232 protein-coding genes, 1 other RNA gene, 2 pseudogenes, 2 riboswitches and 2 other annotated features (1 of these 239 only partly in view) are annotated in these 230,686 nt (G+C 36.5%); of the genes and pseudogenes, 185 read left to right on the forward strand and 50 right to left on the reverse strand.

Going from position 1 to position 230,686, the window contains the following annotated elements; translation table 11 throughout:
• Positions 1 to 69 precede the first annotated feature (69 nt).
• Complete coding sequence (locus H624_RS0109250) at positions 70 to 948, reverse strand: nuclease-related domain-containing protein (RefSeq protein ID WP_026867324.1); 879 nt, start codon at positions 946 to 948, stop codon at positions 70 to 72.
• A 175-nt stretch (positions 949 to 1,123) separates the two neighbouring features.
• Between H624_RS0109250 and secG the strand changes: the two genes are divergently transcribed.
• The 5 genes from secG (at position 1,124) to ssrA (ending at position 5,451) form a co-directional block, all read left to right on the forward strand.
• The gene (gene secG / locus H624_RS0109255; protein WP_026867325.1) at positions 1,124 to 1,354 is read left to right on the forward strand and encodes a preprotein translocase subunit SecG; all 231 of its coding nucleotides are present in this window, start codon (positions 1,124 to 1,126) and stop codon (positions 1,352 to 1,354) included.
• A gap of 116 nt (positions 1,355 to 1,470) precedes the next feature.
• Positions 1,471 to 2,226, forward strand: coding sequence for an alpha/beta hydrolase (locus tag H624_RS0109260; RefSeq protein ID WP_026867326.1), 756 nt, complete (start codon positions 1,471 to 1,473; stop codon positions 2,224 to 2,226).
• A gap of 14 nt (positions 2,227 to 2,240) precedes the next feature.
• Positions 2,241 to 4,547 (forward strand): ribonuclease R, encoded by a 2,307-nt coding sequence (gene rnr, locus H624_RS0109265; RefSeq protein WP_026867327.1) that lies wholly within the window; start codon positions 2,241 to 2,243, stop codon positions 4,545 to 4,547.
• A 6-nt stretch (positions 4,548 to 4,553) separates the two neighbouring features.
• A complete protein-coding gene (gene smpB, locus H624_RS0109270) occupies positions 4,554 to 5,024 on the forward strand; it encodes an SsrA-binding protein SmpB (RefSeq protein WP_026867328.1) in 471 nt (156 codons plus the stop codon).
• A 67-nt stretch (positions 5,025 to 5,091) separates the two neighbouring features.
• Positions 5,092 to 5,451: a transfer-messenger RNA gene (gene ssrA, locus H624_RS12470) on the forward strand.
• A gap of 72 nt (positions 5,452 to 5,523) precedes the next feature.
• Here the strand turns inward: ssrA and H624_RS0109280 are convergent.
• Positions 5,524 to 5,958 (reverse strand): hypothetical protein, encoded by a 435-nt coding sequence (locus H624_RS0109280; RefSeq protein WP_026867329.1) that lies wholly within the window; start codon positions 5,956 to 5,958, stop codon positions 5,524 to 5,526.
• Between the two features lie 128 nt (positions 5,959 to 6,086).
• Here H624_RS0109280 and H624_RS0109285 point away from each other — a divergent pair, with 128 nt between their 5' ends.
• The 5 genes from H624_RS0109285 (at position 6,087) to H624_RS0109305 (ending at position 10,152) form a co-directional block, all read left to right on the forward strand.
• A complete protein-coding gene (locus H624_RS0109285; RefSeq protein ID WP_026867330.1) occupies positions 6,087 to 6,695 on the forward strand; it encodes a GNAT family N-acetyltransferase in 609 nt (202 codons plus the stop codon).
• Positions 6,696 to 6,848: 153 nt separating this feature from the next.
• Positions 6,849 to 8,033 (forward strand): glycerate kinase family protein, encoded by a 1,185-nt coding sequence (locus tag H624_RS0109290; protein ID WP_026867331.1) that lies wholly within the window; start codon positions 6,849 to 6,851, stop codon positions 8,031 to 8,033.
• The gene (locus H624_RS0109295) at positions 8,017 to 9,384 is read left to right on the forward strand and encodes an SLC13 family permease (protein WP_026867332.1); all 1,368 of its coding nucleotides are present in this window, start codon (positions 8,017 to 8,019) and stop codon (positions 9,382 to 9,384) included. Before H624_RS0109290 ends, H624_RS0109295 begins: the two co-directional genes overlap by 17 nt.
• 82 nt (positions 9,385 to 9,466) lie before the next feature.
• On the forward strand, positions 9,467 to 9,667 hold the full coding sequence (locus tag H624_RS0109300; protein WP_026867333.1) for a CsbD family protein: 201 nt from the start codon (positions 9,467 to 9,469) through the stop codon (positions 9,665 to 9,667).
• A gap of 74 nt (positions 9,668 to 9,741) precedes the next feature.
• Entirely contained in the window at positions 9,742 to 10,152 is a 411-nt protein-coding gene (locus tag H624_RS0109305; protein ID WP_026867334.1) for an Ohr family peroxiredoxin, read from the forward strand.
• A 161-nt stretch (positions 10,153 to 10,313) separates the two neighbouring features.
• Here H624_RS0109305 and H624_RS0109310 read toward each other — a convergent pair whose 3' ends face one another.
• Positions 10,314 to 10,874, reverse strand: a complete 561-nt coding sequence (locus H624_RS0109310) for a hypothetical protein (RefSeq protein WP_026867335.1) — start codon at positions 10,872 to 10,874, stop codon at positions 10,314 to 10,316.
• 127 nt (positions 10,875 to 11,001) lie between these two features.
• Here H624_RS0109310 and aroD point away from each other — a divergent pair, with 127 nt between their 5' ends.
• The 8 genes from aroD (at position 11,002) to H624_RS0109350 (ending at position 16,295) form a co-directional block, all read left to right on the forward strand.
• Positions 11,002 to 11,721 carry a type I 3-dehydroquinate dehydratase gene (gene aroD, locus H624_RS0109315; RefSeq protein WP_035857125.1) on the forward strand — a complete coding sequence of 240 codons (720 nt, stop codon included), beginning with the start codon at positions 11,002 to 11,004 and terminating at the stop codon, positions 11,719 to 11,721.
• Positions 11,722 to 11,921: 200 nt separating this feature from the next.
• Entirely contained in the window at positions 11,922 to 12,278 is a 357-nt protein-coding gene (locus H624_RS0109320; protein WP_026867337.1) for a Spx/MgsR family RNA polymerase-binding regulatory protein, read from the forward strand.
• Positions 12,279 to 12,344: 66 nt separating this feature from the next.
• Entirely contained in the window at positions 12,345 to 12,725 is a 381-nt protein-coding gene (gcvH, locus tag H624_RS0109325) for a glycine cleavage system protein GcvH (RefSeq protein WP_026867338.1), read from the forward strand.
• Between the two features lie 93 nt (positions 12,726 to 12,818).
• Entirely contained in the window at positions 12,819 to 13,226 is a 408-nt protein-coding gene (locus tag H624_RS0109330; RefSeq protein WP_026867339.1) for a toprim domain-containing protein, read from the forward strand.
• A 31-nt stretch (positions 13,227 to 13,257) separates the two neighbouring features.
• On the forward strand, positions 13,258 to 13,491 hold the full coding sequence (locus tag H624_RS0109335) for a thioredoxin family protein (RefSeq protein WP_211220899.1): 234 nt from the start codon (positions 13,258 to 13,260) through the stop codon (positions 13,489 to 13,491).
• 40 nt (positions 13,492 to 13,531) lie between these two features.
• Positions 13,532 to 13,630: riboswitch (SAM riboswitch) on the forward strand.
• Positions 13,631 to 13,711: 81 nt separating this feature from the next.
• Positions 13,712 to 14,734 (forward strand): methionine ABC transporter ATP-binding protein, encoded by a 1,023-nt coding sequence (locus H624_RS0109340; RefSeq protein ID WP_026867341.1) that lies wholly within the window; start codon positions 13,712 to 13,714, stop codon positions 14,732 to 14,734.
• Complete coding sequence (locus tag H624_RS0109345) at positions 14,731 to 15,423, forward strand: methionine ABC transporter permease (protein ID WP_026867342.1); 693 nt, start codon at positions 14,731 to 14,733, stop codon at positions 15,421 to 15,423. Before H624_RS0109340 ends, H624_RS0109345 begins: the two co-directional genes overlap by 4 nt.
• A 38-nt stretch (positions 15,424 to 15,461) precedes the next feature.
• A complete protein-coding gene (locus H624_RS0109350; RefSeq protein WP_026867343.1) occupies positions 15,462 to 16,295 on the forward strand; it encodes a MetQ/NlpA family ABC transporter substrate-binding protein in 834 nt (277 codons plus the stop codon).
• A 76-nt stretch (positions 16,296 to 16,371) separates the two neighbouring features.
• Here the strand turns inward: H624_RS0109350 and cyoE (H624_RS0109355) are convergent, their stop codons facing one another.
• Entirely contained in the window at positions 16,372 to 17,277 is a 906-nt protein-coding gene (gene cyoE, locus H624_RS0109355) for a heme o synthase (RefSeq protein WP_026867344.1), read from the reverse strand.
• Positions 17,278 to 17,634: 357 nt separating this feature from the next.
• Between cyoE (H624_RS0109355) and H624_RS0109360 the strand changes: the two genes are divergently transcribed.
• From H624_RS0109360 to H624_RS12020, 10 genes are all read left to right on the forward strand, one after another.
• Positions 17,635 to 18,213, forward strand: coding sequence for a hypothetical protein (locus H624_RS0109360; RefSeq protein ID WP_026867345.1), 579 nt, complete (start codon positions 17,635 to 17,637; stop codon positions 18,211 to 18,213).
• Positions 18,214 to 18,312: 99 nt separating this feature from the next.
• Entirely contained in the window at positions 18,313 to 18,657 is a 345-nt protein-coding gene (locus H624_RS0109365) for a DUF4870 domain-containing protein (protein WP_035857135.1), read from the forward strand.
• 221 nt (positions 18,658 to 18,878) lie between these two features.
• A complete protein-coding gene (sufC, locus tag H624_RS0109370) occupies positions 18,879 to 19,661 on the forward strand; it encodes a Fe-S cluster assembly ATPase SufC (protein WP_026867347.1) in 783 nt (260 codons plus the stop codon).
• Between the two features lie 15 nt (positions 19,662 to 19,676).
• The gene (gene sufD / locus H624_RS0109375) at positions 19,677 to 20,990 is read left to right on the forward strand and encodes a Fe-S cluster assembly protein SufD (RefSeq protein WP_026867348.1); all 1,314 of its coding nucleotides are present in this window, start codon (positions 19,677 to 19,679) and stop codon (positions 20,988 to 20,990) included.
• A gap of 17 nt (positions 20,991 to 21,007) precedes the next feature.
• Positions 21,008 to 22,234 carry a cysteine desulfurase gene (locus tag H624_RS0109380; RefSeq protein WP_035857144.1) on the forward strand — a complete coding sequence of 409 codons (1,227 nt, stop codon included), beginning with the start codon at positions 21,008 to 21,010 and terminating at the stop codon, positions 22,232 to 22,234.
• Positions 22,224 to 22,661, forward strand: coding sequence for a Fe-S cluster assembly sulfur transfer protein SufU (gene sufU / locus H624_RS0109385; RefSeq protein WP_026867350.1), 438 nt, complete (start codon positions 22,224 to 22,226; stop codon positions 22,659 to 22,661). Before H624_RS0109380 ends, sufU begins: the two co-directional genes overlap by 11 nt.
• Before the next feature lie 20 nt (positions 22,662 to 22,681).
• Positions 22,682 to 24,079 (forward strand): Fe-S cluster assembly protein SufB, encoded by a 1,398-nt coding sequence (sufB, locus tag H624_RS0109390; RefSeq protein WP_026867351.1) that lies wholly within the window; start codon positions 22,682 to 22,684, stop codon positions 24,077 to 24,079.
• A 124-nt stretch (positions 24,080 to 24,203) separates the two neighbouring features.
• The gene (locus tag H624_RS0109395) at positions 24,204 to 25,625 is read left to right on the forward strand and encodes a YfcC family protein (RefSeq protein ID WP_026867352.1); all 1,422 of its coding nucleotides are present in this window, start codon (positions 24,204 to 24,206) and stop codon (positions 25,623 to 25,625) included.
• A gap of 123 nt (positions 25,626 to 25,748) precedes the next feature.
• The gene (locus H624_RS12015; RefSeq protein ID WP_051220559.1) at positions 25,749 to 26,144 is read left to right on the forward strand and encodes a hypothetical protein; all 396 of its coding nucleotides are present in this window, start codon (positions 25,749 to 25,751) and stop codon (positions 26,142 to 26,144) included.
• Positions 26,145 to 26,209: 65 nt separating this feature from the next.
• A complete protein-coding gene (locus tag H624_RS12020; RefSeq protein ID WP_051220560.1) occupies positions 26,210 to 26,758 on the forward strand; it encodes a thioredoxin family protein in 549 nt (182 codons plus the stop codon).
• Positions 26,759 to 26,801: 43 nt separating this feature from the next.
• Here H624_RS12020 and H624_RS0109410 read toward each other — a convergent pair whose 3' ends face one another.
• A complete protein-coding gene (locus H624_RS0109410) occupies positions 26,802 to 27,704 on the reverse strand; it encodes a DMT family transporter (protein WP_035857145.1) in 903 nt (300 codons plus the stop codon).
• A 51-nt stretch (positions 27,705 to 27,755) separates the two neighbouring features.
• Between H624_RS0109410 and H624_RS0109415 the strand changes: the two genes are divergently transcribed.
• From H624_RS0109415 to H624_RS0109485, 15 genes are all read left to right on the forward strand, one after another.
• Entirely contained in the window at positions 27,756 to 28,604 is an 849-nt protein-coding gene (locus H624_RS0109415) for a DUF72 domain-containing protein (RefSeq protein ID WP_026867354.1), read from the forward strand.
• Positions 28,605 to 28,617: 13 nt separating this feature from the next.
• Complete coding sequence (locus H624_RS0109420; protein WP_026867355.1) at positions 28,618 to 29,445, forward strand: sulfite exporter TauE/SafE family protein; 828 nt, start codon at positions 28,618 to 28,620, stop codon at positions 29,443 to 29,445.
• Positions 29,446 to 29,457: 12 nt separating this feature from the next.
• A complete protein-coding gene (locus H624_RS0109425; RefSeq protein ID WP_026867356.1) occupies positions 29,458 to 30,777 on the forward strand; it encodes a bifunctional metallophosphatase/5'-nucleotidase in 1,320 nt (439 codons plus the stop codon).
• 41 nt (positions 30,778 to 30,818) lie between these two features.
• Positions 30,819 to 30,982, forward strand: a riboswitch (Lysine riboswitch).
• A gap of 71 nt (positions 30,983 to 31,053) precedes the next feature.
• Positions 31,054 to 32,637, forward strand: a complete 1,584-nt coding sequence (locus tag H624_RS0109430) for a Na+/H+ antiporter NhaC family protein (protein ID WP_026867357.1) — start codon at positions 31,054 to 31,056, stop codon at positions 32,635 to 32,637.
• 49 nt (positions 32,638 to 32,686) lie between these two features.
• A complete protein-coding gene (locus H624_RS0109435; RefSeq protein ID WP_026867358.1) occupies positions 32,687 to 33,010 on the forward strand; it encodes a YutD family protein in 324 nt (107 codons plus the stop codon).
• A gap of 60 nt (positions 33,011 to 33,070) precedes the next feature.
• On the forward strand, positions 33,071 to 33,496 hold the full coding sequence (locus H624_RS0109440) for a DUF86 domain-containing protein (protein ID WP_026867359.1): 426 nt from the start codon (positions 33,071 to 33,073) through the stop codon (positions 33,494 to 33,496).
• Complete coding sequence (locus H624_RS0109445) at positions 33,486 to 34,244, forward strand: TIGR01457 family HAD-type hydrolase (protein ID WP_026867360.1); 759 nt, start codon at positions 33,486 to 33,488, stop codon at positions 34,242 to 34,244. The genes H624_RS0109440 and H624_RS0109445 overlap by 11 nt, the downstream gene beginning before the upstream one ends.
• 89 nt (positions 34,245 to 34,333) lie before the next feature.
• Entirely contained in the window at positions 34,334 to 34,864 is a 531-nt protein-coding gene (locus tag H624_RS0109450; protein ID WP_026867361.1) for a biotin transporter BioY, read from the forward strand.
• A 103-nt stretch (positions 34,865 to 34,967) separates the two neighbouring features.
• Entirely contained in the window at positions 34,968 to 35,210 is a 243-nt protein-coding gene (locus H624_RS0109455; RefSeq protein WP_026867362.1) for a NifU family protein, read from the forward strand.
• Positions 35,211 to 35,267: 57 nt separating this feature from the next.
• On the forward strand, positions 35,268 to 35,507 hold the full coding sequence (locus H624_RS0109460; protein WP_026867363.1) for a DUF1450 domain-containing protein: 240 nt from the start codon (positions 35,268 to 35,270) through the stop codon (positions 35,505 to 35,507).
• 91 nt (positions 35,508 to 35,598) lie between these two features.
• On the forward strand, positions 35,599 to 35,958 hold the full coding sequence (locus tag H624_RS0109465) for a HesB/IscA family protein (RefSeq protein WP_026867364.1): 360 nt from the start codon (positions 35,599 to 35,601) through the stop codon (positions 35,956 to 35,958).
• Between the two features lie 115 nt (positions 35,959 to 36,073).
• Positions 36,074 to 37,285 (forward strand): NAD(P)/FAD-dependent oxidoreductase, encoded by a 1,212-nt coding sequence (locus H624_RS0109470; protein ID WP_026867365.1) that lies wholly within the window; start codon positions 36,074 to 36,076, stop codon positions 37,283 to 37,285.
• 66 nt (positions 37,286 to 37,351) lie between these two features.
• Positions 37,352 to 37,675 carry a YuiB family protein gene (locus tag H624_RS0109475; RefSeq protein WP_035857152.1) on the forward strand — a complete coding sequence of 108 codons (324 nt, stop codon included), beginning with the start codon at positions 37,352 to 37,354 and terminating at the stop codon, positions 37,673 to 37,675.
• Between the two features lie 12 nt (positions 37,676 to 37,687).
• On the forward strand, positions 37,688 to 39,178 hold the full coding sequence (locus H624_RS0109480) for a leucyl aminopeptidase (RefSeq protein ID WP_026867367.1): 1,491 nt from the start codon (positions 37,688 to 37,690) through the stop codon (positions 39,176 to 39,178).
• Complete coding sequence (locus H624_RS0109485; RefSeq protein WP_026867368.1) at positions 39,171 to 39,542, forward strand: PaaI family thioesterase; 372 nt, start codon at positions 39,171 to 39,173, stop codon at positions 39,540 to 39,542. The genes H624_RS0109480 and H624_RS0109485 overlap by 8 nt, the downstream gene beginning before the upstream one ends.
• Before the next feature lie 270 nt (positions 39,543 to 39,812).
• On the opposite strand, the gene mnhG is transcribed toward H624_RS0109485, so the two are convergent.
• Genes mnhG through H624_RS0109520 form a run of 7 tightly spaced genes read right to left on the reverse strand, consistent with a single transcriptional unit; the run spans position 39,813 to position 45,657 of the window.
• Positions 39,813 to 40,229, reverse strand: coding sequence for a monovalent cation/H(+) antiporter subunit G (mnhG, locus tag H624_RS0109490; RefSeq protein WP_035857165.1), 417 nt, complete (start codon positions 40,227 to 40,229; stop codon positions 39,813 to 39,815).
• A complete protein-coding gene (locus tag H624_RS0109495; protein WP_026867370.1) occupies positions 40,207 to 40,506 on the reverse strand; it encodes a Na(+)/H(+) antiporter subunit F1 in 300 nt (99 codons plus the stop codon). The genes mnhG and H624_RS0109495 overlap by 23 nt, the downstream gene beginning before the upstream one ends.
• Positions 40,503 to 40,982 (reverse strand): Na+/H+ antiporter subunit E, encoded by a 480-nt coding sequence (locus tag H624_RS0109500; protein WP_026867371.1) that lies wholly within the window; start codon positions 40,980 to 40,982, stop codon positions 40,503 to 40,505. Before H624_RS0109500 ends, H624_RS0109495 begins: the two co-directional genes overlap by 4 nt.
• Positions 40,983 to 42,476: a Na+/H+ antiporter subunit D gene (locus H624_RS0109505; RefSeq protein ID WP_026867372.1), complete on the reverse strand. Its 1,494-nt coding sequence runs from the start codon at positions 42,474 to 42,476 to the stop codon at positions 40,983 to 40,985. It lies immediately after the preceding gene.
• A complete protein-coding gene (locus H624_RS0109510; protein ID WP_026867373.1) occupies positions 42,466 to 42,807 on the reverse strand; it encodes a Na(+)/H(+) antiporter subunit C in 342 nt (113 codons plus the stop codon). Before H624_RS0109510 ends, H624_RS0109505 begins: the two co-directional genes overlap by 11 nt.
• Positions 42,807 to 43,274 carry a Na(+)/H(+) antiporter subunit B gene (locus tag H624_RS0109515; RefSeq protein ID WP_051220561.1) on the reverse strand — a complete coding sequence of 156 codons (468 nt, stop codon included), beginning with the start codon at positions 43,272 to 43,274 and terminating at the stop codon, positions 42,807 to 42,809. The genes H624_RS0109510 and H624_RS0109515 overlap by 1 nt, the downstream gene beginning before the upstream one ends.
• Positions 43,258 to 45,657: a Na+/H+ antiporter subunit A gene (locus tag H624_RS0109520; protein WP_026867375.1), complete on the reverse strand. Its 2,400-nt coding sequence runs from the start codon at positions 45,655 to 45,657 to the stop codon at positions 43,258 to 43,260. The genes H624_RS0109515 and H624_RS0109520 overlap by 17 nt, the downstream gene beginning before the upstream one ends.
• 207 nt (positions 45,658 to 45,864) lie before the next feature.
• On the opposite strand from H624_RS0109520, the gene H624_RS0109525 reads away from it, so the two are divergent.
• From H624_RS0109525 to H624_RS0109615, 19 genes are all read left to right on the forward strand, one after another.
• Complete coding sequence (locus H624_RS0109525) at positions 45,865 to 46,455, forward strand: peptidylprolyl isomerase (protein ID WP_026867376.1); 591 nt, start codon at positions 45,865 to 45,867, stop codon at positions 46,453 to 46,455.
• A 202-nt stretch (positions 46,456 to 46,657) separates the two neighbouring features.
• Positions 46,658 to 46,864, forward strand: coding sequence for a hypothetical protein (locus tag H624_RS0109530; RefSeq protein WP_026867377.1), 207 nt, complete (start codon positions 46,658 to 46,660; stop codon positions 46,862 to 46,864).
• 179 nt (positions 46,865 to 47,043) lie between these two features.
• On the forward strand, positions 47,044 to 47,421 hold the full coding sequence (gene ygs, locus H624_RS0109535) for a S1 domain-containing post-transcriptional regulator Ygs (RefSeq protein ID WP_026867378.1): 378 nt from the start codon (positions 47,044 to 47,046) through the stop codon (positions 47,419 to 47,421).
• A 261-nt stretch (positions 47,422 to 47,682) separates the two neighbouring features.
• A complete protein-coding gene (locus H624_RS0109540; protein WP_026867379.1) occupies positions 47,683 to 48,885 on the forward strand; it encodes an ornithine--oxo-acid transaminase in 1,203 nt (400 codons plus the stop codon).
• A gap of 60 nt (positions 48,886 to 48,945) precedes the next feature.
• A complete protein-coding gene (locus H624_RS0109545; RefSeq protein ID WP_026867380.1) occupies positions 48,946 to 50,190 on the forward strand; it encodes a Glu/Leu/Phe/Val family dehydrogenase in 1,245 nt (414 codons plus the stop codon).
• 135 nt (positions 50,191 to 50,325) lie between these two features.
• Positions 50,326 to 50,514, forward strand: a binding site (T-box leader).
• 267 nt (positions 50,515 to 50,781) lie between these two features.
• Positions 50,782 to 51,807: an anthranilate phosphoribosyltransferase gene (trpD, locus tag H624_RS0109550; RefSeq protein ID WP_245570591.1), complete on the forward strand. Its 1,026-nt coding sequence runs from the start codon at positions 50,782 to 50,784 to the stop codon at positions 51,805 to 51,807.
• Complete coding sequence (trpC, locus tag H624_RS0109555) at positions 51,807 to 52,583, forward strand: indole-3-glycerol phosphate synthase TrpC (protein ID WP_026867382.1); 777 nt, start codon at positions 51,807 to 51,809, stop codon at positions 52,581 to 52,583. Before trpD ends, trpC begins: the two co-directional genes overlap by 1 nt.
• On the forward strand, positions 52,573 to 53,187 hold the full coding sequence (locus H624_RS0109560; protein ID WP_026867383.1) for a phosphoribosylanthranilate isomerase: 615 nt from the start codon (positions 52,573 to 52,575) through the stop codon (positions 53,185 to 53,187). Before trpC ends, H624_RS0109560 begins: the two co-directional genes overlap by 11 nt.
• The gene (gene trpB, locus H624_RS0109565; RefSeq protein ID WP_026867384.1) at positions 53,180 to 54,385 is read left to right on the forward strand and encodes a tryptophan synthase subunit beta; all 1,206 of its coding nucleotides are present in this window, start codon (positions 53,180 to 53,182) and stop codon (positions 54,383 to 54,385) included. Before H624_RS0109560 ends, trpB begins: the two co-directional genes overlap by 8 nt.
• Entirely contained in the window at positions 54,378 to 55,166 is a 789-nt protein-coding gene (trpA, locus tag H624_RS0109570) for a tryptophan synthase subunit alpha (RefSeq protein ID WP_035857182.1), read from the forward strand. The genes trpB and trpA overlap by 8 nt, the downstream gene beginning before the upstream one ends.
• A gap of 109 nt (positions 55,167 to 55,275) precedes the next feature.
• Positions 55,276 to 55,890, forward strand: coding sequence for a TVP38/TMEM64 family protein (locus H624_RS0109575; protein WP_156889182.1), 615 nt, complete (start codon positions 55,276 to 55,278; stop codon positions 55,888 to 55,890).
• A gap of 12 nt (positions 55,891 to 55,902) precedes the next feature.
• Entirely contained in the window at positions 55,903 to 56,433 is a 531-nt protein-coding gene (gene lepB, locus H624_RS0109580) for a signal peptidase I (RefSeq protein ID WP_026867387.1), read from the forward strand.
• A 68-nt stretch (positions 56,434 to 56,501) separates the two neighbouring features.
• Positions 56,502 to 59,972, forward strand: coding sequence for a PD-(D/E)XK nuclease family protein (locus tag H624_RS0109585; RefSeq protein ID WP_026867388.1), 3,471 nt, complete (start codon positions 56,502 to 56,504; stop codon positions 59,970 to 59,972).
• Complete coding sequence (addA, locus tag H624_RS0109590) at positions 59,965 to 63,429, forward strand: helicase-exonuclease AddAB subunit AddA (RefSeq protein ID WP_026867389.1); 3,465 nt, start codon at positions 59,965 to 59,967, stop codon at positions 63,427 to 63,429. The genes H624_RS0109585 and addA overlap by 8 nt, the downstream gene beginning before the upstream one ends.
• Entirely contained in the window at positions 63,413 to 64,495 is a 1,083-nt protein-coding gene (locus H624_RS0109595; protein ID WP_026867390.1) for a DUF418 domain-containing protein, read from the forward strand. The genes addA and H624_RS0109595 overlap by 17 nt, the downstream gene beginning before the upstream one ends.
• A 72-nt stretch (positions 64,496 to 64,567) precedes the next feature.
• A complete protein-coding gene (locus tag H624_RS0109600) occupies positions 64,568 to 65,458 on the forward strand; it encodes a fumarylacetoacetate hydrolase family protein (RefSeq protein ID WP_026867391.1) in 891 nt (296 codons plus the stop codon).
• Positions 65,459 to 65,512: 54 nt separating this feature from the next.
• Complete coding sequence (locus H624_RS0109605) at positions 65,513 to 65,893, forward strand: DUF1516 family protein (RefSeq protein WP_026867392.1); 381 nt, start codon at positions 65,513 to 65,515, stop codon at positions 65,891 to 65,893.
• Between the two features lie 127 nt (positions 65,894 to 66,020).
• Positions 66,021 to 67,433, forward strand: a complete 1,413-nt coding sequence (locus H624_RS0109610; protein WP_026867393.1) for an alpha-amylase family glycosyl hydrolase — start codon at positions 66,021 to 66,023, stop codon at positions 67,431 to 67,433.
• Positions 67,434 to 67,586: 153 nt separating this feature from the next.
• Complete coding sequence (locus tag H624_RS0109615) at positions 67,587 to 68,441, forward strand: aldo/keto reductase (RefSeq protein WP_026867394.1); 855 nt, start codon at positions 67,587 to 67,589, stop codon at positions 68,439 to 68,441.
• Positions 68,442 to 68,496: 55 nt separating this feature from the next.
• Here the strand turns inward: H624_RS0109615 and H624_RS0109620 are convergent, their stop codons facing one another.
• Genes H624_RS0109620 through H624_RS0109630 form a run of 3 tightly spaced genes read right to left on the reverse strand, consistent with a single transcriptional unit; the run spans position 68,497 to position 71,520 of the window.
• Positions 68,497 to 69,840 (reverse strand): CoA-disulfide reductase, encoded by a 1,344-nt coding sequence (locus H624_RS0109620; protein WP_026867395.1) that lies wholly within the window; start codon positions 69,838 to 69,840, stop codon positions 68,497 to 68,499.
• 3 nt (positions 69,841 to 69,843) lie between these two features.
• Complete coding sequence (locus tag H624_RS0109625) at positions 69,844 to 70,686, reverse strand: DegV family protein (RefSeq protein ID WP_026867396.1); 843 nt, start codon at positions 70,684 to 70,686, stop codon at positions 69,844 to 69,846.
• A 12-nt stretch (positions 70,687 to 70,698) separates the two neighbouring features.
• Positions 70,699 to 71,520, reverse strand: coding sequence for a Cof-type HAD-IIB family hydrolase (locus H624_RS0109630; protein WP_026867397.1), 822 nt, complete (start codon positions 71,518 to 71,520; stop codon positions 70,699 to 70,701).
• A gap of 135 nt (positions 71,521 to 71,655) precedes the next feature.
• On the opposite strand from H624_RS0109630, the gene H624_RS0109635 reads away from it, so the two are divergent.
• Positions 71,656 to 71,952, forward strand: a complete 297-nt coding sequence (locus tag H624_RS0109635) for a metal-sulfur cluster assembly factor (protein WP_370545418.1) — start codon at positions 71,656 to 71,658, stop codon at positions 71,950 to 71,952.
• A 92-nt stretch (positions 71,953 to 72,044) separates the two neighbouring features.
• Here H624_RS0109635 and H624_RS0109640 read toward each other — a convergent pair whose 3' ends face one another.
• Positions 72,045 to 72,869, reverse strand: coding sequence for an undecaprenyl-diphosphate phosphatase (locus H624_RS0109640; RefSeq protein WP_026867399.1), 825 nt, complete (start codon positions 72,867 to 72,869; stop codon positions 72,045 to 72,047).
• 152 nt (positions 72,870 to 73,021) lie between these two features.
• On the opposite strand from H624_RS0109640, the gene clpB reads away from it, so the two are divergent.
• Positions 73,022 to 75,619 (forward strand): ATP-dependent chaperone ClpB, encoded by a 2,598-nt coding sequence (clpB, locus tag H624_RS0109645; RefSeq protein ID WP_026867400.1) that lies wholly within the window; start codon positions 73,022 to 73,024, stop codon positions 75,617 to 75,619.
• Positions 75,620 to 75,674: 55 nt separating this feature from the next.
• Here clpB and H624_RS0109650 read toward each other — a convergent pair whose 3' ends face one another.
• From H624_RS0109650 to H624_RS0109660, 3 genes are all read right to left on the reverse strand, one after another.
• A complete protein-coding gene (locus H624_RS0109650; protein WP_035857224.1) occupies positions 75,675 to 77,330 on the reverse strand; it encodes a glycerol-3-phosphate dehydrogenase/oxidase in 1,656 nt (551 codons plus the stop codon).
• 23 nt (positions 77,331 to 77,353) lie between these two features.
• Positions 77,354 to 78,850: a glycerol kinase GlpK gene (glpK, locus tag H624_RS0109655; RefSeq protein WP_026867402.1), complete on the reverse strand. Its 1,497-nt coding sequence runs from the start codon at positions 78,848 to 78,850 to the stop codon at positions 77,354 to 77,356.
• A 102-nt stretch (positions 78,851 to 78,952) separates the two neighbouring features.
• Positions 78,953 to 79,150: a YjzD family protein gene (locus H624_RS0109660; RefSeq protein WP_026867403.1), complete on the reverse strand. Its 198-nt coding sequence runs from the start codon at positions 79,148 to 79,150 to the stop codon at positions 78,953 to 78,955.
• Positions 79,151 to 79,451: 301 nt separating this feature from the next.
• On the opposite strand from H624_RS0109660, the gene H624_RS0109665 reads away from it, so the two are divergent.
• The 7 genes from H624_RS0109665 to fabF all read left to right on the forward strand — a co-directional run bounded on the left by H624_RS0109665 (position 79,452) and on the right by fabF (position 87,820).
• Entirely contained in the window at positions 79,452 to 80,495 is a 1,044-nt protein-coding gene (locus H624_RS0109665) for an ABC transporter ATP-binding protein (RefSeq protein WP_026867404.1), read from the forward strand.
• Complete coding sequence (locus H624_RS0109670; protein ID WP_026867405.1) at positions 80,492 to 81,424, forward strand: ATP-binding cassette domain-containing protein; 933 nt, start codon at positions 80,492 to 80,494, stop codon at positions 81,422 to 81,424. The genes H624_RS0109665 and H624_RS0109670 overlap by 4 nt, the downstream gene beginning before the upstream one ends.
• Positions 81,425 to 81,432: 8 nt before the next feature.
• The gene (locus H624_RS0109675; RefSeq protein ID WP_026867406.1) at positions 81,433 to 82,395 is read left to right on the forward strand and encodes an ABC transporter permease; all 963 of its coding nucleotides are present in this window, start codon (positions 81,433 to 81,435) and stop codon (positions 82,393 to 82,395) included.
• Positions 82,396 to 82,620: 225 nt separating this feature from the next.
• Complete coding sequence (locus H624_RS0109680; RefSeq protein WP_370545417.1) at positions 82,621 to 83,496, forward strand: ABC transporter permease; 876 nt, start codon at positions 82,621 to 82,623, stop codon at positions 83,494 to 83,496.
• Positions 83,497 to 83,665: 169 nt separating this feature from the next.
• Positions 83,666 to 85,495, forward strand: coding sequence for an oligopeptide ABC transporter substrate-binding protein (locus tag H624_RS0109685; RefSeq protein WP_026867408.1), 1,830 nt, complete (start codon positions 83,666 to 83,668; stop codon positions 85,493 to 85,495).
• Positions 85,496 to 85,622: 127 nt separating this feature from the next.
• A complete protein-coding gene (locus H624_RS0109690) occupies positions 85,623 to 86,579 on the forward strand; it encodes a beta-ketoacyl-ACP synthase III (RefSeq protein ID WP_026867409.1) in 957 nt (318 codons plus the stop codon).
• Positions 86,579 to 87,820, forward strand: coding sequence for a beta-ketoacyl-ACP synthase II (fabF, locus tag H624_RS0109695; RefSeq protein ID WP_026867410.1), 1,242 nt, complete (start codon positions 86,579 to 86,581; stop codon positions 87,818 to 87,820). The genes H624_RS0109690 and fabF overlap by 1 nt, the downstream gene beginning before the upstream one ends.
• Before the next feature lie 150 nt (positions 87,821 to 87,970).
• Here fabF and trpS read toward each other — a convergent pair whose 3' ends face one another.
• Positions 87,971 to 88,969: a tryptophan--tRNA ligase gene (gene trpS, locus H624_RS0109700; RefSeq protein WP_026867411.1), complete on the reverse strand. Its 999-nt coding sequence runs from the start codon at positions 88,967 to 88,969 to the stop codon at positions 87,971 to 87,973.
• A gap of 359 nt (positions 88,970 to 89,328) precedes the next feature.
• Between trpS and spxA the strand changes: the two genes are divergently transcribed.
• From spxA to pepF, 4 genes are all read left to right on the forward strand, one after another.
• Positions 89,329 to 89,727: a transcriptional regulator SpxA gene (spxA, locus tag H624_RS0109705; RefSeq protein ID WP_026867412.1), complete on the forward strand. Its 399-nt coding sequence runs from the start codon at positions 89,329 to 89,331 to the stop codon at positions 89,725 to 89,727.
• Between the two features lie 174 nt (positions 89,728 to 89,901).
• Positions 89,902 to 90,579 carry an adaptor protein MecA gene (gene mecA / locus H624_RS0109710; protein WP_026867413.1) on the forward strand — a complete coding sequence of 226 codons (678 nt, stop codon included), beginning with the start codon at positions 89,902 to 89,904 and terminating at the stop codon, positions 90,577 to 90,579.
• A 65-nt stretch (positions 90,580 to 90,644) separates the two neighbouring features.
• Positions 90,645 to 91,619: a competence protein CoiA gene (locus H624_RS0109715; protein ID WP_026867414.1), complete on the forward strand. Its 975-nt coding sequence runs from the start codon at positions 90,645 to 90,647 to the stop codon at positions 91,617 to 91,619.
• Positions 91,620 to 91,673: 54 nt separating this feature from the next.
• The gene (gene pepF, locus H624_RS0109720; protein WP_026867415.1) at positions 91,674 to 93,479 is read left to right on the forward strand and encodes an oligoendopeptidase F; all 1,806 of its coding nucleotides are present in this window, start codon (positions 91,674 to 91,676) and stop codon (positions 93,477 to 93,479) included.
• 358 nt (positions 93,480 to 93,837) lie between these two features.
• Here the strand turns inward: pepF and H624_RS0109725 are convergent, their stop codons facing one another.
• From H624_RS0109725 to H624_RS0109735, 3 genes are read right to left on the reverse strand one after another with little or no spacing between them, the layout of a single operon-like run.
• Positions 93,838 to 94,638 carry a DsbA family protein gene (locus H624_RS0109725; RefSeq protein WP_026867416.1) on the reverse strand — a complete coding sequence of 267 codons (801 nt, stop codon included), beginning with the start codon at positions 94,636 to 94,638 and terminating at the stop codon, positions 93,838 to 93,840.
• A 31-nt stretch (positions 94,639 to 94,669) separates the two neighbouring features.
• Entirely contained in the window at positions 94,670 to 95,038 is a 369-nt protein-coding gene (locus H624_RS0109730) for a globin domain-containing protein (RefSeq protein WP_026867417.1), read from the reverse strand.
• Entirely contained in the window at positions 95,038 to 95,625 is a 588-nt protein-coding gene (locus H624_RS0109735; RefSeq protein WP_026867418.1) for a CYTH domain-containing protein, read from the reverse strand. Before H624_RS0109735 ends, H624_RS0109730 begins: the two co-directional genes overlap by 1 nt.
• 149 nt (positions 95,626 to 95,774) lie before the next feature.
• On the opposite strand from H624_RS0109735, the gene yjbM reads away from it, so the two are divergent.
• From yjbM to fabI, 4 genes are all read left to right on the forward strand, one after another.
• Positions 95,775 to 96,395 carry a GTP diphosphokinase gene (yjbM, locus tag H624_RS0109740; RefSeq protein ID WP_026867419.1) on the forward strand — a complete coding sequence of 207 codons (621 nt, stop codon included), beginning with the start codon at positions 95,775 to 95,777 and terminating at the stop codon, positions 96,393 to 96,395.
• A 17-nt stretch (positions 96,396 to 96,412) separates the two neighbouring features.
• Positions 96,413 to 97,207, forward strand: coding sequence for an NAD kinase (locus H624_RS0109745; protein WP_026867420.1), 795 nt, complete (start codon positions 96,413 to 96,415; stop codon positions 97,205 to 97,207).
• A gap of 26 nt (positions 97,208 to 97,233) precedes the next feature.
• Positions 97,234 to 98,607, forward strand: a complete 1,374-nt coding sequence (mgtE, locus tag H624_RS0109750) for a magnesium transporter (protein ID WP_026867421.1) — start codon at positions 97,234 to 97,236, stop codon at positions 98,605 to 98,607.
• 82 nt (positions 98,608 to 98,689) lie between these two features.
• Positions 98,690 to 99,457, forward strand: coding sequence for an enoyl-ACP reductase FabI (gene fabI / locus H624_RS0109755; RefSeq protein ID WP_026867422.1), 768 nt, complete (start codon positions 98,690 to 98,692; stop codon positions 99,455 to 99,457).
• 51 nt (positions 99,458 to 99,508) lie between these two features.
• Here the strand turns inward: fabI and H624_RS0109760 are convergent, their stop codons facing one another.
• Both H624_RS0109760 and H624_RS0109765 read right to left on the reverse strand, forming a co-directional pair.
• Positions 99,509 to 100,018 carry a 2'-5' RNA ligase family protein gene (locus H624_RS0109760; RefSeq protein ID WP_026867423.1) on the reverse strand — a complete coding sequence of 170 codons (510 nt, stop codon included), beginning with the start codon at positions 100,016 to 100,018 and terminating at the stop codon, positions 99,509 to 99,511.
• A 66-nt stretch (positions 100,019 to 100,084) separates the two neighbouring features.
• Complete coding sequence (locus H624_RS0109765) at positions 100,085 to 100,810, reverse strand: alpha/beta hydrolase (protein WP_026867424.1); 726 nt, start codon at positions 100,808 to 100,810, stop codon at positions 100,085 to 100,087.
• A gap of 140 nt (positions 100,811 to 100,950) precedes the next feature.
• On the opposite strand from H624_RS0109765, the gene H624_RS0109770 reads away from it, so the two are divergent.
• Positions 100,951 to 102,048: an AI-2E family transporter gene (locus tag H624_RS0109770; protein ID WP_026867425.1), complete on the forward strand. Its 1,098-nt coding sequence runs from the start codon at positions 100,951 to 100,953 to the stop codon at positions 102,046 to 102,048.
• A 104-nt stretch (positions 102,049 to 102,152) separates the two neighbouring features.
• Complete coding sequence (locus tag H624_RS12265) at positions 102,153 to 102,929, forward strand: M23 family metallopeptidase (RefSeq protein WP_026867426.1); 777 nt, start codon at positions 102,153 to 102,155, stop codon at positions 102,927 to 102,929.
• A gap of 18 nt (positions 102,930 to 102,947) precedes the next feature.
• Here the strand turns inward: H624_RS12265 and H624_RS0109780 are convergent, their stop codons facing one another.
• Positions 102,948 to 103,340: a hypothetical protein gene (locus tag H624_RS0109780; protein WP_026867427.1), complete on the reverse strand. Its 393-nt coding sequence runs from the start codon at positions 103,338 to 103,340 to the stop codon at positions 102,948 to 102,950.
• Positions 103,341 to 103,538: 198 nt separating this feature from the next.
• Here H624_RS0109780 and H624_RS0109785 point away from each other — a divergent pair, with 198 nt between their 5' ends.
• The 10 genes from H624_RS0109785 to H624_RS0109830 all read left to right on the forward strand — a co-directional run bounded on the left by H624_RS0109785 (position 103,539) and on the right by H624_RS0109830 (position 115,283).
• Positions 103,539 to 104,330 (forward strand): gluconate 2-dehydrogenase subunit 3 family protein, encoded by a 792-nt coding sequence (locus tag H624_RS0109785; RefSeq protein WP_026867428.1) that lies wholly within the window; start codon positions 103,539 to 103,541, stop codon positions 104,328 to 104,330.
• Between the two features lie 36 nt (positions 104,331 to 104,366).
• Entirely contained in the window at positions 104,367 to 106,091 is a 1,725-nt protein-coding gene (locus H624_RS0109790) for a GMC family oxidoreductase (RefSeq protein ID WP_026867429.1), read from the forward strand.
• A gap of 17 nt (positions 106,092 to 106,108) precedes the next feature.
• Complete coding sequence (tatC, locus tag H624_RS0109795) at positions 106,109 to 106,927, forward strand: twin-arginine translocase subunit TatC (protein WP_026867430.1); 819 nt, start codon at positions 106,109 to 106,111, stop codon at positions 106,925 to 106,927.
• Positions 106,928 to 107,058: 131 nt separating this feature from the next.
• Positions 107,059 to 108,552: a UDP-N-acetylmuramoyl-L-alanyl-D-glutamate--2,6-diaminopimelate ligase gene (locus H624_RS0109800; RefSeq protein WP_026867431.1), complete on the forward strand. Its 1,494-nt coding sequence runs from the start codon at positions 107,059 to 107,061 to the stop codon at positions 108,550 to 108,552.
• Entirely contained in the window at positions 108,533 to 108,766 is a 234-nt protein-coding gene (locus tag H624_RS0109805; RefSeq protein ID WP_026867432.1) for a YueH family protein, read from the forward strand. Before H624_RS0109800 ends, H624_RS0109805 begins: the two co-directional genes overlap by 20 nt.
• A gap of 10 nt (positions 108,767 to 108,776) precedes the next feature.
• Positions 108,777 to 110,333: a peptide chain release factor 3 gene (locus H624_RS0109810; RefSeq protein WP_026867433.1), complete on the forward strand. Its 1,557-nt coding sequence runs from the start codon at positions 108,777 to 108,779 to the stop codon at positions 110,331 to 110,333.
• A gap of 247 nt (positions 110,334 to 110,580) precedes the next feature.
• Positions 110,581 to 111,363 (forward strand): TerC family protein, encoded by a 783-nt coding sequence (locus H624_RS0109815; protein ID WP_026867434.1) that lies wholly within the window; start codon positions 110,581 to 110,583, stop codon positions 111,361 to 111,363.
• 71 nt (positions 111,364 to 111,434) lie between these two features.
• On the forward strand, positions 111,435 to 112,886 hold the full coding sequence (locus H624_RS0109820; protein WP_084145826.1) for a S1C family serine protease: 1,452 nt from the start codon (positions 111,435 to 111,437) through the stop codon (positions 112,884 to 112,886).
• Positions 112,887 to 113,111: 225 nt separating this feature from the next.
• Positions 113,112 to 114,407 carry a TrkH family potassium uptake protein gene (locus tag H624_RS0109825; RefSeq protein WP_156889184.1) on the forward strand — a complete coding sequence of 432 codons (1,296 nt, stop codon included), beginning with the start codon at positions 113,112 to 113,114 and terminating at the stop codon, positions 114,405 to 114,407.
• A gap of 18 nt (positions 114,408 to 114,425) precedes the next feature.
• Complete coding sequence (locus H624_RS0109830; RefSeq protein ID WP_026867437.1) at positions 114,426 to 115,283, forward strand: bifunctional UDP-sugar hydrolase/5'-nucleotidase; 858 nt, start codon at positions 114,426 to 114,428, stop codon at positions 115,281 to 115,283.
• Positions 115,284 to 115,324: 41 nt separating this feature from the next.
• Here the strand turns inward: H624_RS0109830 and H624_RS12030 are convergent, their stop codons facing one another.
• The 3 genes from H624_RS12030 to H624_RS12270 all read right to left on the reverse strand — a co-directional run bounded on the left by H624_RS12030 (position 115,325) and on the right by H624_RS12270 (position 117,323).
• On the reverse strand, positions 115,325 to 116,404 hold the full coding sequence (locus tag H624_RS12030) for an LCP family protein (RefSeq protein ID WP_051220562.1): 1,080 nt from the start codon (positions 116,402 to 116,404) through the stop codon (positions 115,325 to 115,327).
• Positions 116,405 to 116,554: 150 nt separating this feature from the next.
• Complete coding sequence (locus H624_RS12035; protein ID WP_035857234.1) at positions 116,555 to 116,767, reverse strand: DUF2187 family protein; 213 nt, start codon at positions 116,765 to 116,767, stop codon at positions 116,555 to 116,557.
• Between the two features lie 94 nt (positions 116,768 to 116,861).
• On the reverse strand, positions 116,862 to 117,323 hold the full coding sequence (locus H624_RS12270) for a sigma-70 family RNA polymerase sigma factor (RefSeq protein ID WP_051220563.1): 462 nt from the start codon (positions 117,321 to 117,323) through the stop codon (positions 116,862 to 116,864).
• Positions 117,324 to 117,533: 210 nt separating this feature from the next.
• On the opposite strand from H624_RS12270, the gene H624_RS12045 reads away from it, so the two are divergent.
• The 12 genes from H624_RS12045 (at position 117,534) to H624_RS0109905 (ending at position 129,918) form a co-directional block, all read left to right on the forward strand.
• Positions 117,534 to 118,025 carry a competence protein ComK gene (locus H624_RS12045; protein WP_051220564.1) on the forward strand — a complete coding sequence of 164 codons (492 nt, stop codon included), beginning with the start codon at positions 117,534 to 117,536 and terminating at the stop codon, positions 118,023 to 118,025.
• A 4-nt stretch (positions 118,026 to 118,029) separates the two neighbouring features.
• The gene (locus H624_RS0109855) at positions 118,030 to 119,553 is read left to right on the forward strand and encodes a hypothetical protein (RefSeq protein ID WP_026867438.1); all 1,524 of its coding nucleotides are present in this window, start codon (positions 118,030 to 118,032) and stop codon (positions 119,551 to 119,553) included.
• Positions 119,550 to 120,365, forward strand: coding sequence for a hypothetical protein (locus H624_RS0109860; protein ID WP_026867439.1), 816 nt, complete (start codon positions 119,550 to 119,552; stop codon positions 120,363 to 120,365). The genes H624_RS0109855 and H624_RS0109860 overlap by 4 nt, the downstream gene beginning before the upstream one ends.
• Before the next feature lie 78 nt (positions 120,366 to 120,443).
• Positions 120,444 to 121,400, forward strand: coding sequence for an acyltransferase family protein (locus H624_RS0109865; RefSeq protein WP_026867440.1), 957 nt, complete (start codon positions 120,444 to 120,446; stop codon positions 121,398 to 121,400).
• 168 nt (positions 121,401 to 121,568) lie between these two features.
• Complete coding sequence (locus tag H624_RS0109870; protein WP_026867441.1) at positions 121,569 to 122,378, forward strand: ABC transporter permease; 810 nt, start codon at positions 121,569 to 121,571, stop codon at positions 122,376 to 122,378.
• Positions 122,379 to 122,389: 11 nt separating this feature from the next.
• Entirely contained in the window at positions 122,390 to 123,541 is a 1,152-nt protein-coding gene (locus H624_RS0109875; RefSeq protein WP_026867442.1) for a glycosyltransferase family 4 protein, read from the forward strand.
• The gene (locus H624_RS0109880; protein ID WP_026867443.1) at positions 123,528 to 123,905 is read left to right on the forward strand and encodes a hypothetical protein; all 378 of its coding nucleotides are present in this window, start codon (positions 123,528 to 123,530) and stop codon (positions 123,903 to 123,905) included. The genes H624_RS0109875 and H624_RS0109880 overlap by 14 nt, the downstream gene beginning before the upstream one ends.
• Positions 123,898 to 124,518 (forward strand): hypothetical protein, encoded by a 621-nt coding sequence (locus H624_RS0109885; RefSeq protein ID WP_026867444.1) that lies wholly within the window; start codon positions 123,898 to 123,900, stop codon positions 124,516 to 124,518. Before H624_RS0109880 ends, H624_RS0109885 begins: the two co-directional genes overlap by 8 nt.
• A complete protein-coding gene (locus H624_RS12275; RefSeq protein ID WP_051220565.1) occupies positions 124,518 to 126,608 on the forward strand; it encodes a hypothetical protein in 2,091 nt (696 codons plus the stop codon). The genes H624_RS0109885 and H624_RS12275 overlap by 1 nt, the downstream gene beginning before the upstream one ends.
• 22 nt (positions 126,609 to 126,630) lie before the next feature.
• Positions 126,631 to 127,539, forward strand: a complete 909-nt coding sequence (locus H624_RS0109895; protein ID WP_026867445.1) for an ABC transporter ATP-binding protein — start codon at positions 126,631 to 126,633, stop codon at positions 127,537 to 127,539.
• Positions 127,540 to 127,551: 12 nt separating this feature from the next.
• The gene (locus H624_RS0109900; RefSeq protein ID WP_026867446.1) at positions 127,552 to 127,761 is read left to right on the forward strand and encodes a hypothetical protein; all 210 of its coding nucleotides are present in this window, start codon (positions 127,552 to 127,554) and stop codon (positions 127,759 to 127,761) included.
• 9 nt (positions 127,762 to 127,770) lie between these two features.
• Positions 127,771 to 129,918: a glycosyltransferase family 2 protein gene (locus tag H624_RS0109905; RefSeq protein ID WP_026867447.1), complete on the forward strand. Its 2,148-nt coding sequence runs from the start codon at positions 127,771 to 127,773 to the stop codon at positions 129,916 to 129,918.
• 16 nt (positions 129,919 to 129,934) lie between these two features.
• On the opposite strand, the gene H624_RS0109910 is transcribed toward H624_RS0109905, so the two are convergent.
• Genes H624_RS0109910 through H624_RS12055 form a run of 3 tightly spaced genes read right to left on the reverse strand, consistent with a single transcriptional unit; the run spans position 129,935 to position 132,253 of the window.
• Positions 129,935 to 130,366, reverse strand: coding sequence for a GNAT family N-acetyltransferase (locus H624_RS0109910; protein WP_026867448.1), 432 nt, complete (start codon positions 130,364 to 130,366; stop codon positions 129,935 to 129,937).
• An 8-nt stretch (positions 130,367 to 130,374) separates the two neighbouring features.
• Complete coding sequence (locus H624_RS0109915) at positions 130,375 to 130,839, reverse strand: DUF2538 family protein (RefSeq protein ID WP_026867449.1); 465 nt, start codon at positions 130,837 to 130,839, stop codon at positions 130,375 to 130,377.
• A 22-nt stretch (positions 130,840 to 130,861) separates the two neighbouring features.
• On the reverse strand, positions 130,862 to 132,253 hold the full coding sequence (locus H624_RS12055) for an LCP family protein (RefSeq protein ID WP_051220566.1): 1,392 nt from the start codon (positions 132,251 to 132,253) through the stop codon (positions 130,862 to 130,864).
• Positions 132,254 to 132,357: 104 nt separating this feature from the next.
• Between H624_RS12055 and H624_RS0109925 the strand changes: the two genes are divergently transcribed.
• From H624_RS0109925 to H624_RS0109935, 3 genes are all read left to right on the forward strand, one after another.
• Positions 132,358 to 133,521 (forward strand): glycosyltransferase family 4 protein, encoded by a 1,164-nt coding sequence (locus tag H624_RS0109925; RefSeq protein ID WP_026867450.1) that lies wholly within the window; start codon positions 132,358 to 132,360, stop codon positions 133,519 to 133,521.
• Positions 133,522 to 133,583: 62 nt separating this feature from the next.
• Complete coding sequence (locus tag H624_RS0109930; RefSeq protein ID WP_026867451.1) at positions 133,584 to 134,759, forward strand: glycosyltransferase family 4 protein; 1,176 nt, start codon at positions 133,584 to 133,586, stop codon at positions 134,757 to 134,759.
• 117 nt (positions 134,760 to 134,876) lie between these two features.
• On the forward strand, positions 134,877 to 137,540 hold the full coding sequence (locus H624_RS0109935; RefSeq protein WP_051220567.1) for a CDP-glycerol glycerophosphotransferase family protein: 2,664 nt from the start codon (positions 134,877 to 134,879) through the stop codon (positions 137,538 to 137,540).
• Positions 137,541 to 137,573: 33 nt separating this feature from the next.
• Here the strand turns inward: H624_RS0109935 and H624_RS0109940 are convergent, their stop codons facing one another.
• Together H624_RS0109940 and tagD are read right to left on the reverse strand one after the other, a co-directional pair.
• Positions 137,574 to 138,713 carry a CDP-glycerol glycerophosphotransferase family protein gene (locus tag H624_RS0109940; protein ID WP_026867453.1) on the reverse strand — a complete coding sequence of 380 codons (1,140 nt, stop codon included), beginning with the start codon at positions 138,711 to 138,713 and terminating at the stop codon, positions 137,574 to 137,576.
• Entirely contained in the window at positions 138,706 to 139,101 is a 396-nt protein-coding gene (gene tagD, locus H624_RS0109945) for a glycerol-3-phosphate cytidylyltransferase (RefSeq protein ID WP_026867454.1), read from the reverse strand. Before tagD ends, H624_RS0109940 begins: the two co-directional genes overlap by 8 nt.
• Positions 139,102 to 139,205: 104 nt before the next feature.
• Between tagD and H624_RS0109950 the strand changes: the two are divergent.
• The 3 genes and pseudogenes from H624_RS0109950 to tagH form a co-directional block, all read left to right on the forward strand.
• Positions 139,206 to 140,396, forward strand: a pseudogene (locus H624_RS0109950) (CDP-glycerol glycerophosphotransferase family protein); the annotation flags it as partial.
• A gap of 35 nt (positions 140,397 to 140,431) precedes the next feature.
• Positions 140,432 to 141,253, forward strand: coding sequence for an ABC transporter permease (locus H624_RS0109955; protein WP_026867456.1), 822 nt, complete (start codon positions 140,432 to 140,434; stop codon positions 141,251 to 141,253).
• 12 nt (positions 141,254 to 141,265) lie between these two features.
• Complete coding sequence (gene tagH, locus H624_RS12930; RefSeq protein WP_026867457.1) at positions 141,266 to 142,618, forward strand: teichoic acids export ABC transporter ATP-binding subunit TagH; 1,353 nt, start codon at positions 141,266 to 141,268, stop codon at positions 142,616 to 142,618.
• A 31-nt stretch (positions 142,619 to 142,649) separates the two neighbouring features.
• Here tagH and H624_RS0109965 read toward each other — a convergent pair whose 3' ends face one another.
• A complete protein-coding gene (locus H624_RS0109965) occupies positions 142,650 to 143,360 on the reverse strand; it encodes a glycerophosphodiester phosphodiesterase (protein ID WP_026867458.1) in 711 nt (236 codons plus the stop codon).
• 94 nt (positions 143,361 to 143,454) lie between these two features.
• Between H624_RS0109965 and H624_RS0109970 the strand changes: the two genes are divergently transcribed.
• The 5 genes from H624_RS0109970 (at position 143,455) to H624_RS0109990 (ending at position 148,360) form a co-directional block, all read left to right on the forward strand.
• Positions 143,455 to 144,252 carry a WecB/TagA/CpsF family glycosyltransferase gene (locus H624_RS0109970; protein ID WP_026867459.1) on the forward strand — a complete coding sequence of 266 codons (798 nt, stop codon included), beginning with the start codon at positions 143,455 to 143,457 and terminating at the stop codon, positions 144,250 to 144,252.
• Between the two features lie 26 nt (positions 144,253 to 144,278).
• On the forward strand, positions 144,279 to 145,088 hold the full coding sequence (locus H624_RS0109975) for a hypothetical protein (RefSeq protein WP_026867460.1): 810 nt from the start codon (positions 144,279 to 144,281) through the stop codon (positions 145,086 to 145,088).
• Between the two features lie 86 nt (positions 145,089 to 145,174).
• Positions 145,175 to 146,962: an SLC13 family permease gene (locus tag H624_RS0109980; RefSeq protein ID WP_342664969.1), complete on the forward strand. Its 1,788-nt coding sequence runs from the start codon at positions 145,175 to 145,177 to the stop codon at positions 146,960 to 146,962.
• 91 nt (positions 146,963 to 147,053) lie between these two features.
• Complete coding sequence (locus tag H624_RS0109985; RefSeq protein ID WP_026867462.1) at positions 147,054 to 147,722, forward strand: hypothetical protein; 669 nt, start codon at positions 147,054 to 147,056, stop codon at positions 147,720 to 147,722.
• A gap of 122 nt (positions 147,723 to 147,844) precedes the next feature.
• On the forward strand, positions 147,845 to 148,360 hold the full coding sequence (locus H624_RS0109990; protein ID WP_026867463.1) for a type 1 glutamine amidotransferase domain-containing protein: 516 nt from the start codon (positions 147,845 to 147,847) through the stop codon (positions 148,358 to 148,360).
• Positions 148,361 to 148,393: 33 nt separating this feature from the next.
• Here H624_RS0109990 and H624_RS0109995 read toward each other — a convergent pair whose 3' ends face one another.
• A complete protein-coding gene (locus H624_RS0109995) occupies positions 148,394 to 149,104 on the reverse strand; it encodes an immunoglobulin-like domain-containing protein (RefSeq protein ID WP_026867464.1) in 711 nt (236 codons plus the stop codon).
• A gap of 92 nt (positions 149,105 to 149,196) precedes the next feature.
• On the opposite strand from H624_RS0109995, the gene H624_RS0110000 reads away from it, so the two are divergent.
• Positions 149,197 to 150,156, forward strand: a complete 960-nt coding sequence (locus tag H624_RS0110000; protein ID WP_026867465.1) for a calcium/sodium antiporter — start codon at positions 149,197 to 149,199, stop codon at positions 150,154 to 150,156.
• A gap of 165 nt (positions 150,157 to 150,321) precedes the next feature.
• Here H624_RS0110000 and folD read toward each other — a convergent pair whose 3' ends face one another.
• The gene (gene folD / locus H624_RS0110005; protein WP_026867466.1) at positions 150,322 to 151,173 is read right to left on the reverse strand and encodes a bifunctional methylenetetrahydrofolate dehydrogenase/methenyltetrahydrofolate cyclohydrolase FolD; all 852 of its coding nucleotides are present in this window, start codon (positions 151,171 to 151,173) and stop codon (positions 150,322 to 150,324) included.
• A gap of 172 nt (positions 151,174 to 151,345) precedes the next feature.
• Here folD and purD point away from each other — a divergent pair, with 172 nt between their 5' ends.
• The 10 genes from purD to H624_RS0110055 all read left to right on the forward strand — a co-directional run bounded on the left by purD (position 151,346) and on the right by H624_RS0110055 (position 162,243).
• A complete protein-coding gene (gene purD, locus H624_RS0110010; RefSeq protein WP_026867467.1) occupies positions 151,346 to 152,614 on the forward strand; it encodes a phosphoribosylamine--glycine ligase in 1,269 nt (422 codons plus the stop codon).
• A gap of 316 nt (positions 152,615 to 152,930) precedes the next feature.
• Positions 152,931 to 154,190, forward strand: a complete 1,260-nt coding sequence (gene auxA, locus H624_RS0110015) for a lipoteichoic acid stability factor AuxA (RefSeq protein ID WP_235678921.1) — start codon at positions 152,931 to 152,933, stop codon at positions 154,188 to 154,190.
• The gene (locus H624_RS0110020; protein ID WP_035857239.1) at positions 154,168 to 155,061 is read left to right on the forward strand and encodes a formimidoylglutamase; all 894 of its coding nucleotides are present in this window, start codon (positions 154,168 to 154,170) and stop codon (positions 155,059 to 155,061) included. Before auxA ends, H624_RS0110020 begins: the two co-directional genes overlap by 23 nt.
• 60 nt (positions 155,062 to 155,121) lie before the next feature.
• A complete protein-coding gene (locus tag H624_RS0110025) occupies positions 155,122 to 155,598 on the forward strand; it encodes a hypothetical protein (RefSeq protein ID WP_035857241.1) in 477 nt (158 codons plus the stop codon).
• Between the two features lie 58 nt (positions 155,599 to 155,656).
• A complete protein-coding gene (locus H624_RS0110030) occupies positions 155,657 to 155,923 on the forward strand; it encodes a phosphocarrier protein HPr (RefSeq protein WP_026867471.1) in 267 nt (88 codons plus the stop codon).
• Positions 155,923 to 157,647: a phosphoenolpyruvate--protein phosphotransferase gene (gene ptsP / locus H624_RS0110035; protein ID WP_026867472.1), complete on the forward strand. Its 1,725-nt coding sequence runs from the start codon at positions 155,923 to 155,925 to the stop codon at positions 157,645 to 157,647. The genes H624_RS0110030 and ptsP overlap by 1 nt, the downstream gene beginning before the upstream one ends.
• A gap of 86 nt (positions 157,648 to 157,733) precedes the next feature.
• Positions 157,734 to 159,032, forward strand: a complete 1,299-nt coding sequence (locus H624_RS0110040; protein WP_026867473.1) for an MFS transporter — start codon at positions 157,734 to 157,736, stop codon at positions 159,030 to 159,032.
• Positions 159,033 to 159,145: 113 nt separating this feature from the next.
• Positions 159,146 to 160,531 carry a cytochrome ubiquinol oxidase subunit I gene (locus H624_RS12060; RefSeq protein ID WP_035857242.1) on the forward strand — a complete coding sequence of 462 codons (1,386 nt, stop codon included), beginning with the start codon at positions 159,146 to 159,148 and terminating at the stop codon, positions 160,529 to 160,531.
• On the forward strand, positions 160,528 to 161,556 hold the full coding sequence (locus H624_RS0110050; protein ID WP_026867474.1) for a cytochrome d ubiquinol oxidase subunit II: 1,029 nt from the start codon (positions 160,528 to 160,530) through the stop codon (positions 161,554 to 161,556). Before H624_RS12060 ends, H624_RS0110050 begins: the two co-directional genes overlap by 4 nt.
• A 21-nt stretch (positions 161,557 to 161,577) precedes the next feature.
• Complete coding sequence (locus tag H624_RS0110055; RefSeq protein ID WP_026867475.1) at positions 161,578 to 162,243, forward strand: potassium channel family protein; 666 nt, start codon at positions 161,578 to 161,580, stop codon at positions 162,241 to 162,243.
• A 35-nt stretch (positions 162,244 to 162,278) separates the two neighbouring features.
• Here the strand turns inward: H624_RS0110055 and rnjA are convergent, their stop codons facing one another.
• Both rnjA and H624_RS0110065 read right to left on the reverse strand, forming a co-directional pair.
• Entirely contained in the window at positions 162,279 to 163,958 is a 1,680-nt protein-coding gene (gene rnjA / locus H624_RS0110060; RefSeq protein WP_026867476.1) for a ribonuclease J1, read from the reverse strand.
• Positions 163,958 to 164,176 (reverse strand): DNA-dependent RNA polymerase subunit epsilon, encoded by a 219-nt coding sequence (locus tag H624_RS0110065; RefSeq protein WP_026867477.1) that lies wholly within the window; start codon positions 164,174 to 164,176, stop codon positions 163,958 to 163,960. Before H624_RS0110065 ends, rnjA begins: the two co-directional genes overlap by 1 nt.
• 272 nt (positions 164,177 to 164,448) lie before the next feature.
• Between H624_RS0110065 and H624_RS0110075 the strand changes: the two genes are divergently transcribed.
• A complete protein-coding gene (locus H624_RS0110075) occupies positions 164,449 to 164,724 on the forward strand; it encodes a hypothetical protein (protein ID WP_026867478.1) in 276 nt (91 codons plus the stop codon).
• A gap of 68 nt (positions 164,725 to 164,792) precedes the next feature.
• Here H624_RS0110075 and def read toward each other — a convergent pair whose 3' ends face one another.
• Entirely contained in the window at positions 164,793 to 165,344 is a 552-nt protein-coding gene (gene def / locus H624_RS0110080) for a peptide deformylase (protein ID WP_026867479.1), read from the reverse strand.
• A 113-nt stretch (positions 165,345 to 165,457) separates the two neighbouring features.
• Here def and H624_RS0110085 point away from each other — a divergent pair, with 113 nt between their 5' ends.
• From H624_RS0110085 to H624_RS12065, 21 genes are all read left to right on the forward strand, one after another.
• On the forward strand, positions 165,458 to 166,087 hold the full coding sequence (locus H624_RS0110085) for a YkyA family protein (RefSeq protein WP_026867480.1): 630 nt from the start codon (positions 165,458 to 165,460) through the stop codon (positions 166,085 to 166,087).
• A 167-nt stretch (positions 166,088 to 166,254) separates the two neighbouring features.
• The gene (gene pdhA, locus H624_RS0110090; RefSeq protein WP_026867481.1) at positions 166,255 to 167,361 is read left to right on the forward strand and encodes a pyruvate dehydrogenase (acetyl-transferring) E1 component subunit alpha; all 1,107 of its coding nucleotides are present in this window, start codon (positions 166,255 to 166,257) and stop codon (positions 167,359 to 167,361) included.
• A gap of 1 nt (position 167,362) precedes the next feature.
• Entirely contained in the window at positions 167,363 to 168,340 is a 978-nt protein-coding gene (locus H624_RS0110095; RefSeq protein WP_026867482.1) for an alpha-ketoacid dehydrogenase subunit beta, read from the forward strand.
• A gap of 25 nt (positions 168,341 to 168,365) precedes the next feature.
• Complete coding sequence (locus tag H624_RS0110100) at positions 168,366 to 169,685, forward strand: dihydrolipoamide acetyltransferase family protein (RefSeq protein WP_026867483.1); 1,320 nt, start codon at positions 168,366 to 168,368, stop codon at positions 169,683 to 169,685.
• Positions 169,686 to 169,689: 4 nt separating this feature from the next.
• Positions 169,690 to 171,096, forward strand: coding sequence for a dihydrolipoyl dehydrogenase (gene lpdA, locus H624_RS0110105; protein WP_026867484.1), 1,407 nt, complete (start codon positions 169,690 to 169,692; stop codon positions 171,094 to 171,096).
• Positions 171,097 to 171,156: 60 nt separating this feature from the next.
• The gene (locus tag H624_RS0110110) at positions 171,157 to 171,435 is read left to right on the forward strand and encodes a UPF0223 family protein (RefSeq protein WP_026867485.1); all 279 of its coding nucleotides are present in this window, start codon (positions 171,157 to 171,159) and stop codon (positions 171,433 to 171,435) included.
• A gap of 69 nt (positions 171,436 to 171,504) precedes the next feature.
• Positions 171,505 to 172,593, forward strand: coding sequence for an ABC transporter ATP-binding protein (locus tag H624_RS0110115; protein WP_035857251.1), 1,089 nt, complete (start codon positions 171,505 to 171,507; stop codon positions 172,591 to 172,593).
• Positions 172,590 to 173,390 (forward strand): ABC transporter permease, encoded by an 801-nt coding sequence (locus tag H624_RS0110120; RefSeq protein WP_026867487.1) that lies wholly within the window; start codon positions 172,590 to 172,592, stop codon positions 173,388 to 173,390. The genes H624_RS0110115 and H624_RS0110120 overlap by 4 nt, the downstream gene beginning before the upstream one ends.
• Positions 173,387 to 174,169, forward strand: coding sequence for an ABC transporter permease (locus H624_RS0110125; RefSeq protein ID WP_026867488.1), 783 nt, complete (start codon positions 173,387 to 173,389; stop codon positions 174,167 to 174,169). The genes H624_RS0110120 and H624_RS0110125 overlap by 4 nt, the downstream gene beginning before the upstream one ends.
• On the forward strand, positions 174,169 to 175,239 hold the full coding sequence (locus H624_RS0110130; protein WP_026867489.1) for an ABC transporter substrate-binding protein: 1,071 nt from the start codon (positions 174,169 to 174,171) through the stop codon (positions 175,237 to 175,239). The genes H624_RS0110125 and H624_RS0110130 overlap by 1 nt, the downstream gene beginning before the upstream one ends.
• Positions 175,240 to 175,291: 52 nt before the next feature.
• Complete coding sequence (locus tag H624_RS0110135; protein WP_026867490.1) at positions 175,292 to 176,083, forward strand: DUF4064 domain-containing protein; 792 nt, start codon at positions 175,292 to 175,294, stop codon at positions 176,081 to 176,083.
• Between the two features lie 241 nt (positions 176,084 to 176,324).
• Complete coding sequence (locus H624_RS0110140; RefSeq protein ID WP_026867491.1) at positions 176,325 to 177,314, forward strand: bile acid:sodium symporter family protein; 990 nt, start codon at positions 176,325 to 176,327, stop codon at positions 177,312 to 177,314.
• Between the two features lie 15 nt (positions 177,315 to 177,329).
• Entirely contained in the window at positions 177,330 to 179,042 is a 1,713-nt protein-coding gene (ilvD, locus tag H624_RS0110145) for a dihydroxy-acid dehydratase (RefSeq protein WP_026867492.1), read from the forward strand.
• A gap of 269 nt (positions 179,043 to 179,311) precedes the next feature.
• Positions 179,312 to 179,555 (forward strand) — a binding site (T-box leader).
• A gap of 71 nt (positions 179,556 to 179,626) precedes the next feature.
• Complete coding sequence (gene ilvB / locus H624_RS0110150) at positions 179,627 to 181,348, forward strand: biosynthetic-type acetolactate synthase large subunit (protein WP_026867493.1); 1,722 nt, start codon at positions 179,627 to 179,629, stop codon at positions 181,346 to 181,348.
• Positions 181,345 to 181,860 carry an acetolactate synthase small subunit gene (gene ilvN, locus H624_RS0110155; protein WP_026867494.1) on the forward strand — a complete coding sequence of 172 codons (516 nt, stop codon included), beginning with the start codon at positions 181,345 to 181,347 and terminating at the stop codon, positions 181,858 to 181,860. Before ilvB ends, ilvN begins: the two co-directional genes overlap by 4 nt.
• A 36-nt stretch (positions 181,861 to 181,896) precedes the next feature.
• Positions 181,897 to 182,895: a ketol-acid reductoisomerase gene (ilvC, locus tag H624_RS0110160; protein WP_026867495.1), complete on the forward strand. Its 999-nt coding sequence runs from the start codon at positions 181,897 to 181,899 to the stop codon at positions 182,893 to 182,895.
• A gap of 35 nt (positions 182,896 to 182,930) precedes the next feature.
• Positions 182,931 to 184,487, forward strand: a complete 1,557-nt coding sequence (locus H624_RS0110165) for a 2-isopropylmalate synthase (RefSeq protein WP_026867496.1) — start codon at positions 182,931 to 182,933, stop codon at positions 184,485 to 184,487.
• 14 nt (positions 184,488 to 184,501) lie between these two features.
• The gene (gene leuB, locus H624_RS0110170; protein ID WP_026867497.1) at positions 184,502 to 185,563 is read left to right on the forward strand and encodes a 3-isopropylmalate dehydrogenase; all 1,062 of its coding nucleotides are present in this window, start codon (positions 184,502 to 184,504) and stop codon (positions 185,561 to 185,563) included.
• A 19-nt stretch (positions 185,564 to 185,582) separates the two neighbouring features.
• Positions 185,583 to 186,995, forward strand: coding sequence for a 3-isopropylmalate dehydratase large subunit (leuC, locus tag H624_RS0110175; RefSeq protein ID WP_026867498.1), 1,413 nt, complete (start codon positions 185,583 to 185,585; stop codon positions 186,993 to 186,995).
• Positions 186,996 to 187,009: 14 nt separating this feature from the next.
• Positions 187,010 to 187,606 (forward strand): 3-isopropylmalate dehydratase small subunit, encoded by a 597-nt coding sequence (gene leuD / locus H624_RS0110180; RefSeq protein WP_026867499.1) that lies wholly within the window; start codon positions 187,010 to 187,012, stop codon positions 187,604 to 187,606.
• Between the two features lie 23 nt (positions 187,607 to 187,629).
• Positions 187,630 to 188,607, forward strand: coding sequence for a threonine ammonia-lyase (locus H624_RS12065; RefSeq protein WP_051220568.1), 978 nt, complete (start codon positions 187,630 to 187,632; stop codon positions 188,605 to 188,607).
• A gap of 87 nt (positions 188,608 to 188,694) precedes the next feature.
• Here the strand turns inward: H624_RS12065 and H624_RS0110190 are convergent, their stop codons facing one another.
• Positions 188,695 to 189,309: a YktB family protein gene (locus tag H624_RS0110190; RefSeq protein ID WP_026867500.1), complete on the reverse strand. Its 615-nt coding sequence runs from the start codon at positions 189,307 to 189,309 to the stop codon at positions 188,695 to 188,697.
• Positions 189,310 to 189,389: 80 nt separating this feature from the next.
• On the opposite strand from H624_RS0110190, the gene H624_RS0110195 reads away from it, so the two are divergent.
• Entirely contained in the window at positions 189,390 to 190,202 is an 813-nt protein-coding gene (locus H624_RS0110195) for an inositol monophosphatase family protein (protein WP_026867501.1), read from the forward strand.
• A 310-nt stretch (positions 190,203 to 190,512) separates the two neighbouring features.
• Here the strand turns inward: H624_RS0110195 and H624_RS0110200 are convergent, their stop codons facing one another.
• Both H624_RS0110200 and H624_RS0110205 read right to left on the reverse strand, forming a co-directional pair.
• A complete protein-coding gene (locus H624_RS0110200) occupies positions 190,513 to 191,073 on the reverse strand; it encodes a hypothetical protein (RefSeq protein WP_026867502.1) in 561 nt (186 codons plus the stop codon).
• A gap of 162 nt (positions 191,074 to 191,235) precedes the next feature.
• Positions 191,236 to 191,427 carry a DUF5325 family protein gene (locus H624_RS0110205; RefSeq protein ID WP_026867503.1) on the reverse strand — a complete coding sequence of 64 codons (192 nt, stop codon included), beginning with the start codon at positions 191,425 to 191,427 and terminating at the stop codon, positions 191,236 to 191,238.
• Positions 191,428 to 191,566: 139 nt separating this feature from the next.
• Between H624_RS0110205 and typA the strand changes: the two genes are divergently transcribed.
• Positions 191,567 to 193,393, forward strand: coding sequence for a translational GTPase TypA (typA, locus tag H624_RS0110210; RefSeq protein ID WP_026867504.1), 1,827 nt, complete (start codon positions 191,567 to 191,569; stop codon positions 193,391 to 193,393).
• Between the two features lie 23 nt (positions 193,394 to 193,416).
• A complete protein-coding gene (locus tag H624_RS12070; RefSeq protein WP_235678920.1) occupies positions 193,417 to 193,791 on the forward strand; it encodes a YlaH-like family protein in 375 nt (124 codons plus the stop codon).
• A gap of 33 nt (positions 193,792 to 193,824) precedes the next feature.
• Here H624_RS12070 and H624_RS0110220 read toward each other — a convergent pair whose 3' ends face one another.
• Positions 193,825 to 194,307, reverse strand: a complete 483-nt coding sequence (locus H624_RS0110220; RefSeq protein WP_051220569.1) for a hypothetical protein — start codon at positions 194,305 to 194,307, stop codon at positions 193,825 to 193,827.
• Positions 194,308 to 194,479: 172 nt separating this feature from the next.
• Between H624_RS0110220 and H624_RS0110225 the strand changes: the two genes are divergently transcribed.
• On the forward strand, positions 194,480 to 194,752 hold the full coding sequence (locus tag H624_RS0110225) for an Fpa/YlaN family protein (RefSeq protein WP_370545415.1): 273 nt from the start codon (positions 194,480 to 194,482) through the stop codon (positions 194,750 to 194,752).
• 42 nt (positions 194,753 to 194,794) lie between these two features.
• A complete protein-coding gene (locus H624_RS0110230) occupies positions 194,795 to 195,976 on the forward strand; it encodes an FtsW/RodA/SpoVE family cell cycle protein (RefSeq protein ID WP_026867507.1) in 1,182 nt (393 codons plus the stop codon).
• 116 nt (positions 195,977 to 196,092) lie between these two features.
• Here H624_RS0110230 and H624_RS0110235 read toward each other — a convergent pair whose 3' ends face one another.
• Positions 196,093 to 196,947 (reverse strand): COX15/CtaA family protein, encoded by an 855-nt coding sequence (locus H624_RS0110235; RefSeq protein WP_051220584.1) that lies wholly within the window; start codon positions 196,945 to 196,947, stop codon positions 196,093 to 196,095.
• A 362-nt stretch (positions 196,948 to 197,309) separates the two neighbouring features.
• Here H624_RS0110235 and cyoE (H624_RS0110240) point away from each other — a divergent pair, with 362 nt between their 5' ends.
• The 7 genes from cyoE (H624_RS0110240) (at position 197,310) to H624_RS0110270 (ending at position 203,887) form a co-directional block, all read left to right on the forward strand.
• On the forward strand, positions 197,310 to 198,230 hold the full coding sequence (gene cyoE / locus H624_RS0110240; RefSeq protein WP_026867509.1) for a heme o synthase: 921 nt from the start codon (positions 197,310 to 197,312) through the stop codon (positions 198,228 to 198,230).
• A gap of 33 nt (positions 198,231 to 198,263) precedes the next feature.
• Positions 198,264 to 199,439, forward strand: coding sequence for a cytochrome c oxidase subunit II (coxB, locus tag H624_RS0110245; protein ID WP_026867510.1), 1,176 nt, complete (start codon positions 198,264 to 198,266; stop codon positions 199,437 to 199,439).
• A gap of 2 nt (positions 199,440 to 199,441) precedes the next feature.
• Positions 199,442 to 201,361 (forward strand): cytochrome c oxidase subunit I, encoded by a 1,920-nt coding sequence (locus H624_RS0110250; protein ID WP_026867511.1) that lies wholly within the window; start codon positions 199,442 to 199,444, stop codon positions 201,359 to 201,361.
• Positions 201,361 to 201,987 carry a cytochrome (ubi)quinol oxidase subunit III gene (locus H624_RS0110255; protein WP_026867512.1) on the forward strand — a complete coding sequence of 209 codons (627 nt, stop codon included), beginning with the start codon at positions 201,361 to 201,363 and terminating at the stop codon, positions 201,985 to 201,987. Before H624_RS0110250 ends, H624_RS0110255 begins: the two co-directional genes overlap by 1 nt.
• A complete protein-coding gene (locus H624_RS0110260) occupies positions 201,988 to 202,329 on the forward strand; it encodes a cytochrome C oxidase subunit IV family protein (protein ID WP_026867513.1) in 342 nt (113 codons plus the stop codon).
• 125 nt (positions 202,330 to 202,454) lie between these two features.
• Entirely contained in the window at positions 202,455 to 203,414 is a 960-nt protein-coding gene (ctaG, locus tag H624_RS0110265; RefSeq protein WP_026867514.1) for a cytochrome c oxidase assembly factor CtaG, read from the forward strand.
• 17 nt (positions 203,415 to 203,431) lie between these two features.
• Complete coding sequence (locus H624_RS0110270; RefSeq protein ID WP_035857326.1) at positions 203,432 to 203,887, forward strand: DUF420 domain-containing protein; 456 nt, start codon at positions 203,432 to 203,434, stop codon at positions 203,885 to 203,887.
• Positions 203,888 to 204,003: 116 nt separating this feature from the next.
• Here H624_RS0110270 and H624_RS0110275 read toward each other — a convergent pair whose 3' ends face one another.
• Entirely contained in the window at positions 204,004 to 204,366 is a 363-nt protein-coding gene (locus H624_RS0110275; RefSeq protein WP_026867516.1) for a YugN family protein, read from the reverse strand.
• Between the two features lie 126 nt (positions 204,367 to 204,492).
• Here H624_RS0110275 and H624_RS0110280 point away from each other — a divergent pair, with 126 nt between their 5' ends.
• Entirely contained in the window at positions 204,493 to 204,930 is a 438-nt protein-coding gene (locus tag H624_RS0110280) for a YlbF/YmcA family competence regulator (RefSeq protein ID WP_026867517.1), read from the forward strand.
• A 49-nt stretch (positions 204,931 to 204,979) separates the two neighbouring features.
• Here the strand turns inward: H624_RS0110280 and H624_RS0110285 are convergent, their stop codons facing one another.
• Entirely contained in the window at positions 204,980 to 205,900 is a 921-nt protein-coding gene (locus tag H624_RS0110285; RefSeq protein WP_026867518.1) for a glycerophosphodiester phosphodiesterase family protein, read from the reverse strand.
• An 86-nt stretch (positions 205,901 to 205,986) separates the two neighbouring features.
• Between H624_RS0110285 and H624_RS0110290 the strand changes: the two genes are divergently transcribed.
• Positions 205,987 to 206,250 (forward strand): DUF2129 domain-containing protein, encoded by a 264-nt coding sequence (locus tag H624_RS0110290; protein WP_026867519.1) that lies wholly within the window; start codon positions 205,987 to 205,989, stop codon positions 206,248 to 206,250.
• Here the strand turns inward: H624_RS0110290 and H624_RS0110295 are convergent.
• Positions 206,247 to 206,618, reverse strand: coding sequence for a DUF7147 family protein (locus H624_RS0110295; protein ID WP_026867520.1), 372 nt, complete (start codon positions 206,616 to 206,618; stop codon positions 206,247 to 206,249). The genes H624_RS0110290 and H624_RS0110295 overlap by 4 nt on opposite strands.
• A gap of 59 nt (positions 206,619 to 206,677) precedes the next feature.
• Here H624_RS0110295 and rsmD point away from each other — a divergent pair, with 59 nt between their 5' ends.
• The gene (gene rsmD / locus H624_RS0110300; RefSeq protein WP_026867521.1) at positions 206,678 to 207,217 is read left to right on the forward strand and encodes a 16S rRNA (guanine(966)-N(2))-methyltransferase RsmD; all 540 of its coding nucleotides are present in this window, start codon (positions 206,678 to 206,680) and stop codon (positions 207,215 to 207,217) included.
• 9 nt (positions 207,218 to 207,226) lie between these two features.
• On the forward strand, positions 207,227 to 207,718 hold the full coding sequence (coaD, locus tag H624_RS0110305; protein WP_026867522.1) for a pantetheine-phosphate adenylyltransferase: 492 nt from the start codon (positions 207,227 to 207,229) through the stop codon (positions 207,716 to 207,718).
• On the opposite strand, the gene H624_RS0110310 is transcribed toward coaD, so the two are convergent.
• The gene (locus tag H624_RS0110310) at positions 207,705 to 208,838 is read right to left on the reverse strand and encodes a nucleotidyltransferase (protein WP_026867523.1); all 1,134 of its coding nucleotides are present in this window, start codon (positions 208,836 to 208,838) and stop codon (positions 207,705 to 207,707) included. The genes coaD and H624_RS0110310 overlap by 14 nt on opposite strands.
• A 136-nt stretch (positions 208,839 to 208,974) precedes the next feature.
• On the opposite strand from H624_RS0110310, the gene H624_RS0110315 reads away from it, so the two are divergent.
• Entirely contained in the window at positions 208,975 to 209,490 is a 516-nt protein-coding gene (locus tag H624_RS0110315) for a YceD family protein (RefSeq protein ID WP_026867524.1), read from the forward strand.
• A 2-nt stretch (positions 209,491 to 209,492) separates the two neighbouring features.
• Positions 209,493 to 209,666, forward strand: a complete 174-nt coding sequence (gene rpmF / locus H624_RS0110320) for a 50S ribosomal protein L32 (RefSeq protein ID WP_026867525.1) — start codon at positions 209,493 to 209,495, stop codon at positions 209,664 to 209,666.
• A 50-nt stretch (positions 209,667 to 209,716) separates the two neighbouring features.
• On the opposite strand, the gene H624_RS0110325 is transcribed toward rpmF, so the two are convergent.
• Positions 209,717 to 210,169 carry an N-acetyltransferase gene (locus H624_RS0110325; RefSeq protein ID WP_026867526.1) on the reverse strand — a complete coding sequence of 151 codons (453 nt, stop codon included), beginning with the start codon at positions 210,167 to 210,169 and terminating at the stop codon, positions 209,717 to 209,719.
• A 113-nt stretch (positions 210,170 to 210,282) separates the two neighbouring features.
• On the opposite strand from H624_RS0110325, the gene bshC reads away from it, so the two are divergent.
• The 20 genes and pseudogenes from bshC to pyrR form a co-directional block, all read left to right on the forward strand.
• A complete protein-coding gene (gene bshC, locus H624_RS0110330; protein WP_026867527.1) occupies positions 210,283 to 211,848 on the forward strand; it encodes a bacillithiol biosynthesis cysteine-adding enzyme BshC in 1,566 nt (521 codons plus the stop codon).
• A 138-nt stretch (positions 211,849 to 211,986) separates the two neighbouring features.
• On the forward strand, positions 211,987 to 212,418 hold the full coding sequence (gene mraZ / locus H624_RS0110335) for a division/cell wall cluster transcriptional repressor MraZ (RefSeq protein ID WP_026867528.1): 432 nt from the start codon (positions 211,987 to 211,989) through the stop codon (positions 212,416 to 212,418).
• A gap of 11 nt (positions 212,419 to 212,429) precedes the next feature.
• On the forward strand, positions 212,430 to 213,359 hold the full coding sequence (gene rsmH / locus H624_RS0110340; RefSeq protein WP_026867529.1) for a 16S rRNA (cytosine(1402)-N(4))-methyltransferase RsmH: 930 nt from the start codon (positions 212,430 to 212,432) through the stop codon (positions 213,357 to 213,359).
• An 11-nt stretch (positions 213,360 to 213,370) separates the two neighbouring features.
• Positions 213,371 to 213,748, forward strand: a complete 378-nt coding sequence (ftsL, locus tag H624_RS0110345) for a cell division protein FtsL (RefSeq protein ID WP_026867530.1) — start codon at positions 213,371 to 213,373, stop codon at positions 213,746 to 213,748.
• Positions 213,735 to 215,882, forward strand: a complete 2,148-nt coding sequence (locus H624_RS0110350; protein ID WP_026867531.1) for a penicillin-binding transpeptidase domain-containing protein — start codon at positions 213,735 to 213,737, stop codon at positions 215,880 to 215,882. Before ftsL ends, H624_RS0110350 begins: the two co-directional genes overlap by 14 nt.
• Positions 215,883 to 215,891: 9 nt before the next feature.
• A complete protein-coding gene (gene mraY / locus H624_RS0110355) occupies positions 215,892 to 216,854 on the forward strand; it encodes a phospho-N-acetylmuramoyl-pentapeptide-transferase (protein WP_026867532.1) in 963 nt (320 codons plus the stop codon).
• A gap of 1 nt (position 216,855) precedes the next feature.
• The gene (gene murD, locus H624_RS0110360) at positions 216,856 to 218,193 is read left to right on the forward strand and encodes a UDP-N-acetylmuramoyl-L-alanine--D-glutamate ligase (RefSeq protein ID WP_026867533.1); all 1,338 of its coding nucleotides are present in this window, start codon (positions 216,856 to 216,858) and stop codon (positions 218,191 to 218,193) included.
• Positions 218,194 to 218,207: 14 nt separating this feature from the next.
• On the forward strand, positions 218,208 to 219,464 hold the full coding sequence (locus H624_RS12075) for a cell division protein FtsQ/DivIB (RefSeq protein ID WP_051220570.1): 1,257 nt from the start codon (positions 218,208 to 218,210) through the stop codon (positions 219,462 to 219,464).
• Between the two features lie 101 nt (positions 219,465 to 219,565).
• Complete coding sequence (ftsA, locus tag H624_RS0110370; protein WP_026867534.1) at positions 219,566 to 221,074, forward strand: cell division protein FtsA; 1,509 nt, start codon at positions 219,566 to 219,568, stop codon at positions 221,072 to 221,074.
• A gap of 24 nt (positions 221,075 to 221,098) precedes the next feature.
• Positions 221,099 to 222,053: pseudogene (ftsZ, locus tag H624_RS0110375) on the forward strand (cell division protein FtsZ); the annotation flags it as partial.
• A 298-nt stretch (positions 222,054 to 222,351) separates the two neighbouring features.
• Complete coding sequence (locus H624_RS0110380; RefSeq protein WP_156889185.1) at positions 222,352 to 223,137, forward strand: purine nucleoside phosphorylase YfiH/LACC1 family protein; 786 nt, start codon at positions 222,352 to 222,354, stop codon at positions 223,135 to 223,137.
• Complete coding sequence (locus H624_RS0110385) at positions 223,130 to 223,759, forward strand: YggS family pyridoxal phosphate-dependent enzyme (protein ID WP_035857257.1); 630 nt, start codon at positions 223,130 to 223,132, stop codon at positions 223,757 to 223,759. The genes H624_RS0110380 and H624_RS0110385 overlap by 8 nt, the downstream gene beginning before the upstream one ends.
• 8 nt (positions 223,760 to 223,767) lie before the next feature.
• On the forward strand, positions 223,768 to 224,346 hold the full coding sequence (locus H624_RS0110390) for a cell division protein SepF (RefSeq protein WP_026867538.1): 579 nt from the start codon (positions 223,768 to 223,770) through the stop codon (positions 224,344 to 224,346).
• A gap of 11 nt (positions 224,347 to 224,357) precedes the next feature.
• Positions 224,358 to 224,663, forward strand: coding sequence for a YggT family protein (locus tag H624_RS0110395; RefSeq protein ID WP_026867539.1), 306 nt, complete (start codon positions 224,358 to 224,360; stop codon positions 224,661 to 224,663).
• 93 nt (positions 224,664 to 224,756) lie between these two features.
• Complete coding sequence (locus H624_RS0110400; protein ID WP_245570594.1) at positions 224,757 to 225,530, forward strand: YlmH family RNA-binding protein; 774 nt, start codon at positions 224,757 to 224,759, stop codon at positions 225,528 to 225,530.
• A gap of 9 nt (positions 225,531 to 225,539) precedes the next feature.
• Positions 225,540 to 226,022 (forward strand): DivIVA domain-containing protein, encoded by a 483-nt coding sequence (locus H624_RS12080; protein WP_035857259.1) that lies wholly within the window; start codon positions 225,540 to 225,542, stop codon positions 226,020 to 226,022.
• Between the two features lie 247 nt (positions 226,023 to 226,269).
• On the forward strand, positions 226,270 to 229,008 hold the full coding sequence (gene ileS, locus H624_RS0110410) for an isoleucine--tRNA ligase (RefSeq protein ID WP_026867541.1): 2,739 nt from the start codon (positions 226,270 to 226,272) through the stop codon (positions 229,006 to 229,008).
• 3 nt (positions 229,009 to 229,011) lie between these two features.
• Entirely contained in the window at positions 229,012 to 229,491 is a 480-nt protein-coding gene (lspA, locus tag H624_RS0110415; RefSeq protein WP_026867542.1) for a signal peptidase II, read from the forward strand.
• Complete coding sequence (locus H624_RS0110420; RefSeq protein ID WP_026867543.1) at positions 229,488 to 230,393, forward strand: RluA family pseudouridine synthase; 906 nt, start codon at positions 229,488 to 229,490, stop codon at positions 230,391 to 230,393. Before lspA ends, H624_RS0110420 begins: the two co-directional genes overlap by 4 nt.
• Positions 230,394 to 230,610: 217 nt before the next feature.
• Positions 230,611 to 230,686: the 5' portion of a bifunctional pyr operon transcriptional regulator/uracil phosphoribosyltransferase PyrR gene (gene pyrR, locus H624_RS0110425; protein ID WP_026867544.1), read on the forward strand. It continues 446 nt past the right edge of the window; only the first 76 of its 522 coding nucleotides appear in the window; the start codon lies at positions 230,611 to 230,613; its stop codon lies beyond the right edge, outside the window.

A 230,686-nucleotide genomic window follows, 5' to 3' on the forward strand; every position in this document is an offset into this window, starting at 1 on the left:
ACTTATCACCAAAAGCAGTGGAAATGGTGATAAGTCATGAAGAATCACGGTACTTATCACCATCTCAAATCATAATTTGATCTTACCTTCTCTTATATATTTATTTATCACAGCCCTACTCACCATCCCTCCACTTAACTTAAATAGTATTGCTGGCGTAATCTTCCAACTGTCATTTAAGGCTGTTATTTCAGTTTGTAGGTTTTGCAAAATTTGTAGTATATTATAGTCAATTTTGCAATTTTTGCATTTATACAAATTTCTGTGGATTTTATCGAGAGTGGAAGTGGAATTACATTGATAACAGTAGGTTCCGGGACGTAATGTTTCAAATTTAATATCTACTGGAATATTGTAAATTGATTTAACTAAACGCTGACTCTCTAAAAATTTATAGAGCGCTGACTGATCATAATAATTGGACTTACAGATTTTAGATAGGCGCTTATCTACATTGGATGGGACGATTAAATTTTCTAAGTTTGGCATATTATAAATCGTTTGCTTAGGATTTACGAATACCAAATGAGACATCACATTATTTGAAGCGCTGTAGAAACTGCCTTTCTTAAGTAGTTGTTGTAATAAAAGCCGTTGCCTGTTCACTTGCATACTTAAATCTTTAAATTCCTCCCCATTTACAAAGTGCCAAGCTTTGTTGCAGTAAACTAAGTCGAAATTATAATTCTTTACTTCAAAGGTATAAGCCTGGTCTCCAGAAATAAGTAGGTTATCAATCTGCACTTCTGAACCATCCACCTTGAAACGATAATCTTTCACATGATAAACATTTAAGCCACTCAAGTGAGCGTCGAGAAGTTTATCGAAAGATAATTCTCCTAAAAAGCCAGCTTGTAAATTTTCAAATTCTTTCTCTTCATTTTCACTTAGCTCAAAGCGACGACGTAAAACCTGCATCTGATGAAGTTTAATAGGTTGTTTTCTCATACCACAAATTTATAATGCAGGTAAATTATCTCCAAATGACAAAAATTTAAAAATTGCACCAGAATCACGACAATTTTTAATGTGACAAGTAGATTACAAAACATCAATTTACATTGCGGATAGAGTGTAATTTTGGTATTATTTATACTGTTAATATAAATCGGAGGGGTACTTCATGCAGACTCTACTCATCGTTCTTTTAATCGTAGTATGTATATCTTTAATCGCAACTGTTCTCCTACAATCGGGTAAGAGTGCCGGACTTTCTGGAGCAGTTAGTGGTGGAGCTGAACAAGTTTTTGGTAAACAAAAAGCTCGTGGTATGGATCTCATTTTACACAGAGCTACTGTAATCTTAGCTATTTTGTTCTTTATGGTCATGTTATTGTTGACTTACATTGGATAAATACGACACCCGTATCCGACTTTAGCCGGATACGGGATTTTTTATTTCTGCATGAATCTTTAGAATCCACTCAATTTAGCGTACAATGTAAGTAAGATGAATATAGAGGTGACCTCATGAATTTCAAATTACCAGAAACATTCTATTTTAAAGAAGATAGTGGCAAATCAGCAGTGTTACTTTTACATGGTTTTACGGGTAATACATCTGATGTTAGACAGCTTGGCAGATACCTTCAGAAAAAGGGTATGACATCCTACTCAATAAACTACGAAGGCCATGCCGAACATCCTAAGAAGATTACCGAATCATCACCGTATGTTTGGTATAAACAAGTAGTGGATGCTTATGATTTTCTAAAATCAGAAGGTTATGAAGATATTTTTGCAGCAGGTGTATCAATCGGTGGTGTAATGGCGCTGAATCTTTCTAGTGACCGTGACTTAGTTGGGATATCGACAATTTGTAGCCCGATGTATTTAAAGGAATCTGAGACCTTGTATAGTCAATTTAAAGCCTATGCTGAAAAATATTTAAAAATGTTTGAAAATAAATCGCCTGAGGAAATTGAGTCAGAATTAGAACAGTTAGAGATGACATCTACTTTTGAAGACATCAGAACGTTTATTCAGATGGTAAAAGGGAACTTAGAGGATGTCATGATTCCTACATTTGTCGCTCAAGGTGAAAAGGATGAAGTGATTAATTCTGAGAGCGCCAATGTTATTTTTGATAGTATCTCAACAGATGATAAGGAAATAAAATGGTATCCGGATGGTGGACACGTATTAACAATAGACAAATCAAAGGAAGAATTATTTGAAGATATATATAAATTTACGGTGGGAGAAAACTTGCTCACCTATAAATGATACGGAGGATTACGATGAGAGACTATAAAGAAGAAATATTATCACTCGTCAACAGTGACGAATATAAACCGATGACAACTGATGATTTTAAAATGACTTTAGAGGCAGATGAGTCGGATGATTTTAAAGATATGGTGAAAGCTTTGGTCTCTCTTGAAGAATCCGGTAAACTGTATCGCACAAAAAAAGATAAGTATATGAAAGTTCCCGACTCCAACAGAATTAAAGGGACTTTATCGATGCATAAGAGAGGTTTTGGCTTCTTAAGACCTGAAGAAGAGGATGTCGAAGATATCTTCATTCCGCCTACTGCGGTTAACGGTGCCCTTGATGGTGATACTGTGTTGATTGAAGTGGAAGAAAATTCTCGGGGTGACAATGCTGAAGGAAAAGTAATTTCAATTATCGAGCGTGGTGTGACCAAGCTCGTCGGAGAATATAATGCGAGCAAGCACTTCGGTTTTGTCGTACCTGATTCCAAAACTTTTAAAACCGACATTTTTATACCTAAAGATCATAATTTAGGTGCGATTGATGGCCATAAGGTACTTGTAGAAATCACAAAATTCCCTGAGGGAGATGGTGATAATCCTGAAGGACATGTCATACAGATTCTCGGTCATAAAAATGACCCGGGTGTCGATATCTTATCAATTATTTTCCAACATGGCATCGACATTGACTTCCCAGATGAGGTCTTAAGACAAGCGGAGTCTGTACCTGAAGTTATCGATCAAGACGAAACAAAAGATCGTGTTGATTTAAGAGATGAATTTACTATTACAATTGACGGCGCAGATGCGAAAGACCTAGATGACGCTGTCAGTGTTAAAAAACTTGAAAATGGTAATTTGGAATTAACAGTCAGTATCGCAGATGTTAGTCATTATGTAACAGAGAATTCACCGATTGACAAAGAAGCGTACGATAGAGGGACAAGTGTGTACTTGGTCGACCGAGTCATTCCGATGATTCCACACCGCCTATCCAACGGTATTTGCTCACTAAACCCGAATGTCGACCGCCTAACCTTGAGCTGTCGCATCGAATTCACACCGGGCGGTAAGGCAGTGAACCATGAAATTTTTGAAAGTGTCATCAATTCGAATTACCGCATGACCTATCGTAATGTAAACTTAATGTTAGAAGAAAAAGACCCGGCAATTATTGAAGAGTTTAAGGAAGTCTACCCATACCTTCTACAAGCTGAAGAGCTGGCACAAGCGCTCCGCCGTAAGAGAGACCAACGTGGGGCAATTGATTTTGACTTTGATGAAGCGGCTGTAGTTGTTGGAGACGACGGCACACCTGAAGATATCGTTCTAAGAAACCGTGGTACTGGTGAGAAGATGATTGAAGAGTTCATGCTCGCAGCAAACGAAGCAGTGGCTGAACACTTCCACTGGATGGATGTACCCTTCCTATACCGTATTCACGAAGAACCAAAAGAAGAGAAACTTAATAAGTTCTTTGATTTCTTAACAGGTTTTGGAGTGATGGTTAAAGGTAAAGGCAATCAAATTCATCCGCATGCGCTTCAAGAGATTATTGAAGAAGTTAAAGGACGTCCTGAGGAAATGGTCATTAGTACCCTTATGTTACATTCTATGCAACAGGCGAAGTACTCAGAAGAATCTCTTGGACACTTCGGCTTATCGACTGAGTTTTACACTCACTTTACTTCACCGATTCGCCGTTACCCAGACTTAATTGTGCACCGTCTGATCCGTCAATATTTAATTAATAAGAAGACAGACGCTAAAACCATTCGTCATAATAAGAGTATCTTGCCAGATATTGCTAAGCATACTTCAGAACGAGAACGACGCGCCCAAGATGCTGAACGCGACACGGATGATCTGAAGAAAGCAGAATATATGATGAAACACGTCGGCGAGACATTCGAGGGTGTCATTGCTGGTGTGATGAACTTCGGTATGTTTGTTGAGTTACCGAATACAATCGAAGGACTCGTCCATGTGTCTCACATGACAGATGACCATTATAACTTCAACGAGAGAGCAATGGCGATGATTGGTGAACGGACAGGTACCATGTTCCGTATAGGTGACAAGGTTGAAATTGAAGTGTTAGGTGTGAATCTGGATGAACGCTTAATTGACTTTAAGGTCGTTGGTATGCCGGATAGAAAGCCGAGAGAAAAGAGAAGCCGTCCGGTTGAAATCAAGGGTAATAAGAAAGAGAAATCAAGATCTAGAGAAAAGAAAGGGACCTTTAAGAAAGGTGGAGGCAAAAGAAATGCTTCAGGCAAGAAGCCATTCTATAAAGGTGCCCCTAAAAAAGGTAAAGGAAAGAAGTAGAGGCTGATGAGTAAAGATAAGCATAAGACTAAACCACTGGCACAAAATAGAAAAGCCAGTCATGACTACTCAATCGAAGATACGATTGAAGTTGGTATGGTATTACAAGGTACGGAGATTAAATCCATTCGCCGAGGGTCAGCGAACTTAAAAGATTCCTTTGCTCGTATTCATAGAGGGGAAATGTATGTTTATAACATGCATATTGCCCCTTATGAAGAAGGGAATCGTTTTAACCATGATCCACTCAGGCATCGTAAACTGCTCTTACATCGTAAAGAAATCAATAAACTAAGAGGACATATCGAACAGCCAGGAAATGCACTTATCCCCTTAAAGTTATACATTAAAAATGGTGTATGTAAAATGCTTTTAGGTATTGCGAGTGGTAAGAAAAAATATGATAAGCGTGAAGATCTTAAGAAGAAACAAATGAAGAGAGATATTGATCGTGCTATCAAAGCGTACAATCAATAATTTGTAAGTATATTTTTAACGTGTTATAATAGATGACGCTCGGTAAAAAGATAGCCGATTATAATCCGGGGACGTTCCGGATTCGACAGGGGCTGTTTGGGCATCTTAAGCGTGTCGGAGGTTTCGGCTTCGTCATCAACGATACTCAGTTTATAATAACTGGCAAACAAAACAATTTCGCAGTAGCTGCCTAGTCAGCCTGCATCATCCCATGAGCTTTCCTATGGCCCGTGACGATGATTCAACTATAATAGGATACGCCATTTAGTCTGCAGTCAGAAGACTAATGGAAGAGATTAATCGGACTAGCATGGGCTGAGGTGGGTTCATTACCATCACCCATGCGAAATTTAAAAATGAACTACACACGTAGAAAGAGATGTTGCGAAGTCTCTGGACGCGGGTTCGACTCCCGCCGTCTCCATATTTTAAACCCCGTAAGCCTTGTGGCTACGGGGTTTTTTTAATTTCTGTGACCAATACGTGACCAAGTATTTTCCTATACCAACCATTCTAATTGTTCTAGTTCTTCTTTAGTCTGCTTATAGTCAGTATAGGAGTGAAGTATCTTTTCCTTAAGTTCTTGAATTCGGTTTTTGTCTTGAATCAAAATATCTAAACCAGCGTCTGTCATTAGAGTTGAACCAAACTTAATGATGAGAACATCAGCATCTAAATAGACGAAATGCCAAGTGCTTTTGAAAAGTTTAAGTAGGCCTTTTCCTCTCCATATAAACTGGCCATCCTTATATTTCTCTATGCCTTCAATACTTTTTTCTTTACCATATTTTAGAAATTTAACCTGATTGTTGACGGTTAATGGTGAATCACTTAACTTTGTATAAGTGATTGAAGGGTGTTCTCTTTTACCATCTGTCCACATACTAAAAGTCGTTGCAATAATGTCCCATTTACCAAATAAATTATTAATCATAATATCTCCTTTACATAAATATATTCCCTTAATACAGAGTAATCATTCTTAATTTACATAAACTTATGATATTTTTGTTATATTGTTTCTTATTCTAAAAGGTAACAATGAATAATGAGGTGTAAAAAATGAGTAATTTCAATATAGAAAAGGGAACGTGTAATCATGCCAACGGTGGGATTCTGAACTACCTAGCAATGGCTAAAATGAGTCATATAATGTTAGGTTCAGATTCTAAAGATAAGGTGGTTAAAGAGTTGCAATTGCTCTTTGAGAATAAAGGGAATCGCTTTAGTCATGATAAGTCTTTTGTAGCGACTGTAGACGGTCATCATGCCGGTCTAGTGACTTGTATGTCTCATCAAGATATGACGATGACAACTCTAGAAACCGTTAAGCAATTAGTAAAGATGAAGAAGTCTAAGGTGTTCAGCTTGGTTTTTAATAACTTTAAAGATCTAATCTCACTGATGGCATTTAAAGAATCAAAATCAGGAGAGTATCACATCAGTTTACTGGCAACTATGCCTGACTATCAGGGTATGGGTATTGCTTCAGCGCTGATTAAAAAAGCTGAGACCGAAGCACGGTTTAACGGTTTCGATAAAATCTCTCTTACTGTAGATAAGGATAATACGAATGCTAAAAAATTATATGAAAATTTAGGTTTTAGGATCGTTGAAGATTCTACCTTTGGTCAATTAAAACTTTGGCGAATGGTAAAGTTACTACGATAGGCTAAACTCTTTTAAGACCTGTGTTTGGGTTATTAAATTCAAGCACAGGTTTTTTAACTTGAGTAATTTAATTATATTTTAATTAACCCTTTATTAAACCGTAAGTATCCAGGCGTAGTTTGGAGACTAACAAAAACGTAAGGGGAGATTATTATGAAAATGGTTGTTATACCTTCAGGTTTTAAGGAGAGCTTAAGTTCAGAGGAAGTCGGCAAAGCGATTAAGAAGGGGGTTAAAAAGTCAGGGAATGACCATGATATTACAGTCATCCCAATGGTCGATGGTGGGGAAGGATTTGTTGAGACCATTATCAAATTAAAGAAAGGGAAATGTATAAAAACCAAAGTGACAGGTCCTGTAGGAGAACAAATTAATTCACATTTTGGCATCTTTAAAGATAATGGTGTGACGACAGCCGTCATCGAAATGGCTGCAATTGCTGGCTTGAGACATGTGCCATATGAACAACGCAACCCACTTTGGACGACAACGTATGGGGTGGGTGAGACGATCATCAAGGCTTTAGATAATGGAGCTGAAAGAATCTTGATTGGTTGTGGTGATTCTGGGACGTCTGATGGTGGAGTCGGAATGGCACAAGCAGTTGGTGTGCGGTTTTTATCGAAAGATAATGAAGTGTTAATAATTAAGGGTGGTGGAGACATCCATAAAATAGACAGTATAGATCTGTCATCTATTGACCCCCGTATTGCTAGAGTGGATATTGATGTTGCGGTGAATTGGAAGAACGTGCTCTGTGGTGAAAAAGGTGTTGCAAAAGTATTTGGCCCACAAAAAGGTGCGACTAAAAAGGAAGTTGAACGCTTGTCTAAGAACTTCGATCATTTAGCTAGTTTGATTAAGACAGTGACAGGGGATGACCTTTCTAATATAAATGGTGGTGGTGCTTCTGGCGGCTTAGGGGCAGGACTTGCTGGATTCTTAGGGGCGGTCCTACATCCGAGATTTGAAATTATCCAAAATTATATAGAAATTTCCGATGCAATTAAAGAAGCTGACCTAGTCATTACTGCAGAAGGTTGCATTGATTTCCAAACCCCCAATGATAAGATCCCGTCTGAAGTTGCTCGTATTGCCAAGCAGTTTGATAAGCCAGTAATCGCTTTTGCAGGAACAATCGGCAAGAAAGCAAGTTTAAATTATGATAGTGGTATCGACACATATACGAGCATTATTCCAGAACCAGCGACTTTAGAAAAATCAATGGAAGATGCTTCTAAATGGCTGACTAAAGCAGTGGACAATACAATGCGCAGCATTTTCATCGGTATGGAATTAGCTCAAAGTGAGCGTGAAAACAATGAACTTAAAGTCTAAAATTGGTATCGGAATATTTATCGCTTTTACACTCTTAGTAAGTGCCATACCGGAGCTTGATTACCTAGGAAAACTCAGCCTCATTATATTTGTTTTAGCCCTTGGTTTATTTATATTTACTAAACTACCATCAGGACTCGCAGCCTGGCTCGTCTTAGTACTTGGTGTTTTACTGGGCTTACCTGAAAACACTATGTTTAACGCTTTTACTCATGATGTGGTATGGCTGATGATTGGCGCATTTATCATCGCGGGGGTACTGTCTGAAAGTGGCTTGATTGATCGACTGAGCCAATGGGTAATCAATAATTGCACGACAAAGGGAAGGGTCACTTTCTTTACTTTTATTGTGATAATGATTTTATCTGTCATTGTACCGTCAACATCTGCGAGAGCATCAGTGATGCTACCACTCTATGAAATCTTAACGGACCGTTTTAATCAGCATAAGAAATTTTTCAGTTTAGCGATTCCAGTGCTGATTATTATGGCAGCAAATACGACTTTACTTGGTGCGGGTAGCCATTTAGTTGGCATCAGTATCCTACAAGGCCAGACTGATGAGTCAATTACTTATATTGAATTTCTTGTATATGCCTTACCGTTTGGACTAATTATTTCATATATTACTTATGTCATTATTAAGTGGTTATATTTTAAAGACTTTAATTACACGATAAAAACAAAAGATGTTGAGAAAATGCCGTTTAAAACAAAAGAGAAACTTACTTTTTGTTTAGTTGTGGTCACTATAATTTTATGGTTATCTGAGCCACTACATGGTTTTGATATAGCTTATGTTACCATCTTAATGAGCTTAATTATGATGCTACCTCAATTAAACTTGATCACCTGGAAAAAAGGACTTAGTTCAGTTTCATGGAGCCTAATATTTTTCGTTGCAGGTGCGACAACCCTAGGTAGTCTTTTGGTCGAATATGGAGTGACGACTTACTTTCAAGAGGTGCTATTAGCAGGTTTCAATCAGTTTGATAGTATGAATGTATTTATAGTCCTTTTATTTGTGGTATTGATTAGTGTAATATCTCACCTGTTAATACCAAGCCATACGACGAGAGCAGCTGTACTGATACCGGTCTTACTCATCATTGCAGAAACATTTAATATTAACCCCGTTGCTATGGTGTTTATCAGTTTAATTGGGATAAATTTCTGTGTCACTTTACCTGTTAGTTCAAAATCACTCCTCATATTTTATGAGGAAGCAAAAGATAGTTTTAATAGCAAAGTTTTGTTCAAATTAAGTATGATACTCATGCCGATATATGTAGGACTAATGATTATGACTTATTATATTTATTGGCAGCATCTTGGATTAAAATTTTTTTAATTATTATGTTTAATAAATTATGATTCGGGAATATTTAGTACTGTACGAATAATACTAATTAATTATTTAAGGAGTGTTTTTCATGGCAGAGGAAAAAGACAGCAAATTAGAACAAGCTAAAGGTAACGTTAAAGAAACTGTTGGTAACGCTACTGGAGACAAAGAATTAGAAAAAGAAGGTAAAGACGATAAGCTTGCTGGTAAAGCGAAAGAATATGTTGAAAACGCTAGTGACAAAGCTAACGATGCAATTGACAAAGTATCAGACAAGTTCAAAAAATAAGTGGATATATTAATGGAGCTGTTGTTAATACGGCTTCATTTTTGTAAGTAAATATATTTTTAGGAGGCTATATAATGGCTGTGAAATATGAAGTTAGTGCAGTTAATACAGGTGGACGTAAAGGTCACGTAACAACATCAGACAAGGCAATAGATTCTCCGGTTATCCCACCAGATCAAGGTGGAGAAGGTGTAAACCCTGAACAATTATTTGCTGCAGGTTATGCATCATGCTTCAACGGTGCATTTGATTTAATGATTAAAAAAGGTGGCGTTCGTGACGCTGAGCCAGAAGTCGATTTAACAGTACGTTTAGAAGAAGACGGTGAAGGTGTTAAACTTAGCGTTGCAATCAATGCAAAAGTTAAAAATATGTCTCAAGAAGACGCTGAGAAATATTTAGAACAAGCACATGATTTCTGCCCTTACTCTAAAGCAACACGTGGTAATATCGATGTAGATTTATCAGTTGAGGTTTTAGAATAGAATACAAAAAGCATGCACTCTGTACTTGTACAGAGTGCATTTTTGATTTATGAGGCAGTGATAAGTTGCTCGAAATATGATTACTTATCACCGAAATAGGTCAAAATGATGATAAGTTGTACGAAACAGGCTCACATATCACCGAAACAATAAAACCTTTCCTAATGCTCATCGGAAATGTCGATTTCAAAGACAGCTTCTTCTTCTGACTCATTTAATAATGGCTGAAATGTCGCATTAAGTGTTTCGGGTTCGTTGACCAATCCGTATGCCATACGACCGCTGATGCTTTCACCTGGCGGCAAATCTTCTAATAGTATGTCTTCAAGCTCATAGTTTCGCATCAATTCTCCTTCAGACTCAACGACGATATCTCGGCCTGTCGGAAAGGTTTCTTCTGAGTTGTTTTCATATGTAACTTCTAAAATAAGCACACCACTCACATCTATGAGGTTAGTTTCATTTCTCTCATCGGTCAGATATGCATCATCAATGGTGAGTGTGATGTTATCAATCGTTGCAGATTCACCAATTGCTAAAAGGTCTGTATCAGCATCGTTTTCTTCTTGCGCACTATCGGTATTTTCTTCGACATCTTCTTCTGTATCATCTACGATTGAGGATTCTTCTTCGATTTGTATAGTTTCTGAGTCTACTTCGCTACTGCAGCCAGCTAAGAGAAGGCTAGCACTTAAGCTCGTGTATAATATTGTTTTCTTCAATTAAATAAATCCTCCTGATCGTATTCATATAAGTATTAAAATCATCACTGCATACCAATACTAATTATAGTACAATACAACATGATATTTAAAAACTTTTTATAGAATAAAATTCAAGGGGAAAATAATGAATACTACTAAGATTGTCGTCACTTTTTCAGGTTATAACTCTGATGCAATAAATGAAGAGATTGAAGCTGCAGAAAGTCACTTAAGTGATTTTGATATAGTGGAAATACGAGGGGATGTGTTTGATGCTTTAAATCGACAGGATCACGCATCAATTGTAAGACGAATCATAGATAAGTTTAAAGCTTTCGATAAGGAAATCATCTACACGTACCGAACTTCTGGAGAAGGAGGCAAGGGCTCAAAAACTACGGTTGAATATCAAGCGCTTTTACTAGAGGTTTGTAAGTCTATGGATATTGATTATATAGATATTGAAATGTCAGTGGGTAAAAAAATAGTGCAGGAAATTATTGAGACTGCAAAGACACACCAAATTAAAACGCTACTGAGCTATCATAACTTTAAAGAAACTCTTGATTACGATGCACTCATGGATTTACTTAGTCAGATGAATCAAGTTGAAGGGGATGTGTTTAAGTTTGCCCTCTACCCTACAAACGGTGAGGATGTAGATACAGTTGTAGACGTTCAAAAAACAGCTAAAGCTCAATATGGGCATAAAGTCATCGGAATATCTATGGGTGAGCTAGGTAAGCGTACACGCGTGTTAACAGGCGACTATGCCCCATTATTTACTTATGGTTACATCAGCCGAGATGCGGCGCCCGGACAAATTCATATAAGTGAACTAAGGAAAACGTTAACGAGTTTATGATAATTTTTACACAGAGTTTACGTTCTAATAATATTTAGATGTTAGAGTAAGGTTAGAAGATAATATACACTTCTTAAATCCTAACCCCTGGCCCAAAACCTCCCCCAAAGGTTTTGGGTTTATTTTGTGTTTTGAGTGTATAAAATATTATTTCTAAGGTAGAATTAACCTAAGATGACTTTCTATTTTAGGAGGATATAATGATAACTTTTTATGAGTATTCAAAATGTACAACTTGCCGTAAGGGGAAGAAATTTTTAGAGGATAACAACTTAGAATTCACTGCCATAGATATGGTCGAAAACGTACCGTCAATCGATACGCTAAAAGGTATTGTAGACCGTTCTTCATATAACGTAGATGATTTCTTTAATAAAAGAGGGGGCAAATTTAAAGAACTTGATTTAAAACAACGCTTGCCTGAACTTTCAGATGACGAAAAGTTTGAATTGCTTGCAAGTGACGGTATGTTAATCAAGCGACCAATGGTTGTATTAGATAACCAAGTTCTTTTAGGTTTTAAAGAAGAAAATTATGAGCAAGCTTTATTGAATTAATCTTCTTGCCTGTAGTATGATGAATATGTAACAATATATATGATAAGTTAAAAGGGAGGTTTTAGCGTGTCATTACCACAAGATCTAAAATACAGTGAGGACCATGAATGGGTAAAGGTTGAAGGGAATACTGTAACTATCGGTATAACTGATTTTGCACAATCTGAACTTGGTGATATTGTGTTTGTTGAGCTTCCAGAGGAAGGCGACGACGTATCAACAGGTGAATCATTCGGTAGCGTTGAATCAGTTAAGACTGTTTCAGAATTAATCGCTCCAGTTTCAGGTTCAATCGTTGCGATTAACGAAGAGCTTGAAGATAGTCCTGAACTTGTAAATGAAAATCCATATGAAGGCGCTTGGATGCTGAAAGTTGAACTTTCAGATGAAAGCGAACTTGATAATCTTCTTGATGCTGCTAGTTATCAAGCAGTTATCGAGGGTTAATTTTAAACTCTGGACATTTGTCCGGAGTTTTTTAAAAACAAATATTTATTACTTCTGGTGAATTTGTATAAAATTAAACTAAGGGTGATACGAATGAATCTTTCTGATAAGGTACTCATTGTTGAAGGCAAGACTGATAAACGTCGCTTAGAAGAAGTGTTAGTAGAACCGGCTCAAATTATTTGCACTTTCGGAACAATGGGTATTTCCAAATTAGATGAAATTATCGAACAGCTAGGTGATTCGCAAATTTTTATATTATCCGATGCGGATAAAGAAGGAAGAAAAATTCGTCAATGGTTTAAAAAACATTTAAGTGAAAGCACGCATATTTATATTGATCCAAAATTTGGAGAAGTCGGTCGTTGCCCGCATGACTATCTAGCTAACCTCCTCTTAAGACACGGTTTTTACGTAGATAATGCGTTAATAATGAAAGGTAAGTTTTATCGTGAAGGAAATAATTTCAACAGCAGATTTATTAAAGAATACACAGGATAAGGACAGTTATATTATCTTTGGTTATGCCACGATGTGTAAGACATGTGAAATTTCAGAATCCATGTTGAAAGTCGTCACTGAGATGAAGGATATCTCATACGAGAGAATTAACTTGAACTACCATAAAGACTTAATAGATAAGTATCACATACGTTCAGCACCAGCCTTGCTGTTATTTAAAAATGGTCAACTTGTGAATGCACTCTATGCTTTTCACTCAGTACCATATTTAAATGAAGTATTAGATGAATTCCTGGTTGACTAGTAGAGAATAGTCTGATATTATAAATCTCAATCGAATAGAACTCTTATCAAGAGTGGTGGAGGGAAGTGCCCTAAGAAGCCACGGCAACCGTCTTAATGACAAGGTGCTAAATCACAGGAACAAATCCTAAAGATGAGAGGCATAATGAAATTAAAAGGCCTACTCATAATATTATGAGTAGGTCTTTTAATTTTCGATCGATGAGAAAGGGTAATGTATCATGATTAATATAAAAAGTGTTTCTAAGATATTTAAAACTAAGAAACAAAATATAACAGCAGTTGACCAAGTTGACTTATCGATTAATCACGGTGAAATATTTGGGATAATCGGCTACTCAGGTGCAGGGAAATCCACCTTAATCAGATTGTTAAATGGACTAGAAGATGTAACTGAAGGTGACGTGATTGTCAGTGGAGATGACATCAGTAAAATGTCCAAAGGTGATCTTCGAAATAAACGCCAGAAAGTGTCTATGATTTTCCAACATTTCAACTTACTGTGGTCAAGAACAGTCGCAGAAAATATTAGTTTTCCAATGGAAATTGCAGGTGTACCAAAAAAAGAACGCCAGGCACGCGTTGATGAATTAATTAAACTTGTTGGACTAGAAGGTAGAGCACATACTTACCCAAGTGAGCTATCAGGTGGACAAAAACAACGTGTCGGTATTGCTAGAGCCTTATCGAACAAGCCTGAAGTGTTACTATGTGATGAAGCAACAAGTGCTTTAGATCCAGAAACGACTGATGAAGTATTAGATTTACTTGTTGATATTACAAAAGAGATGAATCTAACCATTGTCTTAATCACTCATGAAATGCACGTAATCAGAAAGATATGTGACCGCGCAGCAGTGATGGAGAATGGTAAGGTTGTTGAAGTCGGTTCAGTAATTGAATTGTTCCAAAATCCACAATCGAGTGTAACAAAACGCTTTGTTAAGGATGATATTTCAGATGATGACCACCAACTTGCAATTGAAGAACTTAAAGCATCATTCCCTACTTCAACAATTGTAAAATTAAACTTTGTAGGTACAAGAGCAAAATCTCCAATTGTATCTGAGGTCATAAGAAATTACGATCTAGATGTAAATATTCTATCAGGTAATATTAAACAGACGAATCAAGAATCATTTGGACATTTATATATTGCATTAGATATCGATAATGAAACCCTGGAATCAATCTCAAATGAGTTTAAAAAGCACGATGTCACATTGGAGGTTGAAGCAGGATGAACAGTGTAATAGAAGAATTTAAAAATATGTTTAGCTTTGAAAATGTGAAATGGGATGCGGTAATAGAAGCGACTTATGAAACGATATACATGACTGTGATTGCAACAATTGCAGCCTTTATAATTGGACTCATTTTCGGTATTATCTTGTTCTTATCTAATAAGAGTGAAAATGTTCCCTCAAAACCGCTTTATGGAACGACATCCTTCATCGTCAATCTCTTTAGAGCGATTCCATTTATCATTTTAATTATTTTACTTATGCCATTTACAAAAGCAATCATGGGTACAGTAATGGGCTCCAATGGTGCCTTACCCGCACTGATTATCGGTGCCGCACCTTTCTATGCACGTCTAGTTGAAATTGGACTTAAAGAAATTGATAAGGGTGTAATAGAATCGGCTGAATCAATGGGTGCGAACACTTGGACAATTATTTGGAAGGTGTTGATACCAGAATCATTACCGGCTCTAATTTCAGGTATAACGGTAACATCCATTATGCTTGTTGGTTCAACTGCGATTGCAGGGGTTATCGGTGCTGGTGGGTTAGGTAACTTAGCTTATATGGTTGGCTTTACAAGAAACCAACCGGACGTCACACTTGTTGCAACTGTGGTAATTCTAATCATCGTTTTCGTCATTCAAATTTTAGGAGACTTTTTCTCTAAAAGAGTGGATAAACGCTGATTATATAATATAAAACTATATAGAAAAGAGGATTTTGCATGAAGAAATTTTTGAGTTTAGTTACATTGTTTTCAGTTATTTTAGTTTTAGCGGCTTGTGGAAATGATTCTGCTTCAGAAGGAGAATCAAGTGATGGAGAAGGTGCTGAAATTACTGTTGCAGCATCACCAGCACCACACGCTGAAATTTTAGAAAAAGCAGCAGAAATTCTTGAAGAAGAGGATATCACAGTGAATGTAGAAATCGTCAACGATTATACAACACCAAACCGTTTGTTAGCAGATGAAGAAGTCGATGCAAACTTCTTTCAACATACACCATACTTAGACGGTGAAATTGAATCACATGGCTATGACCTAACTAGCATCGGTAATGTCCATATCGAACCTATGGCAGTATTCACAAATGACTATGATTCACTTGAAGACATCCCAGACGGCTCTACTATCTTAGTATCTAATAATCCTGCAGAAGAAGGACGTTTCCTTTCATTCTTCGTTAACGCTGGCTTAGTAGAAATCGAAGAAGGCGTTGAAATTCAAGACGCAACATTTGATGATATTACTGAAAATCCTCACGACTTTAACTTTGATAACAATACAGCACCTGAGCTTTTAGTTAATATGTATGAAAATAATGAAGCACCTGCTGTTATTATTAATGCAAACTTCGCAATTGATGCTGGATTGAATCCAGTTGAAGATTCAATCGCAGTTGAAGACGGAGAATCACCTTATGCCAACCTAGTTGCTGTTAGATCTGGAGATGAAGAACGTCCAGAACTACAAAGATTAATCGAAGTCCTACAATCAGATGAAATCAAGCAATATATTGATGAAGAGTACAGTGGTAATATTATTCCATCAGAATAAGTAAGAAAAACCTCACTCGACTTTCAAGTCGAGTGAGGTTTTTAATGAACTATGTTAATAGTATATACATTTTTCATCATATCGTTAACACGATCATCAACATAAATGAAACAATCAAGTAGATAAGGGAGTATCTTAAATTCATTTCTGCCCATCGGTGTTTATTGTGTGTAGTATAACCTCGAACAGATAGCACAACCCATCCTAAGGTCAATAAAGCTGACACAATTGAAAAGATGATACCGAGTGATTCAAAGAGCATAATTGGTACGGGCAACAAAGCGAGCACATAATATAAGTTCTGGCGAATTGATGCCTTGGTGCCAATGACAACTGGGAGCATTGGTATGCATGCTCTAGTGTAATCATCGAGTCTTTTAATAGCGATTGAAATTGTATGAGGTACCTGCCAAATAAGTAAAATGTAAAACAACATTAGGGGTACTAAATGATTCGCTGGTGTAATAACGGCCCAGCCAATTAATGGTGTAAAAGCGCCTGAAATACTACCGATTATCGTATTAATGGTATAGCGTCGTTTTGACCAAAAGGTGTAGAGAACGACGTAGAAAAACCAGCCAAGAAATGAGTAGATTCCTGCTTCAATATTCACCAAAAAAATTATGATCAATCCGATGATTGTTGTAATGATTGCAGCAATTAAGACATTTCTTAAAGAAAAGTCACCTGTAACGGTAGGGCGCTTTTTTGTACGGTCCATTTGTGTATCTAGGTCATGCTCGAACCAGTTGTTAAACATGAGAGCACCAGATATGACTAAGGTGCTGGAAACCATGGTCATGAAAAAAGTGCCAAGATGATCGTAAAATGACTGGTGGGTAAAGTGTAAAGCAAGCCAAAACGCTGTGAATACAGGTAGGACATTTGCGATAAGTACTTTCCCTTTAAGTAGGTATTTAATATTTATAAATAATGTTTGTAAGTTAATAGACTTACGCTTATGAACTTGTTCTGTTTCCAATGTAGTCCCTCGCAATTTAATGATTAAGCTATATTATAACAGTCATAAGAAAGCATCAGAAAAATTATTCCATTTTTTTGTGACAAAGATGTTTCAAGGAAAAGGGGGTGGGTAAATAACTGTTATATAAATAGAACGGATTTCGTAATAATTCAATTGAGTGAAATCATTGTCTCAACTAATCAATTTTAGTTGGTGCAATTGATTTTATAAAGTAAACCCCTTTGCCAGGCAGCAAAAGCTGCTTGGTTTTTTTGTAAATATTTAAATTAATAATGTAAATAGTAATATTTTAAGGTAACATAGATAACAATTGTTTTAAGGTATTAATTAACATAACTTAAAGGAGCATCTAAGATGAAAAAGTTATCATTATTTTTTGTATTTACACTATTTGCACTGACAGCATGTGGGAATGAAGAAGACACTGAAGCCACTGACACAAGTGAAGTGAGTGAAGAAACAGAGGATGAAAGTTCTAATTCTGAAGAAGGTAAATCAGATGAAATTTATGAAATAGGTGACACTACACAAGTAGAGAGTTATGAGTTTGATGCTAAGTATGAGGTTACCGTCAATTCACTAGACCTGGTCAAAGAATACGATGGTCAACCTGTTGGAGATGTCATTATCAACGCACCAGAATCAGTCTTCTTAGGGGTGGTCAATTTAACAGTTCAAAATATCTCTGAGGAGCCTATTGTTATTGGTGAATATGTATTTCCTGATATTATTGAATCCGACAGAGAAGGTGGTGGAGACCAATTTATTTTTGATTTCTCTGAAGAAGATTTAAACCAAGAATTAGCAGTTGACGAAGAAGCAACATTTGATTTAGTTTACTCGATGGATTCAGAATTGGGTTCAGGAGGATACTATTTAAAATTTGAGAATGGCATGCCAACAGAAACGACTTATAACTTACCAATTAAATAAGGAAATTTTTAGTAATCATTAACCCTATCGATTGTATACACACCCTATAGATGGTAAAATTACATTAGCACCTATCTTATAATAAAAGGGGCAATTAAAATGAATGAAGACTATAATACTCCAAAAACTGGTTTTGACAGCACGCTCGTCTTAGTGTCTTATGTTATTTCACTATTCACTGCTGTTGTTGGACCACTTCTAATTTGGGCACTGAAAAAAGATGACGAACCAACAACTGCTGTCGCACTTAGAGATGTAGCGAACTTTGGTCTATCTTACACAATCTACATGTTTGTCGCTTGGTTAACAACTGCAATTTTAATCGGTTTTGTACTCGGACCAATAGTCACGATTGCATTCTACGTATTTGCGATTATCGGCATTGTAAAAGCAATTAATGGTGAGTCATACAAGCCACCATTCACAATCGATATCTTTAAATAAGTATTTGATTAAACCTCACTAAATGATATTAAAGTCATTTAGTGAGGTTTTCTTTAAATCTGATTAAAGTGGTCATAATTAGAGCCAAAACCTTTAAACCGCGTGAATTCTGATATATAATATATAGATGGTAACAGTAGACTGGTACTTTGACTATAGATTAGAATTATTATAAACTATACTAGTATCAGACAAACTAAATTTCAATTGGAGGATTAGACATGGTATCTGTTTTAGAAATAAAAAATCTACACGTTGAAATCGACGGTAAAGAAATATTAAAGGGCGTAAACCTTACTATTAAACAAGGTGAAATTCATGCTGTAATGGGACCTAACGGTACAGGTAAATCTACACTTGCTCAAGCAATTATGGGTCACCCAAGCTATGATGTAACTGAAGGTGAAGTACTTGTTGATGGAGAGAACATTTTAGAATTAGATGTAGACGAGCGTGCTAAAGCTGGTTTATTCCTAGGAATGCAGTATCCATCAGAAATTTCAGGTGTAACAAACTCTGATTTCCTACGTTCTGCAATCAATGCAAGCCGTGAAGAGGGCGACGAAATTAACTTAATGGAATTCATTAAGAAATTAGATAAGAACATGGAATATTTAGAAATGGATCCAGACATGGCAACACGTTATCTTAACGAAGGTTTCTCCGGCGGTGAGAAAAAACGTAATGAAATCCTTCAGTTAATGATGCTTGAACCTAAATTCGGTATCTTAGATGAAATCGACTCAGGTCTTGATATTGACGCGCTACGTGTAGTTTCTGACGGTATTAACAAACTTCGTGGTCAAGATTTCGGTTCACTAATCATCACTCACTACCAACGCCTGTTGAACTACATCACTCCTGATGTTGTCCACGTAATGATGAAAGGTAAAGTGGTAAAATCTGGCGGTAAAGAACTAGCTGAACGTCTTGAAACTGATGGTTACGATTGGATTAAAGAAGAACTTGGCATTGATGAAACTAACGCCGCTGAAGATAAATAAGACAGGAGGATCACTATGACTACTGAATTAAACGCATTCGAACTGAACAAAGAAGACATAATTGCTGATGCTACAGCAAGAAGTGAATCTGAGTTTTTGATCAGTAAAAGAAAAGAAGCTGTAGAAAAATTTGATAGTCTTGACATGATTAAACCTGACAAGACTAAAGTAGATAAATGGGATTTCTTTAACATCACTTCTCCAGTTGTTGAAAGTAGCACATACAACACTTTAGAAGAGTTACCAGAAGGTGTTAAAAACTTAATCGATCTAGAAAATGTACAAAATATATACGTACAACACAACAATACACCTGCCTACCTACAGCTAGATGAAGGCTTAAAAAATAAAGGTGTTATTGTAGAAAATATAATTGAAGCAAGTGAAAATCACCCTGAACTTCTTGAAAAATATTTCATGACCGAAGGTGTAAAAGTTGATGAAAATAAACTTGCTGCCTACCATGCAGCTATGCTAAATGGCGGTGTGTTCATCTATGTACCAAAAGATGTCATCATTGAAGAACCAATTCAATCTGTTGTCCTACACGATGACGAGACGGCTTCATTGTTTAATCACGTTTTAGTTGTTGCAGATGAAGGTTCAGAAGTTACTTTTGTAGAAAACTATTTCTCAAACCTAGAGTCTTCAACAGAGAAAATTAATATTATCTCTGAAGTTATTGCCAACAACAACGCAAAGATCACTTACGGATCTGTAGATTTCTTACCTAAAGAAATGACTGGTTATGTAAACCGTCGCGGTGTGGCATTTGATGATGCGAACATTGATTGGGCACTAGGTCTAATGAACGATTCAAATATCATCTATGATAATACAACATACTTAATGGGTGATCGTTCCGAGTCAGAATTGAAAATTGTTCACGTCGGACGTGGTGAACAAACGTCTAACTTTACAACACAAATTATTCATTATGGTAAAGAATCTAATGGTCACATTTTAAAACACGGTGTAATGAAAGATAAGGGAAGCAGTATCTTTAATGGTATTGGATATATTAAACACGGTGCAACTAAAGCAGATGCACAACAAGAATCTCGTGTACTTATGTTAAGTGGAGATGCACGCGGTGACGCAAACCCTATCCTTTTAATTGACGAAGATGATGTAACTGCTGGACACGCAGCATCAGTCGGTCGTGTTGACGAATTACAGCTCTTCTATCTAATGAGTCGTGGAATTGATAAGAAGGAAGCAGAACGCCTTGTTATTCACGGTTTCCTAGATGCAGTTGTTTCAGCCCTACCAATTGAAAAAGTTAAGAAACAACTTAAAGAGGTCATTGAACTTAAAGTCTTATCTTAAGAAGGGAGGACACTGACTTGGATATAAATAAAATCCGTCAGGATTTCCCGATACTTGAATGTCAGGTAAACGGAAAAGACCTTATATATTTAGACACGTCTGCAACGAGCCAATCTCCAGTACAAGTTATCGATGCAATGAATGACTACTACAGAACATATAATTCAAATGTTCACCGTGGAGTTCACACGCTCGGAACTAAAGCGACTGATGCTTATGAAAAAGCACGTATGAAAGTACGTAGCTTCATCAATGCAAAACGCTTTGAAGAGATTGTTTATACACGCGGGACAACTGCCGCAATTAATCTAGTTGCTAGAAGCTTTGGTGAACTAGTGATTGAAGCAGGTGATGAAATCATCGTCACTGAAATGGAACACCATGCCAATTTAGTGCCATGGCAAGAACTCGCTAAGCGTAAAAATGCGAAACTCGTTTTCGTTCCTCTTGAAGCTGACGGGACGATTACTCTAGACAGTCTAAGAAGTGTTATAACAGAAAACACAAAAATTGTAGCAATCACTCATGTATCTAACGTACTTGGTACAATTAACGATATAAAAGCTATGGCTGAAATCGCCCATGAACACGGTGCTTACATTGCAGTTGATGGAGCCCAAGCGGTACCGCATATGACAGTAGATGTACAGGACCTAGATGTAGATTTCTATGCCTTTAGCGGACACAAAATGCTAGGTCCTACAGGAATCGGCATTCTGTATGGAAAAGCTGATTTACTTGATAAAATGGAGCCAATTGAATACGGTGGAGATATGATAGATTATGTTTATAAAACAGAATCTACATGGACTGACTTACCTGTGAAATTTGAAGCAGGTACACCTATGATTGCCGAAGCAGTTGGTTTAAATGCTGCTATCGACTATCTCAACAACTTAGGCCTCGACAACATCCATGCTTATGAGAAAGAGCTTGTAGAATATGCCTATGACAAGATGTCTGAAATTGAAGGCATTGAGATTTACGGTCCGGCCAAAAGTCAGCGTGCGGGACTGATTACCTTTAATCTAAAAGGGGTTCACCCACATGACCTTGCTACTGCACTGGACTCAGAGGGCATTGCAGTTAGGGCAGGTCACCACTGTGCTCAGCCATTGATGAAATGGTGTCAAGCACACTCAACAGCAAGAGCGAGCTTTTACATTTACAACACCATCGAAGAGATAGATCAGTTTATCGAGAGCTTGGAAAAAACGAAGGAGTTTTTCTCTTATGAATTTTAACAACTTAAATCAACTGTATCGTTCAGTCATCATGGACCATTACAAGAACCCAAGAAATAAAGGGGTTGTTGAAAATGGCTCAATGACAATTGAAATGAATAACCCGACTTGTGGTGACGAAATTCAGCTAACATTAAATGTTGAGTCTGGAATCGTAAAAGATGTTAAGTTCCAAGGGCAAGGCTGTTCGATTTCTATGGCAAGTGCCTCGATGATGACAGAAGCGATCATGAACGAATCTGTTGAACGCGCACTCGAGATGGCAAATGAATTTTCTAATATGATGCTTGGTGAGGACTATAACATCACTGATGATATGGGTGACGTTGAGGCACTGCAAGGTGTCAATCAATTCCCTGCACGTATCAAATGTGCAACACTCACTTGGAAAGCACTCGAAAAAGGGTTTAAAGAATCCGATAAATAATAATTGAGGAGTGATCATATATGGTCAAAGAAGCATTGGATATTGGCGATTACAAATATGGTTTCCACGATAAAGACGTCTCAATCTTCCGTTCCGATAGAGGATTAACAGAAGAGATTGTCAGAGAAATCTCTAAGATGAAAGAAGAGCCTGAATGGATGCTCGAATTCCGTCTTAAGGCACTTAAACACTTCTATAAACGCCCTATGCCTATGTGGGGTGGGGATTTATCAGAATTGAACTTTGATGATATTACTTACTATGTAAAACCATCAGAGCAAACTGAACGTTCTTGGGACGAAGTACCTGATGAAATCAAGCGTACCTTTGATAAATTAGGTATTCCTGAAGCAGAACAAAAATACCTCGCAGGTGTTTCTGCACAGTATGAATCAGAAGTTGTATACCACAACATGGAACAAGATCTAGAAGAAAAAGGTGTAATCTTTAAAGATACTGACTCTGCACTAAGAGAAAATGAGGAGTTATTCAAAGAGTATTTCTCTACTGTAGTGCCGATTACAGACAATAAATTTGCTGCTTTAAACTCAGCTGTATGGTCTGGTGGATCATTCATTTACTGCCCACCAGGTGTTAAATTAGATACACCGTTACAAGCATACTTCCGTATTAACTCTGAGAACATGGGTCAATTCGAACGTACACTAATTATCTGTGATGAAGGTTCAAGTGTTCACTATGTAGAGGGTTGTACGGCACCTGTTTATACAACGAATTCACTACACTCAGCTGTCGTAGAAATCATTGTTAAACGTGATGCATACTGCCGTTATACAACAATCCAAAACTGGGCAAATAATGTATATAACCTAGTAACTAAACGTACTTTTGTTGATGAAAATGGTACGATGGAATGGATTGACGGTAACATTGGTTCTAAGATTACGATGAAATATCCTTCAATCTACCTAAGAGGTGAAGGATCTCGTGGTATGACGCTTTCTATCGCACTTGCTGGTAAAGGTCAACTTCAAGATGCTGGTGCTAAAATGATTCACTTAGCGCCGAACACATCTTCTACAATCGTTTCTAAATCGATAGCTAAAGGTGGCGGTAAAGTATCTTACCGTGGTCAAGTAAGATTTGGTAGAAAAGCACATGGTGCGCGTTCAAACATCGAATGTGATACGTTAATTATGGATAATGAATCAACTTCAGATACGATTCCATATAATGAAATCTTAAATGACAATATCTCATTAGAACACGAAGCGAAAGTTTCTAAAGTATCAGAAGAGCAATTGTTCTATCTAATGAGTCGTGGTTTAGGTGAAGAAGAAGCGACAGAAATGATCGTTATGGGCTTCATCGAACCATTCACTAAAGAACTTCCAATGGAATATGCCGTTGAGATGAACCGCCTAATCTCTTATGAGATGGAAGGTTCAATCGGTTAATCTATAAAATTTTTAAGGACTTAGAAATCAACTTGATTTCTAAGTCTTTTTTTATTTTTCTATAAATGTGTATTATTTGTGAATGAGGGTATTAGAACTAATATACATTTAGGGGTGGTTTTTAGTGAAGGAAGAAACAAATCAAACAAAGGGAAGTAATAAAGATTTTTCGAGTAAGTTTCCTCATACCTATGCGATATTACTTGCTATAGTCATTATCGGTGCTGCATTGTCCTACGTAATTCCAGCAGGGGAATACGACCGTGTAGAAGTTGATGACCGTGTAGAAGTTGTCAGTGATAGTTATCATGCTGTGGAGCAAAGTCCAGTTTCCTTGATGGATTTATTTATGGCGATACCGAATGGTTTGATGGAAGCATCAAGCATTGTATTTTATATCTTTTTAATTGGTGGCGCTTTTGGAGTTATACGTTCTACAGGAGCGATTGAAGCAATCATTCAAAAAGTAATGAGAAATGTTGGTAATAATGAAGTGCTTTTAATACCTGTTGTCATGTTCATCTTTTCTGTACTAGGATTTACAACCGGTATGTCCGAAGAAGCAATTATTTTTGTACCCATCGGTATCATGTTAGCTGTAGCACTCGGTTATGATGCTATGGTCGGGACTGCAATGGTTACCTTAGGAGCCGCATCAGGTTTTATAGGAGGGATGTTTAATCCATTTACTGTTGGTGTCGCCCATGGTATTGCGGAGTTACCAATATTCTCGGGATGGGGCTTTAGAACTGTTGTTTATATTATTGTTTTAGCGGCTGGAATTTTGTATGTAATGCGCTATGCTAAGAAAGTTAAAAATGATCCAACTAAAAGCCTTGTTTACAACGAAGGACAAGAAGGGCAGCTCAATTTCACCGATGCGGATATGGAAAAATTTGAAATGTCAAAGAGACATATCGTTATCGTTGTGTTATTCGCTTTGACAATTGCGATTAATGTTTATGGAATCTTTCAGTACGACTGGTTCTTAACAGAGCTTGCTGCAAACTTCTTTGTAGTAGGTATAATCATTGGTTTTGTTGGTGGATTAAAACTTAATGACATTTTTGATTCTTTCATAGATGGTATGAAAATCGTAGTTTATGGAGCCATCATTGTTGGTTTCGCTAGAGCGATACTCGTAGTCCTTGAATCAGGACTAATTATAGATACGATTATTTATAGTATGAGCTCTGTATTGGACCTTATACCAAACTCTCTTACCGCAGTCGGTATGCTGATCGTACAAGTGTTTATAAATTTCTTTATTCCATCAGGATCAGGTCAAGCTATGACAACAATGCCTGTTATGGTACCGATCTCTGATTTACAAGAGATACCTAGACAAGTAGCTGTACTGGCATATCAGTACGGTGATGCAATTACAAATAGTATCATCCCAACATCTGCATCTCTTATGGGTGTCCTAGCTGTCGCAGGTATACCATATATTAAATGGGTCAAATTTATTTGGAAGTTAACATTGATATGGTTAGTTATCGCAGCAATTGCTTTAGTGGTAGCAACTTTAATTCACTTGCAATAATAATGTTTGAAACTCAGACTTTAGTTTGAGTTTCTTTTTTTGCTTTAAAAAATATACAGAAAATTTTCACAATTATATTTAGGTGATATGATGGAAATAAATACAAATATAAGGAGGAATTTCATGGGCCCGACTTGGCTTAAGTTAGCTGTGTTGTATTTGCTTATCGGGATATCAGTTGGTTTGTTTATGTCGTATGCGATTCAATTAAACTGGGCGGCAGGCCATGCACACACGAATGTTGTTGGTTGGTTAACGACGCTTGGTATAGGTGCGGTTTTATGTATATACCCACACTTGGCCAAAAATAAGTTAGGAATAGCAACGTTTTGGTTATACCATATTGGTGTACCTCTATTTATCTTTAGTACTTTTTATGTACAAGTGAATCCAGGGGTTGCACATATATTGACTTTTATAGGTGGACCAATGTTTCTAATTGCTATTATCTTATTCGGGATTAATTTATTCTTAAATTTAAAGGAATCAAATACTTCAAACTATGAACAAAAAGTATAATATTTGGCGGAACTCTAATGTGCCTTTATAATGGAAGTAATCACTAAATGAAGGCGGGAAGTTAAATGGTTAACTTAAAAGCATATTATGATTCAGGTCTTACAATGGATGCATATCGTCAGACTCTATCAGATTTAAAAACCGGTTTCGATAAAATTTACAATGAACACGAAGTTCAACAGGATTCAGATTTTGAACGCTTAAAAGAGAGGGGCAGAAAATTATTGGTCATTGCTGAACCTTGGTGTGCACATTGCATGTTAAACCTTGCAATCTTATTTAAATTGTCAGAAGCAGCGGAAACGGATGTTAGAGTTGTCTTAAGAGATGAAAATTTAGAATTAATGGATGAATATTTAACTAATGGTAATAGAGTCATTCCTAAGGTTATTGCACTCAACAATTCAAATGAAGAAGTAGCAGTTTGGGGACCAAAAGCACCGATGACTGACTTAATCCAAAAAGACTTAATGAAAGACATGCCAGAAAAAAACACACCTGAATATAAGGCGGCCTTTGAAGGTGTTAAAAAAGAGATGAGAGAAAAATTCTCTACATCACCAGTACTGTGGCAAGCAGTGGAGACTGATTTAAAACAAGTCTTAAGTTCATAATAAATAGACTTAGAAATCTCTATGATTTCTAAGTCTATTTTTATTAGGCCTTCTGTTTTCTTGTACTGATAAAAATTCCAACTGCTAGAATTATAATGATTCCGATTGTTTGGTAAATACCTAAGCTCACATTTAAAAGTAATACTGATGTAATCACTGCAGATACAGGCTCTAGTAAACCTAGTATACCTGTCTCTGTAGAGCTTAAATATTTTGTACTTGTGATATATAAGAAAAAGGCGAGTGTTGTACCGAGTAAAATGGATAGCACCAAAATAAGAATTTGGGTAAAGGTCCAATCAAATTGATATTCAAATTCCCAAATCGGATGAATAAAATTCATTAGTATACCACCGACTAGCATTGACCCACCTACAAGTTGAAGTGGGTGTAAGTATTGCATTAATACTGGTGCATGAATGGTGTAGTAAGCAAGTGCGATACCAGATAAGAGACCGAATGCCAAAGCAAGTGGTGGTACTGATAGGCTTTCAATGTTGCCATTTGTAGCAATTAAAAATACACCTATGATCATCGCAAGTATTATTATCGCTTCAAATTTAGTCCATGGTCTATATTTCTTAAAGATGGCGTAAAGGATAATATATATTGGCCCCGTACACTGTAAGACAGTTGCTACGGCAGCATTTCCATAACCGATGGCAGCCATAAATGTATATTGAACCATAGTCATTCCGAAAATCGAGTAGATTAAAAACATTAGAGTAGTATGTTTTGTCCAAACAGTACGATGTCTTTTTCTAAAAAATAAGGTGTATATGGACAGTAAAATCACACCGCTAATTAATAATCTCGCAGTGACATACCAAGAGACATTAGTCGGTGTATGCGTAAATATGTAATCTGATGCAGTACCCCCAATTCCCCATAAAGAGGCACCGATTATAACAAAAATTAAACCTTTGATATGATTTTCATTTTTCATGGTTGGCATACCTCCTTTATTAAATGTGGTAAAATGAAGTAAGGTGATTGAATGATTTTTATAGGACTGACAGGCTGGGGTGACCATGATTCACTATATACAGAACTGTCAAACAAAAAAGATAAATTGATGACTTATGCTTCACATTTTCCAATTGTAGAACTCGATGCTACATATTATGCCATACAAAGAACATCTACAATAGAAAAATGGTGTCAGGAGACACCAGAGTCATTTAAATTTGTTGTTAAGGCACATCAATTTATGACAGGGCATAGTGATTATCGTGATTACTATGATTCAATTAAAGATGTCTTTATAGCATTTAAAGATATGTTAAAACCAATGCAAGAAAGAAATAAACTCGCTTTTGTCTTACTACAATTTCCACCGTGGTTTGATTGTACAAGTAAAAATATAAGATATGTAAAATTTGCAACAGAATTATTAAAACCATACAAAATTGCAGTAGAATTTCGTAACCAAACATGGTTTCAAGATGAGTATAAAGAAGAAACGCTTAGTTTTTTACATGACTCAGAATTGATTCACAGTATTTGTGACGAACCCAATGCTGGTATCGGGTCAATACCATTTGTTAACAGAGTCACTGATGATATTGCCTTTATTAGACTACATGGTCGTAACGTACATGGTTGGACCCAGCAAAATCGAACTTCTGATGAGTGGCGTGAGGTACGTTATCTATATGATTATAACAAAGATGAGCTCGCTTGGTTGAAAAGACAAGTGGATATTCTAAAACATAAAACGAAACATATATATATCGTCTTTAATAATAATTCCGGTGGCCATGCTGCAGGAAATGCCAAGACTTTTATAGATTTAATGGATATTGAATATAGCGGGCTATTTCCTAAACAATTGAAACTATTCTAAGGGGCTGGACGACATGATTACAGTTGTCATTATACTGATGTTAATCGGGTTACTCTCTTCTATTTTAGGATCACTCGTCGGTATTGGCGGGGGTGTTATTGTTGTGCCTGCACTAATGTATTTCGGACTATCTTTAGGGCTCTTACCTGCGATAACACCTCAAACAGCTGTCGGTACATCTAGTATGCTATTAATTTTCACAGGCTTAAGTGCGATGTGGTCGTATGCAAAAAACAATCAAGTTGATAGACAAAATGGTACGCTATTTTTAATCGGACTAATTCCTGGAGCCTTCACAGGTTCTTATGCGAGTAGTCTTTTTACAGTGGATAGTTTCAATTTATACTTTGGTGTCTTCCTAATTTTTGTTTCAATTTTGTTGGTCGTTAGAAACAAGATTAAACCATTAAAAATATTTCAAAATCCTAAATATATGAAGCCTCATAGAGACAATATGGGGAATGTCTATCACTATGGTTTCCCACCGTATCTGGCTATTGCAATTACGTTTCTAGTTGGTTTTGTAACGGGGCTCTTCGGTATTGGTGGTGGCGTACTGATGACGCCGCTCATGTTGATGGTCTTTCGTATGCCACCGACTATTGCCATTGGTACAAGTATGATGATGGTCTTCTTTTCTGGCTTATCCTCTGCCTCAGGTCATATACTACAAGGGAATGTCGTCTTTATGTATATACTCTTACTTGTGCCTGCTGCTATTTTAGGTGCGAATATAGGTGTTAAGATTAATCAGAAATTCAACTCAAACAGTCTCGTTATCATCTTACGTTCTGTTCTATTCCTACTGGGTATATATTTAATTTCTCAAACTTTTTTCTAAGGAGTGTATAGTATGGAAGTGAAGATTTATCACACAAATGATATTCACAGTGCGTTAGATAACTATGTGAAATTTACTAGTTTTCTTAACGATAAAAGACACCAATACAGTGATAACATGGTATATGTGGACATTGGTGATCATGTTGACCGCTCACATCCATACACTGAGGCAACGCTCGGTAAAGGAAATATTGAACTATTAAACGAAGCGACATGCGATGTTGCGACGATAGGGAATAATGAAGGTATTACCCTTACAAAAGAACAATTGAAACACCTTTATGATGATGCGAACTTTGATGTTATTTGTACAAACTTAAGAGAGGTTGGTGCGGATAATCCATTTTTTAAACCCTACACTATTAAGGAAGTGAAGGGTGTTAAGATTGGTTTTATAGCGGCGACTGTTGAATTTACCCCATTTTACTTAGCCTTAGACTGGGAAGTTGCAGATGCATTCTCATGGGTTGAAAAATATTTAGCTGAACTTCGGGGTAAGGTGGATGTCATTGTTATGCTAAGCCATCTTGGTATGTATGATGATGAAAATTTAGCGAACCGCTTTCCAGAGATTGATTTGATTTTATCTTCACACACACATCACCACTTTGATTATGGCGAGCGCATTAATGGCGTACTCTTAGCTGCCGCTGGTCGATACGGTGAGTATATTGGAGAAGTGACCTTGAACTTTCAAGGTAAAAAATTGATCGGTAAAAATGCAAAATTGATTGAGGCCGACTTCCTTGCACCTAAAGAAAACAATTATTATCAACTCGGTAAAGAAATGCTGAGTAATACAGTGATTAAAAGTGACGCCTATCCGATTGAAAGACGACTGTATTCTGCCTCTCGTTTTGCATCCTTACTAGCTTATATGATACGAGATTTTACAGACAGTGATGTAGGTCTTATTCATACTGGTCTAGTGGCTAGTCCGTTTGAAGGTGGAGAATTGACAGAGTATGCTTTACACAAAGTATTACCACACGCGATTAATGCTGTGAAAATCGAGTTGACAGGACGAGAAATGAAAGAAGTTTTTACAGAAGCAAATCGTCATGAGTATAAGGATGAGATTGTCAGGGGCCTCGGTTTTAGAGGTGATATATTTGGTGCCTTTGTCATGGATAATATATCGTACGTTCAATCTGAGAGAGAGTATTACATCGGCAATGAATTAATTGATGATGGACGTACATATTCACTTGGTACTTTAGATATGTATACATTCGGTCGTATTTTCCCACAGTTTAGATATTCAAAAAAAGATTATATGATGCCAGATTTACTCCGCGACATTATCAAGAACTATTTAAAATGCTTATAGTCATTTATAAAAGCTTGTGTTATAATGAAAAACAATTGAATAAAAAAAGTAGAGGTTGCGTTTTTTATCAGTAAATATTCTAGCAGGCATGCGATTAGGAATATCGAAAGGGAAAGACGCCGAAGAATAAGACCGGCGGGTACTTATTCTGGGTCTTAGTTTAAGAGACTAAGGACTGTCAGTTATATGATGCGCTACAGTACATTGGAATCATAAATGCGTACATAATAGCGTGTTTATGGTTTTTTTATTTGAAATTTTTAGGAGGAAATACATATGGAATCTTTTTTAAGTTGGGAATACATGCCCTTGGTCCCACCTTTACTCACACTGATCTTAGTTATTATAACTAGAAAAGTCAGTATCAGTTTAGGTGCCGGAATTGTGACTGCTGCTTTCGTTATTGCTGGTGGGCACTTTGGTGAGTTCTTCCAAATTTTAATCGACTCATTTTTAGCAATATTTATTGAAGATGGTGGTTTAAACACATGGAACGCCTTCATCTTAATCTTTTTAACATTACTTGGTATTATGACTGCATTTATGAACATGTCAGGCGGTGCAAAAGCCTTTACGGAATGGGCCTTAACGAAAGTTAAAACTAGACGTGGAGCGGGTCTTATTACCGGACTTTTAGGCGTTATTATTTTTATAGATGATTACTTTAGTTCTTTAATTGTTGGTCAAGTTGCCAAACCCATCACGGACAAATTTAAAATTTCTAGAGCAAAGCTTGCATACTTGGTTGATACAACAGCTTCTCCAGTATCTATAATGGTTCCAATTTCAAGTTGGGGTGCGGGTATTATGGGTATGACAGCTCCATTGTTAGTCAGTGCTGGTCTAGAACATATTTCTCCTTTCCAAAGCTTTATATATATGGTGCCAATGAACTTCTATGTCATTGCTGCAATGGCAATTATGCTTTTCGTTATTATTTTTAAGTTCGATATTGGACCGATGAGAAAACAAGAAGACTTAGCCATTAACGAAGGTATTTTAAGGGATAAGGTACCTGATATGGCAACTGAAGAAGACGACCTCCCAGTTCATGAAGGCTCCAGTGCTAAAGCATTAACAGTACCAATCATCGGTTTAGCAATAACTGTTATTGCAAGCATGTTCATCTCTGGGGGGATTGCTGCTGGTTCTTGGACCTTAATCGATATGTTGGAGAATATGATGATTACCCACTCATTAGTAATTGGTGGTCTTGTAGGGCTAGCTTTAGCTCTAGTTTACTATATTGGACATACAAAGAACGATGATAACTTTGGATTTAAACAAGTACTTTTAGGAATTAAAACAGGGTTCCTTGCAATGTTTCCAGCAATGTTAGTCTTAACTTTCGCTTGGATGATTGGTGGTTTAATTACTGAACTCGGAACAGGTGATGTGCTCGGAGGTATGGTTGAAAGTTCTAACCTGCCCGTTTCACTTGTTCCTGCCGTCATTTTTATTGTTGCATGTATTATGGCTATGGCAACGGGAACAAGCTGGGGTTCATTCGGTATATTAATTCCAATTGCAGGCGAAATTATGATTTCATTAAATGCAACTGATTTATTATTACCATCAATTGCAGCTGTACTAGCTGGTGCGGTATTTGGTGATCACTGTTCACCAATTTCTGATACGACAATTCTATCAGCAACTGGCTCCGGGGCGGACTATATCGTTCACGTAATGACCCAGTTACCTTATGCCATTTTATCAGCTGTTATCGGGCTAGTTGCCTTTGTTGTACTCGGGACAACACTTAGTGTTGGTCTAGCACTACTAAGTTTACTTGCATGTTTAATCGTCGTATTTATTGTTGTAAAATTCATCTACAGACCTGTATCTAAAGAAACCACATAAGAAATAACTGTGGTAAAATAGAGTTATTATAGGTAAAGGATGTGTCAATGTGATTACCATTGGTCATATGAACTTTGAACTCGTGGAAAATTACCGCGATGCATTTGATGAAGAGGTCTTTGTTGAAAAGTATAGTGAACTACTAAATAAATATGACTATATCGTCGGCGATATTGGTTATGAAAAATTAAGGCTTGCTGGTTTTTATCGATCTTCTAAACGTAAAATAGAGCCGGATAAAAGAGCAGACACAATCCAAGAATATTTAAATGAATACTGCAACTTTGGATGTGCTTACTTTATTTTAAGAAAAGTAACTAAGGCAGAATTGAAGACACAGAATGAAGAAAATGGTGAAGAAGCGGAGGTGTAAACCTTAGCTTCTTCTTTTTCTATGATATGATTAATACGAATAGATTAGATGAGGTGACTTATGTATTTTGTAGATAAAACGTTATTAAATAAGCGTTTAGCTTATATTGAAGAGATGTCGAAATTAGTAGACACAGACGACAAACTTGCCTTGGAACGCACGTGTCAGATGTTGATTGAAGCGACTGTTGATGTCGGGAATATGATCATTGATGCTTTTATCTTAAGAGATCCTGGTAGCTATCAGGATGTTATTGACATAATGGAACAAGAGAAAGTCATCGATAGTAATGATGCATTGAAATTTAAAAATACCTTAAAATGGCGTACAGAGTTAACTAGAAATTATACGGATATTGACCATCAAAGTATGAAACTTGATTTCCTTGATAACATTGATGCCTACAAAAATTTTAAGGCAAGTTTTGAACACTTCAGAAAAACTGATCCTCAAGCTGTAACAGCTTTTTCGACAGATGATGTATAAGGGTTATTTGATTGATCTTGATGGAACGATGTTTAATGGAGACGAGGTCATTGATGGTGCAAGGGAATTTATAGATCGTTTGAATGAAGAAAAACTGCCTTACTTATTCTTAACAAATAATGCGACGAGAAGTAAAAATGAATTGCAAGAAAAATTTGATGTTCTGGGTTTTAAAACCTCTACGCATCATATTTATACTTCTGCTATGGCGATGGCGAAATATATAGAGGAACATTATAAAGCACCTAAGGTATTTGTCATTGGTACAGATAGCTTTAAAGCTACACTAGAAGAAGTTGCAGAGCTGACAGATGAAGCAGTCGATGTGGTTGTAATGGGCCTTGATCCAACGATTACATACGACAAGATTATTCAAGCATGCAGGTTAATTCAAAATGGTGCTAAATTTTTAGCGACGAATCCTGACCAGAAAATCAAGAGCCATTTTGGATTTTCACCTGGTAATGGTGCCTTTGTGAAACTAGTCAGTGATGTAACAGGTGTAGACCCAACGATTATCGGTAAACCTGAAAAATTTATTTTAGAAGGTGCCTTGGTTCAACTCAAACTTAATAAAAAAGATGTCGCGATGATTGGGGATAATTATGATACCGACATTTTGACAGGTATCAATGGCGGGGTAGATACGATTCATGTGAACACAGGTGTCCATAGTACAAAAGATGTTAAATCACGTAATAAAGTTCCGACACATCTAATAGATAATTTAAGTGAATGGCAGTTATAAACGCTAATGTTAACCTTTAAAATTAAGGGTTAACATTAGCGTTTTTTTCTGATAAACTAACTCTATCGATATAGGTGGAGGAAAATAGAATGAAGACAAAACAACTTGTTCAGGCTGCTCTATTTGTTGGCCTCATTGCAATTGCTGCACAAATTAAAATACCCCTTGGCCCAGTGCCTTTTACTTTACAGTTGCCTATGGTGATACTTTGTGGCTTATTGTTGGGCACAAAAACAGGCGTCGTTAGTTTGATTATATATACATTAATTGGTCTACTTGGTGTACCTGTTTTTGCGGGAGCTGCAGGTTTAGGCGCCTTTGTTTCACCAACATTTGGATTTATTTTAGGGTATATACCCGCAGTGTTAATTTTTGGACTGGCTAAAGAAAAATCATTTATAACTATGTTTATGTGGACGCTTTTAGGGATGGCAGTAGTCTTCTTATTTGGTACATCTTACTTTGCTTTTGTTATGGGTGTCGTTCTAAATACACCGATGGCATTTCTTGAAATTCTTTTCGTTACGGTGATTCCTTTCCTAATTAAGGACATTGCCCTAGCGATTGTAACAGTCGCCTTAGCGCGGACATTAGAAAATCGAGGCTTAAGACTTGCATAGTAAGATAAAAAATTCAGACTTTCAATTGATGGATTTTTATGAGTAAATCCCTTATAATAGTGACTAGTAGGAGAGGCTTATTAATTGATTGGAGTGAACTTATATGACAGTCAGTCAAGATACTATGTACGAACAAGTCGAAGAGGTACTGAATAAATTGCGTCCATTTCTACTTCGTGACGGCGGAGACGTTGAACTCGTTGATGTAGAAGATGGTATTGTTAAGCTTAGATTGCTTGGTGCATGTGGGACATGCCCTAGCTCAACGATTACTCTAAAAGCGGGTATCGAACGTGCGTTACTTGAAGAAGTACCAGGCTTTGTAGAGATCGAACAAGTATTTTAACTTGCAGCTGGAGACGCTCGTGTCTCCAGTTTTTTTATTGTATGGTGAGGTGTTTTTATGTTTACAATAGCAGAATTTTGTAATGCAAATATGCAAAAAGGAACTGAGGATGTTTATCGTGCTTTAGACCAGGATCTTGCAATTGATGTGGTGGATTATGAGTGCACAAACAATTGCGGCTTATGTTCTAAGACATTCTTTGTTTTGATAGATGGAGAGATTGTCTCTGCTAAAACTAAAGAGCAGTTGTTAGAAAAGGCATATAAAAGAATAGAGAAGAATAATAGAGATCTATAATTATAAACGGTTGATTGGTGTAGCTAAAATGACTGTAGTATAATTAAATTATAAAAACTTGTGGTAATAGTATTTAAAGAGGAGTGATTTTATGTCCACAGTAACATTGACTGAGAGTGCGGCATATGAAGTTAAAGATATGCTAGAAGCTAATGATATGGCTGACGGCTACCTCCGTTTTAAAGTACAGGGTGGTGGTTGTACAGGGCTTACTTATGGAATGGCTGCTGAAACGAATATAGGAGAAAGAGATGAAGTATTCGAATACTACGGTGTGAAAATGCTTGTAGATAAATTCGATTTACCTGTTGTAGATGGTACCGTAATCGACTTTAAACAATCGTTAGTCGGCGGCGGATTTACGATTGAAAATCCAAATGCGAGCTTGTCTTGTGGCTGCGGATCTTCCTTTAGAACGAAGACGAATGCGGGTGCGCCAGCAGACTGCTAAAATCAAGGAAAACGCTTGAATTATTGCGGTATAGTGCTAATATTGTAACTGGTATGCATGATATATATAAATAATTCTTGCACAACAAATTACGCTTGTAGGAAGGAAAATAAAAATGAGTTTTGAAAGAAAAAAAATTCTCGTACTTGGTGCGGGCTACGCTGGATTATCAACTGTAACTAAACTACAAAAACTACTCAGTGTACAAGAAGCTGATATCACATTAATCAACAAAAATGAATATCATTATGAATCAACTTGGTTGCATGAAACAGCAGCGGGATCAATGAACTGGGAAGACGGAGTTTATCCGATTGCTAAAGTTGTTGATAATATGAAAGTACGTTTTGTGCCTGCAGAAGTGACTAAGATTGATCGTGATAACAAAGTTGTTCAAACGAACCAAGGTGAATTTGACTTTGATATTTTAGTTGTATCACTTGGCTTTGAAAGTGAGTCATTTGGTATTGAAGGCATGGATGAATATGCTGAAACTATCGTCAGTCCTCAATCTGCAGTAAAAGCTCGTGAAGAAATTGAGAAAAACTTCATCAACTATAAGACGAGTCAAGATAAGAGAGACCTCGCTATCTTAGTGGGTGGTGCTGGATTTACTGGCGTTGAATTCTTAGGTGAACTTGTCGAAACTCTACCTGAATTATGTAAAGCACACGGTATAGATTACAATGATGTCAAGATTACTTGTGTTGAGGCAATGCCTACAATGTTACCAATGTTCTCTGATGAGTTAACTCAGCACGCAGTTGACTTCTTAGAAAAACGTGGTGTTGAATTCATGCTTGGTACAGCGATTGTTGCTGCTAATGATAAAGGTTTTGTTGTTAAAGTGAATGATCAAGAACAGCAAATTGAAGCTTCAAGCGTAATCTGGACTGCAGGTGTACGTGGTTCTAAATTAATGGAAGAATCGTTTGAAGGTGTGAAACGTGGAAGAATTGTAGTTAATAACGATTTAACTATAGATGGATATGACAATATTTATGCAATCGGTGACGTTGCAGCGGTAATGAACGGCACAGGTAAGGATGCACGTCCTTACCCAACAACAGCTCAAATCGCTATGCAATTAGGTGAACACACTGCTAAGAACATTAAATTGAGTTTAGATGGTGATAAGAAAGAACCGTTTGTATACGATGACAAAGGTACTGTATGTTCTTTAGGTTCTAAAGATGGTATCGGTGTTGTTATGGGTAAAGAAATTAAAGGTAAACCAGCTGCTTTCATGAAGAAAGTCATCGACACACGTGCAGTGTTCAAAATCGGTGGCCTTGCACTGGCTGCGACTAAAGGTAAATTCATGTAAGTTAAAAGTTAGCATTATGCATGGGTATATATAATGCCCATGCTTATTTTTTTGGAGGAAACATATATGGCAATGAATGTCGTTCAGTTATTTATATCTGTATTACTATATTTCGTTTTATTTTACGGAATTAGTTTTATACTGAACATGATTTTAAAAATGACATGGATTATGGCGGTTGTTTATCCTGTAATTGTTCTTTGGATTATAGGTAGAGTTTCATTATTTGATTACATAAGTAGTCCGGGAGAATCGTTTAATACGCTTTGGAGTAATATTATTGGCATCTCTATTTACGATATCATCATCTTAGGTTCAGGCTTAATCGGCATCATACTTGCAGGGATGACGATTCGTTATTTAAGAAAAGCAGGTTATCAAATGTTCTAGGGGGATCTTTTTATGAAAGTGAAATTTGAAGAGAGTTATGTGGCTGATGATTCAGTAATTGTCATTGGTTTACCAGAAAATGTTGAAGAAATGAAAAATTTTGCAGAACTCGATACTTTGTTAAACGGATTAACTAAGGAAATTATCACATCGAATGTGCTATCAACTAAGTTGAATAAGGTAACAACGACAGGCGTAACAATTCAAAGAGAATACAGAAAAGTTGTTGCAGTTGGACTCGGTGATGCTAGTCAATTGACGGTGCTAAAAGTCCAGGAAGCACTTGGTAATGTATTTCAGTTCATGGAAAAAGAAAAGGATAATAAGGCTCAAATTATTTTGGACACATTCGCTTTCGAAGCTGCTGAAGTTGCAGATGCTATCGGATTAATGGCAAAGGTAAGTACCTACGAACCAGTCGGCTATACTTCAGACAGTAAACAACAGTTCAGTGAAGGTTTAACGCTCACACTTGTTACAGAACACGATGTCACTAAATACTTCGAACATGGTGAGAAAGTGGGTTCTAGTATTAACCTAGCTAGAAACTTTGCGACGATGCCACCGAATTTACTATATCCAGAAAGTTATGCGGATTATTTAGCTGATAACTTTAAAAATCACCCCCATGTTAAGGGTGAGGTAAAAGATTTTGACACCTTAACCCAAGAAGGTTTTGGCTTATTGACAGCAGTAGGTAAAGCTTCACAAAGAAAACCTCGTCTTGTCACGATTGAATATAAGCACCCGGATGCAAAATTTGATGCACCAATAGTATTAGTCGGTAAGGGGATTACTTATGACAGTGGCGGTTATTCATTGAAGAGTCGTAATGGCATGCGTTCAATGAAATACGATATGAGTGGTTCTGCAAATGTAGTGGGGATGATTGAAGCTGTATCCAAACTCGATTTACCAGTACATGTTGTCGCAGTACTTGCGTTAGCAGAAAACATGGTAGATGGTAATGGCATGCGTCCTGACGATGTGTATCAATCTTTATCAGGTAAAACTGTAGAGGTTTCAAATACAGATGCAGAAGGTCGCTTAGTACTAGCTGATGCTGTTTATTATGCCGCAAAAGAGTATAAGCCAAAAGTAATGATGGACTTTGCAACTTTAACAGGTGCCGTTGTCCAAGCCATAGGTGAATATCGTACAGGAATATTTACGGATGTCGATAGAAAAGTGATGAATAACTTGTTAATCAGTAGTAAAGTCACAGGTGAAGATGTATGGCAATTACCACTTTCAGAGCATGAAGAAAAACGTGTGAGAAAGTCAGATATAGCTGATTTAATCAATGCCGACTTTAAACCAGGCGGCGCATCATTTGCTGCTGCCTTCATTAAAGAATTCACTGAAAACACACCATGGATTCACTTTGATATTGCAGGTTCAAGTAATAGTACTAGTGTGACACCATTTGGAAAAAAAGGTTCAACTGGTGTAATGATTAGAACAATTGTTGATTTAATTGAGTCAGGGACACTATATGAGTAGAGGATTGATTGAACTTCTTGGCATCAATGTCTTAGAAGTAGATGACGGGACATGTAGTATCGATATGGAAATTACATCAGATGCACTACAACCATTTGGTTTTGTCCATGGAGGAATTAATGCCGTTCTTGCAGAAACTGCTGCCAGTATAGGTGCCAGTCATCAAATTGAAGATGATCAAATTGCATTCGGAATGGAGCTTAATATTAATCACTTAAAAGCAAAGAGACAAGGCACTTTAATTGCTAAAGCAGTGTTGAGACATGCAGGTAAATCATCGCAGGTTTGGGAAATTGATATTACAGATGATGCAGATGATTTAGTTGCAGTTTCTAGATGTACCATGGCAGTAAGACAAAAATAAAACGTAAGATTGAAATAACTCCTTAGCTGTATCTATACAGCTAAGGAGTTATTTTTTTGTGTTTACTGGACAATGAGCCAGGGCATCTGCCTGTATTTTGTGTTTACTGGACAATGAGCCAGGGCATCTGCCTGTATTTTGTGTTTACTGGACAATGAGCCAGGGCATCTGCCTGTATTTTGTGTTTACCGGTAAATGAGCCCCGACCAATCTATCTGGTAAATAAAAAAACTGTATAACATCTGTAAAGATGTTATACAGGTATATCATTTAATCATCGAGTTCTTTGTCTTTACTGCGTTCGATTTTCAGTCTGACATGCTCTTCTGTTTCGATTTCGGAACCTGTTTCATCACGTTTCAATTCATTGAGAATGGTGAGTTTATAAGGTTCAACATCGGAGTGAAAGGCACTTCTGGCAATCATATGGGCACCAACAGGTGCAGATATGAAGATGAATATAATCGCTAATATCAGTTGGGTTTCGATTTCTGCTTGATAATAAGCAAAGTAGATAAATACCCCGATCAATGTCATACCGACACCTAGTGTCGAACTTTTCGAAGCGGCATGGATTCTAGTATAGGTATCAGGTAAACGAATCACGCCAATGGCTGCTACTGCTGTAAAAAAGGCACCACCGATTAGAAAGATTGTAATGAGACTAACTATTATTATCTCTATCATTTTCGATGATCACACCTTTCTCTAGGAATTTAGCAAAGCCAACTGTACCGATAAAACCAACCATTCCGATTAGCATAATTATTGGTAAGAGATAGGTTGTTTCTAAGACGATGGATAATAGACCAATCATTCCCATCAAGGTTACCCCAAATGCATCGAGCGTGACGACTCTATCATGTAGTGTTGGTCCTTTAATTGTTCTGTACAACATACCAAGCATGGTGATAGCAAATACGATAATTGAAAAGATTACGATAATATATACAAATGATGTCATGGTTGAGCCACCTCTTTTATAACATTTTCAAAAGCAGCTTTAATGTTATCAATTTCTTCATCAGCATCATCCATATCTAGGCCGTGAATGTAAATAATGGAGTAGTCATCTGATATCGCAACAACGACTGTACCTGGAGTTAAGGTAATTAATGTCGAAAGTAAAGCAACTTCCCATTCTTCTTCTAAATCGCTCGGATAGGCATAGAAACCGGGATGGATGTCAATTTTTGGTGACATCACAATTTTTACAACATCAATATTCGCTTTGACAAGTTCTATTATAAAGATAAACAGTAGTTTAATCATTAAGTACAAACGGCGTAAGTAGAATCTACCTGGTAAGAAGTTTCTAAATAAATATACTGCAACCAAGCCGATTAAGTAACCAGTGACAAAGGTTCCAACAGACATGTCAGCATTCATGAACATCCATAGAAAAGCTAAAATGATGTTTACTAATAGTTGAAATGACATTTATTCCACCTCCATCAAGTAGTTAGAATATGATGACGGATCGAAGAATGATTCGGCAGCCATTTCAAATACTGGGTAAAGAAAATCTGCTGATAAACCAAACACGATTGAAACGACTACAAGTCCGACTGCTGAGAAGAGTAGTTTATCTGATTTAATATCTCTAAGCTCAAGACCTTCTCTTGGTTCTCTAAAGAATACATTGATGAATAACTTCATAATGCTAAATAGGACAATCAGACTTGATAATAAGACGATAATTGCTGCAATAACGTGGTCGTTAAGGAAAGCTGACTCTACGATGAACAACTTACCGTAAAAGCCTGGTAAGGGCGGCACACCAGCAAGTGATAGGGCAGCAATAAAGAATGTCCAACCAACAACTGGGTGACTATTAATTAAACCACCTATATCTTCTGAATTATTCTTACCAGTTCTGTAGATGATGAAACCAACAAGTAAGAACAGGGCGCCCTTAATGATCATATCGTGTATTAGATAATACATCGCACCGATTGATCCAACTTCATCCATCATAGCAAAGCCAACAACGATAACACCGACGGCAATCATAATGTTGTAGATGATGACCATTTTCATATCAGTGTAAGCTAAAGCACCAATACAACCTACGATGATGGTCAACAAGGCAAGTAATAGTAGCACTTGATGGGTATAACCGACATCGTGTTGGAAGAACAGTGAAAATGTTCTAGCAATGGCATAAATACCAACTTTAGTTAATAGTGCACCAAATAAAGCAATGATAGGAATCGGTGGTGCATTATAAGAACCTGGCATCCAGAAATAAAGCGGGAAAAGTCCTGCTTTTGTTGCAAAAACAAATATGAATACTACTGCAACTAAGGTCATGACAGCTAAATTACCATCATAATTGGATAGCTTTATCTGAATATCAGCCATATTCAATGAACCAGTGATTGAGTAGAGATAAGCTAAACCAATTAAGAAGAAGTTTGAAGATACAACGTTAACAACGAAATATTTAAACCCTTCCTGCAATTGAATCTTTCTATTACCGAGTGTAATAAGTACATAAGATGCTAAAAGGAATACTTCAAAGAAGACGAACATATTGAAGATATCACCTGTCGTAAACGCACCAATAATACCTGTGATCATGAACATGACCATGGGATAATAGTAATATTTTTCTCTTTCATAGCCTATGGACTGGAAAGAGTAAACAACTGTGAAAAATAAGATAATCGATGTTGTCAGTACTAACAAAGCAGCGACCATGTCATAGACAACACTGATTCCAAATGGTGCGGACCAATTACTTATAAAGGTCACCATCGCACCGTTCTTGTATACATAATATATACTATATGCGCTAATACCAACCATTAGGGCACTGGTAATTGCTGAGACTATTCTGTGTGGAATAGGACGTTTGCCCATGAACAACATTATGACACCAGCAAAGAATGGAAGAATGATTGGGAGCATAGGTAAAATGTTAGTCGCCATGAGGAACTCCTTTCATATCTTCTGTGTTATCTGTACCGAGCTCTTTATAGTTTCTTAAGAGCAAGATCAGACTAAATGATGTCAGTGCAAATGAGATTACAATGGCTGTCAGTATTAAGGCCTGTGGGAGTGGATCTGTGTAAGTCGAGACAGAGTCATCGAGTACAGGAACATTACCCCGTTTCAGTTGACCCATAGTTAGAATCATTAAATGCACACCATGTGAAAGAATTGATATACCAATAATTATTCTTAAAACACTTTTAGACAATATTAAATATGTTGCACTAGCAATTAATATGCCAGACAAGATTATAGTAACAAGTTCCATTAGTCATCCATCCCCCCAACTAGGGAAACGATTAACAGTGCTGTTCCAGCTACTGTCATAAATACGCCAATATCAAAAGCGACAGCTGTGTGTAGTGCTACTTCCCCGAATATAGGAACATCGATATACGTATGTTGATGGGTGAAGAACGGTACTCCAAAGAAATACAAGGCTGTCGGTACAGCAATAGCTAGAAATAGACCGATACTGATGATTAAATGAAAGTTTATCGGAATCATTTTTCTTACAGTCTCGAAATCAAAAGCAATCAATAGAAGGATGACTGCTGAAGCTGCGAGCAAACCACCGACGAAGCCGCCGCCTGGTTCATAGTGTCCAGCTAAGAACATGTTTACTGAGAAGAGTAATATGATTAAAAATATTACTCTGCCCGTAAACTGAATGAACACATCGTTCATCTGACGTTGGACCTTACTGTAGCCAGCTCTCTTAAGCGTGCTCTTCATTATTATCATCCTTTCCTTTTACTTTTGCTTTCATTAATGCATATATACCGATGCCGGCAATACCAAATACTAATGTTTCCATGAGGGTATCGTAACCACGGAAATCAACAAGAATAACGTTGACCATGTTACCGCCAGCGGCGAGCTCATAAACGTTTTCAATGTGGAATTGGCTGATAGATTCAAACAACCTGTTTGAGTAAGCTGATAATCCAAAGAGGATAACGACAGCACCAACACCAACTGAAATAATAAAGTTAGTGAATTTAAATTTAATCGTTTCTTCATGCTTAGACTTTTTCGGTAAATGATAGAAACATACTAGGAATAAGGTCGTCGTAACTGTTTCTATAGATAACTGCGTCAGGGCAAGATCCGGTGCTCTAAAGAAGGCAAAGAATAAGGCCATAGAGAAGCCTATTGCACCTAACATGATGATTGAAACCATGCGTGAACGCGTCATCATAATGATAGCTAAAGAAATCAAGATAATGATCACGAGAACCATATCCTGGATACCAACATCTGCAAAGTCATCGAATGTGATTGGAAGACCTGTAAAGAATGTTGTAATGATACTAAATAGAACGAAGAATCCAAAGATATAAACCATATAATCTCTAAAGAAACCAGTCATTACACCATCGGTTGCTTTTTTAGAACCCAGTTGACTATACAGTAGTCCTTGGTCATATAAATAGTTAAGAGTGAAATGCTCTTTATGGTAGTCATATATGAACATCCAGCTATTTCTAAAGATGTACATGACACCACCGATGACGATAATAGCGACTGTTGCCCATAAGGCCGGGTTATTAAAACCGTGCCAATGTGAAATTTGTGTGTTTAAGGCCGTATCTGTACCTAAAATACTCATAGCTGCTGGGTCAATAATCGTACCTGATAGGATATTTGGGAATAGTCCGAAAATGATCACTAAAGCAGATAAGATAATTGGTGAAATTAAGAGTAAAGCTGGTGCTTCGTGTGGTTCTTTTGGAGTGTCATAACTTCTATCTCCAAAGAAGACACCATGAATGAGTTTAAGTGAATAAACGAATGTAAAGATACTACCTACAATTCCTAGGATTGGGAATAGTACACTCCAATCAGCTAAGGCGCTAAAGTTTGCATGACTAATCTCAAACATCGCTTCTAGGAATAACTCTTTCGATAAAAATCCGTTAAATGGTGGAATACCAGCCATTGAAAGTGCTGTAACCAAGGTCATCGTAAATGATATTGGCATGAGTGTTAATAGACCACCAAGTTTTCTAATGCTACGTGTACCTGTTTCATGGTCGAGAATACCCGCTACCATAAACAGAGAACCTTTGAAAGTTGCGTGGTTAATAATGTGGAAAACAGCTGCAACGACAGCGACTGTAAATATTTCCTCATTTGCACCGGTCGCTACTGCAAGTGCACCCACACCGAGTAAACTCATTATAAGCCCGAGCTGAGAGACTGTAGAAAAGGCAAGCACACCTTTAAGATCATCTTGCTTGATAGCGTTGAACGACGCCCAAACCAGTGTAATCAGTCCGCCGAGTAATATGATCCACACCCAAAGCTCACTAAAGGCAAACACTGGTGTAAACCTAGCAACAAGGTAAAGACCTGCTTTAACCATGGTTGCTGAGTGGAGGTAGGCACTGACTGGAGTCGGTGCTTCCATGGCATCTGGTAACCAGATATAAAATGGAAATTGAGCTGATTTAGTAAAGGCACCAAGTAAGATTAAAACAACTGCAAAGGGTGCGAGATTACTATCGATTATTAGATCGACATTGCCAATCATTTCTCTAATGCTGAAGGTGCCTGTAATAATATACAGAACAATAAAACCACCAAGCATCATAAATCCACCAAAGAAAGTAATCAACATGGACTTCTGTGCCCCGTATATTGACTTATCTTTCGTGTACCAGAATGCAATTAATAGGAAACTGGAAATTGACGTTAGCTCCCAAAAGAAGTAAAGCATTAAGACATTGTCATTTAAGACAATTCCTAGCATGGCAGTCATAAAAATAAGAAGGTAGACGTAAAAATTGCCAAGCTTCTCTTCTTTTGACAAATAACCAATTGAATATAAAACCACTAGTGCACCTATACCAGAAATTAAAATGGCGAACAATAGTCCAAGTCCATCTATGTATACATCAAAATTCATACCGATTCTTGGCATCAAGTTTAAATTTTGATGAATTGGTCCATCAGTTGACACTGTGGGTATAAGTGAAAATAAATATGCAGCAATCACAGCAGGAACAGGTAGAACAAACCAGCCGAGATGTACATCTTTAACATACCTGTAGATAATAGCAATCGCAATTGCTGCTATGACAGGCAAAAATATAGCTATGTGTATAAATGTCAAAGTGTATCCTCCTCAAACGATATTATATTAACTTAGTATACAATAATAATTATATAAAATAAACGCATACCGTTTGAAATTATGAATAAGTACTTTATACTGTATATATGGATGGAATTAGAAAAACGCTTAAAAACGAAAGTGAAATAATTTCATTTTTAATACACTGTAATTGAAATTTATAAAACTTTATTGGGAGGCCTTTTTATGGCGTACACACAGTTAACGAGTGAAATTTTAGAAGGTGAAACAAAAGCTGTTATCAAAACAAATATGGGTGACATCACTGTAAAATTATTTAACGATGTCGCTCCTAAAACAGTAGAAAACTTTGTAACTCATGCAAAAAACAATTATTATGATGGATTAATATTCCACAGAGTAATCAAAGACTTTATGATTCAAGGTGGCGACCCTACTGGTACAGGCATGGGTGGAGAAAGTATTTGGGGTCAACCATTTGAAGATGAGTTTTCAATGGAGGCATTCAATTTATACGGCGCTTTATCTATGGCGAATGCTGGACCGAACACAAATGGGTCTCAGTTCTTCATTGTTCAATTAAAAGATGTGCCATCAGACATGCTATCTCAATTAGAAGGCGCAGGTTATCCTGCTGAAATTATAGAAAGCTACCGTTTAAATGGTGGGACGCCTTGGTTAGACCACCGTCACACAGTATTTGGACATGCTATTGAAGGTATGGATGTAATTGAAAAAATTGCAGCTGTTGAAACAGGAAGACAAGATAAACCTGTAGAAGATGTCGTTATTGAAACGATTGAAATCACAGAGTAAGGTAGATTTTTAAAATATATAAGTGTTTAAAGTTTAGATCTTAGTATAGCTCTTCAATAATGAAGGCGTACTAAGGTCTTCTTTTTTATTTAGTGTGTTAATAAAATGTAGAAAAAAACTATCACAAATTAGTCATTATTACTATCTTTATTTAATAAATCACTCTGATATACTAAGCAATGTGAAGGTGAGTGATTTAAAGATGATGCCATTCTTATATTTTCCTGAAGATAAAACAGAATATATTCCTGCACTAATAATGCTCTTAATATTTATGCTCTTGGCGTTTATCGTCTATAAACTCGTCAAAAAATATTCTCGTAATGAAGAGGAAAAAATGAAAGAGTTTGAAGAAAAGGTTCTTGAAAGACTAGAACACGAAGAGCAGGAGAGAAACAACAAGAACTAGATTCAGCCTTAAAAATATTGAAGTGACTTACATATGATATGACTTCGAGCGAAATTAGACTCGGAAGTGGCGTGTGCCGTGTAAAAATCTTAAATTTAAGATTTTTACACGGTTTTTTTGGTTGTTTTAAATACTTGTGTTAAGATAATTATGATTAATACAGAAAAAGCAGGGATATCATGGCAAAAAAATACCGAGTTGGCCAGTTCGTAAAAGTCAAAGTTACTGGTATTCAGTCGTACGGTGCTTTTGTCAAAACTCCTGATAATCGCGATGGTCTGATCCATATTTCTGAAGTGATGAACGATTATGTTCACGATGTGAATCAATACCTGTCCAAAGGACAGATTGTTAAAGCGAAAATTGTTAGCATCGATAACAATGGAAAAATTAGTTTATCGTTGAAAGAAAATGAATACTTTAAGAACGAAGAGAAAAAAAGAGATAAGCGTTCAGTATTGGAGAAGATTAAAGATACCGAAGCGTACGGCTTTCAATCTATTGAAGAGAGAATGCCAGGTTGGATTAACGAGGCATTAGCCCGCATGAACGAATAAGTAATATTAAGGATCTGCTATGCAGGTCCTTTTTATTTTGAGAATATTTATACACAGTTTGCTTATAAATTCGTTTAGTAATATGGTTTAGTAAAGTATAAAATATCGTTGTAATGTATACGTTTTCAAACGTTGGTTTATAAGCACTTAACTGAGTAAATAAAAAGCTTGCTAAATATGTTAATCACAGTCATTATGTAAATAAGAGATGTAAAAATTCTGTATATTATGAGAGATTTTAAACATTTAAGGAGGATTAATATGACAAAAACACAAGATATTATTAAGGCGACAGAAAAACACGATACGGATATTTATAAACCACTACCGATAGTAATTTCAGAGGCAGAAGGTTCATGGGTAAAGGACCCTGAAGGTAATAAGTATTTAGATATGCTAAGTGCTTATTCTGCTGTAAACCAGGGGCATCGTCATCCTAAGATTATTCAAGCACTTAAGGATCAAGCAGATAAGGTGACCTTAACTTCACGTTCTTTCCACGTGGATTGCTTGGGTGAATGGTATGAGCAACTTAGCCAATTATCAGGGAAAAACAGAGTGTTACCGATGAATACAGGTGCTGAGGCTGTTGAATCTGCAATCAAAGTGGCAAGACGATGGGCTTATCAAGTCAAAGGGGTAGCATCAAATCAAGCAGAAGTTATTGCGATGAAGAGTAATTTCCACGGGCGTACGCTTATTCCAATGTCCATGTCTTCTGAAGCAGCTTACCGTAAGGATTTCGGACCTGAAGGTGAAGGCTTTGTGCTCGTTAATTATGGTGACCCAGAGGCACTAGAGGATGCGATTACTGACAATACAGCAGCAGTAATACTAGAGCCAATCCAAGGTGAGGCAGGCGTGAATATTCCACCTGCAGGTTACTTGAAAAAAGTTAGAGAAATATGTGATAGAAATAATGTCTTATTCATATCCGATGAAATTCAAGCGGGCCTTGGCCGTGCAGGTAAAATGTTTGCGACTGACTGGGATGAAGTTGTACCTGATATGTATATTCTAGGAAAAGCTTTAGGCGGTGGAGTTTTACCAGTATCAGTTGTCCTCGGTGACGATGAAGTCCTCGGTGTGCTTGATGAAGGATCACACGGTTCTACATTCGGAGGAAACCCTCTGGCAGCACGAGTGTCTCAAGCGGCCTTGAATGTTTTAATTGATGAGAAATTGCCAGAGCGTTCACAGGAACTCGGTGAGTACTTGCTTAACAAGTTAAAGGAAATCGATCATGAAGCCATAGTGGACTTAAGAGGTAAGGGTCTATTTATAGGCTTAGAATTAAATAAGTCAGCGCGTCGTTTTTGTGAATTGTTAAAAGATGAAGGTGTCCTTTGTAAGGAAACACATGGTACTGTCGTTAGATTCGCGCCACCTTTAGTCGTATCAAAAGAGGATTTAGACTGGGCAGTGGAAAAAGTGAAGAAAGTTTTCTCGGAAGATGCTTTCTAAAATATTTCTTTATGATACAATACAATTGTATGAAAACAGTTACAAAAAGAGGCGGATAAAATGTCAGAAGAAATCAGTTTAGTTGAATCAACACAGAGTGTCATTAAAGAAGCGTTAGATAAACTTGGTTATAACGATGATATGTACCAATTAATCAAGGAGCCAATGCGTTCATTAAAAGTTCGTATCCCTGTTAAGATGGACGATGGCTCAGTTAAAGTATTTACTGGTTTTCGTGCACAGCATAACGATGCTGTAGGACCAACAAAAGGTGGGGTCCGTTTCCACCCTGGTGTGTCTGAAGACGAAGTAACTGCATTATCAATGTGGATGACTTTAAAAGCAGGTATTGTTAACCTACCTTATGGTGGAGGTAAAGGTGGCATCATCTGTGATCCGCGTGAGATGAGTATGGATGAAGTTGAAAGATTGTCACGGGGATATGTTCGTGCGATTTCTCAAATTGTTGGACCGACAAAAGATATTCCTGCACCTGACGTATTTACAAACTCTCAAATCATGGCATGGATGATGGACGAGTACAGTGCCATTGACCAGTTTAATTCACCTGGATTTATTACAGGTAAACCGCTTGTCTTAGGCGGATCAGAAGGACGTGACAGAGCAACAGCCCTAGGTGTTGTTGTGTGTCTTGAAGAAGCGCTGAAAAAACGTGATATGAAGATTGATGATATTCGCATTGTCATTCAAGGCTTTGGTAACGCCGGGAGTTTCTTATCTAAATTCCTCTTCGATAGAGGCGCGAAAATCGTAGGAATTTCCGATGCACACGGTGCCTTACATGACCCAGATGGTTTAGACATTGACTATCTTTTAGAACGTCGTGATAGTTTTGGTATGGTGACGAACTTATTTGATGATGTCCTATCAAACTCTGAACTATTCGAATTAGACTGTGATGTTATTATTCCAGCAGCAATAGAGAACCAAATTACAGAAGCTAATGCAGATAAGATTAAAGCTAAAATTTTATGTGAAGCTGCAAACGGACCGACAACGACAGAAGCGACACGTATTCTAACTGATAGAGGCGTACTTATAGTACCGGACGTACTTGCGTCTGCAGGTGGGGTTACTGTATCTTATTTCGAATGGGTTCAAAATAACCAAGGTTATTACTGGACTGAAGAAGAAGTAAACGAAAAAATGGAAGAAAAATTAGTTTCAGCATTTAACGAAATTTATGAACTCCATGAAAATCGCCAAATCGACATGAGACTAGCAGCTTATATCGTTGGATTAAAACGTACAGCAGAAGCTTCACGCTACCGTGGTTGGGCGTAAATATTACTTAAATAATTGTTAAAGTCCGTAGGCTATCTTTGTTGTTGTAAGGATAGTTTACGGACTATTTTTATATCTATTTTAAAAAAATATTGATTTTTATACTTGCCAAATCAAAAATTAGTTGATAGTATGATAATCAAATTAACAGAAGATTAGTAACATATACCGATTTTTAAGAGAGCCGGTGGTGGTGAGAACCGGTAAATCGCATGTGCGAATGGACTTCTGGAGTAATAACAAAATTTATTAAATTTTATAACTAAACGAGTGGATCGATTCTATCGGTCAATATAGGTGGCACCGCGGCTCTCCGTCCTTAATATTATATATTAAGTGCGGAGAGCTTTTTAGTTTTAATTAAATATTAGCAGTTGGATATAGTAGCAGTAATTTGTTGTTAACAGCGAACCGGGATGGTGGAAACCGGGAACAAGACTTACTGACGAAGTGGAATCTAAACAATACTGTTCGGGTCATGCCGTTATCCATTAGAGTGAAGCATAGCTTCAATTGAGGTGGTACCACGGTGTTAATCGTCCTCCATGACTTTGTCATGGGGGACTTTTTTAATTTAAGGAGGAAGTAAAAATGACAATGATAACTACAGCATTAAACAAAGTATCAGCAAAAAGAGACTTAACATATGACGAAATGTATCAATTATTCACAGAAATTCTCGATGAGAAAGTTTCAGATGAAGCACTAAGACAATTCATTGTAGCCTTAAGTGAGAAAGGTGAAACGGAAGATGAAATCACAGCAATTGCAGAGGTATTGATAAGTCATGCAAATGATATTCCGGACTTTAACGGACAGGCAATGGACAATTGTGGTACTGGTGGAGATCGCTCGGAGAGCTTTAATATTTCAACCACGTCAGCCTTTGTACTCGCGAGCGCCGGAGTCACTATTGCCAAACATGGTAACAAGAGCATAACAAGTAAAACAGGTAGTTCGGATGTACTTAGACAACTTGGTGTTGATTTGAATTTCGACAGCGAAAGAGTGGCGAGTGAGTTAAATGATATCGGTATTTCATTCCTAAGTGCACCGCATGTACACCCCAAGATGAAACAGATTATGAAAGTAAGATCAATGATCAAGACACCAACAGTATTTAACTTCATTGGTCCATGTATTAGTCCCATTAATCTCAGTTATCAGTTTTTAGGTGTATATGACCGAAATAAATTGATGACAATTGCTAAAGTACTCCATCGTCTAGGTAGAAAAAATGCAGTTGTGATTAACGGTGCAGGGAATATGGATGAAGCAACCTTACTTGGGAAGAATCATCTCGTTTTCTTAAAAGATGGCGAGTTTAAAGAAATGGAGCTCGACCCAACAGAATATGGACTAACACTATGTTCTAAAGATGATATCAAAGGTGGCGATGGTGAGGAGAATAAAGAGATTCTAATCAATATCCTAAACAATAAAGGTACAAAAGCTCAGACAGAAACCATTACCTTAAATGCAGGCATTGCACTCTATGTAGCAGAAAAAGTTGAGTCGATCGACGAAGGCATTGAGTTAGCAAATGAAATTATAAAAAGTGGTAAAGCATATCAAACGCTCGAAGCAGTTAGAAAAAATCATGAGGTGTTAGCGTAATGACAATCCTAGATACATTAGTCGAAGTGAAAAAGAAGGCATTAAAAAATTTCCCAGAACATGTAGAAGTAATTAAAAGAGAAAAACCAGTCGACTTTGTGAACGTACTTAAAACTCAAGATGACATCGCTCTAATAGCAGAAGTTAAACGTGCTTCACCCTCAAAAGGTGAAATCAATTCAACAATGAATCCCATAGAACAAGCACAAAGTTATGTTGAAGGTGGGGCTGATGCTATCAGTGTCTTAACGGAAAGAGAATACTTTAAAGGCACATACAATGATATGTATGAAATTTCAAAAGTGATTCAAAAGCCAATTCTTAATAAGGACTTTGTCATCGATAAGCGTCAAATTGCAACTGCTTATAACAATGGTGCTGATATAATTCTCCTCATTGTCACAATTCTCGATGATGCAAGATTACAGGGACTCTATGATTATGCAAAATCCTTAGATCTCAGTGTCATTGTTGAAGTACATGATGAAACAGAGCTTAAACGTGCTCTTAAAATTTCTCCAGAAATTATTGGTATAAACAACAGGGATTTAAAGACTTTTAAAGTAGATATCAACAATTCTAAAAATTTGATTGCTAAAAGTGGACGTAAGGATATTCATTTTATTGCTGAGAGTGGTATACAAAACGGAAAAGATTCAAGTGCAATGTTAGTGGCCGGTGCAAGAGGTATTTTAGTCGGGGAATCTCTAATGAAAGCAGATAATATTGTGGACAAAGTCGAAGAACTAAAAGGAGGCAAACTACGTGAAAGTTAAAATATGTGGCATTAAAAATACAGAAGAGGCTCTAGCGATAACTGAGGCTGGAGCAGATTTTATAGGTATGGTATTTGCCCCGAGTAAACGACAAATTAATATTGAAACAGCCAAATCGATCACATCAGCTTTAAAAAGTTATTCAACTAAAACAGTGGGTGTATTTGTGAATCCGACTGAAGAAGAGCTTGAGCTAGCTTTAGCAAGTGGATTGGATTATATACAATTTCATGGTGATGAATCAGTTGATTTGGTACAAAAATACAAAGAGAGAGCAATCAAAGCTTTTCCATCTGATTCCGTAATCACTTATAAAGAAAAATTTTCTTATCCAGCTGATTATATTTTAATCGATAGTCCACGTAAGACTCACTACGGTGGAAGTGGGGTTGCCTTTGATTGGTCAAGCTTACCTCAAGCTGAAATAGACAAAGACAGGTTTGCACTCGCAGGTGGCTTAAATCCAGGCAATATCAAAGCGGCAATTAAAGCAGCAAGACCCACATTGGTAGATGTTTCAAGTGGTGTCGAAACAAATGGTGAGAAAGATTTAAGAAAAGTAAAAGAATTTATAAATAATATAAGAGGTGTAGAAAATGAATGAAGCTATAAAAGAAATCAAGGGTAAGTTTGGTCAGTTCGGTGGCGCCTACGTCGCAGAGTCACTTGTTGCAACACTAGAAGAATTGGAAGCTGCTTATGAAAAGGCCAAACAAGATCCAGACTTCCAAAAGGAATTTGACTATTTAATGAAGGAATATGTAGGACGAGAAAACCCACTATACTATGCTGAGCGCTTAACTGAAAAACTAGGTGGCGCAAAAATATATTTAAAAAGGGAAGACTTAAATCATACTGGTGCACATAAGATTAACAATGCAATCGGACAAGGTCTTTTGACTAAATACATGGGGAAAACAAAAGTCATTGCAGAAACTGGTGCGGGTCAACACGGCGTTGCCACTGCAACAATTGCAGCACTATTAGGCTTAGAATGTAAGGTGTTTATGGGTGCCAAAGACGCAGCGAGACAAGAATTGAATGTATTTAGAATGGAGCTTCTTGGTGCAGAAGTCATCAAGGTAGAACAAGGGACGAAGACCTTAAAGGATGCTGTCAATGAAGCTATGCGTTACTGGGTACAACATATGGAAGATACGCATTACGTCATTGGATCAGCCTTAGGTCCACACCCATTCCCAGAAATTGTCCGTGACTTCCAAAGTATTATTTCTAAAGAAGCAAGAGAACAAATCTTAGAAAAAGAAGGTCGCTTGCCAAACAAAGTCATTGCCTGTATAGGTGGAGGCAGTAACGCAATTGGCATGTTTACGAACTTTATCGAAGATGAGGTAGTTGAAATTATCGGTGTAGAAGCTGCGGGTAAAGGGATTGATACAGATGAAACTGCGGCTGCAATTAACAAGGGCTCAGTCGGCATTGCACACGGTGCAAAAATGCATATGTTACAAGATGACAACGGCCAACTCCTAGGCACACATTCCATTTCTGCAGGCCTAGACTACCCAGGAATCGGTCCTGAACACAGCTATCTGCATGAGATAGGTCGAGCTAAATACGAATATGCAAACGATAAAGAAGCCCTAGCTGCCTTTCAAGAATTATCTAGAACTGAAGGTATTATTCCTGCTCTAGAAAGTTCCCATGCTTTAGCATATGTAATTAGAGTTGCCCCAACTTTAGCAAAAGATGAAATTATTGTTGTTAACTTATCAGGTCGAGGGGATAAGGATGTACAACTCGTTAAAGACGCCTTAGAAGGGATGAATAAAAATGACTAAGTATCAAATAAGAGATACTTTTAAACAGCTTGATATGGATGGGAATAAAGCTTTTATTGCTTATTTAATGGCTGGAGATGGTAGCTTAGATCAACTATTAAATCAAATTCAAATCCTCGAAGATTCTGGTGTGGATCTAATTGAGATTGGTGTGCCTTTTTCTGACCCAGCGGCAGATGGCCCGGTCATTCAAGATGCAGGACTACGTGCATTAGAAAAAAATATTAGTTTAAACGATATTTTAAACAAATTAAGTGAAATCAAGGATGAAATCCATATACCATATGTACTGATGACTTATTACAACCCAATCTTTAAATATGGCCTTGAAGCTTTTAAAGAAGTTGCAGTTGCAGCAGGTGTAAGTGGATTGATTGTTCCTGACTTACCGTTAGATGAAGAAGCTGAACTTAAATCTGCACTTGTTGACTCCGACTTAGCCATCATCAGGTTAGTAACCTTGACTACGTCGGATGAGCGATTGAAAAAGATAGTTTCAGAGGCAGAAGGTTTTATATACGCAGTAGCTGTCAATGGTATAACTGGAAAAAGAGTGGGCTATAGTCAGGAAGTATATGATTATCTTGAAAGAATTAAGAAATATGCCACAATTCCTGTTTGTTCTGGATTTGGCATATCTAATAAAGAGAATGCAAAGGCCTTAGGCGGGTACTGTGATGGTGTCATTGTCGGTTCAAAAATTGTAGAACTTCTGCATAATGGAAAGACAGAAGAGATTAAGAATTTAATTCCTGAAAAGTATATTTCAAGTGTAAATTAGAGAAATAATTTGGATATAAATGCTATAATAAAGCAAAATAATTTAATACCAAGACTAAGAGACTATATATTATATATAGTCTCTTAGTCTTTAAAATGGAGATTTGAACGTGAACGATATTATAGAACTTTTAACGACAGAGCAAGGTATTGAAAGACTATTTGATCAATTTGAACAGCTTGGTATTCTTTTTGGTTTTCTTCTTGTCATGCTTGAGGCATTTTTACCATTTTTACCGTTAGTTGTTATCGTCATTTTAACTATAAATTCATATGGTGTTGTAGTCGGTTTTTTAGTCAGCTATACTGCATCCGTTGCTGGTTCCTATCTGGTCTTTTTAATCGTTAGACACATCTTTCGGGAACCTGCTCAAAACTATATTGAAAAGCATGATCGTTTGAATAAGATGCTTAAGTTTGTGGATGATAGAGGCTTTAGCTTCTTATTTATATTGCTGTGTTTACCGTTCACACCTTCGTCTATTATCAACGTAATCACTGCTTTATCTAACATTAGAAGAGATGTATACTTATATATATTATTAGCAGCAAAATTTATAATGATTTTATCGATGACATTGGTCGGTTACGATGTAACCTCGTTCTTTGATTCGCCAGTGAAACTTATAATTTCATTAGCCTTTTTAGTAGTGCTCTATGTACTATCAAAATGGTATCAAAAGTATCTAGAGAAAAAAATTAATAAAGAGAAGAAGGAAAAATAAGAGGTGGCATCAGTGTTAAAAGAAATACGTGAATGGTTAATTGCTATAGCTATCGCCCTTGTCGTGGTTGTTGTAATACGAATGTTCTTATTCACTACTTACTCAGTAGATGGCTTAAGTATGGATCCTACTTTTGAAGAAGGAGACAGGGTAATTGTAAATAAGTTTATATATGATATTGCTGATGTAGAAAGAGACGACATTGTAGTCTTCGATTCTCATAATGATGCAGCCTACGTTAAACGTATTATTGGTGTACCCGGTGATAATGTAGAAATGAGAGATAGAGTAGTCTACGTCAATGGTGAACCTATTGAGGAAGACTATGTTGTCCATCAAGGCGAGACATATATGGATAATTTTACGCTTGAGTCACTTGGAGTAGAAGAAGAAACGATACCAGAAGGGCAGTATTTAGTGCTCGGTGATAATCGACCGATTAGCCGTGATTCTAGAGATTTTGGACTGATTACTGAAGAAGATATCATCGGCGAAGTTCAATTAAGATTTTGGCCATTTAATGAAATAGCAATTGATTTTTAAGTCGAATCTAAGAAAAGGAGATATTAGTTTAACTAATATCTCCTTTATTTAAAGTGAGGTATGGTTCTATGACGATAACAATATGGACAGGTACAAGTGGTACAGGTAAAACGAATACTATGTTTGAAGAGATTTATAAGAAAACAAAAGATGATCCACTAGGATCTTCAATTTATATTATTACCCCAACTCAAAATACACTGACATATGAACAATTGATTGCCAGACAAGAAGATGGTATGGCTGGCGGAAGTATGCGTACAGGTGTCTACAGTTTTTCAAGATTGATGTGGCACGTATATAATGAGCTTGGCCAACCTACAAAAAACGTCTTGTCTGAAGCAGGACACATTATGCTGATTCATAAGCTGATGAATGATATAAAGGATAAGCTAAAGTACTATCATACTTCACAAGGCTACATAAAATTTTCTGAGAAAGTGTTAGATCAAATTACTGAATTTAAGGCCTATAACATAGAAACAAAACATCTCTTAGACTTAAAATTTTCAAAAGGCAGAACGACAGAAAAGTATGAGGACTTAGCAATTATTTATCAGCGTTGGCAAGAGGAAATTGAATCATATAAAGTTGAAGACTTAAATATGATTCCGCATTTTATTGAGAGTATAAAAGAAGCGAATAGTTTAAGAACACTTAAGGATGCTGTAATTTATATTGACGGTTTTCATAACTTTACAGAAAGTGAGTTTGCCCTTATTTATGCGCTTGAACAAGAGGTTGGGGAAATCAATCTATTATTAACTCACAGAAAGTCTGATGGATATCAAGGTTTAGTAGATATCGATTTGTTTAGAAAAACTGAAGCGGTAATCAGTCGATTGCAGGAATTGTTTGGGGAAAATTACTTGAACTTCAGACATTTTAATCAGGAGTTTTTGCGTGCAAAAAATTCTGGATTAAGTCAATTAGAATTATTTATAACAACGGGTCAACCGATGACAAATTATGATGGTATTACGATTACTGAGTCACCTTCACCAGAAGAGGAAATAAGAGAAGTCGCAAGAAATATAGAAACCCTAGTTAGAAACAATGAAGCGAGATATGCTGATATCGGTATTCTGTACCGTGATCAATCTTATGAAAATATTTTCAAGTCTATTTTTAAACAGTTTAATATTGCCTATCACATGGATATGGATCATTTTATGCATTGCAATCCTTTTACAGAATTGGTCATTGCCTTATTAGATTGCTATCAGAGTAGATTTCAAAGGTCTGCCTTTATCAATGTCTTAAAGACGGGCTATTTAAATAGAACGAAACATGATGAAATGCTTGTCATGCACCTTGAAAATATCATTATAGAACGTGGACTTACTGGCGGTGAGCTCTTTGACGATAAGCGTTTTACGATTGAATATAAACTGGGTATTGAAGGTGACATAGAGACTATAGATAATACAGAAGCTTTGAGTGAGATGATTCAATATAAGAATAGTAAACTTCACCAGTTACAACGGTTGTTCAATCAACTTGATCAAGGTGAGACTGCACAGGATTTTGTAGAAACGATTTACCAGTATATTGTAGATGAAGGCATTGAAGAGAAAGTTGCAAATGAAATAAAAGAATTAACGGATACCAATATTCGACTCGCTAATGAAACAGAGCAAGCCTATAATTTATTTATTCGATTATTGGATGATAGTTACACCGTTTTTAAAGATGAAAAAATTGAATTTAGCCTTTTTTACGATACTTTTACAGAAGGATTAAAACGAGCGACTTTCAATACACGACCAGCTGCTGTAGATCAGGTGATTATCGGGCTTCTAGATCTTGCTAAAGTTGAAAATAAAAAATATGTTTTTATAGTGGGTATGAATTACAACGTTATGCCACAAGAGTCTAGAAATACAGCCATCGTTACAGATGATGAAAAAGAAGTGCTGGAAGACAGAGGTATTATACTTTCTCCGAGTGCACGTACGCTTAGCCGTGATGAGAAATTTGTCTTTTACATGGGAATAAGTCAACCGACAAACCATCTCTTTATTAGTTGGTCGACGACTTTACAAAATAAAGAAGTGACTAAATTAAGTCCATTTGTCGAAGCATTTTTACCAATGGATGAAAGTCTGGTATTAAATTATAGCTATAGAAAGACTGCCCACTATGAACTTCATAATACACTAGGCTTAATTTCGAGTGTAAGAAGCATGGAGGCGCTCGAACACCATAAATTGAGAACCTTGATGACTTATGATTTAGAAGAATTTACAAGATTAGTTCGATTACCACAGTACAATAACTTCATAGGTGTCTATCATTTGCTGAAAAATAAAACAAATCATACGGTATTAAACCGTCTTAACCGAAACTTAACTTATTTAAATAGAGCTGAAGATATTAGAGAAGAAACGGCCATTAAATTATATGGTGATGAGATGAGAGCAAGTGTATCTAGATTCCAGTCCTATTTCTCGTGTCATTTCCAGCATTTCTCTAATTACGGAATGAAGCTGAATGTGAGACAAAATTATACTGTTAGACCACTAGAAATAGGGAACCTTTACCACAATGCATTAGAGCAAATTACAAAGCGTTTAGATATGACTTTAAAACATGACGATGAAGTGATTAAGAAAGCAGTAGTCAATTCGGTTGATAATGTTTTACGAACCATTTCTTACGGTATTTTTGAACGCTCAGAATATTTCTTATCGTTAAAAGAAAAAGCTATCTCTGCCATTACGACCACCTTGATGTTTATGAAGGATTTAGAGTATCTAGGCGATTATCAAATCAGCTTAATCGAAGCAACATTTGGAAAAAAATCAGATGATCTCGGTGAATTAGTCTTAGAAAGCGAAAACGGTAAAAAAATATACTTGAGAGGTAAAATCGACCGAGTTGATACCTACAATAATGCTTCAAATGTCTATGTCAATATCATTGACTATAAGTCTAGTGATCGGAAGTTGAAAAAAGAAGATGTGTTAAATGGTGTCGAGCTACAAATTATTACTTATATGTATGTCCTTATGAATCGTGCAAAAACTAAACTCGGTGGAGACATCGTACCTAATGCAATGATGTTCTACCATGTGAATGAACCTAAGGTGAGAGTGGACGATGAAGAAGAGGCATTGAAACTAAAACAGAATAAACTTAGACCAGATGGTTTATTTGTTATCGATGGTAATGATCTTAGCAGTAATACTGGTATGGATCATATGATAGAAGAAGAAAAACTCAGTGAGTATCTACCATTAAAATTAAAGAAAGATGGTAGTTTAGACAAAAATTCAGCGAAAAGAACAATGTCATCAGAGATGTTTGCACATTACTCTAACTTTGTAATGGAGCAATTTAAAACGGCAACTGATGAAATATATAGTGGGCGAACACTTGCGAATCCTCTTGAACATAACAATAGGTTACCTTGTGCTTTTTGTGATTTTAAAGCGGCTTGTCACATCGATAAATTAATCAATGAACATGATTACAGGAAAAATAAAATTACAGATGAAGATATTGAAGCGTTTGAAAGCGAGGTAAACAATGGTTAATTTTACTGACGCACAACTTGCTGCCATTGAGGCCACAGGCTCAGATATATTAGTATCCGCTGCAGCAGGTAGTGGTAAAACTGCAGTGCTTGTAGAACGTATTAAAAGAAATATTATCAGTGGAAATTACTCTATTGATGAGGTTTTTGTATCCACTTTTACCAATAAGAGTGCAAAAGACATGAAAGACAAAATCGAGCGCGCCTTGAGAGCAATCTATAATGAGACGAAGGATAAAAGAATTAATGAAGAAATCATTAAATTAAATGACGCGCATATATCAACCTTACACAGTTTTTGTTTGCATCTGATTCAAACGCACTATAATGCGATTGGATTACCACCTGATATGCGTACACTTGGTCAAGTAGAAGCAGAAATAAAGCTAGACAGTGTAATCAGTGAAGTACTTGAGCAATTTTATACAGATAAGGATCAGGACTTTTTACATCTGGATCAATTTGTGTCGAGTCTAAAAGATAATACTGAGCTTCACAAATTGATTATACGGCTATATAATACCGCGATAGCGACTGAAGACCCTAAAGTATTTCTCGACAGTCTAAAGGATCAATATATAAACGATGACCGTCTAAATGAAATACTCGATGCGTATAAAGCAATTAATTATAGAAAATTAAAGAAATTGGATGAAGATTTAAGTCTGTTGAAAGTCGAGTATGACCATATTGAGCGACCTGAAGAATTAAAGGAAAAAGCGATTAAAGATGCTTATGATAATTTAGACATCATGCAAAAGAATGTTGTCAATGCGCTAGCTTTATTTCATGACAACGGACAATTTTGCTTAGCAGAAGTAAAGCTATCCAATGGTAGGAATGCATTTATCAAAGCGGCTAATGCACAAAATAATGATTTTATAGAAAAACATAATAAACCGGTTAATGATGCCTACCAAGAACTATATAACCTAAAAGCCTACAGCTTAAGTGATGTAAGGGAAGAATTATCACCTTTAAATGGCATGAATAATCAGCTTCTTAAAATAACAGAGTCCGTTATTGATAACTATAAAAGAAGAAAACAACAGGCAAGTGAAATGGACTTTAATGATTATGAACATTTTGCTTTAGATATCCTCCTTGCAAATGATGGTGAAGTGCAACAGGAGTATAGAGATAAGTTTAAAGAAGTAATGATTGATGAGTACCAGGACATCAACCGCGTGCAAGAAGCAATTATTCAACTCTTAAAATCTGGAGATGAAGCGAATGGGAACCTCTTTATGGTTGGGGATGTTAAACAATCTATTTATCGTTTTAGGCAAGCTGCTCCTGATTTATTCATAGATAAAAGCCATCGTTTTAAAAAAGGCGAGGCTGGTCAACTCATCCAATTAAATCGAAATTTCAGGTCCCATCAAGAAGTACTCGATGTGACTAATCTCATATTTGAAAATATTATGGATGAGACAATCGGAGAAATTGATTATACCGATGAAGAGAAACTGATCAAGGGAACTGATGAAGTCGGGGATGAATCTAAGGTTGAAGTCCTACCCATCATCACGCCGAAGGAAACCACAGCAGATGAGGCGGATGAAATAGAGATTAAAGAATTAGTGGGTTTGGTCAACCGACTATACAATGACGGGGTGCCTTATGGTGATATCGTCATATTAAATCGCAACCGTTTTTCACCAGATAAAATCCGCTACGAATTTCAAAAGGCAGAAATACCAATTAGTGTTGATGTGAATAAAGGTTATTTTGAAACGTTTGAAATCATGACAATGAGAAGTATCTTGTCACTCTTAGATAATCCCTTACAAGACGATCATCTAATGGGTGTTTTAAGATTACCAATGTTTGGTTTTAATGAAGAAGCTCTGGCAAGAATACGCGCAAATTCTGATGAAAAGTATTTATACGAAGCCCTTTTAGAATTTAATGAAGATGAAGCAATCGTTCGAAGAATTGAAGATTTCTTAAGTACTTATGACGAATTAAAAGCACATTCTAAGTTTCTAAGTGTTTCGGAACTCATAGACGAAATATATTTTGAGTTAAATATTGTTGAGTTTTTCAGTGGTCTTCCTGGAGGGAAAACAAGACAGGCGAATCTAAATGGTTTAATCGAAAAAGCTTTGGAATTTGAAGCAATGAACAATTCAAACCTCTATCAATTTATTTCTTACATTGATTATTTAATCAAGGAAAATAAGGATTTTGGTGAAGAATCGCTAAGTGAAAGTGTAGATGATTCTGTTAGAGTCATGACAGTCCATAGTTCTAAAGGATTAGAGTTTAAACATGTTATATATGCTGATTTAAAACAGCAATACACAATGGACACAGTTTCTAAAGTTCTAGTGCATGCAAAGCTCGGTGTGGTCTTTAATCAATTTAAACCTGAACTGAACTTAACAAGTGATAGCATTCATGCTTTTGTCGCTAATGAGTATTTAAAATTAGAGCAACTTAGTGAAGAGCTTCGCTTAATATATGTAGCTTTAACACGTGCTGAGGAGAAACTCTACCTTCCGCTAGTGTATAAGGATGACATCAATTTCCTATATACTTTTGACCAGCTTAAAAAACCTTCAGTTGAAGTTCGCTCAAATCTTAAGTCTACTCAGGACTTCATTGCCCCGATTTTACTTGAAAGTCAACATGATGCAATTGAAATCAAGGAAGTAAGCGAGCAATCTGAAGCGAGCCAACACCCACATCAGTCCGCGGATTTAGATGATATAAAGGTGCTCGTTCCTGATATTAACCCTGAAGTCGCTGATCGCTTGTTTTACACTTATCCAAATCAACAAGACACTGAAATTGCAGCAAAGGAATCTGTGACTTCTATAAAGAGAAGAAATGAGACGATTCCGGATATGGCGACGGATGTTAGTCATAGGAATGAACCTTCTTTAAAAGTGCCGAACTTCTTAGCGTCTTCTGTAGAAGCACCAATCTTCGGTACAATTATGCATGAGATGATGATGAGAATTATGAATCAATGGCAGAGTTTAAGTGTAATGAATGAACAGGAAAAAGCGGGCTTTATAGATATTTTAATAGATAATTATGTTGTGAATTACGAGCAGTTAAGTGATTTACACATTAGTAAGCTTAAAGAAAATGCAGTGAGATTTTTTAACGATGACTATATGGTTAACTTGTTAAATCAGCAAATCGGGATATATACTGAGTTACCGTTTATTATGAATCAAGAAGCCATTATATATGGTGAACACGATTATCAATTGGTTCAAGGTATCATTGATTGTCTCTTAGTATTCGAAGATCATTACATCATTATTGACTATAAGACAGACCGGGTGAATGGTACACAGTTAAGCCCAGAAGACTTAAGAGATAGGTACAAGACACAAATGGACATCTATAAAAAATCTGCAGAAGTTGTTTTGAATAAACCTGTAGATGCGGTCCTATACTTTTTTGATTATGGAGCGATTTCACTTGAAACATACAAATAACACAATTTACTTTACAGCGGGCATAGCGATTTTCTCACTATTTCTTTATAGCGGCTTGTACTTTATGTTGCCTTTAAATGATATCAATCCATTTGAGTACTTTTTCGGAGCAGATTTAAATATCTACAATATCATTAACATATTTACAGGCGGGTCAGTGATACCTTTAATCGCGCTTATTGTTGGATATATCTTAAGTAAATATCAAACTGTAGAAAAAAGGCAAATTGCTAAATACTTAGCGATCATTTTAGGCATTATTGGTCTATCATCTGTATTAATTTTTCCATTTGATAATATGCTATTTCTAGTATTAATGACTTTTGTTGCATTGATTTTTGTCGGACGGCCATGGGTGATAACATTTGCAGCAGGTATTGCACTTTTCGCTGTACACTTACTTCTCAATGTCGTCTTGGAAATCATTAGAGGACTCAATTCAAATATTCAACACGTCTATTCTGGTATACAACAAGTTAATGAGTACATCAGCATCTATAGAAGTAGTGACTACTTGGCTATTATTAATCAAAATATAGATTATTTAACAGGTGATATAACAGGTACTATTATATTAATGTTGTTCATGATTTTACCGTGGCTTTTAATTGGTGTTGGACTACATCAACTTAGCCTAGAAACTTTTATGAAAGACAGCCCATACCTCAGTGGCGCAATGGTAATTGTATTGTTAACTGGAGGCATTTTGACAAAGCTCATTCAGATTTTACTCCTGGGTAATATTACTGGTGAGACGCTCGGTGAAGGGTTTGGAGGGCCAGTACTCGCCCTTGGCTACTTCTTATTACTAATGTATGCCGGTTCACATGTACCAAAGGCTATTTTCAAAGGATTTGTCAATTTAGGGCGACAGTCCTTAAGTGCCTATATTCTTTTCAATGTGTTGATGATGTTTATCTTCTTTGGATTTGGCTTAGCACTATACGGACAAATATCAGTGCAGGTACTGTTATTCATTGTCCTCGGCTTGTACTGCCTGCTACTGTTGCTCTTAAACTTTTTAAGTATTAGAAAGCTTAAATTAATAGAAGCAATTTTCAGATAAAAATATCGATTCACAAGAATAAATAAATATTTTTTGTTATACTGAATTAAACCAAACAAAGGAGCTTGTCCAATGAAATTTTTAACTTTTGAGTACAAAGAAAAGAATTATTACGGTGTTAAAGTAAAACGTGAAGATAGTGCATGGATTCTTCCGCTACTATTTGAGGATTTTAGTGATGTTAAAGATTATCCACGTACATTATTGGAAGGAATTACTGAATACCATACATTGGATTTCCAAGAATTAGTGAGAAAATTAGTCGAAAGTGCTGAAGTATCAGAGAATGCTGATCAATATAAAGCACCATTTGATGAAATTAATATATTAGCACCAGTTAAGCCACCAAATAATACAATTAGTTTCGGTCGTAATTTTAAAGAACATGCACAAGAGCTAAATAATGAAGTAGAATTATATGTATTTACTAAAGCGAACTCTAGCCTAGTCGGTGATGAAGCGACAATCTCATCATTTAGCGATATTACTTCAGAGTTAGACTATGAAGGTGAACTTGGTGTTGTGATTGGTAAATCAGGACGTAATATTGATCGCTCTATGGCTTATGACTACGTTTATGGTTATACAATTGTTAATGATATCTCTGCAAGAGACCTTCAAAAATCTCACAAGCAGGCTTTCTTATCTAAAAGTCTAGCAACACCGATGGGTCCATACATTGTTACTAAAGATGAAATTCCTAATGCAATGGATGCTCAAATCGTAACGAAAGTTAACGATGAGATTCGTCAGGATGGTAGTACAGCACTTATGGTTAGAAAAATTGACGACCTAATTAGTGAACTATCTAAATACGTTACTTTAGAACCTGGTGATGTTATTGCTACAGGTACACCAGCCGGTGTAGGGGCAGGAATGGACCCTAAAGGCTTTGTTAAATCTGGTGATACAGTACGTGTTTCTATCGATGGAATTGGAACATTAACGACACACATTGAATAATCATTCATGTTATAATATGCCATGGGTAAATTTTAAATAAGAGGTGGGCGAATTATGCTACATTTACACTTAACGGCCATTGTTATATCTGCTGTTTTGTTCCTTGTTGTCTTCTTCATGTATAAGGCAAACAATTCACCAGACAATAAGCCGGCAAAAATTTTGCACATGGTAGCTAGATTGTTTTATGTTATCGTACTGATTTCAGGTCTAGTCGTTTACATTAGCAACATGGAAGGTATCTCTAATATGGACGGTCATATGCAGTACGGTATTAAAGTACTCCTAGGACTTCTATCTATTGGATTTATGGAAATGGCAATTGTTAGATTGAAGAAAAGTGCGACAGTATGGCCAATGGTTGTTGCTTTAATTCTCATTATTGCAACAGTTATTATGGGAGCGACATTACCACTAGGTATTTTAAGCTTCTAAAACTAAGCTGGGAACCGGTTGGTTTCCAGCTTTTTTAAATATTTTTATGAACAATTCGTGAAAGAAAGAAAATTTGAAGTGAACTTTAGTATACTTAGCACTATAAGATAAAAAGGTAGGATATTATATGAAAAGAATGATTGCACTCTTGTTTACTGCCTTCGCTTTGTTCTTTACGATGGTAAATCCATCGTCTGCTGAAGAGCAAGCTGAAGAAAAAATCTATATGATTCCAGTCGACAGGTTCTTAAACAATGATAAATCAAATGATATCGGTGTTCATGAAGATCCTGATAATGACCAACCATTCGGTGGTGATTTCGTTGGTATAGAAGAACATTTAGAATACATAAAAGATATGGGCTTTAATACAATCATGTTATCTCCTGTTACAGAACGTGCTGAAGATGACTATTTGGGTTATGACGTCACTTCCTATGATAAGATTTCAGAAGCTTATGGTGGGGCGGAAGCATTTCAGGATTTTATAGATTCAGTACATAATCAGGATATGAAAATCGTTGTAGACATGCCAACGACAGCAACTGAGGACTATACAGCACTGGAAAATCTAGAATTCAATGACATTGAAACAGCATATTACGAAGACATCGACCGTGAAATCATTGATCTAAGTGATGCTGATAACCAGAGTCAATATAAAGATATGGTGCAAAACTTCGTTGATACTTATGATGTAGATGGTATTAGTATGTTCTTAAACCAAGATGGATTAAATGGAAATGATTTTCTTCCAGATAATATACCTTCTTATGGCATTTTAACGATAGATGGCATGACAGCTGAAGGTTTCGATCACGTGTCTCATAATGAATTCAGATCAAGCATTGCGAATGCACTTGGTGGTGTTGATATTGAAATACCAGAGTTTCCAACTGACAATGAATTAGTACTTGCAGATCACTGGTTCTCAGAACGTTTTACACATCATGCTGCAAGTCACAATATGTTCCCAGGAACGAGAGTTCAACAGTTAGCAAACTATCTGTATGCTTATCAAGGTGCAAGTGCCATGACTTATGGAACAGAAGTTGCATTTAATGGTGATTCTTACCCGGAAATTCACCCGCAGATGGACCTATGGACAGATAAAGAAGTTGTAGAATATTTAGAGAACATTAGTATGATATATGACAGACATCAAGTAATGGCTGCAGGTGAAACAGAGACCTTACTAAATGAAGCAGGGCAATATATTGTAAGATACAAAACAAACGATGTAGATTTTGTCTTTAATATGAATAATACTTCTGAAACTCAGAGTAACACTTTTGAGCAAACGGCGAGTGAAGATGGTAAAGTCTATAGCGGGATGTTAATAGGTGATATGATTCGCCCGCATGAAGGTGAATTTATTACAGTATTAGATAGAGAAGAAACTGAACTGTATTCAATCATCGAAGAGGCAGGTTTTAACAATGGATATCTTTATGCAAGTATTTTAATCTTCGGCTTATTTGCAATCTTTGTTTGGGTAGCAGCTTCACGCTCTAAGAAACGAAAAAATAGCAAATTTTAAAACGAATAGTAGTTAGACATTGACCTCGGTGACTAACCGAGGTCTTTTCGTATAGAAATGTTTAAAGTTGTATCGAAACGGAAATATTATATAGTGGATATCAGATAAGTTATTTAGTCATCTTTTAGCAAGAAATTATAAGGAGATGAGATTTTGACTATAAATGAAAAAGGATTTGTACTCAATGACAAGACGGTTTGGCCGTATGTTGGTCTAGGTACAATTGATTTAGTAGGAGATAAGGGAACGTTTGAAATTCTTAATGCACTAAATAGTGGTTTCCGTCTTCTCGATACTTCAACAAACTATAACAACGAAGGCATTGTTGGTGAAGCGGTTAGACGTTCTAAATTACACCGTGAAGAAATATTAGTGAGCTCAAAATTACCGGGTTCACACCACGACTACGATAAGGCGTTTATCTTTCTTCAAGAATCGTTGAGACGTGCTGGATTGGAGTACTTTGATAAGTATTTAATTCATTGGCCAAATCCAGATGATGGCAAATACGTTGAAGCATGGAAGGCACTTGTAGATGCCCAAAAACAAGGCTTAATTAGAACCATTGGTGTATCTAACTTTGAACCGGATCACCTAGATGATATTATCAATGCAACGGGTGTGACTCCAGCTACAAATCAGGTGGAACGTCATCCTTATTTCAATAATAAACGCATGGTAGAAGAGAATAAAAAACGAGGCATTCTAACAGAAGCATGGAGTCCATTTGGTAGAGGATATCTAAACGATGTGCTTGAAAATGAAACAATCAAAGAAATTGCAGCTAAATATGATAAGACACCTGCTCAAATTATTATCAATTGGAACTATCAAGCGGGTGTCATGGCCATACCAAAATCAGCTGATCCAGTGCATCAGAAAGAAAATATTGAAGCGACTGATTTTGACTTAAGCCAAGAAGATATAGAAAAAATCGATGCGCTTGATAAAGGGGAGGATGGCCGTGTTGAAGGCCAAGACCCTTATGAATATCATGAGTATGTATAAACACAGTCAAAGAAAAATATAGTAAAAAATATCCATCCACTTAGGATGGATATTTTTATTGAGCTTCATTTGCTTTAGCAATCGCCTTATAACCGACCATATTAATGACGTCTTTTGGACTAGAGAACGGGGGAGCGTATGCTATTTCTATATTAATTAAGTCAAAGACACTTCCACCTAAACGTATATGTGTTGCAAGTACATCAATACGTTTATCGACACCTTCTGTACCGACAATGGCTGCTCTTAAAATCTGATGTGTATCTTTATGGAAGTAGACTCTGATATTAATAGGTTCAGCTGTAGACATGTAGCCTGACTTATTTTTTTGTTTTTGGTCGACAACTAGGTGAGGGAATTTCATGACTTCTTTTTCACTCAGGCCCGTTGATGCAATCGCATAGTCAAAAAATTTCACAATATTTGTCCCTAGTAAACCTTCGTGCCTTATATTCTCATCACCTGCGATTTGATTGGCAATTATATGTGCCAGGCGATGCGCTGGCCAAGCCAGTAATGATTGAACTTTCACATCTGGCACATGCTGGTAAACTGTTTCAATCACATCTCCAAGTGCATAGACATTGTCTAGGTTCGTTCGGCCACTTGAATCGATTGAGATCAGACCTTTATCAGTTAGATTTATGCCTGAACCTTTGAGGAATACTGTATTGGGCTGTGTACCTATACCGCTAATAATCAATGGCGCATGGATTTCTTCACCATTGTTAAGTGTCAAGGTTTCACCTTCGACACTTTTAATTTCAGCGTTAAGTCTGAGATCAATGTGGTGATCTTCCATAGCTTGGTGTATGACATGATTCATGTCAGCTTCAATCTTTTTATAAATTCTTTCATCATGTTGTAACATCGTTACCTTAATGCCACGTTCACTTAGGTTTTCCGTTACTTCGAGTCCGATATAACCTGAACCGACAAGGACGGCTTCTTTAATATTATATTTGTCAATGTAAGCCATGATAGCATCTAGGTCTTGTATCTTATGAAGTGGGAAACTTTGAGGTACATCTTTTAAGGCAGGTAGGACTTTCGGACTGCCACCCGGTGATAAGATTAAGTAGTCATAAATGACCGTCTTATAGTCATTATTATCTTTATCAAGTACGGTTAAAGTGTTGTTATCAGAATCAACTTTTGTGACTTCATGATTAATTAACACTTTGATATCTTTATCTAGAAATTTCTCCGGTGTCATGTTAATGAGGCTTTCCCTAGATTTTACCTCACCGCTAATGTGATAGGGCATTCCACATGCCCCGTAACTTATTTCGTTATTACGCTCATAAATTGTAATATCAGCATTTGGATCAAGTCGTCGGATTTGAGAGGCTACAGTGGCACCACCTGCGACCCCACCGACAACAGCAATTTTTACCATAACTTAGCGCCCGTCTTGAAAGTAGAATAAGGCGACGGTACCAGCGCCAGTATGAGAACTAATTGTCGGTCCGATACTAGAAATCTTAACTTCTGTTATATCTGTATTTTCTAGAATTTGTGCTTTTAATAACTCTGCATTTTCTTTGGCATCAGCATGAGTAATGTGAGCGAGTCCGGTTGCACGTTCATTTTTTACGAGTTCTGTCATACGTCTAAATACCTTTTTAAGTCCACGGTGTTTTTCAACAGGTACTAATTGACCGTTTTCTACGTGTAGAAGGGGTTTAATATTTAATAAGCCACCTAAAAATGCTGACCCTTTCGATAAACGTCCACCCTTGGCTAAGTAATTTAAGTCATCAACTGTAAACAAGTGTCTGATCATAGCGACATCTGTTTCAATATTTTTAATGATTTTATCTTTGTCGTCACCGTTTTTAATATAAGATGCTGCACGTTCGACTAGCATTCCGAGCCCATAGCTTGCAGCAGATGAATCAATCAATGTGATATCAGCTTCAGGATGTTGTTCTAGGATGTTATCACGTGCAATGACTGAACTTTGGAATGCCCCGGAAAGTTCACTTGAAAAGCCAAGGTATATGATTGGTGTACCTTCTTTTACATATGCCTCAAACAACTCAAAATAACTTTCGGGATTTGGTTGACTTGTTAATGGTCTTTTACCTTCCTTGATTGCTGTGATGACTTCATCACTAGTTATCTCGAGTTGGTCTAGGTAGCTTTTGTCGTCGAGTTGAATCTTCAAAGGGAGCACTTCAATGTCTAACTCCTTGGCACGTTCTAAGCTTAAATCTGAGCAACTATCAATAAATAATTTCATAGATAACCCTCCCTATGGTTTAAGACGGAGATCGAAAAATTCATTAAGGAAATGTCCAATACCGTCATTGTTATTGTTATATTCTGTAATATATTTAGACACATTTTTGATATCGTCGATACCATTCTTCATTGCGACACCATGTTCAACATACTGTAGCATTTCAGTGTCGTTGTCTTCATCTCCAAAAGCGATTGTTCTACTTTGTGGAATTCCCAAATACTCTCTGGCGTAATCCACACCAACCGCCTTATTAATACCTTTTTTGATTATTTCTAAGACAGGATAAGGCGCACCCCAGCGACGTTGTTCGATTACTTCAGCAAATAACTCATCTAGAGTCTTACGAATATGAGGCATTTCACTCTCTTCTGCCTGAACAAGAATAGAAGTAACGTCCTCTGTAACTGTATCTTGAAGTTCGCCAACACTTATTTTAGGGTTGCCCATGGTGAAGGCGTCGAATAGGACGCTATCGTGATAGTGGATATAAATATTATCTTTAATTTCAGCGACAATATTTTTAATATTTAATTCAGGAACTTTTTTAGCAATTTCTTTTGTAACTTCCTTATCCAATGTTTCATGCATGATTTGGAAGTCAAAATCTGTAGGATGGTGGACGAAAGCACCGTTAAAGTTTACAACAGGTGTCGTCATTTTTAATTCCTTATAGTAGGGTACACTGGCACGATACGGACGGCCAGTTGAAATCATTAGCTCATGGCCCTGTTGTTTCAACGTTGTCAGCACTTTCTTTGTGTAAGGACTGATATTCTTCTCATCAGTTAAAAGTGTGCCGTCTAAGTCTAAACAAATTAAATGCTTATCCATATAAATCTCCCTTTTGTCAGTATGTAAGAATAATGTTTCTTCTCAATAATAGCATTTATATTTATCGAATGTATAATTTTTGGTATAGTAAGTATTACATATACTAGGTGAGGAGTGATTATGTTGGATAAAGCAATGGAAGAAAGCATGTACGGTGCGCTAGAGAATGTCATTGACCCGGAACTCGGTATAGATATTGTAAACTTAGGCTTAGTTTATGGTGTAAATTTAGATGACGAAGGTACAGCAGGTGTTGAAATGACTTTAACTTCAATGGGTTGCCCAATGGGACCACAAATTATTGGTCAAGTTGAGCACGTACTTTCAGAACTACCTGAGGTAAATGATGTTCAAGTAGCCATCGTCTGGAATCCACCATGGGACAAAGACAAGATGAGTCGTTACGCTAAAATTGCACTTGGTGTAAGCTAATATAAATAATAAGCTATGAGAAGAATTATCTTCTCATAGCTTTTTTGTATTGTGGTGAATTTGGTTGTTAACCGATTGGATCCATTGAATTATTATGCCCAAATAAACTGATATAGGATTGAAAAAGCGCCTAAAGCAAAACAGTAGTAAACGAAGATAATCAAATTACCTTTTTCCATCACATTTTGTAACCATTTAACTGCAAAATATGTTGCGATAAGGGTAATAATAAAGGCAATTAAATATGCTAACCATAGTGTATCCATGTTAGGGTCGTTAACGATATCTCCAACGGATATTAAAGCTGTACCAAGAGATACTGGAATATAAAGAAGAAATGCAAATCTTAATGCGTTTTTCTGGCTAAGACCAACTGCAATGGAACCAACAATTGTTGCACCACTGCGGCTAATTCCAGGTGTTAATGCTATACATTGAGATAGACCAACTATTATAGAATCTTTAATTGTCAGGTCTCCATCCCTCTTATCGCCTCTTTTATTTTTAATAAACCAAAGTGCAATACCTGTTACAAGCAGCATAAGTCCTACGAAGCCAACAGAAATATTATCACCGATCACATCTTTAAGCAGTAGCCCTGCAACACCAACTGGAATCGTCGCGATAATTAGGCAAATCGTATATTTAAAATCAGTAATTGCATCATCGTCTCTCGCGCCTTTAAATAAATATCTAAACAAATTATTGATGATACTAATGATATCATCTCGATAGATGAACAAGATTGCAATAAGGGAAGCCGTATTTAAAAATATTTCAAAAGAAAGACCTTGTGCTTCGATATTGAATAGCTCCCTGGCAATGACTAAATGACCACTAGATGATACGGGAATTGGTTCTGTAATGCCCTGTAATAAACCAAGAAAAGCATATTTGATAATAGTAATGATTTCCATGAGGTGATCCTCCTTAAAATGTACATCATTTAATATAAGACAAATTGTCTTAAATTGCTATCAATTACTTGATTTAATCTTCTTAAAGTGTATAATTAAGTTATGGTCAAATTTGGTCAAACACTTTAATTTATTGATTAGAGGTGGTTTAAATGGATATAAATAAGATGACAGTTAAAGTTCAACAAATCGTTGAACGTGCTCAAGGTCTGACAGTTGATCTTAAACTTCAGGCAATTGTGCTAGAGTCAATACTAAAAGCAATGCTATTGATTGAAGATAGCATGAGTGCTGACATTCTAGAAAGAGCAAACATCAACATTGATAATATAATTAAACGTTATGATGAAAAATTAGCAAAATACAATAAGGTAAGTGGCGATAATATAGAATATGGTGTCTATATGTCGCAAGGTTTTTCGCAGTTATATAATGAAGCAGAAAAACTTATGGTTGATATGAAAGATGATTATATCTCTCAGGAACACATATTTCTAGCAGCGCTAAAAATTGATGATATTTTAAGCAGTGCTGTAGGTAATAAGGATGAAGTTGTTAAAGAAATAGTGAAGAAAATAAGAGGGGGTAACCACGTGACGAGTCAAAATCCTGAAAATCAATATGAAGTATTAGAAAAATATGGGCGTGACCTTGTTGAAGAAGTCAGAAATGGTAAGGTAGATCCGGTCATTGGTCGTGATGAAGAAATCAGAGATACGATTCGAATTTTAAGTCGTAAGAGAAAAAATAATCCAGTACTAATTGGTGAACCTGGTGTGGGTAAAACGGCAATTGTCGAAGGACTTGCCCAAAGAATTGTACGTAAGGATGTTCCAGATAGTCTCTTAGATAAGACAGTTTTTGAACTCGATCTTACTTCACTAGTTGCGGGTGCGAAATTCCGTGGTGAGTTTGAAGAACGATTAAAAGCTGTGCTTAAAGAAATTAAGGAATCTGAAGGAAGAATTATTCTATTTATTGATGAAATCCACATGCTTGTTGGGGCTGGTAAAACTGATGGTGCAATGGATGCAGGCAATATGCTTAAGCCTATGCTTGCACGAGGTGAGCTACACTGTATTGGGGCAACAACAACAAACGAATATCGTGAATATATCGAAAAAGACTCTGCCTTAGAAAGACGTTTCCAAAAGGTTCAAGTACCAGAGCCTGATGTAGAGGATACTATTTCAATTCTGCGCGGTCTAAAAGAGCGCTATGAAGTGCACCACGGTGTAAGAATTACAGACCGTGCCCTTGTTGCAGCTGCAGAACTATCAGACCGTTATATTACAGATCGCTTCTTACCAGATAAGGCAATTGACCTCATGGACCAAGCGAGTGCGACGATACGAACAGAGATGGGATCGAACCCAACTGAACTTGATCAGATTAATCGTAAGGTAATGCAACTTGAAATCGAGGAACAAGCTTTAAAAGGAGAAGATGACCAAGTTTCACAAGCGCGTCTATCCGAACTCCAAAAAGAATTAGCGGATATGAAAGAGAGCCAGTCTACACTTCAAAACAAAGTTGAGAAAGAAAAAGAACAAATTCAAAGAGTGAATGACAAACGAGCTGAAGTTGACAAAGTACGTCAGGAATTAGAAGACGCAGAGAACAATTATGAGCTTGAACGTGCGGCAGAACTTAGACATGGTAAATTACCACAGTTAGAAAAAGCACTCGAAGAATATGAACAAGAAATGCAACAAGAAGAATCATCTGACAATAGAATTATTAGAGAAGTTGTGACCGAAGAGGAAATTGGTTTTATCGTGAGCCAATGGACAGGTATTCCGGTTACAAAACTTGTTGAAACTGAAAAGGAAAAACTCTTGAAATTATCGGACATTCTTCATGAACGTGTCGTCGGTCAAGATGAAGCTGTCGATTTAGTTGCTGACGCAGTAATTAGAGCAAGAGCGGGTATTAAAGATCCGAATCGTCCAATCGGGAGCTTCCTATTTTTAGGACCTACGGGTGTCGGTAAAACTGAACTCGCTAAAGCCTTAGCCTCAACAATGTTTGACTCTGAGAAACATATGATCAGAATCGATATGTCTGAGTACATGGAAAAACATTCTGTTTCAAGATTAATCGGTGCACCTCCAGGCTATGTTGGTCATGAAGAGGGTGGACAATTAACTGAAGCGGTTAGACGTCAGCCTTATTCAGTTATCCTCTTAGATGAAGTAGAAAAAGCGCATGCTGATGTCTTTAATATCTTACTTCAACTTTTAGATGAAGGTCGTCTAACAGATTCAAAGGGGCGTATCATTAACTTTAAAAATACTATCATTATTATGACTTCAAATATCGGCTCCCAACATCTACTAGATACAGTTGTACAAGGTGGGGAGTTAACAGATCAAACAAGAGAGATTGTCATGTCAGAAGTGCATAAATACTTTAAACCTGAAATCATCAACCGTATGGATGATATTGTCATGTTCAGTCCATTAACTGAGAAAGACATGGGTGCCATTGTTGACCGTATGATTAGTGATTTAAATACACGCTTAAGAAATCAACACATGGAAATTGAAGTATCTGATGCAGTAAAAACTTGGGTAGCAAAAAGCTCTTATGAACCACAATTTGGTGCACGTCCAATGAAACGGTTTATCCAAAGAAATATTGAAACACCGCTTGCACGTAAGTTGATTGAAGCGGATATGTCAGAGGGGTTAAGAATAAAAGCTGACATAAAAGATGATGAATTAGTATTTAATATCGAAGAAGAATAATTTTATAAAAAACTGGACCATAGATTTTATAATCAATGGTCCAGTTTTTTACTTATTAATGTTTTGTGTCAGCAATCGCTCGGTCAAGTTCACTGACATACTGTTCATACTGACTGTCAGTCCAACTAAAGGTATCAGATAGAAGCTTTTCAATGCCTTGACGATATTGCATGACTTCTTCAATTGCAAAGTACAACTTACCACTACGACGAATGAGAAAATCTGTCGGTTTAACAACCATTTCATGCAGAATACTGTATATTACTTCTGCGTAGAGGGCTTTTGGTAAGCCGTACTTTTCTTCTGAGTCGTTAGTAATACCTGCGTATTGATATACCGTTTCTGCATTAGAACCGTACTTAAGTGCAAGCATATGACCTTCTTCTAAAGTGAGTCCATAGCTTTGTGCTTTTCGACTAATATTGTCTGCAAAGTTATGATAACCGATTGAGCCACCAACGTCTCCACCTGATATCGGTTCATTTTTAGTAGACACTTTAGCAATGTGCATCTTATAATTTTTCTTCAAATAAAGTGATACTTCATCAACAATTTCTTCAGCCATATGACGATAGCCTGTTAATTTGCCACCAGCAATGGTTATCAAGCCACTATTATTGTGCCAAATCTCATCTTTTCTTGAAATATCTGATGCATTCTTACTTGATGATGATTGTATAAGAGGGCGAATACCTGCCCAAGATGATTCGATGTGATCATGTGTTAGGTTGAGTGAAGGGAACATAAAGTTGATGGCTTCAATTAGATAAGCCTTATCTTTAGCATCAGCAACAGGATTCTTCTTATCATCCGTATAAAAAGTATCCGTTGTACCTACATAGGTTTTACCGGATCTTGGGATGGCAAAGATCATTCTGCCATCATTTTCTGTATCAAAGTAGACTGCTTGTGTGAGCGGGAAATCCTCTTGTTTAAAAACGAGGTGTACCCCCTTGGTGTGCACGAGATGTTTTTTTGAAACAGGTTCATCCTTATCATATGCTCTCACTTCATCAACCCATGGACCAGCAGCATTAACGACAGCTTTGGCAAGTATATTATGTGTGATACCGCTTAATTGATCGGTCGTTTTTAATCCTTTAATTGTTTCTTTTTCATAGATGAAGCCATCTGCTTTAAGGTAATTCACTAAATCTGCACCATACTGAGCTGCTTTTTTCATCACTTCTATAGTAAGTCTTGAGTCATCAGTTTTATATTCAACATAATAGCCACCACCTTGGAGGGCCTTCTTATTAATATTTGGGACACGTTCTAAAACTTCCTTTTTAGAAAGCATATGACGACGCTCATTTTTTTCTACTTTAGCTAAAGAATCATAAACCTTTAGCCCTATGTTAGTTGTAAATTCACCAAAAGTACCACCTTTTCTAAAAGGGAGTAGCATCCATTCCGGCGTGGTAACATGTGGGCCATTTTCATAGACGATTGCTCTTTCTCTACCAGTCTCTTTAACAACACCAATCTGAAGTTGTTTTAAATATCTTAAACCACCATGAATAAGTTTCGTGCTTCGGCTCGATGTACCTTCAGAGAAGTCTTGCATTTCGACTAAGGCAACTTTTAAACCGCGCATTGTTGCATCCAAAGCAATACCAGCACCAGTGATACCACCACCGATGATGAGTAAATCATATTCTGTTTTAGACATGTGCTCAATTTGGTGTGCTCTTGTCAGTGCGTTTAACATTGTTTCCCTCCTACTAGTTATGTTTAGTTGGTTTTGAACATTTGAGTTGCTTTAATGGCAGTTTGCCAACCACTGTACAATTGATTTCTCTTATTTTCTTCCATCTTCGCTTCAAAAACTGATTCAGTTTCACTGAGCTCCCTCAGTTTTTCTTGGGATTCAAAAAATCCTGAGGCAAGACCCGCAAGATAAGCAGCACCTAAGGCAGTGGATTCCACAATTTTTGGACGTTCAACCGTCGTATTTAAAATGTCAGCTTGGAACTGCATTAAGAAATTGTTGGCACTTGCACCGCCGTCCACTCTTAAACGATCAATTTTAGTTGCCCCATCAACTTGCATCGCATCAAGGACATCTTTAGTTTGATATGCAACAGCCTCTAGGGTTGCTCGGCTAATATGTGCCTTGGTCGAGCCTCTACTTAAACCAAATATCGCACCTCTTGCCTCTGCGTCCCAGTACGGTGCACCGAGTCCAGTGAATGATGGAACAACGTAGACACCATCAGAAGAGTCAAGTGTCATTGCATAATCTTCACTCTCTTTAGAGTCATGAAAAAATTCTAAACTATCTCTTAGCCATTGAATTGCACTACCTGCAACAAAGATTGAACCTTCAAGGGCATAGGTGATTTTACCATCGACACCAGCTGCAATAGTTGTAAGTAAACCATTGTCACTCGTTGTCGGTTCCTCACCTGTATTTAATAAAAGGAAACATCCAGTGCCATAGGTATTTTTCGCTTCACCTTTATCAAAACAAGTTTGACCGAATAGGGCGGCTTGTTGGTCACCGGCAATACCAGCGATTGGCACCTCATGACCAAAGAAATGAGATTTCGTTGTATGACCATAAATTTCACTAGAAGACTTTACTTCTGGTAACATTGATTTCGGTACATTAAGTATCGATAAAAGTTCATCATCCCATTGTAGATTATATATGTTGTACAAGAGTGTCCGGCTTGCATTGGTGTAATCTGTTACGTGAATATTTCCCTCAGTAAATTTCCAAATTAGCCAACTATCAATCGTCCCAAATAATAAATCTCCGTTTTCAGCTTTTTCCCTTGCACCCTCGACATTGTCGAGAATCCATTTTATCTTCGTACCAGAAAAATAAGGGTCTATTAATAGACCAGTTTTTTCTTTAATTAACTTCTCGTAACCATCGCGCTTTAAGGTGTTACAAATATCCGTTGTTTGTCTTGATTGCCAAACGATCGCATTATATATCGGTAAACCCGTGTGTTTATCCCATACGACAGTTGTTTCTCTTTGGTTAGTAATTCCAATTGAGTCAATCTCATCTGCACCTACATTGTGTTCAATGAGTACACTGCTGATTACGCTTAGGACTGAACTCCAGATTTCATTTGCATTATGTTCGACCCAACCAGAGTGAGGGAAAATCTGTTTGAACTCCCTTTGACTTGTGGCGATGATTTGCCCTTGTTGATTGATGAGGACCGCTCTTGTACTCGTCGTACCCTGATCGATTGACATCACATATTTATTCATAGGTTTCCTCCTAATACAAAAAATACTTTTAATATGTGTATACCCAGAAATAGAATGTCTAAAATGCATATAAAAAAACCAGATTTCATAAAGAAATCCGGTTTAATTCTCGTTTCCTGATTGAGTGTCTCTTGACATCTTAGTCAGAATATCTAAAACGAATACAGTTAATGTAATGATCACTGCTAGAATAACACCAATCCAGAAGTTTAATGGACCACCGCCAGCGAGACTGTTAAGTATAAAGTTTACCATCTGAGTAAGTAAGAATGCCCAGAAAAAAGTAATGATGTATCTCATCGTCGAAAAGCCTCCGATAACTCATATTTATAGTATTTATTTTACATGAAAAGTAAAACAAAGTATAGTCGTAAAAAATATTTCTTGAAAACGCTTGCAAAATAGAACGATGTTTTCTAGAATTGGGATAAGGCGTTTATACATAACTGCATAATAATAAATTCTGTACAGAAAGTTGTAAATTTTAAGAAAATTTATATTGTCATTTTGTGACAGAATATATACAATAGCTCATATGAAAGATTAACTTTAATAACAAACGGGATTTTGTTAAACAAAGGGAAAGTTAAGGTGATTATAAGTGGGAGAAAATCTTCTGAGTGTTAAGAATTTAACAACATCCTTTAAGATCGATGGTGAATATTACCCAGCGGTGGACGATGTTTCCCTCGACATTAAACCTAATGAGGTTGTGGCCTTGGTAGGGGAGTCGGGATCAGGCAAAAGTGCGACAGCATTTTCATTAATGAAGTTACACCGTGCTGCAAGAATAGAAGGGGAAGTACTTTTTGAAGGCAAAGATCTAATGAAAGTAAAAGAAACTAAGATGAATAGAATTCGTGGTGGGGAATTGGCGATGATCTTCCAGGATCCAATGACAGCCTTAAACCCACTAATGAAAATAAAGCATCAAATTATGGAAACGCTTAAAATTCATAAAACAAAAGACAGAGATGAACGTGAAGCTTATGCAATAGACTTGTTAGGTCGGGTAGGTATTCCAAGACCTGAAAGAGTGGGAAATGCTTTTCCACATGAATTATCTGGTGGGATGAGACAGCGCGTAGTTATCGCGATTGCCATAGCTAACAGACCAAAATTACTCATTGCTGATGAGCCAACAACTGCTTTAGATGTAACGATTCAAGCTCAGATTCTAGACTTGATTAGAGAACTGCAAGATGATTTGAACTCTGGTGTACTGCTCATTACTCATGACTTAGGTGTTGTTGCTGAGATGGCAGATAGAGTTGCTGTAATGTATGCAGGACAAATTGTAGAAATTGCACCGGTTAAAGAATTGTTTAAAGATCCAAAACATCCATATACTTGTTCGCTTCTTAATTCCTTACCAAATGAGGAACTACAAGGATCGAAACTGCATGTTATCGAAGGTGTTGTGCCACCATTAAATAAGATGGAAAGAGATTCATGTCGATTTGCACCAAGGATTCCATGGATTGATGAAAGTGAACATGAACATAATCCTGAACTAAGAGAAATCAGTCCAGGGCATTTTGTACGCTGTACTTGCTATAAGAACTTTTATTTGAAATCAGATACAGGAAGTAACATTGCAGTTGAAGCTCAACAAATGGCAGAAGCAGATGAGGTGACAGAATGAGTAATTTACTTGAAATTAAAGATCTCAAAGTACATTACCCAATTCGTGGCGGATTCTTTAACACAGTTAAAGACCACGTGAAAGCAGTAGACGGTGTATCACTAAATATTCCAGAAGGGACTACATATGGACTCGTAGGTGAATCCGGTTCAGGTAAGACGACAACTGGTAAAGCAGTAATTGGTCTAAATCACATCACAGAGGGTGAAATTCTCTTTAACGGTAAAACAATCAGTGGAAATGGGAAATCAGTTAAAAATTCTAAAGAGATTCAGATGATTTTTCAGGATCCATACTCATCATTGAATGTTCGTAAAAGGGTATTTGATATTGTTGCAGAACCAATTAAAAATTATCATAAGCGTACGAAAGATGAGTTGATTGCAGAAGTTTTAGGACTGCTTCAAAAAGTAGGTTTACCACCTGGCTCTTTGTACAAGTATCCACATGAGTTTTCCGGTGGGCAAAGACAGAGAATAGGGGTGGCTAGAGCGATTGCATTAAATCCTAAATTGATTATAGCAGACGAGCCAGTTTCAGCACTTGATGTATCAGTTCAAGCCCAAGTTTTAAACTTCATGCAAGACATCCAAGAGGAAATGAACTTGACTATGCTTTTCATCGCCCATGACTTAGGGGTAGTGAGGCATATGTGTCAGCATATCGGGATTATGTATCAAGGGAGATTAGTTGAAGAAGGGACAGCGGAAGAAATCTTCAACAACCCACAACACTTGTATACGAAGCGACTCATCGCTGCGATTCCTGATACAGATGTTGACAAGATTGATGAAAACTTAAATATACGTCAATCAGTTAAAGAACAATACAATGAACATTTCCATGAATATTTAGATGAAGATGGTAGAGCCTTGCCGTTAGTTGATATTACATCGACGCATAAAGCTGCTTTACCTGCAAAGGGGTGACGGGCTGAATGATTAAATTTACAATTCGACGCTTAATTATTTCATTACCGCAAATAATATTATTAAGTATTTTGGTTTTCTTCTTAGGATCATTAATGCCGGGGGATGCATTGAGTGGCCTAATTGATCCAACGGTACCAATTGAACAAATTGAAAGACTTCGTGAACAGATGGGATTAAATAATCCATGGTACATCCAATATAGAGATTGGGTTTTAGCAATGTTACAGGGGGACTTCGGGCAATCATTCTTTAAACAACAGCCTGTTCTAGATGTTATTGGAGATAGAATGATGAATACTATATGGCTCGGACTTTTTTCTTCAGTGCTAATTTACTTGATTGGTATTCCACTTGGTCTAGTGTCTGGTCGTTGGAATGACTCATTACTAGACAGTGCGATTACAGGCTATACTTACTTAGGTTTTGCGACACCGACATTTATTTTCGGTTTAGTGATGCTACTTGTATTTGGCTATACACTTGGTTGGTTCCCAACAGGTGGATCGGTTGGAGTGGGTGTCACACCAGGTACTTTAGAATATGTAATAAGTAAATTCCAACACCTAGTACTACCGAGTTTCTCAATTGCTTTAATCGGTTTAGTCGGAACGGTTCAGTACCTAAGGAGTGGAATTATTGAAACGAAGCAAAAAGACTTCGTAACACTTGCACGTGCTAAAGGTGTTTCCGAAGGTAAAGTATATACGAAACATATCTTTAGAAACTCTATCTTACCAATTGCAGCATTTTTTGGGTACGAAATTACTTCACTATTAGGTGGATCATTATTCATTGAGACCATCTATGGTTATCCAGGTATGGGACGTCTATTCCTAGAGTCAATTTCAATCCGTGACTTCTCAGTCGCGAACGTCTTGATTTTAGTTTTTGGTATGCTATCCATTCTCGGTGCATTACTGTCAGATATTATCTTGAGTATCGTGGATCCACGTATCCGTATTAAGTAAGGAGGGGTGTAAATGTCGAATAATAATAAAGAAAATAAAAATTTAAAAGATGATTCAAAAGCATATGAATTTGATGAAGATATGGATAATAAAGACCACACCCCGACCAAAGCGCGGGACGGCTTTGATTTTGATGATAATCAACATACTAGTGAATCCAGAGAGCTTGATATGAGCGTCAAAGCTGATCTCCCACACGGCGTTATGGGTCACGGTGCATCAGATATGAAGAATCTACCGAAGAGTAAACCCGGTTGGAGAATTCTATTTGAAGAGGTCATCTCCGACAAATTAGCGTTATTCTCACTGATTATACTTGTGATAATTACATCATATGTTTTTGGTTTAACAATGTTCTTGAACCATTCAGAAATTGTAAAAGTTGACCTATTTGCAATCAATCAGCCACCTAACGACACGTTCAGACTAGGTACAGATTATGGTGGTCGTGATATTTTTGGTCAATTGATTATTGGTACTAGAAACTCACTTGCAATTGGGGCTTTAGTTACTATCTTGAGTGTTGGCTTCGGTATTGTCTACGGCGTTGTATCAGGATATTTTGGTGGCCATATCGATAACGCAATGATGCGTGTTGTTGACTTCTTTATGGTATTACCATTCCTTATGATCATCGTTGTTTTCGTTACAATCGTGCCATCATATGATATTTGGACATTCTCACTCATTATGGCAGCGTTCCTATGGACTGGTACTGCTAGACTGATTCGTTCTGTTGCAATGCAAGAAAGAGAATTGGACTATGTAAATGCATCGAGAACATTAGGAAGTTCACATATTAAGATCATCTTTAAACAGGTGATGCCGAACTTAGTAGGTCTTATCATTGTTAACGGCACATTATCTCTTGCAGCAAATATCGGAATCGAGTCAGGCTTATCATTCATTGGCTTCGGTTTCCCTGAAACGACACCATCATTAGGTACTTTAATGGCTTATGCCATTCAAACACAAACTTTACAGAACAGATGGTGGATTTGGGCACCTGCAGCAATATTAATCTTAGTATTAATGTTGTGTGTAAGAAACATTGGTGAAGCACTTAGACGTGCAGGAGATGCCAGACAGCGTAATGCATAAAAATTTATAAAAATAACACAATTTTCTAAAAATTTCATTGTAAGTATGAGTAATTATGCTAATATGAATATTAAGAAAATTACAAAGGCTTTACATTTACTTCGATACATAAGTTCAGGGTCTGAGCTTTGTATATATATCAACAGAATCAAACAAAGGAGGAAGAACAATGACTAAAATTTCTTGGTCAAGGCTTTTATTCCTCATGATGTTAGCGTTAGTATTAGCGCTTGCAGCATGTGGAGGCGGTTCATCTGAAGAAGAAACTGCTGACGAAGAGTCAGGAGACGATGCATCTTCTGAAGGTGAAACAGCTGAAGGGGGAGGCGAAATCTACAACTATGAAGATTTCCCTAAAACCGTATCTAATACAGGAGAACCATCAGGTGAAGGTACTTTAAATGTTGCATTAGCTTCAGATACACCTTTTGAAGGAACCTTAAACTTTAACTTCTATAATGGAAATCCAGATTTTGAAATGATTTCATTATTTGATGAACCATTACTTACAATGGACGCAGATTTCCAATATACAAATGATGGTGCAATGCAATATGAAGTGAATGAAGATGACAATACAGTTACTTTTACTTTAAACGATGGTGTAAAATGGCATGATGGGGAACCTGTAACAATTCAGGATTATGTTTCCTCATATGAAGTAATTGGACACCCAGATTACGATGGTGTTCGTGGATCTACTGATGGATTCACATTAATTGAAGGTTTTGATGAGTATAAAGCTGGTGAGGCAGATGAAATTTCTGGTATTGAAATTGTTGACGAACAAACTGCGGTATTCACATATAAAGAACTCGCTCCATCACTAACTGCTGGTGGTTTCTGGGCATATGCTTTTCCTACACATCACTATGAAGGTGTTGAAGTAGCAGAGATGCCGGAAGCTCCACAAACTCGTGAGAACCCAATCGGTATTGGACCATATAAAGTGGATTCAATCGTATCTGGTGAATCAATCTCAATGTCTAAATTTGAAGATTACTGGCGAGGTGAGCCAGGACTTGAAGCAGTTAATGCTCGTGTAGTAGCGACATCTTCTGTTGCCAGCGCTATGGAATCTGGAGAAATTGATTATGCTATTAATTTCCCGACTGACCAATACCCAGATGTTGCAGAAATGGAAGGGGTAGAATGGTTATCAAATGTTGAGGGATCATACACTTACATCGGATTCAAACTTGGTTCTTGGAATGCTGATGAAGGTAAAGTAGACTACAAGCCAGAGGAAATGAAGATGGGTGACGTAGAATTACGTCGTGCTATGTGGCACGCTATTGATAATGACACAGTTGGAGAACGTTTCTACAACGGCTTACGTTGGAAAGCATCATCTCTAATTACTCCATATCACGCTAACTGGCATGAAGAAATCGAAGTACCTAGTTATGATCCAGAAGAAGCGAACCGCATCTTGGATGAAGCAGGTTACGAAGATACAGACGGTGACGGTTTACGTGAAGATCCAGACGGTGAGCCATTAGAAATCAAATTTGCCTCTATGTCTGGTGGAGACATCGCTGAACCATTAGCAAACTACTACATCCAATCTTGGAGAGAAGTTGGCTTAAACGTTGTCTTAACAAATGGTCGTCTAATCGAGTTTAACTCATTCTACGACATGGTTGAAAACGATGACCCAGAAATTGATATCTACCAAGGTGCTTGGGGTGTAGGTTCTGACGTCGATCCATCAGGTTTATATGGACCAACTGCTCCATTTAACTACACTAGATATGAATCTGAAGAATCAACTGCTTTATTAGAACAAGGTAACTCAGAAGAAGCACTTGATACTGAGCGTAGAAAAGAAATTTACAATGAATGGGCTGAGTTAATGGCTCAAGATATTCCTGTAATTCCAACGCTTTACCGTGCGTTTGTTGTACCTGTAAACGAAAGAGTAATCAATTACTCTGAAGATTACGAGTACAATGAGGACCTACTTTGGTACCGTGTTGGTGTTGAAGAAACTGAATAAGGCTTATCGTGCACTCACACATCATTTGATGTGTGAGTGTTTTTTACGTATAAATAAATTGAATCACTTGTCAAAATATGATAAATTAGTACCTAGTAATATAATGAGATTATAAGGTGTGAATATAATGACAAATGTAGGCATTCTCGGCATTGGTTCATATGCACCAGAAAAGGTTTTTACGAACTTTGATTTCGAAAAAATTCTTGATACTTCTGATGAATGGATTAGAGAAATGACAGGTATTGAAGAAAGACGTTTCGCTGAAGACATGGAAACGAGTGAAATGGCTTTTTATGCTGCGAAAAATGCAATTGAGGACTCCGGTGTGGACAAGGACGAAATCGATTTTGTTATCGTTGCGACGTCTACAGGAGAACATAGATTTCCCTCTGTAGCAAATATCTTACAAGAAAAATTAGAACTTAAAAACATACCATCAGTCGACCAGCTTGCAGCTTGCTCTGGATTTATTTATGGTCTAGCGACAGCTGAAATGTTCGTTAAATCAGGAAGATATAAAAAAATCCTTGTTGTAGGTGTTGATAAGCTGACTAAAATCACTGATTTTACAGATCGTTCAACAGCAGTCCTATTCGGTGATGGTGCTGGTGCTGCAGTTGTGGGTGAAGTAGATGAAGGACTTGGTATTAAATCATTTGAACTAGGTAGTAAAGGTTCTGGTGGGAAATACTTATACGGCGACCGAGAGGGTGGCTACATACGAATGAATGGTCGTGAAGTGTTTAAATTCGCGGTACGACAAATGGGTGAGTCGAGTGTGAATGTAACAGAACAGGCTGGTCTGAATAAGGATGATATTGACATGTTAATCCCTCATCAGGCAAATATTCGCATAATGAATGCCGCTAGAGAACGCATGAACCTTCCTTATGATAAAATGAGTGTAACTGTAGATAAATACGGAAATACTTCAGCGGCATCCATTCCACTTAGTATCGATTACGAAGTGAAGAGAAATCGTATTAAGCCAGGAGACAATATCGTACTTGTTGGCTTTGGCGGTGGATTAACTTGGGGAGCAGTATGTTTAACATGGGGTAAAAAGAAGGAGGACTCTTAATGAGTAAAAGAAGGGTTGTTATCACTGGACTTGGTGCAGTAACACCGATAGGGAATACAGCTAAAGAAACTTGGACTAATGCTTTAGCTGGTAAAAATGGTATAGCAGAAATAACGAATATTGATACTGAACAATTCAATGTCAATATTGCTGGTGAAGTAAAGAACCTAAATATAGAAGATTTTATCGATAAAAAAGAAGCACGTCGTATGGATAAGTTTACTCAATTTGCAATTATTGCAGCAGATGAAGCTGTGACAGATTCCGGTTTAGTTATCAATGACGACAATAGTGAACGTGTCGGTGTTTGGATTGGTTCAGGTATTGGGGGGATACAGTCACTTGAAGATGGCTTTATTGCCTTAACAACAAAAGGACCAAGACGCGTAAGCCCGTTCTTCGTACCGATGATGATCCCGGATATGGCAAGTGGACAAGTATCAATTCGTCTAGGTGCAAAAGGGCCTAATGGTGCAACTGTTACGGCATGTGCGACAGGTACAAACTCAATCGGCGACGCATTTAAGTTTATAGAACGTGGTCAAGCTGATGTGATGATTACAGGTGGTTCCGAAGCGCCTATTACAAATATGGGTGTCGCAGGGTTCCAAGCGAACCGCGCTTTATCGTCTTCAAATGATCCTAATTACGCGTCACGTCCATTTTCTAAAGATAGAGATGGCTTTGTAATGGCTGAAGGTTCAGGTGTCATTGTGATTGAAGAATTAGAACATGCAATTGCACGTGGTGCAACAATCTACGCTGAGATTGTTGGTTACGGATCTACAGGAGATGCTCACCATATCACAGCACCAGCACCAAATGGAGAAGGTGGTGCGAGAGCCATGAAGGAAGCACTTAAAGATGCAGGTATTGAACCAAATGAAGTTCAATACATTAATGCACACGGTACAAGTACACCTTATAATGATGAATTTGAAACATTAGCGATCCGTACAGTATTTGAAGAACATGCGGATAATTTACTAATCAGCTCAACTAAGTCAATGACAGGACATATGCTTGGTGGTGCAGGTGGCATGGAAGCTATCATTACGGCGATGAGCCTTAAAGAAGGTAAAGTTCACCCGACAATTAATCTAACGAATCCAGCACCTGAATGTGACTTAAACTATGTTCCAAACACTGCCGTAGAAGCGGACCTTAAGTACGCAGTGTCAAACAGCCTAGGGTTTGGTGGACACAACGCTTCCTTAGTATTCAAAAAGTATGAGGCATAATATTATGGACTGAATCCCTTTTAAGGGGTTCAGTCTTTTTTTGTATCGTAGGTTAATGAGCCCAGCTTCGAACAGAAAACGAAGCACACCTTCCATCATCAATCACAAAAAAAGGCTGGATTAAATATCCAGCCCGCTTCATAAATCCTATTATCTTCTTTTTCTTCCTAAGCCCATGGCACGTTCCATTTTTTCGATCATCTTATCCGCTTTAAAGGCAGCTTTGTCACGGCCTGCATCTAAAATGTTATCTAGTTCTTCACTATTTAAATAGTAGTTATATTTTTCTTGGAAGCCTGTTAAGAATTCCTGGACAACTTCACCTAAGTCTTTTTTGAATTCACCATAGCTTGACCCTTCATATTGAGATTCTAGTGCTTCAATACTGCGGTCAGTTAATGAACTATAAATTGTAAGTAAGTTTGAAATACCGGGCTTGTTTTCTTTATCGTACTTAATTTCACTGCCTGAATCTGTTACTGCAGAACGAATCTTCTTAGCCGCTTGAGCAGGGTCATCTAATAAGGTAATGAATGATTTTTGATTATCATCACTCTTACTCATCTTCTTAGTTGGTTCATTTAGGCTCATAATTCTACCGCCGACCTTAGGTAATTTAATGTCGGGTAGGGTAAAGATATCATTGAATTTTGAATTGAAGCGCTCTGCAACGTTTCTTGTATATTCAATGTGCTGTGTTTGGTCTTCACCAACTGGGACGACATCTGCTTTATATAGTAAAATGTCACCAGCCATTAAAGGCGGATATGTGAGTAGACCGACTGATATACCATCACGCTGATTCTGTTTACGTGCCTTATCTTTAAACTGAGTCATTCGTTCTAACTCACCAATATATGATACACATTGTAGCATCCATGCAGCCTTAGCATGGGCTGAGACTTCACTTTGAATGAATAGTGTAATTTTTTCCGGGTCTAATCCACTTGCTAAGTAAATTGCCGCAAGTTTTCTTGAGTTCTCACGAAGTTTTAAGCGATCTTGTGGAACAGTAATAGCATGTTGATCAACAATACAGAAGTAAGAATCATATTGATCTTGTAATTCTACGAATTGTTTATAAGCTCCGATATAGTTACCGATTGTCGGAATTCCACTCGGTTGAACGCCTGAGAATAATGTTTTCATGTCTTCACCTTCATTATTTAGTTAATAATATAATAGTAATACTCTTTTACATCTCTTGCAATTAGTCCACACGATAAAAGTCAATCAAATTACCTATATACTTTGACCATTATTGATGTTACAATAAGTAAGTAAGAGGTAAGCTTAATAAATTAATATTGGTAGGGTTTACAAAAATTAATAAATAATTTTTTAGATTATTACAATATTCTCATTTTATTTTAATGTTCGACCTCTATACTAAGAATTGTCAACAAGAGACGGCAGTACAAGATACATACTTCACTTCACTTAAGTTTAGTATCGACTGTTTATGGGTATAGACTCTTGTTAAAATATAAAATTGGAGTGTGAGTTACATGGTAGTATTATTTACTTCTCCAAGTTGTACGTCATGTCGTAAGGCAAAAGCATGGCTCCAGGAAAATGATATTCCTTATACTGAGCGCAATGTATTTTCTGAGCCTTTAACTTTAGACGAAGTTAAATCTATTTTAAGAATGACTGAGTATGGGACTGAAGAAATTATCTCAACTCGCTCTAAAACTTTCCAAAAATTGAATGTAGATATCGATAGCCTCCCAATGAAAGAACTCTATACTTTGATTATGGAAAACCCTGGATTGCTTAGACGTCCAATTATTATGGATGAGAAACGTCTGCAAGTAGGCTACAATGAAGATGAAATTAGAAGATTTTTACCAAGAAGCATTAGAACGCTTCACTTAATTGAAGCGAAACGCTTAGCAGAACTTTAAGAATAATAGATAAGTAATACAATAATTTGATATATGTACAAAGTCCGATTGACCTGTAGATGATTTGCCATCTACAGGTTTTTTCACTTATAATAGAAAGACAAATCTAAAGTTTGGTAATATGAATGGAACCCTAGTATAATAAGCAGAAATGATGGTAAGGGAGTGAGCAAAATGAGGATTGAAAGAGTGAACGACTCGACCATTAAGTTCTTTCTAACGTATACAGACATTGAGAGTCGAGGTTTTAACAAGGAAGATCTTTGGATGAACCGCCAACGTGGAGAGGAATTCTTTTGGACAATTATGGACGAAGTAAACAGTGAACAGACTGAAGATTTTTCCATGGATGGACCATTATGGATTCAAGTACATGCTTTTGACAAAGGAATAGAAGTCGTTGTATCTAAATCTCAACAAGAGCAAGATTCATACGGTATGGAGTCTTATTCAATGAATTTTGAAAATCGTGATCTCGAATCTTATATTGACAAATCCACCCAGGATAGACCGCCTCAAGTACAACCAAATAGAGAATTAGATGTACCAGTCATTTCAGAGCCATTAACTGTACGTTTTAGAGACTTTGAAGACTTGATTAAATACACGCATGAAACTGAACATGATGAAACAACATATGAAGATCTACTCTATGTGTTGGACGGTAGATATTATTACCAAATGTACTTCGACTACAGAACGCATTTTGATCACATGGAAGGTATTGAGACAAAGCTGCTAGAATATAGCGAGCCTACACAAATTGCAAGTGCATATCTGGAAGAATACGGTAAAATTATAATGAGTAATAATGTTAGAGCTCAAGTTAGACGTTATTTTCAAGAAAAATAATTAACTTGTCTGAAAAAAAGATTTCCCCTCCTTATTTCCTATATATAGGATAAGGAGGTTTTTTTATGTTTTTAGCTCAAGATGAATATGGTAGTCAAGTGTTTGCCCACCAAGCTGTTAAAAATGAATCTTATTTTTGTCCTGTCTGTGAAGCACCGGTAAGGCTGAAGGCGGGTAAAGTCAAAGTTGCACATTTTTCTCACCAACATATTTTACAATGTACACGGTATCTCTATAAAAAAGAATCATTAATGCATTTGAAATTAAAACATGATATTTATACTGAATTAAACAAAATATATGCGACTGCAATGGAATATTACCTAAAAGAAATTGAACAGATTCCAGATGTCCTTGTCAATTATCAACTCGCCATTGAAATACAGTTATCTCGAATTAGTGCGGATTTGGTTACTATAAGGACAAAGGGTTATAACAAATTAGGTATGAAGGTCATCTGGCTGATCAACGACGCTGAAGTGAAGAAAGACGAGTGTTTATTAAGTCTTAATCACTTTCAATATGCGACGACAACTGACCATAAGTTGTTTACGATTAATACTGAGTCTTTATCAGTCAATATATATCACATAGGACATCATGTTGGTAATAACCGGTTCATTTATAGAAGCGAAAAAATACAGGTTAAAGACCTTTATGGATATAGTCAAAGAGTAGACTGGCCGAATGACTATAAGCTAAGTCAAAGCATGGTAAAAAAAATCCTATACCATGAAAAGTCAGCTAAATCTGTGTTAAATCCAACTCTGACTTATCTATATCAATTGGATATCCATCATCAACACATTCCAAAACGGTTTATTATGACGTGTCTGGATGAGCGAGATATCTTGAATTCACCGCTTGAATGGAAGCTATATATTCACTACCACTTAAATAGGGGAACTTTTAATCTTCAAATCTTTATGGATTTTATTAGGTTGAGAACCAATGGGAATATTCTCGAAAAGCATATAATCGTTAAAAATCTAGTTCGATACTACTTAAAAGTTTTTCGGGATTCGGAAGATATTGCTTGAACAAAATTATGATTATTGAGAAAATTGGAGTATTAATCTATGGAGGTTTTAACAATGGGGAAATTAATCACAAGAGAAGAACAACAACTAGAAAACACATGGGATTTAACAACAATCTTCCAATCTGATGAAGAGTTTGACAAGGCTTATCAAGATTTAGAGAATAAGCTAGATCTAGCAGATAAATTTAAAAATGGATTTTCTTCAGCTGATGAGCTAGCGGATGCTTTAGAAACTGAAAGGGAATTAGATGTAGAGCTCGGTAAAGTATTTGTATACGCGCACTTAAAACATGATCAAGATACTTCCAACGATACTTATAGTGCGCTAGAAAGTCGTGCACGTTCTTTAGCTGTTAAATATTCAGCAGCGTGGAGCTTCTTAGTACCAGCCATTATGGAAATACCTGAAGAAACCCTAAAAGAATATGCTCAATCTGAGCGATTAAATGAATTCAAATTTGACTTAGAAAAGTTAAATAAACAACGCCCTTATGTTTTAAGCGACAAAGAAGAACAGCTACTGGCACAAGCTGGTGAAGTAATGCATACGCCAACCCAAGTATACGGTATGTTTAACAATGCTGATATTACTTTTGAGCCTGCTGTAGACAAAGATGGTAACGAACATGAATTAAGCCAAGGTAATTTTATAGAATTACTCAAGTCATCTGACCGTATTTTAAGAGAATCAGCTTATAAGAGCTTATATACAGCCTACGATGCTTTCAAAAATACTTTGAGTCAAACGCTAGCTGGAGTAGTAAATACACACGTCTTTAGCTCGTCAATTAGAGGCTATGAATCAAGTCGTCACCAAGCTCTAGCAAATAATCATATCCCAGAATCAGTATATGATAACTTAGTCGAGACAGTGAATAATAATTTACATCTTTTACATCGTTATACAGAGATTCGTAAAAAATTCTTAGGTCTAGACCAACTTAAAATGTATGATTTATATGTACCATTAGTCGACGATGTTGATTTTGATATGACTTATGAAAATGCAAAAGAGTGGTTAGTCAATGCCCTACACCCACTAGGTGAAGAGTATGTAGACATTATTAAAGAAGGTTTGAACAACCGTTGGGTCGACGTTTATCAGAATAAAGGTAAACGTACAGGCGCATACTCATCAGGTACTTTTGGAACAAATCCATACATCCTAATGAACTGGCAAGATAATGTGAATAATCTATTTACTTTAGCACATGAATTTGGGCATTCAGTACACAGTTACTATTCAAGAAAAAATCAACCTGCCAACATGAGTGGTTATTCAATCTTTGTAGCAGAAGTCGCAAGTACATTTAATGAAGCACTTTTAGCTGACTTTATGTTTAAAAATTTAACTGATGATAAACAAAAGCTTTACTTATTGAATGAGCAGTTAGAAGGGTTTAGAGGGACAGTGTTCCGTCAGACAATGTTTGCAGAATTTGAACACAAGATCCATACATTAAAAGAGTCAGGTGAGCCATTAACAGCAGGTAAGTTAAACGAAGTGTATGGTGATCTCAACAAGAAATACTTCGGTGAAGCTGTAGATTATGATGATTACATTTCAGTAGAGTGGGCGAGAATTCCTCACTTCTATATGAATTATTATGTGTATCAGTATTCAACTGGTTATTCAGCAGCAGCAAGTTTATCTAAACAAGTACTAGAAGGTGATCAAGAAACAGCTGAACGTTACATTAACGAATTCCTGAAAAAAGGGTCATCAAATTATCCAATTGAGATTCTAAAAAATGCAGGAGTCGATATGACGACAGCAGAACCAATTGAAAATGCCCTAGCTGTTTTTGAAGCACAACTTGATCAATTTGAAGAATTACTAGATAAATTAAAACAATAACTATGTGAATTCGTTTACATTATGACAAAAGTGTGAAAAACTGTTCAAAATGTTGTGCGAGCCCAATAACCGTGTTATATTAAACACATGAAAATTTTATCACTGAAAAACATACCCCTTTGTTAACAGTATAAAATTTCTCCCATCCCCTTTGTTTGAGCAGTACATTATAGAAGATGTACTGCTTTTTTGTGTCTAATTTTAAGACGGCCTTGATATGTGGGAGAGGGATATTGAATCGAAGGGTAGCAATTCAAAAAAGACTATAAAATCTTCCATACATACAAAACATACAAAAAATCCCGCCTACCAAGCTCTACTGAGAGCAAAGTAAGCGGGATTTAAATTTAATATTGAATTAAGACTTTGTTTTAATGGATTTAACTGGTGATTTAATCTGGTAATAAGATTGACTGTCTACATTTATTTCTTCGATGAGTCGCTGCAATCTTAATTTTTTCAATTCATTGAGTAACAAACCTGCTCGCCATTCAAAAATTGTTTTTAGTTCTTCAAAACTAACAAGTTCATGCGCACGAATATAATCAATAATACTTGGCAATTGTTTCTTCTCAATCTCAACATCTATCAGTTCATTAATAATATATGTGTAAATATGGTAAGGGTAGGCGCCTTCAATTTTTACACCCTCTGTGTGCTCATCTCCTGAAAAGAATACCATTGAAGGCAAGGATTCGATATCCATTTCTCTGAATACTGCTAAATCATATTTCAACATCGCATCTAGTGTGGGTGAATGCAAATCTTCATGAAAAGTAGATAAATCTATACCGGATAGACGTGCACAATCATCTATCATTTCTTTGCTGCAAATTGTGTTTGATGGATTGATTCGATTAAAGATATAACGTATAAACGCACGCGCTTTAGAGCGTCCTTGGATTTCTGCAGCTTTATAGGCGAGCGCTACATTATCCTCACTAGAAGTCGACTGTGCCTGGCATTTAGTCAACACAGACAGAGACGGGGCGAGAATTTTTTTAATTGTTACGTGACCACGATATTCTATAAGTAATTTGTTAACTATCGGCTCCATCGCAATACATTCATTTGAGAACGGATCGAAAAAGTAAAATATTTCGACCGAGTGATTCGACTGCTCAAATAAGAAGAGCTCATCACTATTATTTTTGCTCACGCTTTTTCACCTCTATATTATATGCACTCAATCAGTCTTCACTATTTACCATGTGGTTTGCTGTTAGTGAATAACGGGCCATTAAATACTCACGTATTTCTTCATCTATACCGACATCTTTAATTGCTTGATTCATATTCTCTAACCAAGCTTCTCTCGCTTTCGGTGTGATTTTAAATGGCATGTGGCGGGCTCTCATCATCGGATGTCCATATGTTTCATTGTAGAGATTGGGTCCCCCTAAAAATTGAGTTTGAAAGAGCTTTTGTTTATATGCTGTTTCTGATAAGTCATCCGGGAAGAGATGATTGATGCGGTCATCTTTACTAACGTAATTATAAAAGACATCAATCATCTCATATAATTTCTCCTGACCGATAATATTATAGACTAAAGGCATTAAATTCCCTCTTTCTGACGTTTTAGTACCTCATAAAAACGTGCACTCTTCACAGATTCTTCTCGTCGTACAATACCATATTTGTTAAGGATATGTGTAATATCTGCTTGGCCACTCGCTGTATCAGGTGCTTCAAATTCCAGCTCATAGTCCGTTTGGCCGAGGTAGTCTGCCTTATCCAAGACGAGTAGGCCACTACGATATGGTTTTTCTAGGCGCTCCGTTCTTAAATTACCTTGAATTCTAAGGCCTTCTAAGCTGATGTTTAAAGCTTCTAGTTTATCTTTTATGTTGGCCGGAATGTCATCTTGATTAAGCGGTGAATCATCTAATAAATTAAAGTTGACGTGCCCAGAATATTCTAAGACAGTATGTGCACTTTCTGGCACTTTTAAAGTCATGACCTGATTATGGTCTTGTGTTCTGATTCTCAGCATTAAATGGCTGTTGATGAGTGTTAATTTATCATTATCTATATAGTAATTATCTAGTATAAGTGGAGTTTCATCGTTAAAATGTGATGCTCTAATTTTATTATATTCTTCTTCTAGAAGTATATTCTTAAACTCTATTTCTTTCTCAAACAAAGTAATCACTCCTTAATCAGTATTATGCTCAATTATATTTAAGGTGTAAAGCAAACAGATTACATATAGAAGAATTCGTTTGATATGGTAAAATTAATACCGTTAGAGTAGAAAAGTATGAATGAACGGGTGTAAGGAGGAAGGTATGAATGGAAGAATGGAGTATTTTTTTAGCGCCCTATAGGCAGGCTGTTGAAGAACTAAAGATTAAGTTAAAAGGAATCAGGAAAGACTATCAGATTACCAGTCAATCTTCACCTGTTGAATTTGTCACTTCACGTGTTAAACCGGTGCAAAGTATTATCGAAAAAGCCAGTACAAGAAACATACCCTATGATAATTTAAGGGCTCAGATGTACGATATCGCAGGTATAAGAATCATGTGTCAGTTTGTAGATGATATTAACGTGATTACCGAACATATTCGCTCGAGAAACGATATGCGCGTTATTGAGGAAAGAGATTATATCGAAAACACTAAGGAAAGCGGTTATCGTTCTTACCATATAATAATTGAATACCCAGTCGAAAGTGTGAATGGACGTATTAAAATATTAGCTGAAATTCAAATTCGTACATTAGCGATGAACTTTTGGGCAACCATAGAACATACATTGAATTACAAATATTCTGGGGAGTATCCTCCTGAAATTAAAAATAGATTGCAGAATGCTGCAGAAGCGGCATACTTACTGGATAAAGAAATGTCTGAAATCAGAGAAGAAGTTCAAGAAGCACAGAAATATTTTTCTAAAAAGCGGAATATCTAATGAAATCAGGTGACCTTATGAAATTTACAATTGTCTCTAAAGGAGATACTAAATCAAACGCACTGACTGATAAGATGATGAATTATATGCTTGGTATGAATATGGTATTCGATGAAGAATCACCAGAAATTGTCATTTCTGTCGGTGGCGATGGCACACTTTTACAAGCTTTCCATCGCTACCAACATATTGTCAGTGATGTATCATTTGTCGGTGTTCATACTGGACATTTAGGTTTTTATGCAGATTGGGGTCAAGATGAAGTAGAGCGCTTAATTGTCGCTTTAAAGAATGATGAGTTTGAAACTGTAGAATATCCACTGGTTGAAGTATTAATCCATTATGAGACAGTCGGTATGGAAACTAAGTACCTCGCTCTAAATGAGGCGACTTTAAGGATGACGAATGGTTCTACTCTAGTCATGGACGTAGAAATTAGAAATCGTCATTTTGAAAGATTTAGAGGCGATGGCTTATGTATTTCCACGCCTTCTGGTTCTACTGCATACAATAAGGCCTTAGGTGGGGCAATTATTCATCCATCTATAGAAGCTGTTCAAATGACTGAGATTGCATCTATTAATAATCGGGTATTCAGAACGGTGGGCTCACCGCTTGTCTTACCAAAACATCATTTTGTCAATGTAAGGCCAGTGAATAGTGAAGAATACCAGATGACGATTGACCATATTAATCTCGTACACCGAGGTGTAAAGTCAATACAATATTCTGTTGCAGAAGAAAAAATAAAATTTGCACGCTTTAGACCATTTCCATTTTGGCAACGTGTGCATGATTCATTTATTTCTTAAAGAATTAATGAGGGTAGGTATAAGAGATGTCTAGAGAAGAAATGGATATTGATTTTGAAGAACTAAGAGAACAAATAGAGGTTTACCTTCGTGAAGAGAACTTAGATGGATTTAGAGAACTTTTTACAGATCTTCACAATTATGAACAAAGTGAAATCTTTCAAACCTTAAGCGAGGAAGAACAGCAAAACCTTTATAAATTCCTAAGCCCTGAAGAAGTGGGGGATTTCTTCGATCACCTGGAGTTAGAACCAGATGAGTATGAAGATTTATTTGACCAAATTGATGCAAGATATGCAGCCCATATCATTGGCGCTATGCAGTACGATAACGCAGTTGATATTTTAAATGAAATCTCTCGTGAGAAAATGACAACCTATCTATCATTGATGAATAAAGATGATGCTAAAGAAATCAGGGGCTTAATGAACTACGAGGAAGATACCGCCGGTGGTATCATGACTACTGAAATCATCAATTTAAATACCTTGATGACAGTAAGAGAAGCTATGAAACACATCAAAGAAATGGCACCCGACAAAGAAATGATTTACTATCTATTCGTAGTCGATCAAGACAATCATTTAGTCGGTATTATCTCCTTAAGGGAATTGATTGTCGCAGATGATGATGATTACATTGGTGATGTCATGACTGAACGTGTCGTTTCCGTTCGTATTTCTGATGACCAAGAAGAAGTTGCTCAAATTGTGAGAGATTATGACTTCCTTGCTGTACCAGTTGTGGATTTCCAAGATCATTTAGTCGGTATCATCACAGCCGATGACATCATGGACGTTATTCACGAAGAAGCTGGAGAAGACTACTCTCGACTTGCCGGTATGAGTGATAATGAAAGTACATCGGACACGGCATTAATGACAGCTAAAAAACGTTTGCCTTGGCTTATAGGACTTACTTTTATGGGTATGATTACAGCTTGGATGCTTTCTTTCTTTGAAGATACGCTCGCTAAGGTTGTACTCCTAAGTGCCTTTATACCTGTAATTTCTGGTATGGCTGGTAACACCGGTACACAATCACTCGCTGTTGCGATACGTGGTATTTCCACAGGGGAAATTAAAGAATCCAGTAAGATGAAGCTCGCCGGACGTGAATTAGGATCAGGTTTTCTTACAGGTTTAGTTTGTGGTGTCGTTATTTTCTTAATTATTATTGTGATGTACCAGGAACCTGTACTGGGGATTATTGTAAGTGGTAGTTTGCTCGCGTCAATGTCAGTCGCGACAATTATCGGTACGATTGTACCGTTGGTAATGAACAAAGCGGGTATTGACCCAGCAATTGCAAGTGGACCATTCATTACCACAGCGAACGATATTATAAGTTTATTGATTTACTTTGCTTTAGCAAATGTCTTTATGGCAAGTTTATTATAGTGATATTTCTTGCATTCCGTACTAATAAAATGTAGATTAGTAGTAGGTACTAATACTAGGGATGAATTAGGAGGAGTTCTTAATGGACTTATCAGGTAAAACATATGTAATCATGGGCGTTGCCAACAAGAGAAGTATTGCTTGGGGTGCTGCACGTGCACTAGACAAAATGGGTGCAAAGTTAGTATTCACTATTTTAGGTGAACGCTTTAGAAAAGAAATTGATAAATTACTTACTGAATTAGAAGGTGACCACGATATCATCGTTGAGTGTGATGTATCAAACGATGAAAACGTCGAACAAGCTTTCAAGGAAATCGGTGAAAAAACAGGTGGAATTGATGGTGTGCTTCACGCTATCGCATTCGCAAATAAAGATGAACTACAAGGTGGCATTAGTGAAACTTCTAGAGAAGGATTCAAACTTGCCTTAGATATCAGTGCATATTCACTATTAAGTGTAGCTAAACACTCTAAAGCTATCCTGAATGAAGGTGGGAGCCTAGTTACAATGACCTATCTTGGTGGAGAGCGTGCAATGCCTAACTATAACGTTATGGGTGTTGCTAAGGCTGCCTTAGATGCTAACGTTCGTTACTTAGCCTATGACCTAGGTGAGTCAGGATTCCGTGTTAACGCGGTATCTGCTGGACCAATACGTACACTCAGCTCATCAGCTGTCGGTGAATTTAAAACAATCCTTAAAGAGATTGAACAACGTGCACCATTACGTCGTAATGTAGATCAACTTGAAGTGGGTAACACGGTTGCCTTCTTACTTAGCGATTTATCTAGTGGTATTACCGGTGAAGTCGTACATGTTGATAGTGGTTACCACATCATGGCATAAAAAATAACCTGGAAATCTTAAATGATTTCCAGGTTATTTTTTATATATAAATTACTCACCAAGTTTGAATGTATCAGTAACATGCCAAATTCCGTTGTCAAGTTGGACACAGAGACTAATCTTATCTAGCACTTCACTGTGCTCAATACCAATCATTTTTAGGTGACTATATACATCTTCGAATTTTTGTGTCGTATCCTCTTGAGCCAATGTGAAATGTGGGACAAATGGGTGAGTTGCTTCACCATAAAAATCTCCATTATTAAAGGCTTCATGGATAGAATTTAGTATTTCGTTAGGCTCGACCTTAAAATAAATTACTTGAGCTGTTGGTGCAAAGCTAGAAACTTTTTTAATCTCGATCTCAGTTGGTTTGTGTTGAGCCGCAACGCTTTTAATAAATGATTCAATCTGCGGTTTCTCATGTTCTTCAGCTTCGAAAGCTTCTTTTACTGTAATATGTGGTGCGATATATGCATATCTAGAATCGTAGCGTTTACGATATTGGTTTACAGTGTCTTGAAGTTTTTTTGAAGGAAAAAGTGCGATTCCAAATTTCATTTAAAATGCCTCCCTAAACGATATGTTTCAAGTATATCACTTTCAGAAAAAAATTGTATACGTTTTCTATTGAAAAAAATATAACAGCACATTTTTTAATTCTGGCTTCCAAGTTTTCCAAATATGCCCACCTTCGAGTTCCTTATACTCGTATTCTAATGGCTCTTCTTCTAGGACTGCCTTTAACTTTCTATTCGGTGTTAAGAAGTCAGCTTGTTCGCCCATAATGGTTGTAAAATCATCTTCTTCTAAACCGATAGTATGATAGATATTTAAATTTATTAAACTCATATTATCTTTGAAACGGTTTATAAATTCGTCATCTACAAATGGACTGAAGGCAAGCACTTGGCCAAAGGTATTCGGATAAGTTAAAGCAGTGGATAAACTAAAGCTACCTGCTAAACTTTCACCCATGAGCAGTCTTGAGTTTGCCATTTTTAAAGTTGAGAAATTATTATCTATAAAACTATTTAATTCTCGCCCAACAAATGTTACAAAATTTTCATGGTGTTCTCCATTAGGATTGAAATAATGTTTTCTCCACTCGACAGAAGGATAGGGTACGCCTACAATAATTGTGCGCTGAATTTCCTCCGTTTTTTCTAGTTTTTCAATCAATCTTTCAATCTGACCATATTTAAAAAAATCTTGTGAATCAAATGTTATAATGACATTATACTTATAAAGGTCAGAGTAAGACTTAGGTAGGTAGTACTGTACATCAAAAGTTTCATTACAAGCACTAGACTCGATAGAAACCGTATGAACTTTTCCCGGTGTTTTATCCATAAAATTTCCTCCTTACTCATGTATATTACCAACTTATGTATTAAGATAACATGTATTTAGTTTAAGCTTTCAATTTAGTAGGAAATATTATATAACAGTGATACAATATGAACACATTCTAAGGTTAGAGGTGCCGCTTTATGACTAAAAAACTTTGGTTCCAAAGTGGTATAGCACTCATAATTACTTTTGTCATTATCTTATTAATTATGCAGGTTCAAGTCATTTTTGAGCCGTTTTTAACAATAATTATGACGATCTTCTTCCCGGTATTAATCGGGGGAATGCTATACTACATCACTGAACCAATACAGCGATTTCTAGAGAAGAGGAAAGCCAATAGGTTGGTAAGCATCCTCTCTATATTCATCATTATTTTAATTGTTATTGCAATAGTAACTCTAACCGTCATTCCGATGGTTACAGAACAAATTCAAAATCTAGTTTCACGTTTACCTATTTTACAACGTGAAGTTGAAAACACAGTAAATTATTTACTCAGTCAACGAGATCGCTTGCCATTTGATATTGATCTACAGTCGATCACTCAAGATGCATTAGATGTTGGTACGAATATGCTAAGTGGTTTTGTATCAAATGCGATTTCAATTGTTTCAAGTACAGTGAGTGTGCTATTGATGCTTGTTCTTGGACCGTTCTTCTTCTTCTTTATGCTGAAGGATCACCAAAAATTTATTCCATCAGTTACTTCACCATTTTCTGGAACATTTAAGCAGTTCTTAATTGAACTTTTATATGACATCGACAGAACATTACGTTCATTCATCCAAGGTCAGATGCTAGTATCATCTATACTCTGTGTAATTTTATATATCGGTTATACACTAATCGGTCTTGATTATGCTTTACTACTAGCAATTTTTGCCTTATTCATGAACATCGTACCGTTCGTTGGTCCTTGGGTTGCATTTATACCAGCTGGTTTACTCGCCTTAATCCAAGATCCGATCATGTTTATTTGGGTATCACTAATTACGCTTGTGGCTCAACAAATTGAAAGTAACTTGATAACACCGAATGTCATGGGACAGTCACTTGCTCTACATCCATTAACTGTAATTACAATTGTCCTTGCAGCAGGTAATATCGCTGGATTCATAGGAATCTTAGTTGCGATTCCAACCTATGCTGTCATTAAAACAATCATTCAAAACATTTGGAGATATCGCCAGAACCTTAAAGATACAATGCTCAGTGACATCTCAAATAAAGCATAACTTAACTAAAAAGCAGGAAGGTCTCTATAGAGATTTTCCTGCTTTTTTGTCTTTTCTATTTGTTCAAACGATATAAGTAATAGAACACATAAGGAGGCAAACAAATGAATCCAATCGCATATCTTATCAATAAGGGTTTTACAGTGACATCTGATCCAAATCGTTATCAAAGTGGTGTTTGGGGGTTGAGAAATTACACTGTGAGGGGCTACAATTACGATCAATTTTGTGGAGGGTACCACAGAGCCTATGATTTAGTTAAATATGACCGAGCACCGATACCCGCAGTCTTTGATGGTGTAGTCACTTCAGGAACGAGTGATTTTGGAAATTTTGGTGGTACCGTAGTGATTGCGAATAAGAACCTTGGCTACCAGGTGATTTATGGTCATCTAAAACGACCACTTTCAGTCAAAATAGGCCAGTCAGTTAAAGAAGGGGACATTATAGGATATCAGAGTAATACGAATTACGATAACGTAGCTATGGCGAGTCACCTTCATATCCAATTTCAAAAATATGGGTTTATAGTGGGGGAAAGAAATTTTGTCTGCACTGGAATTAATCCTCTAGCAATCAATGTCAGTCCAAAAATTTATAAGCAGGCTTGGCTCTGGAGTGGTGGATTTTTAACTAAATATCCAATTAACATAAGAGATTATCCTTCAGTAAAGGCAAAAAGATTAGGAATTACAAGAAAAAATATGAAGTTCTACTTCGATAAATTATACGAGAATGATGGCTACTGGTGGTTACGATGTACTTTAAATAAGAAGACTGTGTTTATTGCAGCAGGTAAAAAAATATCTCAGGTCAATTTTACAGATACCAAGTTATATGGAGAGATTTCACATTTAAATACAGCAAAAGGGAAAGAATAAAATAATCCATGTACAACCTTAGTGTTGTACATGGATTTCTTCATCGTTATCAATTTCATAGAGCACTTTGTTAATTTCGACTTGGTTTACTGCTTCAACAAGGAAGTAGGCAACGATTGTGTAGACAATGATACCGCCAATAAGTAAAACATTCGCTTGAATGACACTAAGTAGAAGTGCAGGCATAAATACGACTAAAGTAAATAATACGAGCATGAGGATTCTATAAGAAGTGATTTTTCTTTGTGCATCCATTAGTCTTGAAGCATACTTTTCATTGACCTTATTCATGTCGATATCACGACCATCCACATATAGCTTGTTAATTTTAATATTTCCATGCAGTTCATCTGTGACGTAACGCAGATCCATATGATTATTTTTCCACGTTAGTAGATTAAAAAATGACATAAATTTTCACCGCCTTCTTTAAGTATAGATAATAATCTATTGATTTAATCTTATTATACATTATTTTTTTAATCAATATGGCTTAAATTGGAATTATTTTATTTTCTTAAAGACTCTAGACTTATCAGTAAATGAGGAGTAGAATTTTGTTAATAAGAAGTATTAAGTGATGTACATGAATTTTGAGGAGGAATTAAAATGGCGAATAAAAAAGGTAGTGAAAAAGAATTCTCTAGACGGGACTTCTTAAAGACAACCGGTGCAGCAACAGGTGGAATTATTGGAGGTTCACTTTTAGGTGGGCTTGTAGGATTTAACTTAAATGATTCCTCAGGTTCTGAGAGTCAAACTTCAGAAGACACAGCCTCGGAAGAATCATCAGGGTCTAACGGTGGAACGACTGACAACGCAAGAATGTTTTTCCACAATGACACTGATTTTGATACAGTCACAGCAGCAATGGAAAGAATCTTCCCGGAAAGTGACGTAGGACCAGGTGCAGAAGAACTAGGTTGTGCTTACTATTTAGATGGACAATTAATGGGTCAATATGGATTTAACTCAAAAGAATACATGCAAGGTCCTTTCGAAGAGGCCCTACCGACTCAAGGCTATCAATCTAATCTAAATCGAAGAGACTATTTCATGCTAGGTATTAGAAAGTTAAATGAAGAAGCAAACAGTAGACATGATGCAAACTTTGCTGATTTAGAAGCTGGACAAATGGATGAAATCTTAACAGACTTCCAAGAAGGTAATGTTGATTTAGATGTACCAAGTCATACAGCAACAAGTAGCTATTTCTTTACTATGCTGCGCTCAGCCACAATCGAAGGTGCTTATGCAGATCCAGTTTATAGAGGAAATAGAGATATGGCAGGCTGGAAGATGAAGCAATTCCCTGGCCATCAAATGTCATATATTCAATATATCGAAGATGATGAATTCCATGAAATTGAACCATTACCTGTATATGGTATGGGACATTAAAAGTTAAGTATATATAGATTTATAGGGGGATAAATTATGGCAACAACTTTAGATAAAGTAGATGTAGTAACGGTCGGTGTAGGCTGGACTGGTGGTATTATTGCAGCAGAAGCGACTAAAGCAGGCTTAAGCGTAGTTGGATTAGAACGTGGAGTTAAACGTGGTACTGAAGACTACCAGCACGTGCATGATGAACTAAAATATGCAGTACGTTATGAGTTAATGCAGGACATTTCTAAAGAAACACTAACATTTAGAAACAGTCCTGATGAAAAAGCACTACCAATGCGTCAACAAGGTTCATTCTTATTAGGAGAAAATCTTGGTGGGGCAGGTACGCACTGGAATGGTCAGACATGGAGATTCTTACCTTATGACTTTGAAATTCGTTCCATGACTGAAGAAAGATACGGTGCAGAAAAACTAAAAGATGAAAGAGGATACCAAATTGAAGACTGGGGTATCACTTACGATGAGTTAGAGCCTTACTTCAATACTTTTGAAAAAACTGCTGGTATCTCAGGTGAAGAAAACCCTCTTGGTGGACATCGCTCTGAACCATATCCAACACCGCCAATGCTTAAGTCTAAGACATTAAAAATGTTTGAAGAAGCGGCTAAAGGATTAGAACTAGATCCAATCATGATGCCTTCAGCAAACTTAAGTGAACAGTATGAAAACCCAGATGGTCAAACAATTAATGCCTGTCAGTATTGTGCCTTCTGTGAACGTTTCGGTTGTGAGTATGGAGCTAAATCTTCTCCTGAAGTTACAGTTATTCCAAAGGCACAAGAGAGTGATGATTTTACCTTACGCTTAAATGCAAATGTTGTTGAAATTATCACTGATGAAGATGATGATAGCAAGGTTTCTGGTGTGAAATTTGTCGATACTATCACTGGGGAAGAATTTATTCAACCTGCAGATGTTGTTGCATTAACAAGTTATGTGTTCAACAATTATAAATTGTTAGCAGTGTCAGACATCGGTGAACAGTATGATCCAGAAACAGGTGAAGGTACACTGGGTCGTAACTACTGTTATCAAATCTTCGGCGGTGCATCTGGATTCTTCGATGAACAGTTCAACACATTTATGGGTGCTGGTTCACTTGGTATGGCTCTAGACAACTACAATGGAGATAACTTTGATCATTCTGATTTAGATTTCTTACATGGTGGTAATATTGCCATTACACAAACAGGTGCGAGACCAATATTGAGTAACACTGTGCCAGAAGGCACTCCATCATGGGGCGAAGAATTTAAAGAAGCTTCAATACACAATTATACTCGTACACTACGTGTTCAAGGACAAGGATGTACACTGCCGCACAGAGATAACTATCTCTCCATGGATGAAGATTACAATGATGCCTACGGTGTACCACTAGTTCGTTTGACTTATAACTTTAAAGAACAAGATAAAAATAACTCAGCATTTTTAGTTGAACGTTGTGCGGAAATTTTAGAAGAAATGGGCGCTAAAGAAATACTTAAAGATGGTGAATTAGGCGATTACGATATTGTCCCTTATCAATCGACACACAACACAGGTGGTACTACTATGGGTGCGAGTCCTGACAACAGTGTTGTAAACAATTATTTACAACATTGGGACCGTGACAATTTATTCGTAGTGGGTGCCGGTAATTTCCAACATAATAGTGGTTATAATCCAACAGCTACTGTTGGGGCATTGGCATATCGTTGTGCAGAAGGTATAATTAGATATGCTGAAGACGGCGGACGCTTAGAATAGAAGTTAGGTGATGTCAAATGGAACCAAAAAACAAGGACAGTCGAAAGAAGCGGGAAGTGACAGAACATACTGAAGAAGAGGTAGTCAGAAAACGCAAAAAGGTAACTAAAGAAGACCCTTATGCACCGCTTACTGACCATCTTGAAGACTTAAGACGTGTGCTCATTAAGTCAGCCTTAGTTATATTTGCTATGTTCTTAATCATATTCTCTACTGTTGGTTGGTGGTTTCCGGTCGTTTCAAAAGGTGCGGATATCGTTGTTTTAGGACCATTTGAAGTAATTCGATTTTATCTTAGAACATCAGGTGCAATCAGTATTGGTTTCTCAATACCATTCATTTGCTGGTTTTTATGGCAGTTTATGAGACCGGGCCTTGTTGATAAGGAAACGCAGTTTCTAAAAGGTTCCTTACCAGTCATGCTTATTTTATTTTGTATTGGTTTAGCCTTTGGATATTTTATTGTACATCCTTTAAGTTACTTTTTCTTAATTGAAATGGGAGAGCAAAACTTTAACGTACTTGTGACTGCTGATGAGTATATGTCGTTTCTACTTATTACAACAATACCGTTTGGACTCGTTTTCCAATTGCCAGTTGTTGCGATGTTCCTTCATCATATTGAACTCTTAAGTGTGGATGTAATGACATCTATGCGTAAATATGCTTATTTTATCTTGATGGTAATTACGGCATTAATTGCACCACCTGATGTCTTTACCCATCTTGTTACCTTAATACCAATGATACTACTCTATGAAGTGAGTATTATTTTGATTCGACGTAAGGAAAGAAGAGACGCGGCAAAAGAGAAAAAGGCACAAAAAAATGCATAATTGAAAACGATCACTGATTGGAATAGGCTAAGCATCTTGCTTAGCCTGTTTTTTGTTAAAATCTATATAATATTGTCTATTAGCGTCAATTTTCATGTATAATAATTTAAGTTGAAAGGTGGTAAGCGGAAATGAAAACAACAATGCTTCTATCTCTAATAAAAGTTAAACAAACACATGGTACTTTTCCTGATATTGTAAGAGATATAACAACAGATTCAAGAGAAGTGGATGAGACCTCAGTCTTTGTTGTGCTAAAGGGGCATGTAACGGACGGTTTATCTTTTGTCGAGGATGCAATTGACAAAGGCTGTCGTTTCATAGTGTCTGATCGCCATATTGAATTACCAGAAAATGTAGGATTATTAATTGTAAAGGATCCAGCTAAAACTGCGGCCTTGTTCTCTGAATATATTTATGACTTCCCGCACGAAACACAGACTATGATAGGTGTGACAGGCACCAACGGTAAGACAACAGTCTCCACGATGATTCATAATTTGAGCATGGCTTTAGGTAAAAAAAGCGCTTATCTTGGAACCAACGGTTTTATGATAAACGATATCCACACGAATTCCGTCAATACTACACCAGAGACAACCAGATTACACAAACGTCTAAAAGATGCAAGTGATAGTGACGCAGAAGTATTTACGATGGAAGTTTCATCTCATGGTTTAAAGCTCGGGCGAACGTTTGGAATCAATTTTGATATCGCAGTGTTTACCAATCTGACTCAAGACCACTTAGATTTTCACCATAGTATGGACGAATATGGCTATGTTAAAGGACTTTTATTCTCACAGCTTGGCCAAGATGTAAAAAAACATAAATATGTCATTTTAAACGATGATGATTCTTGGTCAAATGTCTATAAAGATATGACGCCATTTGAAACAATTACTTACGGTATGCATGACACAGCAGATTTTTACCCTACTGATATAGAGGGGAGTTTAGAAGGGTTTAATTTTACTTTGAATACACCCGAAGGACAGTATCAAGTGAACTCTCCATTTGTCGGTGACTATAATATACAAAATCTGATGTGCGCGATTATTTCTGAATGGTTACAAGGTTATTCTTTTGAACAAATACTACAAGCAGTGCCTGGAATGAAACCTGTTGAAGGTCGCCTTGAAGTGCTAGATCCGACATTACCAATCAATATCATCATTGACTTTGCACATACACCCGATGCCTTAAGAAAAGTGATTAATACAGTTCAACCTTTTGCAAATGGCAAGTTGATCTGTCTGGTGGGTATGACAGGGGAACGAGATTATACAAAAGCTAAGGAAATGGGTGAGATTGCAACCTTAGCAGACTATGCAATCTTTACGCCTGATAATCCAGCTAATGATGATCCAAAAATGCTGGTTAAGCTCTTAGAGGAAGGTGCGACGCATGAAAACTTCGTATCTTATACAGACCGTGAAGCAGGTATTATTCACGCTGTAGATATTGCTAAACCCGGAGATACTATTGTCTTGGCATGTAAAGGAAGAGAACCTTATCAAATTGTCGAAAATTATGTAAAAATGCCTCATAGAGATGATCTTATTGCCCTAGACGCAGCGTATAGAAAATACAAAGGCGATGACTATGAAAAAACACTCGATTAAGATTAATGATGTGACAATGAGTGTATATGTAGCCCTAGATGAAATGAATTATATCGTGAGCATACCGGATCTATCTTTTGCTATGAAAATTGCTAAAGGTATGACGACCAATGAAGTTGAACAAGAAGCGATGTTACATCTTTTTTCTTTTATGGATGAAAGAGAGAGTAGTGAAATTGCCAATGAAATTGGCTTAGCAATCGGTAAGATTTAAGGAGATTAAAATGGATATTAAAACGGAAATTAATAAGAGAAAAACTTTTGCAATCATTTCTCACCCTGATGCGGGGAAAACTACGCTAACAGAAAAGTTATTGCTTTTTGGTGGTGCGATTAGAGAAGCCGGAACTGTAAAAGGTAAAAAGACAGGGAAATTTGCAACAAGTGACTGGATGAAAGTCGAACAAGAGCGTGGTATCAGTGTGACGAGTTCTGTCATGCAATTTGATTTTGATGGTTATAAAATTAATATCCTTGATACACCAGGACACGAAGACTTCTCAGAAGATACGTATCGTACTTTGATGGCAGTAGACTCGGCTGTCATGGTAATCGATGCAGCAAAAGGGATTGAACCTCAAACCTTAAAACTATTTAAGGTTTGTAAAATGCGTGGTATTCCAATTTTCACATTCATCAACAAGCTCGACCGTGTCGGTAAAGAACCTTTTGAGTTGTTAGAAGAAATTGAATCGACATTGGATATAGAAACGTACCCAATGACTTGGCCAATTGGTATGGGTCAAAGCTTTTTTGGTATTATCAACCGTCGGACGAAGACAATCAATCCATTTAGAGAAGAAGGTCAATTAGCACTAAATGAGGATTATGAGTTAACAGAAACACACGATATATCAGAAGACTCAGCCTTTAAAGCCTCACTTGAAGAGTTTATGTTGGTTGAAGAAGCCGGTGATGAATTTGACCCAGCTAAGATATCCAGTGGGGATTTAACACCAGTATTCTTTGGTTCAGCCTTATCAACATTTGGTATTGAAGAGTTTTTAGACACTTATGTAGATTTTGCACCAGCACCTACGGGACGTGAAACGACAGAAGGCCAGATAGTAGAACCTCAAGATGATGAGTTTTCTGGTTTTATCTTCAAAATTCAAGCGAACATGGATCCGAGACACCGTGACCGACTAGCCTTTATGCGAATTGTCTCAGGGAAATTTACCAGAGGTATGGACGGAACGCTTGCACGTACCGGAAAGAAATCTAAAATTACCAGAGCCACAATGTTTATGGCTGATGATAAAGAAACGATTAATGAAGCCTATGCAGGTGACATAATTGGCCTATATGATACTGGTAACTATCAAATTGGTGATACTTTATATAATGGCAAAAAACGTGAGTATGTAGATTTACCACAATTTACGCCTGAAATCTTTATGAAAGTCACTGCTAAAAACGTGATGAAACAAAAGCATTTCTATAAAGGTATTGAACAGCTCGTTCAAGAAGGTGCAATTCAATATTATAAATCAATGCATACAAATCAGCCTATACTTGGTGCTGTTGGTCAGCTTCAGTTTGAAGTTTTCGAACATCGTATGAAGAATGAGTACAATACGGATATAATTATGGAACCAATCGGTAAGAAAATTGCGCGTTGGGTAGAGAATGAAGAAGATATTACAGATGCGATGCATTCACCAAGAGCGAACTTGGTATATGATCGCTATGACAATAAGGTCTTACTCTTTGAAAATGATTTTGCTATGCGTTGGTTCAGCGAGAAGTATCCTGAGATTAAATTATATAGTCTTTTATAAAATAACTTTACTTTTTACAGTAGATAGCATATATTATAAAAGAATTAACAAACACATAAGACGAACCTTCTATAAGGGGAGTAACGAATAGGAAACTATCAGTGCGTCGTCACTACGGAGTAATCCCGGTGTACTGAGCAATATATAATATTGTATCGTGAGACCTTAACAGAGCTTAGGCCAAAGTCTAGGCACTGTTATAGGTCTCTTTTTGTGTTTGAAATATTTAAATATGGGAGGAATTATTTTGGATACAGCGGTTTTATTAGAATACCTGTGGGTTTTAATCGTCTTAGTAGGTTTAGAAGGACTACTTGCTGCGGATAATGCAGTTGTACTTGCAGTAATGGTTAGACATTTAGAGCCTGTAAAACGTAAGAAAGCCTTGTTCTACGGCCTTTTAGGAGCCTTTGTTTTCCGTGTTATTGCTATTTTATTACTTGTTTGGCTCGTACAATGGTGGTGGGTACAAGCTTTAGGTGCGCTTTACTTGTTCTATGTGTCAATTTCACACTTAATCGAAATTAAGAAGAAATCAAATACTTCAACTGAAGAACTTGCAGAGAAACAGAAAGATAAGAAAGAATCTGGTTTCTGGATGACAGTGTTAAAAGTTGAGTTAGCCGATATTGCCTTTGCAGTAGATTCTATATTAGCAGCTGCAGCAATTGCACTTGCTTTACCGGCTGTTGGTGGAGACTTCTTTGGTGTTAATGCGGGTCAGTATACAGTCATGTTAATCGGTGGTTTAATAGGTGTCATTATCATGAGATTCTTCGCGAACTACTTTGTTGAATTACTTGCAAAAAGACCATCACTTGAAGTTGCAGCCTTTGTCATAGTTGGCTGGGTAGGTGTAAAACTTGCGGTCTTAACACTTGCACATGATGCGATTGGTGTTATTCCTCACGACTTCCCACACTCAACAACTTGGAAGATTATCTTCTGGGTAGTAATGTTGATTATTGTTCTAGCAGGTTGGTTCGGTGGTTCTAAAAAAGAACAAAATGTTACAGAACCTAAATCCTAATGGTTTTAATTGGCATGTCATTTTAAAAGGTCTTATAATTATTGATAAGTAATTAGGATGGAGTGATATGAATGTCAGACGAAAGAGAACGTCCGATTGACCGTGATAAGTACAGACGTACAGCGAGAAATTTCACTGATAGAAAAAGTGACGATGCCAGAGATAAGGATCGTTATGAATTCTCTAGACAAAGAGAATACGACAGAGAGTTTGGCGGAAGTGAGGAAGCAGTCACTCACGAAGAAGCTAAAGATGATAGTGTCAATGAAGAATCAGTAAAGATAGAAAATAGAATGAGAGATTCACATGATACTAAAGAAAAGACTAAAGGTAGTTTCGGTTTTAAATCGTTCTTAATACCTTTAATTGCTGGTATTCTCGGTGCTTTACTCGTTTTAGGTGTGTACGCATTATTTACTTCTGACAACGAAGAGAGTGAAGTAAGTACAGACGAGAATACTGCAGCTGACCTCGATTCTAACCAAGATGTTTCTGAAGTGAAAGAACAATTGGAAGCTGATAATGAAGGTAAGGTTATCACAGATACAACTGCAGCAGTCCAAAAAGCAAAACCTGCTGTTGTTTCAGTCATTAATATGCAGAGAATGGAATCTATAATTCCAGGCATGACGACGGACTCTGGTGAAGCGGAAGAAGCGGGTAGTGGTTCTGGTGTTATTTATAAGGTAGATGGCGACCTTGCCTATGTTGTAACGAATCACCACGTTGTCGATGGTGCTGAACAAGTCAAAATCAACTTAGAAAGTGGCGATTCTGTCGATGCCGATATTGTCGGTACTGATATTTGGACGGATTTAGCTGTCCTAAGTATTCCAGCAGATGTTGTAGAGAGTACAATTGAGTTTGGGGATAGTAGTGATTTACTAGTAGGTGAACCAGCAATTGCTATCGGTTCGCCACTCGGTGAAATATTCTCTGGCTCTGTCTCTCAAGGTATTATTTCTGGCTTAGACCGGTCTGTACCAGTAGATTTAGATGGTGATGGCTCTAACGACTGGGAAGCGAGTGTATTACAGACCGATGCAGCCATCAACCCAGGTAACTCTGGTGGAGCCTTAATTGATAGTAATGGTCGACTGATTGGAATTAATTCAATGAAAGTCGGTATTGCTTCTGTTGAAGGAATTGGGTTTGCAATTCCTGTAAATGAGGTACAAGAAGTAACAAGTCAACTAGAAGAAAATGGTGAAGTGATTCGACCATTCTTAGGCATTACCTTACAGGACTTGCTAAATGTTGCATCGTCACAAGTATATGATCAACTGAACTTACCTGAAGATGTTAAAGGTGGCGTCATCGTTACGAGTGTCCAAGATGGCTCCCCTGCTTCAGAAGCAGGTCTTCAACAACTCGATGTCATTACTCAATTAGATGGTGAACCAATTAAGAATATGGTTGAGTTACGTCAGCATCTTTACTATGAAAAACAATCTGGCGAAGAGATGGTTATCGATTTTTATAGAGATGGTCAACAAGAATCATTAACTGTCACTTTAGAATAGTTGAAAAATAGGCTGTAAAAACTTCAATATTTATTAGAAACGGTGATTTCTGTTCATTACAGAAATCACCGTTTTATTTGACGAACTATCGTTATCACTCTTTTCCTAAGAATAATTTCGTGTATAATATGACTGTAATAAAACATTTAGAAATGGATTGGGGATAGTAAATTGTTGAGAGATGCTAAAAAAACTAATGGTTTGAGCCCTCAGCGAGCAATTTTAATGTACTATTTGATTGCCTTAATATTGGCAACAGGGCTATTAAGTATCCCAGTAATTTATTCTGATGGATCAATTCCCTTTATAGATACAGTATTTATAGCTGCTTCCGCCTTGTCAGTGACAGGCTTGAGTACTGTAACTCTAGTTGAAACATTCAACCAAGCAGGTTATATCATCATTATGTTTTTAATGAACCTTGGTGGTATTGGGATTATGGCAGTAGGGACTTTGGTTTGGTTGTTAATCGGTCGTAAGATCAGCGTTAGGGAAAGAAGACAAATTATGACGGATAATGCGCGTCATCAGACTTCTGGAGCAGTTCGTATGGTCTTAGACATCTTTTCCGTCTTGTTACTCGTTGAATTTATAGGCGCGATAATTTATGTTTCTTATTTTTATAATGCAACAGGTGATTTCGCTTATGCACTTTTACATGGTACATTTTTATCTGTTTCAGCGACTACCAATGGTGGGCTTGATTTATACAGTAATTCTCTAGTCCATCAAAGTGGTAACTTTATAATACAGATTCCAGTAATGTGTCAAATCATTCTAGGTGCGATTGGATACCCTGTATTAATAGAGGTGAAGCATTATTTTCGAAAGAAATCACCTGGTTTTAATTTTTCATTATTCACTAAAGTAACAGTGTCCACTCATGCAATACTTTTAGTTATAGGTATGTTTTTTATATTACTGTTAGAATTACCAAGATTTTTTAAAGACAAGAATATCTTAAATTCCATTGTTGACAGTTTGTTTTTATCTACCACGACAAGAAGTGGAGGTATTACGACAGTGCCTGTTGATCAATTGGCTGAACCTACACAAGTTATTATGAGTATGCTCATGTTTATTGGTGCTTCACCTTCTAGTGCGGGTGGTGGTATAAGAACGACTACATTTATAATATTAGTTTTATTTTTGGTTAGCTTTGTAAAAGGAAGACAGGATGTAAATGTCTTTAAGAAACGTATCGCTAAAATAGATATCCATAGAGCTTTTGCAGTATTTATCCTGGCGATGATATTAGTCTTCTTTGGTGTTTTAACAATATTAATTACTGAAGGTGACAAGTTTACGGTCATTCAAATTATTTTTGAAGTGACCTCAGCCTTTGGGACTGTTGGAGTATCAACAGGGATTACACCAGACTTATCAATTTTAAGTAAGGTAATTATTATTCTATTCATGTTCATAGGTAGAATTGGATTTGTGTCATTCCTGTTATCTATTGCTGGTAAGAAAAGAGAATTGACTTACCGCTATCCTGAAGAAAGACTAATGGTTGGATAAGACGAGGAGGAACCCTCTATGGTGTCGGAATTTTTTAATATCAAATTATATATCACACAGCATATGCATGATCGTTTGGGAAAAAAAGAAGGTGTAACCTTTAGTAAAATATCTAGTGCTGTCAACAGTATGAAATTGACTGAGGGTTTAAAACGACCTGTATTTTGTGACTTAGGTGGAACTCTAGGTGGTGCTTCGACTATAAAAGTGCCTCAGGATCCTCACGTCATGAGTATGAATTATTTAAAGTATCGATTTGCAACTTTAAACGATATGGATTTGAACTATTTGGATCGTACAAGTAAGGCGATGCGGGCAACATATTTCCCGTGGGTATGTACGAATGTGGTGCAGAAACATACGCATGAGCCATATTTTGGCCAACCTTACCGCATATTAAATGTTAATAGAATGAAAATAGCTGTACTAGGGGCATACGGTGGGTATGAGGAAGAGAAGACAAAGCAAGTAGCCATTGAAAACTTACAGATTTCCTTGAAAAAGTGGCTGAGATATATACATAGTTTAGAAAATCCGGACTATGTGATCGTCTTTGTTTCCAATCTAATAGACGAGCAACACATCGATGCACTTAAAAATAGTATCGAAGGTGCAGGTATATTAATTACTGGGGCAGACTATGAAAGTGATTATAAAAAGCAAACAGAAAGTATGACCATTAGTCGTAAACATGGTGAAGCTGTTCCATTATTCCATCATGTACACAATGGTCATATTATGGAACTGGACATTAGATTTAAAACTAGAGTAAATACATTTGAATATCTTGGACATAGTTTAGCAATGCGTGATGAAGAGTTTGCGAAGTTAAGAGAAGACATTGAATATTTGGACTTACTTCATCGCTATCTATAAAAAAACTAGGCAATCAATTGATTGCCTAGTTTTTTACTTGCTTATTCAATTCCAAAACCATCTCCGTACTGGTTCTCAGCACCTTCTTCAGCATAAGATGGCGTAGATTCTAATTCATAATTTTCAAGTAAGTCTGTACTGACTTCCGTAACGGGTTGGATTTGTTCACCCAATCTAATGTTAATAAGATCATTTGGTTCAGATGGATCTAATGCAAGCATTTCTCTAATTGAATTAGAGAGTGCAAATAAATGTTCCTCATCTGGCCATGCATAATAGATGCCATTTGATTCACTTGTAAAGCCAGTACCTTGGAGTTGTGTTGATTCAAAAGCTACATCGTTAAATAAGTAATGAGATGCAAGGGAACGAATATCACTTGTTGCAAAGTTGTGACTCGTATTGCTCGTAAAGATTTGAATTAAATCATCAACTTGGGACAGTGAGCTAAGTGATTGTGCTTGTTTAATAACAGCTTCAATCAGTTCCATTTGTCTTACACCACGACCAAGGTCGGAGTCAACACTTCTGTTTCTAATGACAGCAAGTGCTTGTTCACCATCAAGGTGCTGCTCACCTGCTTGTAAACCGTTCATGTCATAAGGCACGTTAAAGTCAACGCCACCAATCGCATCTACGATCTCAACAACTGCGTTCATATCGACTCGAACAAAGTAATCGACAGGCACATTCAATAGGGATTCAACAGAATCCATAGCACCAGTTGGACCTGCAAATGCGTGAGCATGGTTGATTTTATCGAAATAATTTACCGAACTAATATAAGATAAAGTATCACGAGGAACGTTCACCATTTTTACATCGTCATTTTCTCGGTCGAAAGTTGCTAAAATCATACTGTCGGAACGGAAATTATCCGCATTGATTTGTCCATCTTGGGTTCTTTCTGCATCAGCATCAATACCGAGAATGAGTACAGTAAAGCTATCATTCGAAGCATCGACGTCATCTACACGCAGTTCAGAGCGGTCACGGTCAATCTCTTCATATGAATCAGAGACCCCGCTGTTAAACATGTTAAATAGGTAAAGAATATAAATTACAGCAGCTAGGAGGACGACACCTAGAATAATAAATATAGTCCAAAGAATTTTTTTCATTTAATTACCCACTTTAGAATTTTTTCAATGTTAATGTAAATATATATTTATGGTCATTCAATGTCAATCATAGCATGTAGTTAGTATTCAAAAATAGCAATAAAAAAACCAGGATTTGAACGATTCATTCAAACCCTGGTACATTTTGATTTATGCAGTCGTATCGTCTACAATTTCATATCTTCTATGGTTAACTACTGTTTTCTCGAACATTTCATGTTCGTCAAAGTTGTCGTTAATTGTAATATCAACTATTACAGAGTTGTCATTAATCTTTTCAACTTTACCGAGCATACCATCAAATTTAACAATGTTACCTACTTTTACATCTAATTCTTCTTTGTCTTTCTTTTTCGCGTCCATGTCAATTCCTCCACTGTTCTAGAATATAATGTCTGACATTATACCATACTTTGGATAAAAAACCAGTAGGTCGGGTTAAATCGTTGTCGTTTCTTCACAAATAGAATTCCTTTCTAATTTTTTCTCTGGTCGTTCGTCTAATATTTTTAGCAGTAGAAAGGCTGACATTTAATTTTCTTGCAGTGTGAGATAATGGAAAGCCTAATAAACTATCTTCCAACCATTGTTTTTCTTTATTGTTTAAGTTTTTAGTATAGCTGAAAAGAAAATCGTATATATCATTATAAGTCACATTTGTACTTTGGCTCTGAAACGTTTGTACTGCGTGTTGATACCGTGATGTTTTTCTAATCTGATCTATCAGTCTTTGTTTAACAATCGTATAGACAAATTGTGCTTCTGAACAAGATGTACGAGATGAGTCAAACTTCTTTAAAGCCTCAAAAGTTGCAATTCTACCGAGTTGCATATATTCATCCTGCTCGAATTTTATATTAAGTTTGAATATAATACTGTGTATCATTGGTTCATAAGCTAAAATTTTTCCATCAAGCACTTTAAGTCCTATCTGAATCGATTCCTTCTTATTTCCGGATAGCTACAATATATAAATTTTTATAGAAAAAAGATAAGAGCTTAAAGTAAAAAAAGAATGTTAAAACAACCTTATGTTACATTTTGTTAAGTATATTGTTTAATGATGTTAATTAAGCGCTCTGCAGGTTACAATAAGTATGTCTTCTAAATTTGATAACGAGGTGACTATATGCTTACTGTTCCAGAATTGACACCCCAAGTCTTATATATTGAGCCAATTTTAGATGTCCATCATTTATGTCAAGCGGTCTACCAGGATAGGAAAGTTTTAAGTGAAAAATCATCTGAACAATGGATAGATGATATATTAATCTATTTTTATTCTTCTAATCTTAAAGTTAAGCGTAAAAATGTTAAACTAATACATAACATACATAAGTTACAACCTATAGTGATTGATGAAAAGTTTCATTTTGTATTATTTCCTTTAAACAGTAGCCGTTTTAAGAATCCTTTTTGGGTAAATTTAAGACAACTATTAGAGTTTAGACAATCTGGTCATCATTTAGTGATTAAATTTGTATCGGGATTGGAAGTCACAGTGGATTATGACTATAAACGTGCAATGAAGCAATACGATAACACCTTACATATATTAGATAGAACGGTTAAACATAATGATATAATGCGGCAGTATTTCACTGACAAAACAACGGAGTGATAAGATGAGTCTATTGCTGGTAACTGGCTTGTATAAACAAGAAGATGGCCGTTTTGTGGGAGGTTATTCCATAGCTGAATTGTTAAGTCAGTATACTCAAGATGACATTTATCTGCATACAAACTTTAGTACGACTGAGTATGATCAAACGAAAATATTAAAAAAACATTTGAGGCAGCAAGGTATAATGACAGATTATGCAAAATCCGTTGCGGTAGATTACGGCACTTTATATACTGATACTTTTAATGCTGGTTCTAATTTGTTTGAGACTTTTAAGAACAATGAAAAATACTTAAAGAATATTAGCCAAATTATTCTGACCACTGATATCAATGAACGCGACTATAGAGTGATTAGGAATTTTGCGATTAATCATAAGGTGCCTATTACTGTCTTTACATGTAATGAATTTAAAATAAGAAATACTGAAAATATGACGATTGTTGAAGTTGATGGTTCCGGCTTGCCGAATTATCATCTTCACAAAGAAAAAATTATTGAGTACTTACAGCATAAAAATATTATTGATATTAAGCGCGTGAACCAGCGCAACTTGCCACCAACTAAAGTGAATAAGGCAGGGAAAAATATTTTACAGTTAATCTTTATAGGTCTCAGTCTATTTCTCATGGCATATTTAGGATTTTTACTGATGGACCGCTTGAGTGGGACAGAAAGCCATATTGAAAGCAATATAGAGTGGTCACAATCCATTGATCATCCAGACTGCCATACAGTACTTGAATGTAAAGCGCTCGGGGATTCATATCTAAATGAGCTCAGTACATATATTGATTTTGGTGATGAACCACACATATTCTTTGAAAATCGCTCAAGAACGTATTTTATAGATTATCAGGTTGAAGGTACTGAGTTAACAGATATAACGGTGAAAGGGGACTTACCAGCTGGTAACGAAGGTGAGTTTATAGATCTGTGGCACACATTGACAAGGGTATTTCCCGAGCAATATTTAGACGCTATACATACTTATCGTTTGTTCTCTGACGGTGAAGGAAATACTGCAGCTTTTGTGTCAATTGAAAGAGATGGAACGACCTTAGGCATAGATGTCAGAGATAATTTAGACAAACCATCCACATATAGAAATTTAATCCACGAATTCGGGCACTTGTACTCATTACCAATTGATGATTTCACGAGTGATTGTGATACCACAGATTTAAACTGTCTAAAAGAAAACACAATTCTCGATGACTTTAGAGATCGATTTTGGAGTCAATACGATGAACAGTGGCATGAAAACTCAGGTAAAAGTCAGGCCCAGATTGAAGGATTCTATAATAATAATGTAACTGCATTTTATACACCATACCAAGCGACTAATGTGAAAGAAGACTATGCGATTACTTTTATGCAATTTATTACAGACAAAATTCCTTCTAATAGTTCTCAACTAAGAGATGTTAAAGTACAATCTATGTATGAGAATAATGACTTGGTTGTTATGAGAGTAAATATATTAGAAGCATTTCTGCAGTTGGAGAAGGAGAGAGCATCTTGAAGTTAAAAGTTAAAGTGAAGGATTTTGATCTTGGCGTTTCTATAACTAAGATTGATATCCCCGAAGAATCAACAGTAGACTTTCTGTTAGGAAAGTTGTTACAAGAAGGATTAATCTTTGAATCCTATTTGCCGACTATGAAAGTCAATGGCTATTCATATGGGGAAATGCATAAATTAAAGACAAATAGTTTATTTCACGGTTTTGAAAAAGTTGTAATGGCTTCAGACAGAGTAGAACTAACATTAACACAAAAACGCAATGAGTCGGGACACAAGGCAGGTCAGCTACTCTTAGATTACTCACAGCTCGTCAATGTTATCGATAAATTTAAAGCTGAGGAAAAGGACCCGGAAACATTATATGGAACTGTCTTTTTTATTCAGCAGGAAAAACACCAATACTTGGTTCGTTATGAAGAACATGGCTTTGAGTTCTATCACTTCAAATTACAGTATGAAAATGCATTTAAAGATGAGGACCGTTTTCCTTTCTTAATACTGGAATTGAAAACCAAAGAAGAACTCACCAAAAGTGAATTGAAGTGGATTAGAACGATTATGTTTCCTGCAAAAGATAGAATTAATCCAATCATTCATCTAGAAGTGTCGAAGTTGAATCAAGGTATTATCGATGAATTAACTACACTTGTTCATCGTGTGATGGTTGTTATTGGTAAATTCCAGAGAAATAAGACAGACTTCGTAAAAGAGAATAAGTTGCCATCATATGTGCAGCTTAATGAAAAGAACTCTATAGGTTTTGTAGATATGGGTCAGTTAGAACGTATAGTAGAAAGAAGTACAAAATAAAAATATTGTGGTAGTATAATCCAGGTATCATGAAAAATTTAATTTCTTCGGAGATTAGAGTGTGTAGAGAGTGATTAAGTGAAGAAAGAAAGAATTGAATGGATAGATATTGCTAAGGCAATTAGTATTACACTGGTCGTACTTGGACATGCTGGCCACGCTTTTTTAGATATATATTTGGGCTGGTTTAGAATGCCATTATTCTTTTTCTTATCAGGTATACTGTTTAAAGAAATCGAACTGAAAAAATTTCCTATGTGGGCTGGTAAAAAGACCTATCGTATGATCTTACCTTACTTTGTGTACGGCATCGCGATTTTTCTGTTATTTAACTATGATGATTTAAGTGGATTCTTCCCGCATTTACAAGCACTCATTTATGGGGGAAGTGAGTTACAAGGACCATACGGTATCTTCTGGTTTATAACTGTGCTCTTATTAACTCAACTTTTATTTGGTCTCATCAGTAAATTGAACAACTGGTTGAAGTTTATAATTGTTCTAGGCTTATTCATACTCGGACATAGTGAGGTAATCACCGCATACAATTGGCCTTGGAATGCGAATGTCGTCATGATTTCATTGTTCTTTTATTCATTAGGAACTTTTTGTAAAGATTTTATAAGAAAGTATAAGGACTCTTTAGTGATAGCATTGATTTCCTTAGTATTAGCCGTTGCTGCCATTTATTTGAATGCATCTGGCTATATGGATTTTTACTTAAATTTAAAAATGAGTTCATATAACTATGTTATTCTTGATTTAATTATCCCATTACTGTTCTTTATGCCAGTAATTTATATCAGTCATTTAATTTCCCTGTTCCCGATAAAAGAAGTGTTTAAAACAGTGGGTAGATACTCGATTGTTATTATGTACTTACACCTTCCTGTAAATATATTTATTAGAACAGTGTTAAACTATGATGTCACAGTTTTCGAGTTTACAGCCTTTGGTGTAATGATCACCGTCATACTCGGTTATTTATTTAGCTTAACAAAAACAACAAGGGTATTATTTTTAAGTGCAAAATAATAGGCCATTAATATACTTAATTTTATAACTGCGCTTCGTTTACCCATTTAGTGGTAAGGAGGCGTAGTTTTTACTTTTCCAGGCTAGGGTTTTAAATGACACCTTAGTGGATAACGATTATAATAAACAAGATGTAGAAATATAAACTCATGTATGAGAGGGAAAGCCATGAACCACGTAATAGCATTATTTAGAGAACAATTTCAAAATATTCACCTTATCTGGAAACTATCTATTTATAATGTTAAAAGTGAATATTCTAATCATTACCTAGGCTTATTTTGGAATATATTACAACCGCTAATGCAAGCGGCGATTTACTATTTAATCTTTGGTTTAGGTTTAAGGGGTGCAACTGCACCTGAAGCAGGAATCCCATTTATTGTGTATTTAATTTCAGGTCTGTTCCCTTGGTTATTTATATCACAAGCAATTAGTGGTGGATCTAATGCAATCTATGCTCAGCTAGGATTGGTTACTAAAATGAGGTTTCCATCGAGTGTCCTACTGTCAATTTCATTTACAAATAGTTTGATTAACTTATCCTTTATGACATTTATAATTATGGCAATATCGCTATTTTCAGGATATGTGAATCCACTTTATTTCTTAACTCTAATATATTTTGTAATCGCATCTTTTTTAATCATTTTTGCGATAAACTTAATAATGAGCACCCTTATTATTTTAGTGCGAGATTTTAGAAATGTGCTGCAAAATGTCATTCGGATGGGTTTTTTCCTAACTCCCATTTTTTGGCAGCCAGGAGAACGTGGGGGATTATTACAGATGATTTCTGATTTAAACCCGTTCGCATATCTAGTGATGAACTTTAGAAATGCTTTAATATATGGAGACGGACTTCTATATGGTAGTTTTGAGCAACATATTTATTTCTGGGGCATTACATTGAGTCTCTTAGTCATTGGTGCTTATCTACACATAAAGTTCCGTTACAAACTAATCGATTACTTATAAGGTGGTAAACCATGCATAATTACCTAATGATATGTAACGCCTACCCAACAATGGGCAATCTATATGCGAATAGTTTTTTGCATAGAAGAGTCAAAGCCTATCAACAAAAGGGCTTATTTGTAGACGTCGTTGTCATTACAACAAAAGTAAAAAAAGATGAATTCTACGATGGGGTTCATATTAAATACATGGATGAATATCAAATTGCATCCTACTTACAAGAACATTCATTTAAGACCGTGTTGTTTCACTTTATTAATCCAAAGATGTTTTATGGCATAGATCAATTACCTAGCCATAGAAAACCGAATATTGTTGTCTGGTTACATGGTTTTGAAGCTGAGGCCTGGCACCGACGTTACTATAACTTCTTAAGTGACGTTGGCCAATTAGATGCTCAACTTCAAAGAAAAGAAATAGTGTTTGAACCGCAAAGAGAGTTTTTAAGAGATATCATGACGAGAGAAGAATTAAACATTAAGTTCGTCTATGTCTCTAAGCGTTTCAAAGAACTTTACGTGGATCCTTTTGTTGGTGTCGTACCAGAACGTAATTATGTCATTCATAACATCATTGATGATGCACTATTTACTTACAAGAAGAAAACTAAGGATGACCGCTTAAATATATGCAGCATCCGACCTTACACAGCAAAAAACTATGCGAATGATATAACAGTTGATGTCATTAAGAAGTTAAGTACAAAAAGGTACTTCAACAAGCTAGAATTTAATCTATATGGTGATGGCAAGCTATTTAATGTAATTACTAACCCTTTAAAGATGTTTGATAACGTTCATCTTCATAAAGGTTTTGTAAAACAGGATGACATTCCAGAAATCCATCAGGCACATGGCATATTTTTAGGGCCATCTAGACACGACTCACAAGGTGTCTCACTAGGAGAAGCGATGAGTAGTGGCTTAGTTCCGGTAACGAATGCCATTGGTGGTATACCGGAATTTATCGAACATAAGAAGACAGGTATGTTGGCAGAAAGAGATAATCTAGATGACATGGTCGATGCCATTGACTATCTCTATAAACACACTAAAGAATTTAAGAAGATTAGCCAACAAGCTGCAGCAAGTATCCGTAAACAAGCAGGGGTAGAAACCGTTATAAATCAAGAAATTGAGGTGATTACAGATGGCTGGAGTTAATTGGGAGAAAGCATATCACGATTTAGAAGCGCACATAGAAGGCATCCTAATAGAGACAAGTGAGCTCGTAAATAATGCATCACCAAAGTTAAGGCTTAACGATGTCTATATTGAACAAAGTCACACGCTTGATATCATAATTGATGCAACGGGTGAACAGATGGAATATGCAGTTGATTTAATCGACCGAAAAGGGAAGATTGAAACGATAAAAACCGGCTATCAAAAGTCGAATACCTTTAGCTTCGATATTCCAAAAGGCCGATACACGATTACAGCATATGCTAAGGAAAGTCAAAAAGAAAATTCTCGTGTCTTTGATAAATCCACAGTCAATTTTAAGAAGGTGGCGTCAAATGAGTAGGTTTCTCCTTGAATATGATGACAATGAAACTGCTAAGTCAGCGACTCTAGTCTTAGATACCAAAGAAGGATATCAGACTCTATTGTCAAAACTACAACAATATGACACAACGAGATACCTTGACTTAAGGCCTCTGATGGTGATTGATGTTTGGACGATTATTAATGAATTAAAGACTGATAGTGAACTGCAACTCATCATCAACGATGACCAGCTAAATGACACCTTATTAAGTTCAGCTGTAAACATTGCAGATATAGATTATAAATCTGATGCTTTTGTGTTCACACTTGGTGAGAAAAGTGACCATATACTGAAGAAATATCAGCGTTTAAACATTAACATTCAAGAGAAAAATAAATCATATGAGCTTCAGATTGTTGAAAGCTTGCTAAGAGAACAGGGTAAGAACAATGAGAAAATTGCCCAGTTACAAAGAGAGAAGCAATTACTTGAACAATCATCAGGTGCAATCAATGATGATGAACTTGAAACACGTTATTTAGATCTAATGGAAAAATATAAGCAAGCCTTAAAACGACTTGAACAACTCCGTGAATCTAAGCTCGGCAAACTTCAAGTTGCATACTGGAACAAGAAAAGAGGATATTAATGGAGTTAGTTAATAGAGTCAACGTTCAAGATGCTAATTCTGAATATATTAATAGTGTCATTTCTTCATTGTCTCATAAACATAAACAAGGCCTGACCATCATCCAAGAGGTCGTATCAAATACGAATTTCGCTTTAAAAAATTTAGAACAAGTAGCAGGAAGATCTGACCTTGAGATGATCTTGGTCACTTCAGATGACAGAGTTTACGAGTCTCTAAATAGTCATTGTAAAGCTGATAACCAGCTTGTTTTAAAGGGCAATGTTGAAGATGCAAAAGTCTATATTGGCCTTTCGCATGTACTGATTTTAGATGAATCGTTATCCATTAAACTAGGTGATGAAGCCTTTCGATTAGAAGCGGATAAGTTATATCTCATCGATGTAGATAATAATGAATCAGTCGATGCTAAAATCTATCAGAAATTTTTATCAGACAATCATATTGAAGACTATAAATTTGATGGCTTTACCATCGATAAAATCATTAAAGAGACCAACTGTCTAATACCGAGTGATTTAATTTTCTACCATGAATTTAGTGAGAACTTTACATTTAGATTCAATGTTTGGATGACAAACTTACTTGCTCTAGTAAATCTTAATGGTCATGTTAGAAGAAGTGATTCACTAAAGGTTTCAGGGAAGTTATCTCGTGGGTTAACAAATGACTTAGATGGCATTATCAATCTAATTAAATACGTGGATAACATACTACAAAAACGTTTTGATGATGAAGTTGCAGGCGTATTGAATCACTTCAATAAGATGTTTACGTCTCATTTAAGAAACTACATTGATAAGGGTCTTATTTCAAAGGATGAATTAATTGAGAAATTGAAATCCTATGGTATTAAGAGCATTTATTATGCAGCCTTAAATAAGGGCGATGCTAAAAAATTAGTCTTGGCTTATTGTTTCCCTCCGTTTAACGACACGAGTGGTAATGTGATGGCAAAACGTATTTTTGAAGACAAACAAGTCGTGGATGTGATTTCCAATGACATGAGTAGAATTAGAAAAAAAGACCAAAAACTCATGAACATTATGAGTCACTTATTAGATTCGCAAATTGTTTTAAATGGTGCCCAGGCCTTTAGTAGTTGGCAAAGTATCGAAGATTATATAGATGGTGTGTTACATGCATACAAGATGTACAGTGACAAGTACGATGAAATGTACTCTCGTGTTATGTTTCCACATTCTCACTTCGCAGCATTCGAATTAAAGAAAATTAACCAATCAATTAAATGGGTTGCAGAGTTTTCAGATCCCTTGGTAACAGATGTGTCTTCTAATTTAAGGCATGCACCTATTGAAGATGATGATTATATCGAAGATTTAAAAGCCTTTGTTGGGCCAAAATATAGTGATTTAATTGATGACAATTCATTTAATGTCTGTGAAGTTGTTGCTTTCTTGTATGCTGATGAACTCATCTTTACAAACAAATATCAGCTAGATTATATGCTTTTAAGGTATGATGAAGATATTCAAGAATTGGTCAAATCCAAGGCAATTATTAGTCAGCACCCAACCTTACCTAGAGATATGTATCAACTCGTGAAATCCTTCTATAAGGTTGAACAGGATAAGATCAATATTGCATACTTTGGTAATTTTTACGATACCCGTGGTTTTAGACAAATCGAATTAGTGGCGAAATACCTATACGAAGCCAATATTAATAACTTTACGATTCACGTGTTTACTAACTTAAACCGTAAGACGATGAGATTTTACAATCAAAGCGCCTTTAAGGATTACATTGTGATGAACCAATATGCACCGTACTTCGAGTTTTTAAACTTAACAGACCTAATGGATGCATTATTAATATTTGATGCAGAAACAGTTGGCATTAAACCATATAATCCATATGTGCCTTCAAAACTCAGTGATTATCGTGGTAGTCTTTCAAATATTTGGGCATTTACTGAAAGAGAGAGTATTTTAGACCAGACGTATGAAGAGAAGCTGTATATTACAAGACAACACGATTATCAAAAGTATGCATCGACCTTTAAACAGCTCGCTAACGATATAGATAAAGCGACTTATCAAGTAAAAAACATCAAGTGTTCTAAATAACACTCGAGATGGAAGTGATTAAATGACTTATAAAGTAAAAGTAAATAATGTCTCTAAAGTATTTAATACAACGAGCAAGCAAAGGAAATTATGGAAGATTCTATTTCCATTTTTAAATAAAGAAGAAGCATATTACTATGCTTTAAAAGATGTATCATTTGAAGTCGAACCTGGAGACTCTGTCGGTATTGTTGGACTTAATGGTTCAGGGAAATCGACCTTATCTAACTTACTAGGCGGTGTCACATCACCTTCAACAGGAGATATTTATGTCGATGGTAAACCGTCTTTGATTGCAATTTCTGCGGGCTTAAACTTTGAATTAACAGGTGAAGAAAACATTCATATGAAGTGTTTGATGCACGGTTTGAGTGAGAAAGAAATCGAAGAGCGTTATGATGATATTGTGCAGTTCTCAGAACTTGAGGACTTCCTAGATCAACCGATTAAGAACTATTCAAGCGGGATGATGTCAAGACTGGGCTTTGCTATTGCAGTGCATACTGATCCAGATGTACTTATTGTGGATGAGGCACTGTCAGTCGGTGATGATACTTTTGCTAATAAGTGCATTGAGAAGATGAAAAGCTTTAGAGAAGAAGGCAAAACAATCTTTTTTGTCAGTCACTCTATACCTCAAATACAGAAAATGTGTAATAAGGCAGCATGGATTCATTTTGGAGAACTAAAAGAATATGGAGATTGTATTCCAGTAGTCGGACTATATGCTAGATTTGTCAGAGGATACAACATAAAACCAAAACATGTTCAAAAACGCTATAAGAAAGCAATGGTTGATGGTCAACGTGCCTCACAAGCACCGATGGAGAAAAATGACACAAGGTTTGGTATAGGTAACGGCATGCTTTTAAGCCTTCTATCAGTTATTATAGTGATTATGGGATACTTACAAGCGTTACAATATTTATAAGGTGTATGTGATATGGAAAAATTAACTTATGAAGAATTAAAAAACTTAGCTTTGGAGTCACTTAATAAAGAAGAACGCGCACTAAATGAACTTAAAAATATTGATAGACAAATATCAGTATTAAAAAATGAAAATGACAGGTTAAATCGTCAAATTAAAAAATATCAAAGTTTTTTTCCTATTAAATTAGGTTTGAAGATGAAAAAGTTTGTCGGAAAGTAGTGTATGAGTATGTCTAATTTAAAAATTAGAGAGCGTTTAAAACAAATAAAAAAAATTAAAAACTCCATACTAAATGACCAACAAGTACCTGAGGAACAATCACCTTTCCCTGTAGTTGACCTATCTCATGGTGTCAGTGTAATTATACCTGTCCACCGTGGTGAAGATTTTATAAAAGAATTAATTGAATCCATTACAAAACAATCTCTTGATAGTAGATACTTCGAAGTGTTGTTTATTTTCAATGGAGAATACGAAGCTTCAGAAGAAATATTTAACAGTTTAGATAAGCCTTTTAAACATAAAGTCTTGTATGCAAAACAAGGTGTCGGACGTGCAAGAAATCTCGGAATTAACAATGCATCATTTGCATATATTACTTTTTTAGATGTAGATGATACCTTATCTGTAGACTATTTAAAACATGCCTTAGAAGAAGCGGAACCATATACTATTGTACTTAATCAATTACATGAGATTGTAGATGGCAGAGACGATCATGGTAATAATGTCATCAATAGAGAACTTAAAAATAAAAACCAATATCCAGATCAATATTTTGATGTGGGTAAGAACTTATCTTTAAACGGTGCAAAAGTTGTACCAACAAGTTTCTTATTGAATACACAATTCGATGAAGAATTAAATAATGGCGAAGATGTTGCCCTATATGCTGAAATTGTTACTGTCTTTAAACCGATTGTGAAGATTAATCAAAAAGAGGCAATCTACTATCGATATAAAGGGCAGGGTACTTTATCACGTGCGAAGGTAACCTTCCAATTTAATGTTCTAGATAGAATACATGTCATAGATGCAATGCAAGAATTGTTACGTTATGAAGATGATTTAGATGTTAGAAATCTCTTGATAGATAGAATGCGTTCGCAAGCATTATTTATAAACAAGTATCTAGTGAATAATATGGACGATTATTCTAAGGTGACGGACTTAATTCGTTATAAACAGGATGAATTTTACCCATATCAACAGGTGAATAAGGAGCTTAGTAAAACCTTATATGTATCTTACTGTTTCCCACCATTTGTTGATACAAGTGGTGTGGTGATGGCTAAGCGTATTAATGAAAAAAAACAGCCGGTAGACGTCATCTACAATGATATGACGTCTGTACGCGGTATGGACCCTTCACTTGAATTCATTGCAAATCCATATATTGATTCGAGTCACATGATTAATTCAGTATCGTCATTTTCTAATCCACAGCACATAAAAGCTTTTGTAGAAAAGGCGCTTAACCGAACTGATTTAAACAAATATGATGAAATTTACTCACGGGCACTCTGGCCAGGATCTCATATGGCTGCATTTGATCTAAGAGAAGCGGGGAATAATTTACGCTGGGTTGCTGAATTTTCAGACCCAATTCTCCAAGATATAAAAAATGAAGAAAGAAAAGGGACTTACTTTACATTAAAAGAAGTCAAAAAGCTACAAGCACAGGCACCTGAAGATTACGGTAAGTATTTTGATACTAATCTTTTTAACATGTGCGAAGTTTTACCTTTTGTTTTTGCAGATGAAATTGTATTTACAAACTTGAATCAGCAACAGTCTATGTTAGCGCGTTTTGATGATAATTTTAGAGAAATGGTTGAATCAAAATCGACAATCTCAATACACCCATCATTAGATGAATATTACTATAATATTGAAAAACATTATGTCAATCTAGACCAGAATGAATTTAATATTGGATATTTTGGTAACTTCTACGAAACAAGAAGTGCCAACGATATATTAAGCATCGCCAAACAGATACAAACATTAAATCTAAAAGCAAAACTATACATTTTCACTAATAATACTTCTAAAGTTAGAAGTGAGGTTATTAAAGAAGGTGTATCAGAAATTGTAAATGTTTATACTTACCTAAAGTATTTTGAATTTCTAAATGTAACAAAAGACTTTGATTGTCTGTTATTAAGTGATGCGAACACGAAAGATTATAAGAAAATTAATCCTTACTTGCCATCTAAATATAGTGATTATGTTACCTCAGGTAGTCGCATTTGGGGTTTATATGAAAAAGGTAGCGTACTTCAACAATTGATTGAGGAAGATAATTTATTATTTGGAAGTGAGTTAGGTGATACAGAAAAAATTGAAGAAATATTAAAATCATTTAATATATAAAAAAACAGTTGGAAGTTTATACTTCCAGCTGTTTTTCCATATATTTGTGAGGGATCCCTGCATCGTCAAACTCATCTGATGTAACTTCGTATCCCATTTTTTCATAAAAATTCAAGGCATGAACTTGTGCACCGAGCTTGGTTTTTTTAAATCCATTTTCTTCTGCATGAATATGAGCAAAGTTCATCAGTGCTTGTCCTAGATGAAGGCCACGAGCAATTTTTCTAACTGCCATACGTTCAATTTTAGCGGTATCATCACCAATGTCGCGGTATCTTACAGTACCTAGAGGACGATCGTCCATTAATAGTATGATATTTACGCTTTCTTTTTCGAATTCATCGACTTCAATTTCTAAAGGTACATTTTGTTCGTCTACAAATACTTCTTTTCTAATTTCTAAACAATCATTGTAATATTTGTTGTCATCACTAATTTTTAATTCCATATAATCACCTACATCGCATTTTTTCTTCTTATAATCGTATACTGCCAAAATACTTTTAACTGTTCGATGTTCCAGTACTCTAAGCCGAGTGAAAGGGCAGGGCGAGTATTAAACTTAATGTTACTCGCTTCCGCTGCTGCAAGTGCAATGTATTGAATATGGGGCCTAAGTTTCTTAAAAGGTGCTGATAAACGACCATTGTCTGAAATCCAGTCAATAGGATGAATACATTCAAAGATATCAACAACCTCATAGACTTCAGGCAGGGCTGTTATATAACATGCTGCGTCAACTTCTGTATTGACCTCACTCTCAGAAAAATAACTCCTGAGAGAAAGGTACAATTCCTTATGTCTATGATTTACATAGAAATACTCATTTTCAATTTTTGGTGTTTTACTATCCTTAAGGAGTGTTTCTAAACTATCCATCATTTCTTTAATATTTGTAACTTTGTCATGTGATTTTCTCAAGCGAATCACCTCACATCATGATTTAATAGTAATTCCCGTTTTCATTAGTGTTGTTTTGATCGCCTTCAATGTAGTTGCCGTAGCTATCGTAGTAACCACCAGATTCTTGGCCTTGATTAGGATTATCATAATAACCGTTGTCATTATTCTGACCTTCCTCGTATTGGCCTTCATCGTACTGCCCTTGACCCTGACTATCCTCGTTTTCATCATTTTGTTCAGGTGTATTTTGTTCTTCTTCGGTGTTATTTTCAGGATTTTCTTCTAAATCTGTCTCACCTTCGACATCGGATTCTTCATAGTCGAACTCTTCAGTATCAAAGCCATCGCCATAAGGACTTTCATATCCTTCTTCGACATAATAAGGCAATTCTTGTGGCTCGTATTCTTCCATAGTATAGTCATCAAAATACTCGTAAGGGACGAGATATTCTCTTAGCCTTATATTAATTAAATCATTAGGATCAGAAGGGTCCATTTCTAAGATAGAACGGATTGTGTTCGATAGGACAAATAGGTGTTCTTCATCTGCTTGATAGAAGTAACCACCATTCTGGGCCCAATAATCAGTTCCTCTTAATTGTGTAGAATCAAATGTAATATCATTAAAAGCATAATAAGAAGCGATACTTCTTATTTCACCAGTGGTAAAGCTGTGACGGGTATTATCTGCTACAACTTCAATTAAGTCATCGATTTTATTTAAACCACCGGACGATTTAACTTTATTTAGAACGGCTTCAATTAATTCAATCTGTCTGTTACCACGGCCTAGGTCAGAGTCGACTCGACGGCTTCTTACAACTGCAAGTGCTTCTTCACCATCTAATTCTTGAGTGCCAGCTTCTAGTTTGACACGACCCGTATCGTTTTGGTTTGGTTCATTCATGTCAAATGGAACATCGAACTCCACTCCTCCGACAGAGTCGACAATGTCAACGACACCAGACATATTGAGTCTCACATAGTAATCTACAGGCACGTTCAAGAGATCCTCAACTGATTCCATAGAGCCGCTCGGACCACCGTACATATGAGCATGGTTTATTTTATCGAAATAGCCTTCTGTATCAAGGTACGATAGTGTATCTCTCGGAATATTCACAAGTTTTACATCGTTTTCATTCTTATTGAAGGTCGCTAGAATCATACTATCAGTTCTAAAATTATCACCTTCAAGATTGTCTTTTTCTGCCCTTGATTCGTTTTCATCAGTCCCTAAAATAAGAACTGTAAAGCTATCTTCTACTGAGGCATCTTCCTCTCTTAAATCTGAACGCTCCCTGTCCGTTGGTTCATAAGAATTTGAGACACCTTTATCGAATGTATTATAAAGACTGAAGATGTATATCCCAACGCCAATTAGTATAATTAATAGGACAATGACAATTGTCCAAAAGATTTTTTTAGTCAAAATAAAGTCTCATTTCTGCTTTAGATTTTAAAATAGATTATACTCTATTATAATGTGTTATAAACGTAAGTTAAAATAATATCTTAAAATACTGAGGGAATCAAATGAAAAGTGTAACGATGTTTGTTTGGAATAATTTTATTAATGATGCGCGTGTGCTACGTGAAGCCAAAGCACTCGCTGAGCTTGATTATACTGTAACTATTATAGCAAAAAAAGAATTGAATGAGATGAAACTGAAACCTGCTGAAGAAATTGAAAGGAACATTGTTGTCAACCGGCCGTTAAAGTATGAGTTACCTCAATTTTTAACGTCTAAATTAAAGTCATCTATCCTATCAAAGCATATACCTAATGCACTCTTGATGTTTAAGATGATCATATTAGGTCGACGCTATAAAACTGATGTGTACCATTCCCATGATCTTAATACATTAATTCAAGGTATAGCTTCAGCGAAATTACGTCTTAAGCCAAAGAAACTTATCTACGATTCACATGAAGTACAAACAAGTCGTACACATTATAACTTTAATACGATTTATAAAATCGAAAAATTTCTTTTAAAATTTGTCGACGAAGTTATTGTCGAAAATGAAACACGTCGTGATTATCATTATGATCTTTATAAAGACAAACCACTGGCTATACATAACTATTCTGAACTTTATAATATAGATGACTACGAAACGTACCCTCTAAGGGAAAAGTATCATGTGGCGGATGAGACCAAAATTGTCCTCTACCAAGGTGGTATGCAAGAAGGAAGAGGTCTGTTTAAACTTCTAGAATCCTTCAAAGATATAGAGGGCGCGGTATTATTTATGATTGGTGACGGTAAGGAAAGAAATAATCTTATCTCTAAGATGAAAGCACTCAATTTAGAAGAAAAAGTAATCTTTATCGAGCGCGTACCGTATGCTGATTTAAGAAAGTACACAAAGGCTGCTGATATTGGAATTCAATTTCTAGAGAATACCAATTTTAATCACTATTCAGCATCATCAAACAAGCTCTTTGAGTACTTGATGGCACATGTACCTGTTCTGGGTTCTAAGTTGCCTGAAATAGAACGGGTGATTGAGGGAGAAAGAGTTGGTTTGACTGTTGAAGCAGGTAATATTAAAGCCCTTAGTGAAAACTTACAGAAATTAATCGATGATAACGACTTAAGAACGCATTTTAAAGAAAACACAAAGGCTGCGAAATATAAGTATAACTGGGAAATGGATAAAACTATCTTACAAGACTTATATGAAAAACTTTGATTTTATTAAGGCTTTAGCTTTGTTATAATTAATAGACATAAAAAATTGACGATAGGTGACCTATGAAGATTTTACTAATCACACAAAACTTTTACCCCGAAATCGGGTCGGGTGCCAATAGACTAAAAAATTTATATCGATATCTATCTATAAATAATGAGGTGGAAGTGTTGACAACACATCCCTCATATCCTAATCAAAAAATGTATGATGAGGATAAGTATTGGAATAATGCCCAGATGAATGAGTCAAGTGACATCATGCGCTTGAAAATGCGTACTGATAAGCAAAGTAAATCGATGGCAATGCGCCTATTGTATTATTTCGAGCTTGCCTACAAGGTGAGAGTATACGTCAAGAAGTACCAGCATTTATATGACGTGGTGTACGTTACAACCCCTAATATCTTTATTCCTTGGGCAGCATTCTTCCAAAAGAAAAACAATCAAGTAAAACGAATATTAGAAGTACGTGACCTCTGGCCAGATAGCGTTAAAGATATAGATAAGATGAATATTGATCTATTCTACCCAGTTTTAAAATTTATGGAGAAGATGCTCTATAAAAATTCGGATAAAATCGTCATTAATAATGAAGGGTTTAGGTCCTATATTAGTAATATTTTGCCGAAAAAACCTCAACTGTACTTACCTAATGCATTTACAGAAGAAGAAGTTGCATTCGAAACGGCTCCGGATAATTTCAGAGTCATCTATACAGGAAATATTGGATTTGCACAAAGTTATGAAAAACTTCAGGAGATGGCCCATCAACTTGAAAACGAAAAAATTCACTTTAAAATTATTGGGTATGGTGTAAATGCACATCTTTTTCAATCATATATAGAGTACAATGATTTTAAATATGTGACCTTTGAAGAGGAAAAAACAAGAGAAGAGTGTCTAATTGATATTCGCTCATCTAATGTTCAGCTTTCTATCTTAAAAGAGAGTGATGTCTTTTTAACGGTCTTACCAGGGAAGGTTATCGACGGTATCGCTTCAGGTGTACCAGTTGTGACTAATCTAGGTGGTTATACAAGCACACTCATAAATAGTAATTTGGTCGGTTATGCTAAAGAAAATGCAACGACAAGTGAGCTTGTACAAGCAATTAGACAAATTAAGAATGATAAAGCTCATGAAAATTTACTTAGAACAAATGCGAGAAATCTATTAGAATCAGATTTTATATGGGAAAGAAACATTAAGAAATTAGAGAATTTCTTAGAGAATTAAGAGTTTGAACAACTACTTGTTGTTCAGGCTCTTTTATTAATGTAATGTAAAGATATTTTCATGTAAAATGAACTTATCAATAACAATAGTGTTCATTAATATATAGGAGTTTTAAAAATGAGTTCATTGAAAAATAGATTGAGAACTATGCTACCAAGGAGTATGCGTGAATTAATAATTAAAAAGGTGTCTGTAGAGGGAATCTCTGTGTTTGAAGAGATGATTGTTATCAATTTATCATTAAGGCACTTTTATAATATTAATTCTAGTAAGTCTGTCGTCTTCACTTTGTCTAATGGTGCTTACAATGTGCTCTTAGACTTTGAATTAAATAAAAATACTGTTTCTCTTATTTTGACAAATGATATCTTTGAGCATTTAGAAGGTAACTCAACTATTAAAATGAGTTTTGAAGGAAAAAATATGATTATACGCATGAGTGATAATCTTCAGACAAAAACTTCATTTTTAAAGAACCAACAATACTACAATTTACTTGTTAATGGGACAATCATTCTTGAACAGCTATTTAATGAATACACTTTTAATGAAGAAAGCATAGAAGTCAAAGATATTTCAGTGGCCTATGAGGGACTGTCAGTAACAGTTAAAGAGAAATTCTATAATAATGCTTGCCTTGCACTTTTATACCCCAATAAGATAGTCGAACTCGGTGAAAAATCAAATGGTCAATGTATTACAGCGGACGATTTCACAAATGTAACAATGGGACGAGCGACCCTATGTATTTTAGAAGATTTGGTGCTAACACCAGTCTCTTATACAGGGCCAAAGAAAACTCTTAAAACTAAATCGCATCATTTAGCAGTAGAAAATCACAATGGAGAATCCTTGGTGTTTATCGAGAATCATAGTGTGATATTAACTGACGTTCAAAGTAAGGTATCCAGTGATTATATGCAGCTTATCTTTAAGTGCGATACTAGAGAAGATGTAGATTCTGTTATTCTAAATGACGCTGTTACGAATGACGTCACAACATTTGATGTCAGTGTTGACAACAACGGACTGTATTATACAAACATTCCTTTTGAGGACTTGATGGATGGTTTTTCTAGAAAGAGATTTAGCATTTTAAGTCGAGGCAATGAGCCAGTTATTATGCAACCTGATTTAAGTGATTATGAAGGTTCGAAAATCGGAGAAAGGCACCTAATTTCATATCACTATGAAAATATAAAGATATGGTTATATAGAAGGAAGGATCAAGGTTTAGGTTTTAATTTGACTCGTCCAAGAATTAAGCGACAAGTCACAGAAATAGAAAACTTCCACCTTAAAGGTTATACTAGAGGTAGAGAGAACTTTACTGAATCAAGTATGTTCATGATATTCGAAGATCGATATTCAAAAGAACAAGCGCTTGTTCCAGTCGATGTAGAATTTAATATGGATCTATCCAAGGTAGATTTAAAGGGACTTAAAAGTAAGGATAAGACAATTATAGATATCTTTATTGGTATGGTGCATGAGAACGGGGAAATTATTAGAAAAGAGAAGATTAAATATAAGTACTCAGACTATAAGAAAGATAATTACTATGGTGTAAAAACAGAGAAAGATGAAGAAGGCAGTACACATTATTTCTTAGTGACGACTACACCATTTAATAATCTAAAAGTTGAAAGTTTCGTCATTCCAAAAGGTGTACCATTGCCAATAGAAAAACCTGAAAAAGATTATTCAACTTGGTTAGTGGGTGAGCGTTATGACACAGCTCAAGACAATGGATATGCTTTTTATAAATATTTAAGAGAAAACACAGATATCAATGCTTATTATGTTATTGAAGACACTGCACCTGACTATAGGAGTATTTCATCAGACCCTAATGTATTAGCCTTCGGCTCAAATGAACATTATCAGGTCACATTTAAGGCCGGCGTCTTATTAGGGACACATGATTTAGAAAATCTTTTACCCTACAAACCAGCTAGAGGATTCTTTAACTATGAAGAGACTATAAAAGTGTTTTTACAACATGGTGTATTAGGTCGTAAGAGAGTAGAATATCACAGAAAGTACTATGATCTACCATTTGATTTATTTATTGTTTCAAGTACTCCAGAAAAAGAGCAGGTTGTCATGAAAAAGCTAGGCTATTATGAAGATGAAGTTGCAGTGACAGGACTCGCACGCTTTGATTCATTGCCTAGAGGAAACAAGACGAAAGATATCTTACTCATGCCAACTTGGCGTGACTGGATTAATACAGATGAGCAGTTCCTCTCAAGTCAATATTTTAATAACTACAACAATCTGATTCACAACGAAAGATTGATTAAGCTCTTAGAAGAAAATGATGTAAGATTAAACTTCTACCCGCACTATAGAGCACAGATGTACTTTAACGATGAAATCTTAAATCCAAGTAAAAATATAAACTTCATTCAGTTAGGTTCGAAGACAGTTCAAGACTTGCTGATTGAACATGCCTTATTGATAACAGATTATTCAAGTGTAAGCTTCGACTTTACACTGATGAACAAGCCGGTGATCTACTATCATTTTGATGTGAGAAAGTTCTTTAGACAAGGTAAGTTAAGACCTTTATATCAAACTTTTATTGGTAGTATTGCGAGAACAGAAGATGAATTAGTAGATCTGATTCAACAGCAAATCAATTTAAACTTTAAACCAGGTGACATCGATATATCAGGCATCTTTGATTATCAAGACCATAATAATTCACAGAGAATATATCATAGTGTAGTTGATAAGATTGCTGAATTAGAACGAACTGACGACGAGGTTCACTAAAATAAGGACATGGAGTCATATGACCCCTTGTCCTTATTTATACAGTGTTTGGATAAGTTTTTTTGTTGCCTGACCATCGGCATATTGATTTACTCGATGGTTGAAAATTTTAACATCTTCAAGATTAAATTTGTTTTCTTTTAAAACGGATATTAAATCTGAGTTTGTTTTCACAACTGGTCCTGGCATGTATTTCTCATAATCGAACCAAATGCCTTTTTGTTCTTTATATGTGTCGATGTCATAAACAAAAAACACCATCGGTTTGTTAAGAATAGAATACTCAAAAGGAATGGATGAGTAATCTGTTATGAGTATGTCAGATGTTGCCATCAAGTCTTCTATTTTATATCCATAACTCACATTGGTTACATTATGGGAGTTATGGATATTGCTTTCTTTAACTGCAGGGTGAACCTTCACAAAAAAGTGAAGATCTGGGAAACTTTCGCTTAGCAGTTTAAAGTCTAAAGGTAACTTATATTCTTCTAACTGATTATCTCGATATGTTGGTGCATATAGTACGATCTTTTTCTCTGTAGGTATATTAAATTTTAACCTTAAGTCCTCACGTTTTTGTGATACGAGTGCTTGATTAAAATAATAGTCCGTTCTCGGTAAACCCGTCTTTAAGATATTTTCATCTCTTAAATCAAAGGCTTCTTTAAAGATATAAGCCATATCATCTGAAGATACAACCACCTTATGAAACCTTTTATATACATCTCTAAAACGGTCATGGGCACTTTGTGGTCTTGACTTGATTGTTTTGTCCCTAAGTCCGAAATATTTTACGGCTCCGTTAGCGTGCCACAGTTGTGTGCAGGTGACCTGTGATCTAAAATCACAGGAGGCAAGGACCACTTGATAGTTATCGATAAATATATATTTGCTTGTTGCAAGATAATATATACCTTTTAGAAATTGAATTGGCTGTCTTAAAGAAAAGTTGAGTGACTGATCAGCTTGCTTAAAGCTGAAATGACAAGTTGGATCTTTAAGGACAACGATGTGCTGTTGTGTCTCTTTGTTAAGTTCATTGATGACATGTTGGATATTATCCCCAAACGATGCGAGCAAGACGGTACGATTTTTTAAAGGTCTAGTGTTAAAGATAGAAAAAATAGTTTTAAACACTGTTAGATATACCTTTAAGACAAATTCTTTAATCATTAGAACCCTTTAGTTCTTCTTTAATTTTGGTTGTTGAAATTCCACTTGTTCTTGGTAAGTAAACGACTTCACATTGATCTTTTAAGAAGTCAAATTCACCTTCCCAGTCATTTCCCATGACGAAGACATCGATATTATGTTTTTTAACATCATTTTTCTTTTGATCCCAATTATCTTCTCCAATGACCTCATCAACATAGCGGATGGCTTCTAAGATTTGCTTTCTTTCTTCAAATGAATGATACGCCTCTTTATGTTTAAGCATATTAAATTCATCTGTAGATACAGCAACAGTTAGGTGGTCACCTAATTCCTTTGCTCTTTTTAAAATATTAATGTGACCTGTATGTAGTAGGTCGAATGTTCCATATGTTATGACTTTTTTCATTATAAATTTCCTCCAATTAAGGCAATGTTAATCTATTTTGTAGTATTATGAATTATAGCATAATATTATATTATATTGAATATGATTCAGGTGTGGTGAAAATGAAAAAATTAAAAAGTTTAGGCTTAAAATTATATAAAGCATCATTTTGGTTATGTGGTAAATTATTTAATAAGGATCACTCTTTGATTATCTTTGAGAGTTTTCTCGGCAAGCAGTATAGTGACAACCCAAGAGCGCTGTATGAATATATGTCTATACATCACCCAGAATACAGACTCTTATGGAGCGTTGATAAGCGTTATGCTGAAACATTTGAACGCTATGACCTACCCTACATTAAGAGATTTTCATTGAACTGGATGATCTATATGAATAAGTCGACACTTTGGATTACAAATAGTCGACTACCGCTCTGGATACCTAAACCTAAGACAACGACTTATGTTCAAACTTGGCACGGGACTCCACTAAAAAAATTAGCAACAGACATGGATGAAGTATACATGCCTGGGACAAATACAGAAAAGTATAAGCGTAACTTTACAAAAGAGTCGGCTAAGTGGGACTTTTTAATATCTCCCAATGAATATTCAACGGAAATATTTAGACGCGCCTTTCAATTTGATAAGACAGTATTAGAGACTGGTTATCCAAGAAATGATTTCTTATACACAAATAGTGACGAAGCGGCCGTTAGTAATCTTAAAAAAGAAATTAACTTACCAGAAGATAAGAAAGTTATTCTCTACGCACCGACTTGGAGAGACGATTCCTATCATGCTAAAGGACGTTACAAATTCAATTTAGAATTTGATTTGAAACAAATGTATGAAGCTTTAGGTGAGGAATATGTTATCGTGCTTCGTCTACATTATCTCGTCAGTGAAAACTTAGATATATCAGGATATGAAGACTTTATTTATGACTTTTCTAAGTATGAAGATATCAGAGGACTATATTCCATTTCAGATCTACTGATAACAGATTATTCATCTGTTTTCTTCGATTATGCGAACTTAGAACGTCCGATGATTTTCTATGTTTATGACATTGATAATTATCGTGACAAACTGCGTGGATTCTACTTTGATTTTGAAAATCAAGCACCGGGACCACTCGTAAAAACAACAGATGCTTTAATCGATGTGATTAAAGAAAGCGAATCATCAGATTTTAATGAAATCTATAATACAAAAGCGTTTAGAGACAAGTTCTGTTTATTAGAAGATGGACATGCTTCTGAAAGAGTGGCAGAGGAAGTTATTTGTCATCTAAGAAATAAGATTGTATAATGCACCATTGATGAAAAATTGAGGTTGTGACTAAGATGAAATCCATGCTTAATGTACTAAAAGAACAAATCGCTCATTTCTACTTAGTGAGACGATTATCGACCTATGATGTAAAGAGTAAGAATCAAAACAACTACTTAGGCATTGTCTGGGAAGTTTTAACACCTGTAATTTCAATTATGATTTACTGGTTCGTCTTCGGCACCTTAAGACAAAGAGCGCCGATTGAAATGAACGGAATGGAAGTACCGTTTTTCTATTGGCTGTTCATTGGTTTTATTGTGTGGACATTTTTCTACCAAGCAAGTATTGAGGCATCAAAGTCGATATATACGAGACTTAAGATGCTATCAAAAATGAATTTCCCTTTAAGTGTAATACCGAATATTCCTATATTTTCTAAGTTTTATACGCATATCATTATGTTGGTATTAGCATTTATTGTATTTCAAATTGCTGGCTATTATGTGAGCTTTTACTTTCTGCAGTTGTTCTATTATATCTTTGCAACTTACGTATTAATCTATTCATTTGCATTGATTACATCGACCTTATCGACGTTGATTAGAGACGTACACTTACTTTTGAATTCATTGTTACGTATGGCCCTATATCTATCAGGTGTACTTTGGCCATTATCGATGTTGTCAGATTTTCCGACTTTGATGATTATTATGAAGTTGAATCCATTGGTGTACCTAATTGAAGGTTATCGTGCATCATTCTTTGGAACAGAATGGTTCTTCATTGAAAACTGGGAATACACTATTTATTATTGGGTATTAATGTTCGTAATGCTGCTAATTGGTTCAGTACTGCATATGAAATTCAGACGTAATTTTATTGATTACTTATAATGGGGTCGTACTATGACAAAAGCTATAGTAACAAAAGATGTCGTAAAAAAATATAAATTGTATGAGAGCTCTAAAGAACGCATGTTGGACTTAATTAGTCCAAAAGAACATGGGGATAACTTTTATGCCTTGAATGGTGTATCGTTTGAAGCTGACAAAGGCGATGTCGTTGGTTTTATCGGAATCAATGGTTCTGGTAAATCTACCTTATCCAATATCATTGCTGGTATAGTGCCAGAAACGAGCGGTGATGTACAAGTCAACGGCCAACCTGCCTTAATCGCAGTTGCGGCAGGCTTAAATGATGACTTAACTGGTAGGGACAATATTGAATTAAAATGTCTGATGCTCGGTTTTTCTAAGGAAGAAATTAAGGCGCTTGAGCCAGAAATTATAGAGTTTTCAGAGTTGGAAAACTTTATAGATCAACCTGTAAAATCATATTCTAGTGGAATGAAATCTAGACTGGGTTTTGCTATAAGTGTAAAGGTTGATCCGGATATTTTAATTATTGATGAGGCCTTATCCGTTGGGGATAGAGCATTTGCGGATAAAAGTTTAAAAAAAATGATGGAATTCAAGGATCAAGGAAAGACGATGATTTTTGTCAGCCATTCCATTGGTCAAATGAAGACTTTCTGTGATAAAATATTATGGCTTGAGTTTGGAAGAGTCAAAGCCTACGGTGATGTGAAGGATGTTCTACCTCTGTATGAAGCCTTCTTAAACAAGTGGCAGAACATGCAAAAGGAAGAAAAGGACTTATATCGTTCTAAAGTAATGGCGATGGATCCGAAAAATATCAAATATAAAAAAATGGGCAAGTTAATGGTTTTAGATAATGAAGAAGAATTGGAAGAATCACATACCTATTCCATTCGTCCAGTGAGTAGACTTGCACACTTAAAAGCCTATACTACTTATATTTTTGAAGCACCGAATAGTGATGAAAATAAAAGAGATGCACAAATATTAAAAAATAAAGTGTACTATGTAAAACGAGAAGCGACTTATCAGTTTGAGAACTATTACTTACTGAGCACTGAACCAAGTGGTGTGGACGGCGTTATAGGATGGATTAGAGGAATTGAAACATCCTCACACGTTCACACTGTGGTTGATTTCGACAAAAAGACATTTTATTTACTTGGTCGTGGCTTTGCGTCAACTGAGCCATGGGGTGGTAAAAAACAATATGTCCATGAAACTTTAGAACATCATGCGGGATTAGAATTTAACGTTGTTGAGACGGTACTGGTCGGAAACAATACTTGGTATAGAGGGACGATTGACAAGGGTTCAGACTTAGTTTGGATCCATAGTAATAATGTTGTAACCTCGACAGAAGAACTAGATACACTTTAAAAAAGAGGTGCCCTAGGTACCTCTTCTTTTCTTAATAATAGTCTGTTGTAGAAGTAAAAAAGCCATCGACACCGAGATCAGTTAGTCGGGTGTAGTCAGTTTCATCTTTTACAGTGTATGGATATATTTTGTAACCATATTGTTTACATTCTTGAATAAATGTTTCATTGACTATATTTTTATTAGGATGAATGCTGACAGCATTTAAGCCCGTGCTATGAACGTATTGACCTGGATTAATCATTGGATAGTGAATTAAAAAGCCGAGCTTCAAATTTGGATTAATTTTACTGATTGTCTTTAGAGCAATATGATCAAATGAAGATACGATTGTATTATCGATCGCACGGTATTCTGAGATTAAATCAGCAACTTTTTTTTCAATGCCCTGATGTCTTTTAGGAGTATTTTTAATCTCGATATTTAATAAGACATTTTGTGGTATGATTTCTAAGATTGAGGATAAGGTTGGTACTCTTGAATAACTATAATTAGTTGAAAAATACGAACCTACATCAATTTGGCTTAATGCCTCATATGTATAATTATCTACTGGTAGTGTGTAATCTTTATTATAACGCGTTAAGGTATAATCATGAATGACAACAGGTACATTATCCTTAGTCAGTTGAACATCGAGTTCGATTGCCTTAGCACCAAGTTCTAAGGCGTATAAAAAAGCATCTTTAGTGTTTTCAGGTCGACTGGACTCAGCACCTCTATGGGCAAATACTTTAATCATACAACACACTCCAAACAAATATTAATTCTAAAAATAGTGTAACATTTTAATGTATATAAATTGTAAAGATTTCTTTTGAAAAGGAGGTAACGACATGGGAGAGATAAAGAAAACAGTGACACTAATGGATATAGAATTTATTAATATTTCCAGGTATTCTTTGCTAAAGAAAATCGTCTATCCAGCAATAGAAGAAAATAAAAAATGTTTCATAGTGACTGCAAACCCAGAAGTCGTTATCGAAACAAGAGATGATCCTGATTTTAAAGCAATTGTTCAAAGTGCGGATTACGTTGTCGCTGACGGAATTGGTGTAGTGAATGCATCGAAGTTTAAAGGTACACCGTTAAAAGAACGTGTGACTGGTGTAGACATCATGTATGACTTGTTGCAATACGCGAATGACTATAAAAAACGTGTATTCTTTTTAGGGGCAAGTGAACTTGTAAACAAAGATGTCGTTAAAATTGTTGAAAGGGATTTTCCAGGTGTTGTTATCGCGGGTAGAAGAGATGGCTATTTTAACCGTTTTGATGAAGAGGTTTCAAAGTTAGTGCTGGACTCAAATCCAGATATCGTTTTTGTTGCACTTGGTGCCAAACGTCAAGAAGGATGGATATACCATAATATAGAGTCGTTCGATAAGGGCATTTTTATAGGTGTAGGGGGTAGCTTTGATGTTTTAAGTGGTCACATCAAAAGAGCACCAGAAATTTGGATAAAGTTTCAACTCGAATGGCTATACCGATTATTAAAAGAACCCAATCGTTTGAAACGAGATATGAAAGTGTTGGAGTTTATGTTATTACACACACCCGGTATTAAATGGATTATGAAAAAATTAGGTTTTTCTAAAACAAAATCAAGATCATCACGAGATGGCATACGTTAACTACAAATATAGTAGGAGCATATTCGATGAAAGTAAAGATAGTTTTAATGATGATTGGCATGATGGTTTTAGTGCTTCAAGCCTGTAGCACTGAAGAAAATGAACCAAGAGGTAATGAAGAAGCGCTCGGAATGCTAGAAAATGGGCAATATGAAAAGAAAGACAAAGATGCACCTGCTAACGATAAACAATTGACGGAATCAGATGAAGAGGGTTTAAAAATAGTAACTGAGGCTGATGAAGACGACAATAAAATTGTGTCTGTGGAATACCCAAAGTTTGAAATAGCGTCTATTGATGAGAGTATAAATAATTTTAATAACGAACAAATAGAAGTGTTCAATAATCTTATCAGTGCAGATGAGGGTGATGAAGAATTTAAGGCAAGTTTAAACATTCAAGTTACACCGACTCAGTTAAATGAGGATGTGTTTGCCTTGAGATTTAATATAAACAGTAAGTTGAATCAAACCAACGATATTAACCGTGTAGCCTTTATGTTCGTCGATATCAAAGAAACGTCGACCTTAATTGAAGATCGTTTGTTCGATCAATCTTCAGAAAAAAGAGATTACCTATTTGAAGTGTTGAACCGAAACTTAGCTGAAATGGAAATATACAGTGCGTATATCGACCGAGACAAGTTATCTGACTGGGTACACAATGAAGCCAATACCTTTAGTAATGTAGACATATCGAAGGAAAGTGTTATTTTTAATTTTGACCAAGAAGAAATCGCAAGTCCGGCTGCTGGTGAGCCTCGTCTCGAATTACTACTTGAAGAAGTGACCCCAGCTATGTCAGATGAGCTGGTGAATTTTATATCTGAAAATTAAAGAGCAGTTTATATGCTCTTTTTTTATATAGAGATATCTGTAAATATGATAAGATACCTTTAAGATTTAGAAAATATTGATAGGGGGTGACGACTTTGACTGGAGAGATGATTTTTGTTGCTATCATCATCGTATTGATGTTGCTTGGTTTGTTATTTGAAGTGATGAGAGCGGACTTTTTGATATTTCTCACCTTAGTTGTATTTCTATTAAGTGGAGTCATTTCCAATACAGAGGCGCTTAATGGCTTTGCAAACGAAGGGATGCTCACTATACTCCTGTTATTTATAGTTGCTGGTGCAATCCAGAAGCACGGTATTATAGAACTTGTAGTATATCGTCTTTTAGGTAAAGGTAAAAATATCAAAGCAAGTATGTTAAAAGTATTATTACCTTTAGGGCTATCGTCTGGTTTTTTAAACAATACTCCAATTGTCGTTGCCTTAACCCCAATCTTGAAAAACTGGGCAATAGATAATAATTACAGCCCTTCAAAATTTTTAATGCCCTTATCTTATATGACAATTCTCGGTGGGACCATTACCATGATTGGTACATCGACGAATCTAGTTGTACATGGCTTATTACTAAGTGCAGGTCTTGAGGGTTTTAGTTTCTTTACACTCTCAGTTGTCGGAATACCCATTACTATAGTGGGGCTAATTTTCTTATTAACCATTGGTTACCGTTTATTACCCGAACACTTAGGAGCCAAACAGCAAATTAGCCAAGAAACAAAAGAATTTTTAGCTGAAGCGGTTATAGAAGATGAATTTGAACTTGCAGGGAACACGGTGACAGAGCTAGGAAAAGAAGTATTTGATGGCATTTATATAATCGAGATTCTAAGAAATAATAAGAGAGTATTTCCTATAAATGGTCTGACAGTAGTAGAAGAAGGAGACCATATTATTTTTTCTGGTTCCTTAAATACCATTGCCAAGATTCAAAAGGAAAAGGGAGTCACTGTTAAAACGGGTACAGAACTTACTTTAGAAGATCTTAAAAATGATGATAATGTGTTAGTTGAAACAGTCGTTTCTCATAATTCATCACTTTTAAATAGAACAATTAAGCAAGTGAATTTTAAAAATAGGTACAATGCTGGAGTTATTGCTATACATAGAAATAATCAGCGCATCAAAAGTCGTGTTGGCGATATCGTATTAAAGACAGGTGACACCTTACTACTTATTGCAGATCAAACCTTTATAGATAGAAACAAACATTCGTCAGATTTTTATGTCATTACGCCTGTGCAACCGCCTGAGAAACTAAAACAAGATATGACTAAAGGTTGGATTGGGCTGGTTGCCCTCTTGCTGATGATTTTAGTTGTCACTATGGGCTGGTTATCAATGCTAGAAGCAATGTTAGTACTTGTTGTCTTATTGGTTGGGTTTAGATTTATTAACCCGACAGAGATAACAAGTTTCATTCAGTTTGATGTCATTCTACTCATTGCCAGCGCCTTTGGTGTTGGTGCAGCGATGACTGAGTCGGGTCTTGCACAATATGTTGCAAGTGGTTTAACGTACTTGGCTACCCCTTTTGGTGTTCTTGGTGTTATCTTTATTATATATTTTGTTACGAATACTTTTACAGAAGTGATTACAAATAGTGCAGCATCAGTGTTAATGTTTCCAATTGCTTTAGAGATGGCAAATGCGATTAATGTCGATTATATGGGCTTAGTTGTTACAATTGCCATCGCAGCATCTGCAAGTTTCATGACACCGATTGGTTACCAAACCAACCTAATAGTATACGGACCAGGTGGTTACAAATTTAGTGATTATCTAAAAGTCGGTACACCATTGTCGTTAATTGTTATGGTAGTTGCTTGTTTTATCATTTATTTTGTATGGTATTAATAGATTTTTAATGAGATGTTTCAATTAAATTACAGCTGTGTTACAATACGAAAGAGAATCAACCAAAACTTTAATTTGTGAGGTCCTTTCTTTGAAACAAATACTTTTAATAGTATTTGTCATACTTCTAACAGGGTGCAGTACAACAGACAAATTATCAAGAATTGAAAATTTGCCACTTGTCACTAAGTCGCACACCACGATTAATCATCTCGTTATTGATCCAGTGGGAGAAGATGCAAATACAGACATAGTTGATCGTAAAGATGTCTTTACCGTCGATGGATTGTCAGATATCGAATTACAAAATATTCAGATGCCATCTTTGAAGTATGTCAGCGCGCAACTTTATGAGACAGGTGCGAGTATATCATCGATTTGGAATGAAAATTTTATTCCGATGTATACTGAATATAACTACAATTTATTAGAAATTGATGAAGCTGCAGAAATGATAACAGATTTAAACGAACGTTATAGTGAATTAGAAACTGAGATTTCAAAAATATCAATTCCTACAGAACTCGCTGATAATGAAAGAGAACACCTATCGAAGATGAAAGAAGATCTCTTGCTCGCAATATCGAATCGAACACTTGCTATCTTAGAATTTAAATCAATGATTGCCAACAAAAAAGAAGCACATAAGGCATTCATGGATGTTCATATTTCAAATAGTGACAGATACATAAAGCATGTCGAAGAAGTTAATAATGAGTTACAAAGTAGTGATGATTCACTTGTCACTTATAGTGAATAGAGTAAATACCCTAAAAGTTTATCTTAAATTTTTAGGGTATTTTGATACTTATAAAGATGTTTAAAAATATTGTCTACGGGAATATTATCTAATGCAAGAAATCATAACGGAGGAATGTTACAATGACTAAAAATATTGCTGTAATTATGACAGACTTAGTAGAAGATATTGAATATACTAGCCCTAAAGAAACGATGGAACAGGAAGGACATAAGGTTGATCTTATCTCTCCAGAGGGTAAAACAGTCGAAGGTAAAAAGGGTGGTCAATTTGAATCAGATCACGCTATTGGAGATGTATCAGCGAGTGATTATGATGCGCTTCTTATCCCAGGCGGATTCTCACCTGATAGCTTAAGAGGGGACAAAGAAGACCGTTTTGGTAAATTTGCAGCACATTTCTTAGAAAATGACAAACCCGTATTCGCGATTTGCCATGGTCCACAATTATTAGTAGATACGAATCTATTAAAAGATAGACATGTAACAAGCGTGAAAAATGTAAAAAACGATTTAATTAATGCTGGTGCAAACTGGGACGATAAGGCACTTGAGGTTTGCGGTAATTTAGTAACAAGCCGTACACCTGCTGACTTAGATGAATTCAATGGTGAAGTCAAACGTCAATTAGCCCAGTAAGTAAAAAGACTGCAGATTATCTGCAGTCTTTTATTATTGTACTGTAACTGTACGTCCGACAGCATTTGGGTTGCCAAAGATGTCAAAAACAGCATAGGCAATTGTATATTCACCCGGTGTTTGTGTGTCAACTTCGCCTGATATATAGAGCTGATCACTAATATCAGTACCATCGACATCAGTGACTCTAACACCACTTTTAGCATCAAATTCTTCTCCTGCTGTTATCGTGAGGTCATCTACACCTTCAAATAGGACTTCAGCATTATTGCTTTCATTGGAATTTTCATTATCTGATTCACTTGAATCATCACTTGGTGGTACTTGTGGTAAACTATCAGATGGAGCCTCGGAAACTGTAATCACACGAACATAGGTGTAATAGCCACCATTTGAGTTTTCTACTCTGTAAGATACATTATACGTACCATTTTGTGAGGTGTTTACATTGTTTTCAGTAATCTCAATTTCCTCAGTCAGGTTACCGTCTGTATTATCGACAGCGTAGACACCTTGTAACGGATCAAAATCATCACCGTTTTGTACATTAACATTTTCAACATTTTTAATGGCAGGTAAATTACCTGTATGATTATTTATTTCTTCTTCCATGGTTGGCCCGTTGTAATCTTCAGGCGTTTCTTCGGAAGTGTTTTGTTCAGTATCTTGATCTAGGTATGTATTTACTGCTGGAGCAAGTGGTAAGATACCGATCATGAATTTTATAAGATTTTTAGAGTTCATATATTATACCTCCAGAGCTAGTAATAGAATTGTTTTAATTTTATCATAATGGTATAGGGACGACCAAGAATAACAAAAAAGGAGTGAAGTATATGGAATGGATTTTATTAGTTATTGGCTTTTTACTTTTGATAAAAGGTGCTGACTTTTTTGTCGATGGCGCCTCTTCTATAGCAGAAAAGCTACATATCTCACCAATGGTAGTTGGTTTAACCATTGTTGCATTTGGCACTAGTGCACCTGAGGCTGTAGTAAGTATCATTGCAGCATTAGAAGGAAATGGAGATATGGTATTAGGGAATATAATTGGAAGTAACATCATCAATATCACACTTTTACTCGGCATCACTGCCTTAGTGTCTACTTTAATTATTGATAGACAGACAAGTACAAGAGAGTTACCTTACTCTTTAATCGCGGCAGGTCTATTATTGATTCTAATGTCAGATGCCATTCTATTTTCTAGTGCCACAAACGTTGTCAGTAGAGTAGATGGTATTATTCTACTAGTTGGTATTGTACTATTTATTTTTTATATTCTTATTAAGACAAAACGCTCCAAACATTTAAAAGAAGAAAGTAGTACGGATGATAGTAAGAATATGTCTTGGCTAAAAAGCATCGTCTTATTTGTTATTGGTTTAATAGGAATTGTGCTTGGTGGGGAAATGGTTGTATCTAATGCGTCATCTATCGCAATCAGTCTAGGTATGAGTCAAGCTCTCGTTGGTTTAACTATAGTAGCAATCGGTACGTCACTTCCAGAACTTGTGACATCGATTACTGCAGCACTAAAGGGCGAGGCATCTATGGCAATAGGTAACATTGTCGGAAGTAATATCTTCAATATATTCTTCGTTACTGGACTTACAGCAACGATTGAACCACTAAATGTTAGTGGTGACTTTATCATCGATGGATGGATACTAATAGCAGCAACAGTCTTACTCCTAGTTTTAGCTTTGTGGAGAAAGAAACTTACAAAGATAGAGGGCGTAATTTTACTAGTATTCTACTTAGTATATCTCACTTACATTATTTTAAGAGGTTAGTGAATTAAGGAGCTGACTTTGATGCAAAGAGAAATTGCAGAGAAATTTTCAACAGGTAGATTTAAAGAGATTAATACTTAAAAAGTTAGTATTTATATGAGTCGTTTTAAAATAATAACGCCCGAGTGTTAGGCAAATGCCTAACACTCGGGTGATTTATTTATATTATTCAAATCCGTTGTGCCATTTAGCCGCAAGAAGTGTGTTATTTAATACCATTGTGATTGTTAATGGGCCCACACCACCTGGAACTGGAGTAATGTAACTTGCAACTTCTTTTGCACTTTCAAAGTCAACATCACCAACAAGCTTATCGTCAACGACTGTGTTACCAACGTCGATGACAATCGCTCCTTCTTTAAGGTCTTTACCTGAAATTAATCCTGGTTTACCTACGGCACTTACAACAACGTCGAAGTTTTTAAGTTGTGCGACCATATCTTTGGTACGTGAGTGCATTAAAGTAACCGTTGCGTTTTCATTTGTAAGTAATTTAGCAACTGGTTGCCCAACGATGTGTGACCGACCCACTACTGCCACGGTTTTACCTTCTAATGATCCTGTGTGTTTTAATAATTCCATGATACCAAGTGGCGTACATGGTACGAATGTACGTTGACCAGTATAAAGTCTACCAATATTAACAGGACTAAATCCGTCAACATCTTTATGTGGTGCAATTGCTTCAAGTACTTTGTTTTCATCAACCTGTTCAGGTAGGGGTACTTGGACTAAGATGCCACTCACACTGTCATCATTATTTAACTCATCAATTTTTTGTAGTACTTCATCCTCCGAAGTTTCTTCTGGTAGATGTACAATTGCAGATTCCATACCAATTTTTTCAGCCGCTTTATTTTTAGAACGGACATAACTTAATGAAGCACCGTCATTCCCTACGATGACGACCGTAAGATTAGGTACAACACCTTGTGTTTTTAATTTTTCTACTTCTTCTTGCAATCCGGCACGATAATCTTTAGCGATTTCACGTCCGTTTAGTAATTCTGCAGTCATTCTTAAACCCTCCTAAAAAGTTTCTCTATCTTATTATCTCTAAAGTCATAAGAAAAAGCTATGAAAATACTAATTGTTTTATGACAAGAAATTAGTAGAGTGCAAAGATTTAAGATATACTGATGTAAAGTTCATATTAAGAGTCTGTAACAGAATTGAAAGGGGAATCACTATGAACGTTGCAGTAATTGGCAAGGGCGGGAGAGAACATGCCATTGTCAAAATGTTGAGTAAATCAGACAGTGTCGATCAAATTTTTGCGATTCCAGGTAATGCTGGCATGAGAGAAATTTGTGAAGTCATGTACAGAGTATCTGAAGATGATTTTGATGCGATTGCCGGTATCTGCATAGAAAAACAAGTGGATTGGGTCATCATAGGGGATGCTAAACCATTATCATTAGGACTTGCTGATTTTTTAATTGATGAATATGGTTTGACAGTGTTTGGTCCGAGAAAGTCAGAAGCTAGAATGGAAACCAGTAAAAGCTTCACTAAAAACTTGTTAAAAAAATACAATATACCGACTGCGGATTATGAAATATTTACAAGTTATGAAAAAGTAAAAGCTCATATAGAATCGAGAGAAACACCGTTTGTAATAAAAAAGGATGGTCTATCTGAAGGTAAGGGTGTCATGATTGTTAAGAACACTCAAGATGGTTTAGAAGCGTTAGAAATGTTGACTTCTGAAGATAGCGAGCAATTCGAACCACTTATTATTGAGGAGTATTTAGAAGGTGAAGAATTCTCATTAATGGTATTTGTAAATGAAGACTTTTCACATGCCTTTGAAATTATTGCCCAAGACCATAAAAAAGCTTTCGGTAAGGATAAAGGACCGAATACTGGAGGTATGGGTGCCTATGCACCTGTCACACATATTAGTGAAACGGTAAGAGAAGAAACTGTCAAAACGATAATCGAACCAACAGTTGATGCTATGGTAAAAGAGGGATTAAGCTATTTCGGAGTGTTATATCTAGGTGCTATGATTACCGATGATGGCGTTAAAGTTTTAGAATATAATGCAAGATTTGGAGATCCTGAGGCTCAAGTGCTTCTTAATATGATCGAGAGTGATTTTGCATCACTACTTGAGGACTTAAAGGCTAAACGGCCCTTTACAATAAAATGGAAGTCTGGATACACTGTTGGAGTCATGCTTGCAACTGAAGGTTATCCATACGAGTATAAGGAAGGCTTAGCCATTCAGTTTGACGATAGCATTATGGAACGAAGCTATGTTAGTGGTATTGCCCAAACAGAAGAGGGTGACTATATTTCAAAAGGTGGGCGTATCATGCTTGTTACTGGAACAGGGGATACGATTGAAGATGCTTTCAAGTCTGCCTATGACAGTATTAAAGAAATAAAATTTAATGAGGGTGAGGTCTTTTATCGTACCGATATTGCACATCGTGCATTATTATCAAATTAGGACCTGATTTTAAGGCATGTTTTCTAGTCAAAGGGAACATGCTTTTTTTGTTAAAAAAAGCATCCCTATAAATTATAGGAATGCTAGGTAAATTCAGTTTCTTTTTACATGAGTATAGAGTACAAAAATGGTATAATGACACATTGTAATCATTATAGCTCATATTTTCTTGCAAAACTTTTTGGATATGTAGATATCAATTATATTATTTTCTGTTAATTAATATATATCCAGTTTTATAGCTTTTAAACACTAATATTGCATTAAATGAAATTTATGTTGATATTTTATATACTGTAAGTCTAGAGGTGACCACATGATAAGTAAATTAAGAAATAGTAGTGAAGTATTAATCAGCTATGTATTAGGTGTATTTTTTATAGTTTTAGGTATTTTTATTTTGTTTAACACTGGTGCACTACGCGGTGAGGAGCAAGAAGTCAATGAGAATAGCATAGAGACAGTCTTCGATTTAATCAATGCCTTCTTCCTTGAAGTGTTAAACATGCTTTCAACAATGATTGGAGGCTTTCCAATTATCGGAGGAATATTAATTATTGGCTTTGGTATTTTTATGTTTAAGGTCGCTTCCTGGATAAAATCAACGACAAAATACGATGTTGTTCTGACATTTTTCTATTTAGGATTATCTCTAGGATTATTTATCATTACAACTATATTGATGACAGAAGTATATGGCTTATGGGCCTTTTTATTCTTATTTGCTTTTATTATTCATCTATTATTTAGTATTTTTAATGAGTACTTAAATCCAGCACACCGTAAGGAACATTACATGATTATCTTGTTCTTCTATGGTATTGCATATTTCTTTACACAAAACTCAGTGTACTCAAATATAGAATCGACTATCACGCCAACCGATGTCTTATCGATAAATGTATTCTTCGCCTTAGTTTGGGTGTCATCTTATATGGCCTTATGGGTCGGAGTGTTTTTATTGAAGTCCACGAACATACTAAAAAAGCCTGGTATAGAAAAAGAAGACCAGCTATCACGCTTAAATAAAAATCGTAAATCGCTTAACACGTCTAAAGTCGATAAGTACTTAGGCTTCTCTAAGAAATTATATGATTTTAGAAATCGACTACTCGATAAATTGAAACAATTCTTTGAAACAGATCTACCTTCATGGTTTAAGGTGTCTTACTTAGAATTACTTCTTGGTTTCGTGTCCTTATTCTTTATTTTCTTAGAGTTCAACAATCGTAACGGTGTTTTTGTTGAAGGGTATTTCAAACTAAGTGATATGCAGACAATTTACGAATGGGTAAATCTCTTAATCTCACTTGTTTTGATTGTGCTATATATCTACTTTACGGTCTTGGTTTTACTGAGAAATTCTCATTACCATAGACAGATGATCACCATCTTCATACTTTGGTTAAATGTGACAGTCAGTCTCTACATTACATTATTTAAAGACGTAGAACTTTCACTCTTTATTTTACCGTTCAATGTATTCTTGGTATTGATTCTGACACCGTTGTTAATCATTAGTATTTTTAAAGAATTTAAGGGAGGTCGAAATGATGCACGAGATAAGGAAGTATAAATATTCTGGCCGTGTTGACACGGAAGACTTAAATGAGCGTATTCACCAACAAATTCAGGATTTTAATGGTCAAACTAAGGCGCCCGTCATTATTGGTTTTAGTTCTGAAGAAGGTATAAAAAGAAACAAAGGTCGCCTTGGTGCAAAAGAAGCACCGTTTAAAGTGAGAGAAAAACTATCATCATATGCTTATAACGATACACTCTATGATGCAGGTACAATTATTGGGGATGAAGATTTAGAAGCCTCTCAAAAATCTCTTGCTGAGAAATTAGCTGAGATCTACGAGGTGAGTAGTCGCCCGATTATCATCGGTGGTGGACATGAAACCTTGTACGGACACTATCTCGGTATAAGGCAGATATTTGATGGTAAACTTGCCATCTTAAATTTCGATGCCCATTTTGATTTACGAGATGAAAGACCGTCATCCGGTACAATGTTTCATCAAATACTAACTGCTGATAATGATGTGGATTATTATGTATTAGGGCTTCAGAAACAAGGAAACACAAAAACTTTATATGATACTGCTGACCGCTTTAATGTTAACTACTATTCTATTGATGAGGTCAGAGAAACGGCGGCAGCTGATACTGTATTTAAACAACTTCGAGATTACGATACAGTGATCATGACCTTATGTATGGATTCAGTAGAAGCGGCAACTGCACCAGGTGTAAGTGCAATGACGCCAAATGGTTATACAGCCATCGAAATTCATAATTTGATTGCAAAATTCTCAAAGCTAGACAACTTGAAAAGCTTTGATATATCTGAAGTTTCTCCACCACTAGATGAAAATGATCGAACGAGTGCACTCGCGGCAAGTATTATTTATAAATTTTTGTCTGTGAATCCGTTCAATTAAGTTCAAACTTTTATAAAGTGGGTATAGTACTTAATAGAACTTTTAAAGGAGAAGATAAGTATGTCTACGACGTTAACTAAAGAAGAAATAAATAATAGTGCAGAAGAAGCAAGAGAATTAGTTAGATCTAAGGCTAGATATTCTGCACTTGCTGCTGCTTTACCGATACCATTACTTGATGTAGGTACGGATATGAAGATGATGAATGAAATCAATGATAATATTGAAGAAATTTTTGGTATAGAACATGAAGATATCACAAAATATACAGACGATATGAAGACACGTGCAGCTGTTATGGCTTCGAGTGTAGTCGGTGAATTTGTCGCAAGGAAATCCATCGGTTTTGCTGTGAATAAAATCAGCAAGAAACAACGAAAATCCAACGGCCAGTTTGGTATTATTCCAATTGCTACACAAGGAACGACTGCTTTAATTTCTTATTTCCTAATGAAAAAACTCGGTGATGATCACATTGAGAAATGCGTTTCGTATTTAAATGCACAAATTGTTGATGGTTCAATGCAAGAATCTTAAAAATATTGTAAAATGAATGTAATCAACAGATAAAATATCACCTAAAGGAGAAAAGTCAATGGAGAGCAGGTCTTTTTTAATTATAGATGAAACAGGTATTCATGCACGTCCAGCTACAATCCTGGTCCAGACAGCAACTAAATTTGAGTCGGACATCGAACTCGAATATAACAGTAAGAAAGTTAATTTAAAATCAATTATGGGTGTCATGTCATTAGGGGTAGGTAAAGGTGCAGAAGTGACTATTTATACTGATGGCAAAGATGAAGAAGAAGCAATTGAAGCAATTTCAGAAACTTTATCAAGTGAAGGACTGACTGAATAATGCCCGAAATTATTACAGGGAATCAATTGAGTGAAGGAATCGGCTTTGGAAGCATAATTATTTCAAATAAAGTTGATGTTGAAATTACTAGAGAGAAAATAGCAAGTAATCAGGTTGAAACTGAAATAAAAGCATACAAAGATAGTGTTCAAAAAGCTCACGTCCAGCTAAGAAAGTTGAGAGAAAATGTAGGAGAAAATCTCGACGAAGATAGTGCCGCCATTTTTGATGCGCACATTATGATGTTGGATGACCCGGGATTCAATGAACAAATAATCGAACATATCAATGCACTGAATAATGCTGAAAGTGCAATTGAGGCAGCAGGAAAAGTATATGTCGAGAAATTTGAAACCCTTGAATCAGAATATATGCGTGCTAGGGCACTCGATGTTAAAGATATATGTCTCAGACTGATCAATAACATTCGAGGTGTTGAAGTAACAGATTTGACGCATATGACAGAACCTGTAGTAATCATCGCTGAAGAGCTAACACCTTCAGCTTCCGCTCAACTAGATAGTAAATATGTAAATGGTATCGTAACTGCAAAAGGCGGTATGACGAGTCATGCTGCTATTATTGCTAGAAGTCTAAATATCCCACTCGTCTCAGGGATTGAAGATATAGTAGAGAAGGTTACTGAAGGTGACGACATTATTGTAGATGGCTTCAGTGGAGATGTTGTACTCTCTCCGACAGAAGTTGAGTTCGCTGCCTACAGTGAAAAGCAAAAAGCTGAAGAAAGAAAGATTAAAGAATTACAGAGGTTAGTGGGTAAGGAAACAACAACATTAGATGGTATTAAAGTGAATTTATTTGCCAATATTAAAGGACCAGAGGATGTCGTTGATGTAAGTAACAACGATGCTGAAGGTGTCGGACTTTATCGTACAGAATTCTTGTACATGAACCGTATGAACCTACCCACCGAAGAAGAACAATACACTGCTTATAAGACGGTTTTAGAAGCTTCAGAAGATAAGCCAGTTATCATAAGAACACTAGACATCGGTGGAGACAAGGAGCTAGCCTACTTAAACCTACCTAAAGAAGCAAATCCATTTTTAGGTGAGCGTTCTATTCGCTTCCTGTTAAAAAATGAAGACATTTTTAGAACACAGTTACGTGCTTTAGTGCGTGCCAGTGTTCATGGGGATTTAAAAGTTATGTTTCCAATGATTACAACTTTAGACGAATTTAATCGTGCGAAGGCCTTGTTAATAGAAGAGAAAGAACGATTTGAGAAGGAAACAGATGAAACACTAAAGTCAATATCTACTGGGATTATGGTCGAAACACCATCTGCTTCTATGATCAGTGACCAACTTGCAAAACATGTTGATTTCTTTAGCATAGGATCAAATGACTTAATTCAATATACGATGGCAGCTGACCGTCTCAATCACCAAGTGAGTGATTTGTATCAAACTTATCACCCAAGTGTTTTAGGCTTAATTAAAAAGGTGATTGATAGTGGTCAGAAGTATGATAAATGGGTTGGTCTTTGTGGTGAAATGGCATCAGACTATAAGTCCATAGCATTATTAATTGGTTTTGGTATTGATGAATTATCCGTTCCTTCAAAAAAAATATTATCGATTCGTGAGTATATTTCAGGTGTCAAAAAAACTGACATGGAGCATTTAGCTGAACGTGTATTAAACGTAGATAGCGGTGAGGATGTACTTTATTTAATAGAAGAATATACAAACTTAACTTAAAATTAAATATTATATTGTAAACTGGACATGCAGAGGAGACTGCATGTCTTTTTTAAAACATAAAAATTTATACAACGAGGTGCGATATGCAAGAACGAAATAGAAAACCAATCGCTTTATTTCTTTCAATGCCAATATTGGCATGGGCACTTTATGACTTTGCCAATACTATTTTTTCAGCGAATATCGTGACGCTTTTCTTCCCGCAATACATTACAGAAATCGTTGGGACTAATGCACGATTAGAACAGATATCTTCTACGGTTATTGCCTATGCAAATGCAGCATCTGCAATTCTCTTAATCATATTCTCACCGCTGTTTGGTGTGTTGATGGACCGAACAAAGAAAAGACAAAAATATGTTGTTATATTTACTATTCTTACAGTAATTGCTTCAATTCTTATGGGGTTCTTTGGTGGTATAAATAGTGGCACAATTTTTGGAATACCAAATGGCCTATTCTTAACAATCTTATTCTTTGTATTTGCTAAGTTTACATATGGATCAGGTAATGTTTTTTACGATGGTATGTTGTCCTCCTTAGGGAGTAAAAAGGAAGTGCCATTAATTTCTGGTTTCGGTGTTGCCTTAGGTTATTTAGGGACACTTGTTGGTATTTTCTCCGTCTTAATCATCGTTGGTGATGCACCGATTCATAATGCATTTTGGTTAAGTGGAATCTTATTCTTGTTATTTTCACTGCCATTGTTCTTTGTAAATAAAGACCGTGTTAAAAAGCAAGCTAAAACAAAAGCGTCGTTTTTAACAGGCTATAAAGAAATTTATCAATCATTTAAAGAGGCAAAAAAACATCCATCTATTTTCTTTTTCATGATTGCTTACTTCTTTATAAATGATGCACTGGCTACAGCAATTGCTATGATGCAGCCTTATGCAACGACTGTTGTCGGTTTTGAATCATCAGCTTTCTTAATTGTATTCATGGTTGCAACTTTATTTTCTATTATCGGTGCCTTAGTATTTGGCTTTATAAATCAAAAGTACGGCTCTAAACCAACCTTTAGTATTATCGGTATTATTTTAGCAACAGCCATATTAATTGCAGCGTTGCCTTTACCGATGTGGACTTTCTGGATTGCTGCCAGTATGTTTGGTATCGCCATGGGTTCTGTCTGGGTCGTATCAAGAACGGTTATTATAGAACTAGCGCCAAATGGACATGAAGGACAATTTTTTGGTCTTTTCGCTTTTAGTGCCAAGATGAGTGCTATCGTTGGACCATTTATTTACGGAAGTATCACTTTAGTACTAAGTGATTTCGGGACCATTGCATCAAGAATAGCAATCACGAGTCTATTACTCATGGTACTAGTTGGACTTTATTTCCATAGTAAAGTAAAATTACCCACTCCTAAAGTATAGTTGAAGTTAAATGTTAATAATTTCACAAATATGTCAATGTTTCTTTTCGCTTTCCATTTAAGTTAATAAGGAAAAGCGTTTATAATGGAGAGTATGAATACGGGGTGAAAATTATGGATGATGTTTTAATTGGTCGCTTACTCACGGGAATGACGTTAAGTTTTCATATTATATTTGCCACCATCGGTGTAGGTGTACCAATTGTATTTATGGTTCTCGAATTTTTGGGAATTAGAAATAGAGATGCACATTATTTAACCATGTCAAGAAGAATTGCCAAAGGTTATACAGTAACAGTGGCTGTTGGTGTTGTGACAGGTACGATTATAGGTTTGCAACTGTCATTAATATGGCCTGATTTTATGAGACTTGGTGGTCAGATTATCGCGCTACCATTATTCATGGAAACATTTGCCTTTTTCTTTGAAGCAATATTTTTAGGCATATACTTATATACATGGGATCGTTTTAAGAATCAGTGGTACCATTGGTTATTAACTATACCGATCGTGCTCGGATCGAGTTTATCTGCAGTGTTTATTACGACGGTGAATTCATTTATGAATACGCCTGCCGGTTTTGATTTTGTCGACGGAGAATTTCTAAATATTGATCCGCTTGCTGCAATGTTCAACCCATCAACATGGGTAAGAGTATTCCACGTTGTAGTGACAGCATATATGACAATTGCTTTCTTACTCGCAACTATTAGTGCAGTTAAATTACTAAAAGCTAAATTTACAGAGGATAAAACCTATCATAAAAAAGGTCTAAAAGTCATGATGTCAATCGGTGTTGTGATGGCTTTACTAACTATGCTTGCAGGAGATTTATCTGCGAAATTCTTACACGAAGAACAACCAGAAAAACTAGCAGCTTTTGAATGGCATTTTGAAACAGAGGAAAGAGCAGACTTAGTATTATTCGGTATTTTAGATGAAGAGACCCAAGAGGTAAAATATGAGCTAAGGATTCCATGGGTGCTTAGCTTCCTAGCAGGTAACTCTTTTGATACTGAAGTCAAAGGTCTAAACGATATACCAGAAGATGAACACCCACCTCTAATCATTCACTACTTCTTCGACTTAATGGTGTTCTTCGGTATGTACGGACTTGGCGTTGCGATCGTTTACTTCTTAGTAAAATGGACGAAACGATGGACTAAAATTAATGAACACCACCCGCTCTTACTCTATCTCTACGCTTTAACTGGACCACTTAGTTTCTTAGCGATTGAAGCAGGCTGGTTCCTAGCGGAAATGGGACGTCAGCCATGGATTGTTAGAGGATATATGAGAGTATCAGACGCGGTGACACAAGCAGACGGTCTCGGTATTACACTTATTGCATTCGCAGTGCTGTATGTCATCTTAGGTATTACGTCAATCTACGTGTTAATTAAGATGTTTAAAGATAAGTCCGCTGAAGAAGAGAAGCTAAATTGGTACGGTGAAACTGGCATCGAGTCTGAAGATGTGACGGGAGGTCGTTTACCATGATGAGTTTAGATTATGAAATTATTGGTATTACGGTGCTCTGGAGCTTTTTATATTTATATGTAATCATTGCTTCCATAGATTTTGGTGCGGGGTTCTTTAACTTTTATTCTAAACTAACTGGTGATGACAATATCATTAGCCCGATAATCTCAAGGTATTTGAACCCAGTGTGGGAAACAACCAACGTTTTCTTTGTCTTCTTTTTCGTTGGAATCGTCGGTTTTTATCCTGATACTGCTTATTATTTAGGAACTTCCTTATTAATACCAGGATCCTTAGCACTCATACTGTTATCGATCAGGGGGGCATATTATGCCTTTAACTCTTATAATACTGAGAGTAAATTGAGTTGGGATGCATTATATGGTCTAACAGGACTTTTAATTCCTGCCTCATTGTCAATTGCACTTGTAATTTCAGAGGGTGGCTATATTGAAGAAACTGCTGAAGGTCTCACGTTAAATGTAGAAGAACTTCTATTTTCAACTTATGGTTGGTCAGTTGTTTTCTTAGCGATTATTTCAGTATTATATATTTCAAGTGGTTTCCTAACATTCTATGCCAACAAGGCAGAAGATGAAAAGGCGAGCGAGCTTACAAGAACTTGGTTCTTAATATGGAGTTTACCTACCTTGGTCATCACACAGTTTGTATTCTTAGGCTTAAGAGACCACAACCAGGTACACTTTGAAAATGCACAAAACTATTGGTATCTATTTGGTTTAAGTTTACTATCAATGATCCTAGCGGTCTTCTTAGTATGGAGACGTCGTAATTACGGCACAGCGTTTATTTTAATCATGCTGCAATTTGCCTTTGCATTTTTCGGTTACGGCATAAGTAAGTTACCTTATATCCTGTATCCTTACATCAATATAAACGATGCAGTCGTAAATGAAAACATGGCTTTTGCATTGACAATCGTCTTTGTTTTAGGTTTACTAATATTGATTCCTTCACTTGTTCTCTTAGCGAAATTATTCTTATTCGATAAAGACTACGTTAAAGGAAATAAAAAATACTAGTAAATAGAGTAGGTTGAAAGCATGAAAAAAGAAATTGCGGTAATTGGTCTAGGAAGATTTGGCGGAAGTATTGTTATGGAACTTCACGATATGGATGTTGATGTATTAGTAATTGACTCAGACGAGAATAGGGTCAATGAGTATCAAGAATTCTCTACTGAAGGTATTATCGGAGATTCAACAGATGAGGCAATGCTAAAAAATATTGGTATTGATAATTATGATAATGTCATTGTAGCAATTGGTGACAATATCCAGGCAAGTATTTTAACGACCTTAATTTTAAAAGACTTGGGTGTAAAGAAAGTAACATCTAAAGCACAAACTGCCCATCACGGTAGAGTGTTAGAAAAAATTGGTGCCGACTCCGTGATTCATCCGGAGAGAGATATGGGGAGACGTGTTGCTCATAGGTTGGTCTCATCATCTGTTGTAGAGTATCTAGAAGTTTCTCACAACCATTCAATAATTGAATTTAGTGCAAATCAAAAATTTGAAAACAAACAAATTTCGGATTTAACATTAAGAGAGAAGTTTGGGATTTCAATCATTGCTATAAAGAGAGACCACGACATTATCGTCAGCCCCGATGCAAATACAACGATACTAGATGGTGACATATTAATATTAATCGGTACAGATGAACAATTAGGTCTATTTGAAGATAAGATGGATCGGTTGAAATAAACAAAAACCTGCGAATATTATTCGCAGGTTTTTTACTATTTATCGTCATTTACACGCATAATGACTGGTAAGATCATTGGACGACGTTTCGTTTTGTTGTATAAGAAGCCACTTAATTCTTCAATGATTAGTTGTTTGACATTATACCATTCCACATTGTCTTTGGTACTAAGTAATTTATTGACTTCATCTTTAATTTTCTTCTCTGCACTTCTAATTAAACCGTAAGACTCTCTCATATATACAAATCCACGTGAGATGATGTCTGGTCCACTTAATAAATCGCCGGTAGAGAAGTCAATTGTTAAGACAACAACAGCCAGGCCTTCTTCGGAAAGTGATTTACGGTCACGTAAGACGATGTTTCCAATATCTCCGATACCATTTCCATCCACGAAAACAGTACCTGCCTGAACGCGGTGAGAAAATCTTGCGCTATCTTTAGTGAGTGCGAGTACATCTCCGATTTCAAAGACGAAGATGTTATCTTCTTTAACTCCAGTTGAAATAGCAAGTTGTCTGTGGAGATCCAACATTCGGTATTCACCGTGGATTGGCATAAAGAACTTCGGCTGCATTAGACGCAACATTAATTTCTGTTCTTCTTGTGAACCATGGCCTGATGTATGAATGTTAGAAAGTTTGCCATGAATTACATCAGCACCAGCCTTATAAAGTGCATTAATTGTTCTATTCACACTTAAGGTATTACCTGGAATTGGTGAAGAACTAAATACTACAGTATCTTCTGGAATAATACTAATCTGTCTATGTGTACCGTTAGCAATTCGTGATAGGGCAGCCATTGGTTCACCTTGTGAACCCGTACACAAAATCATCACCTTATGCTTATCAATCTTATTAATCATTTTTGCTTCTATAAAAGTTTCAGGTGGTGCAGTGATATAGCCGAGTTCTTGACCGATTTTGATGTTATTTTCCATGCTACGACCAAAGACGCAAATTTTACGGTCAAATTTCACGGCAGCTTCAATTGCTTGTTGTACACGGTAAATATTAGATGCGAATGTCGCGAAAATGATACGCCCTTTACATTTTCTGAAGATGTCTTCGACGTTCTGACCTACTTCCTTTTCACTAATGGTGAAGTTAGGCACTGTTGCGTTGGTAGAATCGGAAAGTAAGCATAGTACCCCTTCTTCACCTAACTGTGCCATCTTAGATAAGTTGGCAGGTTCACCAACAGGAGTAAAGTCAAATTTGAAATCACCTGTGTGCACAATGTTACCTTCAGGTGTACGGATAATAACACCGTAAGCCTCTGGTATAGAGTGTGTCGTTAAATAAAATTCAACATCCATATGTTCAAACTTAAGTACACTGTCTTCATCAATAGGAATAAGCTCTGTACGACTTAGTAAGTTATGTTCTTCCAATTTATTTCTGATTAAGCCTAAAGCGAGTGGGCCTGAGTAGATGGGTACTGAAATTTGGCGCAGTAGGAAAGGAATGCCACCAATGTGGTCTTCGTGACCGTGCGTTACGATTAATGCGCTAATTTTGTGTTCGTTCTCTTTTAAGTAAGTGTAATCAGGAATGACATAGTCTACGCCAAGTTCGTCATCTGTAGGGAACTTAACACCCGCATCGATGATGATAATTTCATCTTTGTATTCGATACAGTAAGTATTCTTCCCGATTTCTCCGAGTCCCCCGAGAGAAAATACACCAACTTCATTTGTTTCTAATGACATTAGTCGATAGACTCTACTTTGAAGTCTTCATTATTGTTTTTTTCATATTCCAGATGCGCGGGACTAAGTGCCTGGACAAATTCTATGTTGCTGTTAGTGTCTTTAAGTGACTTTCTAACTTGTTCTTCTGTTTCAGCTTCGACATATAAGATCTGAGTATCTTCTCTAATGATACGCGTATCTTTGTCTTCTTGATATAATACTTTAAATACTGTCATAAATGATGACTCCTTTATAAATTAGATAATTGTATATTTTATGTCGTCTACACAATAAAAATATGTGCCTTTTTATATGTTTTAAGGCACATTATTTCATATATTCATTGTGCAATAAACCCTTCCTGCCTAGGATGCCTTTCAACTTTTTCTTAAGCCTATCGAGTAACTTTTTCAGCATACGATCACACCCTTATATACTTAATTTCATTTTACCTTATAGACCGAGTACTTGCAAAGACTTTATAATGGACTCAAAAGGAGGATGAAAGATGAATGCAGAACAGATTATGATAGGGGTAGAAAGGCAACAAGAACGTACAGATAAGGTTTTTACTGGTGTGGAGTTTAACGTAAGGGACAACACTATTGTAATGAACTATGTATACGATCAAGATCAAAATACAGAGCAGGGAAGTGGTGATGACCTCATCATCCCACATGATAGTGATCCGGTCTTTATGAACGAAGATGAAATGAATGAACTTCTAGATAAATTAAAAGATAAAAATATTTTTTATACGATTAGAAAAGATGAATTTATATAATTGGCCAAAATTAAACCGTCCGTTTTCCCTAAAGGGAATTAACGGACGGTTTTAAATTAAGTACTTTGTTATTCGAGTGGTTGAGCACCATTTTTCGCTTCAAACGGTGCATCATCGTCTATGTGGTCATAGAACATAACGCCATTTAGATGATCAAGTTCGTGTTGGAGCACGACTGCTAAAAAGCCTTTTGCTTTAATCTCAATTTTTTCACCTTCAATAGTTTGTGCTTCTACTCTTATGCGTTTTTTTCGTTGCACAATGCCTTCAATTTCCTTATCAACACTCAGGCAACCTTCACCATTTGGTAGAAAAGTTTCTGTAACTGAATGGCTTTTTACTTTTGGATTGATTAGCATATAATCATATTCCGGTTTACCATCTTCACCCTCAACATAAATTGCCAACATTCTCTTATTTAAACCGATTTGAGGTGCTGCAAGACCAACACCAGGTCTGAGTGAATATTTTTCACTCATCTCAGGATCTTGTGAGTTAACCAGGTACTCTCTCATACTTTTTAACTCGGCAATTGTTTCATCATCTATGATTTCAATCGGTTCTGTTTTAGTGCGGAGTATCGGCGCTCCGTCTTTTACAATGTCTGCCATTGTCAGCATGATATAACCTCCTCAATTCAAACACTTGTTTATTATACAATATATTTAAGTTAAAATGATATTGTCAGATTTAATATATTTTAAATGATACTAACATTGGAGGTATATAGTCAGTGAAAAAATTCAGTATATTACTATTAGGCGCTTTGCTATTTTTATCGGCATGTAGCAACGCAGAATCAGAATTAAATGATTTCTACGATGATTTTACTCAGAGTTTAACTGAAGAAAAAGACTTAGCAGATATTAACGAGGAATATAATACGCTTGAAAGTGAAAAGTCAGAGCTTCAAGAACAATTAAATGATGCAAACTTAGAAGAAATTAATAATATTAGTCCAGACTTGATTGAGAACACTGAACAACGTCTCGAATTATTAGATGAGGAATCAGAGATGATGGCAAGTGCTAAAGAGGCTTTTGAAGAGGCAAAAACATCTGTAGAAGAAATATCTGATGAATCATATAAACAAGAAGCAGAATCACTTGTTCAGTCTATGGCGGCACGTTTTGAAGCTCATGAAACGCTAAATAATACATACAAAGAAGCTTTAGCTAGCGAGATGGAATTATTTGAATACCTTGGTGAAGAAGAAGTGACACAAGATGTGATCGATGAACACCTAAATCAGATTGCAGAGTACAGCGAACCGATTAACGAAGCATCGTCTACATTTACGGAGGAAACAGAGAAAGTAAATCAGATTAAAACAGAAATTGAGCAAATTTTAGAAGCGCAATAAGGCTAATTCCAGAGTGTTACTATAACAGATTTAACTGTTACATTATTACAACCCTTGATATATAAGACCTGTATCATTCTGTTATAGTTATATAAGTTTTACTGTTATAACAGCCTTATGTTAGAATGAAATTAATTAATCATATCAAGAAGGGATTGTGAACACACATGGCAGCAAATGAAAAGTTTAACCCGGTGGATGTTCTATCAGATATTGAAGCTAAATTTGAAACATTTCAAGTTCTGAATGAAAAAGGGGAAGTCGTTAACGAAGATTTAGTTCCAGATTTATCTGACGATCAACTCGTTGAGCTAATGACTAGAATGGTTTGGACGCGTGTATTGGATGCACGTTCTACTGCTTTAAACCGCCAAGGTCGCCTTGGATTCTTCGCACCAACAGCTGGTCAAGAAGCATCACAAATTGCAAGTCAGTACGCATTATCTGAAGGGGATTATATATTACCAGGCTATCGTGACGTGCCACAGTTAATCTGGCATGGATTACCGTTGACAAAAGCTTTCTTGTTCTCACGTGGACACTATAAAGGTAACCAGTTCCCTGAAGGCGTGAACGCCTTAAGCCCACAGATTATTATCGGTGCTCAGTTTGTGCAAACGACAGGTGTTGCACTTGGCCTTAAAAAACGTGGTAAAGAAAATGTAGCGATTACTTACACTGGTGACGGTGGTTCTTCACAAGGTGATTTCTACGAAGGTATCAACTTTGCAGGTGCCTATAATGTACCAGCAATATTCGTAATACAAAATAATAATTATGCGATTTCTACACCAAGAGAATTACAGTCTAAAGCAAAAACACTTGCTCAAAAATCAGTAGCAGCAGGTATCCCTGGAGTCTTAGTAGACGGTATGGATGCGCTTGCAGTCTATTCAGTGGTTAAGGAAGCACGTGACCGAGCGGTTAACGGTGAAGGCCCGACATTAATTGAAATGTTAACTTACCGTTATGGTCCACATACTATGGCTGGTGATGATCCAACTAAATATAGAACTTCAGACGAAGATTCTGAATGGGAGAAGAAAGACCCATTAGTAAGATTCCGTACCTATCTTGAAGGTAAAGATTTATGGACTAAAGAAAAAGAAGACGAAGTTATCGAACGTGCGAAAGAAGAAATTAAAGCTGCTATTAAAGAAGCAGACGCAACAGAAAAACAAACTGTTACAGGATTAATGGAATTAATGTACGATGAAATGCCATCTAACCTAAGTGAACAGTACGAGTACTACAAAGGGAAGGAGTCAAAATAATATGGCACAAATGACAATGATTCAAGCGATCACTAATGCTATGGCAACAGAGTTAAAAAACGATGAAAATGTTTTGGTTTTCGGTGAGGACATTGGTGTTAACGGTGGTGTATTCCGAGCTACAGAAGGCTTACAAAAAGAGTTCGGAGAAGATAGAGTATTTGACACACCATTAGCAGAGAGTGCAATCGTGTCACTCGGTCTTGGTTTGACTCTAGAAAACTATCGTCCAGTCATTGAAATTCAATTCTTCGGATTCCTATTCGAAGCAATGGATGGTATTGCTGGTCAAATTGCACGTCACAGAATTCGTTCTGGTGCATCAAAAACAACACCTATCGTAGTACGTGCACCATTTGGTGGCGGTGTTAACACACCTGAATTACACGCTGACTCACTAGAAGGTTTAATGGCACAAACACCAGGATTAAAAGTTGTTATTCCATCTAATCCAATTGACGCAAAAGGGCTTTTAATTTCAGCTATTCGCTCAGAAGATCCAGTCATCTTTTTAGAGCACATGAAACTTTATCGTTCATTCCGTGAAGAAGTACCTGATGAGGAGTATGAAGTTGAAATTGGTAAGGCGAGCGTAAAACGTGAAGGTGAAGACGTAACATTAATCGCCTACGGTGCAATGGTTCAAGAAGCAATTAAGGCAGCGGACGAACTTGCTGAGGAAAATATCAGTGCTGAGGTAATTGATTTACGTACGGTTTCTCCTGTTGACTATGAAACTTTAGTTGAATCAGTGAAGAAAACAAACCGTGCTGTAATGATCCAAGAAGCACAACGTCAAGCTGGTGTTGCAGCAAATGTTGTCTCTGAGTTATCAGAGCGTGCGATATTACACTTAGAATCACCAATATTACGTGTGACAGCACCGGATACGGTATATCCATTTACTCAGGCAGAAAGTGTATGGCTTCCAAATAAAGATCTTATTATCGAACGTGCAAAAGAAGTTCTAGATTTCTAAACTCTATTAAACAGGAGGAATTACTATGGCATATGAATTTAAATTGCCGGATATCGGTGAAGGTATTCACGAAGGCGAAATTGCTAAGTGGTTAGTAGCTGAAGGCGATTCAATTAGTGAAGATGATGTATTAGCTGAAATACAAAATGATAAAGCTGTGGTTGAAATCCCATCTCCTGTAGATGGCACAATTTCAAAAATCCATGTTGCTGAAGGTGAAGTAACGACTGTTGGTACAACTATTGTAACCATTGATGACGGTTCAGAAGACAGTGGAGATGCTTCTGATGAAAGCGAATCTTCTAAAGAAGAAACTAAAGAGAGTACAGAAGTCACTGACGATGCAAACAAACCTGCTGATGAAGACAAGGTAACAGAAGAATCACCGAACGAAGTAGAAACTCAGACAGCTTCAAAAGCTAGTTCAGACAAAGATGATACCGTTGTTATTGCTATGCCTGCTGTAAGAAAATTTGCACGTGAACAAGGTGTGAATATCAAGGAAGTTTCAGGTAGTGGTAAAAATGGCCGTATCTTAAAAGAAGACATTGAGAATTTCGGTAGTGAAGAAAGTACTGCTGTTGACCAAGCTTCTGAAACTAAAGAAGAGAGCAAGGTTTCAGCTCCAGTTCAAAATACTGGTGATTTAGAGTCTAGAGAGAAAATGTCAGGAATGAGAAAAGCGATTGCTAAAGCAATGGTGAATTCTAAGCAAACTTCTCCACATGTGACGCACATTGATGAAGTTGTAGTGGATGACTTATGGGCACACCGTAAGAAATTCAAAGAGATCGCAGCTGAACAAAATGTTAAATTAACGTTCTTACCATATGTGGTTAAAGCACTCGTTTCTGCACTTAAAAAATACCCAGTACTTAATACTTCTATTGACAATGAAACATTTGAAGTCATTCAGAAATATTACTATAATGTAGGTATTGCAGCAGATACTGAAAGAGGATTAGTTGTGCCAGTTGTTAAAGATGCAGATAAGTTATCTATGTTTGAGATTTCAGATGAAATCAACGACTTAGCAACAAAAGCACGTGACGGTAAACTGACGTCTGAAGAAATGAAAGGCGGTTCAGTTACTATTTCCAATCTTGGTTCTGCGGGTGGTAAATGGTTCACACCTGTCATCAACCAGCCTGAAGTTGCGATTTTAGGTATCGGACGTATTGAAGAGCAAGCAATTGTTAAAGATGGTGAAGTTGTACCAGCGCGTGTACTTGCCTTATCGTTAAGTTACGACCATAGACAAATTGACGGGGCAACTGCTCAAAATGCATTGAATCACATTAAGCGCCTGCTTAATAATCCGGATTTATTACTTATGGAGGGATAGTAAAATGGTAGTTGGAGATTTTCCTATTGAAACAGACACAATTGTAATCGGTGGCGGACCAGGTGGGTATGTCGCTGCAATTAGAGCAGCACAGCTTGGCCAAAACGTAACATTAGTAGAAAAAAATAAAGTAGGTGGTGTTTGTTTAAACGTTGGATGTATTCCATCTAAAGCAATGATTTCATCAGCACACCGTTACCACGAAACACAACATTCAGAAGATATGGGTGTCATTACAGAAGGTGTAAAATTAGATTTCTCTAAAGTGCAATCATTCAAGGAAAGCGTAGTTAACAAACTTGTTGGTGGCGTTGAAATGTTACTTAAAGGTAATAAGGTAAACGTTGTTAATGGGGAAGCTTACTTTGTAGACAGCAATAAACTTAAAGTAATGGATGAAAAACAATCTCAAACTTACGAATTTAAAAATGCTATCATTGCAACAGGATCACGTCCAATTGAAATCCCTGGATTCAAATTTGGTGGAAGAGTATTAGATTCTACAGGTGCATTAGCACTTGAAGAAGCACCAGAGAAACTTATCGTTATCGGTGGCGGTTACATCGGTACTGAGTTAGGTTCGGCTTATGCGAACTTCGGTACAGAGGTAACAATCCTTGAAGGTACTGCAGATATTCTTGGTGGCTTTGAAAAACAAATGACACAGTTAGTTAAGAAAAATCTTAAATCTAAAAATGCGACTATCGTTACTAAAGCCATGGCTAAATCAGCAGAAGAAACTGACAATGGCGTTAAAGTAACATATGAAGCTAAAGATGAAACTCATGAAGTTGAAGCCGACTACGTATTAGTTACAGTAGGACGTCGTCCGAATACAGATGAAATTGGTCTTGAAGAACTTGGAATAAAGATGACTGATCGTGGAATCATTGAGGTAGATGAGCAATCACGTACAAGTATTCCAAACATCTACGCAATTGGTGATATCGTTGATGGATTACCACTTGCACACAAAGCAAGCTATGAAGGTAAAGTTGCTGCAGAAGCGATTGCTGGAGAAAAATCAGCAGTGGACTATATTGCGATGCCAGCTGTATGCTTTACAGAACCTGAATTAGCAACTGTTGGACTTAACGAATCACAAGCTAAAGACAAAGGTTTCGAAGTCTCTACAGGTAAATTCCCGTTCCAAGCAAACGGTCGTGCTTTAGGACTTAACAAAACAGACGGTTTCGTTAAAGTTGTTGCCCGTAAAGAAGACGGTTTAGTACTTGGTGCACAAGTTGCAGGAAACGGTGCTTCAGATATCATTTCTGAACTTGGTTTAGCAGTTGAAACAGGAATGACACTGGAAGATATTGCATTGACAATTCATGCTCACCCAACACTAGGTGAAGTACCTATGGAAGCAGCTGAAGTTGCACTAGGTCGTCCAGTTCACTCTATGTAATATATAAACATTAAAGATCAGGGTATTTACTCTGATCTTTATTTTTTTAGGAGAGGTTAGATGGAAAATAAAGAATACACATATCCCTTAGACTATGATTGGTCGACTGAAGAAATTCTTCACGTTATGTCTTTCTACCAGGCTGTTGAGATTGCTTATACAGAAGGTGTTCTTGCTGGTAAATTTCAAGAAGCCTATGATGATTTCAAAGAAATTGTACCGTCGAAAGCTGAAGAGAAAACACTATTTAAAGATTTTGAAAAAGCGAGTGGCATGGTGCCATTTAAAATTATTAAACAGCTAAAAGATAGTGAGCCTAAAGACATTTTAAAACCATAAAAATTTGATTGTCATATCTATACCTTCTCGCATATAATGAATTGTACTAATTTTAACGAGGAGGTATACATGACAACAATTAAACTAGAAAACGTCGCTTATACATATGGAGATACACAAGTTCTTAAACATATAAATTATACATTTGAAGATAATAAATTTTATACAATTCTCGGGCCTTCTGGTTGTGGTAAAACGACGATACTAAAACTTATTGGGGGTTTTATCGAACCGAACAGTGGGGAAGTGCGTTTTGATGATAAGGTGATGAACAAGATTCCAGCTAATCAAAGAAAGGTGAATACGGTCTTTCAAGACTATGCGCTTTTTCCACATCTAAATGTTTTAGAGAACATTATTTTTGGCCTGAAAATTAAAAAGACTTCAAAAAAAGAAATGGATAAAAAACTCGATGAAGTCTTGAGATTAACCAATTTAGAAGAATTTAAAAATAGAAATATCGGTGATTTATCTGGCGGTCAGAGACAGCGTGTTGCAATCGCGCGTGCGGTGATTAATGAGCCAGATATTTTACTGCTCGACGAACCACTGAGTGCTCTGGATTACAACTTGAGAGTAGATATGCAGTATGAGTTAAAAGAAATGCAAAAGCGACTCGGTATTATCTTTATTTTTGTAACACATGATCAAGAAGAAGCCCTTGGACTAAGTGATGAAATTATCGTCATGGACCGAGGGAATATCGTCCAAACAGGCTCACCTAAAGATATATATGATGAACCACTCAACCGTTATGTTGCAGATTTTATTGGGGAATCCAATATTGTAAGAGGTACGATGGTCAAGGATAGAGTGGTCAGTATTTATGGACGCTCATATGACTGCATTGATGGTGGGATTATGCCTAATACAAGTGTAGATGTCATGATTAGACCTGAGGATATTTACTTTGGTGAACACAATAAAGATAAACTTAATGTCACGGTTGACTCAGTACTTTTTAAAGGTGTCCACTATGAGATCTGTTGCCTTGACGAAGATGGTTATGAGTGGGTGATGCACTCCACGAAGAATGCTTTATTAGGGAGTAAGATTTCTTTAAATTTTGCTAAGGAAGATATCCATATTATGATTCCAGGTGAAGATGAAGAGAACTTTATAGAGAGACTGGAATCTTTTCAAGGTGAGGACGAATGAAAAAGTTATTGCTGATTCCATATGCGCTATGGATGCTAATTTTTGTTGTCTTTCCCTTGTTGCTCATGGCTGCTTATAGTTTTATAGATTTATCCGGCAATATCACTTTGAACAACTATGCATCCTTTTTTTCAAGTAATTATATACAGATGACCTTATCGTCATTTTGGTATGCATTTTTAATCACGTTATTCACCCTGATCGTAAGTTATCCACTTGCACTAGCTTTAAATGCAACAAAACGTAAGACAATATGGCTGCTGATCATTATCTTACCTACCTGGATAAACCTACTGCTAAAGACCTATGCATTCATCGGGATTTTTGGGAAAAACGGTATCTTAAATGACATTTTTGCTGTATTTAATATCGATGAAATACAGTTACTATTTAGCGACACAGCATTTATTATTGTCAGTGTTTATATTTTCTTACCCTTTATGCTTCTACCATTATTCAATGCAATAAGTGGTATCGATAATAATTTATTAAATGCCGCTAAAGACCTCGGTGCAACACGTGTACAAGTATTTAGTAAAATTATCCTACCGTTAACAGCTGATGGCATAAAAGCAGGCATACAAGTTGTGTTTATACCTTCTTTGAGTCTGTTTATGATTACAAGGCTAATTACAGGTAACAAGGTAATTACTTTAGGAACTGCAATTGAACAACAATTCTTAACAAATGAGAATTGGGGAATGGGTTCCACAATCGGTATATTTCTAGTGATATTTATGCTCTTAATCATGGTGATAACGAGTGGAAAGTCTGATAATCGGGTGATGAAACTATGAAAAAGATTGCGAATATTTTCTTGCTTGTCTCGATATTATTATTGTACTTTCCGATATTCTACCTGATGTTTTACTCATTTAATAGTGCAGGTAATATGAGTCACTTTGACGGCTTTACGCTTAATTATTATAAATCAGTACTCACAGATTCGAGGATGCTTGTCATCATACTAAATACGATTGCTGTTGCCTTAATCTCTAGTAGTATAGCGACTTTAATCGGACTATGTGGTGCTTTGTACCTGTACAATATAAAAGAAAAAAGTAGGAAAATGCTACTTGCTGTTAATAATGTCATGATTGTATCGCCTGACGTTATTATTGGTGCGTCATTGTTAATTCTTTTTACATTAGCTGGGATGAGTTTAGGTTCAGTGAGTGTAATTTTAGCGCATATTGCATTTTCAGTACCGATAACAGTTATATTAATTCTCCCGAAATTATATAGCATGAATCCATCTTTAGTTGATGCAGCAAAAGACCTTGGTGCAGATACAAAGACGACGATTATAAAGGTTATCATTCCATATATTAAACCCGGTATTATTGCAGGATTTTTTATGGCACTGACTTATTCCTTAGATGATTTTGCAGTTACATTTTTTGTAACGGGTAGTGGATTTTCACTCTTATCAGTTGAGGTATACTCAATGGCACGTAGAGGTATTACGCTTGAAATTAATGCAATCTCTACTATTGTATTTGTCGTTGTTTTCACATGTGTCTTTATCTATTATTTAATCAGTAAAAGACAAGAAAAGTTGAGAGGTAGGGTCTAATGAAAACATTTATAACGCTAATAATCTTACCGCTTGCAATAGGGCTATTACTTTTAGTGTCAACGAACTTTACAGATGATGCCGATAGTTCATCAAATAATACTATTCATGTTTACAACTGGGGTGAGTACATCGACCCTGAACTATTAGATAAATTTTATGAAGAGACAGGTATAAAGGTAATCTATGAAACATTTGATTCCAACGAAGCGATGATGGTGAAGGTCAATCAAGGTGGTACAAATTACGATGTGGTATTTCCAAGTGAATACGCAGTAGAGAAAATGATTAAAGATGATATGTTGATGCCGATAGATTACGAACAGCTAAATAACGATGACAATATTGACCCAGATATTATTGAACGATTAGCGCCCGGTCTAAGTGATTATACTGTTCCTTATTTTTATGGCACTGTAGGTATTCTATATAACGAAGAAGCTGTGTCTGATTTAGATTTAACCACTTGGAACACATTATGGGATGATGATTTAGAAAATGACATACTCATGATAGATGGGGCTCGTGAAGCGATTGGTATGTCTTTAAATAGTATGGGGCAGTCTTTAAATGAAACTGACCGAGATGTTCTTAACTCGGCACAGCAAAAACTTTTTGAATTAGCACCAAACATTCGAGGTGTTGTTGGTGATGAAATTTCATCTATGATGGCTGAAGATGAAGCAAGTTTAGCAGTTGTATGGAGTGGTATGGCTAAAGATACCATGGCCGAAAATGAGAATTTAAATTATATAGTACCCGACGAGGGTTCTAATCTGTGGTTTGATGGTATGGCAATTCCTAAAAATGCTAATAATCCTGAAGGTGCACATCGTTTTATCGATTTTCTTTTAGAAGAAGAAATTGCGGCAACTAATACAGAGTGGGTGGGCTACTCCACGCCTAATGAAGCTGCTTTAGCAATGATGGATGATGACACACAAAATGATGAGCGCTTTTATCCGGATGAAGCAGCCCTAGACTCATTAGAGATGTACAGAGATTTAGGCTCTGAAATGATTAGTTATTATAATGAACTTTTTTTAGAATTTAAAATGAAGCTTGATTAACTTTAGTCTTTAGTGGGTATGAACAATACAAAGACATTTTAGGAGGATTACTATGGCAAAGGAGTATGTACAAACTGTAAAACCAGCTAGCCGTATCGCTGAAAGAATTTTTGGATGGCTAGGATGGCTTATCTTACTTGCTATTGCAGCAGGACTACTGTTTTTTTCTTTAGTTTATATGAACGATCAGGCAACAATTGATCAATTTACATCACAGATGGAAACTGAGTTAGCGAATTATGATTTACAAGGGACTGATCCACAAGCATTAATTGATGCTACTGTTGATACCCTAGGTAATTTCTGGGCGATTGCTTTATATCTAGCCTTACCTTTAATAGTCGCTATTCTTGGTCTAGTGAATATGAAACGTAGAATTCTAGCTGGTATTCTCTTACTTATTGCAGCAATATTAGCAGCACCATTATTTGTTACATTAATTTCATCACTATTCTTTGTAATTGCAGCTATTCTATTGTTCGCTAGAAAAGATACTGTAATCAAACATGAAGCTACTCCAGAGAGAGAAAGTGCGCTAGATAATAACTACCGAGATCGTCAAGCTGTCAGACATGAAGATGAAGATGTTAAACGCTATGAGAATGAATCGGATAACTCAGGTTATGTCGATGAGACAACCTCAAATGATGATATTGAAAGTACTCGTAAATTCGATCGTATAGATGAGTCAGATTATCAACAAAATGACACAAGAGAACATCCAACGACAGATAAAGAGTATGATTATAATAATGAAAGTAAGTTAGATGATTTTGATGATATCGATAGGGAAGACCCGTCACAAACAAGACGAAATAATGTAGATCGAAGAAATAGAGAATAGAATTTTACAGAAAACCAATCCTAGTATGTGCTGGGATTGGTTATTTTTATGTGTAAATTTATACTTAAAGTTAAGAGGTTTGTAAACGATAACAATGCTATAAAATCAAATGATTTAAAAATAAAAGTGTAAATATAGTTATCAGAATTTAATAAATAATCAATTATTATCATTCTAAAACTCATAATTTTCTGATATGATACCTTTTATAACTAAATCACAACGCCATGGAGGTCATCATTTGAATGCATTAATTCGTTTTAGCACATTTATAGGAAATACTTTTGCAGTTTGGGTCATCATTTTTGCAGTCCTAGCATTTGTAGTACCTGGTGGTTTTCAATGGATTTCACCATACATAAATATCCTACTAGGTATCATTATGTTTGGTATGGGATTAACATTAAAATTTAAAGATTTTAAACAGGTCATTACAGCACCTAAAGAGGTAATTACTTTAGTAATTGCTCAATATACAATCATGCCACTCATTGCTGTTGGACTTGTCTTTTTATTCCAATTACCAGCTGAAATTGCGATTGGAGTCATTCTTGTTGGTTGTTCACCAGGTGGGACATCATCAAATGTAATGACATATCTTGCCAAAGGAAATATGGCTTTATCGGTAACTGCAACAGCTGTTTCTACCTTGTTAGCACCGATTATAACACCATCATTGATACTTTTACTCGCTAGTGCATGGTTACCAGTGTCATTTTCCTCAATGTTTGTTTCTATAATACAAATTGTCTTATTACCCATTGCCCTAGGTATATTAGTGCAGTATCTACTTGGTAATAAAGTAGAAAAAGCAATAGGAATACTCCCACTGATTTCTGTTATCGGTATTATTGGAGTGTTATCAGCAGTGGTGTCTAACAATGTAGAAAACATTATCAGTTCAGGCTTATTAATTTTTGGCGTTGTAATCTTGCATAATTTATTAGGCTATTTAGTTGGTTTTCTACTAGGTAGAGTTTTACGTTTTGACTTAAGTGATACTAAAACAGTATCTATAGAAGTTGGCATGCAAAACTCAGGATTAGCAGCGACACTTGCAACAACACACTTCTCTCCAATTGCAGCAGTACCAGGTGCACTATTTAGCGTATGGCACAATATATCAGGTTCACTCGTAGCAAACTGGATGAGTAAGATGAAGCAGAATTCACAAGATAGTAAACAGGAGAATAATATGTCAGAAGAAAACTTAAATAATATTAAGAATTAATAAGGTGGGGCTAATATGACAGAGAAGAAAGATATCAGAATCAGATCACATGTTTATTCAGAAAGTAATGTAAAAGCACCGAACAGAGCAATGTTAAGAGCTGTTGGTTTTACTGATGAAAGCTTTGAAAAACCACAAATTGGTGTCGTTAGTAACTGGGCAGAGACGACACCGTGTAACATTCACTTGAATGATCTTGCGAAATTCGCGAAAGAGGGTGTTGCAGAAGCCGGCGGTGTGCCAATTCAATTTAATACGATTACAGTCGCAGATGGTATTGCAATGGGGACACCAGGTATGCGTTTCTCCCTACCGTCCCGTGACATTATTGCTGATTCAATTGAAACAATGGTTCAGGGTCAGAACTTTGATTCTTTTGTTGCTATCGGAGGGTGCGATAAAAATATGCCGGGCTGTGCAATAGCAATTGCGAATACTAATATCCCAGCAGTCTTTGTCTACGGTGGTACGATCGCACCTGGACGTCATGAAGGTAAAGATATAGACTTAGTATCTGTGTTTGAAGGTGTCGGTAAATGGAACAATGGTGACGTCACAGATGATCAATTAAAACGTGTAGAGTGTTCAGCTTGTCCTGGACCAGGAGCTTGTGGTGGGATGTACACTGCAAACACAATGGCAGCTGCTATTGAAGCTATGGGGTTAAGTTTACCAGGGTCTGCATCTAATCCTGCGGTAACAAAGGAAAAGGAACAAGATGTATATGAAGCTGGTAAGGCGGTAATGAATTTGCTTGAAAAAGGTATTTACCCTAGAGATATCTTAACTCGTGAGGCTTTTGAAAATGCGATTACTGTCGTTTTAGCACTTGGTGGTTCTACAAATGCTATTCTACACTTACTGGCGATTGCACATGCAGCTGAAGTAGATTTAACAATTGAAGATTTCAATACTTTCCAAGAAAAAGTTCCCCATCTTGCTGACTTAAAACCATCTGGCAAATATGTTTTCCAAGATTTATTTAAAGTCGGTGGTGTTCATGGTGTTATGAAATATCTTTATGATAGAGGATATATCCACGGTGACTGCTTAACAGTAACTGGTAAGACAGTTGCTGAAAATCTTAATGAAGTAGAAGATTTAACACCTGGTCAAGATGTTATCATGCCATTAGAGAATCCTAAGCGTAAAGACGGTCCGCTTATCGTACTTAAAGGTAACTTAGCAACTGAAGGTGCTGTTGCCAAAGTATCAGGGGTTAAAGTACGACGTCATGTGGGCCCTGCAAAAGTTTACGATACAGAACAAGAGGCGATTGAAGCTGTTATGGCCAATGAAGTCGTTAAAGGTGACGTTGTAATCGTCCGCTATGTTGGTCCTAAAGGTGGTCCAGGTATGCCAGAAATGCTTTCATTATCTAGCTTAATCGTTGGTAAGGGACTCGGCGAAGATGTCGCGCTCCTAACTGACGGACGTTTTAGTGGTGGAACCCACGGCTTAGTTGTCGGACATATTGCACCAGAAGCACAAGATGGAGGGAATGTCGCTTTAATTAAAACCGGTGACATTGTAACAATCGATCAGGATAAAAAAGAACTGTCCTTCGATGTATCTGATGAAGAACTGAGTCAACGTCGTGCAGATTTAATTTTACCACCGTTGTTCTCTAAAGGTGTGCTTGGTAAATATGCACATATCGTATCGTCGTCATCTAAGGGTGCGATTACTGACTTCTTTAATAGAGATGATCTAGCAGGTAAAAACTAAATTATAAAAATTAAAAATATCACTGCTACTAGACGTTTGTTGTCTAGTAGCAGCTTTTTTATAGCCAATCGATCATAAGAATTTGATGTAAATATACACAAAAACTTTTAAAATTTTAAAATATTGATATAACAATGTTGTAAACGATTTCATTTTCAGAAATGTTAGATAATTTAAAATTATTTGGATTTAGCTGTTGATTTTACTAATTTAACGGGTTATTATACATTCATTAAGAAATTTAAATAGTCTAATAATTCAAAATTAAAAACAAAGCGTTGAAGGGAACGTCGAAGCTGAAGTGTACTTCACAGAGATCGGATGGTTGGTGGAAATCCGAAATACCGCAGCATTGATTCTCATCCCTGAGTGCCCGGCTGAAAAGTAGTAGGCTGGGACGGGTTAAAACTCGTTATTTATTTTAACTAGTCGTTTTGGCTAGTTTCTAAGGCATATATCTTAAGGTATATGTAAAGTTGGGTGGTACCGTGGAAATCTCTTTTCTCCCCAAGATTGTCATTATGACACTCTTAGGAGAAAAGAGATTTTTTATTTTAAGTTTATGCTATAAGGAGGAAAACAATATGAAAGTTGAAGTTGAACGTGCCGAAGAAGTGATGACGAATATAAAAACAGGGGCAGACCTACTTGTCGAAGCACTCGCTGAACAGAATGTTGATACAGTGTTTGGTTACCCTGGTGGTGCTGTTTTACCAATCTACGATGCTTTATATCGCCAGGAGCGTTCATTTAAACACATTCTTTGTAGACATGAACAAGGCTTAATACATGCAGCGGAAGGTTATGCAAGGGTAAGCGGAGAACCTGGTGTTGTTATCGCAACAAGTGGACCAGGCGCTACTAACCTTATAACAGGTATTACGGATGCCATGATGGACTCTCTACCAATAGTCGTTTTTACTGGTCAAGTGTCAACGAAAGTAATCGGTACAGATGCCTTTCAAGAAGCAGATATCATCGGCTTAACGACACCAATTACTAAACACAACTACCAAGTAACTGATGTAAAAGACTTAAAACGTACAGTAAAAGAAGCCTTTCACATCGCATCAACTGGTAGACCAGGTCCTGTCGTAGTAGACATACCGAAAAATATTTCAGAAGCAACTGTAGAAAGTGATTATCCAAGTGACCTCCGTCTACCAGGTTATCAACCAACAACAAAACCGAACCCTTTACAGATTAACCGTTTGATGGATGCCTTAGAAAAGGCAGAAAGGCCAGTGGTCCTAACTGGTGCAGGTGTTCAATTTGCTAAAGCTTCAGATGAATTGAAACGATTCGTTAAGCAGTACAACTTACCAGTGGTATCGACTTTACTCGGTCTGGGTGTGTTTGAAGCAGATGATGAGCACTTCCTTGGAATGGCAGGGATGCATGGCACCTACACTGCTAATATGGCAATCCATGAATCGGATTTACTCATCAATATCGGAGCCCGTTTCGATGACAGGTTGACTGGTAAGATTTCAGACTTTGCACCCCATGCCAAGGTCGCACATATTGATATAGACCCAGCTGAAATCGGTAAAAACATTGAAACACAAATACCAGTTGTTGCAGATGCTAAGGAAGCTTTGGAGATGATGAACAAAGAATCCTTTGAAATGAAAAACACAGATGCTTGGATGCAGTTAATCGCCAGAAATAAGAGTGAGTATCCACTTTGGTATGACGAAGATAGAGATTTACTATCACCGCAAAAATTTATCGAAGATATCTATAAGGCGACGGAAGGTCAAGCAATTGTGACAACAGATGTTGGACAACATCAAATGTGGAGTGCACAGTTTTATCAGTTTAATCAACCAAATCACTTTGTTACATCTGGTGGTCTTGGAACGATGGGCTTCGGTTTACCCGCAGCAATTGGTGCACAGCTTGCGCGTCCAGATAAGAAAGTAGTCGCAATCGTTGGTGACGGTGGTTTTCAGATGACGATGCAAGAATTAGCAACTTTAAAACAATACAATTTACCAGTTAAAGTTGTCATTGTTAATAATGAAGCGCTAGGAATGGTTAGACAGTGGCAAGAAGCGTTCTATGATGAGCGTTATTCTGAGTCATTGATGCAGACTAATCCTGACTTTGTAAAACTCGGTGAAAGCTTCTCAATAAAGTCTTATCGATTTACTAAGAGTGATGAAGTATCAAATGAATTATATGCGGCTCTAAACTCTGATGAACCTGTATTAATCGATGCAAGAGTAGAAAAGCTGGATCTCGTTTGTCCGATGGTACCTGCAGGTAAAGGGAATCATGAAATGATAGGAGTGAAAAAATGAGAAGAGTAATCACTTTAACCGTTCAAAACTCCAGTGGGGTCTTAAACAGAATTACAGGCATGTTATCAAAAAGAGGATTTAACATCGAAAGCATCACTGTAGGTGCATCAGAAATTGAAGGTATATCTAAGATGACAATTGTCGTCGATATGCTAAATGATAAAAGTGCAGAGCAATTAACAAAACAATTGCACAAGCAAATTGATGTACTGAAAGTTGATGACATAACTGAATCGAAAATAGTTGCGAGAGAACTTGCCTTAATCAAGGTGGGTGCAAATAATACTTCAAGGGCAGAGATTCAAAGCATTATTGAGCCTTTTAGGGCCAGGGTACTTGATGTCTCGAAAAACTCATTAATCATCGAAGTCACCGGGAAGCCTGATAAGGTGGATGCTTTAATTGAACTCTTAACACCATATGGATTAAAAGATTTATCACGTACAGGTGTCACGGCCTTCAGACGTGGGCAGCAAAAGCATATTCAGGATTTAAAAACACTTAGTGTTTAATCAAATAAATTATATATATAAAAGGGAGTTATTATTATGACTAAAGTTTACTATGACAAAGATATCAACAATGAAGTATTACAAGGAAAAACAGTAGCGATAGTGGGCTATGGATCACAAGGACATGCTCACGCTCAAAACCTTAGAGACAGTGGTCATAATGTAATTATCGGACTTCGTCAGGGTAAATCATTTGAAAGAGCTAAGGAAGATGGTTTCGACGTAAAAGCTGTTAGCGAAGCAGTTAAAGAAGCAGATATCACAATGGTACTTTTACCAGATGAGGGTCAACCAAAAGTATATGAAGATGAAATTAAAGATAACTTAAAAGAAAATAGTGCCTTGGCATTTGCCCATGGATTCAATATTCATTTTAACCAAATCGTACCTCCAGACAATATCGATGTATTCTTAGTTGCACCGAAAGGACCAGGTCACTTAGTCCGCCGTACATTCCAAGAAGAAGCGGGTGTGCCAGCTTTATACGGTGTATTCCAGGATGTGACAGGTCAGGCGAGTGAAGTTGCTAAGGCTTATGCAAGTGGTATCGGTGCCGCTAGAGCCGGTGTATTAGAAACTTCTTTCCAAGAGGAAACTGAGACAGATCTATTCGGAGAACAAGCTGTATTATGTGGAGGATTAACATCATTAGTAAAAGCGGGTTTTGAAACTCTAACCGAAGCGGGCTATCAGCCTGAAGTTGCTTACTTTGAATGTCTTCATGAATTAAAGCTAATTGTTGACCTTATGTATGAAGGTGGTCTTGAAAATATGCGTTATTCAATTTCTGATACAGCGCAGTGGGGTGACTTCGTAAGTGGACCTAGAGTAATCAATGAAGAAACGAAAGAACGTATGGGTGAAGTGCTTAAAGAAATTCAAAATGGACAATTTGCTAAAGGTTGGATCTTAGAAAACCAAGCAGGCAGACCACAATATAACGCAATCAACAATAGTGAATACAAGCACCCAATTACAGAAGTAGGGCAAAACCTAAGAGAACTTATGCCATTTGTCCAAAATCCAATTAGATAAAAAACACTGAAGAGAGGAAGTTCGTTATGACTGATATTACTGACATTAAAATTTTTGATACTACACTTAGAGACGGAGAACAATCTCCTGGAGTGAACTTAAATAAAGAAGAAAAACTGGAGATTGCAAAACAATTAGAACGACTCGGAGTTGATGTCATAGAAGCGGGTTTTCCTGCCTCTTCAGTAGGTGATTTTCAAGCAGTGAAACTCATAGCCGACACAGTAAAAAATTCTACTGTAACCGCACTTGCAAGAGCAAAGAAAAGTGACATCGACCGAGCTTATGAGGCATTGAAGAATGCTGAGAGATCAAAGCTTCATGTATTCTTGGCTACAAGCCCCATTCACAGGGAATTCAAACTCAAAAAAACACAACAAGAAGTGCTTGAGACCTCTGTAGAGATGGTAAAATATGCGAAGACATTATTTGATGAAGTGGAGTGGTCTGCAGAAGATGCTTCAAGAACAGAACTCCCGTTCCTCGCTGAAATTATAGAAGCTGTAATTGATGCGGGTGCGACAATCATTAACTTACCAGATACAGTTGGGTATTCGACTCCAAAAGAATACGGCGAAATGTTTAAATACGTGAGTGAAAATGTACCGAACATAGAAAAGGCTATTTTATCTACGCATTGTCATAACGATTTAGGTATGGCAGTTGCAAATTCTATTGCAGGCATCGAAAACGGTGCACGTCAGATTGAAGTTTCAATTAATGGTATTGGTGAAAGAGCAGGCAATGCAGCATTAGAGGAAATTGCAGTCGCACTTCATATTCGATCGGATGCATACAATTTTAAGACGAATCTTGTATTAAATGAGATTAAACGTTCCAGCGATATTGTTGCTAAATTAACTGGTATGTCAGTTCAGCCAAATAAAGCAATCATCGGTCGAAATGCTTATGCACATGAGGCTGGAATACACCAAGATGGTATGTTAAAGAATTCGGAAACATATGAAATTATTTCACCAGCTCTAGTGGGTGTGTCAGCAGAATCTGCAAACACGCTCTTCCTAGGTAAACATTCTGGACGCCATGCTTTTAAAGATAAAGTGAAGTCGTTCAAAATTGAATTGACTGAAGATGAACTTACTGAAGCTTTTAATAACTTCAAGGTTCTAACGGACCATAAAAAAGAAGTAACAGATGATGATATCTATGCAATTATAATGGAGATTAAAACTGATGCAGCAAATCTTGAACGCTACACGTTAAATAATTTTCAAGTTAACTATGAACAGGATGGACAGACGAGAGCGAGTATAGTCGTTACGACACCTAAAAATGAAGAAACGACACATGAAGTTACAGGAAAAGGTAGCGTTGAAGTGCTTTATGAAGCAATACAAGGCATTTTAAGTGAACAGACTAACCTCCTAGATTATCAATTGTCTTCAGTAGGTGGAGGCAAAGATGCACTCGCCGAGGCAAGAGTTCAGATTAATGTTAATGGTAACCGATTCTCTGGTCGAGGGACTGCTCAAGATGTGTTAGAAGCATCAGCAAATGCTTACTTTAATGCAGTAAATCGCTATTTAATGAGTGAAAAAGCAAATAATCAAATTGAGACGGTTCAATCGTAGAAGGAGCGTATAAAGTGAAAAAACATATAGCACTACTTCCTGGCGATGGTATTGGACCAGAAATAATGGCAGCTGCGAAAAAGGTCATAACTGCAATATCAGAGAGAGAACAAATTCAATTAACAACGTCAGAACATGACATAGGAGGCAGCGCCATAGATAATCATGGCGCGCCACTACCAGAATCAACAATTAATGCTTGTGAACAAAGTGACGCAATCGTACTCGGTGCGGTTGGTGGACCTAAATGGGCCGACAGTACTTTAAGGCCGGAACAAGGTCTTTTACAAATCAGAAAACATTTTAATCTCTATGCAAATCTCAGACCCGTTGCAATTTTTGATGCACTATTACATGCCTCACCACTAAAAGAAAGCATTGTGACTAATAGTGATTTGATGATAGTTAGAGAACTTACTGGTGGATTGTACTTTGGTCAACCTAGTGAACGTCGCGATGGTGGAAATAGTGTCGTGGATTCTCTAACGTACACCAGACAAGAGATGGTTAGAATTATAGATACCGCCTTTAAAACTGCTTTGGCAAGATCAAAAAAACTAACATCCGTGGATAAGGCGAATGTTTTAGAATCTAGTAGAATGTGGAGAGAAATTGTTGAAGAAGTCAGTCAGAACTATCCTGAAGTGGATGTTCATCATGAACTTGTTGATGCAGCAGCAATGAAATTAATCACTAATCCAACATCCTTTGATGTGATTGTTACAGAAAATTTATTTGGTGATATTTTAAGTGATGAAGCCTCTGTCATTACAGGTTCTCTAGGGGTTTTACCATCGGCGAGTTTAAATGAAAATGACTTTGGTCTTTACGAACCGATTCATGGTTCAGCGCCGGATATTGCAGGTACAAATAAGGCAAATCCGATCGGCATGATTCTTTCTGTTGCTATGATGCTTAAATATTCTTTTGGCTTACATGAGCAGGCTAAAAATATAGAAGACGCAGTAGATAGAGTGCTGAACGATGGTTATGTAACGACAGATTTGAAAATTGAAGATTCGACAGTTTTATCCACTACGGAAATGACAGAAAAAATAATTAGCTACCTAAAATAAAGTAAAGGAGAAGGTTAACATGGCAAAACAGAAAACAATCATCGAAAAAATCTGGGAAAGACATATCGTTCATGAAGAAGAAGGAAAGCCGGATTTATTATATATTGATCAACATCTCATCCATGAAGTGACTTCACCTCAAGCTTTTGAAGGGTTAAGGCTAAATAATAGGAAAGTACGACGTCCGGACCTTACTTTTGCAACTATGGATCACAACGTGCCTACAAAAGATAGAGAGAATCCCCAAGATGAAATCGCTCAAAAGCAAATGGATGCTTTAAAGAAAAACTGTGCTGATTTTGGTATTAAATTGGCGGATATGTATCACCCAGATCAAGGGATTGTTCATGTCATTGGGCCACAACTCGGTTTAACACAACCAGGGAAAACGATCGTTTGTGGAGACTCTCATACGTCAACACATGGTGCCTTTGGTGCCTTAGCCTTTGGTATTGGTACAAGTGAAGTAGAGCACGTATTTGCTACCCAAACATTAAATCAATCAAAACCAAAAACGATGAATGTTAAAGTCGTTGGCGATCTTGGGGTAGGCGTAACTGCTAAGGATTTAATTCTAGCAATCATCTCTAAATTTGGTGTCGATTTTGGTAATGGTCATGTTGTTGAGTATACTGGCCAAGCGGTTCGTAACCTCACAATGGAAGGTCGTATGACTGTATGTAATATGTCCATTGAAGGTGGGGCAAGAGCGGGTCTGATTTCACCAGATCAGACGACAATTGACTTTTTAAGAGGGCGTCGCTACGTACCGAGAGATGAAGCCGAGTACAACGAGCTTGCCAAAGACTGGTTAAGTCTAGCGACTGATGAAGGCGCAGAGTATGATACCACACTTGAAATAGATGCCAGTCAAATCGAACCCCAAGTCTCATGGGGAACAAACCCAAGCATGGTTGTACCGATTAGTGCAACCACACCGTCAATTAGTGAGTCAAAAGATCGAGATGGTACTAAGCGTGCACTGGAGTATATGGGACTTGAAGAAAACACACCGATTACTGACATAGAAATCGACCACGTCTTCATCGGTTCTTGTACTAACTCTAGAGTGCTTGACCTACAACGTGCAGCAGACATCATCAAAGGAAACAAAGTTAAAGAAGGTGTCAAAGCGATTGTGGTACCAGGATCCTTCCTTGTTAAACAAGAAGCAGAGGCACTTGGTATTGATAAGGTATTTATTGAAGCGGGATTTGAATGGAGAAATGCAGGATGTAGTGCTTGCCTTGGTATGAATGATGACCAAGTCCCAGCTGGTGGTCGTTGTGCTTCTAGTTCAAATCGTAACTTTGAAGGCCGTCAGGGTAATGGTGCAAGAACACATCTTGTCAGCCCTGAAATGGCAGCAGCAGCAGCGATTAACGGACGCTTTGTAGATGTCAGACGATATCAACATAAAGTAATGGCGTAAGGAGGAGGAGAATAATGGAGGCAATTTCATATCATAGTGGGAAAGTGTATCCTCTAAATCGTTCGAATGTCGATACCGATCAAATTATTCCAAAGCAGTTTTTAAAACGTATTGAACGTACAGGTTTTGGAGAATTTGTATTTCATAATTGGCGATTCCACGATGACGGTACTAAAAGAACTGATTTCAATATGGATGACCCAGAGTTTGACGGTGCTTCTGTACTAATTGCAGGAGATAATTTTGGATGTGGTTCTTCAAGAGAACATGCACCTTGGGCATTGTTGGACTATGGCTATAAAGTCATTATTGCACCGAGTTTTGCTGATATCTTTTATTCAAACGCTTTTAAAAACGGCATGATATTAATAAAGCTAGGGGAAGAAAAAGTAAACGAATGGCAAGGTAAAGCTTTAGATGGAACATTTACTTTAGATGTAGATTTAGAAAATCAAACAATTAAAACTTCAGATAGTGAAGTAATTGAATTCGACATACCAGCCTATCATAAAGAAAAATTAATTAATGGTTGCGATGATATTTCACTTACTTTACTAAATGAAGATAAAATAAATCAATATGAGGAGCGTGGTTCTTTGGGAATTCGTTAAATGGTGACTTAGTCAGAGATGCTATGGAATACTTGCGAGGAAGTGTGCACAAAACACCTGTTATTACGTCACAAACGACAAATAGAATGACAGGTAAAAACGTATATATGAAGTTAGAGAATCATCAAAAAACGGGAGCGTTTAAGTTCCGCGGCGCATCTTATAAGATATCTAAACTAAACTTAGCTGAAATTGAAGCTGGTGTAGTAACTGCCTCAGCAGGAAACCATGCCCAAGGTGTTGCATTAGCGGCTAAAAAAGTCGGTGCCAAAGCGACAATCTTTATGCCAGAAGGCACGCCAAGTGCTAAAGTAGTGGCGACAAAAGGTTACGGTGCAGATGTTAACCTAGTTGGTCAAAGTTTCCAAGAGGCCTACACAGCTTCTTTAGAGCATAAAAAATTAACGGGTGCGACCTATATACACCCTTTCGATGATTATGACATTATGGCGGGGCAAGGCACAATTGGTTTTGAATTCTTAGAAGATATACCAGAACTCGATACTATCGTTGTTCCGATTGGTGGTGGTGGTTTAATCAGTGGGATTGCTGTAGCGGCAAAAGCGATTAAGCCATCTATTAAAATCATTGGTGTACAAGCAGCAAATGCACCTTCAATGTTTAAGTCTTATTACACAAAAGATGATCATGTCATGCTTTCCTCAGCTTCAACTATTGCAGAAGGAATTGCAGTTAAAGCCCCAGGAATGCTTACCCAACAAGTTGTAAGAGACTATGTTGATGAAATATACTGCGTTTCTGAAAGTCAGATTGCGAATGCGATGATTTATCTCTTAGAGCGTACGAAATCATTGGTTGAAGGTGCAGGTGCATCTGCACTCGCAGCGCTCTTAGCATATGGAGACAAGATTGACTCAACACACACTGGTGTAATCGTGAGTGGTGGAAATTTAGACCTAGCTAAAATGGCTGAAATTCAAACTTTAGCAGCTTCATGTGATCACACATCAGTAGAAAAAGAACGAATCTCATTGACCTAAATTATGAATCTATTAAAAAGGGACAATCTCGATATCGAGATTGTCCCTTTTTAAGCTTTAATATGTCTAAAATGAAAACTATAAAGATTAATCTACATTATAAAAAGGTAGTAAATGCTTCATTACCTTTTCAAGGTCTTTAATGAAGGACTCATCAGTTTCAAATGCTTTGTCACCGGGTTTATATACTTTACCGACTAAGAATTCGCCTTTTTTAACGTCTCTTAGACGAATGAGTCCTGCTTCTAATTCTTCTTCGCTAAGCTTATTTAGTGGCGTTTTTTCTGGCTTCATATGATCGAGTGATATCTGGTATGTTCTAGGAAGTTTGTCGAATTTATCTATATTTTTCAACCAATTTTTAGCCAGCCTTTCCTTATCTTTAGATTCATATATAATACCGTACATACAAAATGCATGATCTTGATAAAGTCCGATTTGAAAATGTGGCATCATTTTATATCCTCTTGGATTGGTACTAAATGCAACCCAAGTGTCATCTGGTGGGTTTGTCGTTCTCCGTGCATGTTTTGCGACGTGAGCGATTGTTTCATCACCAGTTAATTCAGTTAAATAATTTTCAAAATACTCACCTAAATTTTCTAATTTAGGTCGTGTCTGTTCGATTAGTTCTCCCATTCGATTATCGAGGCCATCGATTTTAAATACATCAAAGTCAGCTTGTGTAAATGCGTATTTCATCTATATGTGTTCTCCTTTCAAAAGGTCTCTCTTATGATAAAATAAAGATGCACGGCAATCAAATAATTGAGGTGTCTTTCATGGATATATATGACTTTGGTAAAGGCTTAATTGTAGAAGCTGGTAGTTTTATCGAAAAACGTATGTTGGAAAGCTTTCATATAGATAGTAAATCGAATCCAAATGACCTAGTAACCGATGTTGATAAAGAAACTGAGAACTTTATATATAATCAAATTTTAGAAAATTTCCCAGAACACAGAATAGTAGGTGAAGAGGGACATGGTGAAGATATTAACGATGATGAAGGGGTTGTTTGGATTGTCGATCCGATCGACGGCACTTTAAATTTCGTTCATCAAGCTGAGCATTTTGCCATTTCAATTGGTGTATTCATTGATGGTAAACCTTATTGTGGATTGATCTATGATTGCATGAAACACGACTTATATCATGCTAAATTCGGTGAAGGTGCTTATTTAAATGATGAACCATTACACCGAGCAAAAAATGAACCATTAAACAGTTCTTTGATAGCAGTAAATCCTAAACGAATCTTAGGAGAGGCAACAAGAGACTCATTTTTCAATATTATGGCGGAGTCAAGAAGTGTACGATCATACGGTTCTGCAGCTCTAGAATTTGCGATGTTAGCCAAAGGACAAATCTCAGCGCTCTTGTTCTTTAGATTGTACCCTTGGGATTATGCAGGCGGCATTATTCTTACTAATGAACTAGGCTATATCTCAAGTGATATTTACGGCGCATCATTACCGCTATTTAATTCAACAAGTGTAATCAGTGGTAACCCTAAAATTCACGAGGAAATTTTACAGTATTTCAAAGACGATAAGGCCCTCCATGAGTATCACGATAACTTTCATAACTTATAGTGATAGTGTTGTCCATATTTTGATTCCTTATAAAACAAGGACGTAATGTATTTTAAGAGCGTGTATTTACTGAGTGGTAATCCGATATGAGTCTTTACCTCCTTTTTTGAAAAAGAGAGTGAGATGTTTGTTGTGGAAAGCGTAGTGAAATAGTCAACGATGAGTGCTTTAAGGTTATGAATTGTATGGCAAGCTGAACAGATTACTAGTTTGCTACTGAGCGTCGAGAGATTAAAGTTGTGGCAATCTGTACATTTTAAACCATGTTTGAATTCTCTATAGCGTGCAGCCGGTAGATTAAGGGGAGTCTTTACTTTGTTAAATCCGGCTGCAAGTGCTTTTTTCTAATGACTGCACTATGTTCTATGGCTCTTAAATAGAAGGGTAAGTTTTTTAAGGAAAGGAAGTTCTCACTAGGGCGTCTGTTTAACTTAAATGTTTCATTTAATACGACATGTTTAACGATGATAGGACGCTGATAATTGCCTTCATCAATTAAGGTTTCCTTAAATTTCTCATAGATTGATATAGATCTGTTAAGATCATAGACTGGCTCGTGGGCTTGATTAACTAATATATTGAATGGATTAATATAATGTTCACCAGAGAAATCATGGAGTATAAATAAGTAATAGCAGTATTCTGTTGCGAGTAGCACATTTATAAGTTCATGTTGTGAACCAATGTAGATTTCAGAGTGCCAGTGAACCTCAATATTTGTTAAATCAATCTTTCTTAAATACAAATCGAAGTGTTCTTCAAGAAGTTCCATTTTTTGCAAGGCTTCGTACTCTTCAGTTTCGTCGTTGTTAAAGGGTAGTCTGTTATAAAGAAATTCGTAAACCTTCAATTTTTCATTTTTGGGTTTCATAGATAGTCTCCTTATTGATGATAAGGCCATTATTAATTTTTTAGAAATTGTCGTCAAAAGACAATAATTTAAAAAATGCAAAAAAATATAACAGTTTTAGCAGAATTTCGGTATAAATTCTTAAAACTGTTATGTTTTGAACACAATTTTATAAAATTAGTATTAAAACCAACCATTTTCACGATATTTCTTTTTTAATGTAAAGCCGACGCCAAAAATACCAATGAAAATTAGCACTGACAAGATTGCCATTATAACCATTTCTTCAGCTATAAAAACAGAAAATGCAACCATGGTTGCCACTGCTAAGCAGGCAAGTATAAAAAATATAGATTTAGATTTCTTTTTCTCCATTTGAAACGTAGCCCCTAAATTTTTGTCTTATTTAAAATTATATCATAAAAAAATTGCATGAGAATATATTCAGATATGTAAATTATATGATATAATGTTACGGTTATAAAGTAACTCTATATACGAAGGGAAAATCCTCTTGATGAACCTGAGAGAAAATGTAAGAAATATTGCAATTATCGCACACGTAGACCACGGAAAAACGACTCTAGTAGATCAGCTATTAAAACAATCAGGAATCTTCCGTGAAAATGAACATGTAGAAGAACGCGCTATGGACTCAAATGATATTGAGCGTGAGCGTGGAATCACAATACTTGCTAAGAATACAGCAATTGACTATAACGGTACACGTATCAACATCTTAGATACCCCAGGACACGCCGATTTCGGTGGTGAAGTTGAACGTATTATGAAGATGGTTGATGGTGTCATTTTAGTTGTAGATGCTTATGAAGGTACAATGCCTCAGACGCGTTTCGTACTTAAAAAAGCTTTAGAACAAAACTTAAAACCAGTTGTTGTAGTAAATAAAATTGATAAACCGAGTGCACGTCCGAATGAAGTCGTTGACGATGTGTTAGAACTATTTATCGAGCTTGATGCAAATGACGACCAGTTGGAGTTCCCAGTTGTATATGCATCAGCTATGAACGGGACTGCAAGTCTTGAATCTGATAAGCAAGATGAAAACATGCAATCTATCTATGACACAATTATCGATTATGTACCAGCGCCTATAGACAATAGTGATGAACCCTTACAATTCCAAGTTGCGCTACTGGACTATAACGAATATGTTGGACGTATTGGTGTAGGTAGAGTTTTCAGGGGAACAATTGAGGTCGGCCAAACCGTATCACTACTTAAAATCGATGGTTCTATTAAGAACTTCCGTGTCACTAAGATCTTTGGCTTCTTAGGTTTAAACCGTGTAGAGGTTAACAGTGCCAAAGCTGGTGATTTAATTGCAATCAGTGGAATGGAAGACATCAACGTTGGTGAAACAATTACACCTGTAGATGCCCAAGAAGCATTGCCGGTCTTAAGAATTGATGAACCGACTTTGCAAATGACTTTCTCTGTAAATAACTCACCATTTGCAGGTAGAGAAGGTAAACATGTTACAGCTAGAAAAATTGAAGAACGTCTTGAACTTGAATTAGAAACTGACGTTTCACTACGCGTTGATCCAACTGATCGTCCAGATTCATGGAGAGTTTCGGGACGTGGTGAACTACACTTATCCATTTTAGTTGAGAATCTTCGCCGTGAAGGCTATGAATTACAAGTGTCTAAACCTGAAGTCATTCACCGTGAAATAGATGGGGTAACATGTGAACCGTTTGAACGTGTACAAATAGATGTGCCAGATTCAAATACAGGTAGCATTATTGAGTCCATGGGTGAAAGAAAAGGTGAAATGTTAGACATGGCGTCAACTGGTAACGGCCAGACACGCTTAGTATTTATGATTCCTGCTCGTGGTTTAATTGGTTACAGAACTGAATTTATGTCTATGACAAGTGGATATGGTATAATGAACCATACATTTGAGGATTACCGTCCAGCAGTTAAAGGACGCATCGGTGGTAGAAGAAATGGTGTACTTGTATCAATAGATAAAGGTGCAGCAAGTACTTATGCAATCTTAGCTTTAGAAGGTCGAGGTACAAACTTTACTGAACCTGGAACTGAAGTTTATGAAGGTATGATCGTAGGGGAAAACTCTCGTGAAAATGATCTTGCAGTAAACATTACTAAAGTTAAAGCAGCGAATAACATTCGTTCAGCGACTAAAGAACAAACTTCAACAATGAAGAAACCAAGAACTTTAACGCTTGAGGAAGCACTAGAATATATTAACGACGATGAGCTTGTTGAAGTTACACCAGAATCAATCCGTATGCGTAAAAAAATTCTTGAAAAAAATGCACGTGAAAAAGCGAATAAGAAGAGTAATTAATTATCTGAAGTGGAGTGAGGCAGTTGTTAAACCAACTCATTCTCCTAAACGCATCGGATGTTAGTAACGTCCAAGAGAGATTAACGTTTTTCGGGAGATTATATGGTCTGGATTCAAATCCTGATACTGGAATGTGGTACTTGTTAATCACAATATTTGTACTTTGTGCGATTGTTTATCACTTAGGCTTCGCACGTAAAGTAAAATGGTGGCAAACCATTGTGATCTATATTTTGATGTTTATTGGTGTCATCTTTTTAACATTCTTCGGTGCCTTTTACCCGGTAGCGGAATGTCTGATTGTGATTGCAATCATTCTAGCGGGTTATCGTTACAGACTGCATAAGGAAAGAAAAGCAGGTAAAATTGCATCGCCAAAAAACCCGCCAGGGCAATAAAAGAAGCTCGGACATTTGTCCGAGCTTCTTTTATTATTCGAATTCGATGCCTGTAACATGTGATAGTTTTGCCTGTTGGTTACCATTAGTTACAACTAGTAGGTCAAACATACTGTCGTCATAAAGTCGTTTCCCCTCGTTTGAAAAATGAGCATAGAAGCTATGACGATCCTTGTAGTCTAACTGCGTCGTGCCGTCTTTATGTATGAAGTTGATTTTTGCATCTTCTCCATTGTGCGGTTCAGTGTATTCAAGGAAAGGCTGAAGACAAATGACGAAAGAACTATCCAATAATTCTCTTTTTTTATATTTTTTCTCTGATTTTAAAGTTGGGGGTTTCGTTTCACCTTCAATAATTTGTCGGTTCCATTCTGTCTGATCCTGAAAGGTGATTTCTTCACTATCCGCATCATTTTTAAGTAGTTCTTCTAACTTAATCTTTCTATCATCAAAAATCCACGTTGATGGATCTAGTGTAATTTGAAACTTAATATTTCCCTTTAATTGAATAATCATAATTAATCGCTCCCTCTATAAAAAAAGTATAGCAAAGATTGTAGAAAAATTATAGAATGAATAGTATACATCATGATACTCGCTTACATATCTGCTTGATTTTTTTAAGGTCTTGAGATAAACTTTTATGAAGAGTAATTGAGGGGGGAACCGCGTGTCTGAAGTAAAACAAATGAGCAAAAATGCTTATGACCAGTTAGATAAGGACGCCGACAGAATTCTTCAGCTGATTGAAGTTCAGATGGAAAACTTAACGATGCCTCAGTGTCCTGTGTTTGAAGAAGTTCTTGACACTCAGATGTTTGGCCTATCGAAAGAAATAAACTTTGCTGTTAGATTAGGCTTAGTTGACGCACAAGACGGACGTGCTATTTTAGATCACCTAGAAGTAGAAGTATCTAAGGTACACGAAGCATATATGGAAAGAGAAAAAAACCAAGTCTAAAGAAAATTTCTTTAGACTTTTTTAAATGAGGGACCAGCCCAGATGAAGTACATAAAAAACTTTATCAACTACGTGAAGTCATATTCTAAGTATGTTGATTTTTTAATAATAATCGCTTATGTTGCCCTATCTTTAATTGGTCTGGTGATGGTCTATAGCGCAAGCATGGTACCTGCTGAGATGAATGAAGGTAGTTCAACTTTTTACTATTATAGGCACCTCGCATTTTTAATACTCGGTTTTATTATTGTATTTTTCATGACGTATTTTATGAGTGGAAATTTCTTTAAAATGAAGGGTGTCCAAATACTCATGATAACAATAATTGTTATACTTCTACTTCTAACTATGGTTATTGGTACTGAGGTAAATGGACAGCGAAATTGGATACGATTTGGACCATTCGGTTTACAGTCATCTGAGTTCTTTAAAGTAATTTCTATTTTATATCTCGCGTATATATATTCAAGACGTGAAAAACGCTTAGGCAGTGCGAATGAATCTAGTACTGGCCCCTTAATTTTTATATTAGCAATTTCTGGACTTGTCATCATCAATGATACGGGAACATGGTTGGTTATTGCAGCCATTATTATCAGTACATTTATGTATTTAAGAATACCGTTTAAATTTATTTTTAGAGCTGGACTTGCAATCGGCGGTGCCTTATTAGTTGGTGGTGGGATAATGTATTTGATTAACGGGCAAATTCTGTCTAATTATCAAATGCAGAGAATCGAAACATTTTTACATCCATTTAGTGATCCAGCAGGTAGTGGCTATCAGCTGACAAATTCATTGATGGCAATATCTAACGGTGGCATTTTTGGGACAGGTATCGGTAGCGGTGTTATTAAACTTGGTTATTTACCTGAACCACACACAGACTTCATAATGGCTGTAATTGCTGAAGAGTTAGGATTGGTCGGTGTACTGCTGATTGTCGGTCTATATCTAGTAATCATTATTAAAGCGATGTCCTATGCTAGACGGTCAACTGACACATTTTACCAAATTGTATGTGTTGGGGTCGCGATGTATATTACCATGCAAGTGTTTATAAACGTCGGTGGTATTTCTAAGATTATTCCACTGACGGGTGTCCCATTACCATTGTTAAGTTACGGTGGGTCATCATTCTTAAGTGTATCTATAGCAATTGGCCTATTAGTCATTGCAGCAAAACATGTAAAATCTGCTGAAATTGAATTAAAAGGTCGTTAAATATAAAAGAACTTTTAACCGGATGTTGCTCAATTTGAGTGACATCCGGTTTTTTGTTTAGAATTAGTGACAAAAAAACAGGAATCTTATTATAAGATTCCTGTACTAATTTCATACTAGCCCTTATTTCTTGATAGTAACATGATGAAGTAACATAATACTCCAAATAACAAGGTGATAAACAAGGCATGGAATAAGGCAATAAATATATTGACATGAGTGATGACTGAAAGCATACCTGTAATGACTTGTAAAATCAGTAAGGTAAATGCGATAAGCCAACCATTTCTGATGATTTTTGAATCACTGTAATTTCTTAGTACATGGATGACGATTATAACCATCCAAATGAAGAGAATTCCAACGAGGAACCTGTGTCCCATTTGTACGGCTTGGTAAAAATTTCCTGGCATGACTTGACCTGGCATACAATGTGGCCATTCTGTACATGCTAATGATGAGTCAGTGTGTCTAACAAGTGCACCGCTATAAATAACAAAATAAATATAGATCGTTATCAGTATAGTGTTATATCTTAAGAATGGTCTGACAAAAATTTTACGGTCCTCATGACCATAAGATGTTTCGAAAATTAATAAGGTTAATAACAAGACAGCTGAAAAACATATTAATGATATACCAAAGTGTGCTGCTAGGACAAAGTCTCCTTCCCAGATGCCAATTACCGCTGCCGCACCAATTAAAGATTGGATGAGTATGAAGCTTAAAGAAACGTAGATAAGAAATTTAGCTTCTCTAACATGACCAATTTGTTTCCAAGCCATGTATGCAAGTAATATCAGAAATATGATCGCTATACCTGAGACACCACGGTGCGCAAGTTCAATAATTGTGTCGATGGGCCAATCTCGTGGGATAAGCTTACCATGACACAAGGGCCAGGTTTCACCACAGCCATCTTCTGAACCTGTTTTTGTAACCAGTGCGCCTCCGATTTGAACGAAGACCATTATCAGTGTAGTGATCACGGCTACAATTTTTAAATTTTTATACAAATAAAACACCTCAAAACAATCGTGTATCTGTCTCTAGTACAGTTACTAAATATATATCAGAATTGCACTCTTTGCAATCCGCAAAGTTGTGAAATACCCTTAACAATTCCGTAAACTGTGGTAAAATTTAATAGTGTAGGGAAACACTTATACTATTTGAGTATAAAACAGTTTAGGGCATTTATTCATACATATTGATGAATAATTCTTGAACAATGCAAAATGTAACAATTTTATTTCAAATATGTATAGAAAATATGTCCCGGATAATCTATTATTAAATATAAATGTGTTTGTTAATGAAAGGGGGCGAATAGATGCACAGTGATGTATACCAAGAGGAGATACATCAGTCAGCACGCAGTAAAAAATTTAAGGCAATTAAAGCACTCATCAAGGATGGCATAATCAAAGCGAATTTAATTCCAGCTTTTGCTGCAGGGTTTTTAGCGGTTATGTATTATAACATTTCATTTTTTGATGCAATTCCAGTCATGCTGCTGATGTTAGTAGGTACAGCGCTGGTCATCGGAGGTGTTTGTGCCCTAAATAATTATTATGACAGAGATATTGATGTGCTAATGAAATCAAAGAGTAAAAGACCGAGTATTGATGGCACTTTTTCCGGTAAGGAAATATTAATCATCGGCTTTTCTATGTTAGCAATTGGGCTTGTCATGTTATTTTTCATTAATACTGCTGCTGGTGTACTCGGATTAATTGCAGCCTTCGGATACGCAGTTGTGTACTCGATCTTTGCCAAGAGACATCTTGTGGCAAACACAGTTATAGGAGCAATACCTGGAGCAATGCCACCGCTTATCGGCTGGGCGATTTTCGATCAAGAGCTACATATTTTAGCGGTTGCGATGTTTATTGTAATGTTCATCTGGCAAATGCCTCACTTCTATGCACTTGCCATTAAGAGAAGTGAAGAATACAGTCATGCAGGTATACCGATGCTCCCTTCTGTAAAAGGAAATAATCGAACTAAGCACTCGATTATTTTCTGGGTGACACTTCTTTTGTTCACACCACTAATGATGTTTGAGCTGGGGACTTGGTTTGTTCTATTAGTAACAGCATTAAATCTCGTCTGGTTCTATTTGGGTGTTAACCAGTTCAAACAGATTACAGACTATAATCGCTATGCCGGGCGAATATTTGTCTTTTCACTCAACTACGTTGTGATTTTCTTTGTCATGGTTATCGTAGCCGGCTTACTTGTGAATGTTTAGTAAAGTAAATGAATGAAAGAGGGGTCTAACACAATGAACTTTAGTTTTCTTAAAGGGAAAGGGCTATTATTAGCGTCTGTATTAACACTTTTCCTTGCAGGTTGTGGAACAAATGAATTAAGTACACTACGTCCTGCAGGTGAAGTTGGACAAGAACAGTTCAACTTGATGTTAATTTCTATCATCATTATGATTTTAGTTATTGTTGTTGTAACAGTATTATTTACTATTTCGGTATTGAAGAGTCGCAGAAGTAAAAAAGGTGAAGATTTCGAACCGAAAGATGTTTCAGGTAATCATACCTTAGAAATTATTTGGACTTCTATACCAATCCTGTTACTACTTGTCTTAGCTGTTCCAACAGTTTATTTCGTGTTTAAACAAGCAGATACCGAAGCGAGCACAGATGCCGAGGGTAACGTTAACGCGGAAGAAACAGTGATTAACGTAAGAGCTTACCAATACTGGTGGGAATTTGAATATCCTAATGAGCAAGTCGTAACATCACAAGAACTTGTTGTTCCTACTGATAAGAAAGTTTACTTCAACTTACAAGGTGCAGACGTAAAACACTCATTCTGGGTGCCAGCTGCTGGTGGTAAGATGGATACCAATATCGATGGGATCAATAGTTTCTACTTAGTATTTGATGATGAAGCATCACAAGATGCGGATCGATTATTCTATGGTAAATGTGCGGAATTATGTGGACCATCACACGCATTGATGGACTTTAAGGTTAAAGCATTACCTGAAGAAGAGTATGATCAGTGGTTAGCGGACATGAAAGCAATTGAAGAGCCAGTTCAAGCATCTTCTGAAGACGCACAACGTGGTGAAGAAATCTTTAATAACTCATGTATGGGCTGTCACGCAACTACTCCAACAGGATCTGGCGCAATGGGTCCTAACTTAACTAACTTTGGAGACCGTGAATTAATTGCTGGTTTCTTAGAACACAACCAAGAAAATCTTGAAGCTTGGATTTCTGATCCAGAATCATTCAAGCCAGGAAACAAGATGACAGGACAATATGAATTATCTGATGATGAAATCGAAGCAGTTGCATCTTACTTGATGGAACTGAATGTTGAAGAAGGTTCTGGAGACGTTTCTACATTAAGAGAACCTGCTGAAGAAGAAGCCGCTGAAGGTGAAGAAACTTCAGATGAAGAAGCTTCTGAAGAGTCAGAAGAGGGGGGTAACTAGTAATGTCTGAAGCAACAGCGAAAAAAACTGGTTTTTGGGCAACAATTTGGGAATACTTAACTACTGTTGACCATAAGAAAATTGCTATACTTTACTTGATTGCCGGTGGATTTTTCTTCGCACTCGGTGGTATTGAAGCAATGCTTATTCGTTTGCAACTTGCAGTACCAAACAATGATTTTCTATCTGCAGGGTTGTTCAACGAAGTAATTACAATGCACGGTACAACGATGATTTTCCTAGCAGCGATGCCACTCTTGTTCGCATTTATGAATGCAACAGTGCCGCTGCAAATCGGTGCTCGTGACGTAGCATTCCCATTCCTAAACGCTCTAGGTGTATGGTTATTTATCTTTGGTGGTATCTTCCTAAACCTTTCATGGTTCTTAGGTGGTGCACCTGATGCAGGGTGGACAAGTTATGCGTCACTCTCTATATCATCACCTGGACATGGTATTGATTTCTATGCACTTGGTCTACAGGTATCTGGTGCAGGTACTTTAATTTCAGGTATTAACTTTGTAACAACAATTATTACAATGAGAGCGCCTGGTATGACATACATGAGAATGCCACTAATGACATGGACTACACTAGTAGCATCTGTTCTTATCGTATTCGCATTCCCGCCGCTTACAATTGGATTATTCTTATTAATCTTTGACCGTATGTTTGGTTCTAGCTTCTTCATCGTAGAAGCTGGGGGTAACACAATTATCTGGGAGCATTTATTCTGGATCTTCGGTCACCCGGAAGTTTATATATTAATTCTTCCAGCATTCGGTATTTTCTCTGAAATATTTGCAACATTTGCACGTAAGAGATTGTTTGGATACTCTGCCATGGTATTCGCTACTGTATTGATCGGTTTCTTCGGGTTCATGGTTTGGGCTCACCACATGTTTACAGTAGGCCTTGGGCCAACAGCTAATGCTATTTTTGCACTTGCTACTATGGCAATTGCAGTTCCGACTGGTATTAAGATATTCAACTGGATCTTTACTATTTGGGGCGGTAGTATTGAATTTACAACACCAATGATGTATGCACTCGCGTTTATTCCATCATTCGTAATGGGTGGGGTAACTGGTGTCATGCAGGCAGTAGCGCCAGCTGACTATCAGTACCATGACTCTTACTTCATCGTTGCTCACTTCCACTACGTTATCGTTGGTGGGGTAGTATTCGCATTGCTCGCCGGCTTACATTATTACTGGCCATTGATGTTTGCAACAATGCTCAGTGAAAAACTTGGTAAGGTTACGTTCTGGTTATTCTTCATTGGATTCCACTTAACATTCCTTATCCAACACTTCTTAGGTCTATGGGGAATGCCAAGACGTGTATTCACATACCTAGACGGGCAAGGTTATAATGTAGCGAACATGACATCAACAGTGGGTGCCTTATTGATGGCCCTAGCAGTTATTATTTTACTGATAAATATTGTAATGACAGTTGTCAAAAACCAAAAGGTTGGACGTGACCCATGGGGTGACGGACGTACACTTGAGTGGTCATTACCACTTCCAGTGCCGTATTACAACTTTGCACAGATTCCACTTGTTCGTGGTTTAGATGCATTCTGGTTAGAGAAAAAAGAAGGTAATGGAGAAATGCTTCCAGCTGAATCATTGGACGACTTCCATATGCCAAACAACTCAATCATTCCATTTATTATGTCACTTGGTTTATTCATTGCATCATTTGGTGCATTGTACTTTGCCGCAGGTAAAGATTGGGCAATTGATGCAGTATCAGGATTACCAGAAAAACCTTGGGCAGTATGGGTATTAATCATCGGTTTAGCGATTACCGTAATATCAATGATTGTACGTTCATTCAAAGATGACCTTGGTTACTATGTGAAGAAAGAAGAAGTATTAAAAGACCTTGAAGAGCTTGAAAGGGGTGCAAAATAATGGCGGAAATGAAATATAATGTACCTAATGAACAATGGCCTGAGCACCCGGAGACAGCAACGCAAGAAGGTAAGAATAAATTCGTTGGATTTTGGACTTTCCTTGGTGGAGAAACTGTACTATTCGCATCACTATTTGCGACGTACTTAGCACTTAAAGATAGCGTGCCAAGTGAGGATCACTTACTGGCAGCTGATCTTTTCCAACTAGAACTTGCTTTTGTTATGACAATGTTACTTTTAACATCTTCATTAACAAGTGTATATGCAATCTATCATATGCGTAATAACAACTTTACTAAGATGCAATTATGGTTAGCCATTACAGTATTACTCGGTGCAGGATTCTTAGCTTTAGAGATATATGAGTTCTATGAATATGTACATTTAGGACACACATTTAGATCTAGTGCTTTTGGTAGTGCCTTTTATATTCTAATAGGTACACATGGCTTCCACGTTATAATTGGTCTAGTATGGATTACAAGTTTAATTATCCGTAACGCGACTCGAGGTTTATCAGTGTACACAGCAGCTAAAGTTAATACTGCTGCCTTATACTGGCACTTCATCGATGTTGTGTGGGTATTCATCTTCACAATTGTTTACTTGTTAGGAGTGTTATAGATGGCTGAACTAAATAACAAACCAATGAGCGATATTAAACTTAGAAATATACGACGTCAAAGAACGAAAGAAATGCGTTTACAGCTTACCGGCTTTGCCTTTATGATTTTCTTAACATTTATGGCATTTGGTATGGTTGCTCTAGACTTTAATGCAACTTTCATAACTGGATCTGTAATTCTATTTGCATTCATTCAGGTAATTTTACAGTTCTACTACTTTATGCACATTAAGGATGAGGGGCATGAATTTGTAAAATTATTTATGATAGTTGGTATGTACTTTGCAATAGCATTCTGTGTAACATTTATTTTTATAGTATGGATTGGACAACCAATCTAAAGAATGACCCCAACAGGGGTCATTTTTTTATTCATTACTTTGTCACTTTGTTACTTTTTAGCGCCTTGTCTTATAAAGTCAATGAATTTATACTAGGTATATAGGTTAAACTCGAGGTGGTATGTATGGAGAACATAACTTCTATAAAGATTTTCGGTTTCATGGCAAACTGGAGTCCATTCTTTATGGCCTTTGTTATTATGCTTACAGTTGTGTATTTTCTTGTTACTGTAAGGTGGTATAAAGACTTTGAAGGTGGTCGTCCACTGACTCCAAAAGAAGGGTCACTATTTGTCGTAAACATGATTCTTTTATACTTAATGTACGGTGGACCAGTAGATATTCTGAGTCATATATTATTTACATTCCACATGATTCAAATGGCCTTTGTGCTATTTTTAATTGCACCGTTACTATACTTTTCAATACCAGAGTACTTACAAAAATATATAGTGAGTCTTCCAGTTATTGGACCTGTATTACGTTTAGGTGCAAAGAAACCATTATTTTCATTGATGCTACTTATTGCAGCATTTTCTATCTACCATCTTCCAGTGGTTATGGATAACTTAAAAATGAGTGCGACTTTACATACTTTAGTACTCGCAATAATGTTTTTAACTGCAGTAATGGCATTTTACCCAATGTTTAATAAGGTAGAGCCTGAAGAAACACACATGGGTGGCTTGTTTAAATTATTGTATATATTTGGTATAGGTGCCTTTGTTACACCAGCATGTGCGTTAATTATCTTCTCTAGTGAACCGTTATATGCAACGTTTACAGAAGGCGAAGCTTGGTTAAGTGCCATGGAGTTATGTGTACCAGCAGGTGTGTTAGATAGCATTGCAGGATCAGGGATGATATCAGGACCTGAATATTTCACAAATTCAACACCACTCAATGATCAACAAACTGGCGGAATTATTATGAAAGTATTACAGGAAATAATATTTGGTGTTATGCTAGGTTTTATCTTCTCTAAGTGGTATAAAGATGAACATAGAGATGAAGACAAAATTACTGAGCAGGCACTCATTAAAGCACAACAACAAAAAGAGCTATACAATAGCCACAGAGTTTAGGAGGAAGTTAAGTGGATATACATTTTATCCTACCTACAATTAGTACATCATTTATAATATTGAGTGCGATTTTGATGGGTGTAGGTGTTTATCATATTAAAAAAGGCAATGTCCAAACACATGAAAAAGTCATGACTATAGCAGCTTGGTCAGCCTTAGCATTCTTCGTTATTTACGTATCGAAGACGATCTTTTTAGGTAACACTCAATTTGGAGGACCAGCATCATTAGAACCTTATTATGTGACATTCTTAATCAGTCACATTTGCTTAGCTACAATTGGTGGTATTCTAGGTGGAATACAAGTCTTCACTGGTAAGAAAAACAAATTAAAAACCCATAGAAAAATGGGGATGACAGCTGCGACTATATGGTTCTTTACGGCCATAACTGGTGTCATGGTTTATGTCATCTTATATATCTTATACCCAGGTGGAGAAACTACTGGTCTTTGGGATGCTATCTTCCATTAATATAAAACAACGATGAATCTATTTTTAGATTCATCGTTGTTTTTATGTATATGAGCGAATACATAGAAAAAAATAACGACACCTTGTTATTTAGAAAAAGTGCCGTTATTAAAGTATTAAGCTTCAGCAAGTGCTGTAAGTTCAGTAGAAATTGTTCTGATTTTATTAATTGCATGTTCAACAATACGCTCTGGGAATACTTCATCACTACCGTATTCGATACCTGTTGGATAGTAATGTTTACCCATGTAAGGATCCATTAATTGAAGTGTGGCATTGTTCGCACCAACGTCACCATCAATTGCGTAACCAGGAAAACGCAAGTAATAAATTCCTTCAGGAATTTCATATTTATAGTCGAAAGTCATACGTTCATAGTCCCAGCTGCCTCCGAGTACACAACCATTGTGGTTCATGACTTCTTGCAGTGAGCCCTGTGGAATGACTACTTTTTCAATACCTGAGTTTTCAAAAACCATCATTTTGCCCCCTATCATTTTTCCATTACCCTAATTTTAATCTATTCCCTATGGACTTGCAAATGGTATTTCTAATATAGTAACAAATGTAACGGTATGATAGAATAGTTTTTGAGAGGTGATTAAATGCAAACAATGGTAGATTTTGAAATAATGGATTTGCTCGACTCTCTTAATGAAATGGTCACTGACACTGAGGAATATAATAATTATTGCTACTATAAGAATCTTCTTGAGACAGACAGTGAAGTCTCACAAATGATTAAAGACTTTGTCATCCTAAAAGAGGATTTTGAAGAAGTGGAACGCTTCGGTAAATATCATCCTGACTTTAGTACAAAGCGTAGGGAAATTAACCAATTTAAGAAGAATTTAGATATGAACCCTATCGTAATGGAATATCGTCGTGCAGAGTTTCAACTTCAATCTTTACTTGATGAAGTATTGTTCCATATCGGGCAAGCTGTAAGTCCTCATGCAAATATTGTCAGCAGCAATCCGTTTTTCGCAAATAGTTCTAATAGTGGGTGTGCAACCGGCGGAAATTGTAGTTGTGCAAGCTAAATATATAAATGATCCCCGTGGAATTTATTTTCCACGGGGATCACTCTTTTTAATATCTGTCTTTCATTAAGTGGTAACTAATATCTGGGTAATCAGTCACAATAGTATGTGCACCTTTTTGAATAAGTTCATCCATCTTGTCCATCTTGTTAATATTCCAGAAACCAACAGCGATATTTAAACTAGTTAAAAACTCAATGAATTTCTCAGTATCTAGTGGGATACCATTATATTCAGTTGGCAGTTGGAAGGTATCTGCTTTTGGTGTATACATATGACCAAAACCTAGTTTTTGTAAGAAGTAGGCTTTCGATACTTGATCAACACCTGCTCCTAGAGCAATTTTATTGTCTGCGTATAAGTTAAATTGTTTAATTTGAGAATCATAGAAACTTGTCACAAGAATACGGTCCTCTGCACCAAGCTCCGTAATTAATCGGTAGAGTAGGCTAGGTACCAAACTACCAGCATATGTTTCTGGATCATCTTTAATATCTAGGTTAATCAATTTGTCAGGATATTCTTCGATGAGTTCTTTCAATGTTACAATTTTTGCTTTCTCATGATTTCTGTATGGGTGGTTGCCTTCGACATCTGTGAAATGATATCCGAAATCTAAAGCACGTAAGTCTTCAAGTGTTAGATTGCTGACTTTACCAGCGCCATTAGATGTTCTATCAACATATGCATCGTGGAAGACAACGATTTCTTCATCTTTAGTCAGACGAATGTCTATTTCAAAACCTTCGACATTAAATTCTGATGCCTTATCAAAAGCGAGTCTAGTATGTTCAGGTCTTAACCCCATACCACCTCGGTGTGCAAAGACATAAGGTGAACGTTTTTTGAAGTATGGTTTGATATCGCGTACTGTCACATCAGCAGTCAATTTAGTACTTGCCCATACTCCTAATGTTACCCCAGCTACAACACCAGCAGCTGTCATTAATTTCTTAAAGCAATTTGCCATGATATAACCTCCATGAGATATTCATTTAAAAAACTCTTGTATAATGTGTTATTATAACCATAAAGATTCAGATAGGTGGTCAGCCAATGATAGTAAAACGTATCGGAATATATGTTTATTTTAAACAAAATAAATTCATTCGACAATTGAAACGACACGGACATTTAATATATGTTAACAAAGATAAGAAATACGCCTTAATTTACGTCAATGAAGATAAGCTTGAAAACACCCTAATCGAACTCGGTAAATTAAAATTTGTTACAGATATTACAACATCCGAATATCATAATATTAGCCGAGAATACAGCAGTGAAGACTATGAAGAGAAAGATTATCGAGTCATTTAAGTCATCGGTAAGAGTAAATGATTGAGCCTCAATAGACCAGTTAAATACTGATAAAATTGTTCTTGTTCATAGAAATCTTCAGGTGATTGTGTTTTTATCTCAATCACATTGATGTTATTATCATCACACCATGATTTTATAAGTTCATATTTTTTACCTGCACCTGCTTCATATTTGATGCCATTGTAAATTGTGTAGACTGCTTGCACATTTTGTTCTACAGGTTTCATAATGAGTAAAAAACTTGCAGGTGATTTGTCATTGTAGCAAAATACTGCATGTTCTACACGTTGGTGATTATATTCGATGAGGGCATGTAACTCAAATATTTCACGGTAGCCTTCTCCCATCGTTATAAATTTTTGCATATCATCAACTCCTATCAAGTATTTTATATGAGTAGGCTAGTAATTGAAAGGGCAGACAGATGAGAATAATAAGCGGTAAATATAAGTCAAAAAAAATAAACACACTTAAGTCTAGTGATACACGACCAACAAGTGACAAGGTTAGAGAAAGTATTTTTAGTATGCTTGGAGTAGTAGAAGGAGATGTTTTAGACCTATTCGGTGGTACTGGTGCACTAGCAATTGAAGCAATAAGCCGCGGAGGAACCTCTGCAATGATTATAGACGGTGCAAAGGATGCAATTCGTATAATCAGAGAAAACACCGATAGTATTGAGGAACCTATTGAAATATATAGAAATGACTATAGAAGAGCACTGAAGGCGATGAGTAAAAGAGAGAAAAGTTTTAATCTAATATTTCTAGATCCACCATATAGAAAGAAATTAGTGGATAAGAGCTTAGAGATAATTAAGTCAGAAAGTTTACTCAAACCCAACGGTAGAATTGTCGTTGAAACTTCTGCTGACGAAACTGTGAATATTGATGGCTTCAAACAAATTAAAACACACACTTACGGCACCATAAAAGTACAATTACTCGAATTGGACAATCATTAGGAGGATATTATGGCGAGAAATAAAGTTGCAGTTGTACCTGGTAGTTTTGACCCGATTACATATGGGCATTTAGATATCATTGAAAGAGCATGTAAAATTTTTGATAAAGTCTATGTATCAGTTTTAAGGAATTCATCAAAACAAGGTCTATTCTCACCGACAGAACGTATCGAACTAATTAAAGGTGTAACAAAACATCTTGATAATGTTGAAATCATCCAGTTTGATGGACTGCTAATCGAATTCTGTCAGCAAGTTCAAGCAGATGCGATTATTAGAGGTTTAAGAGCTGTCAGTGACTTTGAGTATGAGATGCAGTTGACCAGTATGAATAGAAAACTAGATAGTAAAATCGAAACGATGTATATAATGACAAATAATAACTATTCATTCATATCCTCATCTATTGTCAAAGAAGTTGCAAAATACGGCGGCAAAGTCGAAGACATTGTACCGCCGTTAATTGAAGATGCCTTAAAAGAAAAGTTCAAGACTCAATAATTACAGGTGTATTGAAATCATTTTTAGTACCACCTGTAAAAGTGTTATATACTTCCGTAGCTGTCACTTCATGTGATACTAAGCTACGGTTGTTTTTATTTACGTTGGTAATGATTTCAACTTCATCTAACAATTTTAAATGGGCTTGACCGGTCTTATTCATACCAAGCACACGGACACTGTTAGATAACCGATGTTCTTCCATTATTTTGTTTGTAATATTCATGAGGATAGCGATCATTAATCTACTTAGGCGAGTCCATGTATATCGCTTCGTTTTTACTTGACTGATGAAATCACTGTAGCTATGTGATGTTTTAATCTTATCCTTAAGTCGATATTCTAAGCCCTCTGTCATCATGTAAATTTCTCTAAGCTCACTTAAACTTTTAGTTAAAATGATTGTTTTTAACGTTGTAAATACATCTTCGTTTGATGCGAGGTGACTAGACATTATTTCATCAACTAAAGCTGAAGGCATAAATTGTTTTGCATCGTCGATATCATGATTAAATAATGTGCGTCTTATACTTGTGGCACTAGAAAAAGCCTGATTTGATAGTTCTTGATCACTATAATGATTTCCGGTTCTCTTTGTCGTATCAACTTTAATTTTTAAGCCCATTTCTTCTACCGTTTTAATATAAGCGATCCCCAAAGTATTATTCGGTGAGGATAGAAAATCTGACTGACTTAATTCATCCATAGCCCTCGGATAGCTTTTACCAGCTCTTAATAAGTCATGGAATGCTTCAGACTCACTTAAATCGTTGGATTCTTTAGCAGCTTTACTCAAGCCGATGATGTCACCTGACTCACTGCCAAACACCAAATCTGTAGCGCCCATCAAACTGGCTATATGAACACCACCTCTGGCAAAATCATCGGCAAAACTTACCGCATTTAAAAATGGTAGCTCACAGACGAGGTCTACATGTTTTAAACATGCTTTAGTACGGGTGAACTTATCTGTAATTGCTAGCTCACCTCGCTGAGTGAAATTTCCTGACATTATCGCAATAGTTACATCAGGATTTACGAGTGCCTTGGCACTTTCTATATGATAAATGTGACCATTATGAAATGGATTATATTCTGTAATTAATGCTAAAATTCGCATACAAAACCCCCCGGAAAATGTTATACTTAGTGTACCAAAATATTGAGCATTTAATAGTGATTTGTTAAGAAATAAACTTGACACTTTTTCTTTATAATTGTACAATATCTGTTGTGCTCATAAGAGGTGGAATTATATGAAATGGTCACTTTCCCAGTTAAGAAAGTATACCAATGACAAATTCACTTTTAATGAAACTGTCCAAATAGACAAGTTGTATGATCGAGAAGACATATTAGCGATTGAAGATATAAATGTATCTGCTAGTATGCTTATAGGGACTCAACGTATAAACGTTGATTTACTTATATCTGCCACTGTTAAGATGATCGACAGTCGGACTGGTAAAGTAGTAGATTACCCGCTTGAAGTACAATCCGTTGAAGTGTTCGATGAGAACCTTGATGATGAGGAAATTGAAGATGACAATCTACACGCAGTCGATCATACGATTGACTTAGAACCGATTGTTAGAGAATTAATTATCGTCAATTTACCGACAGTTTATACTGAGAGTGATGAACTACCCGGGTCATCAGGCGCAAGTGGTTGGACAGTACTAGAGGAAGCGGAGGCTGACAGTGAAAAACCTGCAGTTGATCCGAGATTACAAAAACTAGAAGCTTTAAAGCTGAACGATGAGGAGGAATAATAATGGCAGTACCTAAAAGAAGAACTTCTAAAACACGTAAAAATAAACGCCGTTCACACATGAGAATTTCAATGCCAGGTATGGTAGAATGTCCAAACTGTGGTGAGGCTAAATTAGCACACCGCGTATGTAAAGAGTGTGGCAGCTACAAAGGTGAAGAAGTCGTAGCTAACTAAGATAAGTTAAAAAAAGACCTGGAAATCAATTAAGATTTCCAGGTCTTTTTTTATTGTGGGTACCACATTAGAGATTCGTCTGCTAGATCACGTTCAATATCGTAATCGTGCCCTTGAAAGTTATGTTTTTCGAAGAACTTTCTAGAGTTTTCAAAACGACTAATTGCTTTAATTGGTAAATTAAAAGACTTAGCGTAGTCAATCATAGCACTTCCAAAACCACGACCCTGGTATTTTTCAAGAACCTCTAATTTCCAAATTACCAGGTAGTCACTCGTATCTTCATCTATTGGATGATCAGTATCTTCACGGCGATATAAACACATAAGCGCTGCTAGCTCATCACCCTGGTAAATACCGTAGAATGGTGAGTCGATATTCGCGTCGATTACATTAGCTTCAAGCTCATTCATCATATGTAATTCCTGAGAACCATATTCTCTAAATTTCTTAAACTCTTCCGCTGTTTTGTAGTTGATTGCTAAATTATTTACTTTTACCATTTTTAAAACGCCCCTTTTCTCTTAAGTATATTCATAATTTTTAAGCCGTTCAATTGTTTTATATTTAAATAAATTTTATACTTTTAATAACGATATGTTGAGGAGAAATATATATGCGATTTGAGACTGTAGATCAAGCTGTAAAAGCAGCTGGTAATAAAGACAAGAAACAATTTTATAGTAGTTTATCGTACAATAAAAATGATATAGATACCATTTTTGATAGCCCCAACCATGCACACACAGAAGCACTAGCTGATCTTATTGAAGCCGATATGGCACAGTACGGTTTAAGCGATGCTCAAAGGGGTAACCTAAAGCGCCTTAGAGAAGGCAGAAAAGTTGTTATCGGTGGTCAACAGGCTGGTTTATTTATGAGTCCATCATATATCATACATAAAATTATTTCACTCTTAATTGTAACTAATGAGTTAAACACAGTGCATAACAAAGAAGCTGTACCCGTTTTTTGGGTTGCTGGTGAAGACCATGATTTTGAAGAAGTGAATCATACTTTTGTTTACGACAGTTACTACAGAAGACGGGTTAAAATTTCCTATAAACCAAACTTGAGTGTACCGATGAGTGTGGGTTTCTATGAGTATGATAAGAATGCGATGAAGGAAAGTTTGAATAAACTAGTGGCTTACCTAGGTGATTCGACTTATGTAACTGAATTAAAAGAGTCGGTCAGTCATCAAATAGAGCGATGTACAAGCTGGACTGAACTTTTTCATTCACTGGTACATGAAACCTTTAAATCGCATGGACTTATCATTTTTAATTCACATCTAAAAGCAGTAAGAGAATTGGAGAAACCGATTCTTAAAAAGATGTTTAAAAATCATCAAGCGATAGATTTAGCATTTAAAGATGGGCAGAAGCAGTATAATGAAGCAATGAAAACGGCGCCGGTTATTAATACAGAAACGACAGTTCATTTGTTTGGTAATGCAGATACTGAACGTGAATTACTCCTCTATAAAGACGGGTCTTATCACTTAGGTGGTAAGACATATAGCCATGATGAGGTACTCGCTTTAATCGAAGAGAAACCTGAAAGTTTTTCCAACAATGTCGTCACTCGACCACTAATGCAAGAAGCATTGTTTAATACTGCTGTGTTTTTAGGCGGGGGAGCAGAGGTTAAGTACTGGGGTGAAATTCACAAAACCTTTGAGGTCATGGATTTACAGATGCCCATAGTTCTAAAACGTATGGAATTTGTTTACCTGGATGAACGGATTCAAAAGTTACTAAATAAGTATGAACTCAACTTTGACGATGCACTCGTTCAGAACATCAATGAATTAAAACGTACTTTAATTGATAATCACACTGATGAAGCACTTTTAAAAGAAGTAGATCATATTAAAGAAACGATAGACGAAGCTTTTGAAGTCTTATACAAAAAGAAGGATGAGTATTTCAATAGTCAGTTAATCGACAGCAATAAGAAACAACATCAACTACAGCTGGATTACTTAAAGAACAGATATAATATTGAAATTAAACGTTCATTAAGGCAAGATCTCCACAATCTTGAAGAATTGAGTGAAAAATTATTCCCAAATGATGTGCTTCAAGAACGTATCTACCACCCATGGCAATTATCTGCTGAATTATGGGATTACTCCCCACTTTCTTACACGGAAAATTTAGTCATAATAAAAAAATAAAAAGGCTCTATATCAAGCGATTTCTTTTAATAAGGGAATCGCTTTTTAATTTTGCAATATTTTTTTGGATTCTTTTTTATAAATTGTGGAGGATTGTGGGGAGATGTGGTAAATTAAATGTATAGCGGGGTGAGATATATGTTCATGGGTGAATATAAACATAATTTAGATACTAAGGGACGCATCATTGTGCCGAGTAAATTCAGAGATTTGCTCAGTGAACAATTCGTCATTACCCGCGGTTTGGACCGTTGTCTTTTCGCATATACGATGGATGAATGGAGCCGAATCGAAGAAAAACTAAAAACTCTACCACTCACTAAAAAAGACGCTAGAAAATTTACGAGATTATTCTTCTCAGGTGCCACAAACGTAGAAATCGACAAGCAAGGACGTATTAATATACCGCAGAATCTAAGAGACTATGCTGGTCTTTCGAAGGATTGCACGGTTATTGGCGTATCGAGTCGCATTGAAATTTGGGACACGGAATCTTGGGAAGATTTTTATACAGAATCTGAAGATAACTTTGAAGAAATAGCAGAAGACTTAATCGATTTTGACCTTTAGGATGTGACACTTTGTTTAATCATACTTCAGTTTTACTAAAAGAAACGGTCGACGGTTTAAATATTAAACCGGACGGTATATATGTGGATGCCACACTTGGTGGGGGCGGACATACTGCTTATCTTATGTCCCAACTGGACACTGGACACATTTATGCTTTTGACCAAGACATTACAGCAATTGAAAATGCGAGTAAGAAATTTGAAGGGTCAAACAAGGTGACTTTAATACACACAAACTTTGAAAATCTAACTTCAGCACTAAAGGAATATGGTGTCACAACGGTCGATGGTATTTTGTACGATCTAGGCGTATCTAGTCCACAACTTGATGTCACAGAACGTGGCTTTAGCCATTCAAAAACAGCACGTTTAGATATGCGGATGGATCAATCACAAGACCTCGATGCCTATGAAATTGTCAATCACTATTCTTACCAAGAATTAGTCAGCATATTCTTTCGCTATGGTGAAGAAAAGTTTTCAAAAAAAATTGCTAGAGAAATAGAACGCCTTAGAGAGATTCAACCTATAGAAACAACGACAGAATTATCAGAGATTATAAAATCTCAAATTCCAGCGAAGTTTAGACGAACAGGCGGGCACCCAGCAAAAAGAATATTCCAAGCTTTAAGAATTGCTGTCAATGATGAACTTGGAGTATTTGAACGTTCTCTTGAACAGGCGATTGACTTATTAAAAAAAGGCGGACGTGTCTCGGTAATAACCTTCCACTCATTGGAAGATAGAATTTGTAAACAAATGTTTGTCGAATATGAAAAAGGCCCAGAACTTCCAAAGAATATGCCGATTATTCCTGAAGGATACGTGCCTTCCTTAAAAAGAGTGAATAGAAAGCCGATTACTGCACAAGGTGAAGGTTTAGAAAATAATCCACGCGCACGCAGTGCAAAACTTCGGATTGCTGAGAAACAAGTATAGGAAGTGTTGACATGGTAGTAGAAAGATATACTGAAGTCCATCCATCCCCTAAGACGACCAGACGCCAGGAGAGCCAAACACATATAAGAAAAAAGGCTAAAGTCGTCGGCATAAAACGATTTGAAATGGCAGTATACATAACGCTAGTTGTTCTGATTGCAGCAGCCTCAGTGTATGTGCTATCTTTAAAAATGGAAGCTCACAACTACCAAAATGAAAAATCATCAATAGAACAATCCATCTCTGTAAAAGATGGTGAAATTAGTGAATTACAAACTGAAGTCACTTATCTTGCTTCCTACGATCGCATATATGAAAAAGCTCAAGAATTGGGCTTAGATCTGAACAATAGCAATGTAAAGGTTGTAGAAAAGTATGGTCAAGAATAAAAGAAAAATCAGCCTGAAGAATATAAAGACCACACCTGGTGCACTCCTGATATATATCGGTATAGGAGTGCTTTTTCTATTGATAATCGGTCAATTTATTAGATTGATGGTGTTTCAAACAATAGATGACGAAGACCTAATCGCACGCGGTGAGGATAAGTATGCTGTTTCTTCAGTCACTGAAGCAGAGAGAGGGGATATTACAGACCGCTCAGGTAATGTCCTTGCGTCAGACATGGAAGCTTATAGACTAGTGTTGATAACGGATGATAATTATCCAAACCATGTATCTAACCCAGAAGAGACAGCATCACTTGTCGCAGAAGTCATAGATACGGAAAAAGAAGAAATACAAGAGCAAATTGAAAAGAGTGTAAAAGAAGGACGATTCCAAATGGAACTTGGACAAGCCGGGCGAAATATTTCTTACAATGATAAGAAGTTTCTAGAGGAGTCTGAAGCAACGGGTCTTGTCTTTGAACCAGAAACAAGAAGGTTTTACCCGAATGGTCAATTTGCTTCTCATTTAATTGGCATGGCGGAATTAAATGAAGAGACGAACGAACTACAAGGTCAGCTAGGTATAGAAAAAATTTACGATGACCTACTAGCTGGAGAAGATGGATCGATTGACTATAACCAAGATGTTTGGGGTTCTATAGTGCCAAATTCTGATAATGTTCAACCGCCGGTTAATGGTAATGACGTTAAATTAACAATTGACTCAAACATTCAACTTTACCTAGAAGATTCATTAAATGATATGGAAGAACACTTTAAACCTGAAGAATTAATGGCAGTTGTCGCTGACGCAGACACTGGTGAAATTTTAGCAAGTGGTCAAAGACCGTCATTTAACCCTGAAACGAGAGAAGGCTTTGGTAACTCTTGGTTGAACATGCTCTATGAATATTCATTCGAACCTGGTTCAACATTTAAAGTATTTGGTTTGGCTGCCGCTATTGAAGAGGGCGTCTATGATCCCAATGAAGTTTATACATCCGGTTCTATGGATGTAATGGGTTCAACTATTTACGACTGGGAAACAAGTGGATGGGGAGACATTACATACAACGAGGGAATGCAGTACTCATCAAACGTATTAATGATGATTTTACAAAATAAAGTTGGCGCCGATAAAATGTTGGAATATTATCAAAAATTTGGCTTTGGTCAAACGACAGGTTCTGAGTTACCAACAGAATCTCCTGGTCAACTTGCATGGGATAATGAACTTCAACAAAAGACCACATCTTTCGGACAAACTTCAACGGTGACTCCAATACAAATGATTCAAGGTATGACTGCTTTATTAAATGAAGGTCAGATGAAGAAACCTTATGTTGTTGACGAGATAACTGATGAAGATGGCGAAGTGGTTTATGATGGCAAGGAAGAAAATGTGAGACAAGTGATTTCCAAAGAAGCTGCGAATAAAACAGTTGAAGAAATGAATACTTTAATCGATGGGTCCTTAGATCATAACTCACAGTACAAATTAGATGATTACGAAGTGACAGGTAAATCAGGTACGGCTCAGGTATATGATCCAGAAACTGGTGGCTACTTAGACGGAGATTATGAATTTTTCACCTCCTTCCTTGGTTACGCGCCAAAGGATGACCCTGAGGTGATCATCTATTATGGTATTAAGCTAGCGAGTGAAAATAAAAGCGAAACTTGGGACAACGGTGTTGCAAGAGGATTTAATCCACTTATGGAAAGAACTTTAAAATATTTAGAAGTATCAAATGCTGATGTATCGGAAGAGCACAGTGTCATTGAAATCGGTGATTATACAGGTAGTGAAATCGATACTCTAGAAGAAGAATTAAATGATACAATTGAAGTAAAAATAGTCGGTGAAGGCACTGAGATTACTGACCAGTATCCTAAGGATGACACACTATTACCATATGACACTTTATTTATTAAAACAGACGGTGAAGCTACTGTTCCGGATATGTCCGGTATGTCTAAGAGAGAAGTATTACTACTTGGTGACTTTATGGGAATCGATGTCTCGGTAAGTGGAGAAGGATATTCCAATGAACAGTCTGTAGAACCAGGAACAGTCATAACTGAGGATACTGCAATAGAAGTAACTCTATCGTCAAATGACCCGAATGATTAAGGAGGACCTATGAATTATATATTTCTTATAGCAGCTTTTGTATTGACTGCTATACTCATCCCATTGTTAATTCCCTTATTAAAAAGAATGAAGTTTGGGCAAACGATACGTGAAGAAGGACCAGAGAGTCACCTGGTTAAAACGGGCACACCGACAATGGGTGGTCTATCATTTATTTCAGTGACTGTAGTACTTTCAATTATTGGGCTTTTCTTTGTAGATGATGTCTACAAATTACTTGTCTTGATTATTGTTACTTTGGGATTTGGTTTAATTGGTTTTGTTGATGACTATATCATTGTAGTTAAGAAGAACAATGCAGGCCTATCCTCTAAGCAAAAATTTATTTTCCAAATTCTTGTTGCGATAATAATTTACATTATAATGATTAACTGGATTCCTGATATTGATGCTGGCATAAGAATTCCAGGAACAGATTTCTTAATCCCACTCGGAGTATTTTTCGTTGTGTGGATTGTCTTCTGGCTAGTTGGTTTCTCAAATGCTGTTAATTTAACTGATGGTTTGGATGGTTTATCGACAGGTACATCCATTATCGCCTTTGGTTCATTCTTGGTCATTAGTTTAATTTTAGGTGAAATGGAAATTGCCCTGTTCCTATTTATATTAATCGGTGGATTAATTGGCTTCCTAATCTACAATAAGTACCCTGCCAAATTGTTCATGGGTGACACAGGGTCATTAGCACTCGGTGGGATTATAGCTATCGTATCAATCATGTTGAATAACAGTCTCTTGTTACTTTTAATTGGCCTAGTGTTTGTCATTGAAACACTGAGTGTCATGATGCAAGTGACATCCTATAAACTGACTGGTAAGAGAATCTTCAAAATGACACCGATCCATCATCATTTTGAATTATCGGGATGGAACGAATGGAAGATTGTTATTGTGTTTTGGTCATTTGGGCTAATTTGTGGTGTTATCGGTGTTATTTTAGGAGTGATGTAAGGTGAAAGATTATAAAGGTTTTGAAAATAAAAGTGTCGTTGTCCTAGGTTACGGTAAAAGTGGTAAGAGCGCTGTTAATGCTCTGGTTACTTTAGGTGCCAATGTAACACTGACTACAAATGAAGTTTTTTCTGATGAAGAGAGCGAACAAAAAATGAATGGATGGGGTGTAGAAATTGTAGATGGGCACCACCCCATACATCTATTAAATGATGCTGATTTCATCGTTAAAAACCCAGGTATACCCTACTCAATTCCATTTTTAGTAGAAGCGACAGAGAGAAATATACCGATTGTTACAGAAGTTGAAATTGCGCATCTGTTAAGTGAAGCACCAATCTACGCCTTAACAGGTACGAATGGTAAGACAACTTGTACTCATCTTTTGGGTGAGATGCTTGAAAACGGCGGATCTCACCCAATTCTGTGTGGTAACATAGGCTATCCAGCAACAGATGCTGCCATGGAAGCAACACCAGATGATACTTTAGTAATGGAACTATCATCATTTCAGCTCCTCGGGACAGAAACGTTCCGACCTAATATCGCAGTGATTACAAATATTTATGAGGCCCATTTAGATTATCATGGTTCAAAAGAAGAATATAAAAAAGCTAAACTTAGAATATTTGAAAACATGACAGCAGATGATCTATTAATCTTTAACAACAACCAAAAAGAATTACTCGAAGGCCAAGATATTTCCTGTCAGGTTCAATACTTTGATATTAAAAACAAGGCAGATGCATACTCAGATGGTGAGTATTTAATTGTACACGATGAGAAAATCATGCCTATAGACGAATTGGTGTTAAAAGGGAATCACAATATTGAAAATATACTCGCTACCTTGCTGGTTGCAAAAGCACATGGAGTGAGTGATGAGGCAATTATTAAAACCTTGCAATCTTTTGGTGGTATACCTCATCGTCTTGAGCGTTTAGGAACGGTCAACGATGTCACGTATTATAATGATTCAAAAGCGACCAATAACTTAGCGACTTCCTTTGGACTCCAAAGCTTTACAACACCAGTGATATGGATTGCAGGCGGATTAGACCGTGGACAATCACTGGAGGATTTAAAGCCTTTTACGGCTCATGTTAAGGAAATTATCACCTTCGGTGAGACTCAAAGAAAATTTGTTGAACTTGCCAATGAACTAGGTATTCAGGTAGAAACAACAATTAATCCAAATTCAGCAATCGCCTTAGCACAAGCACATGCTGTAGCTGGAGATACTGTACTCTTCTCACCAGCTTGTGCAAGTTGGGATCAATATAAGGATTATGAAAGAAGAGGCGATCACTTCAAAGAAGGCTTTAGCCAATTAAAATGATAGGGGGATAGCCGATGTCAGAGAAAGACAACAATGTTGATGATATAAAAGAAAAACTGAAGAAAAAACGTCAAAACACCGAGTACACCGGCTATACCCCGAGGTCATTAAGAAATAAGGATAAGTCTGGTGAAGAAAACAAAGATGTTGAAGTTAAAGTCCCAAAAGATAGTGGGTTAAAAAAAGAGGCTAAAGCGAATCAGTCAGAGAAAGACATAAAATCAACACCGTCTGATGACTTGAAAGTCGAACACTATAAAGATTTTGACAATGATGAGAATGCAAAATCACCGGATACAAAAGAAAAAAGTAATGCTAAAGATCAAGAGAAAAAAACTAAGAAAAAAGAGAAGACGAACAAGATTAAGTCTGACAAGAAAGATAAACCTCCGAGAGAGAAGTTTCAGTTTAAAAGAGTGCATGCTTATATCATTGGTATTGTGGTCTTGGTAATTCTCTTAGGGACTTTGTTATGGTATGTCTTTTCAAGTGCAAGTGATGTAAAAGAAATTACCTTCACTGGTAATAGTATTGTTTCTGAAAGTGAGCTTGAGGAAAGAATTGGTTTTCAAGAAGGTGATAAGATGTTCAGTATCTCATTAGGTAAGGCAAGTGAGAACATCGAACTATTGCCTGTTATTAAAGAAGTCAATGCGAGTCGCGATTGGCCGAACGGCGTTACCATTGATATCGAAGAATATAAAGCAGTAGCCTATATAAATAGTGAAGATCTTTATTTCCCAGTACTTGAAAACAGTAGAATTCAAAGAGGATATCCAAGTGCACCAAGAAATGCGCCCATCATTTACAACTTTGAAGGTGAAGAATTTGATGCTTTAGTAGAGGCATTGAATAATATAGAAGGCGATATTCTAGAAAATATTTCAGAAATTTACTTTAGACCGACAGATAATTCAAGAAGACGGATTCATGTCTTTATGAATGACGGCCAGGAAATTGTTGCTGATTATGAGACCTTTAGTGAAAAGATGAACTACTATATTGGAATTCGTCAAGAAATTGGTGAAGATGCTGAAGGCATTATTGATATGGAGGTCGGTACTAGCTTCTTACCTTACGATAGTGCGGATGCTAGAGAAATAAAAGAAAATATTTATAATGAACCGACAAGTGCAACTTACATTGAAGACATCAATGAATCACTTAATGGCGTACGTGATACACTTTCTGGAATGGACCAAGAAGAAGAATCAGAAACTGCTGAAGAAGCTGAAACAGAATCTTCTGAAGGTGAAGAATCAGCAGAATAATGGATAAAAGTAAACAAATTTTTTGAAATAGTTCACATTAATCAGAGTATAATGTAAACTAGTATTAGTATTATGAAAATGGCTGTGTAGGAGGCAATAAGGTGAAGGAACATTATTATGTTGCCCTTGATATCGGCTCATCCAGTGTCAAAGTAGTTGTCGGAGAAAAATTTCACAATGGTGTGAATGTAATCGGTACCGGCCAAACCTTCACTGATGGAGTTTCTAAAGGGATGATCAATGATTTTGATCAGGCTAAAAATGCAATTATTGATACAATTAAAAAAGCTAAAATTGCTTCTGGTATAGATATCGATGAAGTATTTGTAAAAGTTCCAGTTGCTGATACACGTATCAGATTTACTGAAGATGTCATTCGATTTGGTGGACAGGCGACTGAAATAACCGGTGAACATATTGAAGAGTTACTTGAAAATGTACGTCAAAGTGGTTTTGAGAGTAATGAAGAGGTTGTCAGTGTTTACCCTGTTTCATTTATCGTAGATAGTTTACATGAAGTAAGCGATCCAAAAGATATGGTTGTAGAGGAAAGCCTAGCTGTAAAAGCAGGGGTGGTTACAGCAAATCGTTCATTATTAATCAATCTTGTGAAATGTGTAGAAGCAGCTGGACTGACGATTTTAGATGTTTATTCAGACGCTCTAAACTATCAACACATATTAACTGATGCAGAAATTGAGCTCGGCGCGGTTGTTATTGATATTGGAATGGATCTCACACAATTTGCTTACTATGAACGAGGCGCACTTAAATATGCAAATAGTGTAGCGCTCGGCGGTAGAGATATTACCTTAGATATTGTCGATGAGTTTAACACTTCATATGATGAAGCGGACCAAGCAAAAGAACAATATGGTCACGCATTCTTTGATCACGCGAGTGATGATGAGAAAGTTACACTCAGTCAGTCTGACTCAGATCAACCACTTCAAGTGACATCTAAAGACTTAGCTGATGTAATTGAGCTAGTGATTGAAGATACCTTTATGAGCGTCTTTGAGAACATAGCAGCTAATGGCATTAACAAAGTTCAAGGTGGATTTGTAATCACTGGTGGTACGGCAAACATCAGAGGGGTTAAAGAGCTTGCTCAAGATTTGGTTGCTGAAAAAGTAAGAATTCATATACCAAATCAAATGGGTGCTAGAAAACCCGAATTTTCTAGTGCGATATCCACTTTATCGAGCGGAATTATGTTTGATGAGTTGCTGGATTATGTTACAATTGATAATTATGATGACTATCCTGAAGCATCATCGGATAATGAAGAAAATGAAGTACAGGAGGAGCAGTCAACGAACTTCTTTACTAGCCTTTTCAATAAGCGTAAAGAAGAGAATGAACTGCAAGTCAATCGTGATGAAGAAGCAGCAGTTGAAGTAGAGCGTCAAAGAGACGAAGATGACTATGACTACCCTGAAGAAGAAAATTCTTACGATAGGGAAGATGATTACATCGCTGATGATGATTATGAAGATTACGAAGATGACCAAGAGGAATCAAGGCGATCTTCAGAGTCAAAAGAAGCCAAAGAAGAAGGCAATATTGGCGGTAAAATGAAAAAAATACTGAAAAACTTATTTGAGTAGAAGTACATTTGGGAGGAAAGATTAATGTTAGAATTTGAACAAGGTTTCAACCACATGGCAACGTTAAAAGTTATCGGTGTTGGCGGCGGCGGTAATAACGCTGTTAACCGTATGATCGATGATGGCATGTCCAATGTTGAATTCATTGCAATCAATACTGACGGACAAGCATTGAATTTATCTAAAGCTGAATCAAAAATCCAAATCGGGGATAAATTAACACGCGGACTTGGTGCCGGTGCAAACCCTGATATAGGTAAGAAAGCTGCTGAAGAATCACGTGAACAAATTGAAGACGCAATCCAAGGTGCGGATATGGTCTTCGTAACGGCAGGTATGGGCGGTGGAACAGGTACTGGTGCTGCACCAGTAGTTGCAAAAATCGCTAAAGAAATGGGTGCCTTAACAGTGGGTGTTGTAACTCGCCCATTCTCATTCGAAGGACGCAAGAGACAAACGCAAGCTGCTGCTGGTGTTGAACAAATGAAAGCTGCAGTCGATACGTTAATTGTCATCCCAAATGACCGTCTATTAGATATCGTTGATAAATCTACTCCAATGATGGAAGCATTTAAAGAAGCAGATAACGTTCTTCGTCAAGGTGTACAAGGTATTTCAGACCTTATCGCTGTAAGCGGGGAAGTCAACTTAGACTTTGCTGACGTTAAGACAATCATGCAAAACCAAGGTTCTGCATTGATGGGTATCGGTATTTCATCAGGAGAAAACCGTGCGGTAGAAGCTGCTAAAAAAGCAATTTCAAGTCCATTACTTGAAACTTCAATCGTTGGTGCACAAGGTGTCCTAATGAATATCACTGGTGGAGAATCACTATCACTCTTTGAAGCACAAGAAGCTGCAGACATCGTTCAAGATGCTGCTGACGAAGATGTAAATATGATTTTTGGTACAGTGATTAACCCAGAACTTGAAGATGAAGTGGTCATTACTGTAATTGCAACAGGATTTAATGAAAAATCAATTCAGCGTTCAAGTGAACGTCCTGAAGTATCTGAAAACAATACTCAAACACGTGGTGGAGGTTCAAACTTCAGTCAGGGTACTTCATACAATCAAAGAGACATCGTAGAAGAAGATACACTTTCACAATCTAACGATCGATTTGATGATAGAGGCAAAGATGAGCCAGATGTTCCAACTTTCTTAAAAGGTAATAGTTCTAGAAGAGAAAGACGCAGAAGATAAGCGAATTTTGATAGATTTTAAAGGAGATATTGGCAGCCCAATGTCTCCTTTCTTTATAGGTGGGGTTTACTGTGATTGATAATTTTTCTTTTAGACATTTCGATAATTTTGTTGGCTATGTAACTGACGAACTCACACTGGGTTATACAAAACGTGTGGATGGTTTCAGTGAATATCCTGAAAAAAGTTTTAATATGGCACTTTACATCGATGATGAAGAGAATAATGTCCACCGCCATCAGGATATATTAGGTGAAAAAATTGATTTCCCTGTAGAAAATTGGGTCTTACCTATTCAACGTCACGGCGGTAACATTAGAGAAGTTAAGTTAGTTGACCGAGGAACCAATATTAGATCACTCAGTGAGTCATTTTATGATGTAGACGGTGTCTATACTTATGATAGAGATGTTCTGTTAACGATGAACTATGCGGACTGTATTCCAGTCTATGTATGGAGTGAATTGGATGACTTTATTGGTTTAGCTCACGCGGGTTGGCGTGGGACACAAGCCCATATTACTAAAAAGCTAATCGAAGCTTATAAAGGTAATATAGAGAACCTTAGAGTTGTAATTGGTCCAGGTATTAACAAGGACAATTACGAAGTGGACGACAAAGTTATCGATGCACTTAGCCCCTTATCAACCGAGTCATATAGCCAGACATCTACAGGTTATTTATTAGATTTAAAAAATGTGAATAGTGAACAAGCTCAGCATGCAGGAATTGATTCAAACCATATTCACGTGACTGATTTTGGCACAGAAGAAGCGGACTTTTTCTCCTATCGGTTAGAAAAAGGGAAAACTGGTCGTGCACTTGCTTTTATTGGAAGGAAGCGTAAAGATGATTAAGGAAAATTACGAACAGATTAGAAATGAAGTTGGCGATGGTGTGAATATCATTGCCGTGACGAAATATCATAGTGTAGAGGAAACACTTGAAGCTTATAATAGTGGGGTGCGTCATTTTGGTGAAAATAGGGTAGAGGGCTTTATAGAGAAAAGAAAAGCCTTACCTGAAGACGCTGAAGTTCATTTCATAGGTACGATGCAATCCAGAAAAGTTAAAGATGTGATTGAAAATTTAAACTATCTCCATTCACTTGAGAGAGAAAGTGTTGCAAAAAAAATTGAACAGGCAGCACATCATGTTGTAAACTGTTTTATACAGGTAAATGTGTCCAATGAATCTTCTAAGCACGGGATCGCACCTGAAGCTCTTGAGGATTTTTTAGAGACCCTACAAGCCTATGAGTATGTCAATGTCATCGGATTGATGACGATGGCGCCAGCAACAGAAGACCAAGCTGTAATTGATGATACATTTAAAGGTTTAAGAGACTTAAGAGATCAAGTTCAAGTTAAATATCCAACTGTCACTGAGTTGAGTATGGGTATGAGTAACGACTATCCTAGCGCTGTAAGTTTTGGTGCGACTTTTATACGCATTGGGAGTAAAATAATGGGGAACTAGGTGATTATATGGCTATTACAAAGTTTATAAAGGACTTATTTGTCGTCGATGTTGAAGAAGAGGTACCAGTTCAAAAAGAACAATCTTCAGTATCGAAAGTTACTAATCTTAAGACTGATAAACAGAACAATAGTCGTCACAAAGCGGCGGCAGAGAAGAGAAAACCTGAAACCAAATCTAAGTTGATTGATGTCAAAGACAGCGATAAGAAAGAAAAAATGATTCAATCGAAAAGAAAGCAAAGTCATCAAGGAAAATTTGAAGATAGGTCACAATCGAACCGCGGGGAGAATCGTGCAATGTCAGCAAATAATCAAAGTACAAAAGTCTGCTTATTTGAACCAAGAGTGTTTGCAGAAACACAAGATATTGCAGACGAATTAAAAAGTAACCGAGCAGCACTTGTGAATTTAACGAAGATTGATAGTGTGGCTAAGAAGCGAATTGTGGACTTTCTAAGTGGTACGGTATATGCTTTGGAAGGTGATATTCAAAGAGTCGGCACTGATATCTTTTTATGTACACCAGACAGCTTTGGTGTTGAGGGAGAAATCTCCGACAAAGAAGCACTTTTCGATGAAATGTAAGGAGAATATATTTGGATAATTCATTACTAATACAAATACTTATTTATATCGTCCAGTTTTTTAATTTTGTTTGGCCGATATTCACCTGGGGACTTATTATTTATATATTATCCTCATGGTTTCCAGCTTTACGAGAGTCTGCATTTGGAGAATTTCTAGGTAAGGTCTATGAGCCACTCTTAGAACCATTTAGAAAACTTATTCCACCACTTGCTGGCATGATTGACCTATCTCCAATAATTTTAATTATCATTTTGAATTTATTCGGACGAGGCATGAATGAAATATTCCAAGTCATCTTTTCTTGGCTTGCTTAAGAGTGTAATAGAATGTAGGACTTGTACCCGCGCTTGTTTATAAATCTAAGCGCGGGTCATTATATTTAAGGTGTGATCTGATTGAAAGGCATAATGCAACATTTTAGAAAGGACGAGCATGAAATGCTCTCACTTTTAAATAGTAAATTTGAGACAGCTGACCGTAATTATTATGCTGTTGTCACGGATTTTTTAAATCCGAGAGAAAGAAAGATGGTCGAGAGCTTAAGTGGTTCATTTCCTGATATAAAAGTAGAATATTACGGAGGGGGTAATAATGAGGAACGCGAAAGAATGCGCGCCTTGTTATCACCAGAGTTTATAGAAATCACTTTAGACGACTTTGAAATTATGGTGTTTGAAGTCTCCTATCCAGAAAAATTTGTAACTTTAAGTCATAGAAATATATTGGGTGCAGTGATGAATTTAGGATTGGATAGAGGGATTATTGGCGACATCATAGTTGGTGAAAAAATACAATTTGCGGTATCATCACCATATAAGGACTTATTTATTAACGAGTTAACAAAAATAAAAAATGCACCAATATCCTTAAAAGTTATACCGCATCAGTTGTTTCAAGATAACAGATTGACTGTTAAACATGTATCTATAATGTCTAGTTCATATCGGCTTGATACTATCGTTTCACATGTTTTAAAAGAGGGAAGAGCAAAGTCTAAAGAAAGAGTACAAAAGGAAAAGGTGAAAGTGAATCATTCGATTGTCGATGAACCATCCTTTATAATAGAATCTGGTGACATCATATCAGTTAGAGGTTTCGGACGTTTTATAGTCTCTGAGCAACTCGCTGAAACTAAAAAAGGAAAGTATAAAGTTGATGTTAAGATTGTCACTGATAATTGAGGTGTAAAAATGAACAAAGATGAAATTGTTAATAAAAAATTCACCACGGTCTACCGTGGACTTGATGAACAAGCTGTCAGACAACATTTATCAGAAGTACAAAAGTTCATAGATAGTAAAGATGAACGTATCAGACAACTCGAAGAGATGTTAAATGATAGACAGGAAAATTTAAACAGCTTTAAGAGCGTTGAATCTTCAATAAATGAAGCGATTCTGAGCGCAACAAAAGCAGGTGATGATATTAAACTAAGAGCACAAAATCTTGGGGATAGTATCGTAGAAAAAGCACATAATGAAGCGGCTCAGATTAAAGAAAGAGCAGAACGTGAAGCAACTGAAGCAAGGTCTTATACTGATAACTTAAGAAGAGAAGCAAAAGTATTCAGAGCGCGATATAAAATGCTGATTCAAGCACAACTAGATTTGATCGAAACAGACGATTGGGAGCAAATGTTGAAACTTAATGATGAGAACCTTGACAAACAGTAAATTTACATTGACGAATGAAGAGAAATTTAGCATAATTAGTATGTATTATTAGACACGGAAAGTGTTCATAAGATGTTCAGCGAGCGAGGGAAGGTGAGAGCCTCGACAAACATGAACGCAGTCTATCACTAATGATTTATAATGAATATATATAAAGAGGACTCTAAGCAGTCAAAAAGGGTGGTACCGCGGTTATTCGTCCCTTGTTTTGCTTAGAGTCCTTTTAATTTATAAAAGGAGAATTTACATGGATTATAAAGATACCCTGTTAATGCCAAAAACAGCTTTTAAAATGCGTGGCGGTTTAGTCAATAAAGAACCAAAAATGCAAGATCATTGGCGTGATATTGACCTCTATAACAAAAAGCTTAAATTGAATGAAGGTAACACACCATTTGTATTACATGATGGTCCACCGTATGCGAACGGTAATCTTCATATGGGGCATGCCTTGAACAAGATCATCAAAGACTTCATCATCCGTAATAAACAAATGCAAGGTTATTATTCACCTTACGTACCTGGTTGGGATACACACGGTCTGCCAATAGAACAAGCCTTAACAAACAAAGGTGTCGACAGAAAATCGATGTCGATTGAAGAATTTAGAAATAAATGTATTGAGTTTGCAAACTCTCAAATTGATATCCAACGTGAAGGATTTAAACGTATGGGTGTTGATGGTGAGTGGGACAACCCTTATTTAACTTACAAACCTGAATTTGAAGCATCTCAAGTCCGTGTCTTAAAAGATATGGTAGAAAAAGGTCTTATTTATAAAGGGAAAAAACCAATCTACTGGTCTCCTACAAGTGAGTCATCTCTTGCAGAAGCTGAATTAGAATACAAGGATAAAAAATCACCATCTATCTATGTTGCATTTGAAGTCACTGATGGTAAAGGTATTGTCGATAACGGTGTGAAATTTGTCATATGGACAACAACACCATGGACAATTCCATCAAACTTAGCACTGGCTGTTCATAAGAATTTAAACTATGTTCAGTTTAACTATCAAGGTGAAGAATACATCGTCGCTGAAGACCTATTAGATTTCTTCTGTGAAGAAGTAGAATTCGATAAGGAACAAGTAACCCGTACAAAAGAATTTAAAGGTGAGTCACTTGACCGTCTTGTTGCGCGTCACCCATTAATCGACCGTGACAGCTTAGTGGTTTTAGGTGATCATGTAACTACTGAAGCAGGTACTGGGGTAGTTCATACTGCACCTGGTCACGGAGATGATGACTTTAAAGTTGGCCAACAGTATGGTTTAGACGTCTTGAGTCCAGTAGATGACAAAGGTGTATTTACGAGTGAGGCTGGTAAATATGAAGGACTCTTCTATGATGAAGCTAATAAGGTGATCACTGAAGATCTAGAAGCTGCTGGCGCACTCTTAAAACTGTCATTCTATACACACTCATATCCACATGACTGGCGTACGAAAAAACCGGTTATATTCCGTGCCACACCACAGTGGTTTGCATCAATCGATGGTGTACGTCAAGACATCTTAGATGCCTTAATGGATACTAAATTCCAAGTAGAATGGAACCGTAAGCGCATGTACAACATGATTAAGAACAGAGGAGACTGGGTCATTTCTCGTCAGCGTGTCTGGGGTGTGCCACTACCGTTCTTCTATGCAGAAGATGGTCAGGAAATCATCGATGCAGATGTCATTGAGCACATTGCTACACTCTTTGAAAAACACGGTTCAAACATCTGGTTTGAATGGGATGCAAAAGATCTTCTACCTGAAGGCTTTAGCCATGAAGGCTCACCAAATGGTGAATTCACTAAAGAAACAGATATTATGGATGTATGGTTTGATTCTGGGTCAACACACCGCGGTGTCTTAGACTATAGAGATTATCTGACTTATCCTGCTGATCTTTACTTTGAAGGTTCAGACCAATATCGTGGTTGGTTTAACTCATCACTGATAACGAGTGTGGCAACAAAAGGGCACTCACCATACAAAGAACTACTTTCTCACGGTTTCGTTATGGACGGCCAAGGTAAGAAAATGTCTAAATCACTAGGCAATGTTATCCTACCGACTAAAGTAATGCAGCAAATGGGTGCAGATATTATCCGTTTATGGGTTATGTCATCTGACTTCCAAGAAGATGTTAGAGTGTCTGACGATATTCTTAAACAAGTATCTGAAGTTTACCGCAAAATCCGTAACACATTTAGATTTTTACTAGGTAACGTCAATGACTTTAATCCAAATGTTGATGCAGTGGCTTACGATGATTTATTTGAAGTGGATAAGTATATGTACAATCGCTTTAATAAATTAAAAACATTCATGCTAGATTCATATGATAAGTATGACTATGTAACGATGTATCAAACCGTACAGAACTTTATCAATGTAGATCTTTCTAACTTCTACTTAGATTATGGTAAAGACATTCTTTACATTGAAAAAGCGGATGCACCAATCAGACGTAGTTTACAGACAGTATTGTATAAGATTCTTAAAGAATTGAACTTATTACTAACACCGGTTCTTGTTCATACAACTGAGGAAATCTACGAGCACACACCGTTTACAGAAAAAGAAAGTGTGCACTTAGAACACTATCCAGAGCGTGAAGACATAGATCAAGCACTCGTTGAAAAATGGCAGAAATTCATGGCAGTTAGAGATGACGTGTATAAAGCTTTAGAAGTTGCAAGAAACGAAAAAGTCATCGGTAAATCATTAGATGCTAAAGTGACTATCAGTCAACCAGAAAACTTAGACTTAGACGATATACGTGGTAGCTTAGCACAGTTCTTCATCGTGTCTCAGGTTGAAGTAGTTGATGAACTCACTGACGGTACAGCTTATGACAACGTTAAGGTCAAAGTTGAGCATGCAGAAGGTGAACGTTGTAACCGTTGCTGGAACTATTCAACGGCAGATTCAATAGTGAGCGGTGAGGATGATATTTGCCCACGTTGCCGTGAAGTTGTGGATGCACTTTAAGTTATGAAAAAATATAGAATTGGTCCTATGTTAATCTTAGCCATTGGCATTCTCATCTTTGACCAGGTCACTAAATTCTTAGTCGCGACACAGATGTCGCTCGGAGAATCTATACCGGTTTTTGGAGAAACGCTACAGATTACTTCACATAGAAATAGTGGCGCTGCCTGGGGCATGTTTGAAGGTCGTATGATATTCTTTTACATCATCACAGTTATTGTGATTGGATTCTTAATTTATCTTTATAAAACAGAGGCAAACAACAATCTGATGATGCAAATCGGTATTGCTATGTTGTTAGCAGGTGCTATCGGTAACTTTATAGACCGATTACTGTTTCAAGAGGTGGTCGACTTTGTCGATGTGTTGATTATCAATTATGATTTTCCAATATTTAATGTAGCAGATAGTGCCTTAACAGTCGGCGTCATTATTCTATTAATCGAAGTATTTATAACGGGGAAAGGTAAGGAAACGAAATGACATTAATTATTGAAAGTTCCAATCAAGGCGATCGTCTAGATACGTTGCTCTCTAAAACCGAACCCGATACGTCACGAACAGACATTCAAAATAGAATTAAATCTGGCCATATTAAAGTCAATGGTCAAACTGTAAAATCAAATTATAAGGTGAAAACAGGCGATGAAATTGAGTTTCTAGAGAGAGAAACGATAGTGTCTGATATCACGCCTGAGAATTTAAATTTGAATATAATCTATGAAGATGAAGATGTAGCCGTTGTGGATAAACCTCGCGGTATGGTTGTTCACCCTGCTGCTGGTCATGCAACTGGAACACTCGTCAATGGACTGATGTATCAATTGGATAATCTTTCTGGTATTAACGGAGAACTCCGTCCTGGTATTGTCCATCGTATAGATAAGGATACGTCCGGCTTATTGATGGTTGCTAAAAATGATGTGGCACATAGAGCCTTGGTTGAACAACTTATGGATAAGACAGTGACGAGAAAGTATACAGCCCTTGTTCACGGTGTGATACCGCATAATTTAGGTACAGTTGAAGCGCCAATTGGGCGCAATCCTAAGGAACGACAGGATATGGCCGTTGTCGATGACGGTAAGGATGCTGTTACGCACTTCAATGTTATTGACCGCTTTAAAGATTTTACCCTTGTTGAATGTATCCTAGAAACAGGTCGTACACACCAGATTAGGGTACACATGAAGTATATTGGTTATCCTTTAGCTGGAGATCCTAAGTACGGACCGAGAAAAACAATAGACACTGATGGTCAGTTACTTCATGCAGGTGTGATCGGTTTTAATCATCCTAAAACAGGTGAGTATTTAGAGTTTAAACAGCCATTACCTGAGTACTTCACAAATGAACTGGATGAATTAAAACGAACAGAAAGTTAAAAGTTTTGTTGACTTAATATAAGTCGATTGTTATGATAGTTTCAATCAAATGAATACGAGGTCTTTAAATTTTAGTCCTGTGAGGCTAAGAAGACGTGACGCGCACATGGAAAACTACCTAGGATAGGTGTGTCTTTTCCATGTGATAATAGAGCATATCTATATACTCATGTCTTCGGACATGAGTATTTTTTTTTGTAAAAATGGAGGGAATTAAATGTCAGTCAAGATAATAATGGATGAAGCACAAATTAATCGGGCAGTTACACGCATGTCACATGAAATTTTAGAAA

It is taken from the genome of Jeotgalicoccus marinus DSM 19772, from assembly GCF_000425825.1.
Lineage (GTDB): Bacteria > Bacillota > Bacilli > Staphylococcales > Salinicoccaceae > Jeotgalicoccus > Jeotgalicoccus marinus.

Coding starts and splice junctions, on each gene's coding strand:
- H624_RS0110195 (WP_026867501.1), top strand. CDS start 189,390: ATGGATATATATGACTTTGGTAAAGGCTTAATTGTAGAAGCTGGTAGT.
- H624_RS0109300 (WP_026867333.1), top strand. CDS start 9,467: ATGGCAGAGGAAAAAGACAGCAAATTAGAACAAGCTAAAGGTAACGTT.
- H624_RS0109830 (WP_026867437.1), top strand. CDS start 114,426: ATGGTGTCGGAATTTTTTAATATCAAATTATATATCACACAGCATATG.
- H624_RS0109780 (WP_026867427.1), bottom strand. CDS start 103,340: ATGTCATTTTTTAATCTACTAACGTGGAAAAATAATCATATGGATCTG.
- H624_RS0109660 (WP_026867403.1), bottom strand. CDS start 79,150: ATGAGATACATCATTACTTTTTTCTGGGCATTCTTACTTACTCAGATG.
- H624_RS0110190 (WP_026867500.1), bottom strand. CDS start 189,309: ATGAAATACGCATTTACACAAGCTGACTTTGATGTATTTAAAATCGAT.
- mraY (WP_026867532.1), top strand. CDS start 215,892: ATGAATTATATATTTCTTATAGCAGCTTTTGTATTGACTGCTATACTC.
- H624_RS0109785 (WP_026867428.1), top strand. CDS start 103,539: ATGGCGAATAAAAAAGGTAGTGAAAAAGAATTCTCTAGACGGGACTTC.
- H624_RS0109505 (WP_026867372.1), bottom strand. CDS start 42,476: ATGGCGACTAACATTTTACCTATGCTCCCAATCATTCTTCCATTCTTT.
- def (WP_026867479.1), bottom strand. CDS start 165,344: ATGCTGACAATGGCAGACATTGTAAAAGACGGAGCGCCGATACTCCGC.
- H624_RS0110130 (WP_026867489.1), top strand. CDS start 174,169: ATGAAAACATTTATAACGCTAATAATCTTACCGCTTGCAATAGGGCTA.
- H624_RS0109290 (WP_026867331.1), top strand. CDS start 6,849: ATGAAAATGGTTGTTATACCTTCAGGTTTTAAGGAGAGCTTAAGTTCA.
- H624_RS0109900 (WP_026867446.1), top strand. CDS start 127,552: ATGGAAAAATTAACTTATGAAGAATTAAAAAACTTAGCTTTGGAGTCA.
- ctaG (WP_026867514.1), top strand. CDS start 202,455: ATGGAGAACATAACTTCTATAAAGATTTTCGGTTTCATGGCAAACTGG.
- yjbM (WP_026867419.1), top strand. CDS start 95,775: ATGGAAGAATGGAGTATTTTTTTAGCGCCCTATAGGCAGGCTGTTGAA.
- H624_RS0109295 (WP_026867332.1), top strand. CDS start 8,017: ATGAACTTAAAGTCTAAAATTGGTATCGGAATATTTATCGCTTTTACA.
- ilvN (WP_026867494.1), top strand. CDS start 181,345: ATGAGAAGAGTAATCACTTTAACCGTTCAAAACTCCAGTGGGGTCTTA.
- H624_RS12035 (WP_035857234.1), bottom strand. CDS start 116,767: ATGGACGCGAAAAAGAAAGACAAAGAAGAATTAGATGTAAAAGTAGGT.
- H624_RS0109715 (WP_026867414.1), top strand. CDS start 90,645: ATGTTTTTAGCTCAAGATGAATATGGTAGTCAAGTGTTTGCCCACCAA.
- H624_RS0109440 (WP_026867359.1), top strand. CDS start 33,071: ATGTATTTTGTAGATAAAACGTTATTAAATAAGCGTTTAGCTTATATT.
- H624_RS0109855 (WP_026867438.1), top strand. CDS start 118,030: ATGAGTCTATTGCTGGTAACTGGCTTGTATAAACAAGAAGATGGCCGT.
- H624_RS0110230 (WP_026867507.1), top strand. CDS start 194,795: ATGAAGTACATAAAAAACTTTATCAACTACGTGAAGTCATATTCTAAG.
- leuC (WP_026867498.1), top strand. CDS start 185,583: ATGGCAAAACAGAAAACAATCATCGAAAAAATCTGGGAAAGACATATC.
- H624_RS0110275 (WP_026867516.1), bottom strand. CDS start 204,366: ATGGTTTTTGAAAACTCAGGTATTGAAAAAGTAGTCATTCCACAGGGC.
- H624_RS0109630 (WP_026867397.1), bottom strand. CDS start 71,520: ATGGATAAGCATTTAATTTGTTTAGACTTAGACGGCACACTTTTAACT.
- ileS (WP_026867541.1), top strand. CDS start 226,270: ATGGATTATAAAGATACCCTGTTAATGCCAAAAACAGCTTTTAAAATG.
- H624_RS0110040 (WP_026867473.1), top strand. CDS start 157,734: ATGCAAGAACGAAATAGAAAACCAATCGCTTTATTTCTTTCAATGCCA.
- trpB (WP_026867384.1), top strand. CDS start 53,180: ATGAATGAAGCTATAAAAGAAATCAAGGGTAAGTTTGGTCAGTTCGGT.
- H624_RS0109810 (WP_026867433.1), top strand. CDS start 108,777: ATGGATATTAAAACGGAAATTAATAAGAGAAAAACTTTTGCAATCATT.
- H624_RS0109545 (WP_026867380.1), top strand. CDS start 48,946: ATGTCAGAAGAAATCAGTTTAGTTGAATCAACACAGAGTGTCATTAAA.
- H624_RS0109600 (WP_026867391.1), top strand. CDS start 64,568: ATGAAATTTTTAACTTTTGAGTACAAAGAAAAGAATTATTACGGTGTT.
- rnjA (WP_026867476.1), bottom strand. CDS start 163,958: ATGTCATTAGAAACAAATGAAGTTGGTGTATTTTCTCTCGGGGGACTC.
- sufB (WP_026867351.1), top strand. CDS start 22,682: ATGGTCAAAGAAGCATTGGATATTGGCGATTACAAATATGGTTTCCAC.
- H624_RS0109510 (WP_026867373.1), bottom strand. CDS start 42,807: ATGGAACTTGTTACTATAATCTTGTCTGGCATATTAATTGCTAGTGCA.
- H624_RS0110400 (WP_245570594.1), top strand. CDS start 224,757: ATGCAACATTTTAGAAAGGACGAGCATGAAATGCTCTCACTTTTAAAT.
- sufD (WP_026867348.1), top strand. CDS start 19,677: ATGACTACTGAATTAAACGCATTCGAACTGAACAAAGAAGACATAATT.
- H624_RS0109460 (WP_026867363.1), top strand. CDS start 35,268: ATGTTTACAATAGCAGAATTTTGTAATGCAAATATGCAAAAAGGAACT.
- H624_RS0110025 (WP_035857241.1), top strand. CDS start 155,122: ATGTCTACGACGTTAACTAAAGAAGAAATAAATAATAGTGCAGAAGAA.
- H624_RS0109935 (WP_051220567.1), top strand. CDS start 134,877: ATGAGTTCATTGAAAAATAGATTGAGAACTATGCTACCAAGGAGTATG.
- bshC (WP_026867527.1), top strand. CDS start 210,283: ATGCGATTTGAGACTGTAGATCAAGCTGTAAAAGCAGCTGGTAATAAA.
- H624_RS0109540 (WP_026867379.1), top strand. CDS start 47,683: ATGACAAAAACACAAGATATTATTAAGGCGACAGAAAAACACGATACG.
- trpS (WP_026867411.1), bottom strand. CDS start 88,969: ATGAAAACATTATTCTCAGGCGTTCAACCGAGTGGAATTCCGACAATC.
- H624_RS0109680 (WP_370545417.1), top strand. CDS start 82,621: ATGAAGAATCTACCGAAGAGTAAACCCGGTTGGAGAATTCTATTTGAA.
- rsmD (WP_026867521.1), top strand. CDS start 206,678: ATGAGAATAATAAGCGGTAAATATAAGTCAAAAAAAATAAACACACTT.
- H624_RS0110260 (WP_026867513.1), top strand. CDS start 201,988: ATGGCTGAACTAAATAACAAACCAATGAGCGATATTAAACTTAGAAAT.
- H624_RS0110385 (WP_035857257.1), top strand. CDS start 223,130: ATGATTAAGGAAAATTACGAACAGATTAGAAATGAAGTTGGCGATGGT.
- H624_RS0110225 (WP_370545415.1), top strand. CDS start 194,480: ATGAGCAAAAATGCTTATGACCAGTTAGATAAGGACGCCGACAGAATT.
- H624_RS12080 (WP_035857259.1), top strand. CDS start 225,540: ATGAACAAAGATGAAATTGTTAATAAAAAATTCACCACGGTCTACCGT.
- H624_RS0109260 (WP_026867326.1), top strand. CDS start 1,471: ATGAATTTCAAATTACCAGAAACATTCTATTTTAAAGAAGATAGTGGC.
- folD (WP_026867466.1), bottom strand. CDS start 151,173: ATGACTGCAGAATTACTAAACGGACGTGAAATCGCTAAAGATTATCGT.
- H624_RS0109475 (WP_035857152.1), top strand. CDS start 37,352: ATGGCAATGAATGTCGTTCAGTTATTTATATCTGTATTACTATATTTC.
- H624_RS0109820 (WP_084145826.1), top strand. CDS start 111,435: ATGTCAGACGAAAGAGAACGTCCGATTGACCGTGATAAGTACAGACGT.
- H624_RS0109940 (WP_026867453.1), bottom strand. CDS start 138,713: ATGATTAAAGAATTTGTCTTAAAGGTATATCTAACAGTGTTTAAAACT.
- H624_RS0109515 (WP_051220561.1), bottom strand. CDS start 43,274: ATGAAGAGCACGCTTAAGAGAGCTGGCTACAGTAAGGTCCAACGTCAG.
- H624_RS0109885 (WP_026867444.1), top strand. CDS start 123,898: ATGAGTAGGTTTCTCCTTGAATATGATGACAATGAAACTGCTAAGTCA.
- pepF (WP_026867415.1), top strand. CDS start 91,674: ATGGGGAAATTAATCACAAGAGAAGAACAACAACTAGAAAACACATGG.
- H624_RS0110250 (WP_026867511.1), top strand. CDS start 199,442: ATGTCTGAAGCAACAGCGAAAAAAACTGGTTTTTGGGCAACAATTTGG.
- fabI (WP_026867422.1), top strand. CDS start 98,690: ATGGACTTATCAGGTAAAACATATGTAATCATGGGCGTTGCCAACAAG.
- H624_RS0109450 (WP_026867361.1), top strand. CDS start 34,334: ATGAAGACAAAACAACTTGTTCAGGCTGCTCTATTTGTTGGCCTCATT.
- H624_RS0110235 (WP_051220584.1), bottom strand. CDS start 196,947: ATGGTCTTCGTTCAAATCGGAGGCGCACTGGTTACAAAAACAGGTTCA.
- H624_RS0109485 (WP_026867368.1), top strand. CDS start 39,171: ATGAGTAGAGGATTGATTGAACTTCTTGGCATCAATGTCTTAGAAGTA.
- H624_RS0110325 (WP_026867526.1), bottom strand. CDS start 210,169: ATGGTAAAAGTAAATAATTTAGCAATCAACTACAAAACAGCGGAAGAG.
- H624_RS0109875 (WP_026867442.1), top strand. CDS start 122,390: ATGCATAATTACCTAATGATATGTAACGCCTACCCAACAATGGGCAAT.
- H624_RS0109650 (WP_035857224.1), bottom strand. CDS start 77,330: ATGTTAAACGCACTGACAAGAGCACACCAAATTGAGCACATGTCTAAA.
- H624_RS0109990 (WP_026867463.1), top strand. CDS start 147,845: ATGACTAAAAATATTGCTGTAATTATGACAGACTTAGTAGAAGATATT.
- glpK (WP_026867402.1), bottom strand. CDS start 78,850: ATGAATAAATATGTGATGTCAATCGATCAGGGTACGACGAGTACAAGA.
- H624_RS12075 (WP_051220570.1), top strand. CDS start 218,208: ATGTCAGAGAAAGACAACAATGTTGATGATATAAAAGAAAAACTGAAG.
- H624_RS0109280 (WP_026867329.1), bottom strand. CDS start 5,958: ATGATTAATAATTTATTTGGTAAATGGGACATTATTGCAACGACTTTT.
- sufU (WP_026867350.1), top strand. CDS start 22,224: ATGAATTTTAACAACTTAAATCAACTGTATCGTTCAGTCATCATGGAC.
- H624_RS0109965 (WP_026867458.1), bottom strand. CDS start 143,360: ATGATTAAAGTATTTGCCCATAGAGGTGCTGAGTCCAGTCGACCTGAA.
- H624_RS0110125 (WP_026867488.1), top strand. CDS start 173,387: ATGAAAAAGATTGCGAATATTTTCTTGCTTGTCTCGATATTATTATTG.
- H624_RS0109880 (WP_026867443.1), top strand. CDS start 123,528: ATGGCTGGAGTTAATTGGGAGAAAGCATATCACGATTTAGAAGCGCAC.
- H624_RS0110255 (WP_026867512.1), top strand. CDS start 201,361: ATGGCGGAAATGAAATATAATGTACCTAATGAACAATGGCCTGAGCAC.
- H624_RS0109675 (WP_026867406.1), top strand. CDS start 81,433: ATGATTAAATTTACAATTCGACGCTTAATTATTTCATTACCGCAAATA.
- ilvC (WP_026867495.1), top strand. CDS start 181,897: ATGACTAAAGTTTACTATGACAAAGATATCAACAATGAAGTATTACAA.
- ptsP (WP_026867472.1), top strand. CDS start 155,923: ATGCCCGAAATTATTACAGGGAATCAATTGAGTGAAGGAATCGGCTTT.
- H624_RS0109995 (WP_026867464.1), bottom strand. CDS start 149,104: ATGAACTCTAAAAATCTTATAAAATTCATGATCGGTATCTTACCACTT.
- H624_RS0109620 (WP_026867395.1), bottom strand. CDS start 69,840: ATGGTAAAAATTGCTGTTGTCGGTGGGGTCGCAGGTGGTGCCACTGTA.
- addA (WP_026867389.1), top strand. CDS start 59,965: ATGGTTAATTTTACTGACGCACAACTTGCTGCCATTGAGGCCACAGGC.
- H624_RS12275 (WP_051220565.1), top strand. CDS start 124,518: ATGGAGTTAGTTAATAGAGTCAACGTTCAAGATGCTAATTCTGAATAT.
- H624_RS0109530 (WP_026867377.1), top strand. CDS start 46,658: ATGATGCCATTCTTATATTTTCCTGAAGATAAAACAGAATATATTCCT.
- H624_RS0110120 (WP_026867487.1), top strand. CDS start 172,590: ATGAAAAAGTTATTGCTGATTCCATATGCGCTATGGATGCTAATTTTT.
- trpC (WP_026867382.1), top strand. CDS start 51,807: ATGACAATCCTAGATACATTAGTCGAAGTGAAAAAGAAGGCATTAAAA.
- H624_RS0109765 (WP_026867424.1), bottom strand. CDS start 100,810: ATGGATAAAACACCGGGAAAAGTTCATACGGTTTCTATCGAGTCTAGT.
- mraZ (WP_026867528.1), top strand. CDS start 211,987: ATGTTCATGGGTGAATATAAACATAATTTAGATACTAAGGGACGCATC.
- H624_RS0109930 (WP_026867451.1), top strand. CDS start 133,584: ATGAAGATTTTACTAATCACACAAAACTTTTACCCCGAAATCGGGTCG.
- H624_RS0110030 (WP_026867471.1), top strand. CDS start 155,657: ATGGAGAGCAGGTCTTTTTTAATTATAGATGAAACAGGTATTCATGCA.
- H624_RS0109730 (WP_026867417.1), bottom strand. CDS start 95,038: ATGCCTTTAGTCTATAATATTATCGGTCAGGAGAAATTATATGAGATG.
- H624_RS0109895 (WP_026867445.1), top strand. CDS start 126,631: ATGACTTATAAAGTAAAAGTAAATAATGTCTCTAAAGTATTTAATACA.
- H624_RS12015 (WP_051220559.1), top strand. CDS start 25,749: ATGGGCCCGACTTGGCTTAAGTTAGCTGTGTTGTATTTGCTTATCGGG.
- trpD (WP_245570591.1), top strand. CDS start 50,782: ATGACAATGATAACTACAGCATTAAACAAAGTATCAGCAAAAAGAGAC.
- coxB (WP_026867510.1), top strand. CDS start 198,264: ATGAACTTTAGTTTTCTTAAAGGGAAAGGGCTATTATTAGCGTCTGTA.
- H624_RS0109425 (WP_026867356.1), top strand. CDS start 29,458: ATGGAAGTGAAGATTTATCACACAAATGATATTCACAGTGCGTTAGAT.
- H624_RS0109445 (WP_026867360.1), top strand. CDS start 33,486: ATGATGTATAAGGGTTATTTGATTGATCTTGATGGAACGATGTTTAAT.
- H624_RS0109430 (WP_026867357.1), top strand. CDS start 31,054: ATGGAATCTTTTTTAAGTTGGGAATACATGCCCTTGGTCCCACCTTTA.
- H624_RS0109305 (WP_026867334.1), top strand. CDS start 9,742: ATGGCTGTGAAATATGAAGTTAGTGCAGTTAATACAGGTGGACGTAAA.
- H624_RS0109455 (WP_026867362.1), top strand. CDS start 34,968: ATGACAGTCAGTCAAGATACTATGTACGAACAAGTCGAAGAGGTACTG.
- H624_RS0110205 (WP_026867503.1), bottom strand. CDS start 191,427: ATGGAGAAAAAGAAATCTAAATCTATATTTTTTATACTTGCCTGCTTA.
- H624_RS0110000 (WP_026867465.1), top strand. CDS start 149,197: ATGGAATGGATTTTATTAGTTATTGGCTTTTTACTTTTGATAAAAGGT.
- H624_RS12030 (WP_051220562.1), bottom strand. CDS start 116,404: ATGAAAAAAATTCTTTGGACTATATTTATTATTCTAGGTGTCGTCCTC.
- H624_RS0109525 (WP_026867376.1), top strand. CDS start 45,865: ATGGCGTACACACAGTTAACGAGTGAAATTTTAGAAGGTGAAACAAAA.
- mecA (WP_026867413.1), top strand. CDS start 89,902: ATGAGGATTGAAAGAGTGAACGACTCGACCATTAAGTTCTTTCTAACG.
- tagD (WP_026867454.1), bottom strand. CDS start 139,101: ATGAAAAAAGTCATAACATATGGAACATTCGACCTACTACATACAGGT.
- H624_RS0110295 (WP_026867520.1), bottom strand. CDS start 206,618: ATGCAAAAATTTATAACGATGGGAGAAGGCTACCGTGAAATATTTGAG.
- clpB (WP_026867400.1), top strand. CDS start 73,022: ATGGATATAAATAAGATGACAGTTAAAGTTCAACAAATCGTTGAACGT.
- H624_RS0109345 (WP_026867342.1), top strand. CDS start 14,731: ATGAACAGTGTAATAGAAGAATTTAAAAATATGTTTAGCTTTGAAAAT.
- H624_RS0109690 (WP_026867409.1), top strand. CDS start 85,623: ATGACAAATGTAGGCATTCTCGGCATTGGTTCATATGCACCAGAAAAG.
- H624_RS0109745 (WP_026867420.1), top strand. CDS start 96,413: ATGAAATTTACAATTGTCTCTAAAGGAGATACTAAATCAAACGCACTG.
- H624_RS0109800 (WP_026867431.1), top strand. CDS start 107,059: ATGAAAACAACAATGCTTCTATCTCTAATAAAAGTTAAACAAACACAT.
- H624_RS0109790 (WP_026867429.1), top strand. CDS start 104,367: ATGGCAACAACTTTAGATAAAGTAGATGTAGTAACGGTCGGTGTAGGC.
- H624_RS0109625 (WP_026867396.1), bottom strand. CDS start 70,686: ATGAAATTATTTATTGATAGTTGCTCAGATTTAAGCTTAGAACGTGCC.
- cyoE (WP_026867509.1), top strand. CDS start 197,310: ATGCACAGTGATGTATACCAAGAGGAGATACATCAGTCAGCACGCAGT.
- H624_RS0109805 (WP_026867432.1), top strand. CDS start 108,533: ATGAAAAAACACTCGATTAAGATTAATGATGTGACAATGAGTGTATAT.
- H624_RS0110110 (WP_026867485.1), top strand. CDS start 171,157: ATGGAAAATAAAGAATACACATATCCCTTAGACTATGATTGGTCGACT.
- H624_RS0110020 (WP_035857239.1), top strand. CDS start 154,168: ATGCACGAGATAAGGAAGTATAAATATTCTGGCCGTGTTGACACGGAA.
- H624_RS0110220 (WP_051220569.1), bottom strand. CDS start 194,307: ATGATTATTCAATTAAAGGGAAATATTAAGTTTCAAATTACACTAGAT.
- H624_RS0109605 (WP_026867392.1), top strand. CDS start 65,513: ATGCTACATTTACACTTAACGGCCATTGTTATATCTGCTGTTTTGTTC.
- H624_RS0110050 (WP_026867474.1), top strand. CDS start 160,528: ATGATGAGTTTAGATTATGAAATTATTGGTATTACGGTGCTCTGGAGC.
- H624_RS0109975 (WP_026867460.1), top strand. CDS start 144,279: ATGAAAGTAAAGATAGTTTTAATGATGATTGGCATGATGGTTTTAGTG.
- H624_RS0109670 (WP_026867405.1), top strand. CDS start 80,492: ATGAGTAATTTACTTGAAATTAAAGATCTCAAAGTACATTACCCAATT.
- H624_RS0109365 (WP_035857135.1), top strand. CDS start 18,313: ATGAATGAAGACTATAATACTCCAAAAACTGGTTTTGACAGCACGCTC.
- H624_RS0110135 (WP_026867490.1), top strand. CDS start 175,292: ATGGCAAAGGAGTATGTACAAACTGTAAAACCAGCTAGCCGTATCGCT.
- H624_RS0109870 (WP_026867441.1), top strand. CDS start 121,569: ATGAACCACGTAATAGCATTATTTAGAGAACAATTTCAAAATATTCAC.
- H624_RS0109925 (WP_026867450.1), top strand. CDS start 132,358: ATGAAAAGTGTAACGATGTTTGTTTGGAATAATTTTATTAATGATGCG.
- H624_RS0110065 (WP_026867477.1), bottom strand. CDS start 164,176: ATGACAGTATTTAAAGTATTATATCAAGAAGACAAAGATACGCGTATC.
- ilvB (WP_026867493.1), top strand. CDS start 179,627: ATGAAAGTTGAAGTTGAACGTGCCGAAGAAGTGATGACGAATATAAAA.
- spxA (WP_026867412.1), top strand. CDS start 89,329: ATGGTAGTATTATTTACTTCTCCAAGTTGTACGTCATGTCGTAAGGCA.
- H624_RS0109910 (WP_026867448.1), bottom strand. CDS start 130,366: ATGGAATTAAAAATTAGTGATGACAACAAATATTACAATGATTGTTTA.
- H624_RS12065 (WP_051220568.1), top strand. CDS start 187,630: ATGGAATACTTGCGAGGAAGTGTGCACAAAACACCTGTTATTACGTCA.
- H624_RS0110420 (WP_026867543.1), top strand. CDS start 229,488: ATGACATTAATTATTGAAAGTTCCAATCAAGGCGATCGTCTAGATACG.
- H624_RS0110280 (WP_026867517.1), top strand. CDS start 204,493: ATGCAAACAATGGTAGATTTTGAAATAATGGATTTGCTCGACTCTCTT.
- aroD (WP_035857125.1), top strand. CDS start 11,002: ATGAATACTACTAAGATTGTCGTCACTTTTTCAGGTTATAACTCTGAT.
- H624_RS0109760 (WP_026867423.1), bottom strand. CDS start 100,018: ATGAAATTTGGAATCGCACTTTTTCCTTCAAAAAAACTTCAAGACACT.
- mnhG (WP_035857165.1), bottom strand. CDS start 40,229: ATGATAGAGATAATAATAGTTAGTCTCATTACAATCTTTCTAATCGGT.
- H624_RS0109955 (WP_026867456.1), top strand. CDS start 140,432: ATGAAATCCATGCTTAATGTACTAAAAGAACAAATCGCTCATTTCTAC.
- lspA (WP_026867542.1), top strand. CDS start 229,012: ATGAAAAAATATAGAATTGGTCCTATGTTAATCTTAGCCATTGGCATT.
- H624_RS0109495 (WP_026867370.1), bottom strand. CDS start 40,506: ATGACATCATTTGTATATATTATCGTAATCTTTTCAATTATCGTATTT.
- auxA (WP_235678921.1), top strand. CDS start 152,931: ATGATAAGTAAATTAAGAAATAGTAGTGAAGTATTAATCAGCTATGTA.
- H624_RS0109685 (WP_026867408.1), top strand. CDS start 83,666: ATGACTAAAATTTCTTGGTCAAGGCTTTTATTCCTCATGATGTTAGCG.
- H624_RS12020 (WP_051220560.1), top strand. CDS start 26,210: ATGGTTAACTTAAAAGCATATTATGATTCAGGTCTTACAATGGATGCA.
- ilvD (WP_026867492.1), top strand. CDS start 177,330: ATGACAGAGAAGAAAGATATCAGAATCAGATCACATGTTTATTCAGAA.
- trpA (WP_035857182.1), top strand. CDS start 54,378: ATGACTAAGTATCAAATAAGAGATACTTTTAAACAGCTTGATATGGAT.
- H624_RS0109360 (WP_026867345.1), top strand. CDS start 17,635: ATGAAAAAGTTATCATTATTTTTTGTATTTACACTATTTGCACTGACA.
- H624_RS0109905 (WP_026867447.1), top strand. CDS start 127,771: ATGTCTAATTTAAAAATTAGAGAGCGTTTAAAACAAATAAAAAAAATT.
- H624_RS0109320 (WP_026867337.1), top strand. CDS start 11,922: ATGATAACTTTTTATGAGTATTCAAAATGTACAACTTGCCGTAAGGGG.
- smpB (WP_026867328.1), top strand. CDS start 4,554: ATGAGTAAAGATAAGCATAAGACTAAACCACTGGCACAAAATAGAAAA.
- H624_RS0110290 (WP_026867519.1), top strand. CDS start 205,987: ATGATAGTAAAACGTATCGGAATATATGTTTATTTTAAACAAAATAAA.
- H624_RS0109465 (WP_026867364.1), top strand. CDS start 35,599: ATGTCCACAGTAACATTGACTGAGAGTGCGGCATATGAAGTTAAAGAT.
- H624_RS0109285 (WP_026867330.1), top strand. CDS start 6,087: ATGAGTAATTTCAATATAGAAAAGGGAACGTGTAATCATGCCAACGGT.
- pdhA (WP_026867481.1), top strand. CDS start 166,255: ATGGCAGCAAATGAAAAGTTTAACCCGGTGGATGTTCTATCAGATATT.
- H624_RS0109635 (WP_370545418.1), top strand. CDS start 71,656: ATGGAAGAAAGCATGTACGGTGCGCTAGAGAATGTCATTGACCCGGAA.
- fabF (WP_026867410.1), top strand. CDS start 86,579: ATGAGTAAAAGAAGGGTTGTTATCACTGGACTTGGTGCAGTAACACCG.
- mgtE (WP_026867421.1), top strand. CDS start 97,234: ATGTCTAGAGAAGAAATGGATATTGATTTTGAAGAACTAAGAGAACAA.
- H624_RS0110310 (WP_026867523.1), bottom strand. CDS start 208,838: ATGCGAATTTTAGCATTAATTACAGAATATAATCCATTTCATAATGGT.
- H624_RS12045 (WP_051220564.1), top strand. CDS start 117,534: ATGCTTACTGTTCCAGAATTGACACCCCAAGTCTTATATATTGAGCCA.
- H624_RS0109420 (WP_026867355.1), top strand. CDS start 28,618: ATGATTACAGTTGTCATTATACTGATGTTAATCGGGTTACTCTCTTCT.
- tagH (WP_026867457.1), top strand. CDS start 141,266: ATGACAAAAGCTATAGTAACAAAAGATGTCGTAAAAAAATATAAATTG.
- rnr (WP_026867327.1), top strand. CDS start 2,241: ATGAGAGACTATAAAGAAGAAATATTATCACTCGTCAACAGTGACGAA.
- coaD (WP_026867522.1), top strand. CDS start 207,227: ATGGCGAGAAATAAAGTTGCAGTTGTACCTGGTAGTTTTGACCCGATT.
- H624_RS0109825 (WP_156889184.1), top strand. CDS start 113,112: ATGTACTATTTGATTGCCTTAATATTGGCAACAGGGCTATTAAGTATC.
- leuD (WP_026867499.1), top strand. CDS start 187,010: ATGGAGGCAATTTCATATCATAGTGGGAAAGTGTATCCTCTAAATCGT.
- H624_RS0110350 (WP_026867531.1), top strand. CDS start 213,735: ATGGTCAAGAATAAAAGAAAAATCAGCCTGAAGAATATAAAGACCACA.
- secG (WP_026867325.1), top strand. CDS start 1,124: ATGCAGACTCTACTCATCGTTCTTTTAATCGTAGTATGTATATCTTTA.
- H624_RS0109585 (WP_026867388.1), top strand. CDS start 56,502: ATGACGATAACAATATGGACAGGTACAAGTGGTACAGGTAAAACGAAT.
- H624_RS0110285 (WP_026867518.1), bottom strand. CDS start 205,900: ATGGCAAATTGCTTTAAGAAATTAATGACAGCTGCTGGTGTTGTAGCT.
- H624_RS0109470 (WP_026867365.1), top strand. CDS start 36,074: ATGAGTTTTGAAAGAAAAAAAATTCTCGTACTTGGTGCGGGCTACGCT.
- H624_RS0110315 (WP_026867524.1), top strand. CDS start 208,975: ATGAAATGGTCACTTTCCCAGTTAAGAAAGTATACCAATGACAAATTC.
- sufC (WP_026867347.1), top strand. CDS start 18,879: ATGGTATCTGTTTTAGAAATAAAAAATCTACACGTTGAAATCGACGGT.
- H624_RS0109970 (WP_026867459.1), top strand. CDS start 143,455: ATGGGAGAGATAAAGAAAACAGTGACACTAATGGATATAGAATTTATT.
- tatC (WP_026867430.1), top strand. CDS start 106,109: ATGGAACCAAAAAACAAGGACAGTCGAAAGAAGCGGGAAGTGACAGAA.
- H624_RS0110075 (WP_026867478.1), top strand. CDS start 164,449: ATGAATGCAGAACAGATTATGATAGGGGTAGAAAGGCAACAAGAACGT.
- H624_RS0109610 (WP_026867393.1), top strand. CDS start 66,021: ATGAAAAGAATGATTGCACTCTTGTTTACTGCCTTCGCTTTGTTCTTT.
- H624_RS0109340 (WP_026867341.1), top strand. CDS start 13,712: ATGATTAATATAAAAAGTGTTTCTAAGATATTTAAAACTAAGAAACAA.
- H624_RS0109335 (WP_211220899.1), top strand. CDS start 13,258: ATGTGTAAGACATGTGAAATTTCAGAATCCATGTTGAAAGTCGTCACT.
- lpdA (WP_026867484.1), top strand. CDS start 169,690: ATGGTAGTTGGAGATTTTCCTATTGAAACAGACACAATTGTAATCGGT.
- H624_RS0109350 (WP_026867343.1), top strand. CDS start 15,462: ATGAAGAAATTTTTGAGTTTAGTTACATTGTTTTCAGTTATTTTAGTT.
- H624_RS12265 (WP_026867426.1), top strand. CDS start 102,153: ATGAATCCAATCGCATATCTTATCAATAAGGGTTTTACAGTGACATCT.
- H624_RS0109500 (WP_026867371.1), bottom strand. CDS start 40,982: ATGTCATTTCAACTATTAGTAAACATCATTTTAGCTTTTCTATGGATG.
- H624_RS0110390 (WP_026867538.1), top strand. CDS start 223,768: ATGGCTATTACAAAGTTTATAAAGGACTTATTTGTCGTCGATGTTGAA.
- H624_RS0109250 (WP_026867324.1), bottom strand. CDS start 948: ATGAGAAAACAACCTATTAAACTTCATCAGATGCAGGTTTTACGTCGT.
- H624_RS0109770 (WP_026867425.1), top strand. CDS start 100,951: ATGACTAAAAAACTTTGGTTCCAAAGTGGTATAGCACTCATAATTACT.
- H624_RS0109415 (WP_026867354.1), top strand. CDS start 27,756: ATGATTTTTATAGGACTGACAGGCTGGGGTGACCATGATTCACTATAT.
- H624_RS0110095 (WP_026867482.1), top strand. CDS start 167,363: ATGGCACAAATGACAATGATTCAAGCGATCACTAATGCTATGGCAACA.
- H624_RS12060 (WP_035857242.1), top strand. CDS start 159,146: ATGGATGATGTTTTAATTGGTCGCTTACTCACGGGAATGACGTTAAGT.
- H624_RS0110115 (WP_035857251.1), top strand. CDS start 171,505: ATGACAACAATTAAACTAGAAAACGTCGCTTATACATATGGAGATACA.
- rpmF (WP_026867525.1), top strand. CDS start 209,493: ATGGCAGTACCTAAAAGAAGAACTTCTAAAACACGTAAAAATAAACGC.
- purD (WP_026867467.1), top strand. CDS start 151,346: ATGAACGTTGCAGTAATTGGCAAGGGCGGGAGAGAACATGCCATTGTC.
- H624_RS0109410 (WP_035857145.1), bottom strand. CDS start 27,704: ATGAAAAATGAAAATCATATCAAAGGTTTAATTTTTGTTATAATCGGT.
- H624_RS0109330 (WP_026867339.1), top strand. CDS start 12,819: ATGAATCTTTCTGATAAGGTACTCATTGTTGAAGGCAAGACTGATAAA.
- H624_RS0109640 (WP_026867399.1), bottom strand. CDS start 72,869: ATGGAAATCATTACTATTATCAAATATGCTTTTCTTGGTTTATTACAG.
- H624_RS0110100 (WP_026867483.1), top strand. CDS start 168,366: ATGGCATATGAATTTAAATTGCCGGATATCGGTGAAGGTATTCACGAA.
- ygs (WP_026867378.1), top strand. CDS start 47,044: ATGGCAAAAAAATACCGAGTTGGCCAGTTCGTAAAAGTCAAAGTTACT.
- H624_RS0109480 (WP_026867367.1), top strand. CDS start 37,688: ATGAAAGTGAAATTTGAAGAGAGTTATGTGGCTGATGATTCAGTAATT.
- ftsL (WP_026867530.1), top strand. CDS start 213,371: ATGGTAGTAGAAAGATATACTGAAGTCCATCCATCCCCTAAGACGACC.
- H624_RS0110200 (WP_026867502.1), bottom strand. CDS start 191,073: ATGAAACCCAAAAATGAAAAATTGAAGGTTTACGAATTTCTTTATAAC.
- H624_RS0110055 (WP_026867475.1), top strand. CDS start 161,578: ATGAAAAAAGAAATTGCGGTAATTGGTCTAGGAAGATTTGGCGGAAGT.